Below are 230,686 nucleotides of genomic sequence, written 5' to 3' on the forward strand. Positions count from 1 at the left end.
GCAGCGACGGCAGCGTTTCTGCCACGAAAAATAATATTAAAATTATCGGCAATAGCACGCCCTTCAACGTGCAGGGCTATTTTGTTTATGATTCCAAAAAAGCGGGCGGTCTGACGGTTTCCCATCTGCGCGTCAGTGAGCAGCCGATTCAGTCCGCTTATCTGGTGGAAGCAGCCGATTTTATCGGTTGTCATCAGTGGCAGTTTATCGACAAATACCGGCTGACTGAGCGGCTGAAACCCGGCGGCGTTTTCCTGCTCAACGCCCCCTGGTCCGCAGAAGAGGTCTGGCAGCGTTTGCCGCAGGAAGTGCAGGCAACCTTGAACCGTAAACAGGCGCGCTTTTATGTCATCAATGCCGCCCGCATTGCCCGCGAATGTCAGCTTGGCGCACGTATTAATACCGTCATGCAGATGGCTTTCTTTGAGCTGAGCGGCGTAATTGCTGCTGACGATGCGCTATCTCTGCTGCAGGATGCCGCGGCGCGCAGCTACCGCAGCAAAGGCGATGAGCTGGTGCAGCGTAACTGGGCGGCGCTGGCAGCATCCCGTACTGCGCTGGAGCAGGTCGAACTGCGCCCGGTAGATGCGCAAAGTCATCAGATGCCGCCGGTGGTTGCCGACAGCGCGCCCGATTTCGTAAAAACCGTTACTGCGGCGATGCTGGCGGGCCTTGGCGACTCACTTCCGGTCTCTGCTCTGCCGCCTGACGGAACATGGCCGACCGGCACCACCCGCTGGGAGAAACGCAATATCGCAGAAGCCATTCCCATCTGGAAGGCGGATCTCTGCACCCAGTGCAATCACTGCGTCGCTGCCTGCCCCCATGCGGCGATCCGCGCTAAGGTGGTTTCGCCGCAAAGCCTTGCGGCGGCAGGCAGCCCATTGTTGCCTTCGCTGGACGTTAAATCGCGCGATATGCGCGGACAAAAATACCTTTTGCAGGTAGCGCCGGAAGACTGCACCGGCTGTAATCTGTGCGTCGAGGTTTGCCCGGCGAAAGATCGGCAGAACCCGGAAATAAAAGCCATTAATATGCAGCCGCGGCTGGCGCACCTCGAAGAGGAAAAACAGCGCTTTGATGCGTTCCTGGCGCTGCCAGATATCGAGCCCGCGCAGATTGAGCGTATTGATATCCGGACATCACAGCTTATTACACCGCTGTTCGAATATTCCGGCGCCTGCTCCGGCTGCGGCGAAACCCCCTATATCAAACTGCTGACGCAGCTTTATGGCGACCGCCTGTTAATTGCCAATGCAACCGGTTGTTCGTCAATCTACGGTGGAAATCTGCCCTCAACGCCCTACACCACTAATAAGGAAGGTCGTGGGCCGGCATGGGCAAATTCGCTATTTGAAGACAATGCCGAGTTCGGTCTGGGATTCCGCCTTAGCGTTGATCTTCAGCGCCAGCGCGCCCGCCGCCTTGTTAACCAGCTCGCCGGCAGTCTGACGCCAGCGTTAAAAGCGACCCTCGAAAGTGACAGCGTCACTATCGGCCAACAGCGCGCGGCGGTTGAGGAATTGCGCTCGCTGCTGGCACAGGACAGCCGCCCCGATGCCCGCGCCCTTTACCAGCAGGCCGATGCGTTGATTGATAAGTCAATATGGCTCATTGGCGGTGACGGCTGGGCCTATGATATAGGCTTTGGCGGCCTTGACCACGTGCTCAGCCTGAGCGAAAACGTCAATATTCTGGTGCTGGATACCCAATGCTACTCCAATACCGGCGGTCAGGCGTCTAAAGCCACGCCCCTTGGGGCGGTAACCCGCTTTGGCGAAAACGGCAAGCGCAAAGCGCGCAAAGATCTCGGCGTCAGCATGATGATGTATGGTCACGTGTACGTTGCACAAATTTCACTCGGTGCGCAGCTCAATCAGACGGTTAAAGCAATTCAGGAAGCCGAAGCCTATCCGGGCCCCTCGCTGATTATTGCTTACAGCCCCTGCGAAGAGCATGGATACGACTTAGCTCTCAGCCACGACCAGATGCGTCAGCTGACCACCAGCGGTTTCTGGCCGCTATACCGCTTCGACCCGCAGCGCACAGAGCAAGGCAAAGTTGCTCTGTCCCTTGACTCGCGCCCGCCTGCCAGCGAATTGGAAGCGGCGCTGATGAATGAGCAACGCTTTCGTCGCCTGAACCAGCAACAGCCCGAGGTCGCTCGTCAGCTGTGGATTGACGCCGGTGCAGAGGCCCAGCGTAAATACGCCCTGCTGGCGCAGCTGGCCGGTAAGGCTGAAGCCTGATAAACAACGCTTAAGGCGCACGGGAAGCTGCACGACATTTCATTTTTCGTGCGTAGAATAAGCGGCAATAATCGCTAAAAGGAGTGCTTTTATGTCAGAGAAACCGCTGATGATCGTGGCAAAGTTTATTGCAAGGCCCGGTAAGGCTGATGAGTTGCAGGCGGTGCTTAGCCACTGCATTGAACCCAGTCGCGCCGAACCCGGATGCTTACATTACGATCTGTATCGCAGTCTGGAGGACCAGAATACCTTTTTATTTCACGAAAGCTGGCGGGATCAGCAGGCAATCGATCGCCACGGCGAGCAGCCTCATTTCAAAGCGCTGCTGGCTGATGCCGCGCCGCTGTGGCAACAACCGCCGGAAATCATTGTCAATTAGCGCCCCACCGGGCGGCCGTTGCCGCCCTTTCCTGCTTCACGCTGCATCGCTGACCAACCAGCGCTACCAGCGAATCCCCCCGCCTTCCCTGACCACCTCGCTCGAGGCATTCTCTTCTCTGAAGTGATAGGTTTCGACATCATGATCGAGCTTCCATTTTATAGCACTGTTCTTCTGCACATCGAGCGGATGTTTGTCCTTCTGATGCTTGCCTGTAAGGCCTTCCGGCAGGTCGGGAACGTAATGAAACTTTTCTGCTTCGCTATTTTTTACTGCGCATTGCGCATTAAAGCAGCCGCAAAAAATGAGGCAGGCGATAATTTTTTTCATCACAATTGTCCTTGGGGTTTCCTTTACAGGGCGGAACCGGTGAGTTTTTACAGGCGTAATCAGGTCGCGTACTGACATGTGACACCTCTCGCTTAACCACAGTCTATCCACACTCCCCGCGAAGCTCTCCTGCTGATTAAAATTATTTCGCATATTAAAGGTCATGATGGCAATAAAAAAATAAAATTTTTAAATCTGCTACTTTTACTTCAGGAGTAAGATTTTTTAAATTAAAACATGTTATGTCTAATGCAGGTTGTTACTACTTTTGTTTGGCCCTTGTTTAAAGGGAAGACTGCATACTATGTCATCTCCAATTGCGCACGCAAGCTAATGGTTTCGCTTGCTGCACGCAACACAGATGCTAATCAGAAAGTAATTTAAATAGTCTTTAATACAGCGAAATCAGCACAGGCCTCCTTCATCCGGATAAAATCCCCCATAAAGTCACTTAAAAAACATAGTGTCATAGCCTGCTGACATGTTTATTTTCTGATAAAAAACCAAATATGTTAAAAAAATGAAAAGAGAATATTAAATGAGTGACTGGCAGCATATTAAATTGACTTATATAACTCACTTTTATTGCAACCAGGGGAATATTGATTCCGTTTTATCTTTACTAAAAGCGTATGAAAGCTATCCAACAGAGATTCTGGATTGCACCCATTTTGTGATAATTGATGACGCTAGCAGCATCCACTATGAGGTCCCTGCGTTTAAGCTAAACCTGACCTGGCTGCGGATAGACGATGATATCTGCTGGAACCAGGGCGGCGCACGCAATCTTGGCGTTACCTATGCAAAATCGGATAAAATTTTGCTGACCGATCTGGATCATCAGCTGCCGCCAGAAACGTTCAGCTATCTTATCGGACATAAAAGCCCCGGTCGCAGCTTTTATAAGATATACCGAAACGACCCTGAAACAGGAAAACGCATTAAAGGGCATAGCAATTTATTTTTCATGTCGCGGGCACGGTTTTTCAGACACTTTGGCTATGATGAAGAGTTTTGTGGCCATTATGGCGCGGAAGACTATCGGTTTGTGAAATATCATAAGTACCATGGCTCAATACAGCGCTATCTCCCCCGCCGCATCCGTTGCCATATAAGAGACATTGACCGCGAAAGCTCATATCATAGCCTGCCGCGCGATTTATCCTTTAATACGCCCGTCGACCAGAAAAAAGCAAAAGAAATTACCGCCTATGGCGCGGAGCGTGGGCACAGCCGTCGTTTTTTAAATTTTACCTGGCATACCGTCGCGGTTTGCAACAGAGAAGCCTGCCCGCCAAAACCCCGTCTACTCTGGAAGTATCTATGGTGGTTCCGCTGCCTGCTTGCCCCCTTAGCGCGATAGTTTCTGGCCGTTTTCGCGCTGCTGAGCGAGCAGATTACGCTGCGATGATGACAATATAGTCTTGCTCGCTCACACCCGCCGCCGGGAGAAGGTTCGCCGGCATTGGTCGGCCCTGAAAACAGGCGCACTGTTTCATTATGCCATGCGGTTAAAAAGGTGCTGGAATTCGGCGCTGTAATCCGTACCATACGCGACATGCATACGCTCGCAGGCTTCCGGCCAGCGATACCCGGTGATATCCCGCTGGCTGGCCCGGGTAAGAAGCCAATAAGAGATAGTTAATATGTCAGAAAATCAAATGGTTGATAAAAAATCGCAGTATAACCTCAACAAGCTTCATAAGCGTCTGCGTCGCAACGTTGGCGAAGCTATCGCTCACTTCAATATGATTGAGGAAGGCGACCGGGTTATGGTTTGCCTGTCCGGCGGCAAAGATAGTTACACCATGCTGGAAATTTTGCGCAATTTGCAGCAAAGCGCGCCGGTGAGTTTCAGCCTGGTGGCGGTTAACCTCGATCAGAAGCAGCCCGGATTTCCTGAACATATTCTGCCCGGCTATCTCGACGACATCGGCGTTGAATATACAATCGTGCAGGAAGACACTTACAGCATCGTTAAAGAAAAAATTCCCGAAGGCAAAACAACCTGCTCGCTTTGCTCAAGGCTGCGCCGCGGCATTCTTTATCGTACAGCCAGCGAGCTTGGCGCGACAAAAATCGCCCTTGGTCATCATCGTGATGATATTTTGCAGACGCTGTTTCTCAATATGTTTTACGGCGGCAAAATGAAAGGCATGCCGCCTAAGCTGATGAGCGATGATGGCAAGCACATCGTGATTCGTCCTCTCGCCTACTGCCGGGAAAAAGATATCGAGCGCTTTGCAACGGCGCGTCAGTTTCCCATTATTCCCTGCAATCTATGTGGCTCGCAGCCAAACCTTCAGCGTCAGGTTATTGGCGATATGCTGCGCGACTGGGACCGTAAATATCCTGGCCGGATTGAAACGATGTTTAGCGCGATGCAAAACGTGGTGCCTTCTCACCTGGCGGATACCGGACTGTTCGACTTTAAATCTATTCATCATGGCGATGCGGTTATTGACGGCGGCGACCTGGCCTTTGATCGCGAATCTCTGCCGCTCCAGCCTGCCGGCTGGCAGCCACAGGATGAAGAGGATGAAGCCGGGCGCGACTATCCGCGCCTCGACGTTCTGCAAATTAAGTAGTTGATTATCCGTCACACGTGCGGTGGCGGGTCAATTATCGGGTGGGGATCTGGCTCACCGGGCGGCGGATCCGGGATGGGCTGTGGCTGCGGTATCGGCTCCGGAATGGGGACGGGATCGGTCGGAACGGGGTCGGAAGCCTGCGGTTGAGAATTACGCATTGCCTGTATCATGCTCTCCTCCTTTGGTGACTTACTTTAAGCATAGAGAGCTATGGCAGAACAGCCAAACGGCAAAAAAAAGCCGGCATCGTGCCGGCGTATCGAATCAAATGTGCTATGCAATAATTCAAAAAGGAAGTAAGACAATATGGAGCACAACGCCCATCGCTTGACGTTGCATTCACCTGCATGAAAGAGTCTGCGCCTTTCCCCTTGCGGACTCTTTGATGCTGATCATTATTTTCGATCTAATCTGTATGAAAAGTCATTAACTACAGCCAGTTACGTTTTCTTAACCACCACGCAACACCCGCTCCCAACACCAGTAACAATAAACAGAAAAGGGGGAATCCATAGCTCCAGCCGCCGCCGGGAATGCCGCCAAGATTGACGCCAAACAGCCCGGTAAGAAAGGTTGCCGGCAGGAAAATCATGGCCATCAGTGACATGGTATAGGTACGGCGATTCATCGCATCCGCCAGCACGCTGGTAATTTCATCGGCCAACACGGCAGTACGCGCAACGCATGCATCCAGATCGTCCAGCCCGCGCCCCAGGCGGTCAGCAATATCCTGCATACGCCGGCGGTCGTCATCGCTCATCCACGGCAGGCGCTCACTGGCAAGACGAGCATAAACATCGCGCTGCGGAGCCATATAACGGCGCATAACGATCAGCTGTTTGCGGATCAGCGCCAGTTCACCGCGCGCCGGAACCTGCTGGTCGACCACGGCATCCTCCAGATCGATAATTTTATCGTGCAACTGCTCAATAAATTCACTGGTATCATCGTTCAACGCTTCGCACAGCTCAACCAGCCAGCTACCGCCATCCGTCGGCCCGTTGCCATTTTGCAAATCGGTCAGAACTTCATCAATGGCAAACACCTTACGCCGCCGCGTAGAAACGATGATTTTTCCATTAATAAACACCCGGATGACGACCAGCTGGTCGGGACGCGATTCGCTGTTCAGATTAACGCTACGCAGGGTGATCATGGTGCCATCTCCCAGGCGATTGACCCTGGGGCGCAGTGAATCGCCGCCCAATGCGTCACGCACGTTATCGGGGATCAGCGGCGTAGAAGAGAGCCATTCAGCACTTTCACGATGGGTATAGTTCAGGTGTAACCAGCAGGGACGATCGCAATGAATAACCTCGTTATCATCAATCGCTATCAGCCCGCCTTTACCATCCAGCTGACAGGAAATAATCGCATCGGAAATCTGTAACGCCTTACCCTCAATAATCTCCACAATGGCTCCGTCAATCGAATAATCAACAGGATACAGTCTAGCCCAGCGACGGATTGTTACAATCCCTGCCATGCGATGGATGCGTTACAAAGCCGTGACAGTTGCAACAATTGTTAACATACTAACGGTATGACCCCGCCCTGCGGCGAGGTCATAACAACTAGTGCTTAACAATATATAGCTGGCGACTGTAGGCAACGTCTTCAGCATTGGTTATTGGATAGCCTTTCACCCAGGGTTTAATCAGGCGCCCGTTGGTATATTGATAAATCGGCGCAATCGGTACCTCATCGCCCAGTATCTGTTCTGCCCGGTTATAATCGTTATTGCGGGCCGCGGCATTGGTTTCCCGCGCCGCCCTTGCCAGCACCGCATCGTAATCAGCATTGCTAAAGCGGGAAAAGTTACCGCTATGGGTGGAGGTTAACAGTGAAAGGAAAGTCGACGGCTCATTATAATCACCGACCCATGATGCCCGGATAACATCAAAGTTGCCGCCGTTACGGCTGTCGAGATAGGTTTTCCACTCCTGATTTTGTAGTTTTACCTTCACCCCAAGATTCTTTTTCCACATTGAGGCTATCGCGATAGCGATTTTCTGGTTGTTTTCCGAGATGTTATATAACAACGTCAGGTTTAAGGGTTTCTGCGGACCATAGCCGGCAGCGGCCAATAACGTTTTTGCCTGAGCATTCAGTTCAGACTGCGAATGTTGCTGGATGAAATCCTTTTTAGGGCTAAATCCGGCGGTTACATCGGGGGTGAAGTGCCACGCCGGTTTTTCCCCGGTACCGAGCACCTTCTCGGCAATCACTTTACGATCGATACTCCAGGAAAGCGCACGGCGAACCCGGACATCTTTGGTCGGCCCCTGACGCGTATTGAAGGCGTAATAATAGGTACCCAGCTGGTCTGGCGTATATACCTGCCCCGGCAGCGCTTTTTTCAGCAACGCATACATGTTTTTTGGAAAAGACTCCGTGATATCAATATCACCCGCGCGGTAGCGTTTGGTGGCGTTTGCTTCATCATTGACGGGCACGAAGGTGACTTTCGTCAACACCGAGCGGGCATCATCCCAGTACTGAGGATTACGCGCCAGAACGATCTTTTCGTTAACCACCCGCTCGCGTAACTTATAGGCGCCGTTACCGACCAGCTTGCCCGGCTGAGTCCAGTCGCCGCCGCTGGCTTCAACTACATGGCGCGGGACCGGATAGAAACTGAAATTGGCTACCATGCTGGGAAACCACGGCAGCGGACGGCTTAGCGTCACCTTCAGGTGGCGGGCGTCCAGCGCCTGGACGCCCAGGGTATCCGGCGCCATTTTTTTTGCGGCAATCGCCTCGGCATTTTCAATGCCCGCCAGCCCAGCGAACGAGGCAAATGGCGAAGCGGTCGCCGGGTCAACCAGTCGGCGCCAGCTGTAGACGAAGTCATTCGCCGTCAGCGGAGTGCCGTCCGACCAGCGTAAATTATTACGCAGGGTGAAAATCCAGCTTTTATTGTCATTCGTTTGCCAGCTCTCAGCGACTCCCGGCACGATTTTGCCGCTGGCATCTTCATTAGTCAGTCCTTCAAACAGATCGCGGATAACCTGAATTTCCGGCAAGCCGGAGGCTTTAGCAGGATCAAGCGACGCAGGTTCGTCTTTAATATGACGAACAATTTCCTGGCGCTCCGCCAGCTGCGTTCCTGAGGGGACGTCAGCAGCAGATGCCGGCAGTATGGAAGCGGCAACGCTCAATGCAGTCAGCGTCATCTGGCACAATCTGCCCATAGCGTTCTCCTTTGCGTTTAAAGAAAATAAAAATGGCTGTTTTACTGTAACGCAAAGTATTGATTGGTAAACAGCTATATCCAGCAAAACCGGTATGTTGCTGGCAAAAGCCGCGTCGGACCGCTATGTTAGTGATAAAAATGTCTACCAATCGCCTGACTGATTACGGAGTTTTTTCATGACGCAGTTGCATCCCCGCAGCGCACGAGGGCCGCTGAGCGCGGAAACAAGGATTTATGGTCAGTCAGTACTGGGCGCGCCGCTGCTGTGGTTTCCCGCTGCGGCGGCTGATGAAAACAGCGGTCTGATTCTGGCCGGTACCCACGGCGATGAAGTTGCCGCAGTCGTCGCCCTGTCCTGCGCCATGCGCACTCTGCAACAGCCATGGCGCCGTCATCACGTGGTACTGACGGTTAATCCGGACGGCTGTCAGCTGGGCCTGCGCGCCAACGCACGCGGAGTGGATCTTAACCGTAATTTTCCGGCAGCAACCTGGCAAGGGGGCGAGACGGTTTATCGCTGGAACAGCCATGCGCCGGAGCGCGACGTGTTACTTTCAACCGGCGAGCGCCCCGGCTCTGAACCTGAAACTCAGGCACTTTGTACCCTGATACATCAGCTCAAGCCGCAATGGATCGTGAGCTTTCACGAACCGCTGGCCTGCATTGACGATCCGAACGCCAGCCAGCTTGGCCACTGGCTGGCGGAGAAAATGTCGCTGCCGCTGGTAGCCAACGTCGGCTACGCCACCCCGGGGTCATTTGGCAGCTGGTGCGCCGACCTCAACCTGCCCTGTATCACCGCTGAATTACCGGCTATTTCAGCCGACGCCGCAACGGAATGCTATCTGCAAGCGTTGATTGAATTATTATGCTGGCCGGCTGCGTAAATCGATGCGTCCGCAGGAAAAAGCCAGCGGCGGTTCGACGTCCCGCGCCAGCCATGTCGGGCCGTCCAGGTCGATAAAACGGGCATCAGGAACCAGCGGCAGTGCCGCCGAAATAGCCCGGGAGGTACAAAGCATGCAACCTAACATAATCTCAAACCCCTCGGCTTTTGCCAGCTGCGCCAGCGCCAGCGCTTCGGTCAGCCCGCCCGTTTTGTCCAGCTTGATGTTAATCAAGTCGTAGCGCCCGTGCAGGCTGACCAGGCTGTCCCGCGTATGGCAACTTTCATCGGCGCAGATCGGTAAAGGATGAATGAAATGACCGAGCACCGCATCGTCGCCCACTTTTAGCGGCTGCTCCAGCATCTTCACCTTGAGGTCAGCCAGCAGCTGGCAGCGCGCCGCCAGGCCATCCGCCTCCCAGGATTCATTCGCATCGACGATTAGCGCCACCTCGGGCACGCTGGCGCGGATGGCCATCAGCCGCTCGGTAATCAGATGATTGTCGAGCTTAACTTTTAGCAGCTGAGCGCCCTTTTCAACCAGTAGCCCGGCGTTGAGCGCCATTACCTCCGGCGTATCAATACTGACCGTTTGCGCCATAAAAACCGTATCGGGCATTATCGCGCCGGTTTTTTGCCACAGGTTTTGCTGCTGCTGGCGACATTCAAGATCCCATAACGCACAGTCAATAGCATTGCGAGCCGCGCCCGCAGCAAGCTGCTGCTGCAACAGATGACGCGATAAGCCTTGCTCCAGCGCTGGTTTCAGGCTGTTAATTTGCGCCATCACCGAGGCCACAGACTCGCCATAGCGCGGATAAGGCGTACATTCTCCGATCCCTTTCACCCCGTCCTGCTCAATTTCCACTACCAGCACCACTGCCTCACTGCGACTGCCGCGGGCAATGATGAACGGCGCATTCAGAGGCCAGGTTTCAGGATATACGTTGACCTGTCGCATCGTTTTTATCCTTTTTCATTTTGTGCCGATTCAGTGTGGCCTGGATTCGCGCTTTGTGCCTGCAACGTAACGAGTTTTATCCCGCAGCTTAATATTTTTATCAGACATTTGCTGCATTCCCGCCGATTGTCATCTAAGTTATGTAATTCAAATGTACTCTATTTTTGGCCGTAATCACGCATAGCGTCTTACCTCGTTTATAGGATCGATTATGTCTCAGACCGTACTTTTTCAGGGCAATCCGGTTGCTGTTGCCGGCCAGATTCTACGCAAGGGCGAGCAAGCTAAAGCCTTTTCACTGGTAGCAAAGGATCTTGCGGATACTCCGCTCAGCCAGTTCTCAGGAAAGCGCAAAGTGCTGAATATTTTCCCCAGTATCGATACCGGCGTTTGCGCCGCTTCAGTACGCAAATTCAATCAGCTCGCGGCAGAGCTTGATAACACCGTTATACTTTGCATTTCCGCTGACCTGCCCTTCGCCCAGTCGCGCTTTTGCGGCTCGGATGGTTTATCGAATGTGGTGACGCTTTCCACGCTGCGCGGCGCAAGCTTTAAGGAAGATTACGGTGTGGGGATTGCCGATGGCTCGCTGCAAGGGCTGACCGCCCGCGCGGTTATCGTTCTCGACGAACACGATAAGGTTCTGCACAGTCAGCTGGTCGAAGAAATTACCACTGAGCCCGATTACGACGCGGCGCTGGCCGCGTTGAAATAATCTCTGACGCCGGGATTAACGTGTCCCGGCGCCCTTTACTGCCTGAGGCGTTTACTGTCCGCTTTCGCTGTCCTTATCATCATGCTCAGCACGTCGCAATCCTAATCCATACTCTCGCAGCTTATTGGCAATTGCGGTGTGGGAAACGCCCAGCCTTTTCGCCAGCTTGCGCGTACTGGGATAAGTGAGGTAAAGGCGCGTCAGCACCGAGCGTTCGAAGCGACTGGTAATATCGTCAAGGGTTCCTTCAAGGCTCTCTTCGCTGATGGCGCCGCCTTCATGGTTATTTTCCGGCGGCAGCGAGGCCATATCATGAACCTGAAGTTCACTACCCTCCAGCTGAGTTAACGCCCGGTACAGCGCGTTACGCAGCTGGCGTACGTTCCCCGGCCAGCTGTAGCGAATAAGAAAGGCCGTCAGCTGCGGTGAAATACGTGGGCAGGCTATCCCCAACTCATCGGCAAAGCGGGCGACGAATAGTTCGCTCAACGCAATAATATCCTGCGATCGATCGCGCAATGCGGGCAGATTCAGCGTCAGCACGTTGAGACGGTAATACAGGTCTTCACGGAATTCGCCGCGCTGCACCAATTCCAGCAGATTTTTTTGCGTCGCGCAGATAACGCGCACATCAACGTGAACTTCCTGTTCTTCGCCCACCCGGCGGAAGGTGCCGTCATTCAAAAAACGCAGCAGCTTGGTTTGCATCCGTGGCGACATTTCACCGATTTCGTCCAGCAACACTGAACCGCCATTGGCCTGCTCGAAAAAACCTTTTTTACCTTCCAGCGCGTTAGGATAAGCGCCTGGCGCATGGCCAAACAGCTCGCTCTCAGCAACGTCGTCCGGTAAAGACGCGCAGTTAAGGGCCAGGAACGGCATTTTACCGCGCGCGCTGCGCAGGTGGCAGGCGCGCGCCAGGAGATCTTTTCCGGTTCCGGTCTCGCCAACAAATAATAAGGGCGCATCCAGCATCGCCAGCTTACGCGCCTGTTCAACAACCTGGCGCATTCTGTCGCTTACCGCCACCACATGTTGAAATTCGGCATCGTCATTGACCGCCAGATTCTGTAGCTGACGCCCCATGCGCGCCGTCGATTTCAGCATCACCACCGCGCCGCTGAGCGTTTGCTCGCTGGTGTAGATCGGCGTGATTTCCAGCAGAAAATCACGCCCCTGTAGCACAACGTGGTGAGCCTGCGATTCAACACGCGCACTCTCCAGCCAGCGCTGGAAATTAAAGCTGCTAATTAAGCTTCCCGCATTATAGCTGCGTAGCTTCTCCTCACTGATGGCAAACAGCTGCTGCGCTGCCGGATTGGTCAGCTCGATCCTGGCTTTTAAATCAATGGAAAAAACCGGTTCAGGTAAGGCTATCAGCAGCGCGCTGAGCGCGCGATGTTCCAGCTCAGACGGCATCCAGCTAACGGTGCGCACATCCGTTACGCCGGGAATGCGGCGGATCTCACTCATTAGTGCGCTGAAGATAGTAAAGTCGATGGCGGTAAAGTTGAGGTAGATACGCCCTATTAACGCGATTTCAATACCGCGTAAATCAATGCCGCGCTCAACCAGCAGGTCCAGTAATTCGCGCGTCAGACCAATACGGTCATGGCAGAAGACTTCCAAACGCATCGGTGTATCCTGATTAGAAAGAAGTGCAGAGGCAAATAATATGCTAACAACTCGTCTGCAGGGAAGAAATCTGTCAGGTAAAGTTGACAGCACGCCAGGGTACTGTCAGCATACGCCGCCATTTCGAAATATAGCAACAGAATATAGTAAAATAACAGATTTATATTTCAATAAACCGAGATTTAATAGCGGCATTGATTGAAGGCAGGCTGGCAAGCGCTCAGGGCTTTGCTGGCGGTTTTTGTAGCGATTCCTTTAGCTGAGCAATAAGCTCGCGGCGAAAGTCTCCCAGCTTCGGTTTATCTTCCTCCAGCCAGGGCAGTGGACGACAAAGCTCCATGGTTTTGATCCCCAGTCGCGCGGTAAGCAGTCCGGCGCCGATGCCCTGCGCCGCTCTGGCCGACAGGCGTGCCGCCAAATCCTGTGACATCCAATCCAGCCCCACTTCGCGCACCAGCTCACTGGCGCCGGCGAAAGCGATATTTAACAGCACCAGTCGGAACAAACGGATGCGGCTGAAATAACCAAGCTCGATGCCGTACAGCGCGGCAAGGCGATTAACCAGGCGGATATTGCGCCAGGCGATAAAGGCCATATCAACCAGCGCCAGCGGACTCACGGCAATCATCAGCGCCGACTCTGCCGCTGAACGGCTAATTTCGCGCCGCGCCTGCCTGTCAAGAACCGGCTGCACCAGGCGAGCGTACAGCGCCACAATTTCCCGATCGTTATGGGTTTCATGCAGGGAGGCATGCCAGCGCTGCAAAGCCGGGTGACTTTCGTTCAGTCCGGCCTGGCGCGCAAGCTTTTCACAAAACTCCCGACCGCGCCCCATGCCGTGGCTGTTCAGCAACTCCCGGCCGATATCGCGCTCATGGGCGCGCTGACGCAGTTTAAACAGCCGCCGCCATTCGATAATCAACGAACCCGCCCCGGCAATAACAATCAGGCTGGTTGCGGCGCCCGCGCCCAGTTCAATCCAGTCGCGGGTCAGCCAGGCGGAATGAACCCAGCTCACGCCCTGGGCTACCGCGCTGGCGGCAAACAGCGTCAGCCCGCATCCGACGAGGCGCCGCCAAAGGCTACGCTTCGGACGTAAAGCGGCTTCAACAGCCCGCTCACCGGCATCCTCCTCCATTGCCTCACTGCTTTGCGCTACGGCGATAAAATCGCTTTCGGAGCCGGAGTCAAAATGCTTTGACGGCTTCAACACGCTGTCTTTTTCATCCTGCAGGGACTGCGCAAAATCAATGCGCCCTTTCAGTGGCTGATGACTCATCGCAGCTTATCTCCCAGTAAAAACTCCATGACAGCGTCCATACGTATGTGCGGCAGCGGCTTGTCAACGTCAAACCGCTGCGGCCTGAACAGCTCAAACTGAAATCCCTGCCGCTGCCAGAAGTCCGGCCCGGGCAGGCGCGCGGGAACTTCGCCGGGGTAGAACGTCAGCGGCGCATCGTCACTTAACCGGTGGCCGCGCAGCGCGGGAATTTTTTCGCCCTGCAGTTCAACCAACCCGCTCTGCGTCGCCTGAACGGCGGCCAGGCCCATGCAGTCCACGCTGATACCTTCAAAGGCTGCATTCTGCCAGGCGTCCTGCACCAGCTGCTGAAGTAATGAAACCAGATTAGCGTGCTGGTCGGCCGTTACGTGGTCGGCTTTGGTGGCGGCAAACAGCAGCTTGTCTATCACCGGAGAAAACAGTCGGCGAAACAGCGTGCGTTGCCCGTATGAAAAGCTCTGCATCAGTTGGGTTAACGCAAAACGCATATCGTTAAAAGCCTGCGGACCGCTGTTTAGCGGCTGCAGGCAGTCAACCAACACAATCTGGCGATCGAAACGCAGAAAATGATTGCGGTAGAAACCTTTCACCACCTGCTGACAGTAATACTGATAGCGGGCGCGCAGCATACCAATATTGGTGCTGTCATCAGCCTGCATCAGGCGGGTCTGGGTGGATTCATCAGCCTGCGGCCAGGGGAAGAATTGCAGTGCGGGCGCTCCGGCCATATCGCCAGGCAGAACAAATCGCCCTGGCTGAATAAAATGCATCCCCTGCTGTTTGCACTGATGCAGATAGGTAGTCCATTGCGCAGCAATATGCGCCAGCTGGCTTTCATCGGCCGGCGCCAGCGGGTCAAGGGAGGCGCAACTGGTACGCCACGCCTGCGCCAGAGTGGCGCGCTCGCCCTGCAACAGGCCCGTCATTTGTCGCGACCAGCTGAGATAATCCTGCGCCAGCATCGGCAAATCCAGCAACCATTCACCGGGATAATCAACAATCTCCAGATAAAGGGTTGAGGTATCAAGAAAATGGCACAGCAGAGACTCACGCGAGCGAAAGCGCAGGGCCAGACGAACTTCACTCACTCCGCTGGTTGGCGTTGGCCACGCCGGCGGCTCGCCATAGAGCTGCGCTAATCCCTGGTCGTAGCTAAAACGCGGAATACCAAAATCACGCTGGGGTACACGCTTAACCCCCAGCAGACGCCCTTCACGCGCGGCTGAAAACAGGGGTAAACGGGCGCCCGCATTGAGGCTGAGAAGCTGATTGACCAACGAAGTAATAAAGGCAGTTTTACCGCTGCGGCTAAGGCCGGTTACCGCCAGCCGCAGGTGGCGGTCAGTGCCACGGTTAATCAGTGAAATTAGTTCGTCTTGCAGTCGTTTCATCTTTCTCCCTGATAAACCGTTTGCCCACCCCGGACATGAGGCGGCTCAGTAACGGTTCCAACGTCAAAGCCAGCAGCAGACGCAGTGGCTTACGGGTTACCGACTTAACCGCCCAGCCGGCAATACCGCCAGGCGCGGCGGCAATGGCATTAATAATGATAAATTTTCCGGCGCGCTTCAACGTCGGCGACGAACGGCGTATCGCCTGATGGAGTGAATAAACTTTGCTCATTATATCCCCTTGTCCGACGCCAGCTTTCACCGGTGCCGTTAATTATAACTGGCGAAAACGACTGCGGGTGGAAAAGGTTTCGGAGGTAACGTAACGCTCCACGTCGCGCAGGCGTCCCTCTCCCTGACGCAAAATACTGTCAGCTTCATCCAGCAATTGCTGCCGGTTTAGCGGCATGGCGGCATTGGCGTCCTCCGGTGCAAGCGGGTCCAGCACAAAGCTGAGTATGATATAAAGCACAACGGTAAAAGCGAATAAGCCGAAAAACAGCGACAGCACGGTAATCACGCGCAGCAGCGTAACCGGAATATCCAGATAGTGCGCAATACCGGCGCAGACGCCTTTAACTTTTCCTTCTTCCGGTATGCGGTAAAGTTTACGACCCTGAAACATTATGACTGCCTCCAGTTAGGATGCTCAGCATCCAGAATTTCCTCCAGCGCCTGAATACGATCGCTCATGCGCTGGGCCTGCTGAGTTAGCTGCTGCAAACGCTGTGCTTCAGAGGCGCTGGGTTCCCCGCTGTTCTGGCGGTTACTGTAATGCAGCCATAGCCATACTGGCGCTACAAACAGCACAAATATGGTTAGCGGTATGGCTAAAAATAATGCGCTCATTCACTCTCCTTGACCTGATAAAAGCGACCCGGCAAAGCCAGGCCTCGCGCCGTATAAAATACTATTCTGCATCGCGGCTATTGATGCGCGCTTTCAACGATGCCAGCTGCTGGCTGATTTCATCGTCTGCTTTCAGATCGGCGAATTGCTGATCAAGATTTTTGCTTTTGCCGAAGCTGTGGCTTTCTGCTTCCGCTTCCATCTGATCGATGCGGCGTTCAAACGATTCAAAACGCGCCATCGCATCATTAAGTTTATTGTTGTCGAGCTGACGACGTACGTCACGCGAAGATGCCGCGGCCTGGTGACGCAGAGTCAGCGCCTGTTGCCGGGCACGGGTTTCAGTCAGCTTATTTTCCAGCTCGCCAACTTCGGTTTTCATCCGTGCCAGCGTCTCTTCAACCTGCGAGACCTCGTCACGCAGCGTAGCCGAAAGATCGGTTAGCTTCTGCTTTTCAATCAGCGCTGCCCGCGCCAGATCGTCTTTGTCTTTACGCAAAGCCAGCTCGGCTTTTTCTTGCCATTCGCCAATCTGTGCCTCTGCCTGGTCGATACGGCGCAGCAGCTGTTTTTTCTCGGCCAGCGCGCGCGCGGAATTCGAACGAACTTCCACCAGCGTGTCTTCCATTTCCTGAATCATCAGTCGTACCAGCTTTTGCGGGTCCTCCGCTTTATCCAGCAGCGAGTTGATATTGGCGTTAACTATGTCAGCGAAGCGCGAAAAAATTCCCATTTGTTCATCCTCATCACGATGGAAGTGTATGTGCAGGTTTTAATACAAATATCGTGCCAATTTTTATCATCATGATAATAAACAACTTTTATAATTTACATCGGCAAGGATAACGTTTAACGTGGTGTAAAAAGCTAACTACCTGGTGATTTTCATCATGTCAGAACATACGGATGCTTTACTCGGCGAATCAAACCTGTTTCTGGAAGTGCTGGAGCAGGTTTCAAAAATAGCCAGGCTGGATAAGCCCGTGCTGGTAATCGGCGAACGCGGCACCGGTAAGGAGCTAATCGCCCGACGCCTGCATTTCCTTTCTCCCCGCTGGCAGGGCCCCTTCATTTCCCTGAATTGCGCTGCGCTGAATGAAAACCTGCTGGACTCGGAGTTATTCGGCCATGAGGCCGGGGCTTTCACCGGCGCGCAGAAGCGCCACCAGGGCCGCTTTGAGCGCGCGGACGGCGGCACGCTGTTTCTTGATGAACTGGCTACCGCGCCGATGCTGGTGCAGGAAAAACTGTTGCGGGTTATCGAATACGGTCAGCTTGAAAGGGTTGGCGGCAGCCAGCCCCTGCAGGTCAGCGTAAGGCTGGTTTGCGCGACAAACGATGACCTGCCTGCGCTGGCGCAGCAGGGTCGATTTCGCGCCGACCTGCTGGACCGACTGGCATTTGATGTCGTACAGCTGCCGCCGCTGCGCCTGCGTCATTCCGATATTCTGCTGCTGGCCGAGCAGTTTGCCATCCAGATGTGTCGCGAACTTGAATTGCCACTATTTGCGGGTTTCACGCCGCTGGCGATTGAAACCCTGCTGAGCTATCCCTGGCCGGGAAATATTCGTGAACTTAAAAACGCCGTGGAACGCTCAGTGTATCGCCATAACAGTAGTGAAGAACCGCTGGATAATATCGTGATCAATCCCTTTGCCGCGCCTGAAGATATTACCGCGGCGCCGACTGCAACGCAGGAAAGCGCGCTGCCTGCTCTGCCCCTCGATCTGCGGCGCTGGCAAAACGATTGTGAAGCTCAGCTGTTAAGCAAGGCCCTTGAAGCCGCACGCTATAATCAGCGCGCTACCGCCGATCTACTTGGCCTGACGTATCACCAATTGAGAGCGATGATGAAAAAACATTATATTGAAGTCAACGCTTCAGCGGATAAAGATTAATCCAGCGATACACGGTTGCTGAGAATCTGCTGGATACCCTGGGCTGATGAGGCCACAATTAACCACAGAGCTTGCATTGCCCGGGCGCAATATTAAACCGCCAGGTTCGTCCGTCCGTAGCGGGCTGATTAATAACTGGTCGTAGCTTAATACTCTGGCTTACCGCTAAGACGCTACGGCTTCCCGTCACTTTTATAACCGTTGAATCATGATGAAAAAAATAGTTATTTTGCTAGCAACGCTAAGCGTCACTGCATGCGCAGCCAAACATCAGGAGCCGCCTAAGCCCATTGGCATGCCCAACCCTGCCTCGGTTTACTGCGAGCAGATCGGCGGTAAAAGCGTATTGGTTAACACCGATACAGGCGTGACAGGAAATTGTGTCCTGCCATCAGGCAAGGTAGTCGAGGAATGGTCGTTGTATCGCCAGGCGCATGAGAACAAATAAGTTCTGAATGCGTCGCCGGAAAAACATGATTGAACTACTTCGCATCAGCCTGCGGCAAAAGTTTAGCCGCGCAGCGGCCTGACCCCTTGTTCCGTCGTCGCGATGACGGCGGAACAAAACATCACCGGTTACCGCCGCGATAAAGAGCGGAGCATTATAATCTTACCGGTAGCTTAATGATTGAGTTAATGGCGACGTTGATTGCGCTATTCCCGCCTGCGCTGCGGTAGGTATGGGAACAATTCGCCGCAGAGCCCTCTTGCGGCGAGTTTTGCCGACATGCGCTGACAAACCGGGTTTTAATCTCGTTGACCTCCGGCAACAGCGACCAGGCAACGTAATGCACGCCCGGCTCAAGCCGCTGGCCTGCACTCGAAAAAATAGTTGCCCGCAGCCCGTCATCAGGCAGTTGAACCTCGCGAACGCGGCCCTCATACCATTTTTGTCCATGAGTCAGAATTAAAGCCGGCATGCCCGCCATATCCAGCGTTGGCCGCTCGCTGGCGGGAAGAAAAATTAACGTACAGGAGATCGTATCCACCATGATTTTACCTCGGTCTTTGCCAGCCCCTCTCGCTCAGGGCTGTGGGTAGCGATTTCCCAACAGTCTGGACGCGTTTTTGCGTACGCGTATGATTTCCCGCCGGGGCTATCCGGGTAAAGCGGATAAAAAAAAGCCCACTCAAGGTGGGCTGAAAAAATACTGGAAGCAATGTGAGCAATGTCGTGCTCTTCTTCGGTAGAGCCACCGTTGAAGCGCGAAGTAATAGTAATCATTCTCGTTATCACTTGTAAAGCGCTTTATTGAGAATTTTTCTCATTTCCACACCCTTGTTGCGAGTATTGTTAATCTGTTTGACGCATTTTTAGTTTTGCCAGGTTAAAAATTACCGCTTTTACTATTTACCCTGCACCAAATTTGGGGCGCAGGCTCAGAGTACGGTACACTGAACAAATTGCCTGAATTTACTGAAATCCTATGCGCACATTTCTTCTGACGCTGCTATCCCTGCCGCTGCTGTTCGCCAGTCCGGTACGGGCAGCAGAAAGTCACGATATCCGCCAGACCGGCTTTGTTTACTGCGTTAATGGCGTAGTTAATACCTTTAACCCTCAGTTAGCGTCAGGAGGTGTGGTGGTCGATACGGTCGCCGCACAGATCTATGACCGCCTGCTGGGGGTTGATCCTTATACTTACCGTCTGATGCCGGAGCTGGCCCAAAGCTGGGAAGTGAGCGATAACGGCGCCAGCTATATTTTTCATTTGCGCCGCGGCGTCTCTTTTCAAAGCACCCCCTGGTTTACCCCAACGCGTCAAATGGACGCCGATGATGTGGTATTCAGCTTTGAACGCATTTTCAATCGCCAATCCCCCTGGCATAACGTCAGCGGCGGACGCTACCCCTATTTTGACAGCCTGCAGTATGCCGATGCGGTGAAAAGCATTCGCAAGCTGGACCGTTACACCGTTGAAATTCGCCTTGAAAAGCCTGATGCCTCTTTTCTCTGGCATATGGCAACCCATTACGCACCGATTCTTTCCGCCGAATATGCCGCGAAGCTGACCCTTGCGGACCGTCAGGAACAGCTGGATCGTAAACCGGTCGGTACCGGCCCGTTTCAGCTGCAGCAGTATCAGGCTGGGCAGTTTATTCGCCTCGAGCGCAACCCGTCTTACTGGAAAGGGAAACCGCGCATGTCGCAAGTGGTTATCGACCTTGGCGCGGGCGGAACCGGGCGGCTCTCTAAATTGTTAACCGGTGAATGCGACGTGCTGGCGTATCCGGCTGCCAGCCAGCTATCGATTCTGCGTGACGATCCGCGCCTGCGGCTGACACTGCGCCCCGGGATGAATATTGCCTATCTGGCGTTTAATACCAACAAAGCGCCGCTCGATCGTCCGGAAGTACGCCAGGCGCTGGCGCTGGCTATCAATAATCAACGCCTGATCGCCTCGGTTTATTACGGCACCGCAGAAACTGCCGCCTCGATTCTACCCCGCGCTTCCTGGGCGTTTGACAGCAAAGCGCAGGTTACCGCCTACGATCCGGACAAAGCGAGAAAGGATTTACAGGCGCTGGGCATCAAAAATTTGCATCTGTCGCTTTGGGTGCCATCATCTTCTCAGTCCTGGAACCCCAGCCCGCTGAAAACCGCCGAGCTGATTCAGTCTGACCTGGCGCAGGTCGGCGTGCAGGTGACTATCCACCCGCTGGAGGGCCGTTTTCAGGAGGCCCGTCTGATGGAGATGAATCACGATCTCACCCTCAGCGGCTGGGCGACGGACAGTAACGATCCGGACAGCTTCTTCCGCCCGTTATTGAGCTGCGATGCGATAGGTTCGCAAACCAACCTGGCGCACTGGTGCGACCCCAGCTTTGACGCGCTGTTGCAAAAGGCGGTGCGTTCTCAGCAGTTGGCAACGCGCATAGAGGCTTACGATCAGGCGCAAAAAATTCTTTCAAGCCAGCTGCCGGTACTGCCGCTGGCTTCCTCGCTGCGTCTGCAGGCGTACAGATATGATATCCAGGGGCTGGTGTTAAGTCCTTTTGGCAATGCCTCATTTGCCGGAGTTCATCGCGATTCAGACGAGAAAAAACCATGATAATTTATACTCTCAGACGGCTGCTGCTCTGGCTTATTACCCTGTTTTTTCTCTCGCTGGTCGGCTTCAGCCTGAGCTATTTTACCCCGCATGCGCCGCTGCAAGGCGCCTCGCTGTTTGACGCCTGGCGCTTCTGGTTTGAAGGCATAATGCACTTTGATTTCGGCGTATCCAGCATTAACGGCATCTCGATTAACCTGCAGCTGCGCGAAGTATTTCCCGCCACGCTGGAGCTATGTATTCTGGCGTTTACTCTGGCGCTGCTAACCGGTATCCCGCTCGGCATCTGCGCGGGCGTTTTGCGTAACCGGTGGCAGGATAAGCTGATTAGCGCCCTGGCACTGCTGGGCTTCTCGCTGCCGGTATTCTGGCTGGCACTGTTGCTGACCTTGTTTTTCTCGCTGACTCTCGGCTGGCTGCCCGTTTCCGGCCGCTTCGATCTGCTCTATCCGGTGGAAAATATCACCGGGTTTGGATTGATAGACGCCTTTCTTAATCCGCCGCAGTGGCGCCATGAAATCATCATCAGCGCCCTTCGCCACCTGGTGTTGCCGGTTATCACGCTATCCGTTGCGCCCACTACCGAAGTCACGCGCCTGATGCGCATTTCAACCCGTGAAGTCATGGAGCAGAATTACATTAAGGCGGCGGCTATTCGCGGCCTGTCGCGTTTTACCGTTATCCGGCGTCATGTATTGCATAATGCGCTGCCGCCGATTATTCCGCGCCTTGGACTGCAATTTTCCACCATGCTGACGCTAGCGATGATCACAGAAGTGGTGTTTAGCTGGCCGGGAATGGGACGCTGGCTGATCGACGCGATTCGCCAGCAGGATTATGCTGCCATTTCTGCCGGCGTGATGGTGGTGGGCGGCCTGGTGATCAGCGTCAACGTACTGGCTGATATTCTTGGAGCGATGATGAATCCGCTGAAGCACAAGGAGTGGTATGCCCTCCGATAATATCTACGCAGAGAAACGGCTGCCCAGCCCGCTGCGTCACACATGGCGACTGTTTTATCGCGATACCACCGCGATGATTGGTTTTTATGCTTTTATCGGCCTGCTATTTTTATGTCTGTTTGGCAGCCTGCTGGCGCCTTACGGCATTGATCAGCAATTTCTTGGCTTTCAGCTATTGCCGCCCTCCTGGTCACATTATGGCGACGTTTCTTTTTTCCTCGGCACCGACGATCTGGGGCGCGATGTTCTCAGCCGCCTGCTGAGAGGCGCGGCGCCGACGGTCGGTTCCGCCATCATCATTACGCTGCTTGCATCGCTGTTTGCCACGCTGCTTGGTATTTTCGCTGGCATAACCCACGGATTGCGCTCGGCGATACTTAACCACGTGCTGGATACTTTTTTATCGATTCCTTCGCTGCTGCTGGCCATTATCGTCGTTGCCTTCATGGGACCGGGACTCGACCATGCGCTGCTGGCGGTATTTCTAGCGGTTCTGCCGCGGCTGGTGAGAGAGATTTATAGCGCGGTACATGATGAAATGGAAAAAGAGTACGTGGTGGCTGCCCGACTCGATGGCGCTCGCAACCTGAGCATCCTGCGCTATGCCATACTGCCTAATATCGCCCCGCTGTTGGTATCGGAGTTTACGCGCGGATTATCAATGGTCATTCTGGATATTGCCGCGCTGGGCTTTCTCGATCTTGGCGCCCAGCTGCCCTCGCCTGAATGGGGCGCAATGATGGGCGACTCGCTGGAACTGATTTATGTTGCGCCCTGGACCGTTATGCTGCCCGGCGCTGCGATTATGATTAGCGTCCTGATCGTAAACCTGCTGGGTGAAGGCATCCGACGCGCCATTATTGCGGGGGTAGAATAATGCCATTACTGGATATACGTAACCTGACCATAGAATTTATGACCGCCAACGGCCCGGTAAAAGCCGTCGATCGCGTCAGTTTCAGCCTTGCTGAAGGGGAAATCCGCGGGCTGGTCGGCGAATCCGGCTCAGGTAAAAGCCTGATAGCCAAAGCCATCTGCGGGGTAACACGGGAAAACTGGCGCGTCACCGCCGACCGTATGCGTTTTGATGACATCGACCTGCTGCATCTTACGGCTCGTGAACGTCGTAAGCTGGTGGGCCAGAACGTCTCAATGATTTTTCAGGAGCCGCAATCCTGCCTCGACCCGTCTGAGAGTGTCGGACGGCAGCTGGTGCAGGCGATCCCCGCTTCAACCTTTCGCGGGCGCCTGAGCGAGCGTTTTCGCTGGCGCCACCGTCGCGCCATTGAGCTGCTGCACCGGGTAGGTATTAAGGACCACAAAGATATTATGGGCAGCTTCCCTTATGAGCTGACCGAAGGCGAGTGTCAGAAGGTAATGATCGCGATTGCGCTGGCAAATCAGCCGCGCCTGTTGATTGCTGACGAACCCACAAACGCCATGGAGCCGACCACCCAGGCGCAGATATTCCGCCTGCTTTCGCGATTGAATCAGAATAACAACACCACCATCCTGCTTATCAGTCACGATCTGCAAACCATGAGCCATTGGGCCGATCGTATTAACGTCATGTATTGCGGCCAGACGGTGGAAACCGCGGGCAGCGAGGATTTAATTACCGCACCCCATCACCCCTATACTCAGGCGCTGATCCGCGCGATGCCTGATTTTGGTCGCTCGCTGCCCCATAAAAGCCGCCTCAATACGTTGCCCGGCGCTATCCCCTCGCTGGAAAGCCTGCCGATAGGCTGTCGTCTCGGCCCCCGCTGCCCTTATGCACAGAAAAAGTGTATTGAAGCGCCCAGGCTGACCGGCGCGAAAAACCATTTATTCGCCTGCCACTTTCCGCTGAATATGGAGGCACCGTAAATGGTCGAAACGCTGCTGGAGGTGCGTAACCTGAGTAAAACCTACCGCTATCGCACCGGTCTGTTCCGTCGTCAGCACGTTGAAGCGGTTAAAAGCGTCAGTTTCACCCTGCGCGAGCGCCAGACGCTGGCGATCATCGGTGAAAACGGCTCAGGCAAATCCACCCTGGCGAAAATGCTTAGCGGCATGATAGCCCCCAGCGAGGGTGACATTGTGATTGACGATCATCCGCTGGCCTTTGGCGATTATGGCTATCGCAGCCAGCGTATTCGCATGATTTTTCAGGATCCCAGCACCTCACTTAATCCGCGCCAGCGCATCAGCCAGATTCTGGAGTTTCCGCTGCGCCTGAATACCGACCTGACGCCGGAGGAGCGGCAGAAGCGGATTATCGCTACCCTGCGCCAGGTCGGACTGCTGCGCGATCACGCGGCCTATTATCTGCATATGCTAGCCCCCGGCCAGAAGCAGCGTATCGGTCTGGCGCGCGCGCTGATTTTGCAGCCAAAGGTGATTGTTGCCGATGAAGCGCTGGCATCGCTGGATATGTCCATGCGTTCTCAGCTGGTTAATCTGATGCTGGAGCTACAGGAAAAGCATGGGATTGCCTATATCTACGTGACGCAGCATCTGGGCATGATGAAGCACATCAGCGATCAGGTGATCGTTATGCATCAGGGCGCGGTGGTTGAGCGCGGCGGAACCGCCGATGTGCTCTCCGCGCCGCTGCATGAACAGACTAAGCGTCTGATTACCAGCCACTTCGGCGAAGCGCTAACCGCTGAGGCCTGGCGTAAAGACCGCTAACTGACTGAATCAGGTGATTATTTCAGCACGCTGCGTGGTCGGATTAACGTCGGGAAACGAGTTGTGCTAGAATCGCCGGGTCGATTAACGCCGGTCGCACTTTCAATGGTTGTCGCGACCGCTACAACAATGACTTATAAGGATTACAGCTATGGGTTTTCTTTCCGGTAAACGCATTCTGATTACTGGCGTTGCCAGCAAACTTTCCATTGCCTATGGTATTGCGCAGGCAATGCACAAACAGGGCGCAGAGCTGGCTTTCACCTATCAGAACGACAAGCTGAAATCGCGCGTGGAAGAGTTTGCCAAAGATCTCGGCTCTGACATCGTTCTGCCGTGCGATGTCGCCGAAGATGAAAGTATCAAATCGCTGTTTACTGAACTGGCAAAAACCTGGCCCAAATTTGACGGCTTCGTACACTCCATCGGCTTCGCGCCCGGCGATCAGCTGGATGGCGACTATGTTAACGCCGTGACCCGCGAAGGCTTTAAAATCGCGCACGATATCAGCGCCTACAGCTTCGTTGCGATGGCCAAAGAGTGCCGTCAGCTGCTCAACCCCAATTCTGCTCTGCTGACGCTTTCTTATCTCGGCGCAGAGCGCGCGATTCCTAACTATAACGTGATGGGCCTGGCAAAAGCCTCGCTGGAAGCCAACGTGCGCTATATGGCAAACGCGATGGGACCGGAAGGCGTGCGCGTCAACGCCGTTTCAGCCGGCCCGATCCGTACCCTGGCCGCTTCCGGCATCAAGGATTTCCGTAAAATGCTGGCCCACTGCGAAGCGGTGACCCCGATTCGTCGTACCGTTACTATCGAAGACGTCGGCAACTCTGCCGCCTTCCTGTGTTCCGACCTTGCTGGCGGTATTACCGGTGAGGTCGTTCATGTCGATGGCGGCTTTAGCATTGCCGCAATGAATGAGCTGGAGCTGAAATAAGCTTCCCGGGTGGGACTTCGGTCTCACCCTCTCCCTTCCTGCTTTGCCATGTCGTTATAGCCTCCTGCTATTAATTAGTGCTGAAGATTATTTTGTCTGACCGCCAGGCCAGGCGAGGATAGTCCTGAGATTGCATTCTGCCGCCGCCAGACTCCGCTCTGCCTGCGCCGATCACAAGGACTTTCCCCATGGAATCACGCCGTTTGTCCGGCAACAATCACTGGTACCACGAAACGCTTGCCACCGGACGCGCTGACACGCCGCCATTAGTGCCGGAAGCCGCCGTTGCGGCCGATCCCTTTCTTCTGGGCGCTGCGGATAAGGCCAGCCCCCAGCTACAACAGTTCATAGATACACAGCGCCCCATGCTGCAAACCGCCAGGGAACTTTATCAGCAACTTTTCCCGGCGCAGGTAACCACCAACCGTCTGAATACTCTGACGCTTTATGATCGTCTGAGTAGCGCATTAACGGTCGCGCAGGTTACCGGTATTCAGCGCCTGTGCAATCATTACGCCGCCAGGCTCAATCCGCTGCCCGGACCGGACTCCTCGCGCGAAAGTAACCGGCGACTGACGCAGATAACCGAATATGCCAGGCTGATGAGCAGCCAGCCTTCGAGGCTCGATGCCATGGCGCTGCAACGCCTTGAAGAGGCTGGTCTGACGCTGCCCGATATTATCACCTTCCACCAGCTGATTGGCTATGTCTGCTATCAGGCGCGCATTGTCGCCGGCATCCACGCCCTTAGCGGGCAGCCCGTGCGCTGGCTGCCCGGTCAGAATATTAGCCCGGATGCCCCTTCTGTGGCGGTGAAAGAAGGCGATATCTGGCAGCCGCGCTTACACTACCCGCAAACCAGCTATCTCTCAGACAGACAAAGTGACATTGTCACCCAATGCGCCCGGCAGCATTTTCCCACGGGCGCGCTGAATCTGCTGGTACAGGACGAAAAGGTTTTACTGGCGATGAGTAAGCTGCAGCGGCTGACAGACGACATCAGCCCGCTGGCTCAGGCCGTCTGCGCATCGATTAACGGCAGCGGCTGGTGCCTGCAACAATATTCCGATCCGCGACGGCGGGAAATATTACAGGCCGGAATTGATGATTTGCCTGCCGCCGCCTTTAATGCCGAAGAACGGGCGGTGATTAACCTCGCCGCCTGGCTGACGCGAACGCCGGATCGTCTCAGCGCCGCCCATTTGCAGCCATTACAGCAAACAATGTCATTGCAACAAATCTGGCAGCTCATTCAACAGATAGCTATCGCTAACTGGCAAAACCGCCTGTTGCAGACGCTGGGTTCGCTGTCGCCGCAATAATCGCCGCGCGAGCGGCGTCAAAAAAGCGTTGCGCCAGCGGTGTGGCGCGCCCCGGTCCGGCAATCGCCACGGCACCATAGCGCGCCATTGGCGAAATGTCGAGCGGCACGGCGTGCAGTGAGGGCATCATTCCCGGCAATAAATGCCCGACTGGCGATAATGCGCAGCCAAGCCCGCAGTGTACCGCCTGCATCAGCTGAAAGATCGAACTACTTTCCAGCACCACCCGCGGCGTCACGCCCGCATCGCGGAACTGCGCGTCCAGATAGCGACGAAAATAACGCGTCGGCTCGGCAAGACACAGGGGCACAGTCGCCAGCGCCGTGAGTGACAGATGCGGGAGCTGGCTATATTGCGCAAAAAAGTCCGGATTAAAAATCAGCTCAACGCCGCGATCTATCAGCGGCTGGGCCTGAAACTGCAGGCCACTCAGCGTTGCCAGCTCAAAAAAACCGATGCCAACATCAATCGTATGGCTCAGCAGCGCTTCCAGTAACTGGTCGGCGCTCAGCACCGCCACGCGGTAATCCAGCTGGGGAAACTGCTGGTTAACGCTTTTAAGCAGCGCGGCCAGCGCAAGGCTACATTGTGGAACCACGCCAATGCGTAACGTCCCGTTGACGCCATGCTTAAGCGACTCCACCTCCAGCTTCAGACCCTGATAAACCGAGACTATCTCACGCGCCCAATCCAGCACGCGCTCTCCCTCGGCGGTGAAGCCAGCAAAATTATTGCTGCGGTTGATGAGCGGAACGCCCAGCTCACGCTCAAGGTTTTTCAACCGCATTGATAAGGTTGGCTGGCTGACGAAGCTGGCCTCGGCGGCGCGGCCAAAGTGGCGCTCGCGCTCAAGATTGCACAGGTATATTAATTGCTTAATGTCTATTTTGTTTACCTTTCCCAAAATCAGGCTGTCCGACTGAACTATAACAGAGGAACCCTACGCCACCAGCTAACTTAAGTAAGTTCTGCCCCGCTATCCTGCCTACCCCCTTATGCTGATAGTTGCCTGCTCTCAGTCCAGCGCGAGATTTTCATCAGCAAAGGTAACCTTATCCCAGGATTATTCTGAAGAACGCCTGAAGCTCTCGATTTAGCACTGTTTTTTTGTCAAATTGCAGCGAGTTAAAACGCACAGGCGTTTCAGGTAACCGTATTAGTACGTCATATCATCACGCTATCGTTTTTTTTGACAGGAGGTTTTATGTCTGACGCGCAGCGCATCAAGCAGTTGGAAGAGACAATTCACCAGTTAAAAATCGAAACCCGGGTGCTCAGGGAATTAATGCAGCAGCAGGTGGCCCTGAATAATATCAGCTTCAAGGGCAAGTACGACGAAGTCATTATTCATATGGCACAGGAATATGAAGCCCTTGGGCTGGAAGAAGACGACAATCAGGCGATGCGCGACGCGCTAAGGTCATATATTAAAGACAAGGCGGGCGACGAGCCGGCCTGAAACGTTAATAAAGCGGTCTGAATATTGCCGATGCGTCGCCGGGATAAATGTTAAAAAAGCAATACTCACCGGCCGATGTTTACGCCCCGGCGCAGACCGCTACTGACGAAATAAAAACCAAATGTTAACTCTACAAGGACTAAAAACAGCCATTATTTGCGCCAGCTCACATTAATTTACCCACCACGATAAACCAGACCTATCGCTCAATACGTTCAATCAATTAGACAATTTATTTACCTGTAATCACACTGGCAAAACCAGCAAGTCATATACTATTAACAAACAGCCAACAGTTTTGCCGCTTATTATGAAATTCAAATCGCAGATCAAACCCTACCAGTCAGCCGCAGGCGGCTGGGGTTCACTGGAAGCCACCACCCGCTTCGTGTTTGACAGCAAGCAGGTGATTAAAAATTTGCGCAATCTGATGCGCGTAAACAAAGCGAAAGGCTTCGACTGCCCCGGCTGTGCCTGGGGCGATGACAATAAAAGCACCTTCAGCTTTTGTGAAAACGGCGCCAAGGCGGTGACCTGGGAAGCCACGCGTCGCTATATTGATGCCGCTTTTTTTAAGCGTTACAGCGTGACCCAGCTGTATCAGCAAAGTGACTATTTTCTCGAATATCAGGGGCGGATCACCGAACCGCTGCGCTATAACCGCGCGACCGATCATTATGAGCCGATCGGATGGGATGAAGCATTCGAGCTGATCGCCCGTCATATCCGGGCAATGGACAATCCGGATCAGATGGAGCTTTATACCTCCGGGCGCGCGAGCAACGAAGCCTCATGGCTGTATCAGCTGTTCGGCCGCATGGCCGGCACCAATAACTTTCCTGACTGCTCCAATATGTGCCATGAAGCCAGCGGCACCGGTTTAAAGCGCAGCATCGGCGTCGGCAAGGGCACTATCCTGCTGCATGATTTTGAGCAGGCGGACGCCATCTTTGTATTTGGTCAGAATCCCGGCACCAATCACCCAAGGATGTTGCACAGCCTGCGCCATGCTGCCGATCGCGGTGCGCGCATTGTTACTTTTAACACCCTGCGCGAACGCGGCCTGGAGCGCTTTGCCGATCCACAGAACCCGGTGGAACTTCTGACACCGAAATCAGGCGCGATCAGTTCAACCTATTACCAGCCCAATCTTGGCGGTGATATGGCAGCGATACGTGGCATGGTCAAAGCCCTGCTGGAAACCCATCGTCAGCGTATCAATGCTGGTGAAGCCGGTATTTTCGCGGATGCCTTCATTGCTGAACATACTCACGGAATGGAAGACTACCTGACCGCGGTGGACGCAACCGACTGGCAAACCATTACCCGCCAATCCGGGCTTAGCGAGCCTCAACTGCGTCAGGCCGCCGCTATTTATCAGCAGGCTGAACGGGTGATTTGTACCTGGGCGATGGGGATCACTCAGCATAAGCACTCGGTTGATACCGTGCGGGAAATCGCTAATCTCCAGCTGCTATTCGGCCAGCTTGGCAAGCCGGGTGCCGGCCTGTGTCCGGTGCGCGGACACAGTAATGTGCAGGGTAACCGTACGATGGGGATTGATGAAAAGCCATCTCAGGCTTTTCTGGATAGCATGGCGGCCCATTTTGATTTTACGCCGCCGCGTGCAGCCGGTCATAACACCGTACAGGCGCTACAGGCCATGCTGCGTGACGAAATCAAGGTGCTGATTGCCCTGGGTGGCAACCTGGCCGCTGCCGCCCCTGACAGCCCGCGAACTGAAATGGCGCTGCAACGCTGCGGATTGACGGTCCAGATCAGCACCAAACTCAACCGCACTCATCTGGTGCCGGGAAATGAGGCGCTGATTTTACCGACAATCGGGCGTACTGAAGAAGATATCCAGGCCAGGGGCGCTCAGTTTGTTACCGTTGAAGACTCATTTAGTATGGTTCATGCATCGCAGGGCGTGGGTAAACCGCTGACCAGTACTCAGCGCTCGGAAACCGCCATCGTTGCGGGCATCGCGCAGGCAACCTTAGGCAACGATAAGGTTGACTGGCTGGCATTAGCCGCTGATTACAACCTGATTCGCGATCACATTGCCGCCACCATCCCCGGCTTTGCAGATTTCAATCAAAAATGCGAGCAGCCCGGCGGTTTCTGGCTGGGAAATGCCGCCGCGCAATACCGCTTTAATACCGATAACGGCAAGGCCAATTTTAGCGCCGCAACCCTGCCCGTTTCGCTGTTTCCGGCCATTGACGCCAGTGAAGTGCCTTTTACGCTGCAAACCCTGCGCTCGCACGATCAGTACAACACCACTATTTATGGTCTTGACGATCGCTATCGTGGCGTTTACGGACAGCGCGAGGTGCTGTTTATTCACCCTGATGATATGGCTGAGATGGGACTGCAAGCGGGCGAAAACGTCGATATTGAAACCTTGTGGAATGACGGTATCACCCGCCGGGTAGAAGGATTCAAGCTGGTCCCCTATGCCATACCTCGCGGCAACCTGGCCGCGTATTATCCGGAAACTAATCCGCTGGTTCCGCTGAGCAGCTTTGGCGATGGCAGCGGTACGCCAACCTCCAAATCCGTGCCGGTAAAAATTACCCGTTCCTACAGCAGTAACACGCTGCGTATTGCCTGATTGTTCTATCCGCCCGTGCGTTTAGCGCACGGGCTTTACGGCGATGCCATGCCGTTGCCATCATCCTGACCCAGTCAATATTAACCTTGCCGCCTGCGCGCTATTCGCGTAAAACTGTCAACCGCTCTTAGGCCACTAAAACTGTTTAAATTATGTTCCAGGATAATCCGCTGCTCGCGCAGCTTAAAGAGAAGCTTCACTCCCAGACACCGCGCGTTGAAGGGGTAGTGAAAGGCACGGAAAAAGGCTTTGGCTTTCTCGAAGTAGACTCACAGAAAAGTTACTTCATCCCACCGCCGTTTATGAAAAAAGTGATGCACGGCGATCGCGTGGTGGCCATCCTGCAAACCGATAAAGACCGTGAAATCGCCGACCCGGAAACCCTGGTAGAGCCGTTTCTTAATCGCTTTGTGGGTCGGGTGCAGAAAAAAGACGACCGCCTGTCAATCGTTCCGGACCATCCGCTGCTGAAAGATGCTATTTCCTGCCGCCCGGCGCGTGACCTCAACCATGAATTTAAGGCCGGAGACTGGGCCGTTGCCGAGATGCGTCGTCATCCGCTGAAAGGCGACCGCGGTTTTTATGCCGAGCTGACCGAATATATCACCTTTGGCGACGATCATCTGGCGCCGTGGTGGGTGACCCTGTCACGCCACAATCTGGAGCGCGAAGCCCCGGCTGAGGTTGCGACAGAGATGCTCGACGAGCCAATGCAGCGCGACGATTTAACCGCCCTCGACTTTATTACCATTGATAGCGCCAGCACCGTCGATATGGATGATGCGCTGTATGTGGCAGAGATGCCCGATGGCGAGCTGCAGCTGACTATCGCCATTGCCGATCCGACCGCCTGGGTTGCCGCCGATAGCAAACTGGACCGCATTGCGGCTGAGCGCGCGTTTACCAACTACCTGCCGGGCTTTAATATCCCTATGCTGCCGCGCCAGCTTTCAGATGACTGGTGTTCGCTGCGTCCTGACGAGCGTCGTCCTGCGCTGGTTTGCCGCGTCACCGTCGCCAAAGACGGCACGCTGAGGGATGACATTCATTTCTTTGGCGCCTGGATCGAATCTAAAGCGAAGCTGGCCTATGACGACGTTTCTGACTGGCTGGAAAATAGCGGCAGCTGGCAGCCGCCAGGCGACGCAATAGCCAACCAGATCCGCCTGCTGCACCGCGTTAGCCTCGCCCGCAGCGAATGGCGCCAGACGCACGCGCTGGTATTTAAAGATCGTCCGGATTACCGCTTCCTGTTGGGTGAACAAGGTGAGGTGCTGGATATCGTCACCGAACAGCGCCGTAGCGCCAATCGCATGGTAGAAGAAGCAATGATCGCCGCAAACATCTGCGCGGCGACGGTATTACGTGATCGGCTGGGCTTTGGCGTTTACAACGTCCACCTCGGTTTCGATGCCGCCAACGCCGAACAGGCCAGTGCCGTGCTGGCTAATCACGGCGTCAGCGCTGACCCGCAAGCCATTGTCACCCTTGAAGGTTTTCGCACGCTGCGCAGAGAGCTGGACCGGCTGCCTACGCAGTTCCTCGACAACCGCATCCGCCGCTTCCAGTCCTTCGCCGAGATCAGCAGCGAACCCGGCCCGCACTTTGGCCTTGGCCTGGAGGCTTACGCCACCTGGACGTCGCCGATCCGCAAATATGGCGACATGCTTAACCACCGCCTGCTGAAAGCGATTATCCGCGGTGAACAGGGCCAACGCCCGGCGGCGGAAATCACTCAGAAGATGAGCGAGCGCCGGCGCCTCAATCGCATGGCCGAGCGCGATGTCGGCGACTGGCTGTACGCCCGTTTCCTGCAAAGCTCGGCCGGAACCGATAAACGCTTCAGCGCGGAGATTATCGACGTTTCACGCGGCGGTATGCGTATCCGCCTGCTGGACAACGGCGCGGTGGCCTTTATCCCTGCGCCCTTCCTGCACGCGGTCCGTGATGAACTGGTTTGCAGCCAGGAAAACGGCACTGTCGAAATCAAGGGCCAGGTTAACTGGCGCGTGTCGGACGTCATCGCGATCACCATCGCCGAAGTGCGCATGGAAACCCGCAGCATTGTCGCCCGCCCGGCGGCATAGCACTCAGGGTGAGGCTGCAACGGCCTCACCCTGCCATCACGATTAAAAACGCCTGTTAATTCACAAATTCCTCAGCAAATACCACCGCTAACAAATAATTACATTACTTTTAATTTGCCATAAACCTTTCTGATGCGTCATCAGTGGGATGACAAGGAGTGAAGTAATGAAGAACGTCAAGTCCGGCTTGATCTGGATCGCGGTGGCGTTAATCGGCGCCGCTGCCTTTGCGATGCTGGCGCTGAAGCGCGGTGAGCATGTCAACGCGCTCTGGCTGGTAGTCACCGCCGTTGCCTGTTACTGCATTGCATACCGTTTTTACAGCCTGTTTATTTCGCGACGTATTTTTGAATTAAATGATAACCGCCTGACGCCCGCCGAACGCTATAACGACGGGCTTGATTATGTTCCGACCAATAAATGGGTGCTGTTCGGCCATCATTTTGCTGCCATCGCCGGCGCCGGGCCGCTGGTTGGTCCGGTTCTGGCGGCACAGATGGGTTTTTTACCTGGCACTATCTGGATCCTGGTCGGCGTGGTATTTGCCGGCGCCGTGCAGGATTTTCTCATTCTGTTTATTTCCACCCGCCGCGATGGCCGTTCACTTGGTGAAATGGCGCGTCAGGAGCTGGGCCCTTTTGCCGGGGTGGTTACCATGCTGGGCGCTTTTGGCGTCATGATAATCATTTTGTCGGCGCTGGCTCTGGTGGTAGTGAAGGCGCTGTCTAACAGTCCATGGGGACTGTTTACTATTGCCGCCACCCTTCCTATCGCCCTGCTGATGGGCATCTATATGCGCTTTATCCGCCCGGGTCGCATTCTGGAGGTATCGATTATCGGCTTTGTGCTGATGATGGCCGCGATCGTTTATGGCGGCACGGTCGCTCAGGACCCATTCTGGGGACCGTTCTTTACCCTGAAGGGCACCACCCTGACCTGGGTTCTGGTGATTTACGGATTCGTTGCCTCAGTGCTGCCTGTCTGGCTGCTGCTGGCGCCGCGCGATTACCTGTCAACCTTCCTTAAAATCGGCGTTATTCTCGGGCTGGCAGTGAGTATTGTTATCGCCATGCCTGATCTGAAAATGCCCGCCGTCACTAAATTTATTGACGGTAGCGGGCCGGTGTTTGCCGGTAATCTGTTTCCGTTCCTGTTTATAACTATTGCCTGCGGCTCGATTTCCGGCTTCCATGCGCTGGTTTCCAGCGGCACCACGCCAAAGCTGGTTGAACGGGAAAGTCATATGCGCGTTATTGGCTATGGCGCCATGCTGATGGAGTCATTCGTGGCGATCATGGCACTGATTTGTGCTTCGGTTATCGATCCCGGCGTCTATTTTGCCCTTAACGCCCCGGCGGCGGTGATTGGCACGACAGTTGAAAACGCCGCGCAGGTGATTAACAGCTGGGGTTTTGTTCTGACGCCGGAAACCCTGACGCAAATTGCCCATGATGTTGGCGAGACCTCAATACTTTCGCGCGCGGGCGGCGCACCAACCTTCGCCGTCGGCATGGCGCATATCATCACCGAGGTGGTAAACAGCCGGGCGATGATGGCGTTCTGGTATCATTTTGCCATCCTGTTTGAGGCGCTGTTTATACTCACCGCCGTTGACGCCGGAACCCGCGCCTGTCGCTTTATGGTGCAAGACTTGGTTGACGTGGTGGTGCCTTCGCTGGCCAATAACCGCTCATGGGCGGGGAACATCGCGGGTACTGCCGTTGCAGTTGCCGGCTGGGGTTTCTTTGTTTATCAGGGGGTCATCGACCCGCTGGGCGGTATTAACACCCTGTGGCCGCTGTTTGGCATCGGTAACCAGATGCTGGCCTCAATGGCGCTGATCCTCGGCACCGTCGTCCTGTTTAAGATGAAAAAACAGCGCTACGCATGGGTTACCGTGCTGCCGACAGTCTGGTTGTTTATTACCTCCATGACGGCTGGCTGGCAGAAAATATTCGACGCTAAGCCCGCCGTCGGTTTTCTTGCCCAGGCGAATAAATTTGCCCGTGGCATCGACAATGACATGGTTATTGCACCAGCAAAAACCATGGCGGACATGCACACCATCGTGATAAGCAACCAAATCAACGCCGCCCTGTGCGGTTTTTTCATGCTGGTTGCCGTTACCATGCTGATAGCAGCGGTATTTGTGATCCGCAAAGCCTTAGCCAGCAAAACCGCCACCACCCACGAAACCGTGCCGGCGCTGCGTAATGAGGCGAATCATGTTTAATGCAGCGAAAGCATGGGTGCGACCTGCTACGCCTGGTCGGTTTAAAACGTTCACGCCGCTTAATGCAGCAGACATTAAGCCGCAGACAGGCTGGCGCCTGCTGTTAAGCCGGCTAATGCAAAGCTTTCGGCTGATGGTTGGCGTGCGTGACTACCAGACCTACTTGCAGCATATGCAGCGCATGCACCCAGAGAAAACACCGATGACCGCCCGTGAATTTTATCGTTATTGCGTCGACGCGCGTTTTCCTACTAAGCCTGGCTCCCCCGGCAGATGTCCGTGTTAAAAATATTACCCCGGGGCAAACCCGGGGAATTTTCCACTCATCGGGCCTGCTTGATAATAAAAAATATATTCACCCAGTATCTTGTAACGGTACAGATAGCCGAATACTGTTGCTAAAATAAAGAGATATGCCTGCACATTGCCACGGCCTGAGGAGTTAAAAATGACCGATGAGTTGGGTCAAACGTTGCTATACACCTGTTTTGGCACGACCTGCCCCCATTGGCGTCTGACTTCTGACAGCGATGCCCTGCGATTTGCCGAGGACGAAAAGTCGCAGACTAGCCTTGCGGTTGCGCTAACCGCGCCGCAGGCCAGCCTTATTCGCACCATGACGGTAATTACCTCCAGCGTAAACATAAGCCTGCGCATCCAGGGTGAAGAACTGCACTTGCATCTGGTTGGCCGAAAAATCAATCAGAACGAATGGGCGGGAACCGCCTCCGCCTGGGGAGACAGCTCAGCCGTTGCGCGCGATTTAATCCACGGTTTGTCGTTCGCCGAGCAGGTGGTTTCTGAAGCAAACTCCGTTATTGTGATCGTTGATCGACGCGGTAATATTCAACGCTTTAACCGTCTCAGCGAAGAGTACACCGGTCTGAGGGAACAGGAGGTTATCGGCCGTAACGTATTTCAGCTGTTCATGACCAAGCAGGAAGCTGCCGCATCGCGCCGCAATATCACCGGCTTTTTCCGTAACGGCGAGTCCTATGAAGTTGAACGCTGGATCAAAACCAAACGCGGGCAGCGGCTGTTCCTGTTTCGTAATAAATTTGTTCACAGCGGCAGCGGTCGCAACGAAGTATTCCTGATCTGCTCCGGAACCGATATTACCGAAGAACGCCGCGCGCAGGAGCGCCTGCGGGTACTGGCGAATACCGATACCATCACCGGGCTGCCCAACCGCAACGCCATTACGCAAGAGATTACTGAAGCGCTTGAACAACGCGGCGATAGCGAAGTCGGCCTGATCTATCTTGACCTGGATAACTTTAAAAAGGTCAATGATGCCTACGGCCATATGTTCGGCGACCGATTGCTGCAGGCCGTTTCTCAGGCGATACAAAGCTGCCTGGAAAAAGAACAGGCGCTGGCGCGACTTGGCGGTGATGAGTTTTTGATCCTGGTGGAAGATACCAGTAAAACGGCGCTAATCGGCATTGCTGAACGTATTCTGGAACGGTTAAAGCAGCCGTTCCGCATTGGTCTGATTGAGGTTTATTCCGGCTGCTCAATAGGCATTGCCATCAGTCCACAGCATGGCGAGGACAGAGAAAGCCTGATCCGCAATGCAGACACCGCCATGTATACGGCAAAAGAGAACGGTCGCGGCAAATTCTGCCTGTTCAGCGCCGAGATGAATCAGCGGGTGTTCGAATATATCTGGCTCGACACTAACCTGCGCAAGGCGCTGGAACACCAGCAGCTGGTTATCCACTATCAGCCCAAAATCGATACCAACGGCCATGTCGACAGTGCTGAGGCACTGGTGCGCTGGAACTCGCCTGAACGTGGGCTGGTTCCGCCCGCCAGCTTTATTCCCTACGCAGAGGAATCGGGAGTGATTGTGCCGCTTGGTCGCTGGGTGCTACTTAGCGTGCTGGCGCAGATTGCTGAATGGCGCCGTAAGGGAATTAATCTGCGAATCGCCGTTAACGTGTCGCCACGACAGCTGATAGACCATAGCTTATACAATGAGTTGAAAAAAGCGCTTGAAGATGCACAGCTGACCGGCTGCCCGCTGGATATTGAGCTGACCGAGAGCTGCCTGATCGAAAATGAAGAGCAGGCGCTGGCTGTAATGCAGCTATTTCGCCAGCTGGGCGCGCAAATTCATCTGGATGATTTCGGCACCGGCTATTCCTCGCTTTCTCAACTCACGCGTTTCCCGATTAACGCCATTAAGCTGGACCAAAGCTTTGTCAGAGGGGTCAATCTCCAGCCTGTTTCGCAGTCGCTGGTGCGCGCTATCGTGGCCGTCGCCAGCGCGTTGGATCTGTGCGTGATCGCCGAGGGTATTGAAACCGTTGAAGAAGATAAGTTTGTTATTGCTAACGGGGTGAATATTCGGCAGGGTTTTCTACATGCAAAGCCAATGTCCGCAGAAGCATTGGAACACTGGCTTAAGCAACGTAAATAACGACGGGGATTACTGCGTTAGCCAGCTTTACGCAATATCTGTGCGCTATGGCGATTTTGCAATAATACCAGCCGCTCCATGTAAGCAAGATCTTTAGCGTCGATAGTGAATGCTGAATCGACCCAGTCTTCCGTAATGTCCATCAGCTCTGAGCGACTTAGCTGCAAAACGCGCTGACGGGCGCGCAGCATTGCCTTAACACCGTTAAGCTTGGGCGACAGCGTATCGATGAAGGTACGAGTGGCGCGATACCCCTCCCCTGGCTGGAAAAGTTTATCGACCAGCCCGCGGGTTTCGAACCATTCCCCGGTATGGGCCTCCCCTTCACAAATCAGCTCTTCCGCCAGCCTCATACCCGCGCGTCGGGCAACCAGCGAGTAGCCGCCCATACCGGGAAACAGGTTAAACGCAATTTCCGGAAAGCCCATGCGCGCGGTATTCTGCGCCAGGATAAAGTGATGGGCCAGCGCCGCCTCAAATCCGCCCCCCAGCGCGCTTCCTTCAACCATTGCCAGCGTCACCGCACCGGTATCAAAGCCGCGCGCGGCAGCATGAACGCAATCAACGCAGGCACGCGCATAGGCGCGCAGCGCTTCACGACGGCCAGATTTAATTGACTCGACAAAAAAGCGTAAATCTCCGCCAACGTTGAACATCGAGGGTACCAGCGAGCCGGTGACCCAGAAATCAATCCTGAGCCCTGAACGCTGAGCCGCGTAACTGAGGTTCATAATTTCCTCGATTAGCGCATGATTAAAATTCGGCCGGGGCTGAGAACGCAACAGCATCCACATCGTGTGGCGCTCCTCCTCATAGTAAGCAGAAAGTTGCGTGTTATCGCCAGCTTCGGTAAACAGTCGGCAGGTGGTCTGATTAATTACTGTCATAGTCGTATCCTCAATTATTAATGCGTCATTCGCATTGCCAGACTAATCCAGACTGCCGACTCACTAAACGGGTGGTTGATTTCCATTGCAAAAATATATGGAGCACGTTTAATTTCCGCAGTGGAAAACATCGTTATAATTAAGAAAAACTTTATTTATGACCTTGATATTGCAGCCGTAAAAAAATTCACTGAGCGCTGATTATAAAGAATTTCTTTCCAAATCCGCCCACTTTGCTTTCAGACTATTTACCTGTGAAAGTAACCAGCATTCGCTAAACTTTGCTAAGGTTAATGCTACGCAAGGTGATAATTAGCCCGGTTTCTTTTAATCCTCTGGCCAGGCAGACGCATCACGCTGTGATTGAGCGACCGCGGTCGCCAGACAGGGAATTCCACCGTTTTAACGGTAAACCAACATGTTACGCAGATTGCGCATAATAAATACTCAGGCAACACTGCAGCTGTTTCAAAGGAGAGAGATGATGAATACAATGACTAAGCGCCTTACGGCCGTTGCGCTGGCGACCACGCTGGCAGTTTCTCTGGCAGGTTGTTCACACTGGTCAAAACGCGATAGAAATACCGCGATTGGTGCCGGGGTTGGCGCAGTAGGTGGCCACGTTCTGACCAATGGCAGCGGAGTGGGAACGCTGGGCGGAGCGGCGGTGGGTGGCATTATCGGCCATCAGGTGAGTAAGTAATATCAGCGAAAGTCCAGCGCTGACATCGATAACAAGGCCGCAGATTTAAAATATCGGCAATTCGACGTTTTAAACCTGCGGCCTTTAAGACAGCGTCAACCGCCAGCCAGCTTTACCTGCATTCCTTTACTTTCCAACAGCGATTTTAATAATTCGCGCTTGTCGCCCTGAATTTCAATCACGCCATCTTTAACCGCACCGCCGCAGCCGCACTTTTTCTTTAATTCGCCGGCAAGCTGCTGCAAAGCCGCGTCGTCAAGATCGATGCCGCTGATCAAACTCACGCCCTTGCCCTTACGTCCGCTGGTCTGACGATGGATGCGCACGATGCCATCTCCCCTGGCGCGCGCCGGTTTGACCTTTTCTTCTTCAATGCGCCCGCTTTCAGTGGAGTAGACCAGACGGCTGTTATTGTCGCGCATTTATGCCTCCTGTAAGGATGTCAGGATAGTATGCAAGGTCGCAGCAGGGTCGGCTGACTGCGTGATGGGACGACCTATTACCATGTAATCAACACCCGCCTGCGTTGCCTGCTGCGGCGTCATAACGCGCCGCTGATCGCCAATATCACTGCCTGTCGGACGAATACCCGGCGTCACCAGTTTGAAATCAGCAGAAAACTGCTGTCTGAAGCTGGCAGCTTCTTGCGCCGAGCAAACAACGCCGTCCAGACCACTGTCCCGGGCTAAGGTCGCCAGCTGGGAGGCATACTCCGCAGGCGTCAAATTAATTCCCAGCCCGGCTAAATCCTCAGCGTCCATGCTGGTCAGAACGGTAACGGCAATCAGCATGGGGGCATCAGCACCATAAGACAACAGCGCTTCGCGAGCGGCATTCATCATTCGCGCCCCGCCGCTGGCATGCACGTTCACCATCCAGACGCCAAGTTCGGCCGCGGCGGCAACCGCATGGGCGACGGTATTGGGAATGTCATGAAATTTGAGGTCTAAAAATATCTCAAAACCGCGCTGCTGAAGCTGTGTGACAAACTGCGGCCCGAATAAGGTGAACATCTCTTTGCCGACCTTCAGTCGGCAGCTTTGCGGATCGATTTTATCAACAAAAGCCAGCGCGCGGTTGCGATCAGCGTAATCGAGGGCCACCACTACCGGTGACTGAATGACAGGAGATTGCATGGTCTGGCCTCTTATACTGCACTCGGGGTGCGAACATTAAATCGCAAGCATTCTACCGGGCTGGATAAAAAAATCATCCTTTCAGCTAATTTACGCCAAAACTGGCTGCTAAACGAATTCAGCGCAGTAGTCCCTGCAACAGTAATAGCGCTAGTCTTTAGTATGTTGTAACTAAAGTAAGGTCTGAAAACCTTCCCGGTGAATTGTCCCCGCTTAAAAATAACGCATCGATGAAGGTAAGGTAGCGTGAAGCCTGGCTCCGGCCGGCAGCGACTTACTGCCCGTCCAGCCCGCGAATCGGCTTGACGGAGGACCAGGCGCGGCACGAAGGACAGTGCCAGTATAAAGCGTGAGCGGTAAAGCCGCACTTGTGGCAGCGATAGCGCGGTTTAGTGCGGATCTGTTCGCCAACCATGCCTTGCAGCACCTGCAGGCTTTCTTTGGCGCGGCCGTCCTCGGCTTCCTGCAGATGAAAGTCCATCAGGCGGTAAAAGCCACGCATCGTCGGATGGCGCTGCATCTGCCGGTTAATATACGTTTGCGCAGCCTCTGTGCCCTGCTGGCGCTCCAGAATATCAGCCAGATACAGCTCAGCCGACGCGCCGGTGTTCTCTTCAACGCAGCGCCGCAGATAATCGACCCATGCATCCTGCTGATCGAGCTGGATATAGCAATTTTCCAGCATCTCCAGCGTTTCGCTGACCAGCTCTTTATCCTGTTCCAGCACCCGCTGCAAACGGTCAATGGCGCGGCTGTACTCTTCTTTTGCGATATGAATTCGGCCCATCATAATAGAGATGCGTGCGCTATCGCGATCGGCCGCCTCCCCTTTTTTCAGCAGGCTGATTGCCCGCTCAAGATCATCGCTGCCGAGGGCTTGCAACGCCAGTTCACAATAAAAATGCGCGATTTCCAGACGCTGACTCTCTTTGCCTTGCTTTACCAGCTTTTCAGCGACCTCGATAGCCTTCGGCCAGTCGCTGACGGCCTGATGGATAATCAGCAGTTGCTGCAACGCGCTCACGCGAAAATCTTCTTCATCGGTCAGCTGGCTGAACATGCCCTCCGCGCGATCGTAAAACCCAGCGACCATGAAATCACGGCCCAGCTGTTGAATTGCCAGTAAACGCTGTTCGTAGGAGAGTGAGGCGCTTTCCATTAGTGACTGGTGGATACGGATCGCACGATCGACCTCGCCGCGCGAGCGAAACAGATTGCCTAAAGTCAGATGCGCTTCAACAGTACCGCTGTCCTCTTTTAACATGTCGAGAAACAGATCGACCGCTTTATCCTGCTGGTTGGAAAGCAGGAAGTTTACCCCCGCGACGTAATCACGCGAGAGGCGGTTTGCTTCCTGCTGCTTATCCTGCTGCGCACTCCTGCGCCCCATATACCAGCCATAGGCAGCGGCAACGGGCAATAACAGAAACAGCAGTTCATACATATAACGTTATTCCTTGACCGTCGGTGCCGAAGCGGCGGCTGCCGTCGTGTCGTTCTGAATTTGTTGCTGAAGACGTTTAAGCTTGCGCTGACTGTTAGCCAGTTGCATCCGCACCCGCAGCCAGAATAAGCCGCAGATTGCCCAGCCGAGTAAAAAGCCTACGCCAAACAGGCTTGCCAGCAGGGTTGAGATACGAAACTCGCCCTGGGCCAGCAGGAAGTTAAAAGTCACAACCCGATCGTTATGCGCTCCAAGCGTGATTGAGATAATAAAAATCACCAAAACCAGTAAAAAGAGAAGTAAAAATTTCACGGTTTGTCCTGTTATTGAGGTTAAGCAGATGAATTATGCCAAAAAAAACGGGATGGTGCTTGTAATCCTACGCGCGCACTAAACTTCAAACAGTTATGGGGGCTGATTGCCTAAAAACAATGCTATTCCTCGTTCTCGCGCTGCGTGATTTCACGCTGTTCACGCGGCGGCACCGTCAGTGGGCCGCTCCAGCGCTGTGCGCACCAGGTGGCAACAATAACCAATAGCCAGCTCACCAGCACCGCCGCTGCCAGATCGCGCGGCCAGTGCATTCCCAGAACCAGCCGGCTGGTCATGACGCCGGTTGCCCACATCATCAGCAGCGCAATGGTTTTATAATGGCGGCGCGGCCAGAGCAGACCGACGCTCAGCAATGCCCAGCTCGCGGAGAACATCGAATGGCCTGAGGGAAACGCATAGCCGGTTTCGAAAGCCCAATGTCGTTTCAGCCAGTCGGGAATACGATTATCGTGCTCAATCAATTGCCTCACCTGGGCGCTTCGCAGGTCCCGCGTTTGAGCGTAAAAAGCCACGTTTTTAACCTGGTAAGCCTGCTCCAGCCAGACCACATAAGGTCGCGGCTCTTTCACCAGCGCTTTGATCGACGTGTTGCTGTACTGACCGCCGCTAATCGCCGCAACCATAATCGCCAGTAATATTAACGCGGGTTTGAGGCGAAAGCGCAGGCACCAGAGGAACCAGCAGCACAGCAAGGCGCTGGTTAAAATGCCCCAGGGACGGGTAACGCTTTCAGTGAGCCAGTACAATGCGTACTGGATGCTGCCGTTGCCTCCCGGCGCCCAGCGCCAGCCTGAGGCCCAGACCGCCAGCGGCATTATAATCAATAGCAGCGCCCCTACGCTGGTACGCTTGACAATATCACCCATTCTGCTTTCCTGTAACAACGGAGTAAAAAAGAGGTTATTGATATAAAATAGTAGCAAAAATAATAACCTATCAATAAAAAACGCGCTATCAACGCCAAACAACGTTTATAGCTCTTAGGGTTACCCTTTAGCCGCCGGGATGTGGCAGAATACACGCCAAATTGACTTCGTTATTATGCTGACAGCACGCTGGCAATCTAACCGCGTGACCATGAGTATCCGGAGAAAAAGATGCAGCTTAAACGGGTGGCAGAAGCCAAACTGCCCACCCCCTGGGGGAATTTCCTCATGGTGGGTTTTGAAGAACTGGCAACGGGTCACGATCATGTGGCGTTGGTATACGGCGATGTCAGCGACAATAATCCGGTGCTGGCGCGCGTTCATTCAGAATGCCTGACCGGTGATGCGCTGTTCAGCCTGCGCTGTGATTGCGGATTTCAGCTGGAAGCCGCGCTGGCGCAGATCGCTGAAGAGGGACGCGGCATTCTGCTTTACCACCGTCAGGAGGGGCGTAATATCGGCCTGCTGAACAAAATTCGCGCCTATGCCTTGCAGGATAAAGGCTTTGACACGGTGGAAGCTAACCATCAGCTGGGCTTTGCCGCCGACGAGCGTGACTTTACCCTGTGTGCTGACATGTTTAAGCTGCTCGGCGTTCATGAAGTCCGGCTGCTGACCAATAATCCACGAAAAGTAGAGATCCTCAGCGAAGCGGGGATAAACATTGTGGAGCGCGTACCGCTCATCGTTGGCCGTAATCCTAAGAATGCGCACTATCTCGATACCAAAGCTGTCAAGATGGGCCACCTGCTTAAATAGGTTTTCCACCTGAAAGTGAAAAGAAAAGCCTGGCGTGCCAGGCTTTTTTTATTTCATCAGTTAAGCATATTACGGATAACGTAATGGAGAATGCCATCATTTTGATAGTAGGTCAGCTCATTGCCGGTATCAATTCGACAGCGCGTATCAAGCTCTAGCTTACTGCCGTCAGCGCGGGTCATGGTCACCTTCACCGTACAGCCCGGTTTAAGACTGGCAAGATCGGCGATATCAATCACCTCTTCACCATTGAGCTTCAGGCTGTGACGGCTTTCCCCCTGCGGAAACTCCAGCGGCAGGATACCCATACCAATCAGGTTAGAACGGTGAATACGTTCAAACGATTCGGCGATAACCACTCTGACGCCCTGTAAACGTGGCCCCTTGGCGGCCCAGTCACGGCTTGATCCGGAACCGTATTCTTTACCGGCAATGATCGCCAGCGGCGTACCTTCCGCCATATAGCGCATGGCGGCATCATAAATCGCCAGTTGCTCGCCAGAAGGAATGTGACGGGTAATCCCGCCCTCAACCCCCGGCACCATTTCGTTACGAATGCGTATATTAGCGAAGGTGCCACGCATCATAACCTCATGGTTGCCGCGTCGTGAGCCATAAGAGTTAAAATCCTGCCGCTCAACGCCGCGCTCTTGCAAGTAGCGCCCTGCCGGACTGTCAGCTTTAATGCTACCCGCAGGAGAAATATGGTCGGTGGTTACCGAATCGCCCAGCATCGCCAGCACCCTGGCGCCGTGAATATCTTCTACTGGCTTCGGCGTTTTGCCCATATCGTCAAAGAACGGCGACAGGCGGATATAAGTAGAGCCTTCATCCCAGTCGTAGGTTGCTGCCTCGCTGACGCTGATTTTCTGCCACTCTGGCGTCCCTTCAAACACCTCTGCGTACTCTTTGTTAAACATTTCGGTAGAGACCTGCTGCACCGCCGCGCCGATCTCTTCAGGCGTTGGCCAGATATCTTTGAGATACACCGGCTTACCGGTTTTATCCTCGCCAAGCGGCTGTTCCTGAAGATTAAGCTTCATGCTGCCGGCAAGCGCATAGGCGACCACCAGCGGCGGAGACGCCAGCCAGTTAGTTTTTACCAGCGGATGAATGCGCCCTTCAAAGTTGCGGTTACCGGAAAGCACTGCGCCCACGGTCAAATCGCCCTCTTTAATCGCCGCCTCAATGGCATCCGGCAGCGGGCCGGAGTTGCCGATACAGGTGGTGCAGCCATAGCCCACCAGATTAAAACCAAGTTTATCGAGATACGGCGTCAGGCGGGCATGAGCAAGATAATCGGAAACCACCTTAGAACCGGGTGCCAGCGAGGCTTTTACCCACGGCTTACGCGTTAAACCCAGCTCTACAGCTTTTTTCGCCAGTAATCCCGCCGCCATCAACACGCTAGGGTTGGAGGTGTTAGTACAGGAAGTTATCGCGGCAATGACCACGGCGCCGTCGTTAAGCTGTTCATGCTGGCGCGTTATGGCATCCTGGTAGCTGACGGTTTTATGCTGTTTTTGCGCGTGATTAACCTCCAGCTCGTTGCTGGCATTGAATGCTTCCGGCACCTTGTGCAAAGAGACCCGGTCCTGCGGGCGTTTTGGCCCGGCCAGGCTGGCTTCAACGTCATTCATATCCAGCGAAAGCGAACTGGTAAAAATGGGCTCATCACCTTTATTGCGCCACATCCCCTGCTGTTTCGCATAGGCTTCCACCAGCGCAACCTGCTGGTCGCTGCGTCCGGTCAAACGCATATAGTCCAGCGTGACCTGATCGACCGGGAAAAAGCCGCAGGTTGCGCCATATTCCGGCGCCATGTTGGCAATCGTCGCGCGATCCGCTAATGGCAGATCGTCAAGACCATCACCGTAAAACTCAACGAATTTACCCACCACGCCATGTTTACGCAGCATCTGGGTAACGGTCAGCACCAGGTCGGTTGCCGTGATGCCGGGACGAAGTTTGCCGCTCAGCTTAAAGCCAACGACGTCGGGAATCAGCATCGATACCGGCTGCCCCAGCATTGCCGCCTCAGCCTCAATTCCGCCGACGCCCCAGCCCAGCACGCCGAGGGCGTTAATCATCGTGGTATGGGAGTCGGTACCAACCAGCGTATCCGGATAGGCGATTTCCTCGCCGTTAAGCGTCTCATGCCAGATAGATTTACCCAGATACTCCAGGTTGACCTGATGACAGATACCGGTGCCCGGCGGCACCACGCGGAAGCGGTTAAAAGCTTTCTGCCCCCAGCGCAGGAATACGTAGCGTTCGTGGTTACGCTCCATTTCAAGGCGTACGTTTTCTTCAAATGCGTTATCGTTACCAAACTCATCAACGGTGACGGAGTGGTCGATAACCAGATCGACAGGCGAAAGCGGATTAACTTTTGCGACATCGCCGCCCAGTCGCTTGACGGCTTCACGCATCGCGGCCAGATCGACCACGGCCGGTACCCCGGTAAAATCCTGCATCAGGACGCGGGCCGGACGATAGGCTATCTCACGGTCGGCGTGGGCATTTTTTTGCCACTCAGCCAGCGCGATAATGTCCTCTTCGCTAACGGAATCGCCGTCCTGCCAGCGCAGTAAGTTTTCGAGTAGCACTTTTAAAGATTTTGGTAATTTCGCTATATCACCCAGCTGTTGCTGAGCGCGTGGCAGGCTGTAAAAATGGTAGCGCTGACCCGCTACCTCGAGCGTATCTTTGCTCAAATCCCCTAATGTCGACATTGCTCCTCCTTATAATTCTGACATCGCTTGGTATAACCCGAACAAATGCAGGGTCAGACTTAAAGATAGTACAGCTGGAGTTTAACGTCTTGATAACAACACTATTTGACAAGCGTCAACGTCAATAAATGCAAAACGCCCCGCAAACATCGCCTGCGGGGCGTTTTATCGAATTTATAAATTAGCGAGCGTTTAGCGCATCATCATGCCAGTCCAGCACACCGCGCCCCATACCAGCGCGGAAAACATCCAGGTACTTGACCAAATCATTAAGGTTTTATTCATACATCACCTCACTTCTGAATCTGACTTCCCGCAGGATACTGTTGTCAGGCAGTGCCTGACTGTTAACGACTAACCTTTTTATCGATCATTGCATCAATAAAGCTGCGCTGCTGATCGCTCAAACGCCATGATTCAGGAATCGTCACTGGCTGTTCAGCCTTTACTTTGCAAGCCTTTTCACTCAGCTTGTTTAACTGTTGCGCACTGTGCGGGCGACTTTGAAAATGCATCTGATTAGCTCCAGATCTGCCAAACCAGCAGAGCTACAACCGCCCAGAACAGCGCTGAACCTGCGAAAATCGCTAACCAGGCCTTGCGTTTCAGATCGCTGGTACGCTCAACCTTAACGGTTTTATGCCCGAATTCGGGTTGTACTGATAATCTAGTAGCCATAGTTTTTGATAATCACTCTCAGTTGAACGATTGTTTGAACCAATCAGAAATTAGGATGAATCCTAAACATTTCCTCTCAGGAGATCCAGCTATTTTTGTTGCGCAGCACGATTAACAGTATTAATCATTGCCGTGATAAATAGCCGCTAACTTGTCCATCAGCACGGATGCCTGAATCCCCTTTCACCTGATGTTTTGTTAATTTCATAGCAAAACAGGACCACAGTAAAACACAGAGAAATTAAACAAAGCCTAACCTGAAAGGCTTATTCCCTTGCGTTTAACTAAAGTATGAGAATATTCCTGGGCAACTGCAAAGCGGCAACGATGAAATTGTGCTTTGAATCTCATTTAGAAAATGACAATCGAAAAAGCTGTGATGGGGTTGTCATTTACATAAAATAAATGACAACTCAATAAAGATTTTATTACCAGACAGATACATACTTGATCGGATCGTTCGACATAGTCAGCAGAAAAAGAAAAGTTGACTTAAGTGATTTAACCCAACCTATTTCACCGGCAGCTTAATATCTTTAAACATCGCCTCAATATCCTCATTCGTACGCAGTCCAACCGCCGTATCTACCACGTCGCGGGTAAGATGTGGTGCGAATCGCTGAATAAAATCGTACATGTAGCTGCGCAGAAAGGTACTGCGGCGAAAACCGATTTTCGTTGAGCTAAAGCTGAAAATATCCGTTGCCTCAATGCGCACCAGATCGGAATCGGTAACAGGATCGACCGCCATGCTGGCGATAACGCCCACTCCCAGCCCCAGACGAACATAGGTTTTAATCACATCGGCGTCGGTGGCGGTAAACACAATATGCGGCGTTAAGCCGGCACGGTTGAAAGCGGTGTCCAGCTCAGAACGCCCGGTAAATCCAAAGGTGTAAGTCACCAGCGGAAACTCTGCCAGCTCTTGTATAGAAATTTTCTTTTTGTCCGCCAGCGGATGATCGGCGGTCACGACGACCGAGCGATTCCAGTGGTAACACGGCAGCATAATTAAATCGTCGTAGAGGTGTAGCGCTTCCGTGGCGATAGCGAAGTCAGCGTTACCCTTAGAGACCGCCTCGGCGATTTGCGTCGGCGACCCCTGATGCATGTGCAACGAAACCCGCGGATAACGCTCGATGAAACCTTTAATCACGCCCGGCAAAGCGTAGCGCGCCTGAGTATGCGTCGTCGCCACATATAACGAGCCTTTATCAGGCCAGGTATGTTCACCCGCAACGGATTTTATCGCATCGACCTTTGATAACACCTCACGCGCGATGCGAATAATTTCCTGGCCTGCCGGGGTTACCTGGGTCAGATGCTTGCCACTGCGGGAGAAAATCTGAATACCCAGCTCATCCTCAAGCATGCGTACCTGCTTGCTGATGCCGGGCTGCGAGGTGTATAACCCTTCGGCGGTAGAGGAAACGTTAAGGTTGTGATTGACTACTTCTACGATATAACGCAACTGCTGCAGTTTCATTGTTCATTATCCCAATCGCGTGTCACCGCTCCGTCAGCGCCGACAAAGCCACACGGAGTTTTATAAAAAAACATAATAAGAAATGCTTTTTCTATAACCACTATAACATTGTTGTCACAGATGTATAGTCGCGACCGGGAAAAGTGAAGGGCCAGCATTGACGCTGGCCCGGCGGGATTATTTGCTACTGACCTGCCACTCGCCATCAACATAGAAAGCGGACCAGCCGGTTGCTTTGCCCTCTTTTTCACTGCTGACGTACTGCTGTTTGGTTTTACGACTGAAGCGCACCACCGTTTTATTGCCTTCGCCGTCAACAGCCGGCGCGTCAGCCAGATAGCTCAGCTTTTCCGGCAGCCTGTCGCGAAAACGTTGCAGCTCTTCAACCAGCGGCGCGCGCGTTTCGCGTGACTTCGGAAAAGTACTGGCCGCCAGGAAAACCCCGGCAGCGCCATCGCGCAGCACAAAATAAGCATCCGACTTCTCGCACTGCAGTTCCGGTAGCGGAACCGGATCTTCTTTCGGCGGGGCCACTTCGCCGTTGCGCAAAATTTTGCGGGTGTTTTTGCACTCATCATTAGTACAGGCCATGTACTTACCGAAGCGGCCCATCTTCAGATGCATTTCCGAACCGCATTTTTCGCATTCAACGACCGGACCGTCATAGCCCTTAATGCGGAACTCGCCCTGTTCAATTTCGTAACCGTCGCAGGCCGGGTTATTACCGCATACGTGCAGCTTACGCTGATTATCGATCAGGTAACTGTCCATTGCGGTGCCGCATTTCTGGCAGCGTCGACGGGCGCGCAGCGCGTTGGTTTCAGCATCATCGCCTTCCAACACGTTCAGCACTTCATTTTCAGGAATCAGATTAATCGTCTGCTTGCAGCGCTCTTTCGGCGGCAAGGCATAGCCGGAACAGCCCAAAAACACCCCGGTGGTCGCGGTGCGTATCCCCATTTTACGGCCGCAGGTCGGACAGTCGATCGACGTCAGGATCATCTGGTTAGGCGGCATACCGCCGTCTTGCGGATCTTTTTCCGCCTGATCCAGCTGCTGACTGAAATCGCTGAAAAACGTATCCAGAACCGACTTCCACTGCGCCTGATTATTGGCCACCTGATCGAGGCTGTCTTCCATGTGGGCAGTGAAGTCATAGTTCATCAGCTCACGGAAATTACCTTCCAGCCTGTCGGTCACGATTTCGCCCATTTTCTCCGCATAGAAACGGCGGTTTTCGCTGCGCACATAGCCGCGATCCTGAATGGTTGAAATGATTGAGGCATAGGTGGACGGGCGACCGATGCCACGCTTTTCCAGCTCGCGCACCAGTGAGGCTTCGCTAAAGCGGGCCGGCGGCTTGGTGAAGTGCTGGCTCGGCACCAGCTGCTGCAGGCTAAGCTCATCGCCGACGTTAACCGTTGGCAAGGTGCGATCTTCATCGCCTTTACGTAGCGCCGGCATCACTTTTGTCCAGCCATCAAACCGCAGGGTACGTCCTTTGGCGCGCAGTTTGAATCCTGCCGCCTCTACGGTCAGCGTGGTGGAATCATACTGCGCCGGCGTCATCTGACAGGCGACAAACTGACGCCAGATCAGCTGATAAAGCTTCTGCGCATCCGCTTCCATATCTTTAAGGCTGTCGCCGGTGACGGTAACGTCTGACGGTCGGATCGCCTCGTGCGCTTCCTGCGAATTTTCTTTACTGGCGTACTGGTTGGGCGCGGCGGGCAGATACTTATCACCATAGCTTTTACCAATGTAATCGCGCACCATGCTCAGCGCATCCTGGCTGAGGTTAGTAGAGTCGGTACGCATATAGGTAATGTGGCCAGCTTCGTACAGGCGCTGCGCCATCATCATGGTTTTCTTCACGCCATAACCCAGGCGCGTACTGGCCGCCTGCTGCAACGTTGAGGTGATAAAAGGCGCGGAAGGTTTGCTGCTGGTCGGCTTATCTTCGCGATCTTTCAGTACGAAGCGTGCCTTCTCCAGCAGGCTGACGGCGGCCTGCGTCTGCTCGCGGTTAACCGGACGAAATGCTTTGTCGCCCTGATGGGTGACGTCCATCGGCAGGTCGCTGCCTGCCGGGGTGGTCAGATCGGCTGCCAGTTCCCAGTATTCTTCCGGAACAAAAGCTTTAATCTCGCGTTCGCGTTCAACGACCAGCCGCACAGCCACCGACTGAACGCGACCGGCGGACAGGCCGCGCGCGATTTTTTTCCACAGCAGCGGCGACACCATATAGCCAACCACGCGGTCCATGAAGCGGCGCGCCTGCTGCGCGTTGACCCTGTCAATATTCAGACCGGTCGGCTTTTCAAACGCCTGACGAATGGCGTTCTTAGTAATTTCGTTAAATACCACGCGGCTGTAGCGTGAGTCATCACCGCCGATCACTTCCCGCAGGTGCCAGGCGATAGCCTCCCCTTCGCGGTCAAGGTCGGTTGCCAGATAGATGTGGTCTGCGTTCTGGGCAAGTGATTTCAGCTCAGAGACAACCTTCTCTTTACCGGGCAGAATCTGATAATCCGCTTGCCACTCATGCCAGGGATCGACGCCCATACGGTGGACCAGCGCGCTTTTCTCATCTTTCTTACCCGTTTTACTGGTTTTAGAGTCAGCACTCTTTTTAACGGTTGAACCACTAGTCGGCAAATCCCGGATGTGACCAACGCTGGATTTCACCACGTAGTCTTTTCCGAGATATTTATTGATTGTTTTGGCCTTTGCCGGGGACTCAACAATTACCAGAGCTTTACCCATATTTACCTTTACCTGATGATAACTTCCGAGTTTAAGAAAAGACGTAAGCTGCAATCAGCCAACTGCACGCTGGTTATATTACGGCCTGTACTTTCTATTTCAAGCCACGCTAGCTGCACCCAGCAGTTTAAATGCACATACTTCAACCGACTGATTCAGTAAGTTTTTTTCTGGCTAACTTCCTGCATGCTATGCCTGCATGCCAGCGAATTTACGCCGGAATTCCGAAACGCCCACACTCTACCTGATAAAATCTGTTACGCAACTTAATTAGCATCCGCTGGCCATTTACGCCAGAAACCTGGCGAAAATCAGAGATCGCAACCCTGAGCGCTGTTAGCATTCAGTTTAATGAGTACGGGTTATTCTCGCCTGTTGGTCTGGCGGCATTACGCAGGAGGTTTCATGACACAATCGGTACAGCCTATTAGCGCCGACGAATTGCTGGTTATTGCCAATAATTTACTTAAACAACATGAGGATTATCTGCCGGGAGTAAAGGCGGATTCAGTAAAACAGCGGGGAGACGTTCTGGTATTTAACGGTGATTTTTATCTGGATGAGCAAGGGTTACCGTCGGGCAAAACCACCGTTGTATTTAATTTGTTTAAATATCTTGCGCATAGCCTGTCATCGCAGTATCGCCTGAGCGACGTGTCCTGACCGCTAAGCTAAGGGCCGGTTGACCGGCCCCTGCCCGCTTAATTCAGCGGTCGGTTACCGCGCTGCCAGAGACGCAGCAGCAGCTGCTCAATGCTGGCACTGGCGCTATGCGTGAACCGGTCCATCATTTTTTTCCGCCGACTGAAGCGCACCGCGATCACCTCAAAGCGCTCCAGATGGCTGATAATAATATCGTCACTGGTGTTAATCGCGTCGACCAGCCCTTTTTCCCGCGCCTGAGTGCCGTACCAGTGTTCCCCGGTCGCCACCTGTTCGATATCAAGCGATGGGCGCATCTGATGAACAAACTGTTTAAACAACAGATGGGTTTCATTCAGATCCTCACGAAATTTCTCACGGCCTTCATCGGTATTTTCGCCCAGCAGCGTCAGGGTACGCTTATACTGGCCCGCGGTATGAAGTTCGATATCTATATCGTTACGTTTAAGCAGGCGGTTGAAGTTAGGAATTTGCGCCACGACGCCGATTGAACCGATGATTGAAAATGGCGCCGCAACAATGTTGTCCGCCACGCAGGCCATCATGTAACCGCCGCTGGCGGCAACCTTATCCACCGCAACGGTCAGGCGGATGCCCTTTTCACGCAGTCGCTGCAGCTGTGACGCGGCAAGTCCGTAGCCATGAACCACGCCGCCGGGGCTTTCCAGCCGTACCAGCACCTCATCCTGCTCGCTGGCGACGGCCAGCACCGCCGAGACCTCCTCACGCAGCGAGGCAACCTCACCGGCATCCATGCTGCCTTTAAAGTCAATAACGTACAGCACCGGCTTGCTGCTCGCCTCGTCGCCAAGCCTGGCGCGTTTTTTTTCGTCTTTCGCTTCCTGCTTGTCTTTTTTCTTTTGCGCTTTATGCCAGAGTTTCTGCTGGTGATGTTTCATGCGCCCCAGCTGCATATCCTCTTTCATGCTGTGGTAACGTTCACCGAGATTAGTCAGCTTAAGCTGGCCGGATTCTCCGCGTTTACGCAGCGCTACATTGGCAATAATCACAATCACCGCGGCGATGGCGATAACCACCGTCACCGTTTTCGCGAGAAAGAGACCATAATAAGAAAGTAACTCCACAGATTCCGCCTTACAAAATATAACATTCCATTCAGGTGGCAATCAGTTTAACCGGGTTATGGTAACACGTCGCCTGTTTAACCTGACCGGCGCACAAATTACGCGTCTGCGCGATTGAACTGGCGCTTTTTTTCGGGCATAAAGCTTGTTATTCATCAGGTTATTTATCAGGACAGGGGCCACAACGACACGGGGCCAACACGCCAGCGAGGATTGTTAACGTGCATTACCAACCTAAACAGGACCTTCTGCAAAACCGTATTATTCTGGTTACCGGCGCTACCGACGGTATCGGCGCCGAAGCGGCGCTGACCTACGCGCGCTATGGCGCGGAGCTGGTGCTGCTCGGACGTAACGAGGATAAACTCAAGCGCGCCGCTGAGGCGGTTCGCCTGGCAGGCAACGGGCAGGTTCATTACTGGAAGCTGGATTTGGATACCACCAGCGCCGGAGACTGTCAGATGCTGGCTCACGAAATAGCGCAACGCATTCCGCGTCTGGATGGCGTATTGCACAACGCTGGCGTGCTCGGCGATATTGTGCCGATGATCGACCAGGCGCCGGAGGTCTGGCAGCAGGTGATGCGCATCAACGTTGATAACACCTTTTTCCTTACCCAGGCGCTGCTGCCGCTGCTGCTAAAATCGGATGCCGGTTCGCTGGTTTTCACCACCTCCAGCGTTGGCCGCCAGGGGCGCTCCGCCTGGGGCGCTTACGCGGTATCTAAATTTGCTACGGAAGGAATGATGCAGGTGCTGGCGGAAGAGTATCGCAGCCAGAATGTGCGGGTGAACTGTATTAATCCCGGCGGAACCCGAACCAAAATGCGCGCCAACGCCTTTCCCGATGAAGATGCCGCCAGGCTCAAAACCCCGGCCGATATCATGCCGCTCTATCTCTACTTGATGGGCGATGACAGCCGGCGCAAAACCGGTATCAGCTTTGATGCCCAGCCGGGACGTAAGCCCGGAGCCGCAGAATAATGGCTCAGGACCGTCATCAGCAGCGCCAGCAGCGGCTAAAAGAGCAGGTTGATGCTCGCATTGCCGCCGCCAGTGAAAAGCGCGGCATCCTGCTGGTATTTACCGGCAACGGCAAAGGTAAAACGACCGCAGCCTTCGGCACCGCCTGTCGCGCGGTTGGCCATGGCCGCCAGGTGGGTGTGATCCAGTTTATCAAAGGGGAATGGCCTAACGGCGAACGCAACCTGCTCGAACCACAGGGCGTTGAGTTTCAGGTAATGGCGACCGGATTTACCTGGGAAACCCAGAGTCGTCAAACGGATACCGATGCCTGCCTTGCGGTATGGCAACATGCCACCCGTATGCTGGCCGATCCGGCGCTCGATCTGGTTATTCTTGACGAATTAACCTATATGCTGAGCTTTGACTATCTGCCGCTGGCCGACGTAATAGCGGCGCTGAAGTCGCGTCCTGACCATCAAAGCGTGATTATTACCGGCCGTGGATGCCATCGCGATCTGCTGGAACTGGCGGATACCGTTACGGAAATGCGCCCGGTGAAGCACGCTTTCGACGCCGGTATTCAGGCGCAGGAAGGTATCGACTGGTAATAAAAACGGGCGCTGCCGAGCCCGTTTCTGATTGCTATCACGCTCCCGCAACCCTTTATTTGCCAGCGCTGCCCCTATCAGGCAGTCGCTAGCCCCGGCGCGTCGACGGCCGGCGTCCCTGACCTGCCCGCCCGGAAGTTGCGCCTTTGGTGGTATGACGCTTTACCGCACGGCGGATCTGGTTTGCCTTGGTGCGGCGGCGGTCTTTCTCCACAGGTACGCGACTTGTGGTTTCCGCTGGCAAGCCCACCATCTCACGCAGATAATTGACCGGCGGCAGATCCAGCTCAGTCCAGCCGCCGCGCGGCAATCCTTTTGGCAGCGGAATATCACCGTAGCGCACGCGCAGCAGGCGACTTACCTGCACGCCCACCGCTTCCCACAGCCGACGAACCTCACGATTGCGGCCTTCGGTAAGGGTGACGTTATACCACTGGTTCATGCCTTCCCCGCCGGTGTATTTCAGCGTTTTAAAGGCGGCAGGACCGTCTTCTAACTGCACACCGCGGCTCAGCTGGCGGATTTTCTCATCATCAATCTGACCGAAAACCCTCACCGCATACTCGCGCTCAACCTCCCGGCTGGGGTGCATCAGGCGATTAGCCAGCTCACCATCGGTGGTAAACAGCATTAAGCCGCAGGTATTAACGTCAAGGCGGCCCACGGCAATCCAGCGCGCACCGCGCAGACGCGGCAGGCGATCAAACACCGTCGGGCGTCCGTCCGGATCGCTGCGGGTACAAAGCTCGCCCTCGGGCTTGTAATAGGCAAGCACCCGGCAAATTTCACTTTCGCTTTCGGTGACGTTGACCAGGTGACCATCAATACGAATTTTCAGGCTTTTATCCGCTTCAACGCGATCGCCAAGGGTAGCCAGCTTGCCATCAATGCTGACCCGACCGGCGGCGATCATCGTTTCAATTTCACGACGCGAGCCGTGACCGGCGCGGGCTAAAACTTTTTGTAACTTTTCGCTCATTTCGCGACCTCGCTGTCGCCTTCACAGGCATCAGTATCATTATTTAACACCACCAGCAGACAGTGGAAAACCGCTGCTGGCAGTAGACAAAGGCCGGGCATTCTACCCGAACTTAACTTCGATTGGTAATAAATAGCTGCGCGCTATCATCGCCCGTGCTGATTATAAAAATGGCTTAACGCTGCCCGCCCCTTCACGTACCACCACCGGCACGTCGTCCGTCAGATCAACCACCGTGGTTGGCTGCTGCCCGAGGGAGCCACCATGAATGACCAGTTCGACCAGATTACCCAGTTTGTCATAAATTTCATCGGGATCGGATTCGGTAAAATCGTTACCGGGCAGGATCAGCGAGGTTGACATAATGGGTTCGTTTATCTGCGCCAGCAGCGCCAGCGCAACTGGATTGGAAGGCACGCGCAGACCGATGGTTTTTCGCTTGTCATTCATCAGTCGCCGCGGCACCTCTTTGGTGGCCTTCAAAATAAAGGTGTAGTTGCCGGGGGTGTTGTTTTTAATCAGCCGGAACGCGCTGTTATCAACCTGGGCGTAGCTGGAAAGCTCAGAAAGGTCGCGGCAGATCAGGGTAAAGTTGTGGTTACCTTCAAACTGACGGATACGACAAATCCGCTCCATGGCGCCTTTCTCTTCCAGCCGGCAGCCTAAGGCATAACCGGAATCGGTTGGATAGACAATCACGCCGCCTTTATTGATGATTTCCACCGCCTGCTTGATCAGTCGGGGCTGGGGATTTTCCGGGTGTATATGAAAAAATTGACTCATGATTCCTCCTGAGTGACTAACCCGGCCTGAGGCTGTAATTCTGGATATTTTATCCATATGGCCTCAACGCCGCCGGGCAGCCAAAGTTTTTTGCCCAATTCAATCCAGGCGCAGGGCTGATGAAAATCGGAGCCCTGAGACGCAGCCAACTCATAATCGCGGGCATATTGCGCCAGCTGGCTTCGCTCCGTCGGTGCCTGCTGACACTGCGCGACCTCCATTGCGTCGCCCCCTTCCTGCTTAAAATGGAGCATTAGCCGCTTCAGCCATTTAGCGGAAAGATTATAACGTCCCGGATGCGCCAGCACCGCTTTTCCAGCAGAATGATGAATAGCATCAATGGCTTGTTTAATTGTACACCACTGCGGCGGTACGTAGCCGGTTTTTCCCCGCGCCAGGTAGTTCTTAAACACCTGCGCCATATTAGTCGCCTTACCCTGTTCGATAAGAAAGCGCGCAAAATGCCCGCGGGTGATGGCGCCACCGGCAGCCAGCGCCATCGCGCCCTGCAGCGCACCGGGAATATTCGCTTTTTCGAGCCGGCTGGCAATCATCTCCGCCCGACTTAGCCTGCGAGCAGACTGCTGCTGCAACAGCGTCTCCATGGCGGCGGCCCTGGGATCGATGCCAAGACCAACGATATGGATTTCATGGTTTTCCCACAGGGTCGATATTTCAACGCCGGGCAGCAGATGGAGCGGCAACCCTTGCTGCGCAATTGCCTGCTGCGCCGGCGCAATACCGGCGACGGTATCGTGGTCGGTTAACGCCAGCACCCCTACCCGCATTTGTACCGCCCTGGCAACCAGTTCCGCCGGCGTAAGTACGCCATCGGAGGCCTGGGAATGGCTATGTAGATCGTATAGCGGGAAGCTGTTAAGTATGCTCATAACCGTCGATAAGGTTCCGAAACAATAAACCAGCGCGCATCATACGCCGTTTAAACAAAGATGAAAAAGCTGCTTGACATTCCACGCATGAACTAGTTTACTAGTACGTAAGTTCAGAATAAGGTAGCGATATCATGACAGCATTAATAAATGCATATACTGGTTGGTGGCGCAGCGCTCATTTGAGGGCCGAGTCGTCACATACCCGTTAACCGGATGATGCCGATACCTGAGCCCGCTTAAGCGGGTTTTTTTTTACCTGATTGTTGGGAATATTTTATGCCGAATGTTAAACCAGCGCTCAAACTGATTACCAGTGAGGCACCTTACCGTGAAGATGCCGCTAACGTATTTAATCAGCTTTGCGGCGCCCGCCCGGCTTCGCTACTGCTTGAATCTGCTGATATAGACAGCAAGCATAATCTTAAAAGCCTGCTGATTGTAGATAGCGCCCTGCGCATCACCGCGCTTGGCAATCAGGTGACGATTAAGGCGCTTTCAGCTAACGGCGGTGCGCTGTTAGCGCTGCTTGACGCCGCGCTGCCGAAAGAAGTCGAAAACGGTATCCATCCCGATGGCCGCACGCTGACTTTTCCTCAGTTCGCCGCCGATCTCGATGAAGACACGCGGCTGAAGTCACTGTCGGTGTTTGATGCCCTGCGCCTGATCCCGGCGCTGGTTAGCGCTCCGCAGGATGAACGGGAAGCCATGTTTCTTGGCGGCCTGTTTGCCTATGATCTGGTCGCGGGATTTGAAGACCTGCCCCGGTTAGAGAGTGACCAGCGCTGCCCGGACTACTGTTTCTACCTGGCAGAAACCTTACTGGTGATCGACCACCAGAAACAGCAAGCACGTCTGCAAGCCAGCCTGTTTGAACAAGAGCCAACCGAATTTCTGCGTTTGCAAACCCGCATTGAACAGTTGCGCAGTCAGATGACGCAGCCTGCCCGCCCGCTGACGGCCATGCAGGTAGAGAATATGACGCTGAACTGCAATCAGAGTGACGAAACTTACTGCAATATCGTGCGTGATATGCAGCAGGCAATTCGCATCGGCGAAATTTTTCAGGTCGTGCCTTCACGGCGTTTTTCACTCCCCTGTCCGTCGCCGCTGGCTGCCTATGATGTCCTGAAAAAGAGTAATCCCAGCCCGTACATGTTTTTCATGCAGGACCGCGACTTTACGCTGTTTGGCGCCTCACCGGAAAGCTCACTGAAATATGATGCCGTCAGCCGGCAAATTGAAATTTACCCTATTGCCGGATCGCGTCCGCGCGGACGCTTCCCGGATGGCTCTCTCGATCGCGATCTCGACAGCCGTATTGAGCTGGAAATGCGCACCGATCATAAAGAGCTGGCCGAACATCTGATGCTGGTTGACCTGGCGCGCAACGATCTGGCGCGTATCTGCGTGGCCGGCAGCCGCTATGTGGCTGACCTGACCAAAGTCGATCGCTACTCCTTCATTATGCATCTGGTTTCACGGGTGGTCGGCGAGCTGCGCGCCGACCTCGACGTGCTGCACGCTTACCGCGCCTGCATGAATATGGGTACCCTGAGCGGCGCCCCGAAAGTACGGGCGATGCAGCTCATCGCCGGCGCGGAGAAAAGCCGCCGCGGCGCATACGGCGGCGCCGTTGGTTACTTTACCGCTCACGGCGATCTTGATACCTGCATCGTCATCCGCTCAGCCTATGTTGAAGATAGCGTCGCCTATGTGCAAGCCGGCGCGGGCGTGGTGCTTGACTCCAATCCGCAGGCGGAAGCCGACGAATCAAGAAATAAGGCGCGCGCCGTGCTGCGCGCCATCGCCACCGCCCATCACTGCAAGGAGATGTTCTGATGGCTGAGATTTTACTGCTCGATAACATCGACTCGTTTACTTACAACCTGGTCGACCAGCTGCGTGCTTTTGGCCATCAGGTGGTGGTTTACCGTAATAGCGTCCCGGTCGACATTCTGACCGAGCGACTGAAAACCATGGAGAAGCCGGTGCTGATGCTATCTCCCGGCCCAGGCACGCCTTCACAGGCTGGCTGCATGCCAGCGTTGCTGCGCCAGCAGCGCGGTCGCCTGCCGATTATTGGCATCTGCCTCGGTCATCAGGCCATCGTTGAGGCCTATGGCGGCCATGTCGGCCAGGCGGGCGAAATCCTGCACGGTAAGGCTTCGGCGATAACCCATGATGGCCAGGCCATGTTTGCCGGGCTCAGCAATCCGCTACCGGTTGCCCGCTATCATTCGCTGGTCGGCAGCAATACGCCGGACGAGCTGATCGTTAATGCGACCTACAACGGCATGGTGATGGCGGTTCGCCACGAAGTCGACCGCGTATGCGGCTTCCAGTTTCATCCTGAGTCGATACTGACCACTCAGGGCGCCCGTTTACTTGAGCAGACTCTGGCCTGGGCGCTGGCCTGATGCGCGCACCAGAAGAAGGAATTATCAAATGAATAGCATTCTGGAAAAAGTTTATCAGGGGCAGTTCCTGAGCCAGACTGAGAGCCATCAGCTGTTTTCGTCGATTATTACCGGCCAGCTCGAACCGACTCAGCTGGCGGCAGCCTTAATCGCCATGAAGGTTCGCGGCGAACGTCCTGAAGAGATCGCCGGCGCCGCCACGGCGCTGCTGGAAGATGCCCGTCCCTTCCCGCGCCCAGCTTACGCCTTCGCCGATATCGTTGGTACCGGTGGCGACGGCAGCAACAGCATTAATATTTCAACCGCCAGCGCGTTCGTTGCCGCCAGCTGCGGCCTGAAAGTGGCTAAACACGGTAATCGCAGCGTTTCCAGTAAGTCCGGTTCATCCGACCTGCTGGCGGCGTTTGGCATCAGCCTCGACCTGCCCGCAGAGCAGGCGCGCCAGGCGCTGGACGATCTTAACGTCTGCTTCCTGTTTGCGCCGCAGTACCACAGCGGCTTTCGCCATGCGATGCCGGTACGCCAGCAGCTGAAAACCCGTACCCTGTTCAACGTGCTGGGGCCGTTGATTAACCCCGCCCGCCCGCCGTTGGCAGTGATCGGTGTCTACAGCCCGGAGCTGGTGCAGCCGATAGCGCAGACGCTGAAAATGCTTGGCTATCAGCGTGCGGCAGTCGTCCACGGCGGCGGTATGGATGAGGTCGCGCTGCATGCAGCAACCCATATTGCCGAGCTGCGCGACGGAGAGATCACCAGCTACCAGCTCACGCCGCAGGATTTCGGTCTGAACGCCTACCCGAAAGAGGCGCTGGCTGGCGGGACGCCGGAAGAAAACCGTGACATTCTTACCCGTTTGCTCCAGGGTAAGGGCGATCGCGCCCATGAAGAGGCCGTTGCCGCTAACGTCGCATTACTGCTTAAAATATTCGGCCATGAAGATTTGCGTTCAAATGCTCAGCAGGCGCTGGAAACCATCCGTAGCGGACAGGCCTATCAGCGTGTTGTCGCCCTGGCAGCCAGAGGATAATCATGCAGGAAACCGTATTAAATCAAATTGTTCGCGATAAAGCCGTCTGGGTTGAAGCGCGCAAAAGCAGCCAGCCGCTGGCCAGCTTTCAGAATGACGTTGTCGCCTCGACGCGCAGCTTTTATGACGCGCTACGCGGCAATCGCACCGCCTTTATTCTTGAGTGCAAAAAAGCATCCCCTTCCAAAGGCGTTATCCGGGATGATTTTGACCCGGCGCTTATCGCCGGGATTTATAAAGAACACGCCTCGGCTATTTCGGTGCTGACCGATGAAAAGTACTTTCAGGGCAGCTTTGACTTTCTGCCGCTGGTAAGCGCAGCGGTGCATCAGCCGGTGCTATGCAAAGACTTTATCATCGACCCGTACCAGATTTATCTGGCGCGCCTGCATCAGGCAGATGCGGTTCTGCTGATGCTGTCAGTGCTGGATGACGAACCGTACCGGCAGCTGGCTGCCGTGGCGCACAGTCTGAAAATGGGCGTCCTGACGGAAGTCAGCAACGAGGAAGAGCTAACGCGGGCGAACGCATTGCAAGCCAAAGTGGTCGGAATAAATAACCGCGATCTGCGCGACCTTTCTATCGATCTCAATCGCACCCGCAGCCTTGCGCCGCGTCTGGCGAGCGGCGTGACGGTCATCAGCGAGTCAGGTATCAGCAATTACGGCCAGATCCGCGAGCTGAGTCGCTACGCCAACGGCTTTTTAATCGGTTCGGCGCTGATGGAAGAACAGGATTTGGCCGCTGCCGTTCGTCGCGTTTTGCTGGGCGATAACAAGATTTGCGGTCTGAGCCGCCCGCAAGATGCGCAGGCAGCCCGCCACGCGGGCGCCATCTATGGCGGCCTGATTTTTGTCGCGGGTTCACCCCGGCAGATTGATGAAAGTCAGGCCCACAGCATTATCGAATCCGCAGCGTTAAAGTACGTCGGCGTATTTCGCGATGCCGAAATAAGTGACATTGTCACCAAAGCCCGGCACCTTGACTTATATGCGGTGCAGCTGCACGGCGCTGAAAATCAGGCCTTCATTAACCAGCTGCGCCAGGCGCTGCCGGCAACGACAAAAATCTGGAAAGCGCTTAGCGTCGGCGACACCCTGCCCGCCATGAACTTACAGCACGTAGACCGCTACCTGCTGGATAACGGTCAGGGCGGCAGCGGTCAGCGTTTCGACTGGTCGTTACTTGCCGGACAAGATTTGTCGCAGGTGATGCTGGCTGGCGGCCTTGGCGCCGATAACTGCGTTCAGGCGGCCCAGTTGGGCTGCGCCGGACTGGATTTCAACAGCGGCGTCGAGCGCGCGCCAGGACATAAAGACGCGGCAAAGATCGCCGCTGTTTTTCAGACACTGCGAGCCTATTAACCGGTCGGGGCGGATACCTCCTGGCGCCCCCTGCCGGATTTTACAGAGGAAGCTTGAATGACATTACTTAATCCCTATTTTGGTGAATTTGGCGGCATGTTTGTTCCGCAGATCCTGATGCCGGCGCTGCAACAGTTAGAAGAAGCCTTTGTCAGCGCCCAGCGCGATCCTGAGTTCCAGGCCCAGTTCACCAGTCTGCTAAAAAACTATGCCGGCCGCCCTACGGCGCTGACCCGCTGCGATAATCTGACCAGAGGGACCGCCACCCGACTCTATCTGAAGCGTGAAGATCTGCTGCACGGCGGCGCCCACAAGACTAACCAGGTACTTGGTCAGGCGCTGCTGGCTAAACGCATGGGGAAAACGGAGATTATCGCCGAGACCGGCGCCGGTCAGCACGGCGTCGCCTCAGCCCTCGCCAGCGCGCTTTTGGGGTTGAAGTGCCGCATCTATATGGGCGCCAAAGATATTGAACGGCAGTCGCCTAATGTATTTCGCATGCTTCTGATGGGTGCTGAAGTCATTCCGGTACACAGCGGCTCCTCAACGCTGAAAGATGCCTGTAACGAAGCACTGCGCGACTGGTCCGGTAGCTATGAAACCGCCCATTACATGCTTGGTACCGCCGCAGGGCCACATCCGTATCCCACTATCGTCCGTGAGTTTCAGCGCATGATCGGTGAAGAAACCAAGGCGCAAATCCTCGAAGCCGAAGGCCGCCTGCCGGATGCCGTGCTGGCCTGTGTGGGGGGAGGCTCAAACGCCATCGGCATGTTCGCCGACTTTATTGATGACGCCAGCGTCGGCCTGATTGGCGTTGAACCGGCCGGACACGGTATTGAAACCGGCGAACATGGCGCGCCGTTAAAGCATGGCCGCGTCGGCATTTACTTTGGTATGAAAGCGCCGATGATGCAGACCGAAGATGGACAGATTGAAGAGTCGTACTCCATCTCCGCCGGGCTGGATTTCCCCTCCGTCGGGCCGCAGCATGCACATCTGAATAGCACCGGACGCGCGGAATACGTCTCGATTACCGATGATGAAGCGCTGGATGCCTTTAAGACCCTGTGTCGCAGCGAAGGGATTATTCCGGCGCTGGAATCTTCGCACGCGCTGGCTTATGCGCTGAAAATGATGCAGGAAAATCCGCAAAAAGAGCAGCTGCTGGTGGTTAACCTTTCCGGGCGCGGCGACAAAGATATTTTTACCGTTCACGACATTCTGAAAGCCAGGGGAGAGATCTGATGGAGCGTTATCAGCAACTGTTTAACCAACTGGCGTCAAAAAAAGAAGGCGCTTTCGTGCCGTTTGTTTCGCTGGGCGATCCCACGCCTGAGCTTTCACTACAGATAATCGACGCGCTGATCGACGGCGGCGCAGATGCTCTTGAGCTGGGCATCCCGTTTTCCGATCCGTTAGCAGATGGCCCAACGATTCAGGGCGGTAACCTGCGGGCCTTTGCCGCCGGCACTAACCCGCAAATCTGTTTCGAACTGCTAGCCGCAATCCGGCAGAAATATCCGGAGATACCCATCGGCTTGTTAATGTACGCCAATCTGGTATTTCACAACGGCATCGATAGCTTTTACGCTCGCTGTCAGCAGGTCGGCGTAGACTCCGTGCTAATTGGCGACGTGCCGCTGGAGGAATCTGCAGACTTCCGTCAGTCGGCGATGCGCCACAATATTGCGCCCATCTTCATGTGTCCGCCAAACGCCAGCGATGACCTGCTGCGTGAGCTGGCGTCCCACGGTCGCGGCTATATCTACCTGCAATCGCGCGCCGGGGTTACCGGAACCGAAAATCGTGCGGAGAAGTCACTCAGCGCGCTGGTGAGCAAACTGCGCGAATATAACGCCGCGCCGGCCATTCAGGGCTTCGGCATCTCTGAACCATCCCAGGTGCGTAACGTTATCGCCTCCGGCGCCGCCGGCGCCATTGCGGGTTCAGCGACGGTGAAACTGATCGAAAAACATCACGCCCACCCGGCGGAAATGCTAAGCGCGCTGCGCGATTTCACCCGCCAGATGAAAGCCGCAACCCGCTAATCTGACAGCGCCTTACCCTTCAGGATAAGGCGCGCTTCAAGCAAATATCTCCTGCCAATGGCACTTATTTTTTCTGCGGCTACACTTAGCGCGCAGCACTGTCGCTGTGACCGTTTTGATTTACAGGGAGAGCATAAATGAAATGGGCTAAATGGCTGGGTGGATTGTTTGCCGCAGTAATGGTGGCGCTGACGCTAAGCGCGTGCGCACCGACAGAGCATAAAGAAGGTACCGGTGGCTATATCGATGATACGGTAATTACCACCAAGGTTAAAAGTCAGCTGCTGGGGGATGAAGCGCTAAAACACGCCAATCAAATCAGCGTTGAGACTTTTAAAGGCCGGGTGCAGCTGAGCGGTTTCGTCTCATCTCCGCAGATGGCGGCGCGTGCCGTTTCAGTCGCGCGTGGGGTTAACGGCGTGAAATCCGTGATTAACAATATGCAGATTCGCTAGCAGGCGACAGCAAAGAAAATGTGATGGCCAGCGTCAGGAAAGCGCCCTGCGCTGGCTTTTTTATTGCAGCGATTAGAACTTGTAGCCGGCACCGAAGAAGAAAACCACCGGGTTAATATTGGTATGAATGCTGTCCTGCTTGACGCCGTTCGCGCGGAAGCTGACGTCGGTGTCGATATCCATATACCAGACCGAGGCGTTGAGCATCCAGTTATCGGTCAGCTGATAGTCCAGACCGGCAACGCCGGCAAAGCCCCATGAATCCTTGGCGTGCAGATCGCTCAGCCCGGCATTGCGCCCGGTTTCGTTAAAGCGTTCCTGGTAAAAACGGGTGTAGTTAACCCCGGCGCCGATGTACGGGTTAAATTTACCCAGCCCGCTGAAGTACCATTGCAGCACCAGCGACGGCGGCAGCTGTTTTACCGTGGCAATGTCACCGGTAGCCGGCGTGCCGATGCGATGGCGAAACGGCGTGGCGCCCAGTAGCTCGATACCGATATTATCCGTGGCCATATAGGTAAACGTCAGTCCCAGCTGGGTATTATTGCTGACGTTGAACTCGCCCAGTCCGAGGACATCATCAGAGCCGCCAGTTGGCCGCACGGTTGCGCTACCGGCTCGTATGAAGAAGTCTCCCGCCTGGTGGGCAGAAGCGACAGCCGGAAGTAACATACAAACTGCCAGTGCTGCTGCTTTTAGTTTCATTTACCACTCCTTTATAGATATTTGTTACGTCATTGTCAGTTTTCGTCAGCGCATTACCGCCTGGCTGACGGCTGATTTCATTGACGCAGCGCAATCTAAGGCTTGGATCAATTTTTTCGCTTTGCGAAATAAAACGTCATTTGATTGAAATCAAGTTACTTCATTCGGGCAGGCGAACATTTAGTGAGCAACGATGCGCGGCGACAATGTTCAAAGGCGCCCGGATAAATAGGGCCTTACCTCGTTTTTTGCTGCCAAAGCAGCCTTTGTTAGTGAAAGTTATGTAAGACAGGGTGCCAGTCGCTAATCAGACCATGTACAATCGCCGCATTAGTGGATCTGGTTTTTAAGGAGAGTACATGTCAATCACGGCAAGTTCGTTATACCGTGACTCGGGGAATTTTTTTCGCCACCAGCTGGTAACAATTTTTCTGATGGCGCTGCTTACAGCATTTATCAGCGTGATGATCGGCCATGCGCTTACGCCAGGCGCAGATCAGCTGTCACAATTACCTCAGAATGGTTTTTCCAGCACCAACCTGATGGATATGGTGCGTAATCTCTCTCCTGAACAGCAGCGTATCCTGCTGCGAGCCTCTTTTGCCGGCACGCTGGCTTCACTGGTGGGCAATACCCTGTTGATGGGCGGCATGCTTACCCTTATTCCGCTGGTTTCCGCCGGTCAGCGCACCAGCGCCCTGCGCGCTATCGGCCTGTCGGCACCGCTGCTGCCACGCCTGCTGATCCTGTCGTTTCTGATGACGCTGGTCATTCAGCTCGGCTTTCTTTTTGTCGTGGTGCCGGGCGTTATTCTGGCGGTTCTGCTGTCGCTGGCGCCCGTGATACTCGGCGCCGGTCAGCACGGGATATTTGCGTCAATACGACAAAGCGTGAACCTGGCATGGCACAATATGCGTCTGGTTACGCCGGCGGTGTTGTTCTGGCTGCTGGCTAAAATGCTATTACTGCTGGTGATAACCCGGCTTCTGCCCGAGCTGGCGGAGAATTACTACACACTGCTCAGCGTAGTCGCTAACGGTGTCAGCAATCTCATCTCGGCGCTGCTGATAATTTATCTTTGTCGCCTGTATATGCTATTACGTTAATGTTCCTGATGGCGTGCCTCACGCCATCGCTACTTATCCATGCCCGTCCTGTTCTGGTATCTGAGAGCCTATGAAGCAGTTACTTGATTTTCTCCCGCTGGTGGTGTTTTTCGTTTTTTATAAAATGTACGACATTTTTATCGCCACCGGCGCGCTGGTTGCCGCTACCGCAGTCGCGCTGGCAGTGAGCTGGTTTTTGTATCGTAAAATTGAAAAAATGACGCTGGTCACGTTCGCCATCGTGGTGGTATTCGGCCTGCTGACCATTATTTTCCATAACGATGAGTTCCTGAAATGGAAGGTCACCGTCATCTATACCCTGTTCAGCGTCGCCCTTCTGGTCAGCCAGTTCGTGATGCATAAGCCGCTGATTGAAACCATGCTCGGCAAAGAATTAAAGCTGCCGGATCGCGCGTGGCGGCGGCTGAACGTGGCCTGGGCGCTATTTTTCTTTGCCTGCGGACTGCTCAACATCTACGTTGCTTTCTGGCTGCCGCAGTCAGTTTGGGTTGACTTCAAAGTTTTCGGCCTGACCGGCCTGACGCTGCTATTTACCCTGGTGAGCGGCGTTTATATTTACCGGCTGATGCCGCAGCAAGAACAAGAAAAATAACGCTCCGACGCGCTGAGCGGAAACATTCGATACTGGAAGCAAGCAGATGAGTGAAGAAAAAAAGGTGCCGCAAGGCGAAATGGTGCTGCGCACGTTGGCGATGCCAGCTGATACCAACGCCAACGGGGATATTTTTGGCGGCTGGCTGATGTCTCAGATGGATATGGGCGGCGCCATCCTGGCAAAGGAGATCGCTGGCGGGCGCGTTGTAACGGTTCGCGTCGACGGCATGACCTTCCTGAAGCCGGTCGCGGTTGGCGACGTTGTCTGCTGCCACGCCCGCTGCATCCGTACCGGCTCAAGCTCTATGACGATTAACGTTGAGGTATGGATAAAGAAAGTATCCTCCGAACCCATTGGTCAGCGTTACTGTACGACCGAGGCGGTATTTATCTACGTTGCAGTCGATAGTGAAGGGAAACCGCGCGCGTTGCCGGAAGGCAGAAGTCACTTCTCACTGGATGAAGGCAAAGGTTAAATCATACCCGCGTCAATACGACGCGGGTACAGGGTTTTAATTGAGGTTGATGCCGCCGTCAAAGCGGAAATTAATCGTCATCGTGACATTCTGCCCAGGCTTGCCTGGCTGATAGCGCCATTTGCGCATCGCCTGCTTCACTTCCCGCTCAAACATATTTTGCGGCTTAGCAGAAAGGATACGAATATTTTCCACCCGCCCCTCACTGTTCACATCAAACGCAACCCGCACGCTCCCCTCAATACGCAGTGCATAGGCACGCGGGGGATACATAGGCTTACCGGTGCTTAGCGCCTGGGGACCGGTGGAAACCGACTTAACCGGCGAAGGATTGGCTTTCGGCGCGGTTGAAGGCTTGGTTGGTCGCGGGCTGTTCTGGTTCTCCTCAAAAGGATTCGCCGGACGCGGCTCCTGCGGTTTCGCCGGCGTTTTCTTCGGCTTCACCACTTCTTTTTTCACCGGTTTTGGCTTTGGTTTTGGCTGCGGTTTCGGCTCCGGCTTTGGAACAGGCACCGGCTCGGGCTTCGGCGGCTCAGGCACCGGCTTAGGCGGCTCCGGTTCTGGCTGCGGTTCCGGCTCTGGCGGCGGCGCGGCGGCTGGCTCCGGCTGAGGCTGGATTTCCGGCGCCACCATTGTCACGCTAATGGGCTGAGACGCGTTGGGCTTCTGCCGGACGTGGTGATATGAAGCGTACAGCATCGCTGCCACCACCGCGCCATGCATCAGTAATGAAACCAGCATGGCGATCGGCGAGCGGCTGGGAAATTCAGAAGAGGTCAACGTCGTCATAATTCATACTGTCGTTTAATGAAGCCACGATTTTAAATGCAAATAGCAATCAGTTTCAATAACAACCCGCGATTGTTCCACTTTTTGTGCGCTTAATTTATGTTACGGTTTTCTTGCACTACAAATTGCACTACCTTTAGCAAAAGCTTACCGACGTCAATGCTATTTCTCTGTCAGGAGTTCTGCCTGTGCTTTATGTCATTTTTGCTGAAGATAACGCTGATTCACTCGAAAAACGCACCGCCGTGCGACCTGCTCACCTTGCACGCTTACAGCTTCTGCAGGATGAAGGGCGTTTAATTGTCGCCGGGCCGATGCCCGCAGTTGACAGTAACGATCCGGGCGTTGCCGGCTTCAGCGGCTCAGCCATCATTGCCGAGTTCCATTCACTGGAGCAGGCGAAAGCATGGGCTGATGCCGATCCTTATATCGCCGCAGGCGTATATCGGGAAGTGACCGTGCGGCCTTTTAAGCGGGTGTTCTGACCGGGCGTCGGGATAATAACGGGCTATCACCGCAAGAGAAACGCCGATCAATGACAACAAAATGGGGCCAGCTGGCCCCATTTTCGTCAGCGCGTTGCAGATTAATGCATTGCCGCGGTCAGGCCAAAAGCCACAATCATTGCCAATGCGCAAACTGTAGTCAGTAACGCCATTTTCATATCGGTTGTCATTTTTTTCTCCTTGGAAAACGCTCTATATTACTGCAGCGCCAATTTTCGCATAAACGCGGGTAAAAATCTCGTCTTCTGCCGGGAGGCTTGTTAAAATCCGTTTCCTGGTTGCGCAACAACGATATTGCCATCATTAAGCCAAAACAAATGCGCCCGTCCCTTTCTGGTCGCGACATCACCGATGAAAACTGTTACTTTTGGCGCTTTGATGTCTGTAACTTTTAAGCAAACGATTAACAAGAAGGCTTATCCCGGAAGGATGCAGCCAGGAGTCATCCGTTCATGGCAACAATTAAAGATGTGGCAAAGCAGGCAGGGGTTTCAACAACCACGGTTTCCCACGTCATCAACAAAACGCGTTTCGTCGCTGAAGAGACCCGTGAAGCCGTATGGCAGGCGATTAAAGCCCTGCACTACTCCCCCAGCGCCGTTGCGCGCAGCCTCAAAGTCAACCACACCAGAACCATCGGTTTGCTCGCCACTGCCACCGAAGCGCCCTATTTTGCCGAAATCATTCAGGCCGTTGAGAATCGCTGTTTCGCCCGGGGTTACACCCTGATACTGGGAAATGCACATAATGAATTACAAAAACAGCAGGCTTATCTGGCGATGATGGCGCAAAAGCGCGTCGATGGCCTGCTGGTCATGTGCTCGGAATATCCCGACAGTCTGATCGAGATGCTTGAAGAATACCGCAATATTCCAATGGTGGTGATGGACTGGGGCGAGTCCCGCGGCGATTTTACCGATACCGTCCAGGATAACGCATTTAGCGGCGGCTACATGGTTGGTCGCTATCTGATCGAGCGCGGTCATCGCGATATTGGCGCTATTCCGGGGCAGATGGAACGCAATACCGGCGGCGGACGCCATGCGGGTTTTCTCAAAGCGTTACAGGAAGCCAATATCACGCTGCACGAAGAGTGGGTCGTTCAGGGCGATTTTGAACCGGAGTCCGGCTACCGGGCAATGCAGCAGATTTTGTCGCGTAAGCAGCGCCCCACGGCGGTATTCTGCGGCGGCGATATCATGGCGATGGGCGCTATCTGCGCTGCTGATGAAATGGGCCTGCGCGTCCCGCAGGATATTTCGGTGATCGGCTACGATAATGTGCGCAACGCGCGTTATTTTACGCCGGCATTGACTACCGTACATCAGCCGAAAGAGCGTCTGGGTGAAACCGCACTGGATATGCTGCTTGACCGCATCCTCAATAAGCGCGAAGAGCCGCAGACAATTGAAGTGCATCCACACCTGATTGAGCGGCGTTCGGTGGCCGATGGCCCTTTTCGCGATTACCGTCGTTAAGCAATATCCAGCCGCTATTCCTGCAACCATTCAGCATTTAGCGTATCGGGTTCGCCAAGATACGCCAGTAGCCAGGGCAGCGCCGGTGACCCGTTTGCCTGACGCCAGCTGACGCAGCACGGGCTGTCAGGAAGCGGCGTTTCAAGGCGCAATTCACTCAGCGTCCCACGCTCCAGCCAGGGACGCGCCAGATGCCCTGGCACCATTCCAATGCCCAGACCCGCTTCAAGACAGCTAAACGCCGTATCCCAGTCCGGCACCACGCGTCTTTGCTGGTGATCGAGCGTCCAGGTTGTACGACGCGGCAGCGTGCGTGCAGTATCTTCAATGACCAGCGAAGGCCAGCTGCGGATCCTCTCCTCACTCAATGGCTGGCTGACATCGGCCAGCGGATGGCTTGCGCTGGCCAGGCAGCGCCAGTTCAATCGCCCCATATCGCGAAAGGCAAACTGGCCTCCTACCGGCACCGCCTGCGTTGCGCCAATAGCCACTTCAACTCGCCCGTCAGCTAGCGCATCCCATACGCCGTTAAACACCTCAAGGGTAATATGTAGCTCCATATCCGGAAAATGACGGTAAAAGTCACGCACCAGCTGCCGCGTTCGACCGGGCTTTACGATACGGTCAATGGCAATGGTTAACTCGCCGTGCCACCCTTTCGCTACCTGCTGGCAGCGACGGCGCGTGTCGTGCATTTTTTTGATAACAGAACGCCCCTCTTCGCTAAAAACCTTTCCGGCGGGCGTCAGCACCACATCACGGTGACGTCGTTCAAAAAGCGCCACGCCAAGCCAGCTTTCAAGCTGACGGACGGTATAGCTTACGGCAGACGGCACGCGATGTAATTCCACGGCCGCCGCGCTAAAACTGCCGTTGCGCGCCACGGCATCAACCACTTCAAGCGCATGTTCTGACCACATATTTTGCCTGCAATTTTTTTGATAGCACGGCGCAAATTATAGCGTTTTACAACTGATAGTTCAGCTCAGTAAACTTCCTGCGCCATAAAAAGGAGCTTTTATACGCTATGCAAAATTTGGGTTTTTTAGTTTATCTCGCACTATTAAGCATGCTGGGTTTTCTGGCTACCGATATGTATCTGCCTGCCTTTGGGGCGATAGAACTTGGTTTGCAAACCACAGCGGGAGCGGTAAGCGCTTCATTAACCGTCTTTCTGATCGGTTTTGCTTTGGGCCAGGGTTTCTGGGGCTCGCTTTCGGACCGGCTGGGACGCCGCCCGGTTCTTATCAGCGGCCTGACTATTTTCGCGCTGTCGTGTTTAGCCATTATCTGGGTCAACAGCGCCTGGCAACTGTTGGTTTTACGCTTTTTACAGGCATTTGGCGTCTGTGCCGCCACCGTTAGCTGGCAGGCACTGGTTGTTGATCGCTATAAGGGGCAGCAGGCAAAGCGCATATTTGCCACTATTATGCCGCTGGTCGCCCTCTCCCCGGCGCTGGCGCCGCTGGTCGGCGCCTGGCTGCTGAATCATCTCGAATGGCAGGCGATTTTTATCGTATTAATGTTAATAGCCGTCGGTTTGCTGCTGGTGACGCTGAAGCTCCGAGCGCCCCGGCCACGGAGTAAACAAGAAGAGCCGGTGGGCTACTGGCACCTGCTAAGTTCACCGGTCTACAGCGGCAACGTGCTTATCTATGCGGCCTGCTCTGCCAGCTTTTTTGCCTGGCTGACGGGTTCGCCGTCTATTCTGGCCGGGCTGGGGCTGAAACCGGTCGACATCGGCCTGAGCTACGTTCCACAGACAATCGCGTTTCTGGCCGGCGGATTCGGCGCGCGTGCGCTGCTGAACCATGTACAAGCAAGCCGGCTGCTGCCATGGCTGTTAACTTTTTATGCCGTCAGCGTGATCGCGCTGTTTATCTGCGGTCTGCAGGCGCCTACGCTGGTCTCTCTTCTGGTTCCATTCTGCGGCATGGCCTTGGCGAACGGGGCTATTTACCCTATCGCGGTTTCAGGCGCCCTGCTGCCCTGGCCTCAGGCAACGGGTAAAGCGGCGGCGCTGCAAAATATGCTGCAGCTCGGATTATGTTCCGTTGCCAGTCTGATAGTTTCCTCATTTATCAATGCGGTAACGCTGACCACAACAATTGTCATGCTAATGACAGTTTTACTGTCTATTATTGGATTTGTGCTTCAGCGCACAGGCAGGGAGCGAATCGGTAACCGGCACAGTCGAAACAGTTAAGATAGCACGATATGCTAATTAGTTAGCAAGCTAACAATAAAGCGTTGAACATTGCCGCACGTGAGCATATACTCCTTGCGGTATCAAAATAACAATCTGGTAAGACTTTTACTGACAGGGCTGTCAAAAAGATTACTCAACGTAACGTTCGTTACGTACCCTGCCGGAATTTATGGATCAATCCTCTGTTTACGTCGGATTTCAGGCGCACGGATTTCACGTGATTATTCTTAATTGACCTGAACGATTAACCAATTTTTCAGGTTTCGTCCATAGGGTGATGGAGAGGTTATGAGTTCATCGTGCATAGAAGAAGTGAGCTTACAGGACAACCATTGGTACAGAATAATTCAGGAACTGCTTGAGAAAGCCGATATTGAAATTAACGGCTCTCATCCCTGGGATATTCAAGTTAAAAATCCAGACCTGTTTAAACGCGTTATTCAGGAAGGCTCGCTGGGTTTAGGGGAAGCTTACATGGACGGATGGTGGGATTGTGAACGCCCTGATATGTTTTTCCACCGCGCACTCAAAGTACACTTAGATAAGCAGCTTCCGCATCATTTACGCGATACGCTTCGCGTTGCCAGTACCCGCCTGCTAAATCTCCAGTCCCGGCGACGCGCCTGGATTGTGGGCAAGGAACATTATGATTTGGGCAACGATCTGTTTACGCTGATGCTCGATCGTCATATGCAATACTCCTGCGGCTACTGGAAAGAAGCGCAAACGCTGGAGGAGGCGCAGAATAACAAGCTCGATATGATTTGTAACAAGCTGCAGCTCCAGCCGGGAATGACGCTGCTGGATATCGGCTGCGGCTGGGGTGGTCTGGCGGAATACGCCGCGCGTAACTTCGGCGTCAAAGTCACTGGCGTTACCATTTCTGCCGAACAGCAAAAGCTTGCTCAGCAGCGCTGTGAAGGCCTTGAGGTGACTATTTTGCTGCAAGATTATCGCGACCTTAACGAGCAGTTTGATCGCATCGTTTCCGTCGGGATGTTTGAACATGTCGGCCCAAAGAACTATGCCACCTATTTTAATGTGGTCGCGCGCAACCTCAAGCCCGACGGACTGTTCCTGCTGCATACCATCGGCGCCAACAGAACCGATGACAATGTCGACCCCTGGATCGATAAATACATATTCCCCAATGGCTGCCTGCCGTCGGTGCGCCATATCGCCAACGCATCCGAGCCGCATTTTATTATGGAAGACTGGCACAATTTCGGCGCAGACTACGACACCACGCTAATGTCATGGTACCAGCGCTTTTTGCAAGCCTGGCCGCAGCTGGAACAAAAGTATGGCGCCCGCTTTAAGCGGATGTTTACTTATTATCTTAACTGCTGCGCTGGCGCATTTCGCGCCCGGGATATTCAGCTCTGGCAGGTGGTATTTAGCCGGGGTGCCGAAGGCGGTCTGCGGGTTCCACATTAGTATCAGACAAATAAAAAAGCGGGGTTTCCCGCTTTTTTTATTTTGTTTAAGCAACCGCTAATCGGCTAGTTCTCAGTTGAGATATTAATTTGCTCGCGCTGCGCCAGAACCCGCTCGACGGTATCAACGATCGCCTGGGTATGAGGATCGATTTCAATATTGACGTATTGCCCAAGGCGCTTAGCGCCGAGGGTGGTACGCTCAAGGGTTTCCGGAATCAGGTGAACGCAAAACTTCGTGGCCGTGACATCGCCAACGGTGAGGCTAATGCCATCAATCCCTACAAACCCCTTATGCAAAATATACTTCATCAGGCTGGCATCTTCAGGTTTGAACCAGATTTCACGATTATTTTCTGACTGAACGATGCGACCGACTGCCGCTTTAGTCATGATGTGACCCGACATTAAATGACCGCCGATCTCATCGCTGAATTTTGCAGCCCGCTCAACATTGACCTTATCGCCCGGCTTAAGCTCGCCAAGGTTGGTAATGCGCAACGTCTCTTTAATTAAGTCAAAACTCACGTTGTCATCTTCAATGGCGGTGACCGTCAGGCAGCAACCGTTATGGGCGACGGAGGCGCCGGTTTCCAGGCCGGGCAACAGCGCCTGCGGTAATCTGACAATATGAGTACGAAAGTTGGGTTTTTCATCAATCGCAAGCACCTCGGCGGTGCCCTGAACAATACCCGTAAACATATACTTTAACCTCTGGATTGAATAACCTTCTGCGGTTAGTTTGCCACTCTGCTCTCTGCCCGGCAAATGCAGCGGCACAATACGCGTGATAGAAAAAGCTATTTATTATTTATAAGGTTGGCTAAATCACTGGCTCAATCTACACTATGCCGCCTGAGCCTTGGCTATTCCGTAACCGGATTCAGCCGCGGCCTCTCCCTTCAAGGATATAAAACGTATAAAGGTGTATCCGTGCAGAAGTATTTCGTCGAGGCGCGTCAATTATTAGCATTGGCGATCCCTGTCATATTCGCCCAGGTGGCGCAAACCGCAATGGGCTTTGTCGATACCATTATGGCGGGAGCGGTTAGCGCCACCGATATGGCCGCCGTTGCGGTAGGTACGTCAATCTGGCTACCATCAATTCTGTTCGGTCATGGTCTGATACTGGCGCTAACGCCGGTCGTCGCCCAGCTTAACGGTGCCGGCAGACGTCAGCATATTGCCCACCAGGTGCGCCAGGCGTACTGGATGGCAGGCATGGTTTCCATTGTGGTGATGGTGGTGCTGTTCAATGCCGGCTTCGTTATCCACGCCATGCACAATATTAATGCCGAGCTGGCAGATAAAGCAGTGCGCTATCTGCGTGCGTTGCTCTGGGGCGCGCCCGGCTACCTGTTTTTCCAGGTCGCGCGTAACCAGTGTGAAGGCTTATCAAAAACCAAGCCGGGCATGGTGCTGGGCTTTCTCGGCTTACTGGTTAATATTCCGGTTAACTACGTTTTTATTTATGGTCACTTTGGCATGCCGGCAATGGGCGGCGTGGGCTGCGGTGTCGCCACCGCATCGGTTTACTGGGTTATGTTCATCTTCATGAAAGCGTGGTGTCGTCGCGCGGCGTTCCTGCGCGATATTCATCAGGCGACGCCGGTTGCCGGACCCGACTGGCAGGTTCTTAAGCGGTTATTCTTTTTAGGGCTTCCCGTGGCGCTGGCGCTGTTTTTTGAGGTAACCCTGTTTGCCGTCGTTGCGCTGCTGGTCTCGCCGATGGGAATTGTTGAGGTTGCCGGACACCAGATCGCCCTGAACTTTAGCTCGCTGATGTTTGTTGTCCCCCTCTCGCTGGGCGTAGCAGCCACCATCCGCGTCGGCTATCGTTTGGGTCAGGGATCAACGGAGGAAGCGCATACCGCCGCCTGGGCGGCGCAGATTGTCGGCGTATTGATGGCTTGTTGTACCGCGCTGTTCACCGTTACCTTCCGTGAACATATTGCGCTGCTATACAACGATAGTCCGGCGGTTGTGGCCCTGGCCGCTCAGCTGATGTTTCTGGCTGCTATATATCAGATATCCGACTCTATCCAGGTGATTGGCAGCGGCGTGCTGCGCGGCTATAAAGATACCCGGGCGATATTCTTTATTACCCTGGTCGCGTACTGGTGCCTCGGACTGCCCAGCGGCTGCATACTGGCTCTGACCGACTGGCTGGTACCGGCGATGGGACCGGCTGGCTTCTGGTGCGGCTTTATTATCGGCCTGACCTCATCGGCCATAATGATGCTATGGCGCATTAACCGGCTTCAGCGCCAGCCAGTCGAACGAATTCTGGGACGCGCCGCACGCTGATATGCCAATACACCACAAGAACGCTTAAAATTGCTGCGCTCTGCACAGATGCGCAGCAGTTACACAGAAATTTATCGCTTTCCCCTTGCCAGCCGTTCAGCCTGCCGCTAATATTCGTCCCCGCTGTCAGCCTGCTGATTTTTTTTAAAATCACCCGCAATAAAGCGCGCGTTCTTAGCTCAGTTGGTTAGAGCACCACCTTGACATGGTGGGGGTCGGAGGTTCGAGTCCTCTAGAACGCACCAGTGCGTCCGTAGCTCAGTTGGTTAGAGCACCACCTTGACATGGTGGGGGTCGGTGGTTCGAGTCCACTCGGACGCACCAAAAGCATACACCAGTATGTGACCATCGTTTGCGAGGGCAGCCAACGCCCTGATGGCGTAAAAGAGGCCGAGATTTTTGCGTTCTTAGCTCAGTTGGTTAGAGCACCACCTTGACATGGTGGGGGTCGGAGGTTCGAGTCCTCTAGAACGCACCACTCCCTGTTATCCCCCCTGTAGCATTTACCCTGAACCCTTTGCGCAACAAGAACATTGACCTTTGGCAGCCGCCTTTTGCCGTCCGCTTTTTAATTGGTTTTCCAGCGCTTCGCGATTATAATGGCCGCCTTTGAGCGACTTGAATGGTTTCAGCGTATGGAAGAGCCAGGATTTATGCCCTTTTCTGCTTGCGCAATCGCGCAATGGCCTGCTGTAAACCCTTGTCACAACTTCCGCTGCATATTCAATCGCTATCTCCTATTCTTAAAGCTGTATCGTTGCCTGTTGCCGGGCACCCAATTCCTCTTCCAGCCTGCGGCTGGAGGAAAAAACGCTAATCATTCATCACAACTTACAGAAAACTCGTCATGAAAAAGACCAAGATCGTTTGTACTATCGGCCCAAAAACCGAGTCTGAAGAGATGCTGACTAACCTGCTGGATGCGGGCATGAACGTCATGCGTCTTAATTTTTCCCACGGTGATTATGAAGAACACGGACGTCGTATCGCCAACCTGCGCAACGTGGTCAGTAAAACCGGCCGTCAGGCGGCAATCCTGCTTGATACCAAAGGTCCGGAAATCCGCACTACCAAGCTGGAAGGCGGCAGTGACGTAACGTTACAAGCTGGCCAGACCTTCACGTTTACTACCGATCAAAGCGTCATCGGCAATGCTGAACGCGTTGCGGTGACCTACGCAGGCTTTACCAGCGACTTGAGCGTTGGCAATACCGTGCTGGTTGATGACGGCCTTATCGGCATGGAAGTCATCAAGGTGACAGAGCAAACCGTGGTATGCCGCGTTCTCAACGGCGGCGACCTCGGCGAAAATAAAGGGGTTAACCTGCCTGGCGTTTCAATCCAGCTGCCGGCGCTGGCGGAGAAAGATAAGCGTGACCTGATCTTCGGCTGCGAACAGGGCGTCGATTTTGTGGCGGCATCGTTTATTCGTAAGCGTTCCGACGTACTGGAAATCCGCGAGCATCTTAAAGCCCATGGCGGCGAGCACATTCAAATTATCTCCAAGATCGAGAATCAGGAAGGTCTCAACAACTTCGATGAGATTCTGGAAGCCTCTGATGGCATCATGGTTGCCCGCGGCGACCTCGGCGTAGAGATCCCGGTTGAAGAAGTTATCTTCGCTCAGAAAATGATGATCAAGAAGTGCAACAAAGCACGTAAAGTGGTGATTACCGCCACCCAAATGCTGGACTCCATGATTAAAAACCCGCGCCCTACCCGCGCTGAAGCTGGCGACGTGGCTAATGCCATCCTCGACGGTACCGATGCGGTGATGCTGTCTGGCGAGAGCGCCAAAGGTAAGTATCCGCTGGAAGCGGTAAGCATTATGGCCACCATTTGCGAGCGTACCGATCCGGTAATGAAAAGCCGTATCGAAATTAAAGATCCGCAGCACAGAATGCGCATCACCGAGGCAGTGTGTCGCGGCGCGGTAGAAACCGCCGAAAACCTTGAAGCGCCACTGATCGTGGTGGCAACCGAAGGCGGCAAATCAGCCAAGTCAGTGCGTAAATATTTCCCGCACGCTACCATTCTCGCCCTGACGACGAATGAACTGACTGCACGCCAGCTGCTGCTGACCAAAGGCGTAGAAACCACCCTGGTTAGCGAAATCGCCTCCACGGATGATTTCTACCGTCTGGGCAAAGAAGCGGCGCTGAAAAGCGGCTACGCGCAAAAAGGCGACGTGGTGGTGATGGTTTCTGGTGCGCTGGTGCCAAGTGGAACCACCAATACCGCATCCGTTCACGCGCTTTAATCGAAGTTCAGCCTCTGAAATGCAAAAGCGCCCCCTGGGCGCTTTTTTTTGGTAAAAGCCATAATTAAGATTGCCGAAAAAGCCAATCGGATTTAACTATTCAACTCTGCCACTTATTAAGATTGGTCCGATTAAAGCTACCTGTTTTCTCTATTTTTTTTGCTTAATAGTGGCTCACAGCCGTTTCTTTGAGCGAACGATCAAATTTAAGCGTGTTATCAGCAAAAATTTATTCTCATCGCAAAAAAGTTTGTGTAATACTTGTAACGCTACATGGAGATTAACTCAATCTAGAGGGTATAAATAATGAATCGTACTAAACTGGTACTGGGCGCGGTAATTCTGGGTTCAACTCTGCTGGCTGGTTGCTCAAGCAACGCTAAAATCGACCAGCTGTCTACTGACGTTCAGACTCTGAACGCCAAAGTTGACCAGCTGAGCAACGACGTGAACGCAATGCGTTCTGACGTTCAGGCTGCTAAAGATGACGCAGCTCGCGCTAACCAGCGTCTGGACAACCAGGCTCACTCTTACCGTAAGTAAGAGTTCCTGTAAGAAAAATGGCGCACACTGTGCGCCATTTTTTTTGTCCTGATAAAACCACTCAGGACTGAGGAGCGGTGTCTGCGGCGTTGTTGACCTGCTGCGGCGGCATCACCTGCGGCGCGGGCGTGCCTGCATTAGCTAACACCGGCATGCCAGAACGACGGCTAAGGGCTTCTTTGATTACAGCCTTATCGCTCTCTTTGCTGTTCATAAAGCGTTTTAGCGCCACGGTTAATGGAATGGCCTTGGTTTGCGGATCTTCACCTTCATAGCGCGACAGCGGCTGGTGTACCTCGATATAGCGTTTACCGTCTGGTTCTACCGCATACTTGACCGGCTGATTGATTACCTGAACCCGGGTGCCTTCCGGCACGTTGTTAAACAGCGTCTGAATATCATCGGGTCGCAGACGGATGCAGCCGGAACTCACGCGCATACCGATACCGAAATCCGCATTGGTACCGTGAATCAAATAATGTCCCTTCCCGTATGCCAGCCGCATTGCATACAGCCCCATCGGATTATCCGGCCCGGCAGGGATGACGCCAGGCAGCTTAATGCCCTTCTCCGCATAGCGCTTACGGATGTTTGGCGTGGGCGTCCAGGTGGGATTAGGGATTTTCTGACTGATGCTGGTTACCGTGCTGGGCGTGATGGCGCCCTGCTGACCAATACCGATCGGGTAAACAATGACTTTATCTTCACCTTTGGGATAATAATACAGCCGCAGCTCGGCAATATTCACCACGATACCTTCACGCTTGGTATCGGGTAGCAGCATCTGCTGCGGTATGGTCAGTTCTGAGCCCGCTTTCGGCAGCCAGGGATCGGTGCCTGGATTTGCTTCAAGCATGCCCAGCAACCCCACTTTATAGCGTGCGGCGATATCTTCGAGCGGTCGTTTATTATCCGGCACTACCGTCGTCACATTCTCGCCTATCAGGCGGCTGTCAGCGGGGGGCAATGGATATTCGGTTGCAGCAGCCTGCTGCGCCCAGCCGGTTACGGCCAGAGCAGCAATCGCCAGCAGACGACGCGTGGTAGTCATACAGCACTCCCTGTAAATGGCAGAAGTAACAGAAAGACTGTCAGCGAAGCGCTGACAGCTTGCGCTAGTTTAGCTTAGAAAGGCTTTCTGCCTTGTGACGAATTGCCCGGATCATCGCCTCGAGACCCTGGGTACGTGACGGCGTCAGATGCTGCGTCAGCGCCAGTTGCTCAAACCAGGGACGCACATCAAAGGCAACGATCTGGGCGGGGGTCAGCTGCTGATATAAAATAAATACGACGGCAATCAATCCCTTAACTATTGCCGCATCGCTATCCCCCTGCAGAACAACTTTCCCATTCTGATCCTGGACAAGGTGCAACCAGACCTGACTCTGGCAGCCGGATATCGCATTTTCAGGCTGATGCAAAGAATCAGATAATTCTGGCAATGCGGCGCCTAATTCAATGATGTAAAGATACTTCTCTTCCCAGTTTGCGCAGCGATTAAAGTTGCGCACTAATTTATCTTTATCTGGCAACGTTGCCATTTACTCCTCCTGCCTGCCCGGTATTACCCACCGAGCAGACGGTGTATACGTATCAGGCCGCCCGCCAGTCGGTCGGCTTCTTCCTCGGTATTATACATGGTAAAACTGGCCCGGCACATGGCGGGAACGCCAAAGCGGCTCATCAGCGGCATGGCGCAATGATGGCCGGTGCGAATGGCGATGCCGTACTGGTCAAGGAAGCTACCGACATCGTAGGCGTGATGTTTACCCAGATTGAATGAAATCACGCCGGCGCGATCGTGCGGGCCGTAGGTTATCAAATCAGGCACCGATGCCAGCTTGTCCTGCGCATAGCGCATCAGCTGCTGTTCATAGGCATGGATGTTGTCGATACCCAGCTCGCTGACATAGCTAAGCGCGGCGCCGAGACCAATAATGCCGCCGGTATGCGGCGAGCCGGCCTCAAAGCGCCAGGGCGCCGAATTCCAGGTGGTGCCGCTGGTCAGGCTGACGCTTTTTATCATCGACCCGCCGCCTTCCCAGGGAGGCATGTCATCCAGTAATGCTTTACGGCCGTACAGCACGCCGATGCCAGTCGGGCCGTAAATTTTATGGCCGGAGAACAGGTAAAAATCGCAGCCCAGATCCTGGACGTCTACCGCCTGGTGCATGACCGCCTGAGCACCATCAACTAAGGTAGTCACCCCGGCGGCACGCGCCTTCGCAATCAGTTCTTTTAGCGGATTCACCGTACCGAGCACGTTAGAGACCTGAGTTAACGCCAGCAGGCGGGTGCGGGCGTCAATCAGCGTATCGAGCTTAGCAACATCTAACCGACCTTCGTCGGTAATAGGTATAAAGCGCAGCTCAGCCCCCGTGCGCTGCGCCAACAGCTGCCAGGGCACGATATTCGCATGATGTTCCATCTCGGTAATAATCAGATTGTCACCGGCTTTAATCTGGCTTTGCCCCCAGCTATTGGCAACCAGGTTAATCCCTTCGGTGGTGCCGCGCACAAAGACGATTTCTTCCGGCGATGCGGCATGAATAAAGCGCGCAACCTGATGACGGACCTCTTCCATTTCCGTGGTTGCCTCAGCGCTCAGGGTATGAATACCGCGATGCACCGCCGCATAGCCATGCCGATAGAAATGGCTTTCCGCCTCGATAACGCTCAGCGGCTTTTGCGCGCTGGCCGCGCTATCGAGATAAGCAAGCTGGCGACCATTTACTTCGCGCGCCAGCACCGGAAAATCCGCCCTGACGCGGCGGACATCAAAACTCATTCAAGACCTCCCGGAAAGCGCAGCGCAATGCGCTCTAACACCGTTTCTTTCAGGGTACTGTCGCTGATGGCTTCCGTCAGTTCAGCAGCGAAGGCGTAAATAATCATGCGCTGCGCTGCCTGCTCGTCAATACCGCGCGAGCGCAGATAAAACATCTGCTCATCGTCAATGCGGCCAATCGTTGCGCCGTGGCTGCACTTCACGTCATCAGCATAGATTTCCAGCTGCGGTTTGGTATCAACCTCTGCCAGACGGCCCAGCAATAAATTATTGTTGGTCATCTGACCGTCAGTTTTCAACGCATGCTGTGCAACGGTAATTTTCCCGTTGAACACCGCTTTGGCGCGATCGCGCACGATGGTTTTATGCAGCTGGCGGCTAAGACAGTAGCCCTTATTGTGCTCCAGATAGCTGCGGGTATCGCACACTTCTTTATCTACCGGCAACACCAGACTGTTGAGCAGCAGTTCGCTGTTCTCCCCGTTCAGCTGCACGCTGGTATTATGGCGCGACAGGCCTGCGCCGAGTAAGAAGCTATGACTGGCGACCCACGCATCGCGGCCGATACGAATATCGTTGTGGGCAAAGTGATAGCTGGCGGCGGTTTCAAAACCCAGCTTGTAGTGGTGGAGCCTGGCGTTATCGCCGACGCGAAACGTTGAGCGCGCTCCGCTAAAATGGCCGCTATCATTCAGGCTGACGTAATGTTCGATCAGCGTAGCTTCGGCGCCCGCTTCCAGCTCCAGATGATGCCGGTAGTGAACGGTGTTCATCGCACCGCTGCGGCCGCTGCTGATGTTCAGCAGATATAGCGGTCGCGCCGCGCTTTTACCGCGCGCCAGCCGCAGCGTGGTAACTTCCTCAGCCAGACTTTCCGTCAGGTGCAGGAACACTTCAGGCTGTATTGGCGCGTCAAGCTCACGCCGCTGGGCCGCCTGCTGAATTTCAACCTGGAATAAATCGTAATCTTTGTCGCTCAACTCAGCATCGAAGCGACCGTCAACGAAGACCAGTCGCACGGCGTCGATGTCCAACGCCAGCGGCGCCAGATCGAGCGCATTGAGGCGCGTATGGGACTCAGGCAGCGCAAAACGTTCGCCAAGCAGCCCATCCAGCGGCGTATAGCGCCAGTTTTCGTGTTTGCGCGTCGGCAAACCGAGGCGTAAAACCTGCTGCCAGTGCTGCTGCGCCTGCATTGAACGCTGGTCGCCACGGCTTTCAAATAAATGATGCCATTGCTGCAGCGCGTTATCGTTATTCTTCGTCTGTAAGCCAGCCATAGCCCTGCTCCTCCAGCTGTTTCACCAGCGAAAAATCGCCAGATTTAACGATTTTCCCCTGATAGAGCACATGCACAAAATCCGGCTTAATGTAGTCGAGAATGCGCTGATAGTGGGTAACGATGATAAAGGCGCGCTTGCCGTCGCGCAGCGAGTTAACGCCATTGGCCACGATTTTTAACGCGTCAATATCCAGACCGGAATCGGTCTCATCAAGAATGCACAGATCGGGCTCCAGCGCCGCCATTTGCAGAATGTCGTTACGCTTCTTTTCACCACCGGAAAAGCCAACGTTCACCGAACGCGTCAGCAAATCCTCCGGCATCTTTAACAGTTGAATTTTATCTTCGATAAAATCCTGGAAATCAAAACGGTCAAGTACCGGCTGTTCACGGTATTTTCTGACGGCATTCACCGCTGTTTGCAGGAAAAACTGATTGCTGACGCCCGGGATTTCCACCGGATACTGAAATGCCATAAAGATACCTTCGCCGGCGCGATCTTCCGGGTCCAGTTCCAGCAAATCTTTGCCTTTGAAGCTGACGCTGCCGCCGGCAACCTCATACTCTTCACGTCCGGCGAGAGTGGCGGATAAGGTACTTTTTCCGGAACCATTTGGCCCCATGATGGCGTGTACTTCACCGGCTTTTACTTCCAGATCGAGCCCGCGCAAAATAGCTTTATCTTCAATATTTACCTGTAAATCTTTAATACTTAACATAGTTTTTCCTTGGCGATGCCTTCCGGCACCGGTGAAAATTCGCAGGCGCTTTAACCAACGCTGTGTTCCAGACTGATTGCCAGCAATTTTTGCGCTTCAACGGCGAATTCGAGCGGCAGTTCAGAAAATACGTCTTTACAAAAACCATTTACAATCATTGAGATGGCATCATCTTCGCTGATGCCGCGCTGCAGGCAATAAAACAGCTGATCTTCGCCAATACGCGAGGTGGTTGCTTCATGCTCCAGCTGAGCGCTATTGTTGCGCGCCTCTACGTAAGGGAAGGTGTGCGCGCCGCAATCTGGCCCGATGAGCATCGAGTCGCACTGCGTAAAGTTACGCGCGTTGGTTGCTGTCGGCATAATCTTCACCAGCCCGCGATAGGTGTTCTGACTTTTACCGGCGGAGATCCCCTTAGAAATAATGGTCGATTTGGTATTTTTACCAATATGGATCATCTTGGTTCCGGTGTCCGCCTGCTGGCGTCCGCTGGTCAATGCAACGGAAAAGAACTCACCGACCGAGTTATCGCCGCGCAGGATGCAGCTGGGGTATTTCCAGGTGATGGCCGAGCCGGTTTCCGACTGCGTCCAGGACATCTTGCTGTTTTCCCCTTCACAGAGCGCGCGCTTGGTAACAAAGTTCAGGATCCCGCCCTCGCCTTCGCCGCCAGGGAACCAATTCTGCACCGTGGAATACTTCACTTCGGCGTTTTTGTGGATGATAACTTCCACCACCGCAGCGTGCAGCTGATAGGTATCACGCACCGGCGCCGAGCACCCTTCAATATAGCTGACGTAGCTATCTTCGTCGGCAATCAGGATGGTGCGTTCGAACTGGCCGGTTTTAGCGGCATTAATACGGAAATAGGTGGATAGCTCCATCGGGCAGCGCACGCCTTTCGGGATATAAACAAAGGTCCCGTCCGACGCCACCGCCGAATTAAGCGCAGCAAAGAAATTGTCGTTATGAGGCACCACGGTGCCGAGATACTGTTTTACCAGCTCCGGATGCTCCTGAATCGCCTCGCCGAACGAGCAAAAAATAATGCCCTGTTCCGCCAGCTTATGACGATAGGTGGTGGCAACGGATACCGAATCAAAAATGGCGTCGACCGCCACTTCCCGACCTTCACGCACCGGAACGCCGAGCTGATCAAAGGCTTTTTCGACTTCCTGAGTGAGGAAGTTACTGGCAGGCTGAGCGCCGGAAGTCTGGGTGGCCCCCGGTTCAGAAGCGCAGCTGTCATTACAGACGCCGCACGACGGCGCTGAATAATAGCTGTAGTCCTGATAGTTCAGAGATTCGTAATGGGCTTTCAGCCAGTGCGGCTCTTCCATTTGCAGCCAGGCTTTATAGGCCTTAAGGCGAAACTCCAGCATCCATTCTGGCTCGTTGCGCTTGGCGGAAATGGCACGCACGACATCTTCGCTAATACCATGTTCCAGCTCATCAGTTTGCAGTTGAGTAAAGAAGCCCTCTTTATACTTTTGCGGACCGCCTTCCCAGATATGTACCTCTTCAGATGCTGAGGTATCGCTGTTACGAGACATAAGAATCACTCAATGCCAAAGCTTTCACCACACCCACAGGCGTGCTGCGCTTTAGGATTATTAAATTTAAACACCTGGTTCAGCCCTTCGCGGACATAATCCACTTCGGTACCGTCAATAAAAGGCATGGCCTGCAGCGGCACATACAAATAAGCCCCCTGGTGAGAAAAAACCAGGTCGTCACTGGCGGGCTCTTTAACCAAATCCATGGTGTAACCAAATCCGGCGCAGCCGGACTGCTTAACGCCTAGCTTCAGCCCCTTCACTTCCGGGTCGCTAGCGGTCAGAGTCAGGATTTGCCTTGCAGCTCCGTCGGTGATGGTTAGTCCTTTCCAGACGAAATCTTCCGGTGAAAATGATGCGGGATTTACAGATTGCATAAATTACCTCACTATGCGGTAGCCCTGCGCTTTTACCTCTATGGTAGTGATAACAATAACCACTTCAACCTCTTGTTTTGCAGGGATAATATGAAATGGCCCTTTTTCCGCAGTTATTGACTAAGTTTAGACCCTTTCTGCCCCCTTGCGCCGGCGAGAAATTTTAATATTTGTCGCAACTATCCAGCTGTTTCTTAAAGACATTTTTTAAGGCCTGCCGACAAGACGCGGCCTGGCGCCGGCGGAAACATTATTTTCGTCCGGAAAGATTGGTTTTACCGATTTTTGCAACAGACAGCATATTTGGTTAAATGCGGCGACCATATTGATAATTTGCCACGGGTGTATATGATAATAATTATCATTACCGTGGAGGGTAGCTGTTAACGATGTCGCAATCTATTAACGCCTGGCTTCAGCACCAAATTGACCAATATAAATTTCGTGTGCGCGATCTTACCGTAGATTTCTATATGGCTCAGGCCAAGCTTAATCGTACGGAATGTAATCTTGATCAGCTGCGCAGTTTTAATGATACCTGCATGAACATGGCCGAGCTATGCCAAATGAATGGCGACGACCAGAGCTATCTTCATGCGCTTAGCCGTTTGCACCAGCGCCTGCTGACCGAGGTGAGCAACGACCGCCGCGATAAGCTGTTTCGCATGCAGGCCTGGCAGCTGGCGCGTCATTCTTTGACGCGCTTATGCCACCAGCTGGCGGTTAACGGCGAGTGGCAAAAGGCCAGCGCCTTGCAAACGGAGTTTGTGAAATACGCCTGGTGAACACTGCCATCGCTTACGTTTCTGCTGCATCATGCTGTCGCGAGACGGCCCGCTCCGGCATCAGTTCCAGCAGCGCTTGCAGCGGATGGCGCACCCCGCTGCCCTCAAAGCGTTTTACCTGACTACGGCAGGAATAACCGGTTGCCAGACAGCGTTGTCGCGGCAGTTTCTCCAGCGCCGGATGCCATGACTGCTCGAAAATAGCCAGCGAATTTTCATGGTTAGCAACTTCATGACCGTAGGTTCCCGCCATGCCGCAGCAGCCGGTGCTAATATTCTTCAGCGTGGCGCCAAAGCGGGCAAAGATGCCTTGCCACTGCTGCGGCGCAGACGGTAGCGCCGTCACCTCGGTACAATGACCGAACAAATACCAGGCTTCGCCGCCAGCAGGCGGCGCCTCGCGCCCGGCCAGCGCCTGATGGAGCCATTCGTGTACCAGCAAAACGTGAAAGTCGCCGCGCTTATCTCCCAGCAGCTGACGATATTCGTCGCGATAGCATAGCACCAGTGCCGCATCAACCCCGACCATCGGCATCCCCAGCCGGGCGACGCGATTGAGAAAATCAGCGGTTTTTTTCGCGGTGCGGGCAAAGCGTTGCAGAAAGCCTTTCACATGCTGAGCCTTACCGTTGGGCGAGAACGGCAACACCACCGGCTGATAGCCCAGTCGGGAAATCAGTTGGACAAAATCCGCCACCAGCTGCGCCTCATAGTAGCTGGTGAAGGCGTCCTGAACCACCAGCACGGTATTCGCGCGCGCCTCGCTATTCAATCCTTCCAGCTGTTCAAGGGTCATGGTGACATTACGCTGGCCAACCAGCTGCTGTTTTAGCGTTGGCGAGGAGAGCAGCGGCAGGTCAACCATGCCAATATGCTGACGGCTCAGCTCACGCATCCACGGCTGGCGCAGAAAGAAGTTAAAGGTTTTCGGCGCTTTTGCCATTAGCGGCGCGTAACTTTCAACGCTGGCCACCAGATAGTCGCTGGCCGGACGCAGGTAGCGCGTGTGGTAAAGCTGCAAAAAGCGCGATCGAAAGTCAGGAACATCAATCTTAATCGGACATTGCGTGGAGCAGGCTTTGCAGGCAAGGCAGCCAGACATCGCCTCTTTGACTTCATGGGAAAAGTCATATTCCCCGCGGCGGGCATGCCAGCTGTTACGGGTGCGCTGAATCAGCGCGCGCAGGCTGATACGGTTTTCCGACAGCTGCTTTTCCAGCGTAAGGGGATCGACGCCCTGCTCCGCCAGCAGCCGCAGCCATTCTCGCGTCAGCGTAGCGCGACCTTTTGGCGAGTGGATACGGTTACGGGTAATTTTCATTGACGGACACATCGGGCTGTTGACGTCAAAATTAAAACACAGGCCGTTGCCATTACATTCCAGCGCGCCGCGAAACGAATGACGTATGGTAATCGGGATCTGGCGGTCGAAGCTGCCACGGGTCGGAGAGTCAACAGTTTTCATTGGCGCATCAACGCCGTAAGGCGGGCAAATTTTACCCGGATTGAGGCGGTTTTGCGGGTCAAAGGCGGCTTTGATGCGGCGTAACTCATCATACAACTCCGCACCAAAGAACGCGGGGCTGTACTCGGCGCGAAAGCCCTTACCGTGCTCACCCCACAGCAATCCGCCGTAGCGGGCCGTCAACGCAACGACCTCGTCAGACAGCGTCTTCATCAGCTTTTCCTGCTGCGGATCGCACATGTCCAGCGCCGGGCGAACGTGCAGTACGCCGGCATCAACGTGGCCAAACATGCCGTAGCTCAGATTGTGACTATCCAGCAGCGCGCGGAACTCGGTAATATAATCCGCCAGGCGCTCAGGCGGAACGCAGGTGTCCTCGACAAACGGGATCGGCTTGGCGCGGCCTTTGGCATTTCCTAATAAGCCCACCGCCTTTTTACGCATGGCATAAATACGCTCAATTCCCTGTAAATCGCCGCAAACTTGATAACCAATGATACCGCCTTGCTGTGCGGCCATCAGCCCATCCAGATTCTGACACAGCGAATCAAGCTGCTTTTCGATGGCCTCGCTATCGTCACCGGCAAACTCAACGATATTTAATCCCTGCATGGTTTTATCAGCGACGTCGGTTATCAGATCGTTTACCGAATGCCAGACGATATCTTCACGTGCCAGATTCAGCACCTTCGAGTCGACCGTCTCTACCGAAAGCGCGTTGGCTTCCACCATCAGCGGCGCGTTACGCAGCGCAGAGTCAAATGAATCATATTTAATGTTCACCAGTCTGCGCACTTTTGGCAGCGGCGTAATATTCAGCCGCGCTTCGGTAATCAGCGCCAGGGTGCCTTCTGCGCCGCACAGGATGCGCGTCAGGTCCACCTGCTGTAAATCATCACTGATGACATGGCGCAGATCGTAACCGGTAAGAAAACGGTTGAGTTTGGGAAATTTTTCGACTATCAGCTGGCGCTGCTCGCGACAGCGTTCCAGCACGGTTTTATAGATGCGTCCTTCCGGGGTATTTTCAGCGGCGAGGGTTTCCGCCAGCGCCACCGGCATCGCGCGCGTATCAATGATTTCACCGCCCAGCAGCACCGCGCGCAGACCCAGCACGTGATCGGAGGTTTTACCATAAACCAGCGAGCCCTGGCCCGACGCGTCGGTATTAATCATACCGCCGAGCGTCGCGCGGTTGCTGGTAGACAGTTCGGGAGAGAAGAAGTAGCCATGGGGCCTGAGCCAGGCGTTGAGCTGATCTTTTACTACCCCGGCTTCCACTCTCACCCAGCCTTCCTGCGGGTTTACCTCCAGGATGCGATTCATGTAGCGCGACATGTCAATCACCATCCCCTGATTAAGCGATTGCCCGTTAGTACCGGTACCGCCGCCGCGCGGGGTAAAAACCAATTGACTAAAGCGATCTTCACCGGCGATACGGGCAATTAGCGCCACATCCGCCGTCGAGCGAGGGTAAAGGACCGCATCCGGCAGCAGCTGATAAATGCTGTTATCGGTCGACATCGCCAGACGATCGGCATAGCTGGTTGCGCTGTCGCCGGTAAAACCTTGCTGTTTCAGGGTGTCTAAAAATGTCAGCACCAGTTGAATCAGGCCTGGTGCCTGGGAAATCTGTGGGATCATTATCAGGTGACCAACTCGGTTAGATGAAATCCAGGGCTTTATCTGCGGCACTCGCTATGCCGGAGTGTTGTTTTTATCATATTTTTCCGCTTACTGTCGTCTAATCTGCGACTTATCATGATGCCAACAAGTTTGTTTCTGTAAAAAATCGCAGAAATACATCATGCTTAAAGACGTTGCCTGCACCGTTCTGTGCTGAAAGTCGGGCGATTTATCTTAATCATTTATTAAAGGAAGCGTCGCTGTATGAACTTGTCGCAAAAGGAATGGGATTTAACGCAAATCATATTCTTACTGATGTTCATTACTCTATTGATTCTCGCCTGCTTTTGGGTGATCCAGCCTTTTATATTGGGTTTTGCATGGGCAAGTATGGTGGTAATCGCCACCTGGCCGCTGATGCTGCGCATCCAGCACTGGCTTTGGGGACGTCGCAGTCTGGCCGTGATTGTCATGACGCTGTTACTGTTGCTGCTATTTATTATTCCCGTTGCGCTGCTGGTCAGCGGCTTGATCGATAACAGCGCGCCGGTGGTCGCCTGGGTCACCTCAGGACATCTCCAGCTGCCTGAGCTGGAATGGCTTAAAAGCATTCCGCTGGCCGGCGACAAACTTTATTCTGGCTATCATAGCCTGGTGGCCGGCGGCGGCGGCGCGCTGATGGCAAAAGTTCAACCCTACATTGGCCGCACGACCGGCTTCTTTATGGCGCAGGCGGGCCATTTTGGCCGCTTTATGATGCATCTTGGCGTCATGCTGCTGTTCAGCATTTTGCTTTACTGGCGCGGTGAACAGGTCGGCCAGGGTATCCGCCACTTTGCCTTTCGTCTGGCATCACGGCGCGGCGATGCCGCCGTATTACTGGCAGCACAGGCAATACGCGCGGTGGCGCTCGGCGTAGTAGTTACCGCCCTTGTTCAGGGGGTGCTTGGCGGCATCGGGCTGGCGATATCCGGTATCCCCTATGCCACGCTGCTAACGGTTCTGATGATCCTTTGCTGCCTGGTGCAGCTGGGACCGCTGCTGGTGTTAATCCCGGCCATTATCTGGCTGTACTGGAGCGGCGATACCACCTGGGGAACCGTTTTACTGGTATGGAGCTGCGTGGTAGGAACCCTCGACAACGTGCTGCGCCCGATGTTGATTCGCATGGGCGCTGACCTGCCGATGATACTCATTCTTTCCGGCGTCATCGGCGGGCTGATCGCTTTTGGCATGATTGGCTTGTTTATTGGCCCGGTAGTTCTGGCGGTTTCTTATCGGCTGGTGTCGGTCTGGATGCATGAATCCCCTGCGCCTGAGGACGATCCAGATGAGGTTGTCGAAGAGCTCAGTGATGAGCAGGAACAGCTGGACGCCGACCATTAATTATCAATGCTGCAGTTAATTCCCTGGCGCCCTGCCTGTAGCCGCGGTATTCAGTGCCGCGGCGGGCGCCAGTGTGGAAATTTCAGCGCAGCGCCATTGTTTAGAGTTACTGATTGAAATCCATCTTCTCCAATTAATTTCCCTAAAAAACATTTGCTCTTAGTGATGCTTTTATCCGCTTTTATATTAATAACGCCGTCTGCTTTGTGACGAAAGTTTACCGGTACTAAACTATTAAGATGATTCTTAGAGACGCATTAGACCACACTGAATAGTATGGTTGATATGTTGAGATCAACCCTATGATTTTTCAACAACCTTTTCCCCTGAGTAAAGTGAAGAATTGCTGTGTGTAGTCTTTGCCCATCCCATGCGATGGGCTTTTTTTTGTCTAAAATCCGCCCCCCATTTTCTGCTCAAAGCGACCAGGATAATTCTTTCCAGGCTTAATTAACCTTCGCTTCGCTTGCCAGTTAATCTTCCCAATCGGGCGCCAGCCTCTGGCCTGTAGCGGTCCTGAGTCGCTATGAGCGAAAAATAAAACGTCCCGCGGCGTATAAACGGCGCGGGACGCAGATTGCTGATGCAAAACCGGCGGCGCGGAATCAACGACGCCGGTTCAGGTTCGTTACTTCAGCTGCGATAATGACAGCCAGGTCTGCACCACGGTATCCGGGTTCAGCGAAAGACTATCGATGCCCTCTTCCATCAACCAGGCGGCGAAGTCTTCATGATCTGACGGACCCTGACCACATATGCCGACGTATTTACCCTGTTTCTTCGCCGCTTTAATCGCCATCGACAGCAGCGCTTTCACCGCGTCGTTGCGTTCGTCAAACAGTTCGGAAACCACGCCGGAATCCCTGTCCAGTCCCAGCGCCAGCTGGGTCATATCGTTAGAACCGATAGAAAAGCCATCGAAGTATTCGAGGAACTGTTCTGCCAGCAGCGCATTGGACGGAATTTCACACATCATGATCAGCTTAAGGCCGTTCTCGCCGCGCTTCAGTCCCTGACGCGCCAGCTCTTCAACAACGGCTTTCGCCTGCGCCACCGTACGCACAAACGGGATCATAATCTCAACGTTGGTCAGTCCCATTTCATCGCGCACGCGCCTTACCGCCGCACACTCCAGCGCAAAGGCCGCGCGGAAGCTTTCTGACACGTAGCGGCCAGCGCCACGAAAGCCCAGCATCGGGTTTTCTTCTTCCGGCTCGTAGCGATCGCCGCCAACCAGATTGGCATATTCATTAGATTTAAAGTCGCTAAGACGCACAATCACCCGCTTAGGTGCAAAGGCAGCGCCCAACGTCGCGATACCTTCAGTCAGGCGAGCAACATAAAATTCAACCGGATCGTCAAAGCCTTTCATCATGTCACGGATCTGGCGCTGTAGCTCCGGCGTTTGCTGGTCGAATTCCAGCAGCGCACGGGGATGAACGCCAATCATGCGGTTGATGATAAACTCCAGGCGCGCCAGACCAACCCCCTCGTTCGGCAGGCAGGCAAAATCAAATGCGCGATCGGGATTGCCGACGTTCATCATGATTTTCAGCGGCAGCGGCGGCATTTCGTCAACCTGCGAACTGGTTACTTCAAAATCGAGCAGATCGTTATAAACATAGCCGGTGTCACCCTCCGCACAGGAAACGGTGACCTTGTGACCATCTTTAATTTTATCGGTGGCATCACCGCAGCCGACCACGGCAGGAATGCCCAGCTCACGGGCAATAATTGCCGCATGACAGGTACGTCCGCCACGGTTAGTCACAATCGCCGAGGCCTTTTTCATGATCGGCTCCCAGTCAGGGTCGGTCATATCGGTAACCAGCACGTCGCCTTTCTGAATACGGTTCATTTCGCTGATGTCGTGGATCACTTTCACTTCACCCGCGCCGATGCGATGCCCGATAGCGCGTCCCTCAATCACCACCTTGCCTTTTCCTTGCAGGGTATAGCGTTCCATCACCTGGCCATTGGAGCGTACGGTTTCCGGCCGCGCCTGCACGATAAACAGCTTGCCGGTGTGACCATCTTTTGCCCATTCAATATCCATGGGACGTTTGTAGTGCTGCTCTATCTGCACTGCCTGACGCGCCAGCGCTTCCACCTCATCATTGCTCAGGCAAAAGCGGTCACGCTCGGCTTCCGCCACATCTTCCACTTTGACCTGCTCGCCGTGTTCGCGCGAGTCGGCATATACCATGCGCACTTTCTTCGAACCCATGTTACGCCGCACGATCGACGGACGGCCAGCAGCCAGCGTCGGTTTATGTACGTAGTATTCGTCAGGGTTAACCGCGCCCTGCACCACCATTTCACCCAGCCCAAGGGCAGCGGTAATAAACACCACCTGGTCGAATCCGGATTCGGTATCAATGGTAAACATCACCCCGGCCGCCGCCAGGTCAGAGCGCACCATGCGCTGTACGCCGGCAGAAAGCGCGACGCCGCGATGATCGTAGCCCTGATGCACGCGATAGGAAATCGCACGGTCATTAAATAGCGAGGCGTAGACGTGTTTGACGGCGATCATCACCGCATCAATGCCCTGCACGTTAAGAAATGTTTCTTGCTGCCCGGCAAAGGAGGCGTCAGGCATATCCTCAGCCGTTGCCGATGAGCGAACGGCAAATGAAGCCTCTGCGTCATCAGAAGAAAGGGTTTCATAAGCTTCGCGGATCGCCGTTTCCAGTGCCGGCTGGAATGGCGTTTCGACGATCCACTGGCGGATCTGCTTACCCGCTTTGGCCAATTCATCCACATCGTCCACATCGGTTTTATCCAGCAAATCATAGATACGCTGATTAACGCCGCTTTGATCGAGAAACTGATTAAAAGCATCTGAGGTGGTTGCAAAACCATTGGGTACAGAGACGCCCAGAGACGACAAATTAGTAATCATTTCACCCAGAGAGGCATTTTTGCCTCCCACCCGATCAACATCATTCATGCCCAATTGGTTGTACCAGAGCACAAGCGGCATATCACTTTTCGTGGACATTGAAACTATCCTTTTATCATTCAGTCAGGAATGGGATCCAAAAATTGGCGTTACATGTTCCATTCTGAGCCTGGCATAATTGGTTGGATTAAATAAAGTGGTGAATCGTTAAAGCGATGCAAAAATGGGTTTTTTAAGAAAACTCCGCGCGGAATGCAAAGTTGCGCAACAAGAAGAAACTAAGAACTACATGAATTAATTAAGATTCTTCGCATGGCGACGTTCTGCTTAAGGCATCAGTTGCGCAACGAAATTTAATGAATAAAAGGAATGATTTAGCGAAGAAGCGCAATAAAAGGGAATGGAAAATAGAAACGTCATTTCTTTTTACTTAATAATTTAGCCAATAAATCAAATCTGAAATTAAAAGTTCATCGCTTATGATAACGGTTATGAAATTTTAAAATTTTGTTTCGCTCACAAATTCGTTTTTGCGTTACGCTTTGCAAATACCTATCTGGCTTTCAGGAGAACCCATGGACACCAGCAATGAACGCAGCGTGTTTTACATTTCCGACGGCACCGCGATTACCGCCGAAGTGTTAGGCCACGCTGTGCTGTCGCAGTTTCCGGTCGGCACCAATAGCGTTACGCTGCCGTTTGTGGAGAACGTACAGCGCGCTCAGGCGGTTAAAGCGCAAATTAATGCGCTGTATCAGCAGAGCGGCGTGCGCCCGCTGGTGTTTATTTCGATCGTTACCCAGGAAATACGCGACATTATTTTGCAAAGCGAAGGCTTCTGTCAGGATATCGTGCAATCGCTTGTGGCGCCGTTGCAGCAGGAACTCGGCATTGCGCCGGCGCCGGTTGCAAACCGCACCCACGGCCTGACCGCTAACAACCTGGGCAAATACGATGCGCGCATCGCGGCAATTGATTATACCCTGGCCCACGATGACGGCATTTCGCTGCGCGGGCTTGAAGATGCGCAAATCATCCTGCTGGGCGTGTCACGCTGCGGGAAAACGCCGACCAGCCTCTATCTCGCCATGCAGTTTGGTATACGCGCTGCCAACTATCCGTTTATTGCCGATGATATGGACAATCTGAAGCTGCCCGCCGCGCTTAAAGCCTTTCAGCATAAGCTTTTTGGTCTGACGATCGATCCTGAACGCCTGGCGGCGATCCGCCAGGAGCGCGCGGAAAACACCCGCTACGCCTCTATGCGCCAGTGCCGGCTGGAGGTCGGTGAAGTCGAAGCCCTGTTCCGTACTCACCAGATTCGTTACCTCAACAGCACTAACTACTCGGTTGAAGAGATAGCCACCCGCATCCTCGATATTGTCGGCCTCAATCGCCGCATGTTCTAGCGCCGCAGCCCGCAGGCCGTAAATTTGTTTATCACCTGTGGGCATCGCAACGCCGCCGGGCGCAAAAGTGTTGCCGTACGGTTGAAATTGCCAGCCATTGGTTTATTGTGATCGTCATCACTTCCCGGCGCTGATGCCGTTGCGAAGCACTAAATTTCAGAGAACCCCATGAACAAAACCGATGAATTGCGCACAGCGCGCATCGACAGCCTGATTACGCCGGGCGAACTGGCGCGCAGGCTGCCCGTTAGCGCGCAAATCGCCGAAAATGTGACATTGTCACGCAAGCGTGCCAGCGATATCCTCTGCGGGCGCGACCGCCGCTTACTGGTGATTGTGGGCCCCTGCTCACTACACGATCCTGACGCCGCCCTGGACTATGCACAACGTTTGCAAACGCTGCGTACCCAGCTCGGCGACCGCCTTGAAATCGTGATGCGCGCCTACTTCGAAAAGCCGCGTACCGTGGTCGGCTGGAAAGGGCTTATTTCCGATCCGCACCTTGATGGCAGCTATCAGGTTAATGAAGGTTTGGCGATCGCCCGCAAGCTGTTGCTGGATATCAATGCGCTGGGCATGCCGACCGCTACCGAGTTTCTTGATATGGTGATAGGGCAATTTATTGCCGACTTGATTAGCTGGGGCGCGATTGGCGCGCGCACCACTGAAAGCCAGATACATCGCGAAATGGCGTCGGCGCTCTCCTGCCCGGTTGGCTTTAAAAACGGTACCGATGGCAATACCCGGATCGCCGTCGATGCGATTCGCGCGGCGCGCGTCAGCCATATGTTCCTCTCGCCCGACAAGTCGGGGCAAATGACCATTTACCAGACCAGTGGCAACCCCGATGGCCATATTATAATGCGCGGCGGTAAGCAGCCGAATTACCATCCGCAGGACATCGCAGCGGCGGTAGATAGCCTGCGCGAATTCGCCCTGCCCGAACGGCTGGTCATTGACTTCAGCCACGGCAACTGCCTTAAGCAGCACCGCCGCCAGCGGGACGTGGCCGCAGCCATTGCGCAGCAAATCCGTGACGGACAAAGCGCAATAGCCGGCGTAATGATTGAAAGCTTTTTGCAGGAAGGCAATCAGAAAGTCACTGCCGGTGAGCCATTGACTTATGGTCAGTCGATTACCGATCCCTGCCTCGGCTGGAACGATACGCAGTCGGTACTGGAACTGCTGCATGATGCGGTCGGCAGCCGACTGTAAGCGCAAAGCCCGCGCCCGGCGTCAATCTGTAGCAACCTTCATCCCGCAGCTTTCACTGCGGGACCAGTTTAGCGCCGGCCGTGAGCTTCACCCGGCGAATCTATACCGGGCCCGTTTAACTTGAACAGCTCACCTCCAGCCTTTTTCCCCAATCGGGCGGCCGCTGCAGATAGTCAGCGTTGCTTTGTGCAACGTCAAAGGGATGCAGTAGCGCCTGATGTAAGCGTTCAAGTTCGCTGATATCATCCATTTCCGCTTTTTCAATCGCCTGCTGCGCCAGATAGTTGCGCAAAACCAGGGCGGGATTAACCGCCTTCATCGCCAGCTGACGCCGCTCATCGCTGCACTCGTCGCACAGCAGTCGCTGGCGATACAGATCATACCAGCTGTCAAATGCTTGCCGATCGATAAACTCGTCGCGCAGCGGTGAACGTCGCTGCTGCTGCTGGGTGTCGCTGAGCAAACGAAACACCCGCACATAATCGCTGCCTTCTTTTGCCATTAATGCCAGCAGCCCGCTAAGAATATGATTGTCATCTTCAGCGGCGGTCATCAATCCCAGCTTGGCGCGCATTCGTTCGCCCCAGACTTTCAGCAACGCCGGTTCATAGGCGCCAAGCGCCTGAGCCAGCTGGTCGCGACTCATAAGGCTGGATAAGGCATACGCTAACCGGTTCAGATTCCACAGGCCAATGGTTGGCTGATTATCAAAGGCATAGCGCCCCTGATAATCGCTGTGATTACAAATTAAACCAGGCTGATAATCATCCATAAAACCATAGGGACCATAATCCAGCGTCAGCCCCAATAACGACATATTGTCAGTATTCATTACGCCGTGAGCAAAACCGCAGCTCTGCCAGAGACCAATCAGGCGTGCGGTTCTTTCCACCACGTCGGTAAACCACAGCAGGTAGCGTTCGCTGCTATCGGCCAGCTGCGGCCAGTGGTGGCGGATAGCATAGTCAGCCAGCTGTCTGACCTTTTCCGGCTCGCCGGCGTAGTGAAAATGCTCAAAGTGACCAAAACGCAGATGGCTTTCAGCCACCCGCAGCAGCATTGCTCCCCGCTCCGTTTGCTCACGCAGCACCGGCTCGTCACTGGTGACCACCGTCAGCGCGCGGGTTGTCGGGATCCCCAGCGCATAGAGCGCTTCAGAGGCGAGAAATTCGCGTAGCGTTGAACGCAGCACCGCGCGTCCATCACCCATACGCGAATAGGGCGTCAGGCCTGCGCCTTTCAGATGCCAGTCAAACTTTCGACCATCCGCCAGCTGTTGTTCACCCAGCAAAATCCCGCGCCCGTCACCCAGTTGCCCGGCCCAGACGCCAAACTGATGACCGCTGTAAACCTGCGCCAGCGGCTGCATACCCGCAGCCAGACGTTCTCCACTCCAGATGCCGCTTTGCTCAGCGCTGAACGCGCTGTCGTCCAACGCCAGCGTTTCCGCCAGAGGGCGGCTGTAATACAGTAATCGCCCTTCGCGCAGCGGCGTTGGGGAAAGCGCGGTATAGGTTCCGCTGAGTTCATTGAACCAGCTGTTATTAAACTTCATAGCCACTCCGCCAGTCGGATGATGCGCTGATCATCAATGATTACGCTTAGCGTCAGTGTAGACAGATTTGGCAAAGGAAAATACCGGCTGATTGAATCAGCCCGGATCGGTAACAAGTATTGGCGGGGAGACAATCAGCGTCGTCAACGTATCTTCACTGACCGTAGGAAAAAGAATACTGGTGATACCATCGACTTCAAACTGGCGGATTGTCTGCATCATTTCCGCGCTATCAACGCCCTGCACCACCAGCTGCTGGCAGTAGGGTCGGATATTGGTCACAATCGCATTGAAAAATGGCTTAAAGGAAAGCTTGCCCATTTGTTGTTGGATAAAACCTTTATCAATCGCTATGCGTTGAAACAGCGAATCATATACCGCTTTCGAGTTAGCCTTCCCCGCGCCATAATTAGCCAGCGCCAAAGGGGTAATCTGATGTAATTTTTTTAGCAGGGCATTTTCAATGCCGCTATTAATACCCGCAAACTGTTCTGTCATTTCCAGCTCTAGCGCCGCAATTGCTGCCACCTTATGCTGAAGAAACTCACTGTCGACGATGGCCTGCGCCATCCATTCATCGACAGCAATAATCACGTTGATTTGATGCTCAAGCAAAAAAGGCGATATTTTTTCTGCCACCTGAAGTTTTTTTTGTAGCAAACTCAGACGCTGCTCATCATCCAGCTGCAGTAAAACTAACTCCTGCGGGATAGATACGTTGGCGCTGATTTGGTGGAAATGAAGCTGTAATGTGACGGACAGAAGTCTCCCGTCAAGTCGATAGGTGGGATAAAAAACTGTTGAGCTGATGTAATCCGCTTCCAGATGGATTTTCATGTCGTTCAGCCATTATCAAGTGGCAACTGGCGCATCCTATATCAACCCTTTGTGACAATCAATAGCGCTTATTTTAACAATAAGATTATCCTGACATCATTCACTCTGGATTGATCCTGAGTTTACTCTGAATTTATCCTTAACCAGATATCGCCATCACTTGATTGCGCATCACAAACGGCGTGCCTGCCAGAAGTTTTTTTTCCAGTAAACGTTATTCAGTGACGAACGAATTACCCCCTGGCTGGTTGAAGCATGAATAAACTGATTATCTGTATCGTATATCCCGACGTGCAAACCATTCTCCCCGGCGCCGGTTTTAAAAAAAACCAGGTCGCCAGGCAATAAGTCATCTTTATCAATCCGGGTACCGATATCCGTTTGCGCCTCGGTAGTACGCGGCAGCTTCAGCGCAAAACGATCGCGCATGGTCAGATAGACGAATCCGGAGCAATCAACCCCGCCGCGTGACATGCCGCCGTAGCGATAAGGGGTACCGCGCCACTGGGTGAGCTGCTCGTTAAGCTGGGCAATAACCGTAATTGAATCGGCAAGTCGACCGTTTGGCGGCGGCGCGCGGTGGCTGCTACAGCCAGCCAGAATTAAAATCAGCAGCATTAGACTCAGTCGCAACATAGCCTTTCCTTTGCAACCTGTGCGGGTTAATTAACGATAGCTGTTTTCAGCCGTTGATGGCAACGCCTCTCCCAGCAACCAGCGCTGATGCGCCAGCCGGGCCTGATGAAAAACGATACCGAACAGCGACTGCAAACTGTCTGCCGTCATAACCGTATCGGTATCGCCCTGCGCCACGACTTCGCCGGCGCGCAGCATCCAGACGCGGTGCGCATGATGCAGCGTGTGGTTAACGTCATGGCTGCTCATTACAATGCTGACGCCCGCGGCCAGTAAAGGAGGCAGCAGCGCATCGAATGCCGCTTGCTGCGCGACATCCAGCCCGGTCAGCGGCTCATCAAGTAACAGCAACCTGCCTTCAGGCTGCGCCAGCTGAAAAAAAACGGCGGCGAGGCGCACGCGCTGCCATTCGCCACCGGAAAGCTGCTGAAGCGGACGACGCAGCTTATCGCTAAGCTGTAGCGTTTCGACCAGCCGCATCAGCGCGGCTTCGCGCTGTGGCGCCGGGGAAACGTTATGCAGCATCAGATAATGCCAGACGGGCATTGCCGGCGGGCGCGGCGCATGCTGGCTAAGGTAGCTACGCACTCTGGCCAGCTCGCGCCCTGAATAGGAGAAAAGCCGCTGGCCGTCAAGCGCAACCTCGCCTTCGCCGCGCTGCAGCCCTGACAGCAACGCCAGTAGCGTACTTTTCCCGGCGCCATTGGGTCCGATCAGGTGAACCAGCTCGCCCGGGGCAACGTCGGCGCTAAAAGATTTCAGCCGTCCGTGAAGCGCCAACGCCCGCAGCGTTAACATCAGGCGGCAAGTGCTTTTTCTATCTGACCGACGATTTGCGCGTCATCCGGCGACATATCCGGAGAGAAGCGCGCGACCACGTTGCCCTGCCTGTCGATCAGGAATTTTTCAAAGTTCCATAAAATATCGCCGGTCTGCTGCGGCGCCCGCCCTTTACTCACCATTCTTTCAAGGAAACCACTGCCCTCGGGAGCCGTTGCCTGCGGCTGCGCAGCAATCAGCTGCTGATAAAGCGGATGGCGCTGCGCACCGTTAACGTCGATTTTGCTGCTCATAGGGAAGCTGACGCCATAGGTGGTGCTGCAGAACGTTTTGATCGCCTGCTCATCACCCGGCTCCTGCTCCAGAAACTGATTGCAAGGAAAACCGATAACGTTAAAACCCTGGCGATGGTACTGCTTCTGTAGCGCTTCCAGCTGCTCATACTGCGGCGTCAGACCGCACTTTGAAGCCACGTTGACCACCAGCAGAACGTCGCCCTGCCACTGGGCCAGGGTTGTCTTTTCGCCATCGAGCGTGGTTAACGGCGTTGCGTACAAACTCATAACCTTTCCCCTCTGCATTTTATTGATAACGCAGGCTATCATGGGTTGCGCAGTAATAACCAGATAAATAGCGGCGCGCCGAGGGTGGCCGTAACCACGCCGACCGGCAACTCCGCCGCCGCCAGCGCCTGACGGGCGATAATATCCGCCAGCAATAGTACCGATGCGCCCCCCAGCGCGCAGGCAGGCAGTAACGCCCGGTGATCGCTGATGCCGCATAGCCGCAATATATGCGGGATAACCAGGCCAATAAAACCGATAGCCCCGGCCAGCGCCACGCTGAAGCCAACCAACCAGCCGGTAACGCAGACAAAAATGGCGCGCCAGAATAATAAGCGCACGCCGAGCTGCTGGGCGCTAACACTGCCAAGGGCCAGCAAATTAAGCTGCTGCCCCTGAATACTCAGCCAAAGAATGACCGGCAACAGCGCCAGCATTAACCAACGATCCTGCCAGTCAACGCCGCTGAAGCCCCCCATCATCCAGTACATTAACTGTCGCAGGTCAACGCTGGTGCTGAAATAGACCGTCCAGGTCATTAATGCGCTGCTAATAATGCCCAACGCAACGCCGGTCAGCAGCAGGCGGTTATCAGATAGGATCTGTCGTGCAACATACAGCAGGATAAGGGTTACCAGAATGGCGCCGCTAATGGCGCCGACGCTGAGCTGCCAGGGTAGCTGCCATCCCAGCATGATACACAGCATGACCCCCACGCCAGAGCCGCCGGAAACGCCAAGCAGCCCCGGTTCAGCGAGCGGATTGGCAAACAGGGCTTGCATCACCGCGCCGCAAACCGCCAGCGCCGCGCCGACCAAAATTACCGCCAGGGTACGCGGCAGACGCAGCTGCCAGACGAACAGGCGTCCTTCCGGGGTAAACCAGCGCGCAGGCGATAGCCAGACCTCCCCCGCGCAAAGGCTGTAAATCGCCAGTAATAGCAAAATACCCAGTAGCAGCAGGCATAAATGCAGGCTGCGCTGCTGCGCGCGCTGACGAAATTGAATAAATGGCGACATTGAGACAGTCTGGTCGGGAAATGAAAGGAGTCATTGTAATCGCTGGCTGGCAAAAATAAAGCGCCAGCCCGGCTGTCGCTGTCGCTTGCCGACAATCGCGGTGCGGGCGCACTAAGACTTAGCGGCAAAGATGCTCAGCCGCGAGTCTGAGCATCCTGAGCGCACCGCCCGATGTATTAATGGTGGTTGTGGTCGTGATGGTGGTCGCCATGCCAGCGGCGATCGTCATGATGATGGTCAGCATGATGCCAGCGGCGATCATCGTGCCAGCGTTCACGATGGGGGCCGCGCGGACCCCAGCCGCGTCCGTTCCAGTAATAGCCGTGAGGTCCACGTTCGCCGTAGCTATGCCCCCAGTGTTGATGCCACCAACCTGGCGAGCGCCAGCCATAGCCGTCCCAGTAATAACCCCGATGATCGCGATCGCCGATGTGGAAAGAGACGCCCGGCGTACTGATATCAATCGACATGCCTGCATTAGCAAACATCGGCACAGCCAGCAAAATACACAGTAACGCAGCTGCTTTTTTCATTGGGTTTTCCTTTTGCTGATGAAACAGCTAAAGACTACCCTGACCGCCCACCCTGAACCATCAGCATGGGCTTATTTTCACAGCTTTATCAATCAATTACACCATCATTACACTATGAAGAGAATATGAAGAAAACCGGTGATAAAAGCAGCAATTAAGGAGAAATATGACAGGCGTCAGCGGGGGGAATCATAAAATAGCAGAAACACAATCGCTGGAACAACCTGGTTGCTCCAGCGAGATGGTGCGGCGCTTTTTACCGGGAACGGCAACTGCCGTTCCCGGTCACTGAAATCAATCGTTTTTCGGTGAAGCGTTCTCAACGCGACTTTTCAACTTCTGCCCTGGACGGAAAGTCACTACCCGACGAGCGGTGATTGGAATATCCTCACCGGTTTTCGGGTTACGACCCGGGCGTTGATTTTTGTCGCGAAGGTCGAAGTTGCCAAAGCCGGAGAGTTTGACTTGCTCACCGTTTTCGAGAGCCCTGCGGACCTCCTCGAAAAACAACTCTACCAGTTCTTTAGCATCCCGTTTGCTAAGCCCAAGCTTCTCAAACAGGTATTCGGACATTTCAGCTTTTGTAAGCGCCATAGGTTCAATCCCTCAAGGTTGCCTGGAATCGCTCTTTTAATACCGCAACACATTTGGCGACGGTTGCGGCAATCTCCTCTTCTTCCAGTGTCCGGGCGGTATCTTGCAGAATAAGGCTGATAGCAAGGCTCTTCTGACCCTCATTTACACCCTTGCCGCGGTACACGTCAAACAAGTTTACGCCAACTACCTGATTTACGCCAACTTTCTTACACTCTGCGATGATATCTGCTGCGGGCACCTTTTCATCGACCACCACAGCGATGTCGCGGCGGTTCGCCGGGAAGCGAGAAATCTCGCTGGCCTGCGGCAACGCGCGCTGCGAAAGTGCCTGCCACAGCAGTTCAAACACCACCGTACGCCCGTTGAGATCCAGCTTACGCTCCAGCTCCGGATGCACCACGCCGATAAAACCGACGCGCTCGCCGTCGAGATAAATTGCCGCACTTTGTCCGGGGTGCAATGCCGGATTAGCTTCGGCGCGAAACTCAACTGTATCCAGTTTACCGGTTAAATCCAATACCGCTTCTAAATCGCCTTTTAAATCATAGAAGTCAACGGCCTGACGCGCCAGATCCCAATGCTCTTCATAGCGATTTCCGCTAATAACCCCTGACAGCATAACATCCTGACGAATACCGAGGTTCGCCTGAGTATCAGGCACAAAGCGCAGTCCGCTTTCAAACAGGCGAACTCGCCCCTGCTGGCGGTTCTGGTTATACACCACCGCCCCGAGTAAACCGCTCCACAGCGAGAGACGCATTGCCGACATATCAACCGAGATCGGACTCGGCAGCAGCAGGTGCTCCTCGTCCGGATGTATCAGCTTTTGCGCTTTCGGATCGACAAAACTATAGGTAATTGCTTCCTGATAGCCCTTGTCCACCAGCATCGATTTGACGCGCTTGAGAGACAGCGCCGCCTCGCGATGTTCCGTCATTACCAGGCTGGCCTGCACCGGGACGTCCGGAATGTTGTTATAGCCATAGACGCGAGCGACTTCTTCAATAAGATCCTCTTCGATAGCCATATCGAAGCGCCAGCCTGGTGCGACCGCCGTCCATTTACCCGCCTCTTCCGTTATCTCACAGCCAAGACGACGTAAAATATCGGATACATCCCGATCGCTGACGTGATGACCAATTAAGCGGTCGAGTTTTTCACGGCGCAGCACGATGGTTGCCGCTTTCGGCAGCGCCGCATCGTGAGTAACATCAATTATCGGTCCGGCCTCACCGCCGCATATTGCTAACAGCAGCGCCGTCGCGCGCTCCATCGCCTTATGCTGCAACGCCGGATCGACGCCGCGCTCATAGCGATGTGAAGCGTCGGTATGCAAACCATGGCGACGAGCGCGCCCGGTAATGGCCAGCGGATCGAAGAACGCGCATTCAAACAGAATATTACGCGTTTCAGCGTTGACGCCGGAATGTTCACCGCCAAAAATTCCGCCCATCGCCAGCGCTTTATGGTGATCGGCAATAACCACGGTATCAGCGCTCAGCTTCGCCTCGCTGCCATCAAGCAGCGTCAGCGTTTCATCCTGCTGCGCCATGCGAACGATGATGCCACCGTCGATGCGATCAAGGTCGAACGCATGCATCGGCTGTCCCAGTTCCAGCAGGACGAAATTGGTTATATCCACCACCGGGTCGATGGAGCGAATACCGCAGCGACGCAGCTTCTCTGCCATCCACAGCGGCGTGTCGGCTTTGACGTTAATCCCCTTAACAACCCGTCCCAGATAGCGCGGACAGGCCTGCGTCGCATCAACGCGAATCGGGAACGTATCGTCAATCGTCGCGCTGACGGGTTCCATTGCGGGAGGCGTCAGCGTCAACTTGTTCAGTACCGCCACGTCGCGTGCAATGCCGATAATGCTCAGGCAGTCGGCGCGGTTCGGCGTGACGCTGATTTCAATCGTATTATCATCAAACTGCAAATAATCGCGAATATCGCGGCCCGTTTCGGCATCAAGCGGCAGTTCAATAATGCCGCTGTGGTCGTCGGAGACACCCAGCTCCGACCATGAGCACAGCATGCCCTCTGAAGGCTCACCGCGCAGCTTTGCCGCTTTAATTTTAAAGTCGCCCGGCAGCACGGCGCCGACGGTGGCAACCGCAACCTTCAGCCCCTGACGGCAATTAGGCGCGCCGCAGACGATATCAAGCAGGCGTTCGCCGCCGACGTTAACTTTTGTCACCCGCAGCTTATCGGCGTTTGGATGCTGCGCGCATTCCACAACCTCGCCGACCACCACGCCGTTGAACGGACCGGCAACGGCGTCAACGCCGTCGACTTCCAGACCGGCCATGGTGATTTGTTCCGCCAGCGCGGCGCTGTCGATGGCCGGGTTAACCCATTCACGTAACCAGAGTTCACTGAATTTCATTGGTATAACCTGCCCTTATTTAAACTGTTTGAGAAAACGAAGGTCGTTTTCGAAAAATGCGCGTAAATCATTTACGCCATAGCGCAGCATGGTCAGACGCTCCATCCCCATGCCGAAAGCGAAGCCGGAATAAACTTCCGGGTCGATGCCGACGTTACGTAATACGTTCGGATGCACCATGCCGCAGCCCAGCACCTCCAGCCATTTGCCATTTTTGCCCATGACGTCGACTTCAGCGCTTGGCTCGGTGAACGGGAAGTAGGAGGGACGAAAACGCACCTGCAAATCTTCTTCAAAGAAGTTACGCAGGAAATCATGCAGCGTTCCCTTCAGGTTGGTGAAGCTAATGTTTTTATCAACAATCAGCCCTTCCATCTGGTGGAACATCGGCGTATGAGTCTGATCGTAATCGTTGCGGTAGACGCGGCCGGGGGCAATCACCCGGATGGGCGGCTGCTGCGCCTTCATGGTGCGGATTTGCACGCCGGAGGTCTGAGTGCGTAGCAGACGGGTTGCATCGAACCAGAAGGTATCGTGGTCAGCGCGCGCCGGATGATGTGCCGGGATGTTTAGCGCATCAAAGTTATGATAGTCATCCTCAATTTCAGGACCGGTGGCGACGGTAAAACCCAGCTCGCCAAAAAAGGTTTCAATGCGGTCGATAGTGCGGGTCACCGGATGCAGGCCGCCGTTTTCAATACGCCGCCCCGGTAATGAAACGTCAATGGTTTCCGCGGCGAGACGCGCGTTAAGTGCGGCTGATTCCAGCGCGGCTTTACGCCCATTAAGCGCTTCCTGCACCTGCACTTTAGCATCATTGATCACTGCCCCCGCCGCCGGACGCTCTTCAGCTGGCAGGTCGCGCAGTGAAGTCATCTGAAGCGTCAGATGCCCCTTTTTGCCCAGATACTCCACGCGGACGTTATCCAGCGTGTTAACATCCGGAGCAGCTGCGACAGCCGCTTTGGCGCTGGCCACCAGTTCTGCAAGATGTGACATTATTTCCCCTTCTTCCAGCCCCAGCGGCTGGTTTTATCATTAACGGTAAAAGCTGCAGGTCGCGGACATAAAAAAACCTCCACAAGGGAGGCTTTTCGCGCGATTTTCCGTTTCTTTTCTTTGCGCAAAAGCCCCCGAATGTCAGGTGCTAAAGTAAAAAAAGAAACGGAAAATAGCAGCATTCATGCTTGCGTTACCTAAGTTTGAATTACGTGTCAGCTCTATTGAAAATCGCTGGCGTTAAAAAGTCAATCTTTTGCTCAGGTTAGCCTGCTTTTAGCCCGGATTCTGAACTTGCTGCCCACTCAGCACAGGATGATGGCTGAAGTGACGCCGGTTGCTATTTGCGGCTTAGTGCGCAAAACAAAAGAGGGAGCAAAGCTCCCTCTTCGTAAGGCTTACGCCAGTGCTGATTTTGCTTTTTCGACCAGGGCAGTGAATGCCACTTTGTCGAATACGGCGATGTCAGCCAGAATCTTACGGTCGATTTCAATAGAGGCTTTTTTCAGGCCATTAATGAAACGGCTGTAAGACAAACCGTTCTGACGCGCTGCTGCGTTGATACGCGCGATCCACAGCTGACGGAACTGACGTTTTTTCTGGCGGCGGTCGCGATAAGCGTACTGGCCAGCTTTAATAACGGCCTGGAAGGCAACGCGGTAAACACGCGAACGTGCTCCGTAGTAACCTTTAGCCTGTTTTAAGATTTTTTTGTGACGTGCGCGAGCAATTACACCACGTTTTACGCGAGCCATCTGGACTCTCCTGTATCAAATTCTGTTGTTACCCACCTGCGTATTGCCGTTGCACTGCGCAAGTTAGCGGGCTGAAAAAAGTTAACTTATGCGTACGGCAGGCAGGCAATAACCAGACCCAGATCGCCTTTAGACACCATGGCTTTAGGGCGCAGGTGACGTTTACGCTTGGTTGCTTTTTTGGTCAGAATATGACGCAGGTTAGCGTGCTTGTGCTTAAATCCACCTTTACCGGTTTTTTTGAAGCGTTTTGCAGCACCACGTACTGTTTTAATCTTTGGCATTTTAAAAAATATCCACTTCGCATTGTTAATAAAACGAATCAGACAGGCGAATAAAAATCCGCACAGCGCGAACGCTGCGCGGCATTATTACTTGATGGCCTACTGTTTCTTCTTGGGTGCGAGCACCATGATCATCTGGCGGCCTTCGATCTTCGATGGGAAGGATTCGACTACTGCCAGTTCACTCAAATCTTCTTTGACGCGGTTAAGCACTTCAACGCCGATTTGCTGGTGCGCCATCTCACGACCGCGGAAACGCAGCGTGATTTTGGCTTTATCGCCATCTTCCAGAAAGCGAATCAGGTTGCGTAGTTTGACCTGATAGTCGCCTTCATCGGTACCAGGACGGAATTTAATTTCCTTAACCTGGATAACTTTCTGCTTTTTCTTCTGTTCCTTAGAAGATTTGCTTTTTTCGTAGAGGAATTTGCCGTAATCCATAATACGGCAAACCGGCGGTTCGGCGTTAGGGCTGATCTCAACTAAATCTACACCTGCTTCTTCAGCCTTTTCAATGGCTTCACGCAGGCTGACAACGCCTAGCTGCTCGCCTTCAACGCCTGTCAGACGTACCTCAGTTGCACGGATTTCGCCGTTGATTTTATTTGGACGCGTCGGTTGAACTCGTTTTCCGCCTTTAATACCTTATTCCTCCAATTGATGAAGATTGCGGCTGCGAATCTCTTGTTGCAGCTTCTCGATTACATCGTTTACGTCCATGGTACCAAGGTCTTTACCACGGCGGGTGCGCACGGCGACAGCGCCGGCCTCAACCTCTTTGTCACCGCAGACCAGCATGTAGGGTACGCGACGTAAAGTGTGCTCGCGGATTTTAAAGCCTATCTTCTCGTTTCTCAAGTCTGCTTTTACCCGAATGCCGACATTCTGCAATTTTTTCGTCAGTTCGGATACATAATCAGACTGGCTATCGGTGATATTCATCACCACTACCTGCACCGGAGAGAGCCAGGTTGGGAAGAAACCGGCAAACTCTTCAGTCAAAATACCAATAAAGCGCTCCATCGAACCAAGAATAGCACGATGAATCATTACCGGCGTTTGCCGGTCGTTATTTTCACCTACGTAGGTGGCGTCCAGGCGCTTCGGCAGCGAGAAGTCCAGCTGCACGGTTCCGCACTGCCAGGCGCGATCGAGGCAGTCGTACAGCGTAAACTCAATTTTCGGCCCGTAGAAAGCGCCCTCGCCCGGCTGAAACTCAAAAGGAATGTTATTTTCGTTCAGCGCCGCCGCCAGGTCCTCTTCCGCGCGATCCCACATATCGTCACTGCCGATACGTTTTTCCGGACGGGTAGAGAGTTTAACCACGATTTTCTCAAAGCCAAAGGTGCTGTACATGTCATAAACCATGCGGATACAGCTATTGACCTCATCACGCACCTGATCTTCGGTGCAGAAGATATGCGCGTCGTCCTGGGTAAAGCCGCGAACGCGCATCAGGCCATGCAGCGCGCCAGACGGTTCGTTGCGGTGGCAGCTACCAAACTCCGCCATGCGCAGCGGCAGGTCGCGGTATGATTTTAGCCCCTGATTGAAAATCTGTACGTGTCCCGGACAGTTCATCGGCTTAATGCAGTATTCACGGTTCTCTGAAGAGGTGGTGAACATTGCTTCTTTGTAGTTTTCCCAGTGGCCGGTCTTTTCCCACAGCACGCGGTCCATCATAAATGGACCCTTCACTTCCTGATACTGGTACTCTTTCAGTTTGGAGCGCACGAACACTTCCAACTCGCGGAAAATCGTCCAGCCATCATTGTGCCAGAATACCATGCCCGGCGCTTCTTCCTGCATATGGTAGAGATCAAGCTGCTTACCGATTTTACGGTGATCACGCTTGGCCGCTTCTTCCAGGCGCAGCAGATAAGCCGCCAGCTGTTTCTTATCAGCCCAGGCGGTACCGTAAATGCGCTGCAGCATTTTGTTGCTGCTGTCACCGCGCCAGTAGGCACCCGCGGTTTTTTGCAATTTAAAGTGATGACAAAAACGCATATTCGGCACGTGCGGACCGCGGCACATATCGACATATTCTTCGTGATGATAAAGTCCCGGGCGATCGTCACGGGCGATATTTTCATCAAGAATGGTGATTTTGTATGCTTCGCCGCGCGCCGCGAATGCGTCACGCGCTTCCTGCCAGCTTACTTTTTTCTTCACCACGTCATAATTTTTTTCCGCCAGCAAATGCATGCGCTTTTCCAGCAGATCAAGGTCTTCCTGCGTCAGGGTATGGTCCAAATCGACGTCATAATAAAAACCGTTGTCGATAACCGGACCAATTGCCATTTTGGTATCCGGCCACAGTTGCTTAATCGCGTGACCCAGCAGGTGCGCGCAGGAGTGGCGAATGATTTCAACGCCGGCATCGTCTTTAGCGGTAATGATTGAAACGGCGGCGTCTTCGCTGATGGGGTCAACAGCATCGACCAGTTCGCCATTTACCCGACCAGCAATGCAGGCTTTAGCCAAACCGGGGCCGATATCCTGGGCGATCTCCATGACGCTAACGGCATGGTCAAACTCGCGCTTGCTGCCGTCGGGAAGAGTAATTACGGGCATGTTACATCCTTAATTGCAGTGGTATTCCACACGCAGGAATACTTGCATTGGTTAATTTATTACGTACTTTCAGCCACATAGGGACTCAAATTAACCCACGTTTGCCAATTTGGTACACGACATGATACACAGCGTAAATGCCTCATCTCGTTCCTGTCGCTGAAGGGTAATCATTTTACACACACCGACGGCGATACTAAAGCGCAGATGTGTTTTACCGCAGGTTTTCCTGGGGCTGCGTCTGGCCCAGGCTAAGGGTGTATTCAGTCTTTTATCGCTACATAAGGAAGGGAAATATTATGTTTCGGGTCGTCTCTGTGCTGGCGGTACTGGTGGCATCGCCAGCGATAGCAAGCGTGGGGGATTTAACCTTCAAAGTTGAAGAAAAAGTTGAGGTTTATTCCCGTACTTGCTTTGAGTCAATTGGTTATGTTGATAAGGACGAAGTTGGCAATGAAAACCTTGATTTCAACTTAAACGCTGAGTGCGGAAAGCGACTGGCGGAACTCACGCGAGCGAACATTGGCAAGAGGTTGTCTGTCTATTACGAGGGCAACAAACTGTCCAGCGCAAACATCGTTTCGGTTCTCAGAAATAGTTTCAGGCTTTCATCGAATGAAATGCCCCGCGTGGTGCTTTTGCAACTGCTTAATGACTACGGGGTTAAACAGGAGTAGCCAGGACGTAGCAGCCCGCCCAACAGAATTATTCTTTAATAGATTGCCACCTCTGGTAATAAGCGGGTTTCCAGCCGGCTGCTACACTTTAAAATCCACAAACCAAAAAGGAGCAAAACATGTTATCAGGCAAAGCGAAAGATAAAGCAGAAGAATTCGCTGGCTTAGCAGAGGAAGCCTACGGTGAAGCCGCTGACGCCCCTGGCCATCGCTTACGTGGCGCGACTCGCCGCTATGCGGCTCAGGCCAGCGATACCGCACGTGAAGTAACCAGCAACGTGCGTGACCAGGTCTCTGATAACCCGATTTCCGGTCTGGCAATCGCCGCTGGCGTTGGCGTTATTTTCGGTTACCTGCTTGGCCGCAGATAAGCAAGCCGCAGCATAGACCATCAAGATAGTGCGCAATACAAAAAAGCCGCCTCATTTTATGAAGGCGGCTTTTACATTGCAGCAACTCAGCGTTACATGGCGTACGAAAGTTGAATAATGGTTTTGGTATCGGTGTGATCTGGCGCTGATTCAGGTGGACGCTGGTTCCAGGTGACGTTGTAGGCCAGCTTGAGGGCAAACTTCTCGTTCAACGCAACCTGTAGCCCGGTTTCGGAGTTTACCGTAGTGTCGTCACTGCCCAATACCGACACGCCCTGGATAAACTTGGTATTATCAGTCAGCTGCCATTGGTAGGTAAGCGCACCGTATGCCAGCGCCTGAGTTTTATGACCACCATCGTGGTAATCGTCATAGCGAACGCCTGGACCGATTTCAGCACGCAGTGAGTGAACAGGACCATTAAGGATCTGGCGACCATAACCCACAGCAGCAACGGTACGGCCATCGTATCCATTAAAGCGGTCGCTGAGCCAGCTCACCTGGCCAAACAGATAATCAAAATCATTCACGTTGTAACGAGAACGGCCGCCTAAGGTGTAAGTTTCCGAAGAGCGCTCATCGTTTGAAGACGCGTTAGACGCATTGCCCCATAAGCTGTAAGCGGTTGACGGCTGATACCAGGTAGCATTTGCCGAAGCGGTTGCTGAAGAGCTTCTGGTGTTACCACTTTGCGCCAGATAGCCAGCCGCAACATCACCCTCAAAGGGTTTTTTGGCTGTGGATGGGTCATCCATGACGGTGAAAACTGCGTTGTCGGCGAAAGCCTGATGCGAAACGATCCCAGCCGAGATGAGAAGAACTGCAGACAGCTTATTAAGCGTTTTCATTAAATTAAGACCCGTTACAACTTATTTAAAAAAGTTGAGTCTGAAGAGTTTTGCAAGGCGATCAATGCAATTTACGGTAAGTATCGTAACAAATTGTTAAATCACTCTTATAACTAAACATCCTGACAGACTTACCCCATCAAATCAGAACTTTCTGATGCGCACAATATTATAAGCCGACAAAGTTAAAAATACAGTGTATTTGCATGTTTACCGCCATCGGCTGCGGTGAAATGGGCTTACCAGGCTATGCTTAGCGTTATGCCGATAGGAGAGCAACCATGAACGATCGTAACCCCAAAGCCTATGTTGTCACCCTTGAATATCATGAAGAGGGACTTGCCGACCTTATGGAGCTAAACAGCGCAATGATTAACGGTGGATTTAAAACTGCGCTGCATGATAGCGATGGTCATCCCCATGAATTAGGAACCAACAGCTTCGGCATCATCAGCGCCAATGACGAGGACACCCTGTGCAAACAGGCTGAAGGGTTAGCGGAAATGGCCCTCGACAAAAAGCCGGCGGTAAAAATTGCGACATTTGAAGCATTTTTAAGCCAACACGCTGATAATCGCCGTTAAAACAGCGTAAACGCTGGCGCTTCGCTGAATATTGTTTAATATTTAGACGCTGAATTCGTTATTATCGCGACAAGAGGACAACCGCTATGTGGTCAGCCATTGCTCGTATGTTAAGCGAACAACTCGGTGAAGCGGAAATCACAGAACGCATTCCCCTGCCCGCTGGCGATGTTCACCCGGCGTGGCGCCTGCGCTATGGCGAATATGACATATTCGTCAAATGCAATAAGCGGGAAATGCTCGACTTATTCAGTTGGGAAGCCGACCAGCTGGCGCTGCTGGCCCGCAGCGATACCGTGCGGGTACCTGAAGTATATGGCGTCGGCAGCTATCGCGACGGCAGCTTCCTGCTAATGGAATATATTCCGCTGGAACCGCTGGATAAAGCCGATGCATTTCTGCTTGGTCAACAGCTGGCAAGGCTTCATCAGTGGAGCGAACAGCCGCAGTACGGCCTCGATTTTGACAATAATCTGACCACCAGCCCACAGCCCAACAGCTGGCTAAGGCGCTGGTCCGTGTTTTTTGCCGAACAGCGTATCGGCTGGCAGCTGGAGCTGGCGGCAGAAAAAGGCATTCAGTATGGCGATGTCGACCTGATAGTTAACTGCGTGCAGAACACGCTACAGGGCCATAACCCGCAGCCCTCTCTGCTGCACGGTGATTTGTGGCCGGCGAACTGCGGTGGCAGCGACGAAGGCCCATGGATTTTTGATCCCGCCTGCTACTGGGGAGACCGCGAGTGTGACCTTGCAATGCTCAGCTGGTTTCCTCAATTACCCGGTCAAATCTTCGAAGGTTATCAGTCGGTCTGGCCGCTAACGGTCGGTTATGCCCAGCGCCAGCCGGCTTATCAGCTCTACTATTTGCTTAATCGGGCCAATGTTTTCGGCGGTCCGTGGCTGGGCGAAGCCCAGCAAGCGGTTGGAATATTGCTGGATAACGATCAAGTATTGGGCAAGCAGCACGCCCGCCCGGCCTGAAGTTAGTGAATAAAGCCGACAAGCTTAAGAATAAAGTAGCCGGCAACCACGATAATAATGGGCAAAATATAGAGCGGAAAAATCTGCAGGAAGATGGTGTGGTGCGGCATGACAATTTTGTTCTCCAGCTCCTGCCGGCTGTGCCCTTCTTCACCGCGCGCCTTTTCAAGAATCAGGCGATCTTCAATGCCCTCACGTATATAACGATACTGACGCCACATACGCGCGCCGGATGCCTGTAGCGCCAGCCCGATAAAAATCAGAATAAAAATAATCCAGAAGCCGATATTGCTGCCGCCGTTAAAATTCGGCGTCGGCGAACTGCTCCATAAGCTGTTAAGAAACGGCGTATTGAAGCGCGCCACGTCGATCATCACATGAACAAAGTCCTGCATTACCGCATTAATTCCTTCACGCTTGTCGTGTTGCAGGTCGAGAAACTTCAGCAGAGAAATCAGCGTCGACAGAAATGCAGGAATAAAAATCACCCAGCCCAAAATGCGCTTGGCGATGGCAATTTTACCTGCCTGTTGGTAAGTCATGTCCTCTCCCATCCGGATACAATTCTGGCAATAATTCTACCTGCAGTTGCATAAAAGCGCCTGTAAATTCCCTCGGTTCAGCGTCTATAGCACTCTGATAACAAAAAAACCACGGTTTGGTAAGCCACGAATCACATGATAATGTGTCGCAAAACTTTTCAGGAGACGCAGTATGTCTTATACAAGACCGGTGCAGGCGGCAATATTCGATATGGATGGTTTGCTGATTGATTCAGAACCTCTGTGGAAACAGTCCGAAATGGAAATTTTCGCCAGCCTCGGCGTTGACCTTTCACGCGCCGGTGAAGTGCCGGAAACGCTGGGTTTACGTATCGATCAGACGGTAAATCTATGGTACGACGTGCTGCCCTGGCAGGGTCCGGATCGTCAGGAAGTCACCGCCCGCATTATTACCCGCACGATTGAAAAGGTCGAAGAAACCCGTCCGCTGCTGCCGGGAGTCGAGCAGGCTCTGCGCTTATGCAAAGCCGAGGGGCTAAAAATCGGCCTCGCCTCCGCCTCCCCCCTGCACATGCTGGAAAAGGTCACTGAAATGTTCGCCATTCGGCCGTGGTTTGATGTGCTGGTTTCCGCAGAGCTACTCCCCCACAGCAAACCGCATCCGCAGGTATATCTGGACGCCGCATTGCAGCTGGGCGTCGATCCCCTTAACTGCGTTACGCTGGAAGACTCCTTTAACGGCATGGTAGCGACCAAAGCCGCGCGCATGCGCTCCATCGTCGTACCTGCGGCAGAATTCAGACAGGATGCCCGCTGGGCGCTGGCGGACGTCAAACTGGGCTCCCTTGAAGAGCTGGACAGCCGCCACCTGGCCGGCTAAGGCAGCCGGCCCCTCAAGAGCGACGACGGTCCGGCAACGGCCCTGATTAAACCCTCATCCCGGCGCACTACGCTGAGACGAGGAAACGGCGCACTTACAAACACCCATCCCCTGTAACCATTATGATTTATTTTTAGTTACAGGGTCACCATTGCCGGATACTGGATAAATTCCCTATACTGGACAAATCACCAGTAATCAATGGAAAATCCCATGACGGCGGAAGGTCATCTTATTGTTGCCATTGCCGGCGCGATCTTTGCCAAGCGCGCGGCGCTGACGCCGGAGCTGGCGCACGCCGACTGGTGGCATCTTATCTCCGCCGCCTTGCTAACTTGCCTGCTGCCCGATATCGATCATCCCAAATCATTTCTCGGACAGCGCCTGCGTTGGATATCGCATCCGGTTGCCCGCATAGTTGGTCATCGCGGGTTTACCCATAGCCTGCTTGCGGTTTGTGGCGGCATTATGCTGCTTCAGCTGCACTTTCCTGAAAATGCCTGGATTCCGCCGGATGCCTTTCAGGGCATGGTTGTCGGTTATCTCAGCCATATCGCGGCAGATATGCTCACCCCGGCCGGCGTTCCTTTACTGTGGCCCTGCCGCTGGCGTTTTTGCCTGCCGCTGTTAAACAGTCAGAAAGGCAACCAGCTGGAGCGGGTATTGAGTCTTTCACTGATGATACTTGCTCTGTGGTTCCCCGCCGACGCCCCGCCATTTGGCGCCGATGGCTGGTCCGCACATCTGGTTAATCTCGCGCAAAGCGGCTTCCAGCGGCTGTTCTCAAAATCGACTGCCCAGTAAATGTTCGAAATCGAACTATTCGTAATAAGCCATTCTATTTGGATATAAGAGGACGCTCCGGGGCCCATGCTATTATGCATTTTTGCTACAACTTAACGCGGAATATATACCGTGAACGCTCCCGGCCAGATTAAAACTGCGGGAAAGAAGGAGAACGGGGATGAATTATCCATTAATAGCCAATGTCATCGTATTTTTTGCCCTGCTAATTGCGCTGGCGAAAACCACGCGCGCCAGCTGGAGCCTGTCACGTAAAGTGATGACCGGTTTAGTGGTTGGCGTCGGCTTTGGCTTTGCTTTACAGCTTATTTATGGCGCCAGCAGCCCGGTGCTTAAAGCCTCAGTTGGCTGGTTTAATATTGTCGGTAATGGCTATGTTCAGCTCTTGCAGATGATCGTTATGCCGCTGGTGTTTGTTTCAATACTGAGCGCCGTCGCGCGGCTTCACAGCGCCTCTTCCCTTGGCAGGATCAGCGTACTGACCATCGGCGTACTGCTGTTTACCACGCTAATTGCTTCACTGGTCGGCGTTCTGGTTACCACGCTGTTTGGTCTGACGGCCGATGGTCTGGTACAGGGTGCGCAGGAAACGGCGCGTCTGGCGACAATTCAGGGTAGCTACGCCGGTAAAGTCGCCGATCTGACGGTGCCGCAGCTGTTGCTGTCATTTGTGCCGAAAAACCCGTTTGCCGACCTGACCGGCGCTAACCCGACGTCAATTATCAGCGTGGTGATTTTCGCTGCATTCCTCGGCGTTGCCGCCCTGCACCTGCTGCGGGATGATAAAGAAAAAGGCCAACGCGTACTGACGGCGATTGATACGCTACAGAGCTGGGTAATGAAGCTGGTACGTCTGGTGATGAAGCTGACGCCCTACGGCGTAATGGCGTTAATGACCAAAGTGGTCGCCAGCTCAAGCGTTAACGACATCATCAAGCTTGGCGGCTTTGTCGTTGCCTCTTATCTGGGACTGGCGATCATGTTCGGCGTTCACGCGCTGCTGCTGTCGGTAAACGGCGTCAATCCGCTGCGTTTTTTCCGTAAGGTGGCACCGGTTCTGAGCTTCGCCTTTACCAGCCGCTCCAGCGCCGCCAGCATTCCACTGAGCGTAGAAGCGCAAACCCGACGCCTTGGCATCCCGGAATCTATTGCCACCTTCTCCGCCTCGTTTGGCGCAACTATCGGTCAGAATGGCTGTGCCGGCCTCTACCCAACTATGCTGGCCGTGATGGTGGCGCCAACGGTTGGCATTAATCCGCTCGATCCGGCGTGGATCGCCACTCTGGTCGGTATTGTGACCTTGAGTTCAGCCGGCGTGGCCGGCGTCGGCGGCGGCGCGACCTTCGCGGCGCTAATCGTCCTGCCGGCAATGGGCCTGCCGGTCACGCTGGTTGCCCTGCTGATTTCCATTGAACCACTGATCGATATGGGACGCACTGCGCTAAACGTTAACGGTTCAATCACTGCCGGTACGCTGACCAGCCAGTGGCTGCGGCAGACGGATAAAAAACTGCTGCACGCTGACGCCGAGCAAAATTTTGAGTTAGCTAATCGTTAAGCTCCGGCGCTGAAAACCAACGCTATCAGGCCCCCGTGAAACATTTCCCGGGGGCTTTTTTATTATCTGATGCGGTAATCTGATAGCGATCGTGGAGGCGGCGTTAAGAAAGCGTTAAGCGCTGTAATTAACCGCAAAAACCACGGCTTTCAGCTTGTGTTTTAGCGTGGCCGGGTGAATGCTGATAGCCGATTCACCCGGAGCCATGCGCTATGAAAACAACGATTGCTTTATTGCTCAGCACCGCTTTACTGGCGCCGATCACGGCCAGTGCGCATCCATGGGGGCCAGGACCTGGCGGGCCTCACGGCGGCTGGGGCCACGGACGCGGTTGGGGCCCCGGGGCGGGATGGCATCGCGCCCCAGGCAGAGGCATCCCCATCCTGCCCGGCATAGCAACGGCGATACTGGTCGGCGGCCTGACCTATTATTTGTTAAACGGCACTTATTATCAGCGCCAGGGAGACACTTATTATGTCGTCCAGCCGCCGGCGCAGCAGGTTAGCAGCTATAGCGATCAGCCAATGCGCGCGCTGGATTATAACGGCCAGCGCTTTTATGTGCAGGATGGGCATTACTATCGGCGTGATATTAACGGCCAGTATCTGGAAGTTCCCCGCCCGCCTGGCCTGTAGCCAGAAACAACAGCGGCCACCAAAGGTGGCCGCTGTTTTATAACAGGTGTTAAATCACTGACCGCTCTGCGGGTCGGTATCGTACTCTTTACAACTCTGGAAGCCGTAGTTCATCACGCGCCCGGTATCGCTGTAGCTGACAAAATAAGTCTGCTGCTTGCCATCACGTTGACCAAGGACATAGGTCTGGCAGGTTCCGCGCGCATGCACCATGCTGATTTCCGTGGCAGGAGGACCGGCAATGTCACGTACCTGCTGCTTGGTCATCCCCTTCTTCACATCCTGAACCACAGGCTTGGTAACAAAATTTTCTGCACGATCGTAAGCCGTACAGCCAGATAAAATCGACAAAGCCACAACGCCGCCCATCAGTCCCATTAACTTAGTCATCTTTTAATCCTCATTATTATCCATGTCATGCATAAGCCTGGAATAGAGTTGCTGAATTATCAAGTTATTGGCGTGATTAAACTTTTAGTCCCCCATTGCCAAAGGTGCAGGTCATGATTATTCTGCACAACCTGTTGGTAACGACTAATTAACAAACCTGCTTTACTGAGGCGCTATGACCACACCTGCTGCGCACCGCCGCATTGTATATGCACTGACTTTGAGCTTACTGGCGGCAATGGGGCCGCTGTGTATTGATCTCTACCTTCCGGCTTTGCCAGCACTGGCAGCCGATCTACAAACCCCGACCGCCAGCGCTCAGCTGAGCCTGACGGCGGGCATGGTTGGTCTGGGACTCGGGCAGCTGCTGTTTGGTACCCTGAGCGACAAATATGGTCGCCTGCGCCCGCTGATGCTGTCGATTATACTGCTACTGCTGGCCACGCTGGCTTGCGCGGCGGCGCAAACTATCAACCAGTTCCTCTGCGCGCGCCTGTTTGAAGGTCTGGCCAGCGCTGGCGGTTCAGTGCTGGCGCGCGCCATTGCCCGCGATATGTATAACGGCCATGAGTTAACAAAATTCTTTGCGCTGCTGATGTTAGTTAACGGGCTTGCGCCAGTATTCGCCCCGGTTCTGGGTGGCGTGCTGCTGTCGTTCCTTAACTGGCGCGGTTTGTTCATTGCGCTGGCGATTATCGCCGCCGTTCAGTTCGTCGTCGCGCGCATTAATCTGCATGAAACCCTGCCGCCTGAGCGGCGAAGTCAGGGTAGTCTGCTGCAATCCTGGGCCGCATTGGGAGTGGTGCTCAAGCATCGCAGCTTTATGAGCTTCTGCCTGCCGCAAGGATTTATGATGGCCAGCATGTTTGCCTATATCGGCGCCTCTCCGTTTGTTCTGCAGCAAATTTATGGTCTGTCACCGCAGGCTTTCAGCTTTTGTTTTGCCGCCAACGGTATCGGCCTGATTCTTGCTTCACAAATTAGCGCGCGCCTTAGCCAGCTATGGGGGGAATACCGGATACTCAGCTGCGGGCTGACATTAGCGATAATTTCGTCAGCGTCGCTGGTCGTCAGCGCCCTGCTCCATGCACCGTTGTGGGGCGTTTTGCTGACGTTATTTTTCAGCGTAGCCTGTACCGGCATCATTACGGTAACCGCCGGCTCGCTGGCGATGCAAAGTCAGGGAGAGCGCGCCGGCAGCGCATCGGCGATCATTGGCGTCACGGCTTTTACTCTCGGCGGCGCCAGCGTGCCGCTGACCGGACTTGGCGGGACATCGCTGATGAGCATGGCCGTCACCATTTTCGGCTGCTGCCTGCTGGCCACGTTGCTGTTCCTCCTGCTGGCCCGCAAGCCACAGAGGCAATCTGTCTGATTTCGCCGCAGCCAGCACCGACCGGCAGGATTGCGCCTTGTTGTTTAGCACGAGGCGCGTTAGCTTTAACCCATAATGATATCATCGCGCGTTGCCGGCGCGCGGCGTCACCTAACCAAGGAGTGATAAATGGCTCTGCAGCAGGAAATTATTGCCGCCCTGGGCGTAAAACCCACCATCGACGTTCAGCAGGAAATCCGCACCAGCGTCGACTTTCTCAAAGCCTACCTGAAAAAAAACACCTTTATTAAAAGTCTGGTGCTGGGAATAAGCGGCGGCCAGGATTCCACGCTGACCGGAAAACTGTGCCAGATGGCAATCACTGAGCTACGCCAGCAGACCGGCAATAACGATTACCGCTTTATCGCCGTTCGCCTTCCCTATGGTGTGCAGGCCGATGAACAGGATTGCCAGGATGCCGTCGATTTTATCCAGCCTGACCAGCTGCTGACGGTAAACATTAAAGAGGCGGTGCTGGCAAGCGAGCGGGCGCTTCAGGCGGCGGGCGTGGTGCTTTCCGATTATATTCGCGGCAACGAAAAAGCCCGTGAGCGAATGAAAGCGCAATACAGTATCGCCGGGATGCACGCCGGGGTGGTAGTGGGTACCGACCATGCAGCAGAAGCGGTTACCGGCTTTTTTACCAAATACGGCGACGGCGGCACCGATATCAACCCTATTTTCCGCCTTGATAAAGGCCAGGGAAAGCAGCTGCTTAAGGCGCTTGGCTGTCCTGAACACCTTTATCTCAAGCACCCCACCGCAGATCTGGAAGATGACCGCCCCGGCCTGCAGGATGAGGTGGCGCTCGGCGTCACCTATGCGATGATCGATGCCTACCTCGAAGGCCAGACTATCGCTGCCGAGGCGGCAAAAACCATCGAAAGCTGGTACCTAAAAACCGAGCATAAAAGACGCCCGCCGATTACGGTATTTGACGATTTCTGGAAATAATAATTAAGACTCACTCCCGGATGAAGCCGCGCGCTTCATCCGCTTTCGCAGGGACAGCATGGCCAATAATTTACAACGCGCGACCTTCATCGGCCTGTTGGCCATTATCCTCTGGAGCACCTCGGTCGGGCTGATTCGCAGTATAACCGAAACCTTCGGCCCGCTGGGCGGCGGCGCCCTGCTTTACAGCGCCACCGCTCTGCTATTGTGTTTCACGCGTGGCTTACCGCGCTTGCGCACCGCGCCAAAAGGTTGGTTGTTAAGCGCCGGCTTACTGTTCGTTAGCTATGAAATCGCGCTTGCCACCGCTCTGGGTCTGGCAGCAAGCCGCCAGCAAGCCCTTGAACTTGGCATGATTAACTACCTCTGGCCCAGCCTGACCATCGTACTGGCCATCGCACTTAACGGCCAGCGCTGGCGCTTCTGGCTGTGGCCTGGGCTGTTACTGGCGCTGGCAGGAATTATCCGGGTTCTCGGCGGCGATAATGGCTTCAGCCTGACGGCGCTGAAGGACAATATCCACCAGCAGCCGCTGGCCTACGGGCTGGCCGGTTATGCGGCCCTTGCCTGGGCGCTGTACAATAACATTACTCGCCGCTTCGCTCGCGGCCACAACGGCGTGACGCTGTTCTTCCTGGTAACCGCGTTGGCGCTCTGGGCCGGGGTGATATGTTCTCCTCAACCGCTAAAGTTAAGCTGGCAACCGGGCGCCTGGCTTGAGGTGCTCATCATGGCTGCGTTCGTCGCCGCAGCCTATTCTTGCTGGGACTGGGGTATACAGCACGGCAACCTTAGCCTGTTGGCGGCGGCCTCTTACTTCACGCCGGTGCTCTCGTCGCTGCTGGCGGCTATCTGGCTGGGAATAACGCCCGCGTTTGCCTTCTGGCAAGGGGTGGCAATGGTGACCCTGGGGTCGTTGCTCTGCTGGCGTGGGACGCGCTGACTTCAGCGTGTTTGCCACTAAAATCGTCTGCTATACTGTATATAACAACAGCCTTGTGGAGTTTTTTGTGAGCAGACGTTTTACTGCCGGTCGTCCCGAATACGATAAAACTGCAATCTATCAATACCCTGAACATCTGCGTCCTTCGCTGGAGGCCTTACCTGGCCAGCCCGGCGTTTATACCTTTCACGGCGAAAGCACCACGCTGCCGCAGTATATTGGTAAAAGTATTAATATTCGCAGTCGGGTGCTTTCTCATTTACGCACCCCCGACGAAGCATCGATGTTACGTCAGGCTAGACGCATCAGCTTTATTACCACCGCCGGCGAACTGGGCGCCTTACTGCTGGAAGCGCAGATGATTAAGCAGTATCAGCCGCTGTTTAATAAGCGCCTGCGCAAGAATCGCCAGCTGTGTTCATTACATCTGCTCAATGGCAGACCTGAGGTGGTGTATGCCAAAAACGTCGATTTTGCCGCGGCACCGGACCTTTTTGGCCTTTATCCCAGTCGCTACGCCGCATTGCAAGCGCTGCAAAAGCTGGCCGACACCCATCAGCTTTGTTACCCGCTGCTAGGCCTTGAACCAACCTCACGCGGCAAAGCCTGCTTTCGCTACGCGCTTGGGCGTTGCGCTGGCGCTTGCTGCGGCGCGGAAACAGCAGAAAACCACTTTCAGCGCTTACGGGCGGCGCTTGAGGTTCTCAGGGTACAGTGCTGGCCGTGGCCCGGCCCGGTAGGGTTAGTGGAAGATAGCCTGCATGGCAAACAGATCCACGTGGTGTGCAACTGGTACTATCTCGGATCGGTAACGGAGGTTGAGCAGGCCAGCGCGCTGACGCGCACCCTGCCCGCCTTCGATCAGGATGGCTATAAGATCCTCTGTAAGCCGCTGCTAAGCGGAAGTTATGACGTTATTCCCCTGTAGCCAAAGCAAAACCGCCGAAACTGTCCACATCAGATGGACAATATCCGGCGGTCTCTTCTGGCAAGTTGGTCACACGCTGCGCTGCGATTAACCTTTGCTAACGGGCGCAGACTGATGATGGGCCGGTTTTTCAGTCAGATGCTTTTCAAAATTGGCATTGAACTGTTTTTTCTGTTCAGCCGTCAGCACGTTATACAGTTTGTTCTGGGTTTCCATCATTTTCAGCACCCGGCCCTTGTCAGCTGCGGACACTTTATCAGCCTGAGCCTGTGCTTTTGCCGCATCAAAGCTGTCAGTAGCGATAATGCTGTGCATTTCGCGACGCTGCTCCAGCGATGGCCGTGGCATATCTTTATGGGCATCTTTCATGATAGTGCGCATTTGCTGCTTCTGCGCGTCGGTCAGGTTGAGGTTTTTAAACATCCACATGCCGTGTGCGCCATGATGCGGGCCTTTATGCATCATGGGCTTCTCGCTACCAGCAGGTGGCGGAGTCAGATTATCAGCGGCAGCATGAACCAGATTAGCCGCACCCAAAGCCAGTGTAGTAGCAACAATAAGAGAGGTTAGCTTACGCATAGTTTTTTTCCTTACAGGTCGGAACGATACGACGGTCTGTCGTGATGTCGGGACTCAGTGTATGACGCTCAATGTCAAGCTACACACATCACGGGTAAAGCCATGCAAGCGTAAAAGAACTTAATGGCGCAATCATGGAGGGAATGAGAAGAAATGCGTGAAGAATTGCTAATGAATGTGACTGATAATGGCGTTTATGCAGAAATTATGGAGACGGTCATCATTGCTAACGCTGGCAGGTTGCCCGCCGTAGCGGGCAAAGAGAGATCAGGAGGCCGCCTGCTGGCGCTCATCTACCGACTCCAGCTGTAGCGCCTGATTATGTGCATTGTCTTCCACCAGCATCAAACCGGCCCGCAGCCCGCAGGCAACATCAGGATTTGGGAAAAGTACATATTCACGCGCCTGCTGTACGTAATAGCGCGTTTCACCGTCTTCCGCCAGCAGCGTCCCCTGCGGAAAGACGGTAAAATTCAGCGTATCTTTACTCATGTGCAGCCGGAACTGAGCAGATAAGCGCGTAATCTGCTGTAATACCCGGTAGCGGCGCGGAATACTGGCATCCGCCCCCACCTCCTGGCCGCAAATAAGCGCCCGTAGCGCGGCATCAGCGTCGCTGAACTGGCTTAAATCATTGTGACCAAACGCCAGCGCCTTACCCAGTTCAAGGGTACAGCTGTTGGCCTGAAAACAGTGATGGCTAAAGTGCGTATAGGTGCCGCCGGGCGCGCGATGAAAGACCAGAGCCTCGAGGCCAGCTGCGCTCAACCAGCGCAGAAATGCCTGCGGCCAGGGCTTGTCGCGCTGCGGCAATACGCCAAAACGCGTATGCCAGGAACCGCGGATCGCGGTATGTAAGTCGAGATGCCAGCGCAGCTCTTCGTGACTGCCTGACAGATAGAAAGTTTCAATGGCCTGTTCAAGGCACAGGGCGCGGCGCGCTTCCGCGCTATCAGGAAACTGCTGCCAGCGTCCACCAAACATGCGGTTCACATCAGCCTGCAGATAGCGTTTATTCTCCCGCATCGCCGCCGGATTGCCGATAATGATCAGTAACCGCATCGCCAGCGGTAGATCGCCGGCTATCAGCTCACTGGCAATCTGATTAACCATTTCTATCGGGGCGGTTTCATTGCCGTGGATACCGCAGGAAACCACCAGCGCCATGTTGGTTGAAGGATGCAATGGCGTGAGCTCGATAATACCTTCATCGCGCCAGAGCCAGCTAAGGTGTTGATTACGTCCCTGGCTGATTACGGGCTTCTCACCGGCGAAGGTGAGAGATAACAAATCCTGCATTTACGCTCCTTATTGTTTCTCTCCTGTCTGCTGCCTGATGCGCTAAGCTTTCATTCACTTAGCGCAAGATTCAGGGTTCATCCGTGATTATTGTTGAAAATTATAGACATTCCCTAAGTCTAGCAGCTTCGTCAGTTCATCGAGCGCCACGCGCCCTTCATCCAGTAACTGCGGGTCGGCAAGATCCTGCTGGCTCAAACGATCGCGATAGTGGCGCTCCACCCACTGGTCGAGGGTGGCGAACAATGTTTCGTTCATCAGCACCGCCGGATTAACCTTCGCCTGCTCTTGCGGCGTCAGCACTACCCGTAAGCGCAAACAGGCTGGTCCGCCGCCGTTACACATACTTTCACGCAGGTCAAACGCCCGCAGTTCGCGTATCGGACCTTGTTGTTCAGTCAGCTCATTAAGCCAGCGCCAAACGCCCTCATGCCGACGCGCCTCTTCCGGCAGCACCAGCAGCATGTTGTCATCGGGCCGGGTCAGTAACTGACTATTAAACAGGTAGGTTTGCACGCAGTCTGCAATGCTGATGCGACTGGCGGGCACCTCAACCGGCGTAAATCCGGGAATTTTTTCCGCCAGTGAACGATACAGCGCCGGCTGATCGACAAAGGCCTGCTGATGACAAAAGAGTACCTGCTGATTGCTGACCGCAATCACATCATTATGAAATACCCCCTGATCGATCGCCGCCGGATTTTGCTGGGCGTAAATCGCGCAGCCCGGGACCAGCTGGTTAAGGCGGGCGACCGCCTCGCTGGCTTGCCGCGTCTGGCGCGCCGGATAACGCTGGGGTCCGCGTTCGGGATGTGACTCATCGCGCCCATAGATAAAAAGCTGCACGCCGGCAGAGCCGTAGCCAGCGCCAAACCGGTTATGGTTGGCCGCGCCTTCATCACCAAACATTGCCACCTGTGGCAAGGCATCATGAACGGCAAAATGGTCGGCGTCGCGGAAAATAGCCCCCAGCAATGACGAGGTGGTTGTCGCTTCGATCGCCCGGTGAAATTTATTATTCAGGTTGGCGACGGTGAAATGCACACGGCCGTCAAGGGTATCGGCTGAAGGGGCCACGGTGGCTGCATTAGCAACCCACATCGCCGATGCCGAACTCACGGCGGAAAGCAGGCCAGGCGCCTTTTTCACCACGTCCTGCAACACCCGCGCATCGCTACCGCTGAATCCCAGCTGGCGCAGCGCCGCCATATCCGGACGCTGATGCGGCGGAATAACGCCCTGCACAAAGCCCATATCCGCCAGCGCTTTCATTTTCATCAGCCCCTGCTTTGCCGCCAGACGCGGGTTAGAGAGCTGAAACTGATTGCGGGTAGAGGCTTCATTGCCAAAAGACAGCCCGGCGTAATGATGGGTTAATCCCGGCAGGCCATCAAAGTTTGCTTCAGTGGCTTTCATTGCGGCTCTCCGCCAGGGCTGAAATCAAGTCCGGGTGACAACGTCACGGGAAGCGATAAATCCGCACTCTCCAGCGACGCCATCGGCCAGGCGCAGTAATCGGCGGCATACCAGGCGCTGGCGCGATGATTGCCGGAGGCGCCGATACCGCCAAAGGGCGCGCTGCTGGCGGCGCCGGTTAGCGGCTTGTTCCAGTTAACGATGCCGGCGCGCGCTTCCAGTAGCAGCCGATCAAAGTCTGCGCGATGCGGTGAGATAATGCCGCAAGACAGCCCGTAACGGGTTGCGTTTGCTATCTGTATCGCATCATCCAGCTCATCGTAACGGATGACGGCCAGCAGCGGGCCAAACACCTCTTCATCCGGCAGTTCCCCCAGGGCGGTGACATCGATAATACCCGGCGTCATCAGTGCGCTGCTGCGGTCAGGCCACGACATCGCCAATAATACATCGGCGCCAGTCGCGACCCGCGCCTGCCACGCCTGCCATATCTGCTCCGCCGCCGCCGGAGAGATCACGCTACCCATAAATGGCTGCGGCTCGGCGTCCCAGCGGCCCGGCACCAGGCGTGCGGCGACTTCCACCAGCCGGCGCAGAAAGGCATCACCTGCCGCTCCGCGTTTTACCAACAGTCGGCGCGCGCAGGTACAGCGTTGACCGGCGGTAATAAAGGCCGACTGAATAGTCAGATGCACCGCCGCTTCGCACGCTTCAGGCGCTTCGACAATCAGCGCATTGTTGCCGCCCATTTCCAGCGCCAGCATTTTCTCCGGCTGACCGGCGAGCTGGCGATGCAGCTGATAGCCGGTGCGGGCGCTGCCGGTGAATAGCACTCCATTAATTGCAGCATCCTGCGCCAGCGCCTCGCCGGTTTCCCGTCCCCCCTGAATCAGGTTGATCACGCCGGCGGGCAAGCCCGCCTGCTGCCACAGTTTTACCGTCAGCTCTGCGGTTGCCGGCGTTTGTTCACTGGGCTTGAACACAATGGTGTTACCTGCCAGCAGCGCCGGAACAATGTGACCATTGGGCAAATGTCCGGGAAAATTATAGGGACCAAACACCGCCATAACGCCGTGTGGTCGATGGCGAAGTCCGCTATCAGCCGACTGACTTTCTCCGGTACGGGCGTGCCAGGCTTTCACGGAAATGGCGATTTTATTGATCATCGCCTGCACTTCCGTCTGCGCCTCCCAACGGGGCTTGCCGGTTTCACGGGCAATGGTCTCACTGAGACTGATTTTGTTCTGTTCAAGCAACTCAGCAAAGCGCTCCGCTAGCGCCTGACGCCGGGCAAAGCCATAGCGTGCCCAGTCGGCAAAAGCGGTGCGCGCTGCCTGACAGGCAAGCGCCACCTGCTCACGACTGGCCGCTTTTCCCTGCCAGAGTTGCGACGAAGTTACAGGGTCACTCTTTTCCATCAGCGGCCCTTCTCCGGCCAGCCACTGGTGATTAATCAAATGCGTCATACGCTTTTCTCCTCGGGGTTGAGCGTGACGATGCGCAGCATATCGCCGGGGCTACTGCGCAAAATATCTGCCTGCTCCGCTGTCAGCATCACCTCTGGCGCACGCGGATCGGCGGCTACCAGCAACGTACGAAAATCATCAAAGCGCTCATTGCTCACCAGACAGGGGGTTAACGAACTGTTCTGCGGCTGCGGCGCCTGAATACGCAGCGGACGCCGCTGGCTTTCGCGTATTGCCCGCACGTCATCAATATTGCACTCCAGCGTCGGCCCGCCGTCGAAAATATCGATGTAGTGTTGATAATGCAGTCCTTCAGATTCCAGCACCGCTCTGGCCGGGGCGGTGTGTGGATGCACCTTGCCGATCACCCGCTGCGCATCGGCGTCAAGGTAATCGATATACAGCGGATGTTTTGGCATCAGCTCAGCGATGAAGGCTTTTTGTCCGGTACCGCAGAGATAATCGGCTTCGCTAAACGCCATGGAAAAAAAGCGCTGTCCAACGCTGTGCCAGAAAGGCGAATAGCCATCCCCCTCAATGACACCGCGCATTTCCGCTACGATCCGCGTGGTAAATTTATCGCGCGATCCCGCCATAAACAGAAAGCGTGATTTCGACAGCAGATAGCCGTTTTTGTCGCGGCGATAGTCGGGGTCAAGAAACAGCGTGCAGAGTTCGCTGCTGCCGGTGTGATCATTACTGAGCGTCAGGGTTGGCATCACGTTATAGATGTTCAAAGCGCGTGAAGCATGAACCTGATTGCCAACGCGGAAGTTATACCAGGGGTCCTGTAACCCGACGGCAACCTCAATGGCGCTAATCCCTACAGCCTGATTGTTTTCACTGTCAGCCAGCACAAAAACATAACCTTGCTCGGCTTGCGGTAATCCGCCCTGCCAGGTAAGTATTGAGCGTTCAATACGCGCCTGCAGCGTGTCGGCATCGGCGGGTAACGAGGTTAATCCCCCGCCGGTTTTGCCAGCCAGGTGCATAAGCTGCGCCAGATCATCGCGCTCAACAGGACGAATAAACATCATGTTGCCAGCCCTCGCACCAGCTTTTCACAGGCCCTTTCAAAGCGTTCCAGACCGGTTTTGACTTCCTGCTCACTGATGATCAGCGATGGCGCAAAGCGTACCACGTTGGCGCCGGCAATCAGCACCATCACCCCTTCCTCTGCGGCAACCAGATTGATCTGCTTTGCCTTACCGGAAAAGTCATCGCTCAGCACGCAGCCAATCAGCAGGCCCATCCCGCGAACTTCTTTGAATAAATTCAGCCGCTTATTGATAGCCTCTACGCCGTCAATAAACCAGCGATGGCGTGCCTCAACGCCGTCCATGACTTCCTGACGATTAATTAAATCCAGCACCTTCCCACCCACGGCGCCAGCCAGCGGGTTACCACCATAAGTGGTGCCGTGGCTGCCAACAACCATGACGCTGGCAAGGTTGTCAGTGGTCAGCATTGCGGCCATGGGGAAGCCGCCGCCCAACGCCTTGGCGGTGGTCAGCACGTCCGGCGTTACGCCGTAGTGCATATAAGCATAAAGCGCGCCGGTGCGACCGACCCCGCTTTGCACCTCATCAAATATCAGCAGCGCCTGGTGTTTGTCGCACAGCTCGCGCAGCCCGCGCAGAAACGCCGGTTCAGCAGGCACCACGCCGCCCTCTCCCTGAATGGGTTCAACAATCACCGCGCAGGTCCGGTCATTAATCAGCGCCGCCGCCGAAGCCAGATCGTTAAACGCCGCGTGCTGGATATCCGCTGGCAGCGGCGCGAAATCTTTTGAATAAGCGGGCTGACCACCTGCGGATACGGTAAACAGCGTGCGTCCGTGGAAAGCGTTGCTAAACGCCACAATGCCGCTTTTATTCTGATCAAAACGGTCATGGGCATATTTACGCGCCAGCTTGAGCGCCGCCTCATTGGCTTCGGCGCCGGAATTACAGAAGAATACTTTTTCAGCAAAAGTCGCATCGATCAGCTTCTTCGCCAGCCGCAGTATCGGCTCGTTAGTGTAGCCATTGCCGGTATGCCACAGCTGAGCGGCTTGCTGCGTCAACGCCTGCTGCAGTTCCGGATGGGCATGTCCAAGGGCATTCACTGCAATACCGCCGGCAAAGTCAATATAGTCTTTGCCCTGCTGGTCCCAAAGCGTTGAGCCTTCGGCCCGCACCGGTACAAATGTCGCCGGCGCGTAGGTGGGCATCATCCATTGCTCGAAATTCTCACGTGATACTGACTGTTGCATAGCGACCTCGGAATTCCCGTTACGGGCTTTGAATGTTATGAATAAGTTAAAACCATCGCTGTTAATGTAATTTGCACGCTTCATGCCAGCCAGCAATAAAATGCATAAAATAATTCCATGCAATAAAAATCAACAAGTTACAACCTGTCACTATTCATTAAAAATGCATAATAAGTGAATAATTGTCTGATAAAGGCCAGTTTGCCGCACCATATAAAGCTGATTTATGCATTTGTAAAATAAAATATTGCTTTTGTGATCGATGCCGAAAAGACGCCCTGAAATGAGGCAGTTAGCGCCCCGATAGCGGGCAATTTGCACCCTCAGCAGGCAGCATGGGCATATTGATTTTGAGCAGAAGGCACAAATAACCCCGCCAGCCGTCAATGACGCTGACCCGCATCAGTTATTTTGCTGAGCAATATAATCATCACCTTTGTCATTAATTTAACCCGCGTGGTTGCCAGATTTTTTTGAGCGCAATGAAGTCATCTCAACGCAGTCTCGTTTGTTTTTCATTACTATCCCCTGCGATGAAATAACACCGCTGCTTAATTAAAATTTTTACTATCCATATGATAATTTTTTGTTATCACAAATAATATCATCACGAAGGTTATTATTCTTATGGAGGAGGCAGGCTCGTTAGCAGAAAAGCGATAAACAAACAACTAATTGAATTTAAATGAAATTATAAATAACACCCTGGTTTTAAAACATGGCCTAATAATAAAATGACATAATTAAAATCACAGGAAAACTAATTAACAGCATAATGATTAGCCTGGTAATTCACGGGTTACACATTGTTACACTTGCTCATCTTTATTTATTTTGAGCTTTATGACATTTTCATTTCGCCACCCAGCGTGAGCAAAAAAAATATATAATTACCAACAGGGCATACTATTTATGATGAAGCGCAAAGTTATTGCGGCACTGATCCCAGCGCTGCTGAGTATTACTGCGGCCAACGCCAGTGAAATTTATAATAAAGACGGTAATAAGCTCGATTTACAGGGCAAAGTTAACGTCAGCCACCAGATGTCTAACGATAAAGCCAACGATGGCGATATGTCCTACGCCCGTCTGGGTTTTAAAGGGCAGACTAAGATCAGCGACGAGCTGACCGGCTATGGCATGTGGCAATATCAGTATCAGTTAAATAACTCTGAAGGTAGCGATGCTCAAAACAATAACCGCACGCGTCTTGGCTTTGCTGGTTTAAAATACGCCAACCTGGGGTCTCTTGATTACGGGCGTAACTACGGCCTGATTTATGATGTGCTCGGCTATGCCGATATGCTGCCCAAATTTGGTGGCGATGCCGCCTTTAGCGACGGTTTCCTTGCCGGGCGCTCAGGCGGCGTGGCCACCTGGCGTAATCAGGATTTCTTCGGACTGGTAAAAGGACTGAGCATCGCCGCGCAATATCAAGGTAAAAATGAGCGGTCTGCCACCCAGACTGATGCGCTACGCCGCTCTAACGGCGAAGGTTATGCCACGTCTTTACAGTACAGCTTCGATTTTGGTCTGAGTCTGGTCGGCGCCTATGCCAACCTTGACCGAACCGCAGCACAGAATACCGCGCTGCGTGGCGACGGGGAAAAAGCCGAACTTTGGGCGGGCGGGATTAAATACGATGCCAACCAGATTTACCTGGCCAGCATCTACGGTGAAACCCGCAATGCGACGCCAATTCCCAGAGGCTATGCTAATAAAGCCACCAATTTTGAGGCCGTGGCCCAGTATCAATTTCTCAACGGTTTTCGTCCATCGCTGGCTTATGTAAGTTCCCGCGGTCAGGACGTAGAAAATATCGGCAGTGTCGATATCTACAAATACGTCAGCGTCGGCGCTTATTACTACTTCAATAAGAATATGAACATCTACGCAGAGTACAAAATAAACCTGCTGCAAGCAGATAATAAACTGGGACTGGCGAATGATGATATCAGCGTAGTAGGTCTGACCTACCAGTTCTGATTAAAGAAAACACCTGCTTGCTGACGATTAGGGAAAGGCATCTTGCCTTTCCCTCTCCATTAAGGCAGGACGCCAGCAGCCCGACGCGGAAAAAATCAGGGGGCCAGCAGGTCAAGATCGGGCCGCGCCAGCTGTGGTGCATTGACCGGCGGATCGAGCTTCAAAGTGACCCAGTTAGAGGTAACCCGCTGCTGCTGGCTATCTTCGACCGTCACCGAAAGGCGATACTCATTGCTCGCGCCGGGCGAATTGTCCCAGGGCGGAATAATGATGCTCCAGCCATCCGGACTGGCATTGTTTGCCGGCGGCGTCAGGCTCAGTGACTGGGTATCGCCCTGCCAGCTCAGGGCATGGATAGCGTTGGTATGACGAACCTGTAATTTCAGCGGCAAGTTTTCACCGGGCTGCACCTGCCATGGCGGCGTGGCGAGAAAAACGCTCAGCGTTTTACGCTGGCGGAATGCCATCACCGGCTGATCGCTGCGTTCAACCGCATCATAGCGACTCCCCAATAAAGAATGGGCCAGCGCAACGTTATCGGCGGAAAGTTGCTGGCTTAATGCTACCCCCGGGCGCCATGTCATTTTTAAACCAAACTGGTCCTGACTTTCCCCCTTTTCACCTTCGCTATGGCTGGCGGTAAAGGTAAACAGCGGCACCGGCGTGTAGCTGATACCCAGCTCAATTGCCGAAGGATTGCTATACGTATTGCCACTGTTAAACAGGTCGACGTTGTTGCCGAGATAGCGCTCCCAGGTAATGGATACGCCCAGCTGGCGATAGAAAGGCAGGTAGCCTTTAGTTGTAATGTCATAACCACGCGCCATCTGCATTTGCAGGTTGTCGCTACTGTTACGCCAGCCGCTCACCGGTTGGTAATAGTTAGCGGAAAAATGCAAAAAATCGCCCCAGGCTTCAGCGCCCAGTGATGCACGACGCATGTTTTCATCCATCAGCTGGTCGAGAAAAGCATTGTAGCCAAACATCCAGTTACGGGTCATCCAACGCTGCCCAAGCCCGGCATTCCCCATCAGGCCAACATCGGTTTGCTCAAGCCCAATCTGGCTGAAGGTCAGTTGCTGCTGGCGGTCAGCCAGCGGCGTAAGCAAGGAGGCCGAGGTGCCGTTAAAGCGGCCGTGATTATCCACCAGTAGCGAGATATTCGCAGTCCCATAGGGTGAAAGCAGGTGCTGGCCCTCATTTTCAGCCTTTTTAGCCACCTCATTACGAAAATGCTCAAAGGCCCACTGGCCAGCTTCATCACCAAAAGAGCTGTTGCTATCGCCGCTTTTACTGGCTTCAGAGATCGACCTGGCTGCCTCGGCAATACGCTTAAGCCAGCGGTTGCCGGTCGGCGAATTATCACTGCCAAGGTCGGGCAATTGCTGCGCCATTTCACTAAAGCGCGCGGGATTATCGAAAGGTGCACTGGCGATCTGCGCCTCCTCATCCTGGGCGTGGAGGCAGAATGACGTCAGGCTCAGACAAAGCGTGAGCCTGACAGCGGCATATTTGCGCGGTGAGTAAACAAGCCTAATCATGTTGATAGTGGACCGCCGCCGACGCAGCAATCAGTATGCAATCCAGGTCAAAAAAATTTCAGGCTACCTTAACATACTCCCTCTGAGATATTTTAATTTACGTGCGGTCTGGCGCCGTTACAGCGCGCGCCAAATCAGAATGGCAATCGAGGCGAATAAAACCCATTTGATCAGATAATAAACCGGTTTATTCCACTGTTTGAGTCTCTTACCTACCTTGCGGATAGCGTAAATATATTTAAATGCGCGATTAATACCGCCGGTACGATCGCCTGCCTGATTAGGTGCCGCCGCGGCGCCGACCAGATGACGACCAAACCAGTGATTGACGGCTTGCGCCCAGCGATAGCGCATCGGACGCTCAATATCACAAAACAGAATCAGCCGGTTTTCGCCGCTGGTATTTTCAGCATAGTGAATATAGGTTTCGTCAAACATAACGCCTTCACCGTCGCGCCAGCTATAGCGGATGCCGTCTACGTCAATAAAGCAGCGATCGTCATTTGGCGTCGCCAGCCCCAGGTGATAGCGCATTGACCCCGCATAGGGATCGCGATGACGCGGCAAACGACTGCCATCGGGCAGCTCAGCAAACATCGCCGCTTTCACGCCGGGCATCGTACGCAGTAGTCCGGTGGTGAACGGACAAAGTTCGCCCGCCGAGGGATGGGCGTCGTCATACCATTTCAGATAAAAGCGTTTCCAGCCGGTTTTAAAGAAAGAGTTAAAACCGGCATCGTTATATTTATCGGAGGTTTTAATTTGCTGCAGTTTTTGCAGCGCATCGCCCTCATCGCGGATTTTTTGCCAGTTGTCCTGCAAAACTTTTAGCTCAGGAAAGCGCTCGACGGGCAAAAAAGGCGTGGTGGGAATTTTGGAAAACAGATACATAAAGCAGTTCAGCGGCGCGACAAATGTTGAATGATCGGAAAGCTGACGCCAGAAGCCATAGCGTAACTTGCCACGACGGTGGACATACAACACAGAGACGATATAGATAAACAAAATGATGTATTTCATGGCGTGAATAATTTCCCCAATTAGCTCATCCCTTCCCCCCGGCCGTTACGCTGAGGTATTTCGCAAAAATTATAGGAAAAATTGCGGCGCCAACAAATACATCACTCACAAACTATTAAATTTCATTTAACCTATGTTTAACGTTTCACTACGCCAGCAGCTATCGTCACGCCTTGCATACGCTGGCGGCAATGACGATAACCTGCTGCTGTAAATTATTCCGCCGAGGCTATGACTGCTGCTGATCTAGCTGTTGCAGCATATCCTGTGCCGAATGATTACAGATAAAGTGAATCAGATCCTCCGGGCTTAGCGGGCGGGCAAACCAAAAACCCTGAATTTCGTCACAACCAAGGGACTGCAACATGCCGGCAGTGGTTTGATCTTCCACCCCTTCCGCCACCACCTGGTAGGATAGCTCTTTAAGCATCAGAATAAGATGACGAACGATGACGCAGCTTACCTGGCTGCAGGTAATATCTTTAAGCAGCGAACGGTCCAGTTTTATCACGTCCAGCGGCACCTGCTGTAGATAATTCAGGTTGCTGTAGCCGCTGCCAAAATCATCAAGAAACAGGCGCATACCGAGCTTGCGTAGCTGACTCAGACAGCCCATCGCTTCGGGCATCTCCAGCAAGCGTTCGGTTTCAAGGCATTCAAGCTCGATATCCTGCGGGCTCAGCCCATGGCGCGCCAGCGCGGCGATCAGCCGGTCGGCAAAGTTTGCCCGCCCCAGATCGCTGACGCTGATATTCACCGACAGCGGCAGAGCAATATTTTGCTGCCGCCAGTTCGCCAGCTGCTGTATCGCCTGATTAATTACCCAGTCACTGATAGCCGGCATCAGGGTGGTTTTTTCCGCCAGCGGAATAAAGCGCGCAGGCGAAACCTCGCCCAACACCGGATGGTTCCAGCGTAATAACGCCTCCACGCCGGTGATGGTTCCGTCATGCAAAGAAAGCTTTGGTTGATAGACCAGATGCAAGCCCGGCCCCTGGGCCAGCTGCCGTCCGAGATCGTTTAGCAGCTGAAAATCGTCTTTCTTAATCTGATCGGTAAAGCTGTCATATAAACACAGCGGTTGGCGATAATTAATCGCATCGTGCAACGCGCTGACGGCCCTGCGTAGCGTCTCCTGCGCGTCATCGCCGCCGCGAAACCAGGTCACGCCGGCATGGCACTGGACCGTGACCCGTACGTGCTTACTCATCCGCGTATGCAGGTTTTCGGCATCACCATCCAGCACCTCAAGTAATCCGTGCAGGCGCTCTTCCGGTAAATACAGCGCAAAACGGCCCAGCGCCACGCAATAAAGTGTCGCATCCTGCAAAGGCAGCTGCGTTTGCAGCAGCTGCGTCAGGTCTTTGAGCTGATTTTCTACCGCAACCATACCCAGCGCACAGGCCATCTGATAGGTATAAGAAAGGTTCAGGCAGTCAATTAATACTAACCCTGTGCGGCCATCTTCACGCGGCAGGGTGTTTAAGTCTTCAATCAGATGCTGGCGGTTGGGCAGCAGCGTAACGGCATCAAATAAGCCAACCGCATGGCGGGCATCCAGATAAGCTTCAACCAGCTGAGCAATTTTGGCCAGTACATCCTGCTGAATGTCAGTTAACTGGCGGGGAACCAGATCCGCCACGCACAGCGATCCGAGGATAGTGCCATCCCGGCCGTACAGCGGAATACCCGCGTAAAAGCGAAAATGCGGCGCCTCAACAACATAGCGCAGATGGTTGAAACGGCTATCCTCCAGGGTATCTTCGCAAATCAGTAAAGCCCCCTGCTCAACCGTTAAACGGCAAAAAGCTTCCTCAACCGGCGTTTCTGCCGGCAACAGCGAGTCGTGACTTTTCACATACTGCTTATCGTCAGCAATAAAAGTGACGTAGCTGTATGGCATGCCCAGCTGCTGACTGGTCAGATCGGTAAAGCGCGCGAGATAATGATCGCGCACGCGATCCTCAGTGGTCAGCATTTTTATCGCAAAAGGCTGGACAGGCTCGGCCTCTTCATGCAACTGCATAAACCTCTGCTCCCTGGTCCGTTGGTCAGGTGAATATTAAGTAAAATAAATCCAATCGGACTAAAGCAAAGCGGCAGCGCCTGTATCTGCCACTTTGCATCGCCAATATCATCAAGTATGGCTAACGGATTACTGAAGCGTTACGTGATTTCCGGAAATATCGGCAAGACAGGGGAAAGGTTTAGCAGCAAACGGACTGATTTTGTCCTGTGACGCTGCCACAGGCTTGATGCAGGCGCACCACCTCGCCAACGACAATAAGCGTTGGCGATCGTAGCTGATAACAGCTGACGTCAGCAGATAAATTACGCAAACTGCTGATGATAACCCGCTGATCGGGTCGGGTGCCGTTTTCGATTAGCGCCACGGGGGTATCGGCACTGCGGCCAGCAGAAAGCATCTGTCGGCACAGCGCCTCGCACCAGCGCAGCCCCATATAAAACACCAGCGTCTGTCGGCTGTCCGCCAGTAGTTCCGCGCCGATCTGCGGCTCGCCGCTGCGGCCATGGCCGGTAATCAATCTGACCGATTGTGAAAAATCGCGGTGCGTCAACGGAATACCCGCCGACGCCGAGCATCCCGAGGCGGCAGTAATGCCAGGCACGATGTGGCAGGCAATACCCGCCTGCTGCAGCCAGAGCATCTCTTCACCACCGCGGCCAAAGATGAAAGGGTCACCCCCTTTCAGGCGAATCACCTGCCGTCCACTTTGCGCTAGCTCCACCAACAGCTGATTAATATGGCTTTGCTTCATGCCGTGATGGCCTGGACATTTACCCACATCAATCAGCTCGGCGGTGGGCGCCACCAGCTGCATTACCTCATCGCTAACCAGTCGGTCGTAGACCACCACCTCGGCCTGACTCAGCAGCCGGGCAGCCTTCACCGTCAGCAATTCGGCATCCCCCGGCCCGGCGCCCATCAGCCAGACTTCACCGACAGCGCCTGACTGAGCGCGCGCGGCAGGTGGAGTGGCCGCTTCGTGCTTGCGCGTTGCGCGGCCTGCGCTGTACTGCATAGCGATCATGAGGTTACCTGGTCATCGCACATTGCAACCCTCTGCTGCGGCTCGCCGGCCACCTGCACCTTGCCGTTCACAACCTGCACCGGCCAGCTGCGCAGGCTGCGATCCGGGTTATCAATGCCCTTGCCGTCCTGCAAACGAAAACGCTGTTTATAGAGCGGAGAGATAACAACCGGCTCGCCGGCAACATCACCAAGAATACCGCGCGAAATCACGCTGGCATGCGTGCCTGGCTCCTGGTCTTGCAGGGCAAAAACGTCGCCGTCAAGGCGGAACAAAGCAATGCGTTCACCGGCCAGGCGGGCGCCAATTCCTGCCTGCGGCGGAATAGACTCCAGATCGCACAGCGTATGCCACCCCACCGAAGGCTGCTGCGTCGTGGTCAGCGCACGATACTCGGTTGCCGGGCGAAGCTGACCGCGTTCAGGCTGACGCTGCAGGGTTTCGTCCTGCTGCTGGCTGTTGACCGCCGTGTGGAACAGCGCGCGACGGTCAGGATTATCCAGCGTCGTTTTCCATTCACACTGGTAGGCATCCACCACCCGCTGCATGTCGACTTCCAGCTGTGCGCCAATTGCCAGCGAGTCCTCAATAACAACCTCGCGCAGGTAGTCCAGTCCCCCTTCCAGGTTATCCATCCAGACGCTGGTGCGCTGCAGACGATCGGCAGTGCGAATATAGAACATCAGGATCCTGTCGACGTAGCGGATCAATGTTTCACTGTCGAGGTCGCTGGCGAACAGGTCGGCATGGCGCGGCTTCATGCCGCCGTTGCCACAGACGTACAGGTTCCAGCCCTTGTCAGTCGCAATAATCCCAATATCTTTACTTTGCGCTTCGGAACATTCACGGGTGCAGCCGGAAACCGCCATTTTAATTTTATGCGGCGAGCGTAACCCCTTGTAGCGATTTTCTATCTCGATGGCGAAGCCGGTAGAATCCTGCACGCCGTAGCGGCACCAGGTGGCGCCCACGCAGGATTTAACCGTTCGCAGCGATTTGCCGTAGGCGTGGCCGGTTTCGAATCCAGCGGCAATTAAGTCGTCCCAGATAAGCGGAAGCTGATCGAGACTGGCGCCGAACAGGTCGATACGCTGCCCGCCGGTGATTTTACAATAGAGCTGATAGCGCTGGGCAATCTCGCCGATAGTAATCAGCCTCTGCGGCGTAATTTCGCCGGCGGGTATCCGCGGAACCACGGAGTAACTGCCATCTTTCTGAATATTGGCGAAGTAGCGATCGTTGGTATCCTGCAGCGGCAAATGTTCAGGTTTCAGCAGATACTCATTCCATGTCGAAGCCAGTAGCGATCCAACTAACGGCTTACAGACTTCGCATCCCAGCCCGTGGCCATGCTTAGCCAACAGCTGGTCAAATGATTTGATCTCTTCCACCTGAATCAGGTGCTGCAGCTGCTGGCGAGAGAAGGCGAAATGTTCGCAAACGTCTTTTTTCACCGCGACGCCATTCTGCGCCAGCTGATATTCCATGACCTGTTTAACCAGCGGTACGCAGCCGCCGCAGCCGGTTCCAGCCTTGGTCATGGCCTTGACGGCAGCCAGGTCGGTGGCGCCGGCGTTAACCGCCTGGCAAATCGTTGCTTTATTGACGTTATAGCATGAACAAATCTGTGCGCTGTCCGGCAGCGCGGCGACGCCCAGCGCTTTGGCTGGCGCACCGGCACTTTGCGGTAAAATTAAGCTTTCCGGCGCATCCGGCAGCGGCATTGCATTCAGCATCATTTGCAGCAGCATGCTGTACTCGCTGCTGTCGCCCACCAGCACCGCCCCCAACAGGCGTTGACCATCGGCGGAAACGACGATTTTTTTGTAGACTTCCTGCGGCTCGTTGGTCCAGTAATAGCTCTGGCTGCCGGGCGTCCGGCCATGCGCATCGCCCAGCGAAGCCACCTCGACGCCGAGCAATTTCAGCTTGGTGCTCATATCTGCGCCGTTAAACGCCGCCGTTTCGCCGGCAAGCGTGGCCGCCAGCGTCCTCGCCATCTGATAGCCCGGCGCCACCAGACCATAGTTTTCACCCTGCCACAGCGCGCATTCGCCGATGGCATAAACGCCGCTGTGCGAAGTCTGGCATTGATCATTAATGACGATACCGCCACGCGGGCCAAGGCTGAGTCCGGCGGTACGGGCCAGCGAATCCTGTGGCCGGATGCCGGCGGAGAACAGCACCAGGTCCGTCTCAAGCAGGACGTCGTCCGCGAAGCGCAGCTGTAATCCTCCATCAGGACTGGCTTCGATAGCCTCGGTCACTTTGCTGGTATGCACCCGTACGTCCAGCGCCTCAATTTTACGGTTGAGCATCTGCGCGCCGCCGTCATCAAGCTGAACCGCCATTAGCCGCGGCGCAAACTCAACCACATGGGTCTCAAGCCCCAGCTGTTTTAAGGCATTCGCCGCCTCCAGGCCCAGTAATCCGCCGCCGATCACCACGCCCCGGCGCGCATCCCTCGCCCAGGCGCTAATCGCCTCAAGGTCATCAAGCGTACGGTAAACAAAGCAGCCCGGCAGATCGTTACCTTCAACGGGGGGAACGAAGGGATAAGAGCCGGTCGCCAGTACCAGCTTGTCCCAGTGCAGCTCTTTGCCGTCGCTGTCGCGCAGAGTATGGCGATCGCAGTCAACAGCCAGCACTTCGCAGCCGGTGTGCAGCGTAATACCGTTGGTGGTAAAAAAACCGGGCTCAACCAGCGAGAGATCATCAGGGGTTTTACCGCTGAACCAGGAGGTGAGATAAACCCGGTCATAAGCCATGTAGCGTTCGGCGCCGTACACCACTACCTGATATTGCTGATGCAACTGTTTTTCTACCAGTTGCTGAAGAAAATGGTGGCCGACCATGCCGTGACCGACGACGGCGAGAATGGGTTTGCGCCTCATCATTACAACTCCTCCTGATGATTTTTTTGCTGGCGATGTTAGTACCGCCTGCAAATTGTCTCGCCCTGAATGATTAGTCGCGCTGATTTATATCAAAGCTAAAGCACAAACTGCCGAAAATTGATCCGTAACGATTCAGCAAGAATTTTACGTCTGGCTTATTTATATGCAGATCATATTTTGCCCGGTGCGAAAAAGCCTGGCTGATGCGCCCGGAATGATAATCGCGGCGAATTTCGGGACGGTGGCCAGCAACCTGATAACAAATTGTTAAAAAAAACGACAAACGACGATGTTTTATTGGAATCAGTTTGCGGCCTGCCGCACTTTGCGGCACACTCGTCACATCTGAACCAGGCACTTAACATGATCATCATCAGCCTGCAATCGAGTTGAATCTCAAAAGCGACAGATAAGCAGTGGCCTCTACGGTTTTGGATAGTTATCAGCAGCCTGAAAAGTACAGATGTGTCTGAAAGTGAGACCGGCCTTCAGTCGGTCAGATACAGGTACGCCAGGTGTTTGTCGTGAGCTTACTCAGCATATATCGAGGAATAGCGTGAAAATTCACATCGCCCTGACCCTGTTGACCGTGCTTACACTTGCCGGCTGCAAAGCGCCCGCGCCGTCCGTTAATGATGACACGCTGGTGACCAGCGAGGTTGATGGCGTAACGCTAACTCACCGTCATGCGGTTGAGGCCCCCAGCAGTTTTTCACCGGTAAATCAGCAGTGGCGGGCGCTATATAACGCGTCGGTGATGACCCGCCCCGATTTCAGCGGCAAAGTGGTCAGCTACCTGGAAAACGGTAAACCCTTTACCGTTTTAGGCAACGTACAAAACGGCTGGCTGGCTATTGCGGAAGCCGACCAGCAGCAGCTTATTGGCTATGTGCCCCTGCGCGCCGGGGTGATCGCTGACCGCTATGATGCGACGCTGCGTAGCGATCGCCCACGTCCGCGTAAAGCGGCAAAACAGGTGTGTGTTGACGTGGGCGGCGCCAGCAAAGCCTGCCGCAATAATAGTACCGCCACCTGGATCCTCGAATAATCGCCCTCATCAAGCGAGGGCTATATCCTTATTTATAATTAAATCTGGCAGCGCCACGGCGCCGCCAGAAGCTGACCGGAATTGAAACCGCCTGATGACGCAGGATAACATCGCTTATGAGCCAGCCAGCATGAATAGCGATAACCTTTTACTTCACTGTGCAGCGCCTCTGCTCAATACCATTGTGCAGCTGAGGCTGGCGGCGACTCATGACGATCCGCCGGCGCTGCGCTTGCAGCTGGTTGAGGAGATCCGGCGCTTTGAACAGCGTGGCAAACAGGCTGATATCCCCGCTGAAATGATTATCGCCGCACGCTACTGCCTCTGTAGCGCGCTGGATGAAGCCGCTGCGCAAACGCCATGGGGTAGCCGCGGCATCTGGTCGGGCAACGGCCTGCTGGTAAACTTCCATAATGAAAGCTGGGGCGGTGAAAAGTTCTTTCAGATACTCGCCCGCGCGTCGCAGGCGCCCCACCAGCATATCTGGCTGTTAGAAATTATTCATTATTGTCTGCTGCTCGGCTATGAAGGCCGTTACCGCACGCTGGACAATGGCCGCACTCAGCGTGACGGAATTCGCAATCGTTTGTCGAAGCTGATTGAAGAAACGCGCGGCTCCCCGCCGACAATGCTATCGCCGCCGCTGGAAGCCCGTCCGCGCCACGGTCCTTTATGGCGGCCTCCCGTTCCGCTTTGGGTTTCTCTTACGCTAACTGCGCTCATTGCCTGTCTGATTTATTCAACCTTTAACTGGCGCCTGAGCGAGCACGCCGCACAGCTGCTAAGCGGCATTTACCAGATGCCGTTGCCTGGCGAAAACGACAATAGCGGAGCACATCGCAGCGGCGGCTCGCCGTCGCTGTTGGATTTATCCAAACCGCTTGCCGATCTGATCAATGAAGGCAAGCTTGAAGTCATTGAAGGCAGCAATGACAGCAAAGTTATTATTTCTTCTGCTGCATTGTTTGACGCCGCCAGCTCGCAGCTAACGCCTGCGGGTCGTGCGCTGGTTTCACGCGTCGCAGTGGCGATGGACAGCAGGCGCGGCGCAATTCTGGTTAGCGCCTGGGCCGAGAGTCGTCCGCCATCGGAAGAGCGCTTTGCCACTAACTATGAATATACCCTGGCGCAGGCGCGCAGCGTTTCGGCGGTGCTACAGCGGGTTATGACGCAAAACCCTCATAGCATCCGCGTTGAAGGTCGCGGCAATAATGCCTCGGCCAGCAGCGCGACGCGTACTCATCAACGCCTGCTAAAAAGACGTATCGAAGTCACGCTTTATCCCAGCCCCGATAATGCCGGGGAAGCCGCCACACGGAGAAAACCCTGATGCGCTTACGCCGACTGGCAAGTCACCGTCTGTTCTGGGGCTTAATTGGCGTTGCCGCCCTGTCCGCGCTGATCTGGATGGTTGGGCCCATGCTCCCGCTGGGCGAGGCTCACTGGCTTGACGCCAGCAGTCATCGCCTGCTGGCGATCATGCTGTGCATTAGCCTCTGGCTGCTGCTGCGCGTGCTGCCCTATCTCTGGCGGCGCTGGTTTAACCGCCGCATGTTGACCAGTCTGGCGCAGAATGACCATGACAGAGCCGAGCAGCACGCGGCTAAAGAGCTTCTGGATGCCCGCTTTGCAGAGGCGGTCGGCATGCTAAAAAACGTGACCTTCGCCCAGGAGCAAACGGTTAAAAGTCGCTGGGGTCTGAGCCGCCTGCGCGCACAATATCTGTATGAAGTGCCCTGGTACATCATTCTCGGCGCCCCCGGCGCTGGCAAAACCACCGCGCTGACCAATTCCGGCCTGGCATTTCCGCTACAGGATCGCTTCGGGCGCGCGCCGGTACGCGGTATCGGCGGAACCCGAAACTGTGACTGGTGGTTTACCAATAAAGCGGTACTACTGGATACCGCCGGGCGCTACAGCCTGCATGAGGGCCAGCACGTGCGCGATGCCAGCGAATGGCAGACCTTTATCGCCCTGTTAAAACGTTACCGCACCCGTCAGCCCATCAACGGCGTGATGATGACCATCAGCGTCGCCGACCTGCTAAGCGATTCAGCTGAAGTCCGCTTTGCCCAGGCGAATGCCATGCGCCAGCGCCTGCTGGAGCTGCATAAACATACCGGAATACATTACCCGGTTTACGTGATGGTCACCAAAACCGATCTGCTGCGCGGCTTTATGAGCTACTTCTCGCGCATGGACAAAGCGCAGCGGGATCAAATCTGGGGGTTCACCGTACCCTGGCAACCCCAACATCAGCAGGATACTGAGCTGCAAGCGCACTTTGCCAGCCAGTTTGATTTACTGGCGTCGCGCCTTAGTGCCCAGTTACCGCAGAGGATGGCTCACGATGCCGACCTGAGCGAGCGGGCGGAAGCGTTCCTGTTTCCTCAGCAGTTCAACCTGATAAAACCGCTGCTGGCTGAGTATCTCGGGATTGTCTTTCGCCACCAGGAAGGCCCCTCCGGCTGGTCGCTGCGCGGCTTATTTTTTACCAGCGGTACGCAGGAAGGATTACCGTTTGATCGGGTGATGGGCGAACTTAGCCGCAAACTTCAGCTGCCGCAGCAGCAAAATCAGACTATCGCCGCCTGGGACAGCGTTAATCGCAGTGCGCCCATCCCGGCCAGCAAAGGACAGAGCTTTTTTATTCACGATATGCTGGAACAGGTGGTCTTCCCCGAACGCGGTCTGGCGGGCAGCGATCGCTCCTGGGAACATCGTAATCGGCTGTTTCATTGGTTCGGCTACGGCGCGCTGGCATTAGCGCTGGTGCTGGTATCCTGCTTCTGGACTACCAGCTATTTGAAAAATAACCACTATCTCAATCAAATCGCCCAGCGCCTGCCAGCCCTCAGCGGACAGGCACGGCAACTTGCGCACGATAACAACGGGTCCATACTGAATCTGCTACCCTTCCTGAATAACCTGGTACTATTGCCGCAGAACGGCGGTCTCAACCTCAACGATCCGCCTTTAAGTATGCGCGCAGGACTCTATCGGGGGGAGCAAATGAGCGATGCGGCCTGGAGTCTGTATCAGAACGCGCTTAATACGCTGCTGATGCCCAAAGTTGCGCAGGTGATTACCAGCAGCTTGCGCGATGACAAGGGTAACGACAATGAGTACAGTCGCAACGCGCTGCGCGCCTATCAGATGCTTTATCAGCCGCGCAGTTACGACGGTGAGTTTTTACGCGGTTGGGTAATGCAAAATCTGCAACGCAGCCTGCCGGCTTCGGTTACCAGCCGCGAACTTCAGCAGCTCGACTGGCATCTCAGTCAGCTACTGGATCGCCAGATTCAATCATCGCCCTATGCGCGCGATAACGCGTTGATGATGCACAAACTGGCAGTAGAACTGAATCATGCAGGTCTGAGCGATAACGGAGCAGGCAGCGCTGCCCCCATCGTCCACCGGCTTGCGGCCCGACGCTGACGCAGACTAAATAATGCTAAACAGGTCATAATTATGACGATGACACGCGGCCCTGGTTGGTATGGCAAGCTACCAACCACCGGCGACTTTATCCAGCACCGACTGACAGAAACCACCGTCAGCAGCTGGTTCAGTTGGATCCAGAGCGGATTGCAGACATGGCACCAGAATTACAGCCACGGCAATGATTTTTTGCACGCCCCGGTGTGGAATTTTATTCTGCCCGCGACCCTTGGCATACAGCGCGTTCAGCTTGGCGTGATGGTGCCATCGCAGGACCGCGTCGGACGCATCTGGCCGCTGCTGGCGATACAAAGCATCGCGGTAGATGGCTGGCAACCGTCACAGCTCAATCTGGCCCATGACTGGCTGTTTACGCTAGGACGATTACTGCACGACGCCGTGAATCAGCGGCAAAGTCCGCAAACGCTGGCAAGCAACCTCGCTGCGCTGCCAGCGTTGCCGCATAAAGTCGTGACCGGTCAGAGCCGGCAGGCCAGCGCAGGTCAACTGCCATGGAGCGAGGCGGCTAGCCAATTTGATCCCCATCAGTACACCAGCTACTGGTGGACGCAGCGAAGTGAAAAGCAGCCGTTAAAAACCCATCGTCACAGCGGTAAACTCACGGCGCAGTTATTTACGCTATTATTTAACCCCGAGCGTGGGGCCATGGCGGGCAGAAATGGACTCTATCCCCCCATGTTTGAGTAGCCCGGCCACCGGCCGCTGATTCAGGAAACCGCAATGCGATTCACCCTTGTTGATAGCAGCAACGACACCGTAATCCACCAGGTGGATTTTCAACCTCCGGGCGGCACGATCGGACGCAGCGGCGACAACGATCTGGTATTACCCGACCCGGATCGCGCTATTTCACGCCTGCAGGCGCTGGTGCATATCGCGCCGGGGGGCGAATGCCGATTGACCAGTCATGGTAGCGTTATGCCGGTTATCCTCCACGGCCAGCCGCTGGCCCGTGGCGAACAGGTCATTTTACGACATGGCGATGCGCTGACGATCGGTCACTACATGCTGAACGTGCAGGATCCTGCGCAGCCGCAAGACACGCCAACCGACGATCCACTGGCTTTTTTTCACCCACAATCGGCAGAAGAATCCGACCCGCTGGGGGTATTTGACGATCCGCCATTGCCGGCTGAAAAACCGCAGACTAACAGCGATACCCTGCCGCCGGAAGCGCCAAACGCGCGTCTGGGCATTAATCCGGTCAGTCACGATAACGGCATTGCTCATAGCGCCAGGACGCAGTCCGGCTCTGCAAGCGATCGACAAATGATGCGCGTGTTACTGGAAAGCATGGGGTTGGATAATCCGGATGATACCGAATTGTCCGAAGAGCAAATGCGCACCACCGGGCACATGCTCAGCCTGTTTGCCCAGGGGATGGTCGCCCTGCTTTCTTCACGCACCATTCTCAAGCGCGGCGTAAAAGCCGAACTGACGATGATCCTGAATGAAGCCAATAATCCGTTTAAAATTCTGCCGTCGGGCAAAACGGTTCTGATGCAGATGTATCAAAGCCAGATGCCCGGCTTTATGCCGCCGGAGCAGGCGGTGCGCGACGCGCTGGTTGACCTGCAGGCCCATCAACTGGGTATGATCGCCGGCATTCGCGCCATCATCGCCGCCATGCTGCAATCCTTCAATCCACAGCGCCTTGAAGACCAGGCGCGCCTGAGCGGCGTATTACCGCGCCTGGCGCTCACCAGTCAGAAAAAAGCCGCGTTATGGGACCATTTTTGCCGCCATTATCAACATACGGCAGGCGAACTTGAGGACGACTTTCATACCCTTTTCGGCGAAGCATTTCTGCACGCCTATGATATGGAAGTACATCAATATAAAGATTCGCAAATGCCAACGGATGAGCAATGAAAATTACCTTCGCCACCACTACGGAGACCGGCAATCGCCCCAGTAACCAGGATCAGCTGGTCACTTTTGTTGGTCAGCACAATGCCGGCTTCGCCGTCTGCGATGGCGTTGCCGGCACCGATGGCGGCGATACCGCAGCCCAGCTGGCCTGCGACACCTTGCTTACTCATCTCAGCCAGGACAGCGCCGTTCGACCGCAGCAGACCGCACAGTGGGTCGCTGATATCGATCGGCTAATACGCCGCGAGCAGCAACGCCGTCGGGAGCTGCACCAGATGAGCACCACGCTGGCGGCGCTGTTTATCGATCGCCAGCAGCCGCTAGCCTGGTGGATACACGCCGGCGACAGCCGGATTTATCATTTCCGCCGCGGTCATGCGCAGCACATCACGCGGGATCACAGTCTGGCGCAACAAATGCGCGAAGCAGGCTTTGAAAATACCGGAATTAACAGTAATTTGCTCTATAATGCGCTGGGGGCAGAAACCGCCCGTCCGGCCAGCTTTAGTGAAGTGCTGCCCCTTGAGGATGGCGATGTGTTCCTCATCTGCAGCGATGGTTTCTGGAGCCGACTGAGTCAGGCTGAGATGGAGCAGGCGTTACGTATGGTAACCGCGCCCGAGGAGTGGCTGTCGCTGATGATGAATGCCGCCTCCGGACAGGAAAAAAGGGATAACTTAAGCGCGGTAGCCGTTTGGGTAGGTTCGCCCCAGGAAACGACGCTGCTGCAATCTACTTCTGACTCGACACGTTTTCTACCGCCGCGTCACTGAAACAGGGAACGCTATGAAACTCTGGTTATCCGTCATTGCTGCATTAACCCTGGCGAGCAACGCCTACGCAGCTGACTATCGGGTAATTTATTCACCCAGCCTTGAGCTTGAAGTTTATATCGATGACGTTGCCAGCAATGCGCCGACCGACTGGTGCAAAGAGAAGCTGGCGCTGCGCATTGTCACCAGCGGCGAGCACAGCAGCAACGTTCTGCAGAATTTTCTCCCGCGCGTCGGTAAATTGCTGCAAAGCCAGTGCAGCAAGCTGACAGCGGTTTCCTGGCAGTTGACCAACAAGCAGGGAATGGCCGTAGCTACCGGCAGCGCTACGCAGGAGAACGACTGGCAGCCTAAGGTCTTCGCCGACGGCACCGCTGCAGCTACCAACAATAATGCCAGCCCGCTCGATCTGTCGCAGCCGGCGAATACGGCCGCTTTGCCCCGTTTTGACCTGCCCGGCGGCTGCCATTTCCGCACCTGGTGGGACGATCGGGCCCAAACATTGTTTATTCCTGACGATAAAAATCTGCGCTGCGCCGCGGACGGCTGGCTGGAGGGCGCGACGCGACTGACTCTCAATCACGATGGCAAAAGCGAGCCGCTACCGGTAACGTTTTTCCAGGGCTATCCTTTGGCAAATATCCTGTCGCCAGAAAAATCAGCACTGAAGACGGTCACGGTTAATAACCAGCGCATGCTTCTGGGACGTAAAGAGAGCACCGACAGCTGGCTGCTGTTGCCTTTCAACAAACAGCTGCACGTCTGGGAATTTAAAGGGACGCTGCTGGTAAAAATGGATAAACAGCAGGCGGAAGATACCAGTGCGCTGAAGAAACGCATTGAAACCCTGCGCCAGCAATGGTCCGATGTGGTCCCGGCAGGAAGCCATCTCAGCGTGATGCTGGTTAACGATATTCACCCCGACCTCGCCGATCCTGCTATTGGCGCATGGCGGACCCTGACTGACTGAATTAATTGAAGCGGCTCACAGAGAGTGATGACTATGTCGGCAACTGAGAATCAAAAAAATCCCTCCAGCGCCCTGCCGGCGGGATACCGCTTTAATGAGTTTGAAATTCAGGAGGTCATCGGCGGCGGCGGCTTCGGCATCGTATACCGCGCCTGGGACCACCAGCTGGAACGCACCATCGCCATAAAAGAATATATGCCGGTCTCACTGGCTATGCGGCGCGATGATTTGCAACTGACTCTGCGCAGCGAACGTTACCAGAAAATGTTTGAGGCCGGATTGAACAGCTTTATTCAGGAAGCGCGGTTACTGGCGCGCTTTAACCATCCCGGACTGCTACACGTACTGCGTTTCTGGGAGGATAACGGCACCGCCTATATGGGCACCTTGTTTTATGAGGGGATGACGCTGAAAGCGTGGCAGCAAAACAGCCCTGAGACGATCAATGACGGCTGGATTCGTCGGATGCTGCCGCCGCTGTTCGGCGCCATCAGCACCATTCACCGGGCTGGCTATCTGCATCGTGACATTTCGCTGGATAATATTCTGATCCAGGAAAATCAGCTGCCTTTACTACTCGATTTCGGCTCTGCCCGCCGTGAAATCGGCAATCTGAGCGACAACACGGAGATTATGCTCAAGCCCGGCTACGCGCCTATTGAGCAGTATAGTGAAGACAGTGAAAGCGATCAGGGGCCATGGAGCGATATATATGCCCTCGGCGCGGTACTGCATGCGCTGGTTACCGGCAGCCCGCCGCCGGTCAGCGTGGTGCGCTGCATTGAAGATAATTATCAGCCGCTGGCGCAGCTCCGACCGGAAGGTTATTCATTACCGCTGCTGCACGCCATCGACAGCGCGCTGGCGTTGAAAGCTGAAAATCGGCCACAGAGCATTGAAGCCTTTGCCGAGCTGGTCGACCTGCCGGTTCCGGCGGTGGAGGATTTAATTTCCCAGCTGGATAGTAGCGCCAGCCCACCGCTTCAGGTCGATGATCCGGCGCTGCAGCAGGAGATACAGCAGGCAGTGGTTAATCCGGGAGCCGCCGCCGCCGAAGTCATTACGCCGCGCAGCGGTCGTAAGCTTTCACCAATGGTGCTGGCACTCGGCGCCTGCGCGCTGGCGGCGGTCGTCGCGCTGGTGGTATGGCTCAACGGCGATAAGCCGGTAAACGCTGAGCCAACCAGCACCCAGACCGCAGCGGCGCCAAAGCCCGACGCAACGCCAGCGGCCAGCGCCCCGGCCTCGCCAGCCACGACAACGGCAACGGTTTATCTCAGACTTAACGCCAGCCAGCAGCTGCTGGTCAACGGCAAGCCAACGGCGCTAAACCCTGATGGCAACGGCTTTGCGGCACTGAAGCTGGCCGCCGGCGACTACACATTTGAGTTAAAAGGCGTCAGCGGCTCGCGCCAGCAGCTAAAAATCAGCCAGCCGGGCACCTGGTTGATAAATCTTCCCTGAGCCTGACTGTCCACTTACCTTAGCCAGCCAGGCCGTGATGCAGCAATTGTATATCACGGACCTGCTGCACCAGGTCGGTGAGGCAGTCATCCTGCATGCCGCGCCTGAGCAATTCCTGCTCAAGATTAAAAAGATACTGCGCGTTGCTGCCGAGCGGGCCGCTGGCACTGGCGATCAGCGGCGCGATGGTGCTGGCGCAGACATCACTTTCATACAAGGGATGACGCGGATCCATTACAAACACCAGCGCCGTCACCACCCGACCATCATCCAGCTGTAATTCGCACCAGGTGGGCAGGTAGCAGCCGGTCACCATTTCTCGCTTCCACAGCAGCTCCAGCTCTTCCTGCAGGCGCTCCTGAGGCAAGCAGAAAGCCAGGCCGTGAGTTTTGCCTCCCTGCTTTAGCGCCAGCATGCGTCCCGGCTGCGCCGCGGTGCCGCGCCCGGCCGTCAGGCGCAGACAAAAAGAGCGGTGCCAGCCCTGAAGCGTACCCTGCGCTATCTCGTCAGCTTCAAATACCGGATTCCACATCAGCGAGCCGTAGCCAAAAATCCACACGGAGGAATTATCAGGACGACAGGAAAGCGTTGCGGCCAGTGAGGCAGCGCGCTGCTCGCAAGTCCACAGCAGCGACGCCTCAATATCGCCGAATGCCGTTTTACAGTCGGCCTTGAGTAAGAAATCACGCGTTAACACCCTGCACCTCCAACGCTTTTGCCCCCACCAAATGAACCCAATTCAGACTGGTCATTACTTAGCAGCCAATTGATATGACAGTATCAAATATGCCGTCAGGATCAAATATGTGAACAGAGTCAAAATTTGGCACGGGCCTGACAACCAATATCGCTATAAACAATATCGGCAGCGTTGGGCAAAACCCCAGAGTTGACTTAAGGCAAAAGGCGAAATTCAGCTATTTTTATGCCATTTGCCATCATCGCCTTTATGGTATTGATTTTTAACCGCGGACCAGGCGACTTTATGCGCCACTTCCTCGCGTGATTCATTGCCACGGCGCGCTTGCGCTGATTTGTACTGATCCCAAGCGTGATTAAACGCCTGCTGATAGATTTCCTGCCCATGGGCGGGCAATACGTTACGTACGCTGTCCGGTAATTCGGCGTGTGATGAGTACGGCATGCTGACCTCCTTTAATCAATAAAAGTATGGCAGCGATACCCGCCAGCGCCATCTGGCAAAAAACAGGTGATTTAAGGAAAAAAGTAGCGATAATCATCATTTAAATAATACTTTAGTGGATAAAGGCCATATAAAAACCAAAATTAATTTTATATAAAAAAATTAACAGCATGTATTTAATAGAATTTATTAAGTTAATACGCACAATTATGAACGCTATGCAAAAAGACGACAAAATAGTAAAAAAACCGTAAAAATAATGAATTTTCCTGATAAAATGTCTACAATTTCCTCATTAGAAAGCAATTGATACCGAACGCACTTTTGGCGGCGATTATGCTGCCCGCGTTAAGCGACGCCCGTCGGGTGTAATGTAACAAGGAGAACCCCGTTATGCATGGCCTGGAGGGTGTAAAAACCCGTCACAAAGAATACAGTCTGATCCTTCCCGTTGCCGCGCTGCTGGTACTCTGGCAATGGGGCTCATCGCAAAACTTCCTGCCGGTCATTGGCATCAACTTACTGGCGCTGGTCGCCATACTCAGCAGCGCATTCAGCGTCGTACGCCATGCAGACGTGCTGGCGCACCGCCTGGGAGAGCCATACGGTTCGCTAATCCTCAGCCTGTCGGTCGTTATTCTGGAAGTCAGCCTTATTTCCGCGCTGATGGCTACCGGCGACGCGGCGCCCGCGCTGATGCGCGATACGCTATTCTCAATCATTATGATCGTCACCTGCGGACTGGTCGGCTTTGCGCTGCTGCTCGGCGGGCGAAAATTTGCCACTCAGTACGTTAACCTCGGCGGCATTAAACAATATCTGATCGCCATATTCCCACTGGCGATAATCGCGCTGGTTTTTCCCGCCGCCATGCCCGGCGGTAACTTTACCAGCGGCCAGGCTCTGCTGGTGGCGGCTATTTCCGCTGCCATGTACGGCGTCTTTCTGCTGATTCAGACCAAAACTCACCAGAGCCTGTTTGTTTATGAGCACGAGGACGATGGCGATGACCCGCATCACGGCAAGCCCTCGGCGCACTCTTCGGTCTGGCATACGCTCTGGTTGCTCATCCATCTGCTGGCGGTTATCAGCGTGACCAAAATGAATGCCAATCCGCTGGAGCATCTGCTCAGCGAGCTGAACGCACCCGGGCAATTCACCGGTTTTCTGGTGGCGCTGCTGATCCTGTCACCGGAAGGATTGGGGGCAATTAAGGCGGTGCTGGTCAATCAAACACAGCGGGCGATGAACCTGTTTTTTGGCTCGGTGCTGGCCACCATCTCGCTGACGGTGCCGGCGGTGACCATTATCGCCACCCTGACCGGTCAGCAGCTGATTTTCGCCCTTGAACCACCGCAAATGGTCGTGATGTTAGCCGCACTGCTGCTGTGCCAGGTTTCGTTTTCTACCGGACGCACCAACGTGCTCAACGGTGCTGCCCACCTGGCGCTGTTTGCCGCCTATCTGATGACCATCATGCTGTAACCGCAGATAAAAAAAGGAGTCGCTGCCGCGACTCCTTTTAAACAATTGAAGGGACTTTTCTTTAGTGAGAGGTATCCAGTTCGGGAAAGCTTTTCACCAGATCGTCGATGGCTTTCATCTGCGCCAGGAACGGTTCCAGCTTGTTTAGCGGCAGCGCTGAAGGGCCATCGCATTTAGCGCTGTTCGGTTCAGGATGCGCCTCAATAAACAGACCGGCTAACCCTACCGCCATGCCGGCACGAGCCAGTTCGCCAACCTGAGCGCGGCGGCCGCCGGATGCGGCGCCGAACGGGTCGCGAGTTTGCAGCGCATGGGTAACATCGAAAATTACCGGGCTGTTTTTAGTGGCGTTTTTCATCACGTTGATACCCAGCATATCAACCACCAGATTATCGTAGCCAAAGTTAGCGCCGCGCTCGCAGAGGATCACCTGGTCATTGCCGCCTTCGGCAAATTTCTCCACGATGTTTCCCATCTGGCCGGGACTGACAAACTGCGGCTTTTTCACGTTAATCACCGCGCCGGTTTTCGCCATCGCCTCGACCAGATCGGTCTGACGCGCCAGAAAAGCAGGTAGCTGGATAACATCAACCACTTCGGATACCGGCTGCGCCTGGGACGGCTCATGAATATCGGTGATAAGCTTAACGCCGAAAGCCTGCTTAATATCCTGAAAAATTCGCATGCCCTCTTCCAGACCCGGCCCGCGGTATGAGCGGATAGAAGAGCGATTAGCTTTATCAAACGAGGCTTTAAATACGTAAGGAATATTCAGCTTTTGCGTGACGGTGACATAATGTTCGCAAATGCGCATCGCCAAGTCGCGCGACTCCAGCACGTTCATACCGCCAAAAAGTACAAACGGCAGATCGTTTGCCACTTTAATCTCGCCAATGCTGACAACTTTTTCTTTCATGTCTTCGCCTTATTTAATGAAGGGTAATCTGCTTGTGTTCTATCGCGTTGATCTGCACCTTTATCAGCTCGCTGATTGGATCTTCCGGGCACTGTTCAACAAAATAGGTCAGATCGGTCAGAGCAATATGTTCACACTCAAGCTGAGCAAAAATAAGCCCGCGATCGCGAATTTCATACGGGTCTTCCGGATCCATCTGCACCAGCACCTGGCTGGCTTGCAGCGCCAGCTCCATCTGCTTCTCTTCCATCAACGCCGATTTCAGGGTATCGAGCATTTTACGAATAACGACTACCGGCTCTGCCTCTTCTAAATCGTCTTCAAACAGCTCTTCGACCGGACCAATGTTCCCTTTTAGCCACACGTCCAGCGTGTGCTCATCAAGGGTTTCGCCATCAAATGGATTAATCAGCCACATTTCACCATCCAGCCAGTCGGCGCGCAGAATCAACTGGGTGGGGAAAATCACCGGCATCAGGGGTAGCTTAAGCTCGTGTGCGATGTGTAACAACACAATGCCGAGCGATACCGCCGACCCCTGACGGGTATGTAACACGTTATCCAGCCAGAGTACGTCGGAAAGACGATAAACCCCGCTGGCGCCGCCAAAGCGCCAGCGCTGATAGAACAGCTCCAGCAGCTGACTGACCTGCATATCCTGCTCAAGGCCAGCGGGAATAACCTCCCTGGCCTCGGCTACCAGCGCCTTCAGCTGTGCGCGCACCCGCTCTGCGGGAAAGTCCTGGCGAATAGCCTGTGATGCAACAATTGCCGCCTCGCTGAGCGGCGCCCCGTGAAAATCAAATTCTGTAAGAGAGGTCATTATTTACCCCAGTAAAAGACTTTTAGTGATAGCCAGCCGAATGACCAGAGCTACCACCGCCAGCGCGATAATAAAGGCCGTCAGACGTATTTTTTGCGATCGAGGACGACGTCCTAAAGCTATCGAGCCTAGTGCGATGTAGATAATAACGCCAATTAGCTTCTCAGTCAGCCAGCTATCCTGCGTTAGCAATACGCCAAGCTGCATCAAGGTCGCCAGGGTAATGCCGGACAGCAGCAGCAGCGTATCATTAAGGTGCGGCGCGATCTTCACCCAGCGCTGCTGCAGGCGCGCCGGTGAGCGCAACAGCCAGAAAAAGCGCAGCACGAACAGGCTCAGACTGATGATGACAGTGAGGATATGGAGGTTTTTAATCAGCGGATACCAACTCATGGGGTTACTCACGTAGCTCTCTGTCCAAAAGTAATGCGCTCATTACCACCATAGTCCCGGCAGGTTTCAACCTTGACAAAACCCGCAGCGCACAGCATCTGACGCACGCTGTCGGCCTGCTGCCAGCCGTGCTCCAGCAGCAGCCAGCCACCGCTATGCAGGTGCGCCGCCGCGTGCAGAACAATATGGCGAATATCAGCCAGCCCCTGCTCATCGGCAACCAGCGCGCTGGCCGGTTCGAATCGCACATCACCCTGCGTAAGATGACTATCTTCTGCATCAATATAGGGCGGATTACTGACAATCAGATCAAAACGCCGATCGTGCAGCCCGGAAAACCAGTTGCTAAGCAAAAAGCAGGCGTTATTTATTGCCAGCGTTTTACCATTGTGCTGCGCCAGACTGACCGCCTGCCCGACGCGATCAACGCCGATGACCTGCCAGCCGGGCCGCTCACTGGCCAGCGCCAGCGCGATGGCGCCGGTGCCAGTGCCCAAATCCAGCGCCAGCCCTTGCGGCGCGACCATTTTTTCCAGCGCGCGCTCGACCAGCGTCTCTGTATCAGGCCGTGGGATCAGCGTGGCAGGTGAAACCTGTAGCGCCAGCGACCAGAACTCGCGCTCACCGGTAAGATAAGCGACAGGTTCGCCCTTTTCTCGCCGGGCCAGCAGCGTATCAAGGGTAGCCAGCTGCGCGTCATCCAGCACGGTTTCATCGAACGCGCGTATCCAGCTGCGGCCCTTGCCAGTGACAAAGGTCAGCAAAATTTCCGCGTCGCGTCGCGCACTTTCACTGTTTTTCAGACGCGCAGCGGCGGCGGCCAGCCACTCACGGATACGCATTACTCCTGCCCGGCCAGCGCCGCCAGCTGATCGGCCTGATGTTCATGCACAATAGGCTCAACCAGCATATCAAGTTTGCCTTCCATCACTTCGTCCAGCCGGTAGAGCGTCAGGTTAATACGGTGATCGGTCACCCTTCCCTGCGGAAAGTTATAGGTGCGGTTACGGTCGGAACGGTCACCGCTGCCCAGCAGGTTACGTCGGGTCGAGGCTTCTTCCTGCTGACGCTTCGCCGTTTCCGCCGCACGAATACGGGCGCCGAGTACCGCCAGCGCTTTCGCTTTGTTTTTATGCTGGGAGCGCTCATCCTGACACTCCACCACAATGCCGGTGGGCAAGTGAGTAATGCGGATTGCGGAGTCGGTGGTGTTAACGTGCTGACCGCCCGCGCCCGATGAACGGAAGGTGTCGATTTTCAGGTCGCCAGGGTTAATATCCGGCATCTCCGCTTCCGGCAGTTCAGGCATAACCGCCACGGTGCAGGCCGAGGTATGAATGCGTCCCTGAGATTCCGTTTCCGGCACCCGCTGCACCCGGTGACCGCCGGACTCGAACTTAAGCCGGCCGTAAGCCCCCTCGCCGGCGATACGGGCGATAACCTCTTTGTAGCCGCCATGCTCACCGTCATTGGCACTGAGAATTTCCACCTGCCAGCGGCGGCTTTCAGCATAGCGGCTGTACATGCGAAACAGGTCGCCGGCGAAAATCGCGGCCTCATCGCCGCCGGTCCCGGCGCGCACCTCGACGAAGCAGGAGCGGTGGTCATCAGGATCTTTTGGCAACAGTAGCACCTGCAGCTGCTGCTCCATCTCTTCACTCTGTTCGCGCAGGGCTTTTAGCTCCTCCTGCGCCATATCACGCATTTCAACATCATCAAGCATCATTTGCGCGGCCTGCAGGTCTTCTTGTACCTGCTGCCAGCGCCGAAAACAGCTGGTCACGTCGGTAAGCTGAGCATATTCGCGCGACAGCGCCCGGAACCGCTCCTGGTCTGCAATAACGCCGGCATCGCCGAGCATCGCTTCCACTTCTTCATGGCGTTCCTGAAGCGCTTCCAGTTTGGCGACAATAGAGGCTTTCATCGTTGTAATAGGTACCTTGTCAAAAGAGATGAGAAAAATCGTACGGCAGAATGGACTCCGCCGCGGCTTTCGCTGCGGCGGAGTATATCTAATCGAGGCTTAAACTGTTGCGAAGCAGGTGCAGGCGCTCATGGTCACCGTCGCGCGCCGCCTGCTGCAATGATTTGGTCGGCGCGTGGATCAGGCGGTTGGTCAGCTTGTGCGCCAGCTCGTTGAGTACTATTTGCGGGTCGACGCCCTGGCTTAGCGCCGCCAGCGCTTTACTTTCCAGCTCCTGGCGGATCAGCTCGGCCGAGGTACGGTATTCACGGATGGTTTCAACGGCGCTTTGCGCGCGCAACCATGACATAAACTCGCTGCTTTCCTGTAAAACGATGCTTTCCGCCTCGCGCGCGGCGGCCTGACGCTGAGCCATGTTTTTATCAATAATCGCCTGCAGGTCGTCAACGCTATACAGATAGGCGTTAGCCAGCTTGCCGACCTCGGGTTCAACGTCTCGCGGTACCGCAATATCCACCAGCAGCATTGGCTGATTGCGCCGCTGCTTGAGCGCACGTTCGACCATGCCTTTGCCAATAATCGGCAGCGGGCTGGCCGTTGAGCTAATAATAATATCCGCTTCGCCAAGGCGGGCGTCGATATCGGCGATACCAATCACCTCGGCCCCGACCTCATCAGCCAGCAGCTGCGCACGTTCGCGGGTACGGTTAGCGATCATCAGCTTTTGCACCCGGTGTTCGCGCAGATGGCGGGCCACCAGCTCAATGGTTTCGCCGGCGCCGACTAACAGCACGTTAACCGTAGTCAGCGATTCAAAAATTTGTCGCGCCAGCGTGCAGGCGGCAAACGCCACTGACACCGCGCTGGCGCCGATATCAGTTTCGGTACGAACGCGCTTGGCCACTGAAAAGGTTTTCTGGAACAGGCGCTCCAGTTCACTGGAGTTGGCGTGGCCGCGCATAGAATCGGCGTAGGCTTTTTTGACCTGCCCGAGGATTTGCGGCTCGCCCAGCACCAGCGAATCAAGGCCGCTGGCAACACGCATCAGATGGCTTACCGCCTCGTTTTCCTGATGCCAGTAAAGGCTGCTGCGCACGTCAGCTTCACTCACCTTATGATAATCACACAGCCAGCTAACCAATCTTTCCTGCAAATCGGCCTGCTGTTCAACGCTCAGATACAGTTCGGTGCGGTTACAGGTCGACAGCACCACGCCACCCTGGACCTGCGGCTGAGCCAGCAGGCTCTCCAGCGCATGGTCGAGAATGTCCGGCGCAAAGGCTACGCGTTCGCGCAGCGCAACGGGTGCCGTTTTGTGATTGATACCGAGTGCCAGAAGCGTCATGGTGATTTGGTCTGAGTGATCCCACAGTCGATAGGGTTATATGAGGCGCATTCTACAAGATGCTAGTTAGCAAGGAAAGGGACTCCGCGTGCTGCCGGTAAACAAACAGGCATCTCTTGTATAAATCAGGACAATTTCTCGATTGACGTGTCCGATCAGGCTGGTTAGTTTGAGCGGTTAAATTTAGCTACAATGCTAACGTCGAGTCTGAGGAGATGACCCAAGCTATGTTCACACGGAACCCCCGTTTTCTGCGGCTTTTGCCGCTTGCCAGCGTATTACTGGCCGCCTGTAGCATCAATAAACCTATGGGCCCGGGTAAAAGCCCCGACTCGCCGCAGTGGCAGCAACACCAGCAGGCGGTAAGCCAGATTACCCATTATCAAACCCGTGGCGCTTTTGCCTATATCTCCGATAGACAAAAAGTTTATGCTCGCTTCAACTGGCAGCAAACCGCCCCCGATCGCTACCGTCTGCTGCTGACTAACCCGCTGGGCAGCACTGAGCTGCAGCTCGATGTGCAGGGTAAAGTGGTTCAGCTGATCGACAATAAAGGCAAACGCTACGTCAGCGACGATGCTGAGAAGATGATCTCGCAGCTGACCGGCATGGATATTCCGCTCAACGATCTGCGTCAGTGGATGGTGGGACTGCCGGGCGACGCCAGCGACTACACGCTTGATGATAAGTATCAGCTGAAAACCGTTGACTACAGCCGCAACGGCCAGCAGTGGAAGGTGGTATTTAATAGCTATGACAACAAGCAGAACCCCGCCCTGCCTTCTAATCTGGAGCTCACCCAGGACGGCCAGCGCATTAAGCTGCGGATGGACAGCTGGACGCTAAAATGATCACAACCTGGCCCGCGCCGGCAAAGCTCAATCTGTTTTTGTACATAACCGGCCGTCGTCCCGACGGCTATCACAATTTACAGACGCTGTTTCAGTTTCTTGATTACGGCGACCTGCTGCATATTGATACCAATAACAGCGGTGAACTACGCCTGGTTAACGAGGTGGTCGGCGTTGAGCATGACAGCAATCTGATCGTTCGCGCTGCGCGCCTGCTGCGCGAGCAGGCTATTGCCGACCATCGCCTGTCACCGCGCGCGGGCGCCGTTTTTCAGGTTGAAAAGCACCTGCCGATGGGCGGCGGGCTGGGCGGCGGCTCGTCAAATGCCGCCACCGCCCTGGTTGCGCTCAACGCGCTGTGGCAGCTGGATTATGATATCGATACCCTCGCCCGGCTCGGTCTGACGCTGGGCGCCGACGTACCGGTATTTGTGCGCGGCCACGCCGCTTTCGCCGAAGGGGTTGGCGAGCAGCTCCAGCCGGTATCGCCGCCGGAAAAATGGTATCTGGTGATGCACCCCGGCGTCAGCGTTTCAACGCCGCTGGTTTTTAGCGATGCGGCGCTCACTCGTGATACGCCAGCGCGCGATCTTAATAGCCTGCTACAGCAAAAATTCCGTAATGATTGTGAGACAGCCGTAAGAAATCGTTTTCGCGAGGTTGATACACTTCTCGTCTGGCTGCTAGAATACGCGCCGTCGCGCCTGACAGGAACCGGGGCTTGCGTGTTCGCTGAATTTGACACCGAGTCCGCTGCTCGTCAGGTGCTGGAAAAGGCCCCGAAAGGAGTGCAGGGATTTGTGGCTAAAGGCGTTAATCTTTCGCCCTTATATCGCACGCTTTCCGGGCATTCTGAGCTGGTCTGACCGCATCACTCCGTTCCTGATGCAGCAACCAGTTCATCACATACCCGTCTGATCCCATAGCGTCTGCCCGCCGACGCTTGCTGAGATCATTCTCTGGACGCAAGCCTGAGGTTCTTCTCGTGCCTGATATGAAGCTTTTTGCTGGTAACGCCACCCCGGAACTAGCTCAACGTATTGCCAACCGCCTTTACACCAGCCTGGGCGACGCCGCCGTCGGTCGTTTCAGCGATGGTGAAGTCAGCGTACAAATTAATGAAAATGTACGCGGTGGTGATATTTTCATCATCCAGTCCACCTGTGCTCCCACGAATGACAACCTGATGGAACTGGTCGTGATGGTCGACGCGCTGCGTCGTGCTTCTGCTGGTCGAATTACTGCAGTGATCCCCTACTTTGGCTATGCCCGTCAGGACCGTCGCGTCCGTTCTGCTCGCGTGCCAATTACCGCCAAAGTGGTTGCGGATTTTCTTTCCAGCGTCGGCGTTGACCGGGTATTAACGGTCGATCTTCATGCCGAGCAGATTCAGGGCTTTTTTGATGTTCCGGTTGATAACGTCTTCGGCAGCCCGATCCTGCTGGAAGATATGCTGCAAATAGGACTGGAAAATCCGATTGTTGTTTCGCCGGATATCGGCGGCGTTGTGCGCGCCCGCGCCATCGCCAAGCTGCTTAACGACACCGACATGGCGATTATCGATAAGCGGCGTCCGCGCGCTAACGTATCCCAGGTGATGCACATTATCGGCGACGTTGCTAACCGCGACTGCGTGCTGGTTGACGATATGATCGACACCGGCGGCACCCTGTGCAAAGCAGCTGAAGCGCTGAAAGAGCGCGGCGCCAAACGCGTTTTTGCCTACGCGACTCACCCCATTTTTTCGGGTAACGCCGTAGAAAATCTGCGTAACTCAGTGATTGACGAAGTAGTCGTGTGCGACACAATTCCGCTATCTGATGAGATTAAAACGCTGCCTAACGTGCGCACTCTGACGCTGTCCGGCATGCTGGCTGAAGCCATCCGCCGTATTAGCAATGAAGAGTCTATCTCTGCCATGTTCGAGCATTAATCACCGCGGGATGGGTCGCCCCATCCCGCGGTTATCCACCCGGTAGCACAAATTAATAAAGTTGCAATGTTACCCGCCTGAGGAACACCGTCTTTTCACCGCCAATAATCCCGCCAGGTCAGTAGTAAACGCGATACATCGTTATTACCCCACGATAAAATGCCGCGAAAACCACTTTACTCCCGTTAAATTTACGTTTTGTCATACTCCGGACGCGCCCCCCTACCCGCCATGATTCATAAGTGTTATTTTGCAGTGCCTCCCTGCTCAGGACCATTTCGACTATGACGCTCGACGTCTACACGCTATTTGTCTGCGAACTCTATGTGACGCTGTTTCTGGTGATCATTATGTTTTTCGCCTGGCGTGGCGCTCAGTATGACCGAACCCTGGGCTACCTGTGCCTGGCGCTTTGTCTCACCCTGAGCGGACTCTGGCTGAGCAGCCTGCGGGCAAATGGCGCGCTGTTTTTCCCGGTAGTCGCGGGAAACATGCTGATTCTGGTGGCCTATGGCATTCTGCTGAATGCTTTTCGCGCTTTTCGCGGCGCCGCCTGCGGCTATGGCTGGTTACTGGGTATGACGCTGTGGGCGGTGCTGTGTCTGTTTCCGGCGTTTTATCACTCGCTGCCCAAACGCGTGCTGGTCTCCGCCCTGCTGTGCGTTATTTACACGGCCTTAATGATCCGTGAGCTGTACCGCACGCGCACTATCCTGCCGGTCACCTGGTGGCCGGCGCAGCTGCTGCTATGGGTCCATATAGTTTTTAATCTGATGCGCATATTGATGGATGCCGGCGTTGCCAGTTCGCAGTATGGCGCCATCGGCGGCTCCACCTTCTCTGTCTGGGTAATTATTGAATCCATCCTGTTGGTTATCGGACTCAATTTCACCTTTCTGGCCATGGTTAACGAGCGCAACCAGCTGCAATATAAGCAGGCATCGCTGCTCGACCCGCTGACCGGCGTCTGGAACCGGCGTGCGCTCTTTCAACAGGCGGAGAAGTGTCGTCAGCAATGCAAGCGCAGCCGTCAGCCGTTAAGCGTACTGCTGTTCGACCTCGACCATTTTAAAAGCATTAACGATCGCTTCGGCCATACCCAGGGTGACCGGACGCTGATTAATTTTTGTCAGATAGCACAGGGTCATATGCCGCTCGAAGGCTGGTTTGCCCGCCTGGGTGGCGAAGAGTTTGCTGCGGTGATGATCGTAGAAAAAGCGCAGGCGCTGGTCATCGCTGAGCTAATTCGCAGCGAAACGGCGCAGGCGCAGCCGGATGGCGTTGATTACACCGTTAGCATTGGTGTCGCCAGCGATGGCGGCGGCAGCCTGAATGTGGGTAATCTGATGACAGAAGCCGACGACGCGCTTTACCGGGCTAAAGCCCGGGGAAGAAACTGTGTGGTGGACGCCAGGGAAATTCACCAGAATCCACCCACGCTGGCGACGGGTTTATCCGCCTAGTGTCCCGGATGATGGCGCCGGCAGCGCTTGTCGCCATAGTGGCGCAGCCAGAAGTAGCGGTCTGCCACTTTTTCTCTGCCGCCGAGGCGCGCACCCGCCAGCCAAAGCATAGCGCCGACAAAAATGGCGAATATCGCTCCCTGAGAGAGCAATCCCGGCAGATTTAAAGCTGGCAGCTGGTTGATCACCGAACAGACAATGCCGAGGATCATTACCAGTAGACCTAGCGCCATCAGTATATTGCCCGTAACAAAAACATATTTTCTGCTCATGACTGTCACCTCCTGAAAAATTTGGAAATGGGCAAGCTCCGTTGCCTGACGCCTATCAGTTTAGAAAATGAACGCGGTTTAGGTTGCGCGCAGGATCACACTTATTGTTAATATTTTGACATAACTTTACTTCTATACCGCTGATTTTCCCTAAAAAAGCGAATAATCACTAAGTGTAATTATTGACTATTGCTATATCGCGTTACGCTTTGAGTTCAGCTCCGACAGGCAGTAAACTGACGCCCTGAAATGTGTTATTCATCGGGAACATTACGTGGAAGCAATTAAGCTGATCGTCGGTCTTGCCAATCCTGGCGCAGAATATGCCGCAACCCGCCACAATGCCGGCGCCTGGTATGTTGATTATCTGGCACAGCGCCACAATCAGTCGCTGAAAGATGAGCCAAAGTTTTATGGCTATACCGGACGCCTTGCTATCGCCGGGGAAGATATACGCCTGCTGGTACCGACAACCTTTATGAACCTGAGCGGTAAAGCCGTCGCGGCTATGGCTGGCTTCTACCGTATCGCGCCGGAAGAAATTCTGGTGGCCCACGATGAGCTGGACCTGCCGCCCGGCATAGCCAAGCTTAAGCAAGGGGGCGGCCACGGCGGTCACAATGGCCTGAAGGACATCATCAGCAAGCTCGGCAACAACCTGAACTTCCACCGGCTACGCATCGGCATTGGTCATCCCGGAGATCGTAATAAAGTCACCGGCTTCGTGCTCGGCAAACCTCAGCCCGCAGAGCAGAAACTGATTGATGACGCTATCGACGAAGCGGCCCGCTGTACCGAACTCTGGCTGCGGGAAAACGATCGCCTGAAAGCGATGAATCGGCTGCACGCCTTTAAACCGCAGGGCTAATGGACGTTCGGGTTAACCCAGACCGCGCGTCAGGCAGTTCAACGGCATAGCGGGCTCGTAATACCCCTGTACGCCCCAGATGTGACAGGCGCGCAGGGTTTCAAGCTGCTGTTTACTTTCTACCCCTTCAATAATAATGCGCTCGCTGTACTGGCTAATCTTATTAATGATCACCGGGAAAAACGCCTTGCCGACGTTCTTCAGATAAAAACGTCTGTCCAGTTTCACCGCTTCAAATATACGCGACTGCAGCGCGTGCAGGTTGCCGAAACCGGCACCGAGGTCGTCAAGCCACAGCCGGTATTGCAGCGCTATCAGGCTACGGATCAGCGGGTTTTCCGGCCCGTCATGCAAATTGGGAAACTTTTCCGACAGCTTGAGACGGATAAACGGCAGCTGGCTTAAAATTTGCTGAATAACCTGCGAGCCGGTAATGATGCGCGCCAGATGAAAATCAATATTAATGCCGCATACCAGATTATTGCCGAGGAAAAAATCCGCATGCTGCTCAACCACCAGCAGTTGCCTGAACAATAACCCTTCTTTTTCAGTAAACGATAACTGCGAATAACTACCGCGCGCCGCGGCTCGTTCATCCTGCCACTCGCTCTCAGCGCAGAGGCTAAGGTCCACGCCGATTAGCTCGCCGTCAGGCGCATGGATTGGCGCGCAAATAAATTCATTGGTCATATAGTTTGCCGTTGCGATACTGCCGGTTAAAAAAATCGCACCTGTTCCCGCGCCGGTGAATACATCAGCCGGGAGTGTCTCTGCGCGATTAGCTGTTTTATCGGCACCGGCAGCAGCAAACTTTATTGGTTTTCTGCAACAATATTGCAATATCACCCCGCCCTGTTTCCCGGTAAACCCGGCCTGCCTTTAACTGCGATAGCAAAGCGCCTGACCTCGCCCGCAGCGCACAGTGCAAGTCATGCGGCAAGTTGACGTTTAGCGATTAAATCGCCCCCAATCAACGGGTATTTATGTGTATAATGCTGGCAGTTTTTTCAAGTTATCATCAGCCCGTTAATATAGCGTGTTGAAATAAAAGCAATTAAGGTGATGTAACCATGGGTTTTAAATGCGGTATCGTGGGTCTGCCAAACGTTGGAAAATCCACCCTGTTCAATGCGCTGACCAAAGCGGGCATTGAAGCAGCTAACTTCCCGTTCTGTACCATTGAGCCGAATACCGGCGTGGTTCCCATGCCTGACCAGCGTCTGGACCAGCTGGCTGAAATCGTTAAGCCACAGCGCACAGTGCCCACCACGATGGAGTTCGTTGATATTGCCGGTCTGGTAAAAGGCGCTTCCAAAGGCGAAGGGCTGGGTAATCAGTTCCTGACTAATATTCGCGAAACCGAGGCTATCGGCCACGTAGTGCGCTGCTTTGAGAACGACAATATCATTCACGTTTCCGGCAAGGTCAATCCGGCGGAAGATATTGACGTTATCAACACCGAGCTGGCGCTTTCAGATCTGGAAACCTGCGAGCGCGCTTTGCACCGCATCCAGAAAAAAGCCAAAGGCGGCGATAAAGACGCTAAAAACGAGCAGGCAGTGCTGGAGAAATGCCTGCCGCATCTGGGAAATGCCGGCATGCTGCGCGCCCTCGGCCTCTCCGCCGAAGAGAAAGCCGCGATCCGCTACCTGAGCTTCCTGACCCTGAAGCCCACCATGTACATCGCCAACGTCAACGAAGACGGTTTCGAAAACAACCCCTACCTTGACCAGGTGCGCGCGATTGCTGAGCAGGAAGGTTCGGTTGTGGTACCGGTTTGCGCCGCAGTGGAATCCGACATCGCCGAGCTGGACGACGAAGAGCGCGATGAATTTATGGCGGAGTTAGGCCTGGAAGAACCGGGGCTCAACCGGGTCATCCGCGCGGGTTATTCTTTGTTAAACCTGCAAACCTACTTCACCGCCGGCGTAAAAGAAGTGCGCGCATGGACCATCCCCGTTGGCGCAACCGCGCCGCAAGCGGCAGGTAAAATCCATACCGATTTTGAAAAGGGCTTTATTCGCGCTCAGACCATCGGCTTTGATGACTTTATCAGCTACAAAGGCGAACAGGGAGCCAAAGAAGCCGGCAAGATGCGCTCCGAAGGTAAAGAATACATCGTTAAAGATGGCGACGTGATGAACTTCCTGTTTAACGTCTGATTGATTTCTGTTGCCTCATGAGGTGTCAGAACATCTTATGAAGCTCGCAAAAACCGATAAAATCCACGCAATCGTGTGGATTTTTGTTTTCATAGCGTATGGAGAAATTATGGCACCAGAGGCGATAAATAATCCGGTGCCGACGGAGCCGCCAATGGCGATTATGAACATGTGACAGCGTTTGAGCACATGCCGCAGCCCCGTAGGCGAGGACGGTTCACCAGATGACATCTTAATACCTGATGAAAAAGACACGCAGTAACGCCGTGGCGTCCAGCTATTCAGCGAACAAGAAAATGGATTTGACAGCAGGCCGGTCGGCCCGCCGGAATACACCACTACAGCGTCATGATCATTTCATGCCAGGCCATGCCGCCATGATCTGACTCCGATGGCTTGATATAGGCGTAGCCGAATTTGCCGTAGAGCTCAACGTGACGCGTCTTGCACATAAGATGAATTGTTTTCTTGCCCCTCTGTCTCATCTCACAGATAAAGGCACGCATCATCAAACCGGCATAACCCTTTCCCTGATAAGCCGGATCAAGCACTACTGACATGATCACAACGTTTGGCGCGGCATCATCATGGCCGATCAGCTCTTTGAACTCTTCAGGGCGTCAAAAGCATCAAGCGCATGTGCGGTGTAGGTAAGCGCTGCGCCGGTATTGAGTGAAATCGCTACAGCCAGTGCTTCGGCAATCTCTTCGCGTGTTGCACCGTGTTTAGCTGCCGCTTTAACGTGTACTGACAGGCAACCGTCGCAACGGGTAGTGATGGCGACGGCAAGAGCAATCAGCTCATGAGTTTTGGCATCCAGATGACCTTTTTCTGAAGCCCCCGCATCCATTTTCATCAAGCCTTTCATGAACTCAGGCTGTAATTGCGCATATTTGTTGACTACGCCCAGTAATTCATTTCGGTGATCGTTCCAGTCTAACAGCATAATGTTCTCCAATTATTTAAATGCTGACCGTCAAGGCGTTAATTTAAGCGACGTTATAAATACGAACGTCTGGCGCCTGATTCAGATAGGGTTTCAGTGCTTCGACAACGTCCTGAGAGCACAACTCAGAGCTTAGATACGCCTTAGCCTGTTCTTCAGTGTTAAAGCCGTGCAGAACCTGAACGTCTTCCGGGCGGACAAGAAGTTCTTTGGAAACTGCCCCGTCAATTTTTGACAGGAATGGCGCCTTGTATTTCTGGTATACCCCGGCTGCCGCCTGGCAATTTTCGTTACTGATGTCCAACGTGATTTGCAGATAAGTCATAACGAACTCCTGGCTCAGATGGCGTTAACCCCACATCGGGGAAAGTCATCGTGTTAATCGTTGTCGTCAGCAGAAGCGCACAACGCCAGCACGCCCTGTATTGCGGTGCGCTGAAGAAATCAATTGAACAATCCAGTTAAAGAAATACTTTTTAATTCACTCGCGTTCTCTCATGTGAAGCATTGCTCTGGCGTCATTTAAGCGCTGCGTTTCTCCTGCTGTTGTGCATTATGTGAATATAAATTATCGTTAACAAACGAGATAATCTTGCCTGACAACAAAGAAATTCTTTCTTCTGATGAAAACACCGATTCATTTAAACGCGTTAAGGGCTTTCGAAGCCAGCGCCCGCCACGGTAGCTTTTCTCTGGCGGCTGAAGAGCTAAATGTCACCCCAGCTGCCGTCGGGCAATTGGTACGCTCACTCGAGGATATTGTCGGCTTTCCCCTGTTTCAGCGAAGCAATAACAGGCGTGTAAGGCTGGTACTCACAGAGCCAGCTACGCGGGCCATGCCTTATATCAAAGCAGGGTTTGACAGCCTTTCAATGGGGATGACGCGCTTAAAAGAAGGCAGTAACGATGGTGTGCTCAACGTGACTTTAAGCCCAGCTTTCGCCGCAAAATGGTTATTGCCTCGCATTGAACACTTTCAGAGCAGCTGGCCAGATATCGATGTCCGATTGCAGACTTCACTCAAATTGCTCGACTTCAATGCTCAGGATATTGACGTAGGGATCAGGTATGGTCTGGGTCAATGGGATGGATTGCATGTTGAGCTTCTGATGAGCGAAGAAATATTTCCTGTCTGTTCCCCTTCGCTGATTGCGGCCCATCCGGTTGTTAACTGTATAAATGGTATTCCCTCTCAAACACTTATCCACGATCTATCGATGGAGGATCACAAGGATTTCCTGACATGGGAAGACTGGCTGAGGCGGTTTAATGAGCATGAAATCGCGCGACGTCCTGGTCTGAGAATTAACAGCTCTGCGGCTGTACTTCAGGCGGCAGCAGAAGGACAAGGGATCGCGCTGGCCAGGAGTGTCATGGTCAGCGATGATTTGCGGAATGGCCGTTTAGTGCGGCTGTGTCCGGAAGTCTCCCTGCCTTCACCAATGGCTTACTATATTGTTTATCGGCCTGGCTGCGAAAATTTGCCGAAAGTGTCTCACTTTCGCAAATGGATTTTGCAGCAGTCATCATCAATCAATTGATCTCGATGAGAACGTCTATGACGAGCCAAGCGTGAAATCATTTCATATCAGGTTGTCAGCGCATGGGGGGGATAACCAAATGTATACTCCAGTTAACAACCATTCATGTCGGTGGGCATATGAAACCGACAATCTTAAAATTATCCAGAAAAATGGGTTACCCTTAATGGGTCATCAACGTCCCTGACTTGATAGATTTTCTATCTTGATTCAAAAGATCTTCTGACTCGTGTAAATAGTTTCGCGCTGGCACTATTTAGTTATCGGACAGGCCAGTACAGAGTAACAATGAGCCTGAAACGAAATATCACGTTTAGCAGAGGTAAGCATGTCAGGTTTATTCAAAGGTAAAAAACTTTTAGTTGTTGGCGGAACCAGCGGAATGGGGCTTGAAACAGCACGCCTGGTACTGAATGAAGGTGGAAACGTTGTTCTGGTCGGTAGCCGTCAGGATAAAGCCAATCAGGCGAAAGCGTCTCTTTCACCTTATGGTCACACCGACATTATTGTTGCTGACCTGATGAAGCAAGATGGGATGAATCTCGTGACTGGCGAGCTGAACGCCAGACACAAAGATATCGATTTGCTTGTTAACGCGGCGGGTGTTTTCTTCCCGAAACCGTTTACTGAGCATGAAGAAAGCGATTACGACATGTATATGTCCATCAACCGCGCGACTTTCTTCATCACACAAGAAGTTGTGCGTAACATGATTGCTGCAGGTACTAAGGGGGCGATTGTTAATATCGGCTCAATGTGGGCACAGCAGGCAATCGGTGCAACACCTTCATCAGCATACTCTATGGCTAAAGCGGGTCTTCATGCGCTGACTAAAAACCTCGCTATTGAACTTGGCGCACAGGGGATTCGCGTCAATGCCGTTTCACCGGCAGTAGTTCATACGCCGATTTATGAGGGCTTTATTGCAAAAGAAGACGTCAAAGGCGTCATGGACAGCTTTGACGTCTTCCATCCAGTCGGTCGCGTTGGTACTGCTGTTGATATCGCTGAATCAGTTGCATTCCTGCTCTCTGACAAAGCAAGTTGGGTGACTGGCGCGGTCTGGGACGTTGATGGAGGGGTACTGGCTGGCCGTAACGCCTGACTTTTTAGTTGCGCGAAGAAACATTCAGCGCATTATTTGAGGAGGTAATTCTTACTCTCTATTATTATTGATATGGTGGAGCTAAAGGATATTCAGCATGCTGCTAAAAATAATATTCGCGATGATTGCCTTTGCTGCTAACTCTGTACTTTGTCGAGTAGCGCTTAAGGAAGATCACATTGATATTTCTACTTTTAGCGGCATCAGGTTATTTAGCGGCGCAATATTGCTAATATTTCTTCTTAAAATAAGAGATGCTAAAGCTAAACCTGAATTTAATCTGTTAAATGCTGTATTGCTTTGCCTCTATGTTTTCACATTCTCAATTGCATACGTTTCTTTGAATACCGCCGCCGGAGCACTTCTGCTTTTTGGCGCGGTCCAGATCGTCATGACTGGGTGGGGTCTGTATAAAGGGGAAAGGCTGGGTCTGCTCAAGGGCGCAGGCATAGCTGCAGCAGTAATTGGCATCTGTCTGCTGCTACTTCCAGGAGCAGAAAAGCCACCGTTAAACGCAGCAGTCTTGATGATTCTCTCTGGAGTGGCATGGGGCTTTTACAGTCTGAGAGGTAAGCAAGCCCAAAGTGCGGCGGCAGCCACAACAGGCAATTTCCTTCTCGCGGTTCCTTTATCGCTTGTTGCCATACTCGCTCTTGGTTATCCTCCGCAATCTGATACAGCGGGCCTGATTTTAGCTATTGTTTCTGGTGCAATCACCTCCGGAGCCGCCTATCTGGTCTGGTACTCGATCGTGCCACATATCTCATCGACCACCGCGAGTACATTGCAGCTTAGCGTACCCTGCCTGGCCGCACTCGGTGGGGCGTTTTTCCTAAGCGAGCCGATGAGTTTGAGAGTGCTAACATCAACGGCAATTATCATCTTTGGTATTAGTCTGGTCATTTATTCAGATAAGAAACGCATCAAAACTTAAATGAAATATCCGCTTGCGACACAGGGTCAGAGAGGCATTAAGAAAGGATTAGGCAAGACGAAGATGCGCGAACTTCTTGCGCGCGGCATTAAGTGGCAGAAGTCGCATAATCGGAAGATAAAACCCAGATGTTAATATCAAATGAGCGTATTAAAGTGTACTCTTTTGAGAAATATTGCAGGGGTACCCGCGAATGCCTGCTGGCGTTATCTCTGATTTAAAATGGAAGCTGCTATGCCCAAACGTAGAACCAACAGCCGATGGTCAGGCTACGACCCCCGCTATATCTACTCCCTCGTTGTCAGACGCTATTTTGTCGAGATGAAGACGAAAACCGAAATCGCTGAAGAGCTTGAGATTTCGCGATTCAAAGCGGCCCGTCTTATTGATGAAGCGATCGAGCAGGAATATGTGAAGTTTCTTTTCCCAAAGCAGCAATTGCTGGATGAAGAGATAGCCCACAACATTTGTGAAAAGTATGCTCTTGAAAAGGCCGTGGTTCTCTCGGTGTCAGAGTCCTGGTCCAGCCAGCAGCAGCTTAACGAAAAGCTGGGTGGCATCACTGCCAGCTACCTTAGCGATAATCTAACCGAAGGGATGAAAGTGGGCATCGCCTGGGGACGCGTGCTGTCCAGCACCGTGAGCCAATTGAGCAGCCTGCCGCAGCTGGATATTGTCCAGTTATCAGGCGTTCATCCGGGTATAGAGTTTAGCCAGGGGCCAATCGATCTCATCCACCGCCTCTCGGCCATTTCTCAAGGGAAAGCGCATCCGATGTATGTGCCAATGTGGGTAGATGATGAAAGCCTGGCTGAGAAACTCGCCAGTGACCCTGCGGTGCTTGATACCCAGCAATATTATTCGCAGTTAGATGTCGTCATCACCGGTATCGGCGCCTGGAAGACCGGCTCATCAAGCTTGTGCGACATCTTTCCGCAAGCGTGGCAGCAGCCTCTTTTCCAGCAAGATATCACCGCAGATATCTGCGTCACCCTGGTTAACAGCAAAGGTGAAATTCTTGATAGCCCGATGAACCGCCTTGGCTTTGGTATCTCAACGGAGCAATTGCGTAATACCAAAACCGTAATAGGCGTGGCAGGTGGCGAGCAGAAGTATGAAGGCATTGTTGCCTCCCTCAAATCTGGTTTGCTCGATGTGCTGATCACCGATTTTGATACCGCGGTAAAACTGGTTAACGCCTAGCGGCGTCAGTATGACAACGTTGCCAGTCTCAGGGCACACCGGTGCCCTGTAAACCCCGTCTCTCTGATATTTCCCCCTCTGCTTTCAAATTCCGGGTTAAATTCTACGCCGCAAACGGCAACGGCTGGCGGCATATAGCGCGCCTGCGCCGGTTCGTCGATCGATTGATCCTCACCGCCCCCCCAAGCTCCGGCCAGTCCCGTGGCGGATTATGCTCATCTGATTATTTTCCAGCTTAGCAGGCGATTTTCGCTGTGATATTGACGTGAAAAATAAAAACACTATTTATCAAAAGGATAATCACAACTCCGCCATTGCCCACCCGCTTCATATGCTCATATGAGCATTATCAATATCGCTCCAATGATATTTATTGTGATCAAGCTATAACTTTTGCACGCTGTCAGTTCCAGTGAAAATTCGATGTGCTATAAATGCTCATATGATTTCTTATCTTGCTCATATGAGCAAAAAGTAAATTAAGGAGCGGTGGGTGAGTACAGTTTCTATCAATGTTGCCGATGGCGCAGCTTTCCAGAATTACGATGAGGTGCTGCAGCACATCTATAAACAGCAGCGTGCGCAAGGGACGGTGAAAGATACCTATCTGCAAGCACTCCGTGAGCGTGAAGCCATGTATCCAACCGGAATACTGCTGGACGGCTATTCGGTCGCTATCCCGCATTGCGATGCTCACCACGCCAACAGCCCGGCCATCTACATTATGCGTTTACCTGAGCCTGTTCTGGTTAATCAGGCAGATGGTGACGACCAATTGCAGGTCAAACTTGTGATTAATTTAGTCGTTATCGATCCCGCTAATCAGCTGCAGTTGCTCAAAGCCTTATTCAGTAACCTGCAAATAAAAGATTTCTACCATAATTTACTTGCGCTTCCTGCTGAGGAAGCCAAGGTGCTGTTTACTTCCACAATCGTACAATAAGCGTTCCGGAGCATAATTATGATTAATATTCTCGTCGCCTGCGGAAGCGGTGTCGCAACCTCAACCCTCGCCGCGGATGAAGTGAAATCTGTCTGTGCGGAATATGGCATCAGCGCATACAAAGTAAACAAATGCAGCATGTCAGAACTGCCTTCTGAATTGCAGCATGCGGATGTGGTTCTTACGACCAATAACTACAAAGGCGATATCGGAAAACCGCATATGAGCGTAGCAGGATTTATCACCGGCATTAATGAAGGTGCGCTGCGTAAAAAGCTGGGGGAATTATTAACCGAACTGGCGAAAAACGAATAATAAAAATACAGGGGATGACAAGATGGAAATGTTAAAAAATATAATGCTAACGATAACAAGCATGGGGGCAACCGCCATCCTACCACTTGTCATCTTCATTTTAGGCCTGGTTTTCCGTATGAAAGTGGGTGCTGCCATTAAATCTGGCATCACTGTCGGTATCGGTTTTATTGGTTTAGGGTTAGTGGTTAACCTGCTAAGCAGCTCTTTACAGCCAGCCATTGCCTATTATTCAAAAATTGGTAGTGGCTTTACCGTTGCTGATATCGGCTGGCCGGCGGTAGGGGCGGCGGCATGGGTGGCACCTTTTGCGGCGCTGGTTGTTCCGGTCGGCATTCTTCTCAACCTGGTGCTTGTCCGGCTGAAATTAACCAAAACGCTGAACGTTGATATCTGGAATTACATGCATTTCCTGGTACCTGGCGCGCTGGCATACTTCGTGTTTGACAGCTTCTGGATTGGCTTCGGCATTGCCGTGGCGCTCAGCGTTATTGCACTGTTTATCGGCGACCTGATTGCCCCTCGCTGGCAGAAATATTACGGTCTGGAAGGCACCACCTGTACCACGATGATCCACATCGGCTGGACGCTGCCCTTCGCCTGGCTGGTAAACAAAATCATTGATGTCATTCCAGGCCTGAATAAGCTTGATCTTGATTTAAATAGCGTCCAAAAGCGCCTCGGCGTATTTGGTGAACCGGCGATTATCGGCGTGATTGTCGCCTAATAGTCGGCTGCCTGTTAGGTCTTCTCACCAAACAGCCCATCACCACGATTATCCCCATGGCAATGGGTGTTGCGGCGGTAATGGTCCTGTTACCTAAAGTGGTTGGCGTGCTGATGGAAGGCCTTTCCCCGATTGGTAAAAGCGCCAAAGAAATCATGCAAAAGCAGATGGGTAAAGACGCTGAATTGAACATCGGTATGGACTGCGCGCTTGCTCTGGGCGACCCGGCAACCGTTACGGTCACGGTTATCACTATACCGCTGACCATGCTGTGCGCGCTGATATTACCGGGAATAATGATCTTCCCAATTGGCGTTCTGATGTCAATTATCTACATGAGTACCATGACGGTCATGGCCAGTAACGGAAACGTCATCCGCTCAATTATTTCAACTTTACTGTTCACCATTGTGGTGATGTATTTAGGTGGCTACGTCGCCCCTGGCGCAACACAATTCCTGCACGGCGCAGGCGTAGGCCTACAGGGTCAGGGTACTGACTTTGTATTAACCGGCCCCTGGGAAGTATTGACCTATTGGTTGAGCACAGTATTCCATTGAGTTTAAAAATGAGGTTTGCTTACCATGGCACAGATTTTACCTTCAATTTTCGGCGCCAATATTTTACGCCTGCAAGATGAGATCCGTTTTTTAGAAGAAGAAAACACTGAAATATTGCACGTTGATTTAATGGACGGAACCTATGTGAGTAATATTGCATTTGGTCCCAACCAAATCTCCGCGATGAAAAAAGCCAGCAAAATGGTATTTGATGTGCATATGATGCTGGCAAACCCGGAAAGACATATCGATGCAGTTATTAACACCGGGGCAGAGATGATTTCAGTGCATTATGAATCAACGCCGCACGTGCATTTCGTTTTGCAGAAAATTAAAAAGGCCGGCCGTAAGGCTGGCGTTGTCATCAACCCCGGCACGCCAGAAAACGTGCTGGAATATCTGCTGGATGACATTGACTACATTCTGATTATGACTATTAATCCAGGCCAGCCGGGACAGCAATTTATTGAAAAAAGCCTGGAAAAAATAAGAAATACCAGAAAATTAATTGCAGGACGCAATATTCAGATTGAAGTTGACGGCGGGGTAAACCTGGAGATAGCGAAAAAAGTTCAGGACGCAGGTGCTGATTTAATTGTTGTCGGCGGCGCGTTATTTAACGACAACCCGAAATCAAGTTATCAGGCGCTCAAATCTGCAATGCATTAATTTCCGTCTTACGTTCAAATCGCGCGCTCTTCATTGGGCGCGTTGAGAAGTTTCATATTTTCGATGCGGGAAGATCCCCTTCCCCATTTGTACGAAAATTCAGGAGAACAAGCTGATGAGTAATTTTGAAGGTAAAGTTGCCTTAGTCACCGGGGGGGCGCACGGTATCGGTAAAGGTATTGCCAGACAATTCGCTGAACGCGGTGCCCATACTGTCATTGTTGATTACAACGAAGCGAACGGTATCCAAACGGCCAAAGAACTGACCTTTGCTAATGTCACGTCTCTGTTTGTGAAAACAGACGTATCCGATCCGCAGGCGCTGGTTGAAGTACGCAATAAGGTTATCGAAACCTTCGGGCGAATTGATATTCTGGTTCTCAACGCCGGTGTTGCCTTCGCCAACAAAGTTAGCGACATCACCTTCGAAGAGTGGAATCACACCATTTCAATTAATCTGACCGGCTTATTTAACACGGTAAAAGCCTTCTATGATGATTTTCTGACCAACCAGGGCGCCATCGTCTATATCTCATCCGGCTCCGCCCTTTCAGGCACCGGCGGCGGTGTCAGCTATCCGGCCAGTAAAGCGGGCGGCGAAGGGCTGATCCGCGGTCTGGCAAAAGAGCTGGGACCAAAAGGCGTTAACGTTAATGCTATCGCGCCGCGTCTGATCGATACCGGCGAAATGATGCGCGTGAACTATCCCACGCAGGCGGCCCTGGACGCGGTTCTGGAAAAAATTCCAGTGCGCCGCCTGGGTACTATTGAGGATGTCGCCAACCTCGCTATCTTCCTTGCAGATAAGTCGAACTCTTACATTCAGGGTCAGACCATCCTGATGGACGGCGGCCGAACTATTGCCTGACAGGGAGAATAAAAAATGGGCGTTCAGGATCACACAATAAATATACTCAGAGAGCTTGAGCAAAATGCACTGAAGCTCGACGACAGTCAGGCGCAAAACTTCATTGCCCGCATCCGCAATGCAAAGCATATTTTTTTGCAAGGTGCCGGTCGCAGTGGTATTGCCATCCGCGCATTCGCTAACCGCTTATTGCATCTCGGCTTCCCGGTCAGCGTGGTGGGTGAGATTTCATCACCTCATACTAAATCAGGCGATTTGTTGATTATTGGTTCCGGCAGCGGTGAAACAGCCAGCCTTAAAAGCCTGGCGCAGAAAGCGGTCGAAAGCGGGGTCGACGTGGGGCTGGTTACCATGAAGAAAGATTCCTCCATCGGCAAACTGGCCAGCTGCGTACTGGTTTTACCCGGAACGGTCAAAACGGAAAACCATCGCCAGCGCGAGCAGTTTTCTCAACCCATGGGTTCCGCCTTCGAACAGCTCTGTTTCATTACCTATGACGCCATTGTGCTTGAATTGATGCAGCAGCTGGATGAAACCAGCGAAACCATGTTTAAACGCCACGCTGACTTCGAATAGCAGAAAGAGCGCTTGCATAAAGCGCTCGTTAACTATTGGCCGCAGAAGCTGACGTCGCTGACATCACAAGTGCCTTATTTGATGCGCGCCGGCTCTCGCCGCTGGTTAACTGATTATTTCAACGAGATTGCCATCCGGATCGCGAATAACCGCTTCATAATAACCATCGCCGCTTACCCGGCCCGCACTGACTAATATCTTACGATCGGCCGCCTTTCTGGCCATATCATCAACCCGCTGTCGGGAGCCTACGGTTATTGCAATGTGGGCCCAGCCGGTAACGTCTTTCCCGTTAGGTCCGTTTTCCAGCCCGCTGAGGCTCATCAATTCAATCGTTGCACCGTCAGATAAGCTGATAAAGTAGGAGCGAAAGCCAGGTCGGTTTTTACTGATGTACAATTCATTTGACGTCCCACCAAAAAACTCACGCCAGAAGGTTTTTTGCGCCTCAAGATTTGTCGTCCATAAAGCAACATGTGCGATTTTCATGGTTTTCCTCGTCATTTATTCTGGCCAGGTTTCAGGTTAATGATACTGCGCCAACCCATCGCGCCATGGCACGGCGAGACAGGGAGGGTGGCGTTTCTGCCCCTTCCCTTTCTGCGCCGGCAAACGGCAACAGCGCATCGGTTGGCATCGCCCCTCAAATAGCATTGCAGCGTGATTGACAACGCCACGGCCATGCGTGAATATGCTCATTATAGCTCGAAATTGATAATTTAAGAGGTAGTCAATGCTCGATTATGCAGCTTTCCCGGAACAGCGGCAAGACCTCATCCGGCAAATTTTACGCGATCAGGGGCGGGTGATTTGTGCCGACCTCGCACGACAAATGCAGGTATCAGAGCATACCGTGCGGCGGGATCTCCATGAGCTGAGTAAAGAAGGTATCTGTAAAAAGGTCTATGGCGGCGCGGTGTTGCAGCTTGCTGATGCGCAAACTTTTGCAATCCGAAAACAGCACGACCAGCCATCAAAGAACATGATCGCGCAAAAGTGTGCCAGCCTGATAAAAAATGAAAGCTGCATATTCATTGATGCGGGGACGACCAACTTGGCGATGACCCTGGCTTTGCCTGAAACATTCACTCTGACTGCGGTTACCAATGCGCCGGATATCGCCGCCTCATTGCTTAAACATCCCAATATAGACGTCATTATGCTGGGCGGCCGCATTGAAAAAAACAGTGGCGGCTGCGTGGGATCTACCGCACTAGCGCAGTTAAAAAACATCCTATTCGATCAGGCATTTATTGGCGGCTGTGCCATGAGCCCCGAATCCGGACTTACCGGCTTTAATTTCGATGACTGTGAGTTTAAGAAAGCGGTTATCGCGCAATCCAGCCAGACTATTGTCGGCCTGACCGCAGAAAAAATTCCCGCCATTGCCCGATTTTCAGTGGCCCGCTGCGAAGATATAGACATCCTGATTGTTGAAGAACAGCTTGATAAAGACTTTTATAACGCCTTTACGGCAGAGAACGTCACTATCCTGACCATTTGAAAGCCGCCGCTCAGGGTTCTTCAGGCGGCTCGGGTAGCCCTGACGCGCTGCGCTATCCCGCCGGGAAGCCAGACTGCGCAGCGCGGCGGCACTCTCCCTGTCTCCTTCCCCGTACCGCAGATGATCACCGCAGCACTTAGCAGATAGCGACGATGATCCGCAGCCCGACATCAAATTCTAAAAACGAGAAATTGCTCACTGTTTGCGCCAACCTAAACGTTTATGTTTAGCGTCATAAACGTTTAGGTTGAGATAACGTTGCAGTAATAAACCTTTATCGACAACTCACTATAACGATATGAGAGAGGGAAATGCGTAAAGCAACGATGCGCGATGTTAGCCTCGCCACCGGACTTTCGATGTTTACCGTTTCCAAAGCCTTAAATGGCGGAGAGGGTGTCTCGGAGGAAAGTCGTAAACGGGTGATAAAAACCGCACGCGAGCTGGGCTATGTGGCTAACCGTGCCGCCCAGCAGCTGCGGCGCGCCAGTACCGACTCGATCGCCGTGATCACCGCGCACGCATCTAACTCCTATTACCTGAATTTAATGTCCGGCATCCAGCATGTTTTGCAACCGTCACGCTGGACGGTGGTATTAGGCGATATTGCCGTTAATGGACTCTACGATCCGGCTCAGGAAGACCGCATGATTAACCGGCTGATTGAGTCGCGTATGGCAGGCGTTATTTCAACCGTCACCTTAAAAACGGAAAATTTAAAACTGCTGGAAAAATGGGAAATCCCGGTAGTATTTGTCGATTCGCCGCCGCAAGGAGAACACCCTTATCCCAGCGTCACGACAGATAACTATAATGCCAGCCAGCTGGTAGGTAATCATCTGGCGGAACATGGCTATCGTAACTGGTTATTTTTAATTTACCCCGGGCGCTGGACGACCCGTTTCGATCGTGAACGCGGTATTCGTGATTGCGCCCGTCAGTGCGGCGCAACGCTGACGTTACTGGAAACCGATAACGATGCGCACTCTGCCTCTGAAAAACTCGGTCAGCATCTGACCCAGGTGCAAACCCTGCCCGATGTGTTAATTGCCGGTAACAACCCCCTATTGCTGGGGGCGTTACAGCAGTTACAGCGCCGAAAAATAACCATACCGGCAGATATTGCCGTGGTCGGTTACGATGAATTTGACTGGGCGCCCTTATTAAACCCGCCGCTTACTGTACTGAATGAAAACAGCGAGGAAATAGGCCGCCGTGCGGCTGACATGTTAACCCGCATAATTAAAAATAAAGATAAGGAGACAAAAAATCCGGCTGATTACCAAATACGTGTACCGGCCCAGCTGGTTATTCGCCAGTCATGCGGTTGTCAAAAAAATTAAAAATTAATCATTAATGCCATAAAACAACGCCTCACCAGGGCTCTTTATCATTGCTTAAAATCAGCCGGTTATTCCGGCTGAAACATCGATTATTAAACATCTCAGGGGCTTATTCCTCAGGATATCCCCTACCCGACTGTGCCGTAATGTAGCAATCCGAATAAAGGAGAATTGCATGAATACCTTCCGTAAAACATGGCTGGCTGTCGCGTTATCCAGCGTGGTTACCCTGCTTCCCGCGCTGGTGCCCTCTGCCAGCGCCGCTGACAATACCAGCAAAAAAGTCGCCCGCATTGGGCTTATGGTTCAGGACATGTCGAACCCTTTCTTCTCTGCCATGGAAAAAAGCGCTAAAAAAACCGCAGCTGAGATAGGCGCCAGCCTGAACGTCCAGGATGCCCAGGTCGATCTGGCCAACCAGAACACCCAGATCGACGCCTTTATTCAGCAAAAAATGGATTTAATTATTATTTCCGCCGTTGACGAGGCGGGGATTGAACCGGCGATTGAACGCGCCAAAGCCGCAGGCATTATTGTGATTGCAGTTGATACCCCCGCTAAAGGCGCCGATGCCGCGATCATGACCAACGCGATCCAGGCCGGGGAAACCTCCTGTAACTATCTGTTCAGCCAGATGGGCGGCAAAGGCAATGTCCTGCTGGTTGATGGCACGCCCATCCAGACCATTATCGATCGCATAAAAGGCTGTAAAAACGTTGCCGCGAAGTACCCGGATATCCATATCGTTGGGCAACAGGCATCACGTAATGACCGGGGTACCGGGCTGATGGTAACCACCGATATGTTAACTGCACATCCTGATGTGAGCGGGATTTTTGGTATGAACGATCCTTCAGCCCTCGGCGCCGTGCTGGCTGTTGAGCAGGCAGGAAAAGCCAGCGCAATTAAAGTAACCGGCGTCGACGGCAGTCCTGAAGCTGTCGATGAGCTGAAGCGCTCAGGCTCGCCGTTTATTGGTACGGCAACGCAAAACCCCGGCGAGATGGTACGTCAGGCCATTAAGCTGGCTCAGGATATTGCCGCCAACAAACCCATTACCTCCCGCACCATATTGATTCCCAGCGTGCTGGTCAGCCGCGACAACGTGAACAGCTATGCAGGCTGGTAAACAAAAGCGCTGAGAGAATCTGAACGGAACGGACACTACGTTTATTCCGTGGAGCCACGACCATGACAGAAAACCGAGAACCCACGCTGCTCCAGCTGGAAAGTATCTCAAAGCGCTATGGCGCAACCCAGGCCCTGAATGATGTACGTTTCGACCTGCGCGCCGGTGAAGTCCATGCCTTAATGGGTGAAAACGGCGCGGGTAAATCCACGCTGATGAAAATTCTCTCTGGCAACGAACAGCGCGACAGCGGACGGATCCTGATAGACGGCGAGGAAATCGATATCCGCTCACCGCGTGACGCCCGTAAATATGGCATCGCCATTATTCATCAGGAGCTGAATACGGTGCCGGAAATGACCGTTGCGGAAAATCTTTTTCTTGGTCAGGAGCCGGTTTTATTTGCCGGCGTGCTGGACAGACGCCGGATGTATCACGAAGCCAGGCTGAAGCTCGACCGCATTCACGCTGACATTGACCCGCGTCTGCCGCTGGGGTCGCTGAGTATTGGTCATCAGCAGATGGTCGAAATTGCCCGTGCGGTAAGTGAACAGGCGCGCGTGCTGGTGCTCGATGAGCCGACTGCGGCGCTGTCCCGTGCGGAAACGCTGGCGCTGTATCGCATTATCGATCAGATGAAGGAGACAGGGGTCGGCATGGTTTATATCTCTCACCGCATGGAGGAGGTATGGCGTCTTGCCGACCGGGTGACGGTCTTTCGTGACGGTACCTACATTGGCACTGAAGCGCGGGAAAATATCTCCACTGCCGATGTGGTGCGCATGATGGTTGGCCGCCAGATTGACGATCTTTATCAGCATCAGCGGCGCACGCCCGGCGATATTATGCTGGATGTCAACGCGCTGACCAGCAAGCATACCGGTCCGGTGAGCTTTCAGGTCCGCGCCGGCGAAGTGGTATGCATGGCCGGGCTGGTGGGTTCGGGGCGTACCGAGGTCGCCCGGCTGCTGTTTGGTGCCGACCGGCAAACCCACGGCCAGATTTCCATCAGCGGTAAACCCACCCGTCTGGCCGATCCTGCGGCGGCGATTGCCGCCGGGATTGGAATGGTAAGCGAAGACCGTAAAACCCAGGGGCTGTTTGCCGAACATAGCGTAGAGCACAACATTGATATCAGTTCGCTGGACCGCTACGTCGCCAGCGGCGTGGTGAAGCGTAAGCGCGTGCGTAGCGCAGTGCTGGCCCAGATGCAGCGCCTGCGTTTGCGGCAAAACGCTATCGCCCTGCCCGTCAAAGCCTTATCAGGCGGCAACCAGCAGAAAGCGGTACTGGCCCGCTGGCTGCTGCGTGATTCACGCATTTTGATCCTCGATGAGCCCACCCGCGGCGTCGACATCGGAGCAAAGCGGGAAATCTATGAACTCATCGATGCGCTGGCGCGTAGCGGAAAAGCAATTCTGGTGATCTCATCAGATCTGCCTGAAGCCATCGGCATCAGCGATCGCCTGCTGGTAATGCGTCAAGGTCAAATCGTCCATGAACTTATATCCGCTTCGACCACAGAGGAAGAAGTGATGCTGCACGCCACGGGAACCTTTTCCAGCCATTCAGGAGAACATCATGAGTAAGTCACTGTCAGATACGCCCGCAAAAACGCCGTTTGATTTGGCAAAATGGTGGGATCGGGTGGGCATCCTGATTGTTCTGCTGGTTTTGCTGATTCTGATGTCGGTTTTTGCCCCCAACTTTAACCGGGTAGATAACTTACTCAATATCGCCCGCTCCATTTCAGTCAACGCCATTCTGGCGGCCGGTATGACGTTTGTTATTTTAACCGGCGGGATTGATTTGTCGGTCGGATCGATTGTCGCGGTATCCGGGGTTGTTTCAGTGGTAACGGCCATGACCGGCATTCCGGCACCGCTGGCAATTCTCGCGGGCATTGGCGTCGGCGCCCTTTGCGGGCTGGTCAGCGGGGCGCTGTCTGCCTGGCTGGCGCTGGCGCCGTTTATCGTCACGCTTGGCACCATGACTTTTCTGCGCGGGCTGGCCTATACCATCACCGAAGGACAGCCGATCGTTTCCAGCAGCCTCAGCTTTCGCGAACTCGGCAATGGCTACCTGCTGGGCGTCCCCGTGCCGGTGATTATTATGGCGGTGGTCTATATCCTGGCGTGGTTTGTCCTTGAGCGCACGCGCTACGGCCGTCACATCTACGCCGTTGGCGGTAATGCCCACGCGGCCCGACTGGCCGGGGTGCGGGTTAATCGTATTATTGCCTCGGTGTATATGATTGCCGGCATTTGCGCGGGCCTTGCGGGGATTATCTTCGCCGCGCGGGTTATCTCTGCCCAGCCTACTGCCGGAACCGGCTACGAGCTGGATGCGATTGCCGCCGTGGTACTGGGAGGCACCAGCCTGGCAGGCGGACGCGGGCGCATTATCGGCACCTTGATTGGTTCGGTCATTCTTGGCGTACTGAGCACCGGCCTGATTTTGCTAAATGTCCCCTTCTTCACTCAGCTGCTGGTGAAAGGGATCGTCATCATCCTTGCGGTCGCCATTGACGGCCTTAAACAGCACCCTGAGTTGTTTACTTTCTGGCGCCGCAGCGAAACGCCGCCATCGTCGTGAGCCCCTGTCCAGTCTGATTCCGGCCCGCCCACAGGCGGCGGGCTTTGTACGCTTTTTTATGGAGACAATCTATGTCATACCTGATTACGGTCACCGATCCGTTGGCCGGGCAACGGCAGCACGAACCGGTGATTTTTTCCATCCCTGAGGCGCTGGAAGGTGATTTATGGTGGGCATTGACCCCCGAAGGTCGACGCATTCTTTGTCAGAAGCTGAACCATGAAACCCACAGCGGCGCCAGCCGTTTTGTCGCCAGCGTCAGCTTTAGCGGCGAGCTGCACTTCACCCTTGACCGGGCATGTCGTGACGACGAAATTGCGCAGCTTGAAGGCATCAGCCTGCTGGAGGGTAAAGAAGCCGATTGCTTCGCCCGTTTGCATACCGGTCAGTTTGATCTTGAGCTTTGCCGCGGCACGGCTAAGGGAGTGGGCGCTTCTAAGTGGGGAATTCGTCACTTCAGACATTTGCAGGATCAGGTCGAATTATTACCCTCAGGCAATAATGCCATCGGTGGCTTCTACGGCCCCTTCTTTACCCCGGAAAACGGCCTGATTAATCCACCCGAGCATACCATCGTCGAGATCGACGTCCTCGAACAAGGCCCGGTTTTGCACCACTACCGGATGCGCGGCACCATCCCCGATGGCTTATTAGCGGAACTGCGCGGCAAACATTTCACCATCGACTGGAAATTTAGCTGGCAAACCCCGTGGTTCCAGCGCCAGTATCAGGTGGATGATTTCCAGACGGTAATTAACGGACGTGCTGTCACCAACAAAATTACCGTTGGCGATGAGTTTGAAAGCGGCGTGGGTAAATTACTGTTTGACCGCTTCGAAGCCTATGGCGGCACCCGTTACCGCGCAGGCGATCCCTACGCAGAAGAACTGGTGACCATGGTCGGTAGCACCGTTGCTCATTCGGCGAATCAAAGTGCTAAATTTGCCGAATTCCGCGCGCAGCTCAGCGATATGGCCGCGGCACACTGGGATCTTTACTGGCGGATGTTCAGCGCCTGGGAGCAGGTGCTTGATGAAGATGAACTGCGCCAACGGCTGGCGCAGGTTCGCGCCCGCGCGCATATCAGAGCCGACCTCAACCAACGCCAATGGCAGCTGTCAGCCAGTCCGGTAGAAGTTTCGACGCTGGCGCACGAAACGATTTTTCCCGGCCCGGCCAGTAAGACCGTTGAATATGACTCAGCCAGCGGTCGGGCGATGGTATGGTGGACATCGCAGCCGTCCGGCGCCTTCCAGATTGTACAACGCCGCCAGTCCGGCTGGGTTAACTGGGGAACCAATGGCGAAAACGAATGCCCGGAACTCCCGGTCGGCGTGACGATAAAAACCGCTTACGGCCAGTTTGCCGCTCACTGGACGCAGATGGCCGACGCGCTGGAAACCGCGCCGCACGTTACCGTGGTATCCGGCCCCCGGCAGGGAGATACACCATGATTATCTGCTGCGGCGAAGCGCTGATTGATATGCTCCCGCGTCAGGGAGCCGATAACCAGCTGACATTTGCCCCCTGCGTTGGCGGCTCGGCATTTAACACCGCTATCGCCCTTGGTCGCCTGGGTCTGCCGGCGGGGCTTTTCTCCGGGCTATCCGCTGACTTTATGGGCACGATGCTGCGCACCACGCTGGCGGCATCCGGCGTGGATTACACCTTCTCAACCCATACGCCTTTGCCAACCACTCTGGCTTTTGTTCGCCTGGTTGACGGACAGGCAAACTATACCTTTTATGATGAAAACAGCGCCGGGCGCATGTTATCACCGCAGGACCTTCCAGCGCTCAGCGACAGCGTGCAGGCGCTTCTTTTTGGCTGCATCAGCCTGATCGCCGAACCCTGCGGCAGCGTTTATGAATCCTTGATGACGCGCGAGGCTTCACGGCGGGTCATCTTTCTGGATCCCAATATTCGCGCCGTATTTATTCACGACCGTGAAAAACACCTGGCGCGCATGCAGCGCATGCTATTGCTGGCGGACATTGTCAAACTCTCTGACGAAGATCTTGCCTGGTTCGACGAACAGTGTGACGCCGATGAAACGGTGGCGCGCTGGCTGCGTCAGGGGGTGAAAATCGTGGTAGTGACGCGTGGAGCCCAGGGTGCGGACGCCTGGACTGCGCAAGGAAAACTGCATATTCCCGCCACCAGCGTCGACGTGGTGGATACGGTCGCTGCCGGCGATACCGTCAACGCCGGTATTCTGGCCAGTCTGCATCAGCAAGGCATACTGAGCAAAAGCGCGCTGGCTGAGATAACCCTTTCGCAGCTGCGCGAAGCCGTGACGCTTGGTAGCCGTGCGGCAGCAATTACCGTATCGCGGGCGGGCGCCAACCCGCCGTGGAAAGCGGAGCTATTGGCCTTAAATTGAAAAAACGGCCTCCCTGGGGAGGCCGCTATTTAATTTAGATCAACAGACCGTTATGCGGTTTTTTGCCACAGAGAGTGCGCTTCTTCCGGGTTCCAGTGCGCAGCGCCGGTGTGGTTATTCAGGCAGCGATAAGTCTGGCCTTTATAGCTGACTTTGTCGCCGATTTTGTAAACCTTGCCTGGCGTAAAGTCTGCAACGCCCGGCTGAGTGCCGCCGTTATTGCTGTCTTTTACTTCAACGGTAACGTATTTAACCGACTCGCCATGGCTGTTGCTTACGGTCAGGCGATATTTAGCCTTACCGGTAATGTCAGCACGAACCCATGCGCGCACGGTGTGCAGGGTTTTGCCTTCCAGTTTACGATAAGTCGGCGCGGCCTGTTTTTCCTGCAGCTGGAATGGACCGTAGTTTTCAACAACTTCCCATTTGAACTTTTCAGCGCCAGTGGTTGCTGAAGCGTTGATCGCATAGCCAGCGGAATGAGGCATTTTCTGCACCACAATATGATCCTGTAAAAGATGGATCACCGGTGCGGCATGAGCGCCGTCACCCCCGTTATCCGGCGGGGTCGGATTGTTGTCCGGCGGCGTAGTGTCATCATTCGGCGGCGTCGGATTGTTGTCCGGCGGCGTAACGTCGCTGTCGCCGCTATTATGGCCGGCGAACTCTACGTCGATAACATTATAAAAGGCGTTGGAGGTGTCATTTACCGTCCAGACAGCCAGAATTTCCTGATAGCCTTCACGCTCCGGAACATCACAGGTATGAACAACCGAGGCGCCAACGCCCGGACGACCACCATTTTCCTGGATAGTACAGAATGGTTTAGTTTCAAAGCTGGCGCGCGTCAGCGGCTGGTTAGGATTCCAGTTATTTTTAGTAATGAAATACTCATATTTTGTCGTCGGATGCGGCGCGGTGAAGAACCACTTAAACTGGTGTTTGCCCGCTGAAATATCGGTTTTCACCCAGCGATTCATGCCGGTAGCATCCATTTCGCCACCGCGAGTCTGGTTGGCACTGGCGATTTGCCCGTCTTTAGGACCATCAGCCGGATAGCCCTTCGGCGCTTCAAGGCTCTGCGGCTCATACTGAATATTGCCACAGCCTTTATTCAGCTCACCGGCATAGCCCGGCAGTGCCTGAGAGACATTTTTACACAACAGCGCACGCGCAGGCGGGTCCATCACAAACCCATGGGACCAGGCAGCGGTACTCACCAGCAGCGTAGCAACGGCTACTGCAACTTTATTAATTCTCATACAACCTCTGATGTCTGAAATATATGACATTCAAAAAAACAATATTAATGCTGAAAAATAACTGAGGTGTTTAACAGGACTTCAGGGTATTCAGCAAACCTATCCGGCTTACTTTTCTATTGCTCACCAGACGGAATGATAGTGTTTGATTTAGCGCAGGAAGGGCATAAGGAATTTCTACAGCAAACTCAGAAAGTTTCCCGCATGGAGAATGCCCGCGGCAGTATTCGCGCGGGCAGTATTAAGAGGCCGGATGTCCATCGAGGAGCAGCCGCTGATAGCGTCGCATTTCGGCAATGAATCGCGTCACCAGCGGTGTTAATTCATGTTGCTGAATATCACCCGCAGCCAGCAAATCGGGTAATTTTTCTATAATCTGGCAGAATCGCTCCGCCCGGTGCAAACGCAACAAACTCCATGACGCTTTTAACCGATGCGCGATGCGCGCCAGATTTTCCGCTTCAGGTCGGACAGGATCGAGCTGCTGTAAGTCTTCGTCCAGCGCCTGCTTCAGCTGCTGCAACATCAGCGTCACCATCTCGCTTTGCTGTCCGGCCATTGCCTGAATTTCCTGCAGGTCTGGCACATCACTTGCGACCTGAGGAAAGCGTGAAAGAGCCTGCTGGAGCCGGCTTTCGCTGAGCGGTTTGCGTAGCAACGCATCCATACCCGCGTCGCGCGCCCGCTCCTCTTCGCGCCGCAGCGCGTTGGCGGTACAACCGAGCAGCAGCGTCGGGCAGTGCAGTTCGCCGCTAAGTCCGCGCAGGATAACCTGCTCCACCAGCCGGTAACCGTCCATTTCCGGCATCTGACTGTCGGTGATAAGAATATCCGGCTGATTATGGCGTAGATATTCCAGCGTCTCGCCGGGCGTTGCGCAGGCGGTCACCTGATGGCCCAGACGGCCCAGCTGCATGCTCATCACCGTCAGATTAGCCGGGAAATCGTCCACTAACAGCACGTGGTAGCCGGTTTTACCGCTGAGATTTTCAGCGCTGAGGTTTTCCGTTACCGGCGGCTGAGCCGTTTCCAGCGGCAAGGTAACCAACACCCGGGTCCCCTTACCCGGTTCACTGACGATTTCCAGCGTCCCTGCCATCAGGGTAATAAGCTGCTTACAAATCGCCAGACCAAGCCCGCTGCTGTATGGTGTTGTGGCATCAAGCTGAAACCAGGGCTGGAAAATACTCTCCTGCCGTTCGGGGGGAATACCGATACCGGTATCGATCACCGCGACGCTCAGCTGCTCATGCTGATAGCGCGCCTGCAGGGTAACACTCCCTTCTGTGGTGTATTTGATGGCATTACCCAGCAGGTTGGCAACGATCTGATTGAAGCGTACGTGGTCAAAGCGGCAAAACAGCGAAGGGGGGATCTGAACATCAGAGTGCCATTCCAGTCCCTTGCTGCGGGCGCTGCTGGCGAAGATGGCCTCACTAGCCTGCAAAATCTGGCTCAGGTTATGGCTGTCAGGCTGCAACAGCAGCTCACCGGCCTCAATGCGTGACAGGTCGAGAATATCGCCGACCAGGTCGCGCAGCGTGGTGGCGGCCTGCCAGGCCAGTTCCAGCGAGGAATGGGTTTCCCTTTCGATATCCAGCAGTCCCAGGAGTACATTCAACGGCGTGCGGATATCGTGACTCATGCGCGCCAGGAACTGTGATTTTTCTTCACTGGCTTTCTCCGCCAGCATCAGCGAACGGTTCAGCGCGCTTTCCAGCGCCGCTTTATCGCTGATGTCTATCCAGCCCCCCACCATCCCCTGGGGGATCCCCTCGCTGTCGGTATAGCGCGCCAGCCAGCGAAACAGCGTCACGCTATGCGACTGATGCTCAACGGTCACTTCATCGACAAAAGGCTCCGCACTATTTAGCGCGGCGATGCGCGTCGGCAGGCTGAGCCATTCGGCTAGCGGGTGTCCGGTCTGGTCTGGCAGCAAGGTGCCGGCTACGATCCCCGGCGGGACGATAGATGCCTCGGCAAACGCTTGATTAAAGCGCACCACGCGCCCGGCAGGATCGCAGATAAACTGCGGCACCGGCGCGCTGTTCAGCAGCGCCTGCCATAGTCTTAAGGCGTCATTAAGCTGGCGGTGGGTCTGTTCGCTTTGCCGCTGGCGGATAAAGTGTCTGGCGATAATCGCGATGGTCAAAATCACGGCAAACAAGGTAATCATCGCCAGCAGTTCGACCCAGAGCGATACCCGGCTATTGTCGCCGTTATCTCCGCTTGCCAGCCAGCGACTTTTACTGCTCTGAATATCCGCGACGGTTATTCCCTCCAGAATATCGCTTAGCCGCTGATAGAGCGGGGAGTTGCCCCGTGGCAGCACAAACCACAGGGGAAGCTCGGGTAAATCAACGCCGCGTAAAATCAGCTTGTCGTTATCACGGCGCTGAAGTTCATAATTCAGGCTGAAGGCGTCCGCTATCATCCCTTCCGCGCCCCCGGCCTCAATCAGCGCCAGTCCCTGAGTAATATTATCGACCTGCAGAACGCCTTCGGCGGGCAAACGCTGTTTCAACAGCGGCATCAGCGGTGAATCACGCACGATAACCAGCCGCTTATGGCGGAGCGAGGTGAGATTGCCGCTCAGCGGGTCGCTACTCAGACTCACTAATCCCTGCACCTGATGATCGAAAATCACCCCCTGATATCCCTCTGTTACCGGTGCAGTATCGCCCATGACCAGGTCGACGCTTCCTCGTCTGAGCAGCTGCTCAGCCTGCTGTTTACTGGCAACGCGCGTTATCTGCATGGAAAAAATCGAGGGCGGGAAAAAGGTGTTCAGCAAATCGCGCCACACCCCGCTGATGTCATTATCTTCGTCGGCGATCACCAGCGGCGGATGCTCGCCCACCAGCGCAATTCGCAGCGTCAAAGGACGGATAATCGACCCGTCCATCCAGGTACGCTGATCGGTAACGCTGCCGGTCGGCAGGCCCCAGCGCTGCTCAAGTCCGCGCACATCCCGCTTATCAAGGCGGCTGATGCGGCGATTAATGTCGTCCAGCAGCGGCTGATTGGAGGCTGGCACCCAGGCCCGATAGTACATAGGTTGAAGATCAGGCATCACCGAGTGTGGCAGAGAGGAAATTGGCACCCGCAGCATAAATTGATTGACCATAAAACAGGGTGCCACAACGCCGCTGGCTTCATTACGCGTCATGCGGCGCAGGTCATCATAGAGCGAGCTGTCACCCTCCAGGAGCTTTTGCGATTGGCTTCTGAACTGCGCCCGCAGCGTGTCGGGAATTTCTGGCAGCACCAGCAGCGGCTGCTGAACGCTTTGCGTCCCCAGCAGGCACAGCCGAAACGTCATTAGCGGCGCGCTTGCCTTCAAACCGGCATCGGCAAAATCCCCTGCGGCGATCAAACTGTGGATTTTTCCCTGCGAAAGCGCTTGTAACGCTTCATCCTTCGAGGCGTAGTGAATCAGCTCAGGCGTCTGCGTCTCCCCCTGCCAGAGCAGGGCGGCATCATCGGCCAGCACGCTGCGCCCCGATGCGTTGGCAGAAAAAGGCGCGCTATGGCTAAGAATGCCAATTTTATCCTCAGCATGCAGACAGACGCTGAACGGCAACAGTAGCCATAACAAAGAGAGCCGCCGGACGGCACGACCGGCTTGCTGTATTTTTCTTTGCGTCAACTGTTTAACCCTAACTGCTGCGCGTACTGGTAAAGCTCAAATTCTGAAGTCACGCCCAACTTACGCATCGCGCTACTTTTTTGGGCGCTAACCGTTTGCTTGGTACGCTTCAGGTGGGCGCTAATTTCATTCACCGTCAGCCCGCGCAGCAGCAAGCGCAATACTTCCATTTCCTTTGGCGACAGCGCGACCGCAACCTCATTTTTCACCACCGTCGCTTTGCGCGCCGTCGGCGAGAAAAGCGATTTCATCGTTTGTAGCAGATCAACCGAAAGGCTATTTTTATTGAGGATCGCCTGCACGCCGAGCCGCGATAGCGAATTCTGAATGCCGGGGTTGGTGATCATGGTCACCACAATGACGACAATATCAGGCCAGCGTCGCCTGACATACTGCACCAGCGCCAGGCCATCTGCGTGCTGTTGGCCGGGCATACTCAGATCGGTTATCACAACATCAACAGGCTGTTTGGTTAATTTCTCAACCAGCTCATCGGCACTGACTGCTTCATGGATGACCTCATACCGGCCCGCCTGTGACTGTAATAAAGTACGTAACCCCAACAAATACACCGGATGATCATCAGCTATTAGCACCGTTTTGCGCATTTATCTTCCCTTAATGGTATACGGCCCCGAAATTGAGTGGGCCTGCAAGCATGAAAAAACCAACGCATAGCCATCCATTGCAGAGTCAATCAGGACCAGTCGCTATCCTACGGCAGGGCGTCCTGAAAGGACTGCTATCCTGATACGGAGATATACTGTTTCATATAATTGACCTTTTCAAGGCCAGCATCAGATACTCCTTAGCCAGCATTTTTAACTCCAGCTTAGCCAAAGTCTGAATAATACTGCAAAAGCGCATTATAATTATCTGACATAAAACCCAAAAAGAACTGAAAAAATAATTAAATCAATGTCTATCGCAGACGCAGCTATGCCAAACTATAACCTTGTAGTCAGTTGGCACAGCGCGGGTGCTGTAAGTGCGGGTAGTTAAACAGTCAACCGCAGCGCGGACAGCAAAGGTTTATCTTGCGACTGGCATACTGTAACAGACTTGCATGATGCTCTGGCGGGTGAATTTCAGTTTACGCCGGGCGTACATGGTAGTGATTGAGTGGAAGGAGGAAAGATCAGCAGATGACGGAAGCAAGCACGAAAGCCCAGCAAAAATACGGTGACTGGCTGGCTGAGTATCAACGTCTGTCCACGATTAGCTGGTTAGATGAAGATCGCTTTCGTATTGAAAATATAAGAAATTTTCGCTACCTCGATGTCAACAGTTACCTTCCTGACTGGTACGCTGCGGATTATCGCCTCAGTGACGTCGTTGCCACCGATTTGGTGATGTCCTACTGGTCAGGAAAGGCCATTGCTCACGTATTTTTGAGCTTTGGCTTGCGCGACGGACGCTGGCTGGCTATCTCGATTGAAACCCGTCGCCGTCAGGGACAGCCCTACTCTGCCTTTGCTGGCTTTCTGCGTAAATATCCCGTTATTTATATCGTGGCCGATGAACGCGATCTGATTGGCGTACGCACGGATATACGCAGAGAGGATGTCTATCTTTATCCATTAAATATTAGCGTGGAACAAAGTCAGAGCCTGCTGAGGGATTACCTGCGCCGAATAAAAAAAGTGAATGAGCATCCTGAGCACTACCATACCTTGTGCAATAACTGCACGACTAACATATTGCGGCATGGCAAGGCAGTTTCGCCCGCGGTGAAATATAACTGGAAAATATTGCTGAGCGGCTATGCCGATCTTTATTGTTACCAGCATGGTCTTATTAACGCTGTCATCCCCTTCAGACAGCTGAAGCGTCAGTGTTACCTCTCACGTCCTGCCGGTGCGGTCATTGAGGACGATTTTTCCCGCAGTATCAGAAAACATCGCCCCTGAGCATTTTAGGCTACGCTTATTTTTTCTCGCACATGGCAACCCAGTTATCATTAATCATCATCAGCCATTTTCTCTCACTGATTGGCTTGAAAATAATTGATATTGGCGCACCGACCGGACTAATAAGCGCTTTTCCGTCGCCTAAGCGATCGCTGGCTGCCACTTCGACTTTAGCCACCCGGGCGTGGACGCTATTTTTATACTGCCAGAGGTTGCTCAGTTCGAGGGAACGGTTAATCACCACGCTGCCTTGCGAGTTTTTACTGATACCAAAAATGCTTAGTTTTTCCTGATATGGCCACCAGGTAATATTACCATTGAAAATATAAGCCTGCTGATCATCATCGACAAATGCGCCCTGTTTTATGGTGCTGTAGCATGGTGCCTGCGGCACTTTATACTTTTCCTGGTAGTGATGAACCGAAAAGAAAATCCCGACTCCGGCCATCACGGTAACAATTAATAAATTGAAAAATATTCGTACTGACATTGACTATCCTTTTGTGAAATCTCTTTATTGCACTTAGCTATCCATACTTTTGGCCCGTTCGATGCGATGTAAACGTCCTTTACGCCTGATGGCACATTTCTTTTTATCTCATTGAAATTCTTCTGTGACATTTGCTCCGAAGTTAAAAAATGAAACTTAACGTTCTCCACCGTAATATCAAATGGGAACGTCGTTAACGATGACTTATGAACAAGAAATACCAGAGGCCATAAAAGTGCCAGCACAAACACAATGAACGCCAGTTTATACGGCACTTTTTTAATTTTCACTTCATCATCAGGCTTTACAGAATGAGGGCTTTTTTTTTCCTCATTTTCATCATCTGGTAAAATCAGTTCATTATCACATTTAGCTAATTCAGCCTCTTCGATATATACTGTCAGTTCTTCAGACGCATCCCCTACTCTTCTTTCATCATCAGATGAATTACTTTCCGCTATAGATCCCTGATCGTAATTAACAAACACAACACCATATCGAGGTATGGTTTTAATCATTGAACAGGACAAGCCTGCCAGCTTTAATTTACGTCGCAGATTTTTTATTAGCTGATGATAACTGGATTCACCGACAACCGTACCGTTTTTTACCCATATTTCATGGATAATGTTTTCTTTACTTCCCTGACCATCAAGAACAATTTCGAAAAGTTTTTTCTCACTTGGCGTCAAATAAACACACTGACCAGTTCGATCATTCTTCAGACACGAGAGAGTCGGAAAAAACTCGACCTGGGATGTCAACGAAATGCTCCTGGATGTGATAGTCATAACCTCACCTTTATTAAATTAATCACAAAACTTCCTTATCCTGAGATATAAAAATCAGGACGAATCCCAGGGTGATGCATCGTAAGAAAGTGACAGCAAAGGGAAAAAAACCCCAGCATTTTGAGAGAAAAATCATAGAAAACTCATATTTCCTTCATCTAAAAATCACAGCTAAGCTGCAAAATGTCTACTTTCATCCGGAACGGGTTAAAATATAAACTCAGTAATGCCCACAACAAGGGAACGACTCAATATTAACAATCAATGAAAAAAGGAACTAAGCGAAGGCTCTCTGGCTAAATGAGGAAAATATTAATAACGAGGAGAAGTTGCTTACAGCGATAAGAATGTTCTCTAAATTTTATTAGAACATTTCATTCAATAAAATTTCAGTTAAAGGGAGCTGGCTGTTATCAAATAACAATAAGTTCTGAGGCAGAAATAGCCTATCCTTGCAGCCGTCCCAATAACGAAAAAAATGCCACCGTCGCGGTTTTTAATTGGCCATACTGAAAATTAGATTATTTTGCCAGTACCGCTAATCCGCCCAGCATTGTTTTATCCGGTAATTCAGGGGTAATAACCAATAAGCACGGTACGCTTTCATCGCCTTTAAATACCGTCACCTGCTGTCTGAATAGCGCTTTCTGATCGCCCTGCTGCCAGCGCTCGAACTGTTCCGTAAACGGTGGTTCACTGCAGGCTTCGAGCAGGGCCAGCGTTGCCACCCGGTAATCATTGGCAAAAAACAGGTGGCTCGGCGCCGACCACGCCAGTCTTTTTTGCGGCATAATTAGCCGGAAAGTAATATGGGAGGCGGCGCTCGACAGCGCCATTTCCAGCACCTGGCGACTGTTCTGTTTTTTCTTGTGCAGGCGATCGCTCTCGGCAAAGCGAAATAGCGTAAATGCCAGTAATGAGGTAAATGCGATATACCACTGTACATCCCATATTCCCCAGATAGCCGACGAGGCCGTTTCCTGCAAACGCACAAAGGGGCCCAATCCTGCCAGAGTGGCCTTTATCCCCACGATGTAATGCACAATCAGCAGCACGCCCAAAATGCGAGCGTTTAGCAACAATGAAGACAGCAGCATACTGCTCAGCAGCAGATAAGTCGGGTTGAAGCCGGAAAAAATAGCTTTTGGCCCGTTGGCCGGCTGGCAAAACAGCAGCAGCATCAGGACGATATTACTCAGCAGCAGTGCGATATCCCTGCGCCGGACCTTGCGCCAGCGGGTAAGCGGGCGCTTTCTTAAGCTCCAGGTTAGCGGCCAGAAAGCCAGACAGCCAGTAAGCAACGCTAAAGACCAGGAAACAAAATGAAAGGAAACCACGTCATAGCGGTTCAGCTTGAGGCAAAGCGTTAGCAGTGAGCCGACAGAAAACGTAATGACAATCAGGACAATAGCTTCGACCAGCGAGAAAAACAGCGGTCTGTTGCTTTCCCGCTCGGACCAGATACGGTCCAGCAGAATAAAAGCCATGGCGCACAGCGGCACGCTCAGTCCGTCAAAAAAGGCAAACAGGGCCGCCAGCGAGAGCGGACGACCAATATAAAAACCGCACAGCGTGTGCATCAGCATGGCGCTGACCACCCATAGCGGCCACTGCCTGATGGACGTCAGCAGCAGCGTAGCAAATAAAATACACGCAGGCAGCCAGGTCGTGGTTGAGAAACTCCAGGGATCGCGGTACTCCAGGCTTAATAGCGCCAGACCGCTCCAGCACAAGCAGAACGCCAACCATCGCAGAGTAAATCTCACCATGCTGATATCACCTTTCTCTCTTTTGGGCAAAATTGTCCGGCCTCAGCGCGTCTTACAGGCTGAAGGCAACGGTGCAGCAGGATCTTTTTCAACGACGAAGATCCACTCTTCATAATGTTTAGCCTGGCGGAACTTATCACCATCCTGAATAAATCCTTCTTTGCGCAGCGGTCTGCCCTGCCCTTTGCTGTACACGCCAATCCAACGCCCCTTGTCATCGTACGCCATTCCCCACTGGCGCTCCCCGGTCAGCGGATCGCTGAACCACTGGCGCAGGTGGTAGTGAACCTTGCCGCCGCGATTATCTTTCAGCAGGTCGTTAAAACCCGTTGGATAGCAGCCATTAGCATAGCTGGCGCTGCGATACTGCTTGATGGCCTGGCGAATTTGTTCTCCGCGAAATAGCAGCTCCGACTCCTGCTGCTGACGGTGGCGCAGCTGAATGATATCCTGGCTTTTCAGCATGGATAACGCCAGTACCGTCAGAGCCAGCAGCAACAGCAAACTGGTAAACCCATCCTGCCCTGCAGCTGAACGCGCGATGTTACCACGCATGATTCTCTTCCTGCTTGTCGGACAGCGAAGGCGCGGTGACGTCAATAATCTGCCCGCCGTCGTCGGTTTTAACCTGCCAGCTGTCGCGACTGTTGGCTATCGGATCCAGCGGCAGCTCTCTCAGATATCCTTCATCCACCAGTTCTCCCAGCTCGTGTGGCCCCACCAGTCGGTCGCGGCGAAACCCGTCAATCGCCGAGCGTAGCGCGTGCAGGTTATGTTCAAGAACCACCACTTTTGCCCGCTCCGTTTGTTGGAAGAAGCGCGGCGCCACCAGCGTCATAAGCGTCGCGATAATTGCCATCACTACCAGTAACTCTATCAGCGTAAAACCTTTTTCACCATTGCGCATAAGGCACCCCATTCAGGCCGGTTTCAATGCTGCCGGAGCGGATGTCAAAAACATCTTTTCCACCGCTGAACTCTCCCGGAGGCTGGGTCGATGCGCGCAGCTTCCAGGTTTCGCTATCGCGTTTTCCCTCGCACTGACAGAAAGGGTCGCGCGGTATGCGCCGCAGAAAATAAATTTTCTTTTTCTCCGCAGAGGTTTTATCCATCACCCCGGCCACCAGCGCATCAAGGGTCGGCGGATAAGAGGACGCTTCAGCGTCCTTCTCAATGCGTCCCTCTTCACTGGCCTGTGCGTAGCGGTCTATTGCGCTGCGAATGTCGCGCAATGACTCACGCAGCACCTCTTCATTACGCTGCTGCTGATAGCGCTGAACCATCGGTAGAGCGGCGGCGGCAAGCGTAGCAAGCAGCGTCAGGGTGACCATCATTTCAATCAGCGTGAATCCTTGTTGATTACGCACGATCATCCCTCGCTATTATTCAGTTCCTGGCTGGTTAACGGCGCAGGAAGCGTACGCATACTGGTCGGGAACTGCGCAGGCGGCGCCAGCGGCGGGGCCTCAAAACTACTGCTGGCAGAGGTATTCTCTACTCCGCGCAGCTGGAATCCGCTGTCGCCCTGTGAATCGTCAGTGCCCATATTGATGGTGCTGATATGGTTGCCAGGCAAATCGAGGTTGCGCTCAATCATCGGCGTAATCAGCAAGATCACTTCAGTGCGCTCAGAATCCTTACCTTTGCTACCAAACAGGCGACCGAGGCCAGGCAGTTCGCTCAGATATGGCAGGCCGGCGTTGTCCTCTTTGTCATCCTGCTTGATCAATCCCGCCAGCATTTGCGTCTCACCGCTTTGACTGCTTAATACGGTGTTGGCCTCACGGTTATTGGTGCGGTAATAAGCCACGCCATCTTTCGAGCGCTCGGCGCTGCCGACGGTGCTGAGATTAAATTTCACATCCATTGAGATATTGTTATCGACGCTAATTTCCGGGGTCACTTCCAGCTTGAGTCCGACGTCCTGGTATTCCACCTTTTCCTGCGAGAATCCTTCAGAAACCGTGCTGGTCAGAACCGGAATGCGTTCACCAATATCGATTAACGCCTTTTTGTTGTTTTTTACCCGGATACGCGGATTGGCCAGCACTTTGGCGTTAGCGCGAATCTTCTGCATATCGGCACTGATGGCGCCGGAGGGGCCGAGGTTCATAAAGGCATTTGCCCGATTAAAACCATTCAGTGGGATGTTGCCATTACTGCCTTCCAGACCATTGAAGCCAATGCTGACATTCCCCGGATAGTTGATGCCTAACTTTTCAACATCCTTGGAATATACTTCCAGCACTTCCACCGCCAGCGTCACTTCTGCTTCGGGTCGATCAAGCGTCAACAGCAGTCTTTCTGCTTTTTCCACGCTCTCCCTGGGGCCGCGGATGGTAACTGAGTTGGTACGTTCATCGACGTGAACATCCTTCAGCTTCACCATATTACGCAGGGCAACGTTCACTTCTTTCGCTTTGGCGTAACCAAGGAAAACCGTTTTGACCACCACATCACGGTAGATTTTCTCTTTCTGCGGTGAAGCCGGGTAAATCAACAGCGAATTGCCATTGAGCACTTTTTTGCGCAGCTGATTAGAAAGCAGCAGCAGATTCAACGCATCCTCGGCCGTGGTGTCTTTGGCGACCAGGCTGGCGGTGGCTGACGCAGAAACATCTTTGTCATAGATAATGTTCACGCCGGTTAACTGGCTGATGGTGGCAAAAATTGCCATTAGGTTATGATGACGGAAATTGAGCGAAACGGGCTTACGCAATTCGCGATTCAGCCTGGTTTCCGGCTGATTCTGCACGGCAATTTCACGCAGCAGATGATCGCGCAGCGCGATAGCCTGCGGCCAGTTGGGGTTTTCCGCCAGAATCTGCTGCACCTTTTTCAGCGCCAGCTCAGGCTCGTTATCCGCTAATTTGGTTGCTTGCTGATAAAGGCGATCCAACGCTCGCCAGTCTTCGAGCTTGCGCAGCCCCTGGCGCGCCCGTTGGTTACCCGGCTGATAGAGCAGCGCGCTGTGCCACAGCTCCGACGAACTGGCGAAATCATTGCGTGCGGCGGCATCCTCAGCCTCGCGCATATAGTTTGCCACCAGCCGGTCGGCAAGATTGCGCTGCTTAATACGTAAGGCCGGATCTTCAGGCGCGCCGATGCGCGCTTTATCGATTTCCGCCAGCGCGCCGATCAAGGATGAATTGTTCTGCGGCTGCAACGTTTTTTGTTCGGCCTGGTACTGTTGAGCGCAGCCGGCCAGCATTGAACTAATCAACGCTATAACAATAGTTATTTTTTTCATTTTATCGTGTCGGTTCAGATTTCAGATCGCCAAGCTCAATTCGCTTGAGTAATTTTTGCGGCAGCCATTCCACCTCCAGGTGGTCATCCGCCAGTGCCCGTAATTGCCATTCCGGGGTAATGTTGTCTCCGGGGCGGATCACGTTTGCCGCCCGGCAGCGCTGGCACAGAAGTAGGCTCTGGATACCATCGCTGATAATCACGATGCGCTTGCCCTCCTTCCACCAGGCTCCCATAACCTGAAAGGTAAAAGGCGGCTCCACCTTCTTCGGCGGCGGCGGCTTCTGCGCAGCGGAAGCGGGTTTTAGCACTTCAGGCACCGGAAAAAGATCGATGATCTCATGGGGCGCTTCAGCCTGGCGCGCCGCCGCGGCGCCGGGAGTGACGCTGCGGGTGGGTTTCAGCGCCCTGGCGACCGGCGCGACCTCTGTCGGTCGATCGTAGAACTGACTTGCCACCACAATGACGCCAGTCACCGCCAGCGCAATAACCAGATAACGCGGGATCCTCATGCCTGCCCCCGGTGTAACGTTAGCTGTAAGGTAATGCTCAGCTGCGAGACATCAGCCTGCGTACGCCTGGCGTCCAGCCGTTCCACTGCAACCGGCAAAACCCGGGTGATTTCCTGCAACGCTTGCGCTAACGACGACCAGCTGCCGCGCAGCGGAATAGAAAGCTTCAGGTTTTTCTCCGCCTCTTCGCCCGCGGCGGGAAAGTGATAGCTGCTGCCCTCTACCTGCAATTTATTGCGCGCTAAGATGGCAAATAACATCTTGACCTGCTGGTATTCGGTCACGCTCAGCGCCGTCTGCAACGCCGGCTCGTCGCTCTCCGCCATTACCGGCAGCGGCGCTTTAAGCTGCTGCTGCATGGTCTTCAGCGCGCTCAGCTGCCGGGCATTATCCGGTGCCAGCCATAGCTGCCAGTACCCCGCCAGCAGCAGCGGTATCGCTGCGGCCGCCAGCGGCCATTTACCGGTTTTTTCCACCAGACGGGCACTTTTCCAGCGCAGCTTTGCCGGCGCGGTTTGGCTAAACTTTTTATCCATGTTTTGCCTCCGTGTGAGTATCCATCTTCAGGTTAAGGGTTGCCTGCAGCGGCCAGCGGCCTGATTTATCCTGCGCCGGACGGTGATTTTGCAATTCCACCTTCGCCGGAATACGCTGCAAACGTGCGCTAAAATCAAGCAGCGCCGGCAATGACTTTGCCGCGACTTCCATCCTGACGTGCTGCTGCTGGAAGCTGGCATCAACCTGTAACAGCGACACCTCGGCAGACAACGCTTTGCCAATCGGATTAAGTAAACTGAGCGCGTCAGGCGAGGCGGCCTTCACTTTTTGCTGCCGACGCATTTTCTCAACAATTTTTCGTGCCGCCTGCTGATGGGCATTTAGCTGCTGCTGAGCCCGATCGGTCATTGCCGTCAGCTGCTGCTGAGTTTGCCAGGCGCCAACGGCGCCCACCATCACAGGCAGCGTCATCACGGCAACCATCAACACTGCACGCAATGACCAGGGCGGCAATAGGGTGAATCGCGGCGTCACAAGGCGCTCCTTCAGAAAAATTAGCGTTATGGCTGATGGATGAATATCAGCCGTAGATATCATGAGGGGGAAGATACGGGCAGAAAGAAACTTTCCCTATAGTACCAGTCAGAAAAGCGGCGGCGGCGCCGTGGTACTCTGCGCGGCGATAGCGTCGGCAGCCTGCGCAGACGCGGGCTGCCCGGCGAATGAGACCGCTGCCTCATCCTTTAACTCACTGACCTGCCAGCTGAGATTATCAAGGCAGTAGCAAGGCGCGCCCTTTAACCCCGACAGGCGTTTGATTAACGCAAACTGCTGTTGCAATGACAGGTCGGGCAGCGCCATGCGGTGAACATGCTGCCACTGTCCCTCAGCGCGGCAGGCGAAGCTACTGGCATCAACGCCGGCCACGGCATAAATGCCGCAGGCTTGCAGAGGCTGATGCTGGCTGCGCAGCAAATGCTGGAATGGCGTCACCACGCCTTTAAACCGCAGTTTTTGCTGGTGCGCCGCCGCGATTAATGTCTGCCAGAAAGCCTCTTCAAGCACCACCACCAACGAAGTCTGACCAAAATTCAGCTGCTCGAAATCAACCACCAGCGGCCGCCCGCTTAGCTGAGGAAAGACGTTCTGCGCCAGCGAAAGCGCATAACAGCGCAGCTCTTCGGGCGTAGCGATCCCTTGCTGCCAGGGCACCGTCAGGGTGTGCGCCAGGCTATTATCCAGCCAGAATTCAATCCCCGGCAGCCACGACAGCGTTTGCCGCCGCACGCTAAGCAAATGCGCCAATACGTCTTCAAGCGCCTCTTCAGCCTGACGCGGCATTTCATTAATCACTTGCTGCCCATCGCGCAGACGAACGCGGTCAGGGAAAATGTCACACTGCCAGATTTTAGCCATGCGCAATGACACGATTGATCTCCTGTAATGTTGTTTTACCTTCAAGTACCGCCCGCAGTGCGATGGTCGGTAATGGGACAAACCCTTCCGAAACCGCCACTTCCCGCAAACGCCGCACTGACGATCGCGCCAGCAGCGCTTCTTTCATCGCATCGCTGAACGAAAGCACCTCCGCCAGCGCCAGCCGCCCACGGTAACCACTGAAGCGGCAGGCTTCACAGCCTTTGCCTTTGCGCCAGTTAGCGCTGATATCGCGTAATTCACTGGCTTGCCAGGCGGCAAGCTCTTCCGCATCAGGCTGCGCCGGTTCGACACAGTCCGGGCAGATACAGCGCACCAGACGCTGCGCAACCACGCCGTTTAGCGCCGTGATCAGACTGGCGGGTTCAACTTGCATATAAAGAAAGCGTTCCAGCACGCTGAAAACGTTGTTGGCATGCACCGATGAGAGCACCACGTGGCCGGTTAACGCCGCCTGCACCGCGATGCCGGCGGTTTCACCATCGCGGATCTCACCGACCAGGATAATGTCAGGATCGTGGCGCAGTATGGCGCGCAGCCCGCGCGCAAACGTCAGGCCTTTCTTATCGTTTACCGGTATCTGCAGCACATCGCTGAGCTGATACTCCACCGGGTCTTCAATGGTAATGATTTTACTTTCACCGCTGTTCAGCTCGCTCAGCGCCGCATACAGGGTGGTGGATTTACCGCTACCGGTCGGCCCGGTCACCAGCACCATGCCGTGTGGCAGATGCGTCAGCTGGCGAATGGCGCCCAGCGTATAGTTATCAAAGCCCAGCGATTCCAGACTCAGACTGCGGTCATGAGATTTATCGAGCACGCGCAGTACCGCGTCTTCGCCGTGAATACTCGGCATTACCGAGACGCGAAAGTCCACCGGGCGCTGGTGGATCAGTGCTTTAAAGCGCCCATCCTGGGGAGTACGCCGCTCGGCGATATCCATACAACTCAGCACCTTGAGGCGCGAGATAACCTGCTCGGCATGCTGCGATCCGGCGCAGTGGCGGATCGAATGCAGTACGCCATCAATACGGTATTTCACCGCCAGCCCGTCAGGAACGGCGGCCAGGTGGATATCGCTGGCGCGGCTTTGCAACGCATCGTACAGCGTGGCGTTGACCAGCTTGATCACCGCGTTGCTTTCGCGGGCGATGCTGGCCGGTGAAATTTCGAGAATCAGCTCTTCGCTACTGGTTTCCGTGCTTTGCTGCTCCAGCTGATCCAGCGTGCGCTGCTGTTTAACCAGCTTCTCCAGCGTCTGGTCGAGCCATGTCAGCGACGTGAGCGCCAGGCGCTGCGGAAAACGCTGCGCCCACTGGCGCAAAGGCAGTGAAAACGGATCGGCAACCACCAACCACTGCTGCTCCTGCACCCGCAGAGGCAGAACCCGCTGCGCCAGCGCTTCCGCTAACGGCAGATGGCTGAAATCAGGCTCGGCGGCTTCCGCCTGCTCCGCCGTCAGCGCCGCCAGCCCCAGATAAGCGGCAACCTCAGGGAGCAGTCCGGGGGTGCTATCCAGCAATAACGCCAGCTCATTGCAATGTTCCTCTGGCGGCAACGCCAGAATGGCGTCCAGCCTTTCCGTGACAACATGATTAAACAGAGACATCAGGAGAGCCCTCCGGCCAGTTCAAAAATCGGCATATAAAGTAAAAACACCACCAGGCCGACGATGCCGCCGACGATCATCATCAGTAACGGCTCGAAAACCTTGCTGAACATTTCAATTGCTCTTTCCAGCGCTTCGTCATAAAAGGCGGCGATACGCTCGCACATTTCCGGCAGCTGTCCGCTGCGTTCACCCGCCTGAAGCAAGCGCGTGGCCACCGGGGTGGTCATCTGCTGGGTCTCCAGCGTGGCGGACAGCGCCTGCCCGGCCTGCACGTTGTCGAGCACCTGCTGCAGCTGTGCATGGTGGCTGACCGGCAGGATCGAACGCGTCAGATTCAGCGCCTGAACCACCGGCATCCCACCCTGCAACAGCAGGCCAAGCGTGCGATAAAAACGCACCAGAATGGTTAGCGTATGCTGACGGCGTAGCTGCGGCAGGCGCAGCAGCAGGTTGGTCAATCCCTGGCGCACCGCGGCGGTACGCAGCATCGCGACCAGACCCGCGCCCAGCACGCAGGTTGCCAGCAGCAGCATCATTCCGTGATTTTCCACCAGCCGTCCCCACCACAATATAAAACGGGCGCTGCCGTCGGGATCTTTCATCCCTTCGAAAACCACCGCAAAGCGCGGAATGATAAAGCCCAACAGAAAAATCAGGATCAGACCGCCCACCGCCATCACAATGGTTGGGTACATCAGCGTCGCCTTGACCCTTTTACGCAGGGTTTCCATTCGCTGTTCGTAATGCTGAAAGCGTTTTAACGCCATTGGTAAATGACCGGTTTGCTCCGATGAGCGCACGGTATTCACCAGCAGCGGCGGGAATACCGCCGGCAGAGCGGCCATTGCCTGAGAAAGCTGGCAGCCTTCATACAGTTTTTTCAGCAGAGCATCGAGCATATTGCGCGCCTGCGGCTCGCTGCTGCTGGCGTGGAGAGCTTCAATGGCCTCAGTCACCACCAGCCCGGCCTCAAGCAGCGCAACCAGCTCCTGAATAAACAGGTTTAGCGAAAAACGCTTTGTCCGTCCTGCCGGGCGCGCAGTGACCCGCATGACGGTAAGGCCTTGCGCGGATACGCTTTGCCGCGCTTCCGCCGCCGAGCTGGCGGTAATCTGCATGGTTTTACGTTCGCCCTGTTCGAGGAAAATAACATCGAAGGTTTTCATTATTGTCATGTGCCCTGATGACTGATTTGTTTTAATTTCAAATAATGAGGAATGACTTTTTTAATATATTTATTCCTGAGAGCCTTACGCCGCTGGCTTTTACCCGTGCCCGCGTTATAAGCACCTACCGCCTCCCATGAATAACCATACTGGCGAAAATTACCGGCGAGAATCCAGGCGCCGGTCATAACGTTTTGGCAAGGATCATTGATTAATCCCTGCCGGGTTATATTGAATTTCTTCAGCATCGGTAAATGACGGCTGTTAATTTGCATTAATCCGACATCGTGGGTGCCATCCCGATTTTCATTTATCGCTTCAGGGGTTAAACCAGACTCAACGATTGCAATCGCCTGCAACAACTCAGGTTCAATACCGTAGCGATTGCCAGCTTGTTGCCAGCAATCAGCCAACGCTGGCAGCGTGGTCGCTAACAGCGAAAAGAACAATAACCACCGCTTCATGTTTAAAAACCGTATGTCAAAGGCTTGCCATCTTTGCCGCCTGAAGAAATATCAACCTCATTGATGCTGTTTTTTTCCTGAGTCGGGTTATGCCACTGATACGGATTTCCCCAGGGATCGTTGGGGATCTGCTGGCTGAGGTAAGGACCGTTCCAGTTTTTCACGTTGGCTGGCTTTTCGGTTAGCGCTTTCAGCCCCTGCCCTTCAGTCGGCCAGGCGCCGGTATCCAGGCGGTACTGGCTTAACGCGTCAGCAAACGAACGCATTTGACGCAGCGCGGTTTTTTCTTTGGCCTGATCGACATTGGAGAAAACTTTGGGGCCCACAAAGCCGGCCAGCAAAGCAATAATCATCAGTACAACCAGCAATTCCAACAGCGTAAATCCATCCTGTTGGCGACAGTGAGAAAGCATTTTTTTCATTTTGAGTGCCTTAATAATCAGAAAAGTTTCAAGGTTATTACCACTGATATTTTCCGTATCGGGCCGGGCAAATGAAGATGATTACTCTGGGTGAATGAGAGAAGTTCAGAGCGGTGGATAAGAAATTTCTTTATGCGGCAAACCGCGCCGGTCGCGGTTAAACAAAAGTCAGACTGGTGGCGAGTAATATTGCGGAGAACAGGTTAATTGCCAACGGCAATTTTATACCGAATGGACATAAAAAGATGTGGGCACTCCGCCCACATACGAATGGTAAAATCCTTTTGCCAAAGGGGCACTCACATTGGTTATTAGATCAGAACTTATACTCCGCATTGAACCACCAGCTGCGGCCAGGCTCAGGAACCCGCTGGCTTGACGCAAAGCCAAACTGCTTATTACCGGCAGTATTAAGGTGCTGCGCGTAGTTTTTATTCAAAATATTATCAACGCCGCCGCCCAGGCTGAGGTTATCGCTAAGCTGATAATTGACTTTCCACGACAGCACGCCGAATCCCGGTGAACGGCCGAGATCGCGGCCGATAACGTTGCCCTGGTCTTTTGCTACCCGTCCCTGGCTGGCAACGCCGCGCAGCGTCAGCGTGGTATCCCAATTTGATGCGCTATAGGTCAGGGCGACCTTAGTATCCAGCGGCGGTATCTGCGGCAGTGCGCGATGCTGGCTCAGGTTTTCGCCGCGGGTATAGGTCAGGCTGGCTTCAGCCTTCCAGTGGGTGGCAAAACGCCAGCCAGCGCCGGTTTCACCGCCAAAGGTCGACGCATCAATGTTACTGCTACGACTTACCGGCGTTGAGTAATCAAACAGCACGTAATCATTAACCTTATTTATCCAGCCCGACAGCCACAGGCTAACGTCGTCGCCCTGATATTGAACGCCGCTATCCCACTGCAGCGTTTTTTCATTTTTAAGCTGGTGGAAACTATCGCCCCCTGCCTTGCCGGAAAAAAGCTCCCAGTAGTCGGGAAAACGTTCGGTATAGCCAATGCCGCTCCAGGCCATAACCGGCATATCCGGGAAACGGTGCTCATAGCGCATAAACGCGCCGGGTAAGTTCGCTTCACGTATATCTTCGCGGCCCTGGCGCAGGTCTGTGGCCCGGATGTTATCAATACGCAAACCGGTTACCGTTTTACCGTTCTCAGTAACCTGCTGCTGCCATTCAGCAAACACGCCCGCCTGACGATATTCGGCATCGGCTTCCCATCCCACCGGCTGCTTCTTGCGATGCTGATTCTGCTGAGCATCAACGCCCGCCGTGATTTGCGTGGCATCCTTCTGCCACTCGGCGCTCAGCCGCGTGCCGTAGACAATGCTGCCCACTTCAGAGGCCATTTTCATCATTGGCGCCTCACGCAGTGAGAAGTTATCCATGATGTGATCGGTGCTGTTGTAGTAGCTGCGCCAGCTAAGCTTGCTGAGATGTTCCGTCAGATTATATTTTTCCACCTTCAGCGAAGCACTCTTGCGCAAGAACTTTGCGCCGTCCATACCGCGCCCGGCGTAGCGGGCTTCACCGTCGCCACCGCCCAGCGATAGCTCAACTAAATCATCGGCTGAAGGCGTCCAGCCGAGGGTGACGCCACCATTCCACTTGCGCCACATTCCCGGAACGCGCTGCCCGTCGCCGTCTTTGAAATCATCGGCGACTGAACGATTAGCATCTACCCGCATCCAGCCACTCTGATTGCCGACCGCCATGCTGAGTTGCTGGTCAGAACGCCCGTTGGCGCCAAACAACGTAGAAAGCGATCCCTTAATGCCCGGCGCAGTAAAATGCTCTGCCGCGCGCTCAAACAGCACGGTACCTGCCGAAGCCATTGGTCCCCAGAGCACCGTCTGCGGACCGGAAATAATCTCAACCAAATCAAAATTCTTGGGTGAAATATATGACGTCGGCGAATCCATGCGCGAACCGCAGCCGCCCTGAAGATTGCCGCCGTCCGCCAGAATATTAAGCCGTGAACCGAACATGCCGCGAAAAACGGGATCGCCATTGCTGCCACCGTTGCGGATCTGGCTAAAGCCCGGCAGCGTTGCCAGCAGGCCGCCGCCATCGCTTGCTGATAATGGCTGCGCGGCGTCTTTGGTGTTGACGATAACTTTGCCGGCGTCAGTCGGTGCCGCAGAGGTAACGGTCATCACCTCTTCAGCGCTGGCGAAATTAAGCTGACTTGCGCAACAAAGCGCAATCAGGCAGGCCAGTCGCTTTTTCTTCGCCGCCCTGATGCCTGGAATACTGCAAACCATTTTATTTTTTACCATCATTAAGTTAGTTATAAACGCAAAAATTTAAGTCCAACTGCGTTTCCCTGCATAAAAATAACCAACTTAGCCTGAGGAAAAAAATATCTCATCAATAGACTTTTCTTTTATTCCATAAGTAACTTCTTATTACCAAGGAACAACACACCCTTGCGATAAAAATATATAAAAATGCACAGATAATCACATCACCACTTATGGATGAATGGAATAAAAAAAGGTATTATTATTGTTCTGGCAAAATTTTAAATGCTGATTAATTTACATCTGGAAGGGATATTCCCATGCACAAACGTATTATCCTGGCAGATAAAAGCTTTATCATCAGGCGTGGACTGAAGGAAATGATTGAGAGCATTGCCGCCAGAAATAATGAAGGTTTAACCATCGTGGGTGAAGCCAGCTCAATGGTTGAGCTGCACCAGCTAATCCTGCAAACGCAACCTGACGTGTTGTTTCTCAGTTTGCAGCTGGATCTCGATGAGCAGCAGCCCCGACTTCCCGACTATCGAAGTATCTTTCTGCTTAGCGCCCTCAAAAATCGCTATCCTGAGATTGATATTATTAGCATCTCACCCTTCACGGCTCCGCGTCTGTTACAGCTGGCATTAAACGCTGGCGCCGGGAACATTATCAGCCATAACGTCGGTGAAAACTGTCTCAGCCTGCTACTTTGCGAGTAAAAAACACCCCGAAACGCCCCTCGTTTTCGCACCCAACGCTACGCTCAACGCCTTCCCCCTGTAACGCTGAATTTATATCGCTGGCTGAAAAACTCATTAACGCGGTTGCCGATGTAACAAACAGCGCAACCCGCGTTTTTCTGACTGGTATGATAGAAGCGTCTAAGCGCAATCCGTATATTCCTCAGCAACAAAACCAAAAATCTGCTGAGGATTAAGAAATGTCTGTGAATATTGTGATTGCTGATGAACACACGCTGATCCGCCGCGGTATGCTTTCAATGATTAATACCATGTCCGCAGCCAACACCGCTCCGGATAATATTAAATTCAATGTCATTGGCGATACCGACTCACCGGCTGAACTGGTAAACCTGCTTTCCCGCGATCGGATTGATATTCTGTTCCTTGGCTTTTCACTTAATACCCGCAAAACGCAAAGTCCGGTTTCAGAACTGGACGGCACCGCCCTGATTAAGTGGCTGGCAGGCCGATTCCCACAGACAAAGATCGTCGTACTCTCTCCGTTTCGCAACACCAACGTTATCCGCATGGCGCTGGAAGCCGGCGCCCGGGGCTACGTCAGCCGCGAAACCTGCGAGCGCATGCTGTGGCGCGCAATCAACGCGGTACTTGACGGGGAAGTGTATATCGAACGCGGCCTGATGGACTCGCTGTTCCGCCGCGATACTCTGCTCGGCCAGGAGCTGACCACCCGTGAAAACGACGTGCTGCGGATGCTGTGTCGCGGGCTGTCGCTGACCGCCATCTCGGCAAAAATAAATCTGAGCAATAAGACCGTCAGCGCCCATAAGCTGCGGGCCATGGAGAAGCTTGGAGTACAAAGCGACTGCCAGCTTTACTGCCTGCTGGCGCAGACGCGGATGTTTGATATCGCCATTTGATTTCCCCATATCACCGCTGAATATGAAAACGCCCCGCCTGCAATCAGGCGGGGCGTTTTCTTTAGTTTGCTTTTACCGTGGTTTGCCAGTCAGCAGGGGCGGTATACCAATCCTTTTTACCATCTCCCATATAAAGCGAGGTTGACGGCATTCTGTTTGATTTACAAATCCAGGCCCGGATGTGCAGTTTTTGCCCACCAGTGCCTGACGCTTGCTTAACAAAGGTAACGCCGTCAGTGTCAGTGGTCGTGGTGAATGACGCCTCGCTTGGCATAACCAACGGAGGTTCGCCGCCTACGCCTGGCCCGGGAAGCCCCGGAATAGCACCGCGGTAAATTTTAAAACAAACTTCAACGTTGCCCACCGGCCGGCCTTTATTATCAACAACATAAACCTGCGGTTCATAAACCCAGGGCTTAACAAAATTATAATAGTAATAATGTTTCACCTGAGCGATATGCCAGGTCACGGGTTCGCTAACGCTCACTATGCTGCTTAACACTTCAGCGCCTTGTACATTTTGCTGACTGCCCTTAGGCGTTATACGCAGCTGCACTTCATAGCCGGCGTACGATGCATCCGGGGTGAACTGCCTGCTTTTGCTATCTGACTTCTGCGACTTCTGCCAGCTGGTGTCGCCGACTTTGCGCCAGTACCACTGATATAAAGACGCATCGGCACCGGTACCCTGTGCATCAAAATCATAGCGTCCGCTGAGCGGGGTATTTGGTAATACGCTGCCTGAAGGGGAAACCGACAGATTGCGCACCGCAGGGATGCCGTAAACGGTCACCACATTAGTGAATGCTTCTGTCCCCCTGATGCTCTGCTTATTGCCTCTGGGGGTAATACCGAGGCGGACTTCATAGCCGGCATAGGAAGCATCGGGCGTGAACTCTGTGCTTTGCGCGCCAGATTTTTGCGCGCGCTGCCAGCTGCTATCACCGACTTTTCGCCAGTACCACTGATATAAAGACGCATCCTCGCCGGTGCCCTGGGCATCGAAATCATAGCGGGCCTTCAGTGCCGTGTCTGCTGCGGCGCTGCCTGAAGGAGAAACCGACTGATTGCGCGCTACGGGCGTGCCGTAAACGGTCACTACGCTAGTGAATACTTCTGTTCCCCTGATGCTCTGCTTATTGCCTCTGGGGGTAATACCGAGGCGGACTTCATAACCGGCATAGGAAGCATCGGGCGTGAACTCTGTGCTTTGCGCGCCAGATTTTTGCGCGCGCTGCCAGCTGCTATCACCGACTTTTCGCCAGTACCACTGATATAAAGACGCATCCTCGCCGGTGCCCTGGGCATCGAAATCATAACGGCCGGTCAGCAAGGTGTTTGCGTTGACAGTCGCCGAAGAAGAAACCATCTGGTTGCGCACCGCAGGCGCTGCGTAAATCGATACCGCGTTGCTGAATACTTCCTGTCCGGTCACCGCGCGGTCGCTGCCTTTCGGCGTGACGCCAACCCGCACCTCATAGCCAGCGTATGACGCATCCGGGGTGAACTGCTTGTTTTTGCTGTCGGACTTTTGTGACTTTTGCCAGCTGGTGTCGCCGACTTTGCGCCAGTACCACTGATAGAGCGACGCATCACTGCCCGTTCCCTGAGCATCAAAGCCACGATAGCTGGCGCTGAGACCGCCATTGATTTGGCCCGATCCCGCCGGGGTAACGCTGGCGCTGGCAATGGCGGGGATGCCGTAAGTGTCGATGCGCACTGAAACGGAAGCCGCGCGATAGTTCGTCGATGCATCCTGGCGGAAAGTCAGGCTCCCCCACCCGGCTTTTAGCGCAGTTACCTGCCCGCTATTCGTCACGCTCAGCACACCCTTATCGGCGTCAGCGCCAAACGTGCGCTTACCGTCGCTGTCACTGGTGACCGCAACTTGCTGCGTGCCACCTTTCTGCATTACCTCAGCAAAGCTTACGTGGATATCCGGCGTTTTTGGCTCAACCGTTACCGCCACCGCTAAAGGTGAAGGTGCCTGATGCGTGGCCGTCGCCGCCTGGGTGACGGTCACCGTGGTGCTGCCGGCGCCGGTAAAGGTCAGCTGGCCGCTACTATTGACGCTGACCACGTTGTCATTACCGGAACGATAGCTCAGCGCGCCGCCATCATTGCCGCCGCCAACCGTCAGCTTCTGCGCCTTATCGCCGTAGGTAACCTTAACCGCCTGCGCGCTCAGCACTGGCGCATCGGCCAGCGCAACGGTTATCCCCCACGAGTAAGAGGCGGGCTGGTAGTTTGCCGACTCCGCAATCTGGAAGGCCAGGTTGCCCGAGCCGGTTTTCAGCGCCGTGACCAGGCCGCCGCTGGTCACCTCAAGCACCCCGGCGCCGAGGTCAAGGCTATATTGCTGACGGCCATCGCTGTCGCTGGTGACCGTAACTTGCTGCGTGCCGCCAACCTGCATGGTACTGGCCATGCTGACGTTAACGTTCGGTGCTTTTTTATTTACCGTCACCGTCACCGCCAGCGGCGCCGGCGCCTGCTGGGTGGCCGTTGCCGCCTGGCTGACGGTCACCGTGGTGCTGCCGGCGCCGGTAAAGGTCAGCTGCCCGCTGCTATTGACGCTGACCACGCTGTCATTACCGGAACGATAGCTCAGGGCGCCGCCGTCATTGCCGCCGCCAACCGTCAGCTTCTGCGCCTTATCGCCATAGGTCACTCTGACCGCCTGCGCGCTCAGTACTGGCGCATCGGCCAGCGCAACGGTTATCTTCCACGAGTATGAAGCGGCCAGGTAGTTTGCCGACTCCGCAATCTGGAAGGCCAGGTTGCCCGAGCCGGTTTTCAGCGCCGTGACCAGGCCGCCGCTGGTCACCTCAAGCACCCCGGCGCCGAGGTCAAGGCTATATTGCTGACGGCCATCGCTGTCGCTGGTGACCGTAACTTGCTGCGTGCCGCCAACCTGCATGGTACTGGCCATGCTGACGTTAACGTTCGGTGCTTTTTTATTTACCGTCACCGTCACCGCCAGCGGCGCCGGCGCCTGCTGGGTGGCCGTTGCCGCCTGGCTGACGGTCACCGTGGTGCTACCAGCTCCGGTAAAGGTCAGCTGCCCGTCAGCATCAACGCTCACAATGTTTTCATTGCCGGAGCGATAGCTCAGGGCGCCGCCATCATTGCCACCGCTGACCGTCAGACTACGTGACTTGTCGCCGTAGGTCGCCGTTATTGCCGGGGCGATCAGCTCAGGGGCCAGGCCTTTAGCTATCGTCACCTTTGCGCTGGCATTCTCCGGCGCCAGCTGCGTTTCAGTCTCGTGCTGGCTAACCGTTATTTTTGCTGCGCCAATACCGTTCAGCGTCAGCTGGCCACGTTGATTAACCGTCACCACCGCTTCATTATCTGAGTGATAGAACAGTGTGCTGTTGTTGCCACCGGTTACCTGCAAGGCTGGCGCCGTATCCCCCCAGCTGAGCGAAACATCATCCACCGACAGCGGCTCGGTGTGATTTTTTTGCAGCGCCAGCGTGAGGCTGGTGCGGCGATCTTTATCACTCAGAATTGCCTCGACGCGCCAGGTTCCCGCAGCAAAAAGCGCAGGAACAGGCAGCTCAACGGTGGTTACCCCGGCACTATCGGTACGGCTGGTAGCGGCTTCTTTACCATTACTTAGCCAGCGTACCGGCCGATCGGTAACGCCCAGCTGGTTTTCCTCCTTCAGCGCCAGCGTAAAGGTTAACGGATCGGCGCCAACTAACACCTGCTGAACATTATCTTTAACCGACAGCTGCATTTCCGGCTCTACCTGCAACACCTTCAGCCGGGCCGTTGCCTGCTGAGGGGATGCACTGGCGTAGGTCACCGCGGCGCTATCATGCAGTGAAGCGACTATTTCATTGCGCCCCGCAGTGGTGATGCTTTCCAGCATAACGCTGGCGCGTCCTTCGCTGTCGGTGCGGGTTTGCGCCGAGCTGAGCGAACCTGGCGACGTCGCCCCTTGATGCCACCAGATAGCTCGATCGGCCAGCGCACGACCATGTTCATCTACCGCTTTAACGCTGAACTGGATTTTGCCGGTTTGCGATTTGAGATATTTGACCGTCACGTCATCAACCCTGACGCCGTTATTCAGCGGTTCAAATTTCATATCAACCAGCTTCAGCGTTGGCCCGGCGATCTGCGCCATAGCCGGCGCGCCGCGTAGATTATTCTTGTTCTGAGGGATGACCTGGAATACCAGATCCTTATCAATATCGTCAGCGGCTACCTGATAGCTTGCGCCGGTTGCCAGCGGCTGTGTCATCGCATCGGCATGGAACCATTGCAGCACAGAACCGCTCTCCGCCTCACCCTGATTGGCGTTATACACATAGCTGCCCGTTAGCGTATTCCCTATTGCGGCTTCACCTTGGATCTGCACATCGCTGGCCGAGGGAGCAAAATCGCCGGGCTGTACGCTCAGACGGTACTGAGCAACCGCCGCCGGCGCGGTATCTTTCATCGAAGCAAACAGCTCTGCGATAATCACCGCCTGCCCGACCTGTAACGGCACCACACGCCCGCTGGCAACATCAACGGTGGCGACTTGCGGCTGCGTTGAGCTGTATACGACATGGGCATTTTCTGAGCCTTTCACGGCATTAATAAACGCCACACTGCCGGCCCGTACCGCGAGCTCCGCCGGGTCAAAATAGATATGCCAGCTTTTCTTCTGCTCTTTATAGGCCAGAACAATATTGTTGTTACGATGAACAAAATCGGTGCGTGATGCCTGTAGTGAAGGCAGCGCCTGAGCATTATCCGCATTGAGCATTTCCGCAAGCGATCGACCAAATTCCCAGCTAAATTCCACGCCGACGTTAATGTTGTTACTCTGCCCGCTAATAAATTGCTTTTCGCCGTGCAGCGCAATCAGCGGCAGCGGCTGCCATTTAAGGCCGATCTTCATGCCGTAGGGATTTTTGCTGGCCTGATTACGACTGCCAGTGACATCGACCTTCTCGCCATACCACTTATAAAATTCCGTCCAGCCGTAAACGGTGCGCGCCAGAGCGACCTCAAAGCTGAGATCCCACCCGCGCGCTGCACGTTCGTAAAGGACATAGTGATCGCTGTCTGAAAGGAAAGGCGCATCTGAGCGCTTCCATTCACTGAGCGGCAGATAATAGTTGAACGCCCCGTGCAGGCGATCACTCCACAACTCAAGACCCATACCCAGCCGGCTATGATGACGAGTGACATCTTTATCGTAAAAGGCATTCACCCCGCCAAGGAGCTGAGGATTAAAATTATGCCGCCAACCAATACCGGCGTTAAAAATATTACGTTCATTCCAGCGATGGCCGTTCATCTGAACAAACAGCGTATCCTGTTTCCCGTTAATAAAAGGGTATAAATAGTCCAGACCCAGATCTGAGCTGCTGCCTTTGCTCAGTCCGGCGCCGGCGGTGACGCGCGCGCGCGCGCCTGACTGGCTAAGCCAGTTTTCCACTTCGGCGGTCAGGGAAGCACTGAGGGCATTTTCCGCCTGAGTACGTGCGCTGCTGACGGCACCGTTATGCTGGGCTGACTGCCAGAACGATCCCAGTATATTACGCAGCTTTTCCGAACCCTCACTGGTACCCGCTACCGCCGTGCGGCTTTCATCTGGCACGATCACCCACTGCCCCGGCAAATTCACCAGCTGCGAGCTGTGTTTTACGTGACGATTCAGCTTGATTAATTGCTCCGGCGCAAGCTTATAACGCCAGGCAAAGTCGCTCATGCTCTCGTTTTCAGGCATTAAAACCAGCTTTACGCGCGGATAAATCTGCGCTAAGCGACCATCGGCGGGTAATAAAGAAGATGAAGTAAAAGTGAGCCCATGCTGCTGCGCCAGCTGACGCTGCCAACGGTCAACATCGCTTATTTTCAGCGATAATTGCTTAGCGACATCCTGCCAGCTTTTGTCTGCTGGCTTCTGGTAAAGAATATAGCCTGGGGCATCAGCATTTTTTTGTATCGTCAAAGGAGTGGCTTTAAGTCCGTTGGGAAAAAATAACACCAACAGCGTAAAGACATAATGAAAGATGACAACACAAGCAACGTTTTTTCGGACGCGATAACTAATGGCACTCAACTTAAACTCACTTAAATATACAATTAAATTTCATCCATTGCGCAGAGCCTGCATTGATATATTATTTTTATTCGCAGTGCACATTGCGGTATAAATCCCCCTACTTCATTTGGCTATTGCTCTCGCAGAAAGGACATGTTTACTGAATCGTTAAATTAGCAATATTTCATTATCTGTAAAAAAGGCATTCTCCTTGATTAATTAAGAATTCTCTCTATCCTGCCAGGAAAAGGCTGAAACAACACAAACCATTCACTTACTCCAGGGTAATAAAACAGGCAATCCGGCACCATAGGTTAACAATTATTGTTTTGTGATTTTGTCATGATTCATTCATTAAAAGTCGTATTTTACTCTTAGCATTTATCATGAATTCATCAGTATTAACTCAAACATTTCAGGCAGGGAAAATATTAATTTAGATAAAAGTCAATAGGTTACAACCATGGTTCAGCTACTCTTACTGAGTAACAACCATGGGGACTGCCCGGAGAGGTCGTGTTGCATCATGACCTTAATGAACAGGGCTTTTTATAAATACGCGTTTTTCTGACTGGTATGATAGATGCCGCTGACCGCCATCTGTATATTTATTCCTAACGAAAACGAAAAACTACTGAGGGTTACACCATGCCTGTGAATATTGTAATTGCTGATGAACATACGCTGATTCGTCGCGGTATGCTTTCAATGATTAATACCATGTCCGTGACTAATACCACCATGGACAATATTGAATTCAACGTTATTGGCGATACCGACTCACCGGCCGAGCTGGTAACCCTGCTTTCTCATTCACAGGTTGATATCCTGTTCCTCGGCTTTTCACTTAATACCCGCAAAACGCAAAGTCCGGTTTCAGAACTGGACGGCACCGCCCTGATTAAGTGGCTGGCAGGCCGATTCCCACAGACAAAGATCGTCGTACTTTCTCCGTTTCGCAACACCAACGTTATCCGCATGGCGCTGGAAGCCGGCGCCCGGGGCTACGTCAGCCGCGAAACCTGCGAGCGCATGCTGTGGCGCGCAATCAACGCGGTGCTCGACGGGGAAGTGTATATCGAACGCGGCCTGATGGACTCGCTGTTTCGCCGCGATACCCTGCTCGGCCAGGAGCTGACCACCCGCGAAAACGACGTGCTGCGGATGCTGTGTCGCGGGCTGTCGCTGACCGCCATCTCGGCAAAAATAAATCTGAGCAATAAGACCGTCAGCGCCCATAAACTGCGGGCCATGGAGAAGCTTGGAGTACAAAGCGACTGCCAGCTTTACTGTCTGCTGGCGCAAACGCGGATGTTTGATATCGCCATCTGATGCCGGGCTGCAGTTCCCGTCTGTATCAGGAAAGAATATATGCCAGCAAAAGAGCAAGTACAGGCAGCAAAAAATGCCTGTACTAAGCAGGCCTGATAATAGTTACTTTTCAATCAGTGACGCTGAAAAAAGATTAATAATCACGACGCCAATAATAATAAATGCGATACCAACTATAGCGGGCATATCAAGTTTTTGATGGTAATAAAAATAAGAAATCATTGATACAAGGATAATCCCCAGCCCGGCCCAAATGGCGTAAGCAATACCTAAATTAAGCACTTTCACCACGTGAGAAAGACCGTAAAATGAGATGGCATAACCAATCACAACAATCAGTGAGGGCACCAGCCGGGTAAAGCCATCAGAGGCTTTCACCATTGAGGTCGCAATGGTTTCAGCAATCACTGAGACAAGTAAAAGCATATAGATTTTAATCATTTCATCAGAATCCTGTCATCAAAATTAGTCTGAAAGCTACCCGCGTATTGACTGCTGTCAGCATCGCGCGCCTGCTGATGCCTGATTAATTTACTTGCCGGTCATCGCGATAGCGTCCGTCCTGTAAGGGGAGTCTCCCTCCCCTGAGTCGCAGGCATGCCTGCTCCTGCTGAAGTGAGGGTAGCAGAAGTGCCCCCGCTTGCGGAAGCCATGTTCCCCATCAGATACGAATATTCTTACTATCGTTTCCCTTCGGTTGTGTTATTTCCCTGATGGCATTCTTTCGTCCTTAATTTGCTTCTGCTCATCTTAGCTATATATAGACATTTCTCTCTGCCTGAGCGGTTACATTATTTCTGCTGTTTATTTAAACCCTTGAGAGAAACCATCTTGAAAAAATTATCTTTAGCTTTACTTATAGGCTCCTCCCTTTTTGCACAGTCGGCAATGTCGGCAGAGCATAACCGCACGCTGAGTTATTTAACCTCATGGGGATTAACCTCAGACGCGGCCGCTCAGCTGAATAACGCCAAAGTAGATACCTATCTGCTCTCCTTCGGCGGCTGGGATGCCGAGGGCAAAATCTCTTCATCTGACAAGCTGCTGGACATTCCTGAATATAATGCCTGGTATCTGGATACGCCCTACCTGACCTGGACCCAGGCCAAGCTGGCGCATCCTGAGAAAAAAATGCTGGTTGCCTTTGGCGGTGAAACGTACGAAGCGATGTGGTCACATCTGGCCAATGATACTAACCGTGAAAAAATTGCCCAGGGTCTGGTTCGCCTGCTGAAAACCGGCTTCCCGGTGTATAAAAAAAATCTCAAACCGGAAGAGATGGTTGGTGAATGTTTATCCCACAGCTGGGATGGCAAAGTCTGTGACATGAGCCACTTTCAAAAAGCCGGCACCGTTTATCTTGACGGGATCGATTTTGACTTCGAAAAAGCCGCTCGCTTAACGCCGCAAGAGAACGATAATCTGCTTAAGCTGGCGCAGCGTGTTCGTCAGCTACTTGGACCTGACAGCAAGAAATTGCTCAGCCTGACCACCTACCACGTCGGCGCCGATCCGGAAGCCTGTATCAATGCCAGCGTGACGCAGGACTGCTCATTCATCGAAGATAAGCGTTCTTCTCACCACGGCGAAGTGCTGCCGCTGCTGACCGGGGGCAAAGATGTCTTCGACTTTTTCAACGTCATGACCTATGACGCCGGCCCTAACTTCCAGTACAAAATTGCGATGGCAAACTACGCCAGAGCGGTTGGCAACCCGGCAAAAATCCTGTTAGGCAACACCATTAACAGTCAGTGGGGCCCCGATGGCCGCTACGTTGAATCCCGTGAGAAAAATATCGAACGCGCCGCGTGGCAAGCAGCTAATCACTACGGCGGCTTCTTTGTCTGGACGCTGGGTTCAAATAACCAGCAGCTCAGCTTTGGCGATCAGGTTGATTACATCAATCAGATGCATCAGGCTGCACAGAATGCTCAGGGCGATATTGATAACCAGCGGCCAACGGCCATTGTGAAATATCCTGACGAGATAACCGGCGCGACGCACGTGGTGCTGGACGGTTCTGCCTCAACTGATCCTGAAAATGCCAACTTGCAGTTTAGCTGGGAGCAAATCTCGGGTCCGCACGTCGTCCTGCATAACAAAAATCAGCCGCAGGCAAGCTTTGATGTCGGCGCCACGCAGAAGGATGTGCTGTTGGGCTTCAAGCTGACCGTGAATGACGGCGAGCAGGACTCGGTGCCGGTGACCTTTACCATTAAGCACAAAGCTGAAGTCAATAACGGCGGCGATAACGAGACCCCCGACAACGGTAATCCGGATAACGGCAACCCGGACAATGGCAATCCCGATAACGGCAACCCGGACAACGGCAATCCCGACAATGGTAACCCAGACAACGGCAACCCGGATAACGGCGCCCACGACGCCTGGCAGAGCAGTAAAACCTATTTCGGCGGCGAAGTGGTGAGCTGGAAAGGCAAGCAGTATAAAGCCAAATGGTGGACGCAGAACAATGAGCCCGGCGCCAGCGATGTTTGGCAAAGTATGAGCCAGGAGATTGGCGGCGAGTGGAATGCCGGCAACGTCTACCACGGCGGCGATGAAGTGAAATATCAGGGTAAGAATTGGGTGGCAAAATGGTGGACTAAGGGCGACAAACCAGGCCACAGCGACGTCTGGCAGGCACGCTAAGGCGACAGATATCTTTGCTGATAAAGCACATTCAATAATATTTATCGCGTAGAAAATGATAAGCCCCTATCAGAATATTGAAAGGGGCTTTTTTATTGATGGCATCGCTTGCAACGCCGATCATCCACGTTACCTTAGGTAAAAATTAATGAATTTTATTACAAAACAGCACCGTTTGACTTATATTCACCCTGCAAACAAGGTTCATGGCATCACCGGGAATGTTACTCGCCATAAACAAAAGGAACTGTAATGGAAAGGTCTATTCTCACCCGATTGCTATCGGCGTCGGCTTTCAGCGCCTTGCCCGCAAGAATTGCCTCTGCAACCTGGCTCGCGGGTGAAGAAACACCTCATCGGCATGAACGGCTTACTTTTTCCACCCTCAGCGCGAGTTACAACGTTATTTCCACTACCCGGACAGGCGTTGAAGCAAGACCTTAAGATTATATAAACCGCTGAAGGACTCGCGGCAGCAAAAGCGAGTTCCTCATTTTTCCCAGGAGGAAGAATAATGGCGCCAGTAGAAAGCCAGCAGGCATTGGTAACGCTTTGCGATATCAGCAAATCCTTTGATGGTAAAGCCGTCATCTCGCATTTCAATCTCACCATTAATCACGGTGAGTTTATTACCCTTCTCGGCCCGTCCGGCTGCGGTAAAACCACCATTCTGCGGTTGATTGCCGGCCTCGAAGAGGCCGATAGCGGCACTATCCTCCTGGATAATGAGGATATTACGCACAAGCCCGCTGAGCATCGCCATGTCAATACGGTTTTTCAGAGCTATGCGCTATTTCCGCATATGACGGTATTCGACAACGTCGCCTTTGGTTTACGCATGCAAAACACGCCCAATGCAGAAATAAATCAACGCGTAAATCAGGCGCTGGCGATGGTACAGCTGGATAGCTTCGCCGATCGCCGCCCGCATCAGCTCTCCGGCGGCCAGCAACAGCGCGTAGCGATTGCCCGCGCAGTGGTGAACCGACCGAAAGTATTATTACTCGATGAATCGCTGTCCGCGCTGGACTACAAGCTGCGCAGGCAGATGCAAAACGAACTTAAAGCGCTACAGCGCAAACTGGGTATCACGTTTATTTTCGTCACCCACGACCAGGAAGAGGCGCTGACCATGTCCGACCGCATCGTCGTGCTGCGCGATGGCGAGATTGAACAGGACGGTACGCCGCGCGAAATTTACGAAGAGCCGAAAAATCTGTTTGTGGCGCGTTTTATCGGCGAAATCAACGTGTTTGACGCCGAAGTGGTAACGCCGCTGGATAACCAGCGCGCCCGCGCCCGCGTCGAAGGCTTCCTGTGCGATATTCAGGCCCCCTTCCCGCTCAGCGCCGGCCAGAAGCTACACGTGCTGCTGCGTCCGGAAGATTTGCGAGTCGATGAAATCGGCGACGGCGACTCAGCGGCGCCGGCGGGGCTCATTGGCTATGTGCGCGAGCGCAACTATAAAGGTATGACGCTGGAATCTACCGTCGAGCTTGAAAATGGCAAGCTGATCACCGTAAGTGAATTCTTTAATGAAGACGATCCTGACTTTGACCACTCAATTAACCAGAAAATGTCGATTAACTGGGTGGAAAGCTGGGAGGTGGTTCTGCCGGGTGATTCCCATGCGTAACCGTTTTCAGAAAGGCGTTATTGCGCTGATTATCGGCTGGCTGGTGCTATTTGTCTTTCTGCCGAACCTGCTGATTATCGCCACCAGCTTCCTGACGCGCGACGAGCAGCAATTCGTGAGCCTGAAGCTGACCTTTAACAACTATCTGCGGCTTATCGATCCGCTCTATGCCGATGTGTTGCTGCACTCGCTGAACATGGCGCTGATTGCGACCCTGTTTTGTTTGCTAATCGGCTATCCGTTCGCCTGGTGCCTGACCAAACTGTCTGCGCGGCTCAGACCGCTTATGCTGTTTTTGCTGATCGTTCCCTTCTGGACAAACTCACTAATTCGCATCTATGGCCTGAAGCTTTTTCTCGGCGTGCGCGGCTGGCTGAACGATTTTTTGCTGTGGGTTGGCGTGATTGAAAAGCCTTTTCGCATCATGTTTACCTCCGAGGCGGTCATCCTTGGCCTGGTGTATATTCTGCTGCCGTTTATGGTACTGCCGCTCTATTCAAGTCTGGAAAAGCTCGATAAACCCTGCCTGGAAGCCGCGCGCGATTTAGGCGCCAGCAAGCTGCAAACCTTTATTCGCATCATTTTACCGCTGACGATGCCGGGCATCGTCGCCGGCTGCCTGCTGGTGCTACTGCCGGCGATGGGGCTGTTTTACGTCGCCGATCTGATGGGCGGCGCCAAGAATCTGCTGATCGGTAACGTCATCAAGAGCCAGTTCCTCAATATCCGCGACTGGCCTTTTGGCGCCGCTACCAGCATCGTTCTGACGCTGGTGATGGGCATCATGCTGCTGTTCTACTGGCGTGCGACGCGCCTGTTGAATAAAAAGGTGGAGCTGAAATGATTGCACGCATACTACGCGGCAGCTTTATGGCTGTCATCTACGCCTGGCTGTATATCCCGGTGGCGATCCTGCTGGTAAATTCGTTCAACGCGTCACGCTTCGGCATTAGCTGGCAAGGCTTCAGCACCAACTGGTACAGGCTGCTGATGCAAAACGACAGCTTAATTCAGGCAGCCCAGCACTCATTAATCATGGGCATACTTTCCGCCAGCTGTACCACGGTGATCGGCTCGCTGACTGCCGTTGCCCTCTATCGTTACCGCTTTCGCGGCAAACCTTTTGTCGGCGGTATGCTGTTTGTGGTGATGATGTCGCCTGACATTGTGATGGCGATTTCGCTGCTGGTGCTGTTTATGCTGTTGGGCATCTCGCTGGGCTTCTGGTCGCTGCTGTTCTCCCATATCACCTTCTGTCTGCCTTTTGTCACCATCACCGTGTGGTCACGCCTGAAAGGATTTGACGTTCGCATGCTGGAGGCAGCCAGAGATCTTGGCGCCAGCGAAATCGTTATTCTGCGCAAAATTATCCTACCGCTGGCGCTGCCCGCCGTTGCGGCGGGATGGCTGCTCAGCTTTACGCTGTCGATGGATGATGTGGTGGTTTCTTCGTTTGTCACCGGCCCAGGCTTTGAAATCTTACCGCTGAAAATCTATTCCATGGTTAAGGTCGGCGTGTCGCCGGAGGTTAATGCGCTGGCAACCATATTAATGGCGCTGTCGCTGCTGTTGGTTGCCATCAGTCAGCTGCTGTTACGTGATAAAACCAAATAAGGAGACGCAGTTATGAAGAAATGGGGTTACCTGCTTACAGCCGGTATGCTGGCGCTCAGCACGCAGAGCGTAAGAGCCGACGGCGGCGATACGCTCTATTTTTATAACTGGACGGAATACGTGCCGCCGGGCCTGCTGGAGCAGTTCACCAAAGAGACCGGCATCAAGGTGATTTATTCCACCTATGAATCAAATGAAAGCATGTACGCCAAGCTTAAAACCTATAAAGACGGGGCCTATGATCTGGTGGTTCCTTCAACCTACTTTGTCGCCAAAATGCGCAAAGAAGGGATGATTCAGAAAATCGACAAGAGCCAGCTAAGCAATTTTCATAATCTCGATCCGGCGTTGCTGAATAAACCTTTCGATCCGAACAATGATTACTCTATCCCCTATATCTGGGGAGCGACGGCTATCGGCGTCAACAGCGATGTTATCGATCCCGCGAGCGTGACCAGCTGGGCTGATTTCTGGAAACCAGAATATAAAGAAAGCATCCTGATGACCGACGATGCGCGCGAAGTCTTTCAGGTTGCGCTGCGTAAGCTGGGCTATTCCGGCAACACCACCGATCCAAACGAGATCAACGCCGCCGCGCAAGAGCTGAAAAAGCTGATGCCGAACATACTGGCGTTTAATTCCGATAATCCCGGCAACCCGTTTATGCAGGGCGAAGTGAATATCGGGATGGTGTGGAATGGCTCTGCTTACGTTGCACGTCAGGCCGGTACGCCTCTGCAGGTCATCTGGCCGAAGGAAGGCGGTATTTTCTGGATGGACAGTCTGGCCATTCCGGCGAATGCTAAAAATAAGGAAGGCGCATTAAAGCTGATCAATTTCCTGCTTCGCCCGGAAGTCGCCGCGAAGGTTGCCAAAACGATTGGTTATCCGACGCCGAACCTCGCGGCCAGAGCGCTGTTGCCAAAAGAGATCAGCGGCGATCAGACGCTCTATCCGCCTGAAGAGGTTATCCAAAAAGGCGAATGGCAAAATGACGTAGGCTCCGCCAGCACCTTGTACGAAACGCTGTTTGAAAGGCTGAAGGCCGGCCGTTAAACATAAAGACCGTCTCCCGTTCTGAACAATGGGAGGCGGTCTTTTATTTACGCCGCGCAGCCGGGCGATGAGGATGCCCGGCGGTTAGCGATTATTTAATATCCCAGGCTTGTGCCCATGCCCAACCGGCTCCCGGCTCGTAAACCGGACTGGCGCCACACCAGCCGTTAGCGCCATGGGCGCTTTTACACTTGTACAGATTGCCATCACGGCCGTGCACCACTTCCCCACCGTGATATTTATGACCCAGTTTCCACTCCGGGTAATCACCTGATGGTGGTTTGTTACCGTCATCATGGTCCGGCGGAGTGACGTTATCATTGCCACCATTGTTCCCGTCGTCCGGCGGCGTTACGTTGTCATTGCCACCATTGTTACCGTCGTCCGGCGGCGTTACGTTATCTTCATGATCGTTATCGCCCGGATGGTTATGTCCGCCGAAATCAACGTCAATCACGTTATAAAAAGTCGCGTCGGTATCGCCCACGTCCCAGGTGGCGAGGATTACCTGATAACCTTCACGCGCCGGAACGTTACACTCATGAGGCTGGCTTTTACCTAAAGCCGGGATCTGATTTTTACCGTCAATCACGCAAAACGGCGTCGTCTCGAATGACGCACGGCTCAGCGGCTTATTCGGATTCCAGTCCGGCTTAGTGATGTAATAACGCCAGTCTTTGGTGCGATGCGGCGCGGTAAAAGTCCATGCGAAGCTGTACTTACCGGCACTCATGGCATGCTTATGCCAGCGGCTATCACTCTGCGCGTTCAGCGGGCTCATGGTTGCCAGGCCTGCGCCGGCGATCTCACCATCTTTGGGGGCGTTTACGATGCTTCCGCCGCTGCTTTCCGTTTTGTAGGCCGGGAATCCATCGCCGCCTTCCACGCTCTGCGGTTCGTACTGCACGGCGCCGCAGTCTTTATTCTGGTTGCCCTGATCGTTAGTGCAAAGGTAGCCGCGTGAGGCAGGCTCGCTAACATAGCCATGCGCCCAGGCGCCTGATGCGCTCAGCAATGCCGCCAGCGCAAAACACGTTTTTGATACTTTCATAATGCGATATGCCCTTTATAAACAAGAAGTAGTCAGATTTGTTGTCGGGCTTAAGATTAGCGATCGCGCTATGGCGCGACTATCAGGCGGCTCTTTGTGAAGCTAAGAACCAGGGGAGAGAGGATAAAGAAAATTCTGCGTCGGGGGCGAAGGCTCTGGGTCGGCCTCATCGCCAATATTCGCTGATACGCCGAAGCGGGAACGCCGCGCCCCGGCATCCGCAGGCTGACGCTTTTGCCGGGCCAATCTGCTCTGTGCAACCCGGTTCGCAGCTGCGCCTGTCAGGCGATAACGTATTTTTAGTCGATAGGCTTCTGTGCGCAAGTTAAGCCCGGCTTCCCGGGCTTAACTGTTCGCTTACTTTAAGCGCCAGACGTCACTGCTGTCGGGCTTATCACCTTTGGTCCACCATTTCGCTACCCAGCTTTTACCCTGGTATTTCACCTCATCGCCGCCGAGGTAGACGTTGCCGGCATTCCACTCGCCGCTAACATCCTGGCTCATACTTTGCCAGACGTCGCTGGCGCCGGGCTCATTGTTCTGCGTCCACCACTTTGCCTTATACTGCTTGCCTTTCCAGCTCACCACTTCGCCGCCATGGTAAATTGTCTGGCTGCTCCACTGGCTGTGATCGCCACCGTTATCAGGGCCGCCGTTATCGGGCTGAGCATCGGTTTTAACCGTAATCGACGGTCCTTTTACCGACTGGTTGCCCGCCGCATCCACGGCGGAGATCTGATAATGGTAAGTGCTGCCTGCTTTCAGGCTGCTGTCTGTCCACTGGGTATGGGCGCCAGTATGCACCAGTTTATTATCACGCCACACCCGGTAGCCGGTCACCGCAACGTTGTCGCTTGCAGCCTGCCACTTCAGCTGTACGCTGGTCTGGCTAATGCCGGAGGCCTGCAATCCCTGCGGCACAGAAGGTGCCTGAACGTCCTGCTCCGGCTTCTGCTCCTGGTCCGCGCTGGTGACATAGGTCGTTTCACTGGCCGCCGAACGGTTTCCGGCGTTATCCACCGCGATAACCTGATAAGCATACTGCGTAGCCGGTTTAATCGCGGTATCGTGAAACTCTGGCAGCATCGGCTGGCCAATCGCATTGCCGTCGCGCAATACTTCATAATGTTTGACGCCCTGATTATCAACGGCAGCGCGCCATTGCAGGCTGATCATTGATGCACTCACCATCGCAGCCGGTTTGCCCGGCGCGCCCGGGGCTTCAGTATCCGGTGCATCAACATGATCCTCATGAATCAGATTGCCGTAGCGGTTTGCGAACTCGTAGCCATAGGCGTTGCCGCTGGCGTTTCGTCCGGCGTCCCAGTTCACCGACCAGGTCATCAGTCCTTTAATCGGCGTTCCCTGAGCGGCCAGCCTTTCCAGCGTAGTACGCACGTCGGCTTCATTTTTAACGTAGCCGCTGCCGGCCGCATCCGGGTTAGAAGGCAGACCGATGACAAATTTATCGGCGGGAATCTGAATATAGTCGCGCGTACCGTGAATAAGCGAATCGGTCAGATAGAACAGAAAATCACCCTGCTTTTCCAGGTTGTTCTGAGCCAGCCAGCCAACGCCATCAACGTACACGCCGTCACCGGCCTGGTTGTAGAATTGAGGCGAAATAAAATCGTAATAGCCTTCAAGATTTTTGATCAGCTGTTGGTACATACCGCCGTTGCGCAGGTGCGGAAACTCCGGCGCCATGCTGATAATAAAATGCGGATATTTTTGCTTAACGATCTTAAGCGCTGCCGGAATTTCAGTGACGTTTTTGCCGGCAGTAATAGCAGAACCTTCGAGGTCGATATCCAGGCCGTCAAAGCCATATTTCTCTACCAGCCGGATAATTTCCTCGGCAAATTTTGGCCCATCGCCCTGGCTCAGCTGAATGTGCGCATCAGCGCCACCGAGTGATAGCAAAACCGCCCGACCGCCAGCGTTCAGCTGTGCAACCTGCGCGCGAAACGCTTCATCGGACAGGTTATACGGCGTGAAGCTCGGAATACCATCACCGGTCATAAAGGCCACGGTAATCACGTTATAAGCTTCCGGCACTTCACTCAGCGGCATTTCAGCAGAAGTGCCCTGCTTATAGCCATCTGATTTACTGGCCCAGTTATGCCAGAATCCTACCAGGATTTTTTTACCGCTCATATCCGGCATGGCGGAGGCCGCGTCCTGCGCAGCGGCAAAAGCGCTGGCTGAGATTCCGGCCAGCAATATGCTGCTGGCCAGCATTGTACGTTTCAGTACTTTTTTCATGGAGTTTATTTCTTTATTTAACCCGGTTAAAAATCCAATATTTCATCCGTAATGGGCGTAGCGAATAAGCTGCCGACGCGAACAAACGGATAAAAACGATAAAAATGGGACAGCGCTCGCGCGCACCATTCTGAAAACAGAATAAAAATTAATATTAACTATGTATTTAAGAACTCAGGCGGCGTTATTAAGAACATTCTCCGGTCAGATAAAACAGAAAAAACCGATAACAGAAGCCAGCACCAGATAGGGACCGAAGGGAAAGGTTTCGCCAACTTTACGGCGCAATATGCACAGCGCGCTGATGATAGCCAGCAGCGAAGCCACCAGCATGACCTGAAATAATGCTTCCAGCCCCAGCCAGGCGCCCACGCCAGCGAACAGCTTCATGTCGCCCATCCCCATACCCGCTTTACCGCTGCGCCAGCGATAGAAACGGTCTGACAGCCAGGGCAGAGCAAAGCCCGTCGCCGCCGCCAGCAGCGACTCCTGCCAGCTAACCAGGCCATAGCCGCACAGCGCGCTACCCGCCGCGATAGCCAGCAGCGGCAGTGTCAGCCGGTTAGGTAATAAGGACGTATCCAGGTCGATAAAAAACAGCGGCACCAGCAGGCTGATAATCAGTAAGGCAATCAGCGCCTGCGGCGTCACGCCATGCAGATAAATCGTCAGGAAAAACAGCCCCGCGACCAATAATTCAATCAGCGGGTAGCGTGGACTAATACGCTGTTTGCAGTGATGGCAGCGCCCACGCAGCAGCAGCCATCCCAGCAGCGGTATATTATGGCGAATGTTAACCGGCGTTTTACATTGCGGGCAGTGCGAGGCGGGTAATGACAGGTTAATTGACTCTCCCCGTAAAATACGCGGCAGCCGGTAAATAACCACGTTAATAAAACTTCCGACGATTGCCCCCACTAATGCAAAAAAAAGTGAGACCAGCATATTAACCTCATTAAGAAAGCAAAAGAGCGGCGATACTAACACGCAGTTACCGGCGTGCGGCGAGGCCAGGCTGCAGGGAACCTGAATTCGGCAAGAACAGAAAATAATCAGTCGTAAATGGAGAAAAGTCTGCAACAGAAAAAGAACTATCGGCTTACCAACGCGATTTATTTGCGTGCGGCGCAAGCGGCGGGTGAAGGCCTGAAGCGATCGGCTGCGGGCGGTTATAGCCTTCCTGCCATAACATTATGGGGGATGTCACGCTATCCGGCGGCCGACACCAACCGAAACGCGGTACTATGGCCGGCGCAGGTGAGCGCCAAGCTGTGCCAGAAATTGTTCTGTCACCGGGTTGTTAAGCCGGTAATAAACCCAGTTTTTGATCTTTTTCGCCGTCACCAGCCCTGCCCTCGCCAGCACCTGCATATGGGTGGTCACCGTTGGCTGACTGAGGCCGGTTTTGGCGGTAATAAATCCGACACAGACGCCATCGTCAATAAGGTCCCCATCCTGCTGTTCGGGGAAATGGGCTTTAGGGTCGGCCAACCAGCCAACGATCATCAGGCGATGGCGGTTAGCAAGCGCGTGTAACGCTTCTTGCAGTCCTGACTCAGGCGACGCATTCACTCCCGACATAAACGCTCTCTCCATCACGAAGTACAAATAACTACATAGACAAATAGCTATATAGTATTTAATCTATATAGATGCAAGCCTATATGAATCATAACTGAAGCGCGGACATCCAGGCAAAGACTAAGTGCATGGGTCTGACAAATCCCTGTGATATTGCAAAAGGAGCGGTTGGTTATGCAATCTGAAGAAAACAGCGTGCGTCATGCCAGACGGATAACGGCGATTGGCGTAGCAGTGGTGCTTACGCTGTATATGGCCATCGTTTTCGGTTTTGGGCTGTATCTGTTTGCGGTACTGGTCAGCTATATGCGTAATAGTCTTGGTTTTGACATTCTGTCTGTCGGCTTTATTACCGGCGGAGCGCAGATAGCCTTTTTGGCTGCATCACTGCTCTGTTCAGCGGTCACTCGCCGGTTCGGCGGTGGAAACGTCATCGTGGCAGCCGTACTGGCGGCTGGCGTACTGCTAATGTTGCTTTCAGCAGTACAAAATGTCTGGCAGATGGGCATTTTATTAATCGCTCTCGGTTCCTGCGCCGCAATGATGGTGATCCCAACCGTTGGCGTGGTAGCAAAAACCGTATCGCCCGCCTGGCAATCAAGCGTCAACGGACTGATCTCCAGCGGAACAGCCTACGGGCAGTTTGCTAAAGGTCTGATGGTGCCGTTTTTTATCAATCACTATGACTGGCGAGCCGTCTGGATGGTCATCGGTTCGGTTTCGCTTGCCGCAGCCATCATCGGTTATCTTATATTACGTAAACTTGCCGCGGCTGCGTTTGAAACGGACACGCATCAGCATGGTGCGCTGCGGCAAACACATTCGACTGGACCGCGACGATTCGTCGCGCTGGTCACCGGCCGCAATCTGCTGGTGTGGACGCTACTGGCGCTAAGCGGTATTGCCTGCGGCCCCTGGCAGAATTATCTGGCCTCATTTCTCGGTAATGAACGCCATTTTTCAATCTCGTTTATCGGCCAGCTCTGGTCAATTATTGGCATCACTGGCTTTGTCAGCGGCTTCGCTTTTGGTCTGCTGGCTGACAAGGTCGGCGTGCGTCTCGTGCTGGCACTGGCGTTTGGTATTCTGCTGAGCGCCGGCTGGCTGGTGGCGAGCGGCGGCGGAACAAGCGCGCTGCGAACGGCAGCAGTCGCTTTCGGCCTCTCTTTTTATGCGGTCTACGGGCTGATTCCGGCCTATATCAGCAAGACGGCTACCCCGCAGACTTCCATCGCCATCTTTGCTGTTGCCAACGTTTTTCTCGGCATCGGCACCAGCGCTGGCAATACGATCAGCGGCTACCTGCAGTCACTGTCCGGTAGCTTTCAGGGCATTTATAGCGCGGTGGCCGCCGTCGCTGCGATCGGGGTGGTTTTCTCTCTGCTGTTGCCCGATGAGCGGCTTGCAGTCAGCCAGACCCGTCTGTGCGGCGCAAGCGGCGATGACAAAGGTGATAAAAGCGATAACGTGGGCGCATAGCGCAGAGAGAAGCGCCTTGCATTCTGAGCAGTGAAAATAACCGCGCAGCAGGCTGAGCGGTTATTTTACAGCAGACCGGATAAAGACTATTACGTATTAACCCCGCAGCTAGCCGGGAAAACGGGCATCGCTGCCATAGCCAACGCCAAAACCTTCACAGAACGGATCGTCGGGATCGAGCAGAAAAGTAGACTGCGCAATAATATATGCGCAGCCGCGTATCCTGGGGATTATCGCCTCAACGCCGTTAAGCAGCGTGGTGCGGGCAATGGTGCCCTGAAAAACCGAGCCGATAATACTTTCGTGCAAAAAGCTTTCGCCCACGGCCTGCTGGCGGCGATAAAAACGCTGGGCCATGCGCGCCGAGGTGCCGGTGCCGCCGGGCGAGCGGTCAACGCCCGATTCGCCGAAGAACACCAGATTGCGGTAGCTGCCCGCCGCGTTTTGCTCTTCGGTAAAAATAACCATCGGCACCGTGAAAGGGCTTCCGGTCTGCGGATCGGTAATATTCAGCTCGCTATTCACCCTATCGCGGATCGCCCGTCCCGCCGCCACCAGCTGCTCGGCGAATTCCGGCTGCACGCTAAGCCCAAGGCTGGCAGCCGAAACCAGCGCATAATAATTACCGCCATAAACGATATCGACGGCAAGCGTTCCTGACTCAGGCAGCGATATCGGCTGATTTTCAGCAACCATATAAGAAGCAACGTTCTCAATGGTTACCCCTTGTACCGCGCCGTTAACCACCTCAACCTGCGCCGTCACCAGGCCTGCCGGCGTATCGAATATAATCTGACAAACCGGCTCAGTCACTTCGACATAGCCGTTCGCCACCGCCACGGTCGCCGCGCCAATGGTGCCTGCGCCGCACATCAATGGCCAACCGCCACTCTCAATAAAAACGATGCCAAGATCCGCCTGTGGATTACAGGGCTGCATCAGAATGCTGCCGCACATCTCTGAGCTACCGCGCGGTTCATACATCAGCAGCTTTCTGATGTCATCACGCTGGGCCATCAGATAAGCGCGCTTTTCGCGGATAGTGGAGCCCGGCACCGGCGGCACGCCGCCGATGACCACGCGCGCCGGCGCGCCGGCGCTGTGTGCGTCAATTACCGAATACTGAACGTTGGATTTCATGCCTGTCCCTCCCGGCTGGAGAAGTCAGGACGCCGCGCATCGGCAGCATAGCCAACGCCAAAGCCTTCCTGAAAAGGGTCTTGCGGGTCGAGATAAAAATTACGCAGTGCGGTAATAAAAGCGCGACCTTTGATAACCGGGGTAACCATCTCCTGCCCGGCCACCGTTTGTACCCCAATCAGGCGACCTTCAAAACGGGAACCAATAATACTTTCATGCATAAAAGGCGTATTTAGCGCCAGCTCGCCGCGTGCATAACGCTGTGCCATCCGTGCCGAAGTGCCGGTGCCACCGGGTGAGCGATCCACGCCGGCTTCACCAAACAGCACCATGTTGCGGTAGACGCCGGGCTGCGATCCGCGGCCGGTGAAAATAACGTTAGGGATGGGAGCGGTAACCTCTTCCAGCGGATGACGAACGCTGATAGTGGCGTTGGTCTTCTCCCGCAGCGCGCGCCCCACGGCGATCAGCGCCTCGGCACAGGCCGGGGTGATATCAAGACCGAAGCGCTCCGCAGGAGCGATAAGGT

The 230,686-nt window shown here is 53.9% G+C and carries 211 protein-coding genes, 3 tRNA genes, 1 other RNA gene, 5 pseudogenes and 1 other annotated feature (2 of these 221 cut by a window edge); of the genes and pseudogenes, 105 read left to right on the top strand and 115 right to left on the bottom strand.

All coding sequences use genetic code 11. The features are described 5' to 3' along the window. Together nifJ and BTJ39_RS04145 are read left to right on the top strand one after the other, a co-directional pair. On the top strand, window positions 1-2,249 hold the 3' portion of the coding sequence (nifJ, locus tag BTJ39_RS04140) for a pyruvate:ferredoxin (flavodoxin) oxidoreductase (protein ID WP_078001414.1). The gene continues 1,276 nt to the left of window position 1, outside the view; the window shows 2,249 of its 3,525 coding nt (coding positions 1,277-3,525); its start codon lies beyond the left edge, outside the window; it ends in the stop codon at window positions 2,247-2,249. Between the two features lie 91 nt (window positions 2,250-2,340). Next, window positions 2,341-2,628, top strand: a complete 288-nt coding sequence (locus tag BTJ39_RS04145) for a putative quinol monooxygenase (protein WP_078001415.1) — start codon at window positions 2,341-2,343, stop codon at window positions 2,626-2,628. A 63-nt stretch (window positions 2,629-2,691) separates the two neighbouring features. On the opposite strand, the gene BTJ39_RS04150 is transcribed toward BTJ39_RS04145, so the two are convergent. Next, the gene (locus tag BTJ39_RS04150) at window positions 2,692-2,958 is read right to left on the bottom strand and encodes a hypothetical protein (RefSeq protein ID WP_078001416.1); all 267 of its coding nucleotides are present in this window, start codon (window positions 2,956-2,958) and stop codon (window positions 2,692-2,694) included. Window positions 2,959-3,496: 538 nt separating this feature from the next. Here BTJ39_RS04150 and BTJ39_RS04155 point away from each other — a divergent pair. Further along, entirely contained in the window at window positions 3,497-4,321 is an 825-nt protein-coding gene (locus BTJ39_RS04155; RefSeq protein ID WP_078001417.1) for a glycosyltransferase, read from the top strand. A 283-nt stretch (window positions 4,322-4,604) separates the two neighbouring features. Continuing rightward, entirely contained in the window at window positions 4,605-5,546 is a 942-nt protein-coding gene (gene ttcA / locus BTJ39_RS04160; protein ID WP_078001418.1) for a tRNA 2-thiocytidine(32) synthetase TtcA, read from the top strand. Between the two features lie 11 nt (window positions 5,547-5,557). On the opposite strand, the gene ynaL is transcribed toward ttcA, so the two are convergent. From ynaL to BTJ39_RS04170, 3 genes are all read right to left on the bottom strand, one after another. Then, a complete protein-coding gene (ynaL, locus tag BTJ39_RS25525) occupies window positions 5,558-5,719 on the bottom strand; it encodes a proline-rich small protein YnaL (RefSeq protein WP_479684387.1) in 162 nt (53 codons plus the stop codon). A gap of 260 nt (window positions 5,720-5,979) precedes the next feature. Next, window positions 5,980-6,963, bottom strand: coding sequence for a zinc transporter ZntB (gene zntB / locus BTJ39_RS04165; RefSeq protein ID WP_078001419.1), 984 nt, complete (start codon window positions 6,961-6,963; stop codon window positions 5,980-5,982). 160 nt (window positions 6,964-7,123) lie between these two features. Beyond that, complete coding sequence (locus BTJ39_RS04170; RefSeq protein ID WP_078001420.1) at window positions 7,124-8,743, bottom strand: peptide ABC transporter substrate-binding protein; 1,620 nt, start codon at window positions 8,741-8,743, stop codon at window positions 7,124-7,126. 178 nt (window positions 8,744-8,921) lie between these two features. On the opposite strand from BTJ39_RS04170, the gene mpaA reads away from it, so the two are divergent. Next, window positions 8,922-9,632 (top strand): murein tripeptide amidase MpaA, encoded by a 711-nt coding sequence (gene mpaA / locus BTJ39_RS04175; RefSeq protein WP_078001421.1) that lies wholly within the window; start codon window positions 8,922-8,924, stop codon window positions 9,630-9,632. Here the strand turns inward: mpaA and ycjG are convergent. Beyond that, window positions 9,612-10,592 (bottom strand): L-Ala-D/L-Glu epimerase, encoded by a 981-nt coding sequence (gene ycjG, locus BTJ39_RS04180; RefSeq protein WP_078001422.1) that lies wholly within the window; start codon window positions 10,590-10,592, stop codon window positions 9,612-9,614. The two genes, mpaA and ycjG, sit on opposite strands and share 21 nt — an antisense overlap. Window positions 10,593-10,803: 211 nt before the next feature. Between ycjG and tpx the strand changes: the two genes are divergently transcribed. Beyond that, window positions 10,804-11,307 carry a thiol peroxidase gene (gene tpx / locus BTJ39_RS04185; protein ID WP_078001423.1) on the top strand — a complete coding sequence of 168 codons (504 nt, stop codon included), beginning with the start codon at window positions 10,804-10,806 and terminating at the stop codon, window positions 11,305-11,307. A gap of 51 nt (window positions 11,308-11,358) precedes the next feature. Here tpx and tyrR read toward each other — a convergent pair whose 3' ends face one another. The 7 genes from tyrR to pspA all read right to left on the bottom strand — a co-directional run bounded on the left by tyrR (window position 11,359) and on the right by pspA (window position 17,197). After that, the gene (gene tyrR / locus BTJ39_RS04190; RefSeq protein ID WP_078001424.1) at window positions 11,359-12,942 is read right to left on the bottom strand and encodes a transcriptional regulator TyrR; all 1,584 of its coding nucleotides are present in this window, start codon (window positions 12,940-12,942) and stop codon (window positions 11,359-11,361) included. 220 nt (window positions 12,943-13,162) lie between these two features. Continuing rightward, on the bottom strand, window positions 13,163-14,221 hold the full coding sequence (locus BTJ39_RS04195; RefSeq protein ID WP_078001425.1) for a TIGR01620 family protein: 1,059 nt from the start codon (window positions 14,219-14,221) through the stop codon (window positions 13,163-13,165). Then, on the bottom strand, window positions 14,218-15,615 hold the full coding sequence (locus BTJ39_RS04200) for a YcjX family GTP-binding protein (RefSeq protein ID WP_078001426.1): 1,398 nt from the start codon (window positions 15,613-15,615) through the stop codon (window positions 14,218-14,220). Before BTJ39_RS04200 ends, BTJ39_RS04195 begins: the two co-directional genes overlap by 4 nt. Beyond that, window positions 15,578-15,847 carry a phage shock protein PspD gene (pspD, locus tag BTJ39_RS04205; protein WP_078001427.1) on the bottom strand — a complete coding sequence of 90 codons (270 nt, stop codon included), beginning with the start codon at window positions 15,845-15,847 and terminating at the stop codon, window positions 15,578-15,580. Before pspD ends, BTJ39_RS04200 begins: the two co-directional genes overlap by 38 nt. A gap of 42 nt (window positions 15,848-15,889) precedes the next feature. Further along, window positions 15,890-16,240 carry an envelope stress response membrane protein PspC gene (gene pspC / locus BTJ39_RS04210; RefSeq protein ID WP_078001428.1) on the bottom strand — a complete coding sequence of 117 codons (351 nt, stop codon included), beginning with the start codon at window positions 16,238-16,240 and terminating at the stop codon, window positions 15,890-15,892. Next, window positions 16,240-16,464 (bottom strand): envelope stress response membrane protein PspB, encoded by a 225-nt coding sequence (gene pspB / locus BTJ39_RS04215; RefSeq protein WP_078001429.1) that lies wholly within the window; start codon window positions 16,462-16,464, stop codon window positions 16,240-16,242. Before pspB ends, pspC begins: the two co-directional genes overlap by 1 nt. Window positions 16,465-16,525: 61 nt before the next feature. Continuing rightward, entirely contained in the window at window positions 16,526-17,197 is a 672-nt protein-coding gene (gene pspA, locus BTJ39_RS04220) for a phage shock protein PspA (protein WP_078001430.1), read from the bottom strand. A 157-nt stretch (window positions 17,198-17,354) separates the two neighbouring features. Between pspA and pspF the strand changes: the two genes are divergently transcribed. Next, entirely contained in the window at window positions 17,355-18,362 is a 1,008-nt protein-coding gene (pspF, locus tag BTJ39_RS04225) for a phage shock protein operon transcriptional activator (protein WP_078001742.1), read from the top strand. A 295-nt stretch (window positions 18,363-18,657) separates the two neighbouring features. Further along, complete coding sequence (locus BTJ39_RS25085) at window positions 18,658-18,810, top strand: putative hemolysin (RefSeq protein ID WP_241825875.1); 153 nt, start codon at window positions 18,658-18,660, stop codon at window positions 18,808-18,810. 154 nt (window positions 18,811-18,964) lie between these two features. Here BTJ39_RS25085 and BTJ39_RS04235 read toward each other — a convergent pair whose 3' ends face one another. Continuing rightward, a complete protein-coding gene (locus tag BTJ39_RS04235; RefSeq protein WP_078001431.1) occupies window positions 18,965-19,354 on the bottom strand; it encodes a hypothetical protein in 390 nt (129 codons plus the stop codon). A gap of 435 nt (window positions 19,355-19,789) precedes the next feature. Between BTJ39_RS04235 and sapA the strand changes: the two genes are divergently transcribed. The 7 genes from sapA (at window position 19,790) to BTJ39_RS04270 (ending at window position 27,315) form a co-directional block, all read left to right on the top strand. Further along, entirely contained in the window at window positions 19,790-21,415 is a 1,626-nt protein-coding gene (gene sapA, locus BTJ39_RS04240) for an ABC transporter substrate-binding protein SapA (RefSeq protein ID WP_078001432.1), read from the top strand. Further along, window positions 21,412-22,377, top strand: coding sequence for a putrescine export ABC transporter permease SapB (sapB, locus tag BTJ39_RS04245; protein WP_078001433.1), 966 nt, complete (start codon window positions 21,412-21,414; stop codon window positions 22,375-22,377). Before sapA ends, sapB begins: the two co-directional genes overlap by 4 nt. Continuing rightward, a complete protein-coding gene (gene sapC / locus BTJ39_RS04250; RefSeq protein WP_078001434.1) occupies window positions 22,364-23,254 on the top strand; it encodes a putrescine export ABC transporter permease SapC in 891 nt (296 codons plus the stop codon). The genes sapB and sapC overlap by 14 nt, the downstream gene beginning before the upstream one ends. Continuing rightward, a complete protein-coding gene (sapD, locus tag BTJ39_RS04255) occupies window positions 23,254-24,246 on the top strand; it encodes a putrescine export ABC transporter ATP-binding protein SapD (RefSeq protein ID WP_078001435.1) in 993 nt (330 codons plus the stop codon). The genes sapC and sapD overlap by 1 nt, the downstream gene beginning before the upstream one ends. Then, on the top strand, window positions 24,247-25,053 hold the full coding sequence (sapF, locus tag BTJ39_RS04260; RefSeq protein ID WP_078001436.1) for a putrescine export ABC transporter ATP-binding protein SapF: 807 nt from the start codon (window positions 24,247-24,249) through the stop codon (window positions 25,051-25,053). A gap of 151 nt (window positions 25,054-25,204) precedes the next feature. Then, window positions 25,205-25,993: an enoyl-ACP reductase FabI gene (gene fabI, locus BTJ39_RS04265; protein WP_078001437.1), complete on the top strand. Its 789-nt coding sequence runs from the start codon at window positions 25,205-25,207 to the stop codon at window positions 25,991-25,993. Between the two features lie 188 nt (window positions 25,994-26,181). After that, a complete protein-coding gene (locus tag BTJ39_RS04270; RefSeq protein WP_078001438.1) occupies window positions 26,182-27,315 on the top strand; it encodes a carboxymuconolactone decarboxylase family protein in 1,134 nt (377 codons plus the stop codon). On the opposite strand, the gene BTJ39_RS04275 is transcribed toward BTJ39_RS04270, so the two are convergent. Further along, a complete protein-coding gene (locus BTJ39_RS04275; RefSeq protein ID WP_078001744.1) occupies window positions 27,263-28,201 on the bottom strand; it encodes a LysR family transcriptional regulator in 939 nt (312 codons plus the stop codon). The genes BTJ39_RS04270 and BTJ39_RS04275 overlap by 53 nt on opposite strands. A 318-nt stretch (window positions 28,202-28,519) precedes the next feature. Between BTJ39_RS04275 and BTJ39_RS04280 the strand changes: the two genes are divergently transcribed. The 6 genes from BTJ39_RS04280 to pdeR all read left to right on the top strand — a co-directional run bounded on the left by BTJ39_RS04280 (window position 28,520) and on the right by pdeR (window position 38,136). Then, window positions 28,520-28,774, top strand: coding sequence for a hypothetical protein (locus BTJ39_RS04280; RefSeq protein WP_078001439.1), 255 nt, complete (start codon window positions 28,520-28,522; stop codon window positions 28,772-28,774). Between the two features lie 310 nt (window positions 28,775-29,084). Then, window positions 29,085-31,391 (top strand): FdhF/YdeP family oxidoreductase, encoded by a 2,307-nt coding sequence (locus tag BTJ39_RS04285; protein ID WP_078001745.1) that lies wholly within the window; start codon window positions 29,085-29,087, stop codon window positions 31,389-31,391. A gap of 152 nt (window positions 31,392-31,543) precedes the next feature. Further along, entirely contained in the window at window positions 31,544-33,478 is a 1,935-nt protein-coding gene (locus BTJ39_RS04290) for an exoribonuclease II (RefSeq protein WP_078001440.1), read from the top strand. A 166-nt stretch (window positions 33,479-33,644) separates the two neighbouring features. Continuing rightward, window positions 33,645-35,711 (top strand): carbon starvation CstA family protein, encoded by a 2,067-nt coding sequence (locus BTJ39_RS04295; protein ID WP_078001441.1) that lies wholly within the window; start codon window positions 33,645-33,647, stop codon window positions 35,709-35,711. Next, a complete protein-coding gene (locus BTJ39_RS04300) occupies window positions 35,704-35,997 on the top strand; it encodes a YbdD/YjiX family protein (RefSeq protein ID WP_078001442.1) in 294 nt (97 codons plus the stop codon). The genes BTJ39_RS04295 and BTJ39_RS04300 overlap by 8 nt, the downstream gene beginning before the upstream one ends. Window positions 35,998-36,159: 162 nt before the next feature. After that, window positions 36,160-38,136, top strand: coding sequence for a cyclic di-GMP phosphodiesterase (gene pdeR / locus BTJ39_RS04305; RefSeq protein WP_078001443.1), 1,977 nt, complete (start codon window positions 36,160-36,162; stop codon window positions 38,134-38,136). A 17-nt stretch (window positions 38,137-38,153) separates the two neighbouring features. Here pdeR and BTJ39_RS04310 read toward each other — a convergent pair whose 3' ends face one another. Continuing rightward, a complete protein-coding gene (locus tag BTJ39_RS04310; protein WP_078001444.1) occupies window positions 38,154-39,023 on the bottom strand; it encodes a crotonase/enoyl-CoA hydratase family protein in 870 nt (289 codons plus the stop codon). Between the two features lie 481 nt (window positions 39,024-39,504). Between BTJ39_RS04310 and osmB the strand changes: the two genes are divergently transcribed. After that, window positions 39,505-39,726, top strand: coding sequence for an osmotically-inducible lipoprotein OsmB (gene osmB / locus BTJ39_RS04315; RefSeq protein ID WP_176110222.1), 222 nt, complete (start codon window positions 39,505-39,507; stop codon window positions 39,724-39,726). Between the two features lie 95 nt (window positions 39,727-39,821). On the opposite strand, the gene yciH is transcribed toward osmB, so the two are convergent. From yciH to pgpB, 5 genes are all read right to left on the bottom strand, one after another. Continuing rightward, window positions 39,822-40,148, bottom strand: a complete 327-nt coding sequence (yciH, locus tag BTJ39_RS04320) for a stress response translation initiation inhibitor YciH (protein WP_078001446.1) — start codon at window positions 40,146-40,148, stop codon at window positions 39,822-39,824. Continuing rightward, window positions 40,149-40,862: an orotidine-5'-phosphate decarboxylase gene (gene pyrF, locus BTJ39_RS04325; protein WP_078001447.1), complete on the bottom strand. Its 714-nt coding sequence runs from the start codon at window positions 40,860-40,862 to the stop codon at window positions 40,149-40,151. 274 nt (window positions 40,863-41,136) lie between these two features. After that, window positions 41,137-42,306 (bottom strand): lipopolysaccharide assembly protein LapB, encoded by a 1,170-nt coding sequence (gene lapB / locus BTJ39_RS04330; protein ID WP_078001448.1) that lies wholly within the window; start codon window positions 42,304-42,306, stop codon window positions 41,137-41,139. A gap of 6 nt (window positions 42,307-42,312) precedes the next feature. Further along, on the bottom strand, window positions 42,313-42,618 hold the full coding sequence (locus BTJ39_RS04335) for a LapA family protein (protein ID WP_078001449.1): 306 nt from the start codon (window positions 42,616-42,618) through the stop codon (window positions 42,313-42,315). Between the two features lie 122 nt (window positions 42,619-42,740). Beyond that, window positions 42,741-43,505 carry a phosphatidylglycerophosphatase B gene (gene pgpB / locus BTJ39_RS04340; RefSeq protein WP_078001450.1) on the bottom strand — a complete coding sequence of 255 codons (765 nt, stop codon included), beginning with the start codon at window positions 43,503-43,505 and terminating at the stop codon, window positions 42,741-42,743. A gap of 231 nt (window positions 43,506-43,736) precedes the next feature. On the opposite strand from pgpB, the gene ribA reads away from it, so the two are divergent. After that, on the top strand, window positions 43,737-44,324 hold the full coding sequence (gene ribA / locus BTJ39_RS04345; protein WP_078001451.1) for a GTP cyclohydrolase II: 588 nt from the start codon (window positions 43,737-43,739) through the stop codon (window positions 44,322-44,324). Window positions 44,325-44,380: 56 nt separating this feature from the next. Here ribA and acnA read toward each other — a convergent pair whose 3' ends face one another. The 5 genes from acnA to topA all read right to left on the bottom strand — a co-directional run bounded on the left by acnA (window position 44,381) and on the right by topA (window position 51,989). Next, complete coding sequence (gene acnA / locus BTJ39_RS04350; RefSeq protein WP_078001452.1) at window positions 44,381-47,059, bottom strand: aconitate hydratase AcnA; 2,679 nt, start codon at window positions 47,057-47,059, stop codon at window positions 44,381-44,383. Between the two features lie 347 nt (window positions 47,060-47,406). Then, entirely contained in the window at window positions 47,407-47,574 is a 168-nt protein-coding gene (locus BTJ39_RS24775) for a hypothetical protein (RefSeq protein WP_176110224.1), read from the bottom strand. 4 nt (window positions 47,575-47,578) lie between these two features. After that, window positions 47,579-47,737 carry a YmiA family putative membrane protein gene (locus BTJ39_RS04355; RefSeq protein ID WP_078001453.1) on the bottom strand — a complete coding sequence of 53 codons (159 nt, stop codon included), beginning with the start codon at window positions 47,735-47,737 and terminating at the stop codon, window positions 47,579-47,581. Window positions 47,738-48,248: 511 nt separating this feature from the next. Next, window positions 48,249-49,223, bottom strand: a complete 975-nt coding sequence (cysB, locus tag BTJ39_RS04360; RefSeq protein WP_078001454.1) for an HTH-type transcriptional regulator CysB — start codon at window positions 49,221-49,223, stop codon at window positions 48,249-48,251. 177 nt (window positions 49,224-49,400) lie between these two features. Further along, the gene (gene topA, locus BTJ39_RS04365; protein WP_078001455.1) at window positions 49,401-51,989 is read right to left on the bottom strand and encodes a type I DNA topoisomerase; all 2,589 of its coding nucleotides are present in this window, start codon (window positions 51,987-51,989) and stop codon (window positions 49,401-49,403) included. Between the two features lie 405 nt (window positions 51,990-52,394). On the opposite strand from topA, the gene BTJ39_RS04370 reads away from it, so the two are divergent. After that, window positions 52,395-52,652 carry a DUF2498 family protein gene (locus tag BTJ39_RS04370; protein ID WP_078001456.1) on the top strand — a complete coding sequence of 86 codons (258 nt, stop codon included), beginning with the start codon at window positions 52,395-52,397 and terminating at the stop codon, window positions 52,650-52,652. A gap of 38 nt (window positions 52,653-52,690) precedes the next feature. Here the strand turns inward: BTJ39_RS04370 and sohB are convergent, their stop codons facing one another. After that, entirely contained in the window at window positions 52,691-53,737 is a 1,047-nt protein-coding gene (gene sohB / locus BTJ39_RS04375; RefSeq protein ID WP_078001457.1) for a protease SohB, read from the bottom strand. Between the two features lie 221 nt (window positions 53,738-53,958). On the opposite strand from sohB, the gene BTJ39_RS04380 reads away from it, so the two are divergent. Further along, window positions 53,959-54,720: a YciK family oxidoreductase gene (locus BTJ39_RS04380; protein WP_078001458.1), complete on the top strand. Its 762-nt coding sequence runs from the start codon at window positions 53,959-53,961 to the stop codon at window positions 54,718-54,720. Then, window positions 54,720-55,310 carry a cob(I)yrinic acid a,c-diamide adenosyltransferase gene (gene cobO, locus BTJ39_RS04385; protein ID WP_078001459.1) on the top strand — a complete coding sequence of 197 codons (591 nt, stop codon included), beginning with the start codon at window positions 54,720-54,722 and terminating at the stop codon, window positions 55,308-55,310. The genes BTJ39_RS04380 and cobO overlap by 1 nt, the downstream gene beginning before the upstream one ends. 88 nt (window positions 55,311-55,398) lie before the next feature. Here the strand turns inward: cobO and rluB are convergent, their stop codons facing one another. The 3 genes from rluB to rnm form a co-directional block, all read right to left on the bottom strand. Further along, on the bottom strand, window positions 55,399-56,289 hold the full coding sequence (gene rluB, locus BTJ39_RS04390) for a 23S rRNA pseudouridine(2605) synthase RluB (protein ID WP_078001460.1): 891 nt from the start codon (window positions 56,287-56,289) through the stop codon (window positions 55,399-55,401). A gap of 162 nt (window positions 56,290-56,451) precedes the next feature. Further along, window positions 56,452-57,072: an L-threonylcarbamoyladenylate synthase gene (locus BTJ39_RS04395; protein ID WP_078001461.1), complete on the bottom strand. Its 621-nt coding sequence runs from the start codon at window positions 57,070-57,072 to the stop codon at window positions 56,452-56,454. Next, window positions 57,069-57,962 carry an RNase RNM gene (gene rnm / locus BTJ39_RS04400; RefSeq protein ID WP_078001462.1) on the bottom strand — a complete coding sequence of 298 codons (894 nt, stop codon included), beginning with the start codon at window positions 57,960-57,962 and terminating at the stop codon, window positions 57,069-57,071. Before rnm ends, BTJ39_RS04395 begins: the two co-directional genes overlap by 4 nt. Window positions 57,963-58,241: 279 nt before the next feature. Between rnm and BTJ39_RS04405 the strand changes: the two genes are divergently transcribed. The 6 genes and pseudogenes from BTJ39_RS04405 to BTJ39_RS04435 all read left to right on the top strand — a co-directional run bounded on the left by BTJ39_RS04405 (window position 58,242) and on the right by BTJ39_RS04435 (window position 65,279). Further along, window positions 58,242-59,804: an anthranilate synthase component 1 gene (locus tag BTJ39_RS04405; RefSeq protein ID WP_078001463.1), complete on the top strand. Its 1,563-nt coding sequence runs from the start codon at window positions 58,242-58,244 to the stop codon at window positions 59,802-59,804. Beyond that, a pseudogene (trpD, locus tag BTJ39_RS25090) lies at window positions 59,804-61,409 on the top strand (bifunctional anthranilate synthase glutamate amidotransferase component TrpG/anthranilate phosphoribosyltransferase TrpD). The gene BTJ39_RS04405 and the pseudogene trpD overlap by 1 nt, the downstream one beginning before the upstream one ends. A 2-nt stretch (window positions 61,410-61,411) precedes the next feature. Next, on the top strand, window positions 61,412-62,773 hold the full coding sequence (gene trpCF, locus BTJ39_RS04420) for a bifunctional indole-3-glycerol-phosphate synthase TrpC/phosphoribosylanthranilate isomerase TrpF (RefSeq protein ID WP_078001466.1): 1,362 nt from the start codon (window positions 61,412-61,414) through the stop codon (window positions 62,771-62,773). A 57-nt stretch (window positions 62,774-62,830) separates the two neighbouring features. Further along, entirely contained in the window at window positions 62,831-64,021 is a 1,191-nt protein-coding gene (trpB, locus tag BTJ39_RS04425) for a tryptophan synthase subunit beta (RefSeq protein WP_078001467.1), read from the top strand. Beyond that, on the top strand, window positions 64,021-64,824 hold the full coding sequence (trpA, locus tag BTJ39_RS04430) for a tryptophan synthase subunit alpha (RefSeq protein WP_078001468.1): 804 nt from the start codon (window positions 64,021-64,023) through the stop codon (window positions 64,822-64,824). The genes trpB and trpA overlap by 1 nt, the downstream gene beginning before the upstream one ends. 137 nt (window positions 64,825-64,961) lie before the next feature. Then, on the top strand, window positions 64,962-65,279 hold the full coding sequence (locus BTJ39_RS04435) for a BON domain-containing protein (RefSeq protein ID WP_078001469.1): 318 nt from the start codon (window positions 64,962-64,964) through the stop codon (window positions 65,277-65,279). 72 nt (window positions 65,280-65,351) lie between these two features. Here the strand turns inward: BTJ39_RS04435 and ompW are convergent, their stop codons facing one another. Continuing rightward, complete coding sequence (ompW, locus tag BTJ39_RS04440; protein ID WP_078001470.1) at window positions 65,352-65,984, bottom strand: outer membrane protein OmpW; 633 nt, start codon at window positions 65,982-65,984, stop codon at window positions 65,352-65,354. Between the two features lie 359 nt (window positions 65,985-66,343). Between ompW and BTJ39_RS04445 the strand changes: the two genes are divergently transcribed. The 3 genes from BTJ39_RS04445 (at window position 66,344) to yciA (ending at window position 68,181) form a co-directional block, all read left to right on the top strand. Next, on the top strand, window positions 66,344-67,090 hold the full coding sequence (locus BTJ39_RS04445; RefSeq protein WP_078001472.1) for a YciC family protein: 747 nt from the start codon (window positions 66,344-66,346) through the stop codon (window positions 67,088-67,090). A 70-nt stretch (window positions 67,091-67,160) separates the two neighbouring features. Next, on the top strand, window positions 67,161-67,703 hold the full coding sequence (locus BTJ39_RS04450; protein WP_078001473.1) for a septation protein A: 543 nt from the start codon (window positions 67,161-67,163) through the stop codon (window positions 67,701-67,703). Between the two features lie 46 nt (window positions 67,704-67,749). After that, the gene (gene yciA, locus BTJ39_RS04455; protein ID WP_078001474.1) at window positions 67,750-68,181 is read left to right on the top strand and encodes an acyl-CoA thioester hydrolase YciA; all 432 of its coding nucleotides are present in this window, start codon (window positions 67,750-67,752) and stop codon (window positions 68,179-68,181) included. Window positions 68,182-68,217: 36 nt separating this feature from the next. On the opposite strand, the gene BTJ39_RS04460 is transcribed toward yciA, so the two are convergent. Continuing rightward, window positions 68,218-68,970 carry an energy transducer TonB gene (locus BTJ39_RS04460; RefSeq protein WP_078001475.1) on the bottom strand — a complete coding sequence of 251 codons (753 nt, stop codon included), beginning with the start codon at window positions 68,968-68,970 and terminating at the stop codon, window positions 68,218-68,220. A 188-nt stretch (window positions 68,971-69,158) separates the two neighbouring features. On the opposite strand from BTJ39_RS04460, the gene BTJ39_RS04465 reads away from it, so the two are divergent. Continuing rightward, the gene (locus tag BTJ39_RS04465) at window positions 69,159-69,455 is read left to right on the top strand and encodes a YciI family protein (protein WP_078001476.1); all 297 of its coding nucleotides are present in this window, start codon (window positions 69,159-69,161) and stop codon (window positions 69,453-69,455) included. Window positions 69,456-69,556: 101 nt separating this feature from the next. Here the strand turns inward: BTJ39_RS04465 and cydH are convergent, their stop codons facing one another. Beyond that, complete coding sequence (cydH, locus tag BTJ39_RS24280; RefSeq protein ID WP_096777681.1) at window positions 69,557-69,646, bottom strand: cytochrome bd-I oxidase subunit CydH; 90 nt, start codon at window positions 69,644-69,646, stop codon at window positions 69,557-69,559. 282 nt (window positions 69,647-69,928) lie between these two features. Between cydH and purR the strand changes: the two genes are divergently transcribed. Continuing rightward, a complete protein-coding gene (gene purR / locus BTJ39_RS04470; RefSeq protein ID WP_078001477.1) occupies window positions 69,929-70,954 on the top strand; it encodes an HTH-type transcriptional repressor PurR in 1,026 nt (341 codons plus the stop codon). 14 nt (window positions 70,955-70,968) lie between these two features. On the opposite strand, the gene punR is transcribed toward purR, so the two are convergent. Beyond that, window positions 70,969-71,874 (bottom strand): DNA-binding transcriptional activator PunR, encoded by a 906-nt coding sequence (punR, locus tag BTJ39_RS04475; protein WP_078001478.1) that lies wholly within the window; start codon window positions 71,872-71,874, stop codon window positions 70,969-70,971. A 107-nt stretch (window positions 71,875-71,981) separates the two neighbouring features. Here punR and punC point away from each other — a divergent pair, with 107 nt between their 5' ends. Together punC and cfa are read left to right on the top strand one after the other, a co-directional pair. After that, the gene (punC, locus tag BTJ39_RS04480) at window positions 71,982-73,160 is read left to right on the top strand and encodes a purine nucleoside transporter PunC (protein ID WP_078001479.1); all 1,179 of its coding nucleotides are present in this window, start codon (window positions 71,982-71,984) and stop codon (window positions 73,158-73,160) included. Window positions 73,161-73,451: 291 nt separating this feature from the next. Continuing rightward, a complete protein-coding gene (gene cfa, locus BTJ39_RS04485; RefSeq protein WP_078001480.1) occupies window positions 73,452-74,600 on the top strand; it encodes a cyclopropane fatty acyl phospholipid synthase in 1,149 nt (382 codons plus the stop codon). Between the two features lie 65 nt (window positions 74,601-74,665). Here cfa and BTJ39_RS04490 read toward each other — a convergent pair whose 3' ends face one another. Then, on the bottom strand, window positions 74,666-75,301 hold the full coding sequence (locus BTJ39_RS04490; RefSeq protein ID WP_078001481.1) for a riboflavin synthase subunit alpha: 636 nt from the start codon (window positions 75,299-75,301) through the stop codon (window positions 74,666-74,668). Between the two features lie 231 nt (window positions 75,302-75,532). Here BTJ39_RS04490 and BTJ39_RS04495 point away from each other — a divergent pair, with 231 nt between their 5' ends. The 6 genes from BTJ39_RS04495 (at window position 75,533) to BTJ39_RS04520 (ending at window position 79,709) form a co-directional block, all read left to right on the top strand. Beyond that, window positions 75,533-76,906, top strand: coding sequence for an MATE family efflux transporter (locus BTJ39_RS04495; protein ID WP_078001482.1), 1,374 nt, complete (start codon window positions 75,533-75,535; stop codon window positions 76,904-76,906). A gap of 168 nt (window positions 76,907-77,074) precedes the next feature. Continuing rightward, window positions 77,075-77,151: transfer RNA gene (locus tag BTJ39_RS04500), tRNA-Val, on the top strand. Between the two features lie 2 nt (window positions 77,152-77,153). Beyond that, window positions 77,154-77,230: transfer RNA gene (locus BTJ39_RS04505), tRNA-Val, on the top strand. A gap of 77 nt (window positions 77,231-77,307) precedes the next feature. Then, a tRNA-Val gene (locus tag BTJ39_RS04510) sits at window positions 77,308-77,384 on the top strand. 369 nt (window positions 77,385-77,753) lie between these two features. Then, window positions 77,754-79,166, top strand: coding sequence for a pyruvate kinase PykF (gene pykF / locus BTJ39_RS04515; RefSeq protein WP_078001483.1), 1,413 nt, complete (start codon window positions 77,754-77,756; stop codon window positions 79,164-79,166). 306 nt (window positions 79,167-79,472) lie between these two features. After that, window positions 79,473-79,709, top strand: coding sequence for a major outer membrane lipoprotein (locus BTJ39_RS04520; RefSeq protein ID WP_013201929.1), 237 nt, complete (start codon window positions 79,473-79,475; stop codon window positions 79,707-79,709). 61 nt (window positions 79,710-79,770) lie between these two features. Here BTJ39_RS04520 and BTJ39_RS04525 read toward each other — a convergent pair whose 3' ends face one another. The 7 genes from BTJ39_RS04525 to sufA all read right to left on the bottom strand — a co-directional run bounded on the left by BTJ39_RS04525 (window position 79,771) and on the right by sufA (window position 86,431). Continuing rightward, window positions 79,771-80,760, bottom strand: a complete 990-nt coding sequence (locus tag BTJ39_RS04525) for a L,D-transpeptidase family protein (RefSeq protein ID WP_078001484.1) — start codon at window positions 80,758-80,760, stop codon at window positions 79,771-79,773. A 64-nt stretch (window positions 80,761-80,824) separates the two neighbouring features. Beyond that, a complete protein-coding gene (sufE, locus tag BTJ39_RS04530) occupies window positions 80,825-81,250 on the bottom strand; it encodes a cysteine desulfuration protein SufE (RefSeq protein WP_078001485.1) in 426 nt (141 codons plus the stop codon). A 23-nt stretch (window positions 81,251-81,273) separates the two neighbouring features. Next, window positions 81,274-82,497 carry a cysteine desulfurase SufS gene (gene sufS, locus BTJ39_RS04535; protein WP_078001486.1) on the bottom strand — a complete coding sequence of 408 codons (1,224 nt, stop codon included), beginning with the start codon at window positions 82,495-82,497 and terminating at the stop codon, window positions 81,274-81,276. Beyond that, window positions 82,494-83,777: a Fe-S cluster assembly protein SufD gene (gene sufD / locus BTJ39_RS04540; RefSeq protein ID WP_078001487.1), complete on the bottom strand. Its 1,284-nt coding sequence runs from the start codon at window positions 83,775-83,777 to the stop codon at window positions 82,494-82,496. The genes sufS and sufD overlap by 4 nt, the downstream gene beginning before the upstream one ends. Then, complete coding sequence (sufC, locus tag BTJ39_RS04545; RefSeq protein ID WP_078001488.1) at window positions 83,752-84,498, bottom strand: Fe-S cluster assembly ATPase SufC; 747 nt, start codon at window positions 84,496-84,498, stop codon at window positions 83,752-83,754. The genes sufD and sufC overlap by 26 nt, the downstream gene beginning before the upstream one ends. A 50-nt stretch (window positions 84,499-84,548) precedes the next feature. Further along, window positions 84,549-86,051: a Fe-S cluster assembly protein SufB gene (gene sufB, locus BTJ39_RS04550; RefSeq protein ID WP_078001489.1), complete on the bottom strand. Its 1,503-nt coding sequence runs from the start codon at window positions 86,049-86,051 to the stop codon at window positions 84,549-84,551. Between the two features lie 5 nt (window positions 86,052-86,056). After that, on the bottom strand, window positions 86,057-86,431 hold the full coding sequence (sufA, locus tag BTJ39_RS04555; RefSeq protein WP_078001490.1) for a Fe-S cluster assembly scaffold SufA: 375 nt from the start codon (window positions 86,429-86,431) through the stop codon (window positions 86,057-86,059). Window positions 86,432-86,820: 389 nt separating this feature from the next. Here sufA and BTJ39_RS04560 point away from each other — a divergent pair, with 389 nt between their 5' ends. Continuing rightward, complete coding sequence (locus tag BTJ39_RS04560) at window positions 86,821-87,216, top strand: hypothetical protein (protein ID WP_078001491.1); 396 nt, start codon at window positions 86,821-86,823, stop codon at window positions 87,214-87,216. A gap of 13 nt (window positions 87,217-87,229) precedes the next feature. On the opposite strand, the gene ydiJ is transcribed toward BTJ39_RS04560, so the two are convergent. Further along, entirely contained in the window at window positions 87,230-90,325 is a 3,096-nt protein-coding gene (gene ydiJ / locus BTJ39_RS04565) for a D-2-hydroxyglutarate dehydrogenase YdiJ (protein WP_078001493.1), read from the bottom strand. A 246-nt stretch (window positions 90,326-90,571) separates the two neighbouring features. On the opposite strand from ydiJ, the gene ydiK reads away from it, so the two are divergent. Next, window positions 90,572-91,693 carry an AI-2E family transporter YdiK gene (gene ydiK / locus BTJ39_RS04570; protein ID WP_078001494.1) on the top strand — a complete coding sequence of 374 codons (1,122 nt, stop codon included), beginning with the start codon at window positions 90,572-90,574 and terminating at the stop codon, window positions 91,691-91,693. A 283-nt stretch (window positions 91,694-91,976) separates the two neighbouring features. Continuing rightward, window positions 91,977-92,084, top strand: an RNA gene (rprA, locus tag BTJ39_RS04575) — antisense sRNA RprA. Window positions 92,085-92,321: 237 nt separating this feature from the next. On the opposite strand, the gene ppsA is transcribed toward rprA, so the two are convergent. Next, on the bottom strand, window positions 92,322-94,697 hold the full coding sequence (gene ppsA / locus BTJ39_RS04580; RefSeq protein WP_078001496.1) for a phosphoenolpyruvate synthase: 2,376 nt from the start codon (window positions 94,695-94,697) through the stop codon (window positions 92,322-92,324). Window positions 94,698-95,173: 476 nt separating this feature from the next. Between ppsA and ppsR the strand changes: the two genes are divergently transcribed. Further along, a complete protein-coding gene (ppsR, locus tag BTJ39_RS04585; RefSeq protein WP_078001497.1) occupies window positions 95,174-96,007 on the top strand; it encodes a posphoenolpyruvate synthetase regulatory kinase/phosphorylase PpsR in 834 nt (277 codons plus the stop codon). Between the two features lie 168 nt (window positions 96,008-96,175). After that, entirely contained in the window at window positions 96,176-97,222 is a 1,047-nt protein-coding gene (locus BTJ39_RS04590; protein ID WP_078001498.1) for a 3-deoxy-7-phosphoheptulonate synthase, read from the top strand. A gap of 115 nt (window positions 97,223-97,337) precedes the next feature. On the opposite strand, the gene BTJ39_RS04595 is transcribed toward BTJ39_RS04590, so the two are convergent. From BTJ39_RS04595 to thrS, 15 genes are all read right to left on the bottom strand, one after another. Further along, window positions 97,338-98,777, bottom strand: coding sequence for a protein adenylyltransferase SelO (locus BTJ39_RS04595; RefSeq protein ID WP_078001499.1), 1,440 nt, complete (start codon window positions 98,775-98,777; stop codon window positions 97,338-97,340). A gap of 96 nt (window positions 98,778-98,873) precedes the next feature. Continuing rightward, entirely contained in the window at window positions 98,874-99,614 is a 741-nt protein-coding gene (locus BTJ39_RS04600) for an EAL domain-containing protein (RefSeq protein ID WP_078001500.1), read from the bottom strand. A 171-nt stretch (window positions 99,615-99,785) separates the two neighbouring features. Then, window positions 99,786-100,250: a C40 family peptidase gene (locus BTJ39_RS04605; RefSeq protein ID WP_422386004.1), complete on the bottom strand. Its 465-nt coding sequence runs from the start codon at window positions 100,248-100,250 to the stop codon at window positions 99,786-99,788. A 30-nt stretch (window positions 100,251-100,280) separates the two neighbouring features. Continuing rightward, window positions 100,281-101,048 carry a vitamin B12 ABC transporter ATP-binding protein BtuD gene (gene btuD, locus BTJ39_RS04610; protein ID WP_078001502.1) on the bottom strand — a complete coding sequence of 256 codons (768 nt, stop codon included), beginning with the start codon at window positions 101,046-101,048 and terminating at the stop codon, window positions 100,281-100,283. Further along, window positions 101,048-101,593 carry a glutathione peroxidase gene (locus BTJ39_RS04615; protein WP_096777682.1) on the bottom strand — a complete coding sequence of 182 codons (546 nt, stop codon included), beginning with the start codon at window positions 101,591-101,593 and terminating at the stop codon, window positions 101,048-101,050. Before BTJ39_RS04615 ends, btuD begins: the two co-directional genes overlap by 1 nt. A 38-nt stretch (window positions 101,594-101,631) precedes the next feature. Next, entirely contained in the window at window positions 101,632-102,612 is a 981-nt protein-coding gene (gene btuC, locus BTJ39_RS04620) for a vitamin B12 ABC transporter permease BtuC (protein ID WP_078001503.1), read from the bottom strand. Window positions 102,613-102,788: 176 nt separating this feature from the next. Next, on the bottom strand, window positions 102,789-103,145 hold the full coding sequence (locus BTJ39_RS04625) for a DUF2502 domain-containing protein (RefSeq protein ID WP_078001504.1): 357 nt from the start codon (window positions 103,143-103,145) through the stop codon (window positions 102,789-102,791). A 294-nt stretch (window positions 103,146-103,439) separates the two neighbouring features. Continuing rightward, window positions 103,440-103,739: an integration host factor subunit alpha gene (gene ihfA / locus BTJ39_RS04630; protein ID WP_078001505.1), complete on the bottom strand. Its 300-nt coding sequence runs from the start codon at window positions 103,737-103,739 to the stop codon at window positions 103,440-103,442. Between the two features lie 4 nt (window positions 103,740-103,743). Further along, window positions 103,744-106,131 (bottom strand): phenylalanine--tRNA ligase subunit beta, encoded by a 2,388-nt coding sequence (gene pheT / locus BTJ39_RS04635; protein ID WP_078001506.1) that lies wholly within the window; start codon window positions 106,129-106,131, stop codon window positions 103,744-103,746. 15 nt (window positions 106,132-106,146) lie between these two features. Further along, complete coding sequence (gene pheS, locus BTJ39_RS04640) at window positions 106,147-107,130, bottom strand: phenylalanine--tRNA ligase subunit alpha (RefSeq protein ID WP_078001508.1); 984 nt, start codon at window positions 107,128-107,130, stop codon at window positions 106,147-106,149. Between the two features lie 66 nt (window positions 107,131-107,196). Further along, window positions 107,197-107,321 (bottom strand) — a sequence feature (Phe leader region). Further along, window positions 107,272-107,316: a pheST operon leader peptide PheM gene (gene pheM, locus BTJ39_RS24495; protein WP_001386830.1), complete on the bottom strand. Its 45-nt coding sequence runs from the start codon at window positions 107,314-107,316 to the stop codon at window positions 107,272-107,274. Its footprint overlaps the feature before it by 45 nt. 207 nt (window positions 107,322-107,528) lie before the next feature. Beyond that, a complete protein-coding gene (rplT, locus tag BTJ39_RS04645) occupies window positions 107,529-107,885 on the bottom strand; it encodes a 50S ribosomal protein L20 (RefSeq protein ID WP_078001509.1) in 357 nt (118 codons plus the stop codon). Window positions 107,886-107,971: 86 nt separating this feature from the next. Beyond that, window positions 107,972-108,169 (bottom strand): 50S ribosomal protein L35, encoded by a 198-nt coding sequence (gene rpmI, locus BTJ39_RS04650; protein WP_001124225.1) that lies wholly within the window; start codon window positions 108,167-108,169, stop codon window positions 107,972-107,974. Window positions 108,170-108,268: 99 nt separating this feature from the next. Further along, entirely contained in the window at window positions 108,269-108,811 is a 543-nt protein-coding gene (gene infC / locus BTJ39_RS04655) for a translation initiation factor IF-3 (RefSeq protein ID WP_078001510.1), read from the bottom strand. A 3-nt stretch (window positions 108,812-108,814) separates the two neighbouring features. Further along, window positions 108,815-110,743, bottom strand: coding sequence for a threonine--tRNA ligase (gene thrS / locus BTJ39_RS04660; RefSeq protein WP_078001511.1), 1,929 nt, complete (start codon window positions 110,741-110,743; stop codon window positions 108,815-108,817). A gap of 299 nt (window positions 110,744-111,042) precedes the next feature. Here thrS and BTJ39_RS04665 point away from each other — a divergent pair, with 299 nt between their 5' ends. Together BTJ39_RS04665 and BTJ39_RS04670 are read left to right on the top strand one after the other, a co-directional pair. Beyond that, window positions 111,043-111,420 carry a SecDF P1 head subdomain-containing protein gene (locus BTJ39_RS04665; protein ID WP_078001512.1) on the top strand — a complete coding sequence of 126 codons (378 nt, stop codon included), beginning with the start codon at window positions 111,043-111,045 and terminating at the stop codon, window positions 111,418-111,420. Between the two features lie 119 nt (window positions 111,421-111,539). Continuing rightward, window positions 111,540-111,791 carry an ElaB/YgaM/YqjD family protein gene (locus BTJ39_RS04670; protein ID WP_078001513.1) on the top strand — a complete coding sequence of 84 codons (252 nt, stop codon included), beginning with the start codon at window positions 111,540-111,542 and terminating at the stop codon, window positions 111,789-111,791. A gap of 92 nt (window positions 111,792-111,883) precedes the next feature. Here BTJ39_RS04670 and BTJ39_RS04675 read toward each other — a convergent pair whose 3' ends face one another. Then, window positions 111,884-112,639 carry a DUF481 domain-containing protein gene (locus BTJ39_RS04675; protein WP_078001514.1) on the bottom strand — a complete coding sequence of 252 codons (756 nt, stop codon included), beginning with the start codon at window positions 112,637-112,639 and terminating at the stop codon, window positions 111,884-111,886. A 281-nt stretch (window positions 112,640-112,920) separates the two neighbouring features. Here BTJ39_RS04675 and ghoS point away from each other — a divergent pair, with 281 nt between their 5' ends. Both ghoS and BTJ39_RS04685 read left to right on the top strand, forming a co-directional pair. Further along, entirely contained in the window at window positions 112,921-113,223 is a 303-nt protein-coding gene (ghoS, locus tag BTJ39_RS04680; protein WP_078001515.1) for a type V toxin-antitoxin system endoribonuclease antitoxin GhoS, read from the top strand. An 86-nt stretch (window positions 113,224-113,309) separates the two neighbouring features. Next, entirely contained in the window at window positions 113,310-114,206 is an 897-nt protein-coding gene (locus BTJ39_RS04685) for a fructosamine kinase family protein (RefSeq protein ID WP_078001516.1), read from the top strand. A 2-nt stretch (window positions 114,207-114,208) separates the two neighbouring features. On the opposite strand, the gene BTJ39_RS04690 is transcribed toward BTJ39_RS04685, so the two are convergent. Next, complete coding sequence (locus BTJ39_RS04690) at window positions 114,209-114,748, bottom strand: YniB family protein (RefSeq protein WP_078001517.1); 540 nt, start codon at window positions 114,746-114,748, stop codon at window positions 114,209-114,211. A 172-nt stretch (window positions 114,749-114,920) separates the two neighbouring features. On the opposite strand from BTJ39_RS04690, the gene hxpB reads away from it, so the two are divergent. The 4 genes from hxpB to BTJ39_RS04710 all read left to right on the top strand — a co-directional run bounded on the left by hxpB (window position 114,921) and on the right by BTJ39_RS04710 (window position 118,586). After that, on the top strand, window positions 114,921-115,589 hold the full coding sequence (gene hxpB / locus BTJ39_RS04695) for a hexitol phosphatase HxpB (protein WP_078001518.1): 669 nt from the start codon (window positions 114,921-114,923) through the stop codon (window positions 115,587-115,589). A 213-nt stretch (window positions 115,590-115,802) separates the two neighbouring features. Continuing rightward, on the top strand, window positions 115,803-116,393 hold the full coding sequence (locus BTJ39_RS04700; RefSeq protein WP_078001519.1) for a metal-dependent hydrolase: 591 nt from the start codon (window positions 115,803-115,805) through the stop codon (window positions 116,391-116,393). Window positions 116,394-116,553: 160 nt separating this feature from the next. Further along, window positions 116,554-117,951 carry an L-cystine transporter gene (locus BTJ39_RS04705; protein ID WP_078001520.1) on the top strand — a complete coding sequence of 466 codons (1,398 nt, stop codon included), beginning with the start codon at window positions 116,554-116,556 and terminating at the stop codon, window positions 117,949-117,951. A gap of 212 nt (window positions 117,952-118,163) precedes the next feature. Next, on the top strand, window positions 118,164-118,586 hold the full coding sequence (locus tag BTJ39_RS04710) for a DUF6515 family protein (protein WP_078001521.1): 423 nt from the start codon (window positions 118,164-118,166) through the stop codon (window positions 118,584-118,586). 54 nt (window positions 118,587-118,640) lie between these two features. On the opposite strand, the gene osmE is transcribed toward BTJ39_RS04710, so the two are convergent. Then, complete coding sequence (osmE, locus tag BTJ39_RS04715; RefSeq protein ID WP_078001522.1) at window positions 118,641-118,976, bottom strand: osmotically-inducible lipoprotein OsmE; 336 nt, start codon at window positions 118,974-118,976, stop codon at window positions 118,641-118,643. A 175-nt stretch (window positions 118,977-119,151) separates the two neighbouring features. Here osmE and BTJ39_RS04720 point away from each other — a divergent pair, with 175 nt between their 5' ends. The 4 genes from BTJ39_RS04720 (at window position 119,152) to cho (ending at window position 123,176) form a co-directional block, all read left to right on the top strand. Continuing rightward, entirely contained in the window at window positions 119,152-120,351 is a 1,200-nt protein-coding gene (locus BTJ39_RS04720) for a multidrug effflux MFS transporter (protein ID WP_078001523.1), read from the top strand. Between the two features lie 129 nt (window positions 120,352-120,480). After that, on the top strand, window positions 120,481-121,305 hold the full coding sequence (gene nadE, locus BTJ39_RS04725; protein WP_078001524.1) for an ammonia-dependent NAD(+) synthetase: 825 nt from the start codon (window positions 120,481-120,483) through the stop codon (window positions 121,303-121,305). A 58-nt stretch (window positions 121,306-121,363) separates the two neighbouring features. Then, entirely contained in the window at window positions 121,364-122,248 is an 885-nt protein-coding gene (yddG, locus tag BTJ39_RS04730; protein ID WP_078001525.1) for an aromatic amino acid DMT transporter YddG, read from the top strand. A 67-nt stretch (window positions 122,249-122,315) separates the two neighbouring features. Further along, entirely contained in the window at window positions 122,316-123,176 is an 861-nt protein-coding gene (cho, locus tag BTJ39_RS04735; protein WP_078001748.1) for an excinuclease Cho, read from the top strand. A gap of 87 nt (window positions 123,177-123,263) precedes the next feature. Here the strand turns inward: cho and spy are convergent, their stop codons facing one another. The 6 genes from spy to BTJ39_RS04765 all read right to left on the bottom strand — a co-directional run bounded on the left by spy (window position 123,264) and on the right by BTJ39_RS04765 (window position 130,190). Further along, complete coding sequence (gene spy / locus BTJ39_RS04740) at window positions 123,264-123,755, bottom strand: ATP-independent periplasmic protein-refolding chaperone Spy (RefSeq protein WP_078001526.1); 492 nt, start codon at window positions 123,753-123,755, stop codon at window positions 123,264-123,266. A 267-nt stretch (window positions 123,756-124,022) separates the two neighbouring features. Beyond that, window positions 124,023-125,054: a succinylglutamate desuccinylase gene (astE, locus tag BTJ39_RS04745; protein ID WP_078001527.1), complete on the bottom strand. Its 1,032-nt coding sequence runs from the start codon at window positions 125,052-125,054 to the stop codon at window positions 124,023-124,025. 87 nt (window positions 125,055-125,141) lie between these two features. Then, window positions 125,142-126,470 carry an N-succinylarginine dihydrolase gene (gene astB, locus BTJ39_RS04750; RefSeq protein WP_078001528.1) on the bottom strand — a complete coding sequence of 443 codons (1,329 nt, stop codon included), beginning with the start codon at window positions 126,468-126,470 and terminating at the stop codon, window positions 125,142-125,144. Then, complete coding sequence (gene astD, locus BTJ39_RS04755; protein WP_078001529.1) at window positions 126,467-127,936, bottom strand: succinylglutamate-semialdehyde dehydrogenase; 1,470 nt, start codon at window positions 127,934-127,936, stop codon at window positions 126,467-126,469. The genes astB and astD overlap by 4 nt, the downstream gene beginning before the upstream one ends. After that, window positions 127,933-128,973, bottom strand: coding sequence for an arginine N-succinyltransferase (gene astA, locus BTJ39_RS04760; RefSeq protein WP_078001530.1), 1,041 nt, complete (start codon window positions 128,971-128,973; stop codon window positions 127,933-127,935). Before astA ends, astD begins: the two co-directional genes overlap by 4 nt. Further along, window positions 128,970-130,190 carry an aspartate aminotransferase family protein gene (locus tag BTJ39_RS04765; protein ID WP_078001749.1) on the bottom strand — a complete coding sequence of 407 codons (1,221 nt, stop codon included), beginning with the start codon at window positions 130,188-130,190 and terminating at the stop codon, window positions 128,970-128,972. Before BTJ39_RS04765 ends, astA begins: the two co-directional genes overlap by 4 nt. Window positions 130,191-131,102: 912 nt before the next feature. On the opposite strand from BTJ39_RS04765, the gene BTJ39_RS04770 reads away from it, so the two are divergent. Then, on the top strand, window positions 131,103-132,176 hold the full coding sequence (locus BTJ39_RS04770; RefSeq protein ID WP_078001531.1) for a porin: 1,074 nt from the start codon (window positions 131,103-131,105) through the stop codon (window positions 132,174-132,176). Between the two features lie 95 nt (window positions 132,177-132,271). On the opposite strand, the gene BTJ39_RS04775 is transcribed toward BTJ39_RS04770, so the two are convergent. The 6 genes and pseudogenes from BTJ39_RS04775 to BTJ39_RS04800 all read right to left on the bottom strand — a co-directional run bounded on the left by BTJ39_RS04775 (window position 132,272) and on the right by BTJ39_RS04800 (window position 141,045). Further along, window positions 132,272-133,717, bottom strand: a complete 1,446-nt coding sequence (locus BTJ39_RS04775) for a YchO/YchP family invasin (protein ID WP_078001532.1) — start codon at window positions 133,715-133,717, stop codon at window positions 132,272-132,274. 117 nt (window positions 133,718-133,834) lie between these two features. Further along, window positions 133,835-134,737: a lipid A hydroxylase LpxO gene (lpxO, locus tag BTJ39_RS04780; RefSeq protein WP_078001533.1), complete on the bottom strand. Its 903-nt coding sequence runs from the start codon at window positions 134,735-134,737 to the stop codon at window positions 133,835-133,837. Window positions 134,738-134,966: 229 nt separating this feature from the next. Next, window positions 134,967-136,763, bottom strand: coding sequence for a putative bifunctional diguanylate cyclase/phosphodiesterase (locus BTJ39_RS04785; RefSeq protein ID WP_078001534.1), 1,797 nt, complete (start codon window positions 136,761-136,763; stop codon window positions 134,967-134,969). 181 nt (window positions 136,764-136,944) lie between these two features. After that, window positions 136,945-137,781, bottom strand: coding sequence for a uroporphyrinogen-III C-methyltransferase (gene cobA, locus BTJ39_RS04790; protein WP_078001750.1), 837 nt, complete (start codon window positions 137,779-137,781; stop codon window positions 136,945-136,947). A 5-nt stretch (window positions 137,782-137,786) separates the two neighbouring features. Further along, window positions 137,787-140,675 (bottom strand): annotated as a pseudogene (gene nirB / locus BTJ39_RS04795) (nitrite reductase large subunit NirB); the annotation flags it as partial. An 82-nt stretch (window positions 140,676-140,757) separates the two neighbouring features. Beyond that, the gene (locus BTJ39_RS04800; protein ID WP_206744992.1) at window positions 140,758-141,045 is read right to left on the bottom strand and encodes a hypothetical protein; all 288 of its coding nucleotides are present in this window, start codon (window positions 141,043-141,045) and stop codon (window positions 140,758-140,760) included. A gap of 198 nt (window positions 141,046-141,243) precedes the next feature. Here BTJ39_RS04800 and BTJ39_RS04805 point away from each other — a divergent pair, with 198 nt between their 5' ends. From BTJ39_RS04805 to BTJ39_RS04840, 8 genes are all read left to right on the top strand, one after another. Continuing rightward, window positions 141,244-141,735 (top strand): SH3 domain-containing protein, encoded by a 492-nt coding sequence (locus BTJ39_RS04805; RefSeq protein ID WP_078001537.1) that lies wholly within the window; start codon window positions 141,244-141,246, stop codon window positions 141,733-141,735. Between the two features lie 94 nt (window positions 141,736-141,829). After that, a complete protein-coding gene (gene icmH / locus BTJ39_RS04810) occupies window positions 141,830-143,065 on the top strand; it encodes a type IVB secretion system protein IcmH/DotU (protein ID WP_078001538.1) in 1,236 nt (411 codons plus the stop codon). Beyond that, window positions 143,065-145,173 carry a type VI secretion system membrane subunit TssM gene (gene tssM / locus BTJ39_RS04815; protein ID WP_078001539.1) on the top strand — a complete coding sequence of 703 codons (2,109 nt, stop codon included), beginning with the start codon at window positions 143,065-143,067 and terminating at the stop codon, window positions 145,171-145,173. Before icmH ends, tssM begins: the two co-directional genes overlap by 1 nt. Before the next feature lie 33 nt (window positions 145,174-145,206). Continuing rightward, window positions 145,207-145,884 carry a type VI secretion system-associated protein TagF gene (gene tagF, locus BTJ39_RS04820; protein ID WP_078001540.1) on the top strand — a complete coding sequence of 226 codons (678 nt, stop codon included), beginning with the start codon at window positions 145,207-145,209 and terminating at the stop codon, window positions 145,882-145,884. Between the two features lie 33 nt (window positions 145,885-145,917). Continuing rightward, window positions 145,918-147,069, top strand: a complete 1,152-nt coding sequence (tagH, locus tag BTJ39_RS04825; RefSeq protein WP_078001541.1) for a type VI secretion system-associated FHA domain protein TagH — start codon at window positions 145,918-145,920, stop codon at window positions 147,067-147,069. Further along, window positions 147,066-147,842, top strand: a complete 777-nt coding sequence (locus tag BTJ39_RS04830; RefSeq protein WP_078001542.1) for a PP2C family protein-serine/threonine phosphatase — start codon at window positions 147,066-147,068, stop codon at window positions 147,840-147,842. The genes tagH and BTJ39_RS04830 overlap by 4 nt, the downstream gene beginning before the upstream one ends. Window positions 147,843-147,855: 13 nt before the next feature. After that, complete coding sequence (locus BTJ39_RS04835; RefSeq protein ID WP_078001543.1) at window positions 147,856-148,812, top strand: hypothetical protein; 957 nt, start codon at window positions 147,856-147,858, stop codon at window positions 148,810-148,812. Window positions 148,813-148,845: 33 nt separating this feature from the next. Further along, window positions 148,846-150,276: a serine/threonine protein kinase gene (locus tag BTJ39_RS04840; RefSeq protein ID WP_078001544.1), complete on the top strand. Its 1,431-nt coding sequence runs from the start codon at window positions 148,846-148,848 to the stop codon at window positions 150,274-150,276. A gap of 19 nt (window positions 150,277-150,295) precedes the next feature. Here the strand turns inward: BTJ39_RS04840 and BTJ39_RS04845 are convergent, their stop codons facing one another. Together BTJ39_RS04845 and chaB are read right to left on the bottom strand one after the other, a co-directional pair. Further along, complete coding sequence (locus BTJ39_RS04845) at window positions 150,296-150,973, bottom strand: gamma-glutamylcyclotransferase (RefSeq protein ID WP_078001545.1); 678 nt, start codon at window positions 150,971-150,973, stop codon at window positions 150,296-150,298. A gap of 216 nt (window positions 150,974-151,189) precedes the next feature. After that, entirely contained in the window at window positions 151,190-151,420 is a 231-nt protein-coding gene (gene chaB / locus BTJ39_RS04850; protein ID WP_078001546.1) for a putative cation transport regulator ChaB, read from the bottom strand. 393 nt (window positions 151,421-151,813) lie between these two features. Between chaB and chaA the strand changes: the two genes are divergently transcribed. Then, entirely contained in the window at window positions 151,814-152,905 is a 1,092-nt protein-coding gene (chaA, locus tag BTJ39_RS04855) for a sodium-potassium/proton antiporter ChaA (RefSeq protein ID WP_078001547.1), read from the top strand. Window positions 152,906-152,966: 61 nt separating this feature from the next. Here chaA and kdsA read toward each other — a convergent pair whose 3' ends face one another. From kdsA to hemA, 6 genes are all read right to left on the bottom strand, one after another. Further along, window positions 152,967-153,821: a 3-deoxy-8-phosphooctulonate synthase gene (kdsA, locus tag BTJ39_RS04860; protein ID WP_078001548.1), complete on the bottom strand. Its 855-nt coding sequence runs from the start codon at window positions 153,819-153,821 to the stop codon at window positions 152,967-152,969. A 13-nt stretch (window positions 153,822-153,834) separates the two neighbouring features. Next, window positions 153,835-154,644 (bottom strand): invasion regulator SirB1, encoded by an 810-nt coding sequence (gene sirB1 / locus BTJ39_RS04865; protein ID WP_078001549.1) that lies wholly within the window; start codon window positions 154,642-154,644, stop codon window positions 153,835-153,837. A gap of 3 nt (window positions 154,645-154,647) precedes the next feature. Beyond that, window positions 154,648-155,037 (bottom strand): SirB2 family protein, encoded by a 390-nt coding sequence (locus BTJ39_RS04870; protein ID WP_078001550.1) that lies wholly within the window; start codon window positions 155,035-155,037, stop codon window positions 154,648-154,650. An 8-nt stretch (window positions 155,038-155,045) separates the two neighbouring features. Further along, a complete protein-coding gene (prmC, locus tag BTJ39_RS04875; RefSeq protein ID WP_078001551.1) occupies window positions 155,046-155,879 on the bottom strand; it encodes a peptide chain release factor N(5)-glutamine methyltransferase in 834 nt (277 codons plus the stop codon). Then, window positions 155,879-156,961: a peptide chain release factor 1 gene (gene prfA, locus BTJ39_RS04880; RefSeq protein ID WP_078001552.1), complete on the bottom strand. Its 1,083-nt coding sequence runs from the start codon at window positions 156,959-156,961 to the stop codon at window positions 155,879-155,881. Before prfA ends, prmC begins: the two co-directional genes overlap by 1 nt. Window positions 156,962-157,049: 88 nt before the next feature. Beyond that, the gene (gene hemA, locus BTJ39_RS04885; RefSeq protein ID WP_078001553.1) at window positions 157,050-158,306 is read right to left on the bottom strand and encodes a glutamyl-tRNA reductase; all 1,257 of its coding nucleotides are present in this window, start codon (window positions 158,304-158,306) and stop codon (window positions 157,050-157,052) included. 227 nt (window positions 158,307-158,533) lie between these two features. Here hemA and lolB point away from each other — a divergent pair, with 227 nt between their 5' ends. The 4 genes from lolB (at window position 158,534) to BTJ39_RS04905 (ending at window position 162,553) form a co-directional block, all read left to right on the top strand. Beyond that, window positions 158,534-159,157: a lipoprotein insertase outer membrane protein LolB gene (gene lolB, locus BTJ39_RS04890; protein WP_078001554.1), complete on the top strand. Its 624-nt coding sequence runs from the start codon at window positions 158,534-158,536 to the stop codon at window positions 159,155-159,157. Beyond that, window positions 159,154-160,023, top strand: a complete 870-nt coding sequence (ispE, locus tag BTJ39_RS04895) for a 4-(cytidine 5'-diphospho)-2-C-methyl-D-erythritol kinase (RefSeq protein ID WP_078001555.1) — start codon at window positions 159,154-159,156, stop codon at window positions 160,021-160,023. Before lolB ends, ispE begins: the two co-directional genes overlap by 4 nt. 119 nt (window positions 160,024-160,142) lie before the next feature. Beyond that, window positions 160,143-161,090, top strand: a complete 948-nt coding sequence (gene prs, locus BTJ39_RS04900) for a ribose-phosphate diphosphokinase (RefSeq protein WP_139356309.1) — start codon at window positions 160,143-160,145, stop codon at window positions 161,088-161,090. 284 nt (window positions 161,091-161,374) lie between these two features. Next, window positions 161,375-162,553 carry a GGDEF domain-containing protein gene (locus tag BTJ39_RS04905; protein ID WP_078001557.1) on the top strand — a complete coding sequence of 393 codons (1,179 nt, stop codon included), beginning with the start codon at window positions 161,375-161,377 and terminating at the stop codon, window positions 162,551-162,553. Here BTJ39_RS04905 and ychH read toward each other — a convergent pair. After that, window positions 162,550-162,825, bottom strand: coding sequence for a stress-induced protein YchH (gene ychH / locus BTJ39_RS04910; RefSeq protein ID WP_078001558.1), 276 nt, complete (start codon window positions 162,823-162,825; stop codon window positions 162,550-162,552). The two genes, BTJ39_RS04905 and ychH, sit on opposite strands and share 4 nt — an antisense overlap. A 274-nt stretch (window positions 162,826-163,099) precedes the next feature. On the opposite strand from ychH, the gene pth reads away from it, so the two are divergent. Then, entirely contained in the window at window positions 163,100-163,693 is a 594-nt protein-coding gene (gene pth, locus BTJ39_RS04915) for an aminoacyl-tRNA hydrolase (RefSeq protein ID WP_078001559.1), read from the top strand. 12 nt (window positions 163,694-163,705) lie between these two features. Here the strand turns inward: pth and BTJ39_RS04920 are convergent, their stop codons facing one another. Then, a complete protein-coding gene (locus BTJ39_RS04920) occupies window positions 163,706-164,383 on the bottom strand; it encodes an EAL domain-containing protein (protein ID WP_078001560.1) in 678 nt (225 codons plus the stop codon). Between the two features lie 380 nt (window positions 164,384-164,763). Between BTJ39_RS04920 and ychF the strand changes: the two genes are divergently transcribed. Then, on the top strand, window positions 164,764-165,855 hold the full coding sequence (gene ychF, locus BTJ39_RS04925; protein ID WP_078001561.1) for a redox-regulated ATPase YchF: 1,092 nt from the start codon (window positions 164,764-164,766) through the stop codon (window positions 165,853-165,855). Window positions 165,856-165,957: 102 nt separating this feature from the next. On the opposite strand, the pseudogene BTJ39_RS25095 reads toward ychF, so the two are convergent. The 4 genes and pseudogenes from BTJ39_RS25095 to BTJ39_RS04940 all read right to left on the bottom strand — a co-directional run. Next, a pseudogene (locus BTJ39_RS25095) lies at window positions 165,958-166,086 on the bottom strand (hypothetical protein); the annotation flags it as partial. Between the two features lie 107 nt (window positions 166,087-166,193). Further along, window positions 166,194-166,469 (bottom strand): annotated as a pseudogene (locus BTJ39_RS04930) (GNAT family N-acetyltransferase); the annotation flags it as partial. Beyond that, window positions 166,451-166,801 carry a carboxymuconolactone decarboxylase family protein gene (locus BTJ39_RS04935; protein ID WP_078001562.1) on the bottom strand — a complete coding sequence of 117 codons (351 nt, stop codon included), beginning with the start codon at window positions 166,799-166,801 and terminating at the stop codon, window positions 166,451-166,453. The pseudogene BTJ39_RS04930 and the gene BTJ39_RS04935, both read right to left, overlap by 19 nt. Before the next feature lie 43 nt (window positions 166,802-166,844). Further along, window positions 166,845-167,126 (bottom strand): hypothetical protein, encoded by a 282-nt coding sequence (locus BTJ39_RS04940; RefSeq protein ID WP_078001563.1) that lies wholly within the window; start codon window positions 167,124-167,126, stop codon window positions 166,845-166,847. Window positions 167,127-167,424: 298 nt separating this feature from the next. On the opposite strand from BTJ39_RS04940, the gene gcvA reads away from it, so the two are divergent. The 10 genes and pseudogenes from gcvA (at window position 167,425) to hxlB (ending at window position 176,242) form a co-directional block, all read left to right on the top strand. Further along, a complete protein-coding gene (gene gcvA / locus BTJ39_RS04945; RefSeq protein WP_078001564.1) occupies window positions 167,425-168,342 on the top strand; it encodes a transcriptional regulator GcvA in 918 nt (305 codons plus the stop codon). Window positions 168,343-168,670: 328 nt separating this feature from the next. Beyond that, a complete protein-coding gene (locus tag BTJ39_RS04950; RefSeq protein WP_078001565.1) occupies window positions 168,671-169,447 on the top strand; it encodes an SDR family NAD(P)-dependent oxidoreductase in 777 nt (258 codons plus the stop codon). Between the two features lie 97 nt (window positions 169,448-169,544). After that, window positions 169,545-170,381: a DMT family transporter gene (locus BTJ39_RS04955; protein WP_078001566.1), complete on the top strand. Its 837-nt coding sequence runs from the start codon at window positions 169,545-169,547 to the stop codon at window positions 170,379-170,381. Between the two features lie 234 nt (window positions 170,382-170,615). Then, a complete protein-coding gene (locus BTJ39_RS04960) occupies window positions 170,616-171,584 on the top strand; it encodes a sugar-binding transcriptional regulator (protein WP_078001567.1) in 969 nt (322 codons plus the stop codon). 493 nt (window positions 171,585-172,077) lie between these two features. Next, entirely contained in the window at window positions 172,078-172,527 is a 450-nt protein-coding gene (gene gatA / locus BTJ39_RS04965; RefSeq protein ID WP_078001568.1) for a PTS galactitol transporter subunit IIA, read from the top strand. Between the two features lie 18 nt (window positions 172,528-172,545). After that, on the top strand, window positions 172,546-172,842 hold the full coding sequence (locus tag BTJ39_RS04970) for a PTS sugar transporter subunit IIB (protein WP_078001569.1): 297 nt from the start codon (window positions 172,546-172,548) through the stop codon (window positions 172,840-172,842). A gap of 22 nt (window positions 172,843-172,864) precedes the next feature. Next, a pseudogene (locus BTJ39_RS04975) lies at window positions 172,865-174,129 on the top strand (PTS transporter subunit IIC). 24 nt (window positions 174,130-174,153) lie between these two features. Then, on the top strand, window positions 174,154-174,798 hold the full coding sequence (gene rpe / locus BTJ39_RS04980) for a ribulose-phosphate 3-epimerase (RefSeq protein WP_078001570.1): 645 nt from the start codon (window positions 174,154-174,156) through the stop codon (window positions 174,796-174,798). A 115-nt stretch (window positions 174,799-174,913) separates the two neighbouring features. Continuing rightward, window positions 174,914-175,666 (top strand): SDR family NAD(P)-dependent oxidoreductase, encoded by a 753-nt coding sequence (locus BTJ39_RS04985; RefSeq protein ID WP_078001571.1) that lies wholly within the window; start codon window positions 174,914-174,916, stop codon window positions 175,664-175,666. 15 nt (window positions 175,667-175,681) lie between these two features. Next, the gene (gene hxlB / locus BTJ39_RS04990; RefSeq protein ID WP_078001572.1) at window positions 175,682-176,242 is read left to right on the top strand and encodes a 6-phospho-3-hexuloisomerase; all 561 of its coding nucleotides are present in this window, start codon (window positions 175,682-175,684) and stop codon (window positions 176,240-176,242) included. Between the two features lie 105 nt (window positions 176,243-176,347). Here hxlB and BTJ39_RS04995 read toward each other — a convergent pair whose 3' ends face one another. Further along, complete coding sequence (locus BTJ39_RS04995; protein ID WP_078001573.1) at window positions 176,348-176,731, bottom strand: VOC family protein; 384 nt, start codon at window positions 176,729-176,731, stop codon at window positions 176,348-176,350. A gap of 244 nt (window positions 176,732-176,975) precedes the next feature. Here BTJ39_RS04995 and BTJ39_RS05000 point away from each other — a divergent pair, with 244 nt between their 5' ends. The 7 genes from BTJ39_RS05000 (at window position 176,976) to BTJ39_RS05030 (ending at window position 185,196) form a co-directional block, all read left to right on the top strand. Beyond that, window positions 176,976-177,746: a DeoR/GlpR family DNA-binding transcription regulator gene (locus BTJ39_RS05000; protein ID WP_078001574.1), complete on the top strand. Its 771-nt coding sequence runs from the start codon at window positions 176,976-176,978 to the stop codon at window positions 177,744-177,746. A 311-nt stretch (window positions 177,747-178,057) separates the two neighbouring features. Further along, complete coding sequence (locus BTJ39_RS05005) at window positions 178,058-179,089, top strand: LacI family DNA-binding transcriptional regulator (protein ID WP_078001575.1); 1,032 nt, start codon at window positions 178,058-178,060, stop codon at window positions 179,087-179,089. Window positions 179,090-179,264: 175 nt separating this feature from the next. Next, window positions 179,265-180,218 carry an ABC transporter substrate-binding protein gene (locus tag BTJ39_RS05010; protein ID WP_078001576.1) on the top strand — a complete coding sequence of 318 codons (954 nt, stop codon included), beginning with the start codon at window positions 179,265-179,267 and terminating at the stop codon, window positions 180,216-180,218. Between the two features lie 62 nt (window positions 180,219-180,280). Continuing rightward, the gene (locus BTJ39_RS05015) at window positions 180,281-181,807 is read left to right on the top strand and encodes a sugar ABC transporter ATP-binding protein (protein ID WP_078001577.1); all 1,527 of its coding nucleotides are present in this window, start codon (window positions 180,281-180,283) and stop codon (window positions 181,805-181,807) included. Beyond that, entirely contained in the window at window positions 181,800-182,813 is a 1,014-nt protein-coding gene (locus BTJ39_RS05020; protein WP_078001578.1) for an ABC transporter permease subunit, read from the top strand. The genes BTJ39_RS05015 and BTJ39_RS05020 overlap by 8 nt, the downstream gene beginning before the upstream one ends. Window positions 182,814-182,884: 71 nt before the next feature. After that, window positions 182,885-184,267, top strand: a complete 1,383-nt coding sequence (locus BTJ39_RS05025) for a hypothetical protein (RefSeq protein WP_078001579.1) — start codon at window positions 182,885-182,887, stop codon at window positions 184,265-184,267. Further along, window positions 184,264-185,196, top strand: coding sequence for a carbohydrate kinase family protein (locus BTJ39_RS05030; RefSeq protein WP_078001580.1), 933 nt, complete (start codon window positions 184,264-184,266; stop codon window positions 185,194-185,196). The genes BTJ39_RS05025 and BTJ39_RS05030 overlap by 4 nt, the downstream gene beginning before the upstream one ends. 50 nt (window positions 185,197-185,246) lie before the next feature. On the opposite strand, the gene BTJ39_RS05035 is transcribed toward BTJ39_RS05030, so the two are convergent. The 3 genes from BTJ39_RS05035 to BTJ39_RS05045 form a co-directional block, all read right to left on the bottom strand. Then, window positions 185,247-186,458 carry a lytic polysaccharide monooxygenase gene (locus tag BTJ39_RS05035; protein WP_176110227.1) on the bottom strand — a complete coding sequence of 404 codons (1,212 nt, stop codon included), beginning with the start codon at window positions 186,456-186,458 and terminating at the stop codon, window positions 185,247-185,249. A 241-nt stretch (window positions 186,459-186,699) separates the two neighbouring features. Beyond that, window positions 186,700-190,107 (bottom strand): ATP-binding protein, encoded by a 3,408-nt coding sequence (locus BTJ39_RS05040; protein ID WP_139356310.1) that lies wholly within the window; start codon window positions 190,105-190,107, stop codon window positions 186,700-186,702. After that, the gene (locus tag BTJ39_RS05045; protein WP_078001583.1) at window positions 190,104-190,715 is read right to left on the bottom strand and encodes a response regulator; all 612 of its coding nucleotides are present in this window, start codon (window positions 190,713-190,715) and stop codon (window positions 190,104-190,106) included. Before BTJ39_RS05045 ends, BTJ39_RS05040 begins: the two co-directional genes overlap by 4 nt. Window positions 190,716-191,252: 537 nt before the next feature. Here BTJ39_RS05045 and BTJ39_RS05050 point away from each other — a divergent pair. Further along, a complete protein-coding gene (locus tag BTJ39_RS05050) occupies window positions 191,253-192,017 on the top strand; it encodes an Lnb N-terminal periplasmic domain-containing protein (RefSeq protein ID WP_078001584.1) in 765 nt (254 codons plus the stop codon). A gap of 16 nt (window positions 192,018-192,033) precedes the next feature. Here BTJ39_RS05050 and BTJ39_RS05055 read toward each other — a convergent pair whose 3' ends face one another. The 16 genes from BTJ39_RS05055 to BTJ39_RS05130 all read right to left on the bottom strand — a co-directional run bounded on the left by BTJ39_RS05055 (window position 192,034) and on the right by BTJ39_RS05130 (window position 206,696). Further along, on the bottom strand, window positions 192,034-192,507 hold the full coding sequence (locus BTJ39_RS05055; protein WP_078001585.1) for a hypothetical protein: 474 nt from the start codon (window positions 192,505-192,507) through the stop codon (window positions 192,034-192,036). Further along, window positions 192,477-193,271, bottom strand: a complete 795-nt coding sequence (locus BTJ39_RS05060) for a winged helix-turn-helix domain-containing protein (protein WP_176110229.1) — start codon at window positions 193,269-193,271, stop codon at window positions 192,477-192,479. The genes BTJ39_RS05055 and BTJ39_RS05060 overlap by 31 nt, the downstream gene beginning before the upstream one ends. 548 nt (window positions 193,272-193,819) lie before the next feature. Next, on the bottom strand, window positions 193,820-195,067 hold the full coding sequence (locus tag BTJ39_RS05065; protein ID WP_078001587.1) for an MASE1 domain-containing protein: 1,248 nt from the start codon (window positions 195,065-195,067) through the stop codon (window positions 193,820-193,822). A 42-nt stretch (window positions 195,068-195,109) separates the two neighbouring features. Beyond that, the gene (locus BTJ39_RS05070; protein ID WP_078001588.1) at window positions 195,110-195,622 is read right to left on the bottom strand and encodes a type II secretion system protein; all 513 of its coding nucleotides are present in this window, start codon (window positions 195,620-195,622) and stop codon (window positions 195,110-195,112) included. Further along, entirely contained in the window at window positions 195,612-195,974 is a 363-nt protein-coding gene (locus tag BTJ39_RS05075; RefSeq protein ID WP_078001589.1) for a type II secretion system protein, read from the bottom strand. Before BTJ39_RS05075 ends, BTJ39_RS05070 begins: the two co-directional genes overlap by 11 nt. Next, window positions 195,961-196,440, bottom strand: a complete 480-nt coding sequence (locus tag BTJ39_RS05080) for a type II secretion system protein (RefSeq protein ID WP_078001590.1) — start codon at window positions 196,438-196,440, stop codon at window positions 195,961-195,963. Before BTJ39_RS05080 ends, BTJ39_RS05075 begins: the two co-directional genes overlap by 14 nt. After that, window positions 196,437-198,317 carry a type II secretion system protein GspD gene (locus BTJ39_RS05085; RefSeq protein WP_078001591.1) on the bottom strand — a complete coding sequence of 627 codons (1,881 nt, stop codon included), beginning with the start codon at window positions 198,315-198,317 and terminating at the stop codon, window positions 196,437-196,439. Before BTJ39_RS05085 ends, BTJ39_RS05080 begins: the two co-directional genes overlap by 4 nt. A 1-nt stretch (window position 198,318) precedes the next feature. Next, complete coding sequence (locus BTJ39_RS05090; protein WP_078001592.1) at window positions 198,319-198,828, bottom strand: hypothetical protein; 510 nt, start codon at window positions 198,826-198,828, stop codon at window positions 198,319-198,321. Beyond that, window positions 198,825-199,364 carry a hypothetical protein gene (locus tag BTJ39_RS05095; RefSeq protein ID WP_078001593.1) on the bottom strand — a complete coding sequence of 180 codons (540 nt, stop codon included), beginning with the start codon at window positions 199,362-199,364 and terminating at the stop codon, window positions 198,825-198,827. The genes BTJ39_RS05090 and BTJ39_RS05095 overlap by 4 nt, the downstream gene beginning before the upstream one ends. After that, window positions 199,357-199,860 carry a type II secretion system protein L gene (locus BTJ39_RS05100; protein WP_139356311.1) on the bottom strand — a complete coding sequence of 168 codons (504 nt, stop codon included), beginning with the start codon at window positions 199,858-199,860 and terminating at the stop codon, window positions 199,357-199,359. The genes BTJ39_RS05095 and BTJ39_RS05100 overlap by 8 nt, the downstream gene beginning before the upstream one ends. 108 nt (window positions 199,861-199,968) lie before the next feature. Then, a complete protein-coding gene (locus tag BTJ39_RS05105; RefSeq protein WP_139356312.1) occupies window positions 199,969-200,754 on the bottom strand; it encodes a hypothetical protein in 786 nt (261 codons plus the stop codon). After that, window positions 200,735-202,372 carry a GspE/PulE family protein gene (locus BTJ39_RS05110; protein ID WP_078001596.1) on the bottom strand — a complete coding sequence of 546 codons (1,638 nt, stop codon included), beginning with the start codon at window positions 202,370-202,372 and terminating at the stop codon, window positions 200,735-200,737. The genes BTJ39_RS05105 and BTJ39_RS05110 overlap by 20 nt, the downstream gene beginning before the upstream one ends. Beyond that, window positions 202,372-203,541: a type II secretion system F family protein gene (locus tag BTJ39_RS05115; RefSeq protein ID WP_078001597.1), complete on the bottom strand. Its 1,170-nt coding sequence runs from the start codon at window positions 203,539-203,541 to the stop codon at window positions 202,372-202,374. The genes BTJ39_RS05110 and BTJ39_RS05115 overlap by 1 nt, the downstream gene beginning before the upstream one ends. Before the next feature lie 5 nt (window positions 203,542-203,546). Next, window positions 203,547-204,005, bottom strand: a complete 459-nt coding sequence (locus BTJ39_RS05120) for a lytic transglycosylase domain-containing protein (protein ID WP_078001598.1) — start codon at window positions 204,003-204,005, stop codon at window positions 203,547-203,549. 2 nt (window positions 204,006-204,007) lie between these two features. Then, window positions 204,008-204,427 carry a type II secretion system major pseudopilin GspG gene (gene gspG, locus BTJ39_RS05125; protein WP_078001599.1) on the bottom strand — a complete coding sequence of 140 codons (420 nt, stop codon included), beginning with the start codon at window positions 204,425-204,427 and terminating at the stop codon, window positions 204,008-204,010. Window positions 204,428-204,743: 316 nt separating this feature from the next. Then, a complete protein-coding gene (locus BTJ39_RS05130; protein ID WP_198412938.1) occupies window positions 204,744-206,696 on the bottom strand; it encodes a TonB-dependent copper receptor in 1,953 nt (650 codons plus the stop codon). A 299-nt stretch (window positions 206,697-206,995) separates the two neighbouring features. Here BTJ39_RS05130 and BTJ39_RS05135 point away from each other — a divergent pair, with 299 nt between their 5' ends. After that, window positions 206,996-207,394 (top strand): response regulator, encoded by a 399-nt coding sequence (locus tag BTJ39_RS05135; protein ID WP_078001600.1) that lies wholly within the window; start codon window positions 206,996-206,998, stop codon window positions 207,392-207,394. 221 nt (window positions 207,395-207,615) lie between these two features. Next, a complete protein-coding gene (locus tag BTJ39_RS05140; RefSeq protein ID WP_078001601.1) occupies window positions 207,616-208,299 on the top strand; it encodes a LuxR C-terminal-related transcriptional regulator in 684 nt (227 codons plus the stop codon). 61 nt (window positions 208,300-208,360) lie between these two features. On the opposite strand, the gene BTJ39_RS05145 is transcribed toward BTJ39_RS05140, so the two are convergent. Beyond that, the gene (locus BTJ39_RS05145) at window positions 208,361-214,258 is read right to left on the bottom strand and encodes an inverse autotransporter beta domain-containing protein (RefSeq protein ID WP_078001602.1); all 5,898 of its coding nucleotides are present in this window, start codon (window positions 214,256-214,258) and stop codon (window positions 208,361-208,363) included. A gap of 741 nt (window positions 214,259-214,999) precedes the next feature. On the opposite strand from BTJ39_RS05145, the gene BTJ39_RS05150 reads away from it, so the two are divergent. Beyond that, a complete protein-coding gene (locus BTJ39_RS05150) occupies window positions 215,000-215,683 on the top strand; it encodes a response regulator transcription factor (protein WP_078001603.1) in 684 nt (227 codons plus the stop codon). Window positions 215,684-215,785: 102 nt separating this feature from the next. Here BTJ39_RS05150 and BTJ39_RS05155 read toward each other — a convergent pair whose 3' ends face one another. Next, window positions 215,786-216,121: a DMT family transporter gene (locus BTJ39_RS05155; RefSeq protein WP_176110238.1), complete on the bottom strand. Its 336-nt coding sequence runs from the start codon at window positions 216,119-216,121 to the stop codon at window positions 215,786-215,788. A gap of 393 nt (window positions 216,122-216,514) precedes the next feature. Between BTJ39_RS05155 and BTJ39_RS05160 the strand changes: the two genes are divergently transcribed. The 5 genes from BTJ39_RS05160 to potD all read left to right on the top strand — a co-directional run bounded on the left by BTJ39_RS05160 (window position 216,515) and on the right by potD (window position 222,641). Continuing rightward, complete coding sequence (locus tag BTJ39_RS05160) at window positions 216,515-218,335, top strand: carbohydrate-binding protein (protein ID WP_139356313.1); 1,821 nt, start codon at window positions 216,515-216,517, stop codon at window positions 218,333-218,335. A 514-nt stretch (window positions 218,336-218,849) separates the two neighbouring features. Continuing rightward, a complete protein-coding gene (gene potA / locus BTJ39_RS05165; protein ID WP_078001606.1) occupies window positions 218,850-219,971 on the top strand; it encodes a spermidine/putrescine ABC transporter ATP-binding protein PotA in 1,122 nt (373 codons plus the stop codon). Then, window positions 219,964-220,815, top strand: a complete 852-nt coding sequence (gene potB, locus BTJ39_RS05170; RefSeq protein ID WP_078001607.1) for a spermidine/putrescine ABC transporter permease PotB — start codon at window positions 219,964-219,966, stop codon at window positions 220,813-220,815. Before potA ends, potB begins: the two co-directional genes overlap by 8 nt. Next, window positions 220,812-221,585 (top strand): spermidine/putrescine ABC transporter permease PotC, encoded by a 774-nt coding sequence (potC, locus tag BTJ39_RS05175; protein WP_078001608.1) that lies wholly within the window; start codon window positions 220,812-220,814, stop codon window positions 221,583-221,585. The genes potB and potC overlap by 4 nt, the downstream gene beginning before the upstream one ends. 12 nt (window positions 221,586-221,597) lie before the next feature. Next, a complete protein-coding gene (gene potD / locus BTJ39_RS05180) occupies window positions 221,598-222,641 on the top strand; it encodes a spermidine/putrescine ABC transporter substrate-binding protein PotD (RefSeq protein WP_078001609.1) in 1,044 nt (347 codons plus the stop codon). Between the two features lie 91 nt (window positions 222,642-222,732). Here the strand turns inward: potD and BTJ39_RS05185 are convergent, their stop codons facing one another. From BTJ39_RS05185 to BTJ39_RS05200, 4 genes are all read right to left on the bottom strand, one after another. After that, on the bottom strand, window positions 222,733-223,692 hold the full coding sequence (locus tag BTJ39_RS05185) for a lytic polysaccharide monooxygenase (protein ID WP_078001610.1): 960 nt from the start codon (window positions 223,690-223,692) through the stop codon (window positions 222,733-222,735). Window positions 223,693-224,049: 357 nt separating this feature from the next. Next, on the bottom strand, window positions 224,050-225,957 hold the full coding sequence (locus BTJ39_RS25270) for a carbohydrate-binding protein (RefSeq protein WP_096777684.1): 1,908 nt from the start codon (window positions 225,955-225,957) through the stop codon (window positions 224,050-224,052). A 204-nt stretch (window positions 225,958-226,161) separates the two neighbouring features. Then, the gene (locus BTJ39_RS05195; protein ID WP_139356314.1) at window positions 226,162-226,902 is read right to left on the bottom strand and encodes a prepilin peptidase; all 741 of its coding nucleotides are present in this window, start codon (window positions 226,900-226,902) and stop codon (window positions 226,162-226,164) included. 297 nt (window positions 226,903-227,199) lie between these two features. Next, window positions 227,200-227,538, bottom strand: coding sequence for an ArsR/SmtB family transcription factor (locus BTJ39_RS05200; protein WP_078001613.1), 339 nt, complete (start codon window positions 227,536-227,538; stop codon window positions 227,200-227,202). Between the two features lie 174 nt (window positions 227,539-227,712). Here BTJ39_RS05200 and BTJ39_RS05205 point away from each other — a divergent pair, with 174 nt between their 5' ends. Continuing rightward, window positions 227,713-229,017 (top strand): MFS transporter, encoded by a 1,305-nt coding sequence (locus tag BTJ39_RS05205; RefSeq protein ID WP_078001614.1) that lies wholly within the window; start codon window positions 227,713-227,715, stop codon window positions 229,015-229,017. A gap of 108 nt (window positions 229,018-229,125) precedes the next feature. Here the strand turns inward: BTJ39_RS05205 and BTJ39_RS05210 are convergent, their stop codons facing one another. Together BTJ39_RS05210 and BTJ39_RS05215 are read right to left on the bottom strand one after the other, a co-directional pair. Then, the gene (locus BTJ39_RS05210) at window positions 229,126-230,157 is read right to left on the bottom strand and encodes a proline racemase family protein (protein WP_078001615.1); all 1,032 of its coding nucleotides are present in this window, start codon (window positions 230,155-230,157) and stop codon (window positions 229,126-229,128) included. Further along, a protein-coding gene (locus BTJ39_RS05215) for a proline racemase family protein (RefSeq protein ID WP_078001616.1) crosses the window boundary here: on the bottom strand, window positions 230,154-230,686 show its 3' portion. 523 nt of this gene lie beyond the right edge of the window; the window shows 533 of its 1,056 coding nt (coding positions 524-1,056); the start codon falls outside the window, past its right edge; its stop codon occupies window positions 230,154-230,156. The genes BTJ39_RS05210 and BTJ39_RS05215 overlap by 4 nt, the downstream gene beginning before the upstream one ends.

Source organism: Izhakiella australiensis (assembly GCF_002006995.1).
Taxonomy (GTDB): domain Bacteria; phylum Pseudomonadota; class Gammaproteobacteria; order Enterobacterales; family Enterobacteriaceae; genus Izhakiella; species Izhakiella australiensis.

What these genes read in the sequence shown, in the direction of transcription:
- BTJ39_RS04145 (WP_078001415.1), top strand. Translation starts at nt 2,341, where the DNA reads ATGTCAGAGAAACCGCTGATGATCGTGGCAAAGTTTATTGCAAGGCCC.
- BTJ39_RS04150 (WP_078001416.1), bottom strand. Translation starts at nt 2,958, where the DNA reads ATGAAAAAAATTATCGCCTGCCTCATTTTTTGCGGCTGCTTTAATGCG.
- BTJ39_RS04155 (WP_078001417.1), top strand. Translation starts at nt 3,497, where the DNA reads ATGAGTGACTGGCAGCATATTAAATTGACTTATATAACTCACTTTTAT.
- ttcA (WP_078001418.1), top strand. Translation starts at nt 4,605, where the DNA reads ATGTCAGAAAATCAAATGGTTGATAAAAAATCGCAGTATAACCTCAAC.
- ynaL (WP_479684387.1), bottom strand. Translation starts at nt 5,719, where the DNA reads ATGATACAGGCAATGCGTAATTCTCAACCGCAGGCTTCCGACCCCGTT.
- BTJ39_RS04170 (WP_078001420.1), bottom strand. Translation starts at nt 8,743, where the DNA reads ATGGGCAGATTGTGCCAGATGACGCTGACTGCATTGAGCGTTGCCGCT.
- mpaA (WP_078001421.1), top strand. Translation starts at nt 8,922, where the DNA reads ATGACGCAGTTGCATCCCCGCAGCGCACGAGGGCCGCTGAGCGCGGAA.
- ycjG (WP_078001422.1), bottom strand. Translation starts at nt 10,592, where the DNA reads ATGCGACAGGTCAACGTATATCCTGAAACCTGGCCTCTGAATGCGCCG.
- tpx (WP_078001423.1), top strand. Translation starts at nt 10,804, where the DNA reads ATGTCTCAGACCGTACTTTTTCAGGGCAATCCGGTTGCTGTTGCCGGC.
- tyrR (WP_078001424.1), bottom strand. Translation starts at nt 12,942, where the DNA reads ATGCGTTTGGAAGTCTTCTGCCATGACCGTATTGGTCTGACGCGCGAA.
- BTJ39_RS04195 (WP_078001425.1), bottom strand. Translation starts at nt 14,221, where the DNA reads ATGAGTCATCAGCCACTGAAAGGGCGCATTGATTTTGCGCAGTCCCTG.
- BTJ39_RS04200 (WP_078001426.1), bottom strand. Translation starts at nt 15,615, where the DNA reads ATGAAACGACTGCAAGACGAACTAATTTCACTGATTAACCGTGGCACT.
- pspD (WP_078001427.1), bottom strand. Translation starts at nt 15,847, where the DNA reads ATGAGCAAAGTTTATTCACTCCATCAGGCGATACGCCGTTCGTCGCCG.
- pspC (WP_078001428.1), bottom strand. Translation starts at nt 16,240, where the DNA reads ATGTTTCAGGGTCGTAAACTTTACCGCATACCGGAAGAAGGAAAAGTT.
- pspB (WP_078001429.1), bottom strand. Translation starts at nt 16,464, where the DNA reads ATGAGCGCATTATTTTTAGCCATACCGCTAACCATATTTGTGCTGTTT.
- pspA (WP_078001430.1), bottom strand. Translation starts at nt 17,197, where the DNA reads ATGGGAATTTTTTCGCGCTTCGCTGACATAGTTAACGCCAATATCAAC.
- pspF (WP_078001742.1), top strand. Translation starts at nt 17,355, where the DNA reads ATGTCAGAACATACGGATGCTTTACTCGGCGAATCAAACCTGTTTCTG.
- BTJ39_RS25085 (WP_241825875.1), top strand. Translation starts at nt 18,658, where the DNA reads ATGCCCAACCCTGCCTCGGTTTACTGCGAGCAGATCGGCGGTAAAAGC.
- BTJ39_RS04235 (WP_078001431.1), bottom strand. Translation starts at nt 19,354, where the DNA reads ATGGTGGATACGATCTCCTGTACGTTAATTTTTCTTCCCGCCAGCGAG.
- sapA (WP_078001432.1), top strand. Translation starts at nt 19,790, where the DNA reads ATGCGCACATTTCTTCTGACGCTGCTATCCCTGCCGCTGCTGTTCGCC.
- sapB (WP_078001433.1), top strand. Translation starts at nt 21,412, where the DNA reads ATGATAATTTATACTCTCAGACGGCTGCTGCTCTGGCTTATTACCCTG.
- sapC (WP_078001434.1), top strand. Translation starts at nt 22,364, where the DNA reads ATGCCCTCCGATAATATCTACGCAGAGAAACGGCTGCCCAGCCCGCTG.
- sapD (WP_078001435.1), top strand. Translation starts at nt 23,254, where the DNA reads ATGCCATTACTGGATATACGTAACCTGACCATAGAATTTATGACCGCC.
- sapF (WP_078001436.1), top strand. Translation starts at nt 24,247, where the DNA reads ATGGTCGAAACGCTGCTGGAGGTGCGTAACCTGAGTAAAACCTACCGC.
- fabI (WP_078001437.1), top strand. Translation starts at nt 25,205, where the DNA reads ATGGGTTTTCTTTCCGGTAAACGCATTCTGATTACTGGCGTTGCCAGC.
- BTJ39_RS04270 (WP_078001438.1), top strand. Translation starts at nt 26,182, where the DNA reads ATGGAATCACGCCGTTTGTCCGGCAACAATCACTGGTACCACGAAACG.
- BTJ39_RS04280 (WP_078001439.1), top strand. Translation starts at nt 28,520, where the DNA reads ATGTCTGACGCGCAGCGCATCAAGCAGTTGGAAGAGACAATTCACCAG.
- BTJ39_RS04285 (WP_078001745.1), top strand. Translation starts at nt 29,085, where the DNA reads ATGAAATTCAAATCGCAGATCAAACCCTACCAGTCAGCCGCAGGCGGC.
- BTJ39_RS04290 (WP_078001440.1), top strand. Translation starts at nt 31,544, where the DNA reads ATGTTCCAGGATAATCCGCTGCTCGCGCAGCTTAAAGAGAAGCTTCAC.
- BTJ39_RS04295 (WP_078001441.1), top strand. Translation starts at nt 33,645, where the DNA reads ATGAAGAACGTCAAGTCCGGCTTGATCTGGATCGCGGTGGCGTTAATC.
- BTJ39_RS04300 (WP_078001442.1), top strand. Translation starts at nt 35,704, where the DNA reads ATGTTTAATGCAGCGAAAGCATGGGTGCGACCTGCTACGCCTGGTCGG.
- pdeR (WP_078001443.1), top strand. Translation starts at nt 36,160, where the DNA reads ATGACCGATGAGTTGGGTCAAACGTTGCTATACACCTGTTTTGGCACG.
- BTJ39_RS04310 (WP_078001444.1), bottom strand. Translation starts at nt 39,023, where the DNA reads ATGACAGTAATTAATCAGACCACCTGCCGACTGTTTACCGAAGCTGGC.
- osmB (WP_176110222.1), top strand. Translation starts at nt 39,505, where the DNA reads ATGATGAATACAATGACTAAGCGCCTTACGGCCGTTGCGCTGGCGACC.
- yciH (WP_078001446.1), bottom strand. Translation starts at nt 40,148, where the DNA reads ATGCGCGACAATAACAGCCGTCTGGTCTACTCCACTGAAAGCGGGCGC.
- pyrF (WP_078001447.1), bottom strand. Translation starts at nt 40,862, where the DNA reads ATGCAATCTCCTGTCATTCAGTCACCGGTAGTGGTGGCCCTCGATTAC.
- lapB (WP_078001448.1), bottom strand. Translation starts at nt 42,306, where the DNA reads ATGTATGAACTGCTGTTTCTGTTATTGCCCGTTGCCGCTGCCTATGGC.
- pgpB (WP_078001450.1), bottom strand. Translation starts at nt 43,505, where the DNA reads ATGGGTGATATTGTCAAGCGTACCAGCGTAGGGGCGCTGCTATTGATT.
- ribA (WP_078001451.1), top strand. Translation starts at nt 43,737, where the DNA reads ATGCAGCTTAAACGGGTGGCAGAAGCCAAACTGCCCACCCCCTGGGGG.
- acnA (WP_078001452.1), bottom strand. Translation starts at nt 47,059, where the DNA reads ATGTCGACATTAGGGGATTTGAGCAAAGATACGCTCGAGGTAGCGGGT.
- BTJ39_RS24775 (WP_176110224.1), bottom strand. Translation starts at nt 47,574, where the DNA reads ATGCATTTTCAAAGTCGCCCGCACAGTGCGCAACAGTTAAACAAGCTG.
- BTJ39_RS04355 (WP_078001453.1), bottom strand. Translation starts at nt 47,737, where the DNA reads ATGGCTACTAGATTATCAGTACAACCCGAATTCGGGCATAAAACCGTT.
- cysB (WP_078001454.1), bottom strand. Translation starts at nt 49,223, where the DNA reads ATGAAACTGCAGCAGTTGCGTTATATCGTAGAAGTAGTCAATCACAAC.
- topA (WP_078001455.1), bottom strand. Translation starts at nt 51,989, where the DNA reads ATGGGTAAAGCTCTGGTAATTGTTGAGTCCCCGGCAAAGGCCAAAACA.
- BTJ39_RS04370 (WP_078001456.1), top strand. Translation starts at nt 52,395, where the DNA reads ATGACACAATCGGTACAGCCTATTAGCGCCGACGAATTGCTGGTTATT.
- cobO (WP_078001459.1), top strand. Translation starts at nt 54,720, where the DNA reads ATGGCTCAGGACCGTCATCAGCAGCGCCAGCAGCGGCTAAAAGAGCAG.
- rluB (WP_078001460.1), bottom strand. Translation starts at nt 56,289, where the DNA reads ATGAGCGAAAAGTTACAAAAAGTTTTAGCCCGCGCCGGTCACGGCTCG.
- BTJ39_RS04395 (WP_078001461.1), bottom strand. Translation starts at nt 57,072, where the DNA reads ATGAGTCAATTTTTTCATATACACCCGGAAAATCCCCAGCCCCGACTG.
- rnm (WP_078001462.1), bottom strand. Translation starts at nt 57,962, where the DNA reads ATGAGCATACTTAACAGCTTCCCGCTATACGATCTACATAGCCATTCC.
- BTJ39_RS04405 (WP_078001463.1), top strand. Translation starts at nt 58,242, where the DNA reads ATGCCGAATGTTAAACCAGCGCTCAAACTGATTACCAGTGAGGCACCT.
- trpCF (WP_078001466.1), top strand. Translation starts at nt 61,412, where the DNA reads ATGCAGGAAACCGTATTAAATCAAATTGTTCGCGATAAAGCCGTCTGG.
- trpB (WP_078001467.1), top strand. Translation starts at nt 62,831, where the DNA reads ATGACATTACTTAATCCCTATTTTGGTGAATTTGGCGGCATGTTTGTT.
- trpA (WP_078001468.1), top strand. Translation starts at nt 64,021, where the DNA reads ATGGAGCGTTATCAGCAACTGTTTAACCAACTGGCGTCAAAAAAAGAA.
- BTJ39_RS04435 (WP_078001469.1), top strand. Translation starts at nt 64,962, where the DNA reads ATGAAATGGGCTAAATGGCTGGGTGGATTGTTTGCCGCAGTAATGGTG.
- ompW (WP_078001470.1), bottom strand. Translation starts at nt 65,984, where the DNA reads ATGAAACTAAAAGCAGCAGCACTGGCAGTTTGTATGTTACTTCCGGCT.
- BTJ39_RS04445 (WP_078001472.1), top strand. Translation starts at nt 66,344, where the DNA reads ATGTCAATCACGGCAAGTTCGTTATACCGTGACTCGGGGAATTTTTTT.
- BTJ39_RS04450 (WP_078001473.1), top strand. Translation starts at nt 67,161, where the DNA reads ATGAAGCAGTTACTTGATTTTCTCCCGCTGGTGGTGTTTTTCGTTTTT.
- yciA (WP_078001474.1), top strand. Translation starts at nt 67,750, where the DNA reads ATGAGTGAAGAAAAAAAGGTGCCGCAAGGCGAAATGGTGCTGCGCACG.
- BTJ39_RS04460 (WP_078001475.1), bottom strand. Translation starts at nt 68,970, where the DNA reads ATGACGACGTTGACCTCTTCTGAATTTCCCAGCCGCTCGCCGATCGCC.
- cydH (WP_096777681.1), bottom strand. Translation starts at nt 69,646, where the DNA reads ATGACAACCGATATGAAAATGGCGTTACTGACTACAGTTTGCGCATTG.
- purR (WP_078001477.1), top strand. Translation starts at nt 69,929, where the DNA reads ATGGCAACAATTAAAGATGTGGCAAAGCAGGCAGGGGTTTCAACAACC.
- punR (WP_078001478.1), bottom strand. Translation starts at nt 71,874, where the DNA reads ATGTGGTCAGAACATGCGCTTGAAGTGGTTGATGCCGTGGCGCGCAAC.
- punC (WP_078001479.1), top strand. Translation starts at nt 71,982, where the DNA reads ATGCAAAATTTGGGTTTTTTAGTTTATCTCGCACTATTAAGCATGCTG.
- cfa (WP_078001480.1), top strand. Translation starts at nt 73,452, where the DNA reads ATGAGTTCATCGTGCATAGAAGAAGTGAGCTTACAGGACAACCATTGG.
- BTJ39_RS04490 (WP_078001481.1), bottom strand. Translation starts at nt 75,301, where the DNA reads ATGTTTACGGGTATTGTTCAGGGCACCGCCGAGGTGCTTGCGATTGAT.
- pykF (WP_078001483.1), top strand. Translation starts at nt 77,754, where the DNA reads ATGAAAAAGACCAAGATCGTTTGTACTATCGGCCCAAAAACCGAGTCT.
- BTJ39_RS04520 (WP_013201929.1), top strand. Translation starts at nt 79,473, where the DNA reads ATGAATCGTACTAAACTGGTACTGGGCGCGGTAATTCTGGGTTCAACT.
- BTJ39_RS04525 (WP_078001484.1), bottom strand. Translation starts at nt 80,760, where the DNA reads ATGACTACCACGCGTCGTCTGCTGGCGATTGCTGCTCTGGCCGTAACC.
- sufE (WP_078001485.1), bottom strand. Translation starts at nt 81,250, where the DNA reads ATGGCAACGTTGCCAGATAAAGATAAATTAGTGCGCAACTTTAATCGC.
- sufS (WP_078001486.1), bottom strand. Translation starts at nt 82,497, where the DNA reads ATGAGTTTTGATGTCCGCCGCGTCAGGGCGGATTTTCCGGTGCTGGCG.
- sufD (WP_078001487.1), bottom strand. Translation starts at nt 83,777, where the DNA reads ATGGCTGGCTTACAGACGAAGAATAACGATAACGCGCTGCAGCAATGG.
- sufC (WP_078001488.1), bottom strand. Translation starts at nt 84,498, where the DNA reads ATGTTAAGTATTAAAGATTTACAGGTAAATATTGAAGATAAAGCTATT.
- sufB (WP_078001489.1), bottom strand. Translation starts at nt 86,051, where the DNA reads ATGTCTCGTAACAGCGATACCTCAGCATCTGAAGAGGTACATATCTGG.
- sufA (WP_078001490.1), bottom strand. Translation starts at nt 86,431, where the DNA reads ATGCAATCTGTAAATCCCGCATCATTTTCACCGGAAGATTTCGTCTGG.
- BTJ39_RS04560 (WP_078001491.1), top strand. Translation starts at nt 86,821, where the DNA reads ATGTCGCAATCTATTAACGCCTGGCTTCAGCACCAAATTGACCAATAT.
- ydiJ (WP_078001493.1), bottom strand. Translation starts at nt 90,325, where the DNA reads ATGATCCCACAGATTTCCCAGGCACCAGGCCTGATTCAACTGGTGCTG.
- ydiK (WP_078001494.1), top strand. Translation starts at nt 90,572, where the DNA reads ATGAACTTGTCGCAAAAGGAATGGGATTTAACGCAAATCATATTCTTA.
- ppsA (WP_078001496.1), bottom strand. Translation starts at nt 94,697, where the DNA reads ATGTCCACGAAAAGTGATATGCCGCTTGTGCTCTGGTACAACCAATTG.
- ppsR (WP_078001497.1), top strand. Translation starts at nt 95,174, where the DNA reads ATGGACACCAGCAATGAACGCAGCGTGTTTTACATTTCCGACGGCACC.
- BTJ39_RS04590 (WP_078001498.1), top strand. Translation starts at nt 96,176, where the DNA reads ATGAACAAAACCGATGAATTGCGCACAGCGCGCATCGACAGCCTGATT.
- BTJ39_RS04595 (WP_078001499.1), bottom strand. Translation starts at nt 98,777, where the DNA reads ATGAAGTTTAATAACAGCTGGTTCAATGAACTCAGCGGAACCTATACC.
- BTJ39_RS04600 (WP_078001500.1), bottom strand. Translation starts at nt 99,614, where the DNA reads ATGAAAATCCATCTGGAAGCGGATTACATCAGCTCAACAGTTTTTTAT.
- BTJ39_RS04605 (WP_422386004.1), bottom strand. Translation starts at nt 100,250, where the DNA reads ATGTTGCGACTGAGTCTAATGCTGCTGATTTTAATTCTGGCTGGCTGT.
- btuD (WP_078001502.1), bottom strand. Translation starts at nt 101,048, where the DNA reads ATGTTAACGCTGCGGGCGTTGGCGCTTCACGGACGGCTGAAATCTTTT.
- BTJ39_RS04615 (WP_096777682.1), bottom strand. Translation starts at nt 101,593, where the DNA reads ATGAGTTTGTACGCAACGCCGTTAACCACGCTCGATGGCGAAAAGACA.
- btuC (WP_078001503.1), bottom strand. Translation starts at nt 102,612, where the DNA reads ATGTCGCCATTTATTCAATTTCGTCAGCGCGCGCAGCAGCGCAGCCTG.
- BTJ39_RS04625 (WP_078001504.1), bottom strand. Translation starts at nt 103,145, where the DNA reads ATGAAAAAAGCAGCTGCGTTACTGTGTATTTTGCTGGCTGTGCCGATG.
- ihfA (WP_078001505.1), bottom strand. Translation starts at nt 103,739, where the DNA reads ATGGCGCTTACAAAAGCTGAAATGTCCGAATACCTGTTTGAGAAGCTT.
- pheT (WP_078001506.1), bottom strand. Translation starts at nt 106,131, where the DNA reads ATGAAATTCAGTGAACTCTGGTTACGTGAATGGGTTAACCCGGCCATC.
- pheS (WP_078001508.1), bottom strand. Translation starts at nt 107,130, where the DNA reads ATGTCACATCTTGCAGAACTGGTGGCCAGCGCCAAAGCGGCTGTCGCA.
- rplT (WP_078001509.1), bottom strand. Translation starts at nt 107,885, where the DNA reads ATGGCTCGCGTAAAACGTGGTGTAATTGCTCGCGCACGTCACAAAAAA.
- rpmI (WP_001124225.1), bottom strand. Translation starts at nt 108,169, where the DNA reads ATGCCAAAGATTAAAACAGTACGTGGTGCTGCAAAACGCTTCAAAAAA.
- thrS (WP_078001511.1), bottom strand. Translation starts at nt 110,743, where the DNA reads ATGCCCGTAATTACTCTTCCCGACGGCAGCAAGCGCGAGTTTGACCAT.
- BTJ39_RS04665 (WP_078001512.1), top strand. Translation starts at nt 111,043, where the DNA reads ATGTTTCGGGTCGTCTCTGTGCTGGCGGTACTGGTGGCATCGCCAGCG.
- BTJ39_RS04670 (WP_078001513.1), top strand. Translation starts at nt 111,540, where the DNA reads ATGTTATCAGGCAAAGCGAAAGATAAAGCAGAAGAATTCGCTGGCTTA.
- BTJ39_RS04675 (WP_078001514.1), bottom strand. Translation starts at nt 112,639, where the DNA reads ATGAAAACGCTTAATAAGCTGTCTGCAGTTCTTCTCATCTCGGCTGGG.
- ghoS (WP_078001515.1), top strand. Translation starts at nt 112,921, where the DNA reads ATGAACGATCGTAACCCCAAAGCCTATGTTGTCACCCTTGAATATCAT.
- BTJ39_RS04685 (WP_078001516.1), top strand. Translation starts at nt 113,310, where the DNA reads ATGTGGTCAGCCATTGCTCGTATGTTAAGCGAACAACTCGGTGAAGCG.
- BTJ39_RS04690 (WP_078001517.1), bottom strand. Translation starts at nt 114,748, where the DNA reads ATGACTTACCAACAGGCAGGTAAAATTGCCATCGCCAAGCGCATTTTG.
- hxpB (WP_078001518.1), top strand. Translation starts at nt 114,921, where the DNA reads ATGTCTTATACAAGACCGGTGCAGGCGGCAATATTCGATATGGATGGT.
- BTJ39_RS04700 (WP_078001519.1), top strand. Translation starts at nt 115,803, where the DNA reads ATGACGGCGGAAGGTCATCTTATTGTTGCCATTGCCGGCGCGATCTTT.
- BTJ39_RS04705 (WP_078001520.1), top strand. Translation starts at nt 116,554, where the DNA reads ATGAATTATCCATTAATAGCCAATGTCATCGTATTTTTTGCCCTGCTA.
- BTJ39_RS04710 (WP_078001521.1), top strand. Translation starts at nt 118,164, where the DNA reads ATGAAAACAACGATTGCTTTATTGCTCAGCACCGCTTTACTGGCGCCG.
- osmE (WP_078001522.1), bottom strand. Translation starts at nt 118,976, where the DNA reads ATGACTAAGTTAATGGGACTGATGGGCGGCGTTGTGGCTTTGTCGATT.
- BTJ39_RS04720 (WP_078001523.1), top strand. Translation starts at nt 119,152, where the DNA reads ATGACCACACCTGCTGCGCACCGCCGCATTGTATATGCACTGACTTTG.
- nadE (WP_078001524.1), top strand. Translation starts at nt 120,481, where the DNA reads ATGGCTCTGCAGCAGGAAATTATTGCCGCCCTGGGCGTAAAACCCACC.
- yddG (WP_078001525.1), top strand. Translation starts at nt 121,364, where the DNA reads ATGGCCAATAATTTACAACGCGCGACCTTCATCGGCCTGTTGGCCATT.
- spy (WP_078001526.1), bottom strand. Translation starts at nt 123,755, where the DNA reads ATGCGTAAGCTAACCTCTCTTATTGTTGCTACTACACTGGCTTTGGGT.
- astE (WP_078001527.1), bottom strand. Translation starts at nt 125,054, where the DNA reads ATGCAGGATTTGTTATCTCTCACCTTCGCCGGTGAGAAGCCCGTAATC.
- astB (WP_078001528.1), bottom strand. Translation starts at nt 126,470, where the DNA reads ATGAAAGCCACTGAAGCAAACTTTGATGGCCTGCCGGGATTAACCCAT.
- astD (WP_078001529.1), bottom strand. Translation starts at nt 127,936, where the DNA reads ATGACGCATTTGATTAATCACCAGTGGCTGGCCGGAGAAGGGCCGCTG.
- astA (WP_078001530.1), bottom strand. Translation starts at nt 128,973, where the DNA reads ATGATGTTTATTCGTCCTGTTGAGCGCGATGATCTGGCGCAGCTTATG.
- BTJ39_RS04765 (WP_078001749.1), bottom strand. Translation starts at nt 130,190, where the DNA reads ATGCAACAGTCAGTATCACGTGAGAATTTCGAGCAATGGATGATGCCC.
- BTJ39_RS04770 (WP_078001531.1), top strand. Translation starts at nt 131,103, where the DNA reads ATGATGAAGCGCAAAGTTATTGCGGCACTGATCCCAGCGCTGCTGAGT.
- BTJ39_RS04775 (WP_078001532.1), bottom strand. Translation starts at nt 133,717, where the DNA reads ATGATTAGGCTTGTTTACTCACCGCGCAAATATGCCGCTGTCAGGCTC.
- lpxO (WP_078001533.1), bottom strand. Translation starts at nt 134,737, where the DNA reads ATGAAATACATCATTTTGTTTATCTATATCGTCTCTGTGTTGTATGTC.
- BTJ39_RS04785 (WP_078001534.1), bottom strand. Translation starts at nt 136,763, where the DNA reads ATGCAGTTGCATGAAGAGGCCGAGCCTGTCCAGCCTTTTGCGATAAAA.
- cobA (WP_078001750.1), bottom strand. Translation starts at nt 137,781, where the DNA reads ATGCAGTACAGCGCAGGCCGCGCAACGCGCAAGCACGAAGCGGCCACT.
- icmH (WP_078001538.1), top strand. Translation starts at nt 141,830, where the DNA reads ATGACGCAGGATAACATCGCTTATGAGCCAGCCAGCATGAATAGCGAT.
- tssM (WP_078001539.1), top strand. Translation starts at nt 143,065, where the DNA reads ATGCGCTTACGCCGACTGGCAAGTCACCGTCTGTTCTGGGGCTTAATT.
- tagF (WP_078001540.1), top strand. Translation starts at nt 145,207, where the DNA reads ATGACGATGACACGCGGCCCTGGTTGGTATGGCAAGCTACCAACCACC.
- tagH (WP_078001541.1), top strand. Translation starts at nt 145,918, where the DNA reads ATGCGATTCACCCTTGTTGATAGCAGCAACGACACCGTAATCCACCAG.
- BTJ39_RS04830 (WP_078001542.1), top strand. Translation starts at nt 147,066, where the DNA reads ATGAAAATTACCTTCGCCACCACTACGGAGACCGGCAATCGCCCCAGT.
- BTJ39_RS04835 (WP_078001543.1), top strand. Translation starts at nt 147,856, where the DNA reads ATGAAACTCTGGTTATCCGTCATTGCTGCATTAACCCTGGCGAGCAAC.
- BTJ39_RS04840 (WP_078001544.1), top strand. Translation starts at nt 148,846, where the DNA reads ATGTCGGCAACTGAGAATCAAAAAAATCCCTCCAGCGCCCTGCCGGCG.
- chaB (WP_078001546.1), bottom strand. Translation starts at nt 151,420, where the DNA reads ATGCCGTACTCATCACACGCCGAATTACCGGACAGCGTACGTAACGTA.
- chaA (WP_078001547.1), top strand. Translation starts at nt 151,814, where the DNA reads ATGCATGGCCTGGAGGGTGTAAAAACCCGTCACAAAGAATACAGTCTG.
- kdsA (WP_078001548.1), bottom strand. Translation starts at nt 153,821, where the DNA reads ATGAAAGAAAAAGTTGTCAGCATTGGCGAGATTAAAGTGGCAAACGAT.
- sirB1 (WP_078001549.1), bottom strand. Translation starts at nt 154,644, where the DNA reads ATGACCTCTCTTACAGAATTTGATTTTCACGGGGCGCCGCTCAGCGAG.
- BTJ39_RS04870 (WP_078001550.1), bottom strand. Translation starts at nt 155,037, where the DNA reads ATGAGTTGGTATCCGCTGATTAAAAACCTCCATATCCTCACTGTCATC.
- prmC (WP_078001551.1), bottom strand. Translation starts at nt 155,879, where the DNA reads ATGCGTATCCGTGAGTGGCTGGCCGCCGCCGCTGCGCGTCTGAAAAAC.
- prfA (WP_078001552.1), bottom strand. Translation starts at nt 156,961, where the DNA reads ATGAAAGCCTCTATTGTCGCCAAACTGGAAGCGCTTCAGGAACGCCAT.
- hemA (WP_078001553.1), bottom strand. Translation starts at nt 158,306, where the DNA reads ATGACGCTTCTGGCACTCGGTATCAATCACAAAACGGCACCCGTTGCG.
- lolB (WP_078001554.1), top strand. Translation starts at nt 158,534, where the DNA reads ATGTTCACACGGAACCCCCGTTTTCTGCGGCTTTTGCCGCTTGCCAGC.
- ispE (WP_078001555.1), top strand. Translation starts at nt 159,154, where the DNA reads ATGATCACAACCTGGCCCGCGCCGGCAAAGCTCAATCTGTTTTTGTAC.
- BTJ39_RS04905 (WP_078001557.1), top strand. Translation starts at nt 161,375, where the DNA reads ATGACGCTCGACGTCTACACGCTATTTGTCTGCGAACTCTATGTGACG.
- ychH (WP_078001558.1), bottom strand. Translation starts at nt 162,825, where the DNA reads ATGAGCAGAAAATATGTTTTTGTTACGGGCAATATACTGATGGCGCTA.
- BTJ39_RS04920 (WP_078001560.1), bottom strand. Translation starts at nt 164,383, where the DNA reads ATGACCAATGAATTTATTTGCGCGCCAATCCATGCGCCTGACGGCGAG.
- ychF (WP_078001561.1), top strand. Translation starts at nt 164,764, where the DNA reads ATGGGTTTTAAATGCGGTATCGTGGGTCTGCCAAACGTTGGAAAATCC.
- BTJ39_RS04935 (WP_078001562.1), bottom strand. Translation starts at nt 166,801, where the DNA reads ATGCTGTTAGACTGGAACGATCACCGAAATGAATTACTGGGCGTAGTC.
- BTJ39_RS04940 (WP_078001563.1), bottom strand. Translation starts at nt 167,126, where the DNA reads ATGACTTATCTGCAAATCACGTTGGACATCAGTAACGAAAATTGCCAG.
- gcvA (WP_078001564.1), top strand. Translation starts at nt 167,425, where the DNA reads ATGAAAACACCGATTCATTTAAACGCGTTAAGGGCTTTCGAAGCCAGC.
- BTJ39_RS04950 (WP_078001565.1), top strand. Translation starts at nt 168,671, where the DNA reads ATGTCAGGTTTATTCAAAGGTAAAAAACTTTTAGTTGTTGGCGGAACC.
- BTJ39_RS04955 (WP_078001566.1), top strand. Translation starts at nt 169,545, where the DNA reads ATGCTGCTAAAAATAATATTCGCGATGATTGCCTTTGCTGCTAACTCT.
- BTJ39_RS04960 (WP_078001567.1), top strand. Translation starts at nt 170,616, where the DNA reads ATGCCCAAACGTAGAACCAACAGCCGATGGTCAGGCTACGACCCCCGC.
- BTJ39_RS04970 (WP_078001569.1), top strand. Translation starts at nt 172,546, where the DNA reads ATGATTAATATTCTCGTCGCCTGCGGAAGCGGTGTCGCAACCTCAACC.
- rpe (WP_078001570.1), top strand. Translation starts at nt 174,154, where the DNA reads ATGGCACAGATTTTACCTTCAATTTTCGGCGCCAATATTTTACGCCTG.
- BTJ39_RS04985 (WP_078001571.1), top strand. Translation starts at nt 174,914, where the DNA reads ATGAGTAATTTTGAAGGTAAAGTTGCCTTAGTCACCGGGGGGGCGCAC.
- hxlB (WP_078001572.1), top strand. Translation starts at nt 175,682, where the DNA reads ATGGGCGTTCAGGATCACACAATAAATATACTCAGAGAGCTTGAGCAA.
- BTJ39_RS04995 (WP_078001573.1), bottom strand. Translation starts at nt 176,731, where the DNA reads ATGAAAATCGCACATGTTGCTTTATGGACGACAAATCTTGAGGCGCAA.
- BTJ39_RS05000 (WP_078001574.1), top strand. Translation starts at nt 176,976, where the DNA reads ATGCTCGATTATGCAGCTTTCCCGGAACAGCGGCAAGACCTCATCCGG.
- BTJ39_RS05005 (WP_078001575.1), top strand. Translation starts at nt 178,058, where the DNA reads ATGCGTAAAGCAACGATGCGCGATGTTAGCCTCGCCACCGGACTTTCG.
- BTJ39_RS05010 (WP_078001576.1), top strand. Translation starts at nt 179,265, where the DNA reads ATGAATACCTTCCGTAAAACATGGCTGGCTGTCGCGTTATCCAGCGTG.
- BTJ39_RS05015 (WP_078001577.1), top strand. Translation starts at nt 180,281, where the DNA reads ATGACAGAAAACCGAGAACCCACGCTGCTCCAGCTGGAAAGTATCTCA.
- BTJ39_RS05020 (WP_078001578.1), top strand. Translation starts at nt 181,800, where the DNA reads ATGAGTAAGTCACTGTCAGATACGCCCGCAAAAACGCCGTTTGATTTG.
- BTJ39_RS05025 (WP_078001579.1), top strand. Translation starts at nt 182,885, where the DNA reads ATGTCATACCTGATTACGGTCACCGATCCGTTGGCCGGGCAACGGCAG.
- BTJ39_RS05030 (WP_078001580.1), top strand. Translation starts at nt 184,264, where the DNA reads ATGATTATCTGCTGCGGCGAAGCGCTGATTGATATGCTCCCGCGTCAG.
- BTJ39_RS05035 (WP_176110227.1), bottom strand. Translation starts at nt 186,458, where the DNA reads ATGAGAATTAATAAAGTTGCAGTAGCCGTTGCTACGCTGCTGGTGAGT.
- BTJ39_RS05045 (WP_078001583.1), bottom strand. Translation starts at nt 190,715, where the DNA reads ATGCGCAAAACGGTGCTAATAGCTGATGATCATCCGGTGTATTTGTTG.
- BTJ39_RS05050 (WP_078001584.1), top strand. Translation starts at nt 191,253, where the DNA reads ATGACGGAAGCAAGCACGAAAGCCCAGCAAAAATACGGTGACTGGCTG.
- BTJ39_RS05055 (WP_078001585.1), bottom strand. Translation starts at nt 192,507, where the DNA reads ATGTCAGTACGAATATTTTTCAATTTATTAATTGTTACCGTGATGGCC.
- BTJ39_RS05065 (WP_078001587.1), bottom strand. Translation starts at nt 195,067, where the DNA reads ATGGTGAGATTTACTCTGCGATGGTTGGCGTTCTGCTTGTGCTGGAGC.
- BTJ39_RS05070 (WP_078001588.1), bottom strand. Translation starts at nt 195,622, where the DNA reads ATGCGTGGTAACATCGCGCGTTCAGCTGCAGGGCAGGATGGGTTTACC.
- BTJ39_RS05075 (WP_078001589.1), bottom strand. Translation starts at nt 195,974, where the DNA reads ATGCGCAATGGTGAAAAAGGTTTTACGCTGATAGAGTTACTGGTAGTG.
- BTJ39_RS05080 (WP_078001590.1), bottom strand. Translation starts at nt 196,440, where the DNA reads ATGATCGTGCGTAATCAACAAGGATTCACGCTGATTGAAATGATGGTC.
- BTJ39_RS05085 (WP_078001591.1), bottom strand. Translation starts at nt 198,317, where the DNA reads ATGAAAAAAATAACTATTGTTATAGCGTTGATTAGTTCAATGCTGGCC.
- BTJ39_RS05090 (WP_078001592.1), bottom strand. Translation starts at nt 198,828, where the DNA reads ATGAGGATCCCGCGTTATCTGGTTATTGCGCTGGCGGTGACTGGCGTC.
- BTJ39_RS05095 (WP_078001593.1), bottom strand. Translation starts at nt 199,364, where the DNA reads ATGGATAAAAAGTTTAGCCAAACCGCGCCGGCAAAGCTGCGCTGGAAA.
- BTJ39_RS05110 (WP_078001596.1), bottom strand. Translation starts at nt 202,372, where the DNA reads ATGTCTCTGTTTAATCATGTTGTCACGGAAAGGCTGGACGCCATTCTG.
- BTJ39_RS05115 (WP_078001597.1), bottom strand. Translation starts at nt 203,541, where the DNA reads ATGAAAACCTTCGATGTTATTTTCCTCGAACAGGGCGAACGTAAAACC.
- BTJ39_RS05120 (WP_078001598.1), bottom strand. Translation starts at nt 204,005, where the DNA reads ATGAAGCGGTGGTTATTGTTCTTTTCGCTGTTAGCGACCACGCTGCCA.
- gspG (WP_078001599.1), bottom strand. Translation starts at nt 204,427, where the DNA reads ATGAAAAAAATGCTTTCTCACTGTCGCCAACAGGATGGATTTACGCTG.
- BTJ39_RS05130 (WP_198412938.1), bottom strand. Translation starts at nt 206,696, where the DNA reads ATGGTTTGCAGTATTCCAGGCATCAGGGCGGCGAAGAAAAAGCGACTG.
- BTJ39_RS05135 (WP_078001600.1), top strand. Translation starts at nt 206,996, where the DNA reads ATGCACAAACGTATTATCCTGGCAGATAAAAGCTTTATCATCAGGCGT.
- BTJ39_RS05140 (WP_078001601.1), top strand. Translation starts at nt 207,616, where the DNA reads ATGTCTGTGAATATTGTGATTGCTGATGAACACACGCTGATCCGCCGC.
- BTJ39_RS05150 (WP_078001603.1), top strand. Translation starts at nt 215,000, where the DNA reads ATGCCTGTGAATATTGTAATTGCTGATGAACATACGCTGATTCGTCGC.
- potA (WP_078001606.1), top strand. Translation starts at nt 218,850, where the DNA reads ATGGCGCCAGTAGAAAGCCAGCAGGCATTGGTAACGCTTTGCGATATC.
- potB (WP_078001607.1), top strand. Translation starts at nt 219,964, where the DNA reads ATGCGTAACCGTTTTCAGAAAGGCGTTATTGCGCTGATTATCGGCTGG.
- potC (WP_078001608.1), top strand. Translation starts at nt 220,812, where the DNA reads ATGATTGCACGCATACTACGCGGCAGCTTTATGGCTGTCATCTACGCC.
- potD (WP_078001609.1), top strand. Translation starts at nt 221,598, where the DNA reads ATGAAGAAATGGGGTTACCTGCTTACAGCCGGTATGCTGGCGCTCAGC.
- BTJ39_RS05185 (WP_078001610.1), bottom strand. Translation starts at nt 223,692, where the DNA reads ATGAAAGTATCAAAAACGTGTTTTGCGCTGGCGGCATTGCTGAGCGCA.
- BTJ39_RS25270 (WP_096777684.1), bottom strand. Translation starts at nt 225,957, where the DNA reads ATGAAAAAAGTACTGAAACGTACAATGCTGGCCAGCAGCATATTGCTG.
- BTJ39_RS05195 (WP_139356314.1), bottom strand. Translation starts at nt 226,902, where the DNA reads ATGCTGGTCTCACTTTTTTTTGCATTAGTGGGGGCAATCGTCGGAAGT.
- BTJ39_RS05200 (WP_078001613.1), bottom strand. Translation starts at nt 227,538, where the DNA reads ATGTCGGGAGTGAATGCGTCGCCTGAGTCAGGACTGCAAGAAGCGTTA.
- BTJ39_RS05205 (WP_078001614.1), top strand. Translation starts at nt 227,713, where the DNA reads ATGCAATCTGAAGAAAACAGCGTGCGTCATGCCAGACGGATAACGGCG.
- BTJ39_RS05210 (WP_078001615.1), bottom strand. Translation starts at nt 230,157, where the DNA reads ATGAAATCCAACGTTCAGTATTCGGTAATTGACGCACACAGCGCCGGC.